We start from the raw sequence: 230,686 nt of genomic DNA, 5'->3' as shown, positions 1-230,686 counted from the left end.
GGAGGATGGGACCATGAATATCCATGAGTATCAAGGTAAGGCAGTCCTTAGAAGCTATGGGGTTAGCGTTCCGAACGGGAAAGTTGCCTTTACAGTAGAAGAAGCTGTAGAAGCAGCAAAAGAATTAGGAACAGATGTATGTGTAGTAAAAGCGCAAATTCACGCTGGTGGACGCGGCAAAGCTGGCGGTGTAAAAGTTGCGAAAAATTTAGAAGAAGTTCGTACATATGCGGAAAGTATATTAGGTACTACGCTTGTTACGCATCAAACAGGTCCTGAAGGTAAGGAAGTAAAACGCTTACTTATCGAAGAAGGTTGCGATATTAAAAAAGAATATTATGTTGGTCTAGTATTAGACCGTGCGACTTCTCAAGTTGTTCTAATGGCTTCTGAGGAAGGCGGAACAGAAATTGAAGAAGTAGCAGAAAAAACACCGGAAAAAATCTTTAAAGAATATATTGATCCAGCAGTAGGCCTGCAAGGTTTCCAAGCACGCCGCATTGCATTTAACATTAATATTCCAAAAGAGCTTGTAGGACAAGCTGTGAAGTTTATGATGGGCTTATATCGTGCTTATATCGAAAAAGATTGCTCTATTGCAGAAATCAACCCACTTGTTACAACTGGTGATGGGAAAGTTATGGCATTAGATGCAAAATTAAACTTTGATTCTAATGCATTATATCGTCATAAAGATATTTTAGAACTTCGTGATCTTGAAGAAGAGGATCCAAAAGAAATCGAAGCTTCTAAATACGACTTAAACTATATTCCTTTAGATGGAAATATTGGTTGTATGGTTAATGGCGCAGGATTAGCAATGGCAACAATGGATATTATTAAACATTATCATGGTGATCCAGCTAACTTCTTAGATGTTGGTGGCGGTGCTACAGCTGAAAAAGTTACGGAAGCTTTCAAAATTATTCTTTCTGATAAAAATGTAAAAGGCATTTTCGTTAACATTTTTGGTGGCATTATGAAATGTGATGTAATTGCAGAAGGTGTTATTGAGGCGACAAAACAAGTAGGCCTTGAATTACCACTTGTTGTCCGTCTTGAAGGTACAAATGTTGAGTTAGGTAAGAAAATTTTAAATGAATCTGGTTTAAATATTGTTGCAGCAGAATCTATGGCAGACGGTGCACAAAAAATTGTTTCACTAGTGGGCTAATAGAAAGCGGGGGAGAAAAATGAGCGTATTAGTTAATAAAGATACAAAAGTTATTGTACAAGGTATTACTGGTTCACAAGGTTTATTCCATACAAAACAAATGATTGAATACGGTACGAAAATTGTCGGTGGTGTAACACCTGGTAAGGGCGGCACTGAAATTGAAGGCGTACCAGTCTTTGATACAGTAGAAGATGCTGTAAAAGCAACAGGAGCAAACGCTTCAGTTGTGTACGTTCCACCCGCTTTTGCGGCAGATGCAATTATGGAAGCTGTTGATGCAGAGATTGACTTAGTCGTATGTATTACAGAAGGAATCCCTGTATTAGATATGGTAAAAGTTAAGAAATATATGGTAGGTAAACAGACACGTTTACTTGGACCAAACTGTCCGGGTGTAATTACACCTGATGAATGTAAGATTGGTATTATGCCAGGATATATTCATAAAAAAGGTCATGTAGGTATTGTATCTCGATCTGGTACATTAACATATGAAGCTGTACATCAATTAACACAGGAAGGCATTGGTCAATCAACTGCTGTAGGTATCGGTGGTGATCCTGTTAATGGTACAGACTTTATTGATGCGTTAAAAGCGTTTAATGAAGATGAAGAAACACATGCTGTTATTATGATTGGCGAAATCGGCGGAACAGCAGAAGAAGAAGCTGCTGAGTGGGTAAAAGCAAATATGACAAAACCTGTTGTTGGGTTTATCGGTGGTCAAACAGCGCCTGCAGGGAAACGTATGGGCCATGCTGGTGCCATTATTTCTGGCGGCAAAGGTACAGCTGCTGAAAAAATTAAAACAATGGAAGCTTGTGGTATCAAAGTTGCTGAAACACCAGCTGTTATGGGTGAAACTTTAATCTCTGTTTTAAAAGAAAAGGGATTATTTGAAACTTGTAAAAACTATTAATCTTTTTGAAAGACACCTTCATGCTAGAGGGTGTCTTTTTACACTTTTTTCTGTTTACATAATAAAAATTATGGGTAAGGAGAATGGTTATGAAAAAGGAACGACTGCTCCATCTTCATTATGTGCTAGCCGATCATTGGAAAGTATTAACTCGCTTACTGCATATAGATCCAGAGATAAAGAAACTATGCAGTTTTAGCCCGGTGGAATTTGAGAAATATGCTAGGTTAACTCCGGAAAAATCTTCTGAATTAGTTAGCTTCTTACAAACATTTACCCCCACACAATGTACACGTCATTTAGAAGAAAATCATATTTTTTATGTCACGATATGGGATGATGATTATCCGGAATTATTACGTGAAATACCAGATCCGCCTTTCGTTTTATATGGAAAAGGAAAGAGAGAATTATTAGGAAAAATAAATAAAATCGCAGTAGTTGGAACAAGAAAACCTTCTTTATACGGGAAAGAAAGCATACAATCTATTTTACAGCCGCTAATAGATAAAGGATGGTTAATTGTAAGCGGTTTTGCAAGTGGAATTGATACGATTGCTCATCAAATCGCAGTGCAGCAACGTAGTTCCACTATTGCTGTCTTAGGGCATGGCCTACATTATATGTATCCGAAAGAAAATTGTTGTTTTTACAAAACATGGAATAATAATGTATTGTTATTAACAGAATACCCGCCACATTACCATCCTAGAAAATGGTATTTCCCGAAACGAAATCGAATTATAAGTGGTCTTTGTAAAGGGGTTCTAGTAGTGGAAGCAAAATCAAAAAGTGGCTCGCTTATTACTGCAGATTTCGCTTTAGAACAAAATAGGGAGGTATTTGCTTTGCCGGGCCCTATTTTTACAGAAAGTGCAGCAGGAACAAATCATCTCATAAAGCAAGGAGCGAAACTTGTTCAAAAAGCAGAGGATATTCTGGAAGAATTTTTAAATTAGCCGTATATTTTTATGTTTTTATTAAACAATTATTGACAAATGGTAGATTGGCACTGTATGTTATACTCATTCTTGATTGACAAAAACAAGAGGAATCAATAAGATTAATGAAGACTTGAATCCACCTCTTAAGGAGGCACTAGCATGTCAGATTACCTCGTAATCGTGGAGTCGCCTTCTAAGGCGAAAACCATTGAGAAATATTTAGGGAAAAAATACAAAGTCGTCGCGTCTATGGGACATGTTCGCGATTTACCTAAAAGCCAAATGGGGATAGAAGTAAAAAATAACTTCAACCCGAAGTATATTACCATCCGTGGTAAAGGTCCTGTTTTAAAAGATTTAAAATCAGCAGCAAAAAAAGCAAAAAAAGTCTATCTCGCGGCCGATCCAGACCGCGAAGGAGAAGCGATCGCTTGGCATTTAGCGAATACGCTAAATGTGGATATTGAATCAGATTGCCGGGTTGTATTTAATGAAATTACAAAAGATGCGATTAAAGAGTCATTTAAGCATCCTCGTGCAATTAATATGGATTTAGTAGATGCACAGCAAGCAAGACGGATACTTGATCGCCTTGTTGGTTATAATATTAGTCCTTTACTATGGAAGAAAGTCAAAAAGGGATTAAGTGCAGGACGTGTACAATCTGTAGCGGTTCGCTTAATTATTGATCGTGAAAAAGAAATTCAAAGTTTTATCCCGGAAGAGTTCTGGACAATTAAAACAGAATTTGTAAAAGGAAAAGACACATTTGAAGCATCTTTTTACGGTGTGAATGGAGAAAAGGTTCAATTAACAAATGAAGCGCAAGTAAATGACATAATTGAAACAATGAAAGACAATGCGTTTTCGGTTGAAAATGTAACGAAAAAAGAACGTAAGCGTAATCCCGCATTACCATTTACAACGTCTTCTCTACAACAAGAAGCTGCACGTAAATTAAACATGCGAGCAAAGAAAACAATGATGCTTGCGCAGCAGCTGTATGAAGGGATAGACATTGGTAAACAAGGAACTGTAGGTCTTATTACGTATATGAGAACGGATTCAACTCGTATTTCAGAAACGGCACAAGCGGAAGCTCGTTCTTACATTACTGAAGCGTTTGGTTCGGAATACATAGGAACAGAGAAGAAGAAGGAAACGAAAAAAGCGAATGCACAGGATGCGCATGAAGCAATTCGTCCAACTTCGGTAATGAGAAAGCCAGAGGAACTAAAAAGTTTCTTAAGTCGTGATCAACATCGTTTGTACAAATTGATTTGGGAGCGATTTGTTGCAAGTCAAATGGCGTCTGCTATAATGGATACTGTTACAGCTAGACTCATTAATAATAACGTTCAATTCCGTGCAAGTGGCTCAGTAGTGAAATTTCCAGGGTTTATGAAAGTTTATGTAGAATCGAAAGATGATGGTGCGGAAGAAAAAGATAAAATGCTGCCTCCTTTAGAAATAGGAGAAACCGTATTTTCAAAAGATGTGGAGCCAAAGCAGCACTTTACGCAGCCGCCACCACGTTATACAGAGGCCCGTTTAGTTAGGACGCTTGAAGAGCTGGGAATCGGGAGACCGTCTACTTACGTACCGACACTTGAAACGATTCAAAAGCGAGGATATGTTGCATTAGACAATAAACGATTTGTTCCGACTGAACTTGGAGAAATTGTAATTGAACTTATTTTAGAGTTTTTCCCAGAAATTATTAACATTGAATTTACGGCCAATATGGAGCAAAACCTTGACGAAGTAGAAGAGGGGAAAGCAAATTGGGTGAAAATTGTTGATGATTTCTACGTAGGCTTTGAACCCCGCTTAGAAAAAGCGGAAAAGGAGATGCGTGAAGTCGAAATTAAAGATGAACCTGCTGGGGAAGATTGTGAATTATGCGGTCACCCAATGGTCTTTAAAATGGGTAAATATGGGAAGTTTATGGCTTGTTCTAATTTCCCTGATTGTCGCAATACAAAACCGATTGTGAAAGAAATCGGTGTAACTTGTCCGAAATGTGATAAAGGACAAATTATTGAACGCCGAAGCAATAAAAAGAAACGTCTTTTCTATGGGTGTGGCACGTATCCAGAATGCGATTTCGTATCTTGGGATAAACCGATTGGCCGGAAATGTCCAAAATGTGAAGGTATGCTTGTAGAGAAGAAGCTGAAAAAAGGCGTTCAAGTACAATGTATTTCTTGTGATTATGAAGAAGAACAACAAATGTGAGCGTAAATGCTCACATTTTTTTCGGGATAGAAAAGGAAAGGTGATAAATACATGACAACACAAGTAGTAAACGTCATTGGCGCAGGTCTTGCAGGAAGTGAAGCAGCTTATCAAATTGCAAAACGTGGTGTCCAAGTAAAATTATATGAAATGAGACCAGTAAGACAAACGCCGGCTCATCATACAGATAAATTTGCTGAGTTAGTATGTAGCAACTCACTTCGTGCAAATACATTAACAAATGCTGTTGGGGTCATTAAAGAAGAAATGCGCAAAATGGACTCTGTTATTATTCGTGCGGCAGATGAGTGTTCTGTGCCAGCAGGAGGAGCATTAGCGGTTGATCGGCATGAATTTGCAGCAAAAGTAACGGAGTATGTGAAAAATCATCCAAACGTAACTGTGATGAACGAAGAAATGACAGAAATTCCAGAAGGACCAACTGTTATCGCGACAGGTCCACTCACATCTCCAGAACTTTCTGCACAGCTAAAAGAGTTAACGGGTGAAGATTATTTTTATTTCTATGATGCAGCTGCACCAATTGTGGAAAAAGAAAGCATCGATATGGACAAAGTATATTTAAAATCTCGTTATGATAAGGGAGAAGCGGCTTATTTAAACTGCCCGATGACAGAAGAAGAGTTCGACCGTTTTTATGATGCTCTAATTGCTGCAGAGACAGTGCCGTTAAAAGAATTTGAGAAAGAAGTATTCTTTGAAGGATGTATGCCTGTAGAAGTAATGGCAAGCCGTGGTAGACAGACATTGTTATTTGGACCGATGAAACCAGTGGGGCTAGAAGATCCGAAAACAGGTAAAACACCATACGCTGTCGTTCAATTACGCCAAGATGATGCAGCGGGAACGTTATACAATATTGTTGGGTTCCAAACACATTTAAAGTGGGGACCTCAAAAAGAAGTATTACAATTAATTCCTGGACTTGAAAATGCAGAAATTGTACGCTATGGTGTCATGCATCGTAATACGTTTATTAATTCACCGAAATTGCTTCGTCCAACATACCAATATAAACATCGTGATGATTTATTCTTTGCGGGACAAATGACAGGTGTAGAAGGATATGTAGAATCGGCTGCTTCAGGACTATTAGCAGGTATTAATGTAGCTCGTTTTGTAAAGGGAGATGAGCCTGTTGTATTACCTCCTGTAACTGCAATGGGAAGTATGGCGAATTATATTACTGCAACAAACGCGAAAAACTTCCAACCAATGAATGCAAACTTTGGTTTATTTGCACCGTTAGAAAAGAAAATTAAAAAGAAACAAGAGCGAAATGAAGCGTACGCAACACGCGCTTTAGAAACAATTCAAAATTTTGTAAATATTTAGTTAAATTTCTTGCAAAGGCTACTGAGTTGTGATACGATTTAGTAGCCTTTATTGAGGTGAGTTTTGTGAATGTGAAGAAATTGTTACAATTATTCGTTGGATATTTACAAATTGAAAGAAATTATTCAAAATATACAATTGCAAGTTATCAAAATGATTTAGAACATTTTGTGCAATTTATGGAGCGAGAAGGTATATCCTCTTTTTTAGATGTTACATATGTGGATGTTCGCTTGTACTTAACGACGTTACATGATGAAAAGCTAGCCCGTAAATCTGTCGCGAGAAAAGTATCAAGTTTACGAAGTTTATATCGTTTTCTGATGCGTGAAGGATATCGAGAAGATAATCCGTTTGCACTTGCGTCACTCCCCAAAAAAGAATGGTCAATCCCGAAGTTTTTGTACGTTGAAGAATTAGAGAAATTGTTTGAAGTTTCTGACGTAGAAACGCCGCTTGGTCAAAGGAATCAAGCTTTATTAGAACTTATGTATGCAACAGGGATCCGTGTGAGTGAATGTGTAAGTTTACAACTTGCTGATATTGATTTTTCGGTAGGAACAATTCTAGTGACGGGAAAAGGCAAAAAACAAAGGTACGTTCCGTTTGGAAGTTATGCACAAGATGCTTTAATTACTTATATAGAAAACGGGAGGAAACTGTTAGCTGAAAAAACAGAGGAACACTCTCAAATGGTGTTTTTAAATGCAAAGGGTACGCCATTAACAGATCGAGGTGTGCGTTATATTTTAAATGAGCTCATTAAGAAAGCGTCTCTTACAATGAAAATAAGTCCGCATATGTTAAGGCATACATTTGCTACACATATGTTAGATGAAGGTGCAGATTTGCGAACTGTGCAGGAGTTATTAGGTCATGAAAATTTATCAACGACACAAATTTATACGCATGTTTCAAAAGAAAGATTACGTTCTGTTTACATGAAGCATCACCCACGAGCATAAATTGCTTTTAAAGCTATAAAAACATATAAAGGAGTTTTTTCTATGGGAAATTTCCACGCTACAACGATATTTGGCATTCAACATAATGGAGAGTGTGCTATGGCTGGCGACGGACAAGTGACATTTGGTAATGCTGTTGTGATGAAGCATACAGCACGCAAAGTTCGAAAGCTATTTCAAGGGAAGGTGTTAGCAGGATTTGCAGGTTCCGTTGCGGATGCGTTTACTCTTTTTGAAATGTTTGAGGGGAAATTAGAAGAGTATAATGGAAACCTACAACGTGCTGCGGTTGAAATGGCGAAACAATGGCGTGGCGATAAAATGCTGCGTCAATTGGAAGCGATGTTAATCGTTATGGATCAAACGACGTTACTTCTTGTTTCAGGAACAGGAGAAGTAATAGAACCGGATGATGGTATTTTAGCAATCGGTTCAGGTGGACATTATGCGCTTGCAGCTGGTCGAGCTTTAAAGCAACATGCAAGTGAACATTTAACAGCAAAAGCAATTGCGAAAGCCAGTTTAGAAATTGCTGGTGACATTTGTGTGTATACAAATCACAACATTATTGTAGAAGAATTGTAGAATCGTAAGGGAGGCATTTTATATGCATTTACATTTTACTCCGCGTCAAATTGTAGAAAAATTGGATCAATATATCATTGGTCAAAAAGATGCGAAAAAAGCGGTTGCAGTAGCACTTAGAAATCGGTATCGTCGCAGTAAGTTAGCGGAAGATCTGCGCGATGAAATTGCTCCAAAAAACATTTTAATGATTGGACCGACAGGTGTCGGAAAGACAGAGGTAGCACGACGAATGGCGAAGCTCGTTGGGGCGCCTTTTATTAAGGTTGAAGCGACGAAGTTTACAGAAGTTGGATATGTTGGTCGTGATGTGGAATCGATGGTACGCGACCTTGTTGAAACGTCTGTTCGTATTGTGAAAGAAGAGATGGTAGTTAAGGTCAAAGATAAAGCTGAAGAGCAAGCGAATCAACGCCTTGTTGAAATTTTAGTACCAAGTCCACAAAAGCAAACAGGATTCAAAAATCCGTTAGAAATGTTATTTGGTGGAAATCAAAATGCGAATCAGACATCTGAAACACAAGATGACGCAGACATTGAAAAGAAACGTCAAGAGGTTGAAAAGAAACTTGCTTCTGGATTACTTGAAGAAGAGGTTGTATCGATTGAAGTAACGGAACAGCAGTCTTCTATGTTTGATATGTTACAAGGAACTGGCATGGAACAAATGGGGATGAATTTCCAAGATGCATTAGGGAGTTTTATGCCGAAAAAAACGAAAAAACGAAAACTTTCTGTAAAAGAAGCAAGAAAAGTCTTGACAAATGAGGAAGCACAGCGCTTAATTGATATGGATGAAGTTACACAAGAGGCTGTTTATCGTGCTGAACAGCTCGGGATTATTTTTATTGATGAAATTGACAAAATTGCTGGTAAGCAGTCGAATAGCGTGGATGTATCACGTGAAGGTGTGCAACGTGACATTTTACCAATTGTAGAAGGGTCGAATGTTGCGACGAAATATGGATCAGTAAAAACAGATTATATTTTATTTGTTGCAGCCGGTGCGTTTCATATGTCTAAACCGTCTGATTTGATTCCGGAATTGCAAGGGAGATTTCCGATTAGAGTGGAATTGACAAAACTATCGGTAGATGATTTTGTTAAAATTCTTATCGAACCAGATAATGCGTTAGTGAAGCAGTATATAGCATTATTAGCAACTGAGGGTATAGAAATTGAATTTTCTGACGATGCTATTCGTAAGATTGCTGAGATTGCTTATCAAGTTAATCAAGATACGGATAATATTGGAGCGAGAAGGCTTCATACCATTATGGAGAAACTTCTTGAAGATTTATCGTTTGAAGCATCTGAAATTACGTTAGAAAAAATAACGATAACACCTCAATATGTAGAGGAAAAATTAGCAACGATTGCTAAAAATAAAGATGTGAGCCAGTTTATTTTGTAATAGTGTCATCAGGTGACTCGCCCTAGTTTCCAAGTGATGAAAAAATATGTGAGTAACATGTAGGAGGAACTTTAGAAATGGAATTATTAGCAAAAACGAGAAAATTAAATGCGTTATTACAGAGCGCAGCAGGAAAGCCTGTAAACTTTAGAGAAATGTCAGACACAATGTGTGAAGTGATTGAAGCGAACGTATTCGTTGTAAGTCGTCGTGGGAAATTATTAGGATATGCAATTCACCAACAAATCGAGAACGAACGTATGAAACAAATGCTTGCAGAGCGTCAATTCCCAGAAGAATATACACAAAGCCTATTCAACGTTACAGAAACATCTTCAAACTTAGATGTAAATAGTCAATTCACGGCATTCCCTGTAGAAAACAAAGAGTTATTCGGTCAAGGTTTAACTACAATCGTGCCAATCGTTGGTGGTGGTGAGCGTTTAGGTACATTAGTTTTAGCTCGTCTTGGTCAGGAGTTCTTAGATGATGATTTAATTCTTGCTGAGTATAGCTCGACTGTAGTAGGTATGGAAATCTTACGTGAAAAAGCAGAAGAAATCGAAGAAGAAGCGCGTAGTAAGGCAGTTGTTCAAATGGCAATTAGCTCGTTATCATACAGTGAGTTAGAAGCAATTGAGCACATCTTTGAAGAATTAAACGGAACAGAAGGTCTACTTGTTGCAAGTAAGATCGCTGATCGTGTAGGAATTACTCGTTCTGTAATCGTAAACGCACTTCGTAAATTAGAAAGCGCAGGCGTTATCGAATCTCGTTCTTTAGGTATGAAAGGAACGTACATTAAAGTATTAAACGACAAGTTTTTACATGAACTTGCTAAATTAAAAACAAACTAATTTTTATAAAAGCTCTCCTCACGATGAGGAGAGCTTTTTGTTTTCTAAGTATTGCATTTTAGTAGGGAAGATAAACTATCCGTAAAAGCTTGGTTGATAGGGGTAACTATCAGTGGTGCTTAAGATAGTGAAAGGATGATAATATTAGAATTGGAGTTGAGAACAGGATAGGTAAAATCATAATCAAAAAGAAAGTTTTACATTGTTCGCAATTTCGACTTGCTTGTAATATTTCATTATGGTATAGTAAGCAGTGGTGTCAGTACAAAGTACACACGTTTACTGATTTAAGTGTTGGTGCTACGTTCGTAGTTTCGCTTAGAGATGAAGTAAACGGAGGATATCAGAAACCATTTAGGAGGAACAAAATCATGGCAGTAATTTCTATGAAACAATTGCTTGAAGCAGGTGTTCATTTCGGACATCAAACACGTCGTTGGAACCCAAAAATGAAACGTTACATTTTCACAGAGCGTAACGGTATCTACATCATCGACTTACAAAAAACTGTGAAAAAAGTTGAGGAAGCTTTCAACGTAATGCGTGATATCGCTGCTGAAGGTGGAGACATCTTATTCGTAGGTACAAAAAAACAAGCACAAGAAGCTATTAAAGAAGAAGCAACTCGTGCTGGTATGTACTTCGTTAACCAACGTTGGTTAGGTGGAACGTTAACAAACTTCCAAACAATTCAAAAACGTATCAAGCGTCTTAAAGACATCGAAAGAATGCAAGAAGATGGTACTTTCGAAGTACTTCCTAAGAAAGAAGTTGTTCAACTTAAAAAAGAGTTAGAGCGTCTTGAGAAATTCTTAGGCGGCATCAAAGATATGAAAGGTCTTCCAAGTGCATTATTCGTAGTTGACCCTCGTAAAGAGCGTATCGCAGTTGCTGAAGCACGCAAATTACACATTCCAATCATCGGTATCGTTGATACAAACTGTGATCCAGACGAAATTGATCACGTAATTCCAGCAAACGATGATGCAATTCGTGCTGTAAAACTTCTTACATCTAAAATGGCAGACGCGATCCTTGAAGCAAAACAAGGTGAAGAAACTGTTACTGCGTAACAAATTTGGAAAGGTGATAAGGGGTTCGGCCTTTTATCACCTTTTTTAAGGTATAAATACATATTTTAGGAGGATGAAAAGTATGGCAATCACTGCACAAATGGTAAAAGAACTTCGCGAAAAAACTGGCGCAGGTATGATGGACTGCAAAAAAGCTTTAACAGAAACTAACGGCGACATGGAGAAAGCAATTGATTTCTTACGTGAAAAAGGTATTGCGAAAGCTGCGAAAAAAGCAGACCGCATCGCTGCTGAAGGTTTAACTTTCATTGAAACAAACGGTAACGAAGGTTTAATCTTAGAATTAAACTCTGAAACTGATTTCGTTGCAAAAAACGAAGGTTTCCAAACGTTAATTAAAGAATTAGCTGCTCACTTATTAGCTAACAAACCTGCTAACATTGAAGAAGCTATGGCTCAAACAATTGCAAACGGCAAAACAGTAGAAGAGCACATCAACGAAGCAATCGCTAAAATTGGTGAAAAACTTACACTTCGTCGTTTCGAAATCGTATCAAAAACGGACGCAGATGCATTTGGCGCTTACTTACACATGGGTGGACGCATTGGTGTATTAACAGTTCTTGAAGGTTCTACAGACGAAGCAGCTGCTAAAGATGTAGCAATGCACATTGCAGCAGTTAACCCGAAATACATCGACCGCGATGCTGTAACAGCTGAAGAAGTTGAACATGAGCGTCAAGTGTTAACACAACAAGCTTTAAACGAAGGTAAGCCTGAAAAAATCGTTGCGAAAATGGTAGAAGGCCGTCTAGGCAAATTCTTTGAAGAGATTTGCTTACTTGACCAAGCATTCGTTAAAAACCCTGATATGAAAGTTCGTCAGTTCGTTGAGTCTAAAGGCGGAACATTAAAAGGATTCGTTCGCTACGCTGTTGGTGAAGGTATCGAAAAACGCGAAGACAACTTTGCTGAAGAAGTAATGAACCAAGTAAAAGGTAACAACTAATACAGATTAGGGAACACATTGTGTTCCCTTTTTTAAAATAAAGATGTAAGCAATTGGAGGTTCATTATGAGTAAACCGAAATATAATCGTGTCGTGCTAAAGTTAAGTGGTGAAGCTTTAGCTGGTGAAAAAGGGTTTGGAATTAACCCGTCTGTTATTAAATCAGTAGCAGAACAAGTAAAAGAAATCGCAGAACTTGATGTAGAAGTTGCCGTTGTTGTAGGTGGCGGTAACATTTGGCGTGGGAAAATCGGAAGTGAGATGGGCATGGATCGTGCAGGAGCAGATTACATGGGCATGTTAGCAACAGTTATGAATTCATTAGCTCTTCAAGATAGCTTAGAGAATATTGGAATTCAAACACGCGTTCAAACTTCTATTGAAATGCGTCAAGTGGCTGAGCCTTATATTCGTCGTAAAGCAATTCGTCACTTAGAGAAAAAACGTGTTGTTATCTTTGCAGCAGGTACAGGTAACCCTTATTTCTCTACAGACACAACTGCAGCATTGCGTGCGGCCGAAATCGAAGCTGATGTTATCTTAATGGCGAAAAACAATGTGGACGGCGTATATAATGCAGATCCTTCTGTTGATCCAACAGCGACGAAATATGAAACACTTACTTACTTAGATGTATTAAAAGAAGGTTTAGGTGTAATGGATTCTACAGCTTCTTCTTTATGTATGGATAATGATATTCCACTAATTGTATTCTCGGTTATGGAAAAAGGAAACATTAAACGTGCCGTTTTAGGCGAAAATATTGGAACAATTGTAAGGGGGAAATAAATATGGGACAACAAGTATTAAAAGCTGCAAATGAAAAAATGGAAAAAGCTGTTGCTGCTTATTCTCGTGAATTAGCATCAGTTCGTGCTGGTCGCGCAAGCGCAGCTGCATTAGATAAGGTACAAGTTGATTATTATGGTGCACCAACACCTGTTGTGCAATTAGCGAACATCACAGTTCCAGAAGCACGTTTACTTGTAATTCAACCTTATGATAAAACTTCTATCGGTGATATTGAAAAAGCAATCTTAAAAGCGGATTTAGGTTTAAATCCTTCTAACGATGGATCAGTAATTCGTATTGCATTCCCAGCATTAACAGAAGAACGTCGTAAAGACCTGGTGAAAACTGTTAAGAAATATGCTGAAGAAGCAAAAGTGGCTGTTCGTAACGTACGTCGTGATGGTAATGATGATCTTAAAAAGCTTGAAAAAGCGGGCGACATTACAGAGGACGATTTAAGAGGATATACAGAAGATATCCAAAAAGAAACAGATAAATATATTGCAAAAGTTGACGAAATCGCAAAAAACAAAGAAAAAGAAATTATGGAAGTGTAATAGCGATTCCTTCGCAAATATGACCCTCTTCTTAAGGGGGTCTTTTTACACTTTTAGGCATACGTCTGCTTGTTGGAGGGTATGAATGATGTTTAAAAAGTTTCCTTTTTTTAAAGGTAAAAAGGTCGCATCGTTTGATCATCTCATTGAAAAAGTAAAAAAAGGATACATTCCAGAACATATCGCTATTATTATGGATGGTAATGGAAGGTGGGCAAAGAGAAGAGCAATGCCTCGGATTGCGGGACATCATGAAGGAATGCAAGTTGTGAAAAAAATCACGAAATTTGCAAGTAAACTTGATGTGAAAGTGTTAACTCTTTATGCTTTTTCTACGGAGAATTGGAAAAGACCGAAAAAGGAAGTCGATTATTTAATGAAACTTCCAGAAGAATTTCTAGGTACATTTTTACCAGAATTGATCGAAGAAAATGTACAAGTCCGAGTAATCGGACAAAAAGATCGTCTTCCTACGCATACACGCAGAGCGATGGAAAAGGCCATGGAAGATACGAAAGAGAATACGGGATTAATTCTCAATTTTGCGTTAAACTATGGGAGTCGCGATGAAATCGTTTCTGCTGTGCAACATATGATGAAAGATAGCGAAGAAGGGAAAGTTCGTTCAGAGGATGTAAATGAAGAAATGATTTCTTCTTACTTAATGACAAGTTCTTTACCTGACCCAGACTTGCTTATTCGTACAAGTGGGGAATTGCGTATTAGTAATTTCATGCTATGGCAAATTGCGTATTCGGAGCTTTGGTTTACAGATGTGTATTGGCCAGATTTTACCGAGGAACATTTGCTAAATGCGATTACAGACTTTCAACATAGAGGGCGCAGATTCGGAGGCGTGTAGAAAGAGAGGGTTTGGTAGTGAAACAGAGAATTATTACTGGAGTGATTGCTGCCGCGCTATTCATTCCCATCGTATTTTACGGTGGCGTGCCTTTTACAGTTTTAGTGTATGCACTTGCTTCTGTTGGATTATATGAATTAGTTCGTATGAACAAACTTACACTTATTTCGGTACCAACGTTTTTAGCTGCATTATTATTATGGATTATTTTAGTTCCAAGTAATGCACTGGGGATTTTTGATCGGGTTGGATTAGATAAATTAGAAATCACATTTTTGATTGTTTTATTACTTTTATCATATACAGTCCTTTCGAAGAATACATTTACTTTTGACAATGCTTCATTTTTACTTATGGCAACAACGTATGTTGCAATGGGGTTCCTATATTTAAATGAAACGAGAATAGCAGGAATCCATTATGTGTTTTATGCATTATTTGTCATTTGGGCAACTGATTCAGGCGCATATTTCATAGGGAAAGCAATTGGAAAAAGAAAATTATGGCCAGAGATTAGTCCGAATAAAACGATAGAAGGTTCATTAGGTGGTATTGTTTGTGGGATTGTCGTTGCTTTTGTATACAATATGTTCTTCACCGTTCATGGAAATGTTGTAATGCTAATTATTGTTACAATTGCAATCTCCATTTTTGGACAAATTGGTGATTTAGTACAGTCTGCATTTAAACGTCATTACGGTGTGAAAGATTCAGGTACAATCTTACCTGGACACGGTGGAATATTAGATCGGACAGATAGTTGGTTGTTCGTATTACCGATTTTACATTTCTTACATTTCATTTCATAATAAAACGAGGGGTTGGAGTTATGAAAAACATTAGTTTATTAGGTGCAAGTGGATCAATTGGAACGCAAACTTTAGATGTGCTGCGCTCGCACCCAGACCAATTCCGTCTCGTTGCTTTTTCTGTAGGGAAAAATATTGACTATGCAGTAAAAGTCATTCAAGAATTTTCTCCTCAGCTTGTTTCTGTACAAAGAGAAGAAGATGTTGTAAGGTTACAACCCGTTTCTGGAAATACAAAAGTAGTATACGGTGAAGAGGGACTATTAGAGGTAGCTCTTCACCCAGATGCAGAAGTTGTAATCACTGCTGTTGTAGGTAGTGTAGGGTTGTTACCTACACTTCGTGCGATTGAGGCGAAAAAGACAATTGGAATTGCAAATAAAGAAACATTAGTAACTGCGGGACATATTATTATGGAAGCTGCGCGCAAACATAATGTGTCGTTACTTCCAGTAGATAGTGAGCATTCGGCTATTTTTCAATGTTTGAATGGAGAAAATGAAAAGCGCATCTCTCGCTTAGTTATCACTGCTTCAGGCGGGAGTTTTCGTGATAAAACGAGAAATGAATTGTATCATGTGACAGTAGAGGATGCACTTCGTCATCCAAACTGGTCAATGGGTTCGAAAATTACAATTGATTCTGCTACAATGATGAATAAGGGACTGGAAGTGATTGAAGCACATTGGCTTTTCGGCATACCTTATGAGCAAATCGATGTTATTTTACATAAAGAAAGCATTATTCATTCTATGGTTGAATTTGAAGATCGTAGTGTAATGGCGCAGCTTGGCTCACCAGATATGCGTGTACCAATTCAATATGCACTTACATATCCTGACAGATTACCACTTTTAGATACAAAACAGTTAAATTTGTGGGAAATCGGAACACTGCATTTTGAAAAAATGGATCAAGAACGTTTTCGTTGTCTACGTTTTGCGTATGAAGCTGGAAAGACGGGCGGAAGCATGCCAGCTGTAATGAATGCGGCGAATGAAGTAGCTGTAGCAGCCTTCTTACAAAAGAAAATTGGTTTCTTAACAGTAGAAGACCTCATTGAAAAAGCAATGCACCATCACAATGTCATTGCACGTCCGAGCTTAGAGGAAATTCAGGAAATTGATGCAGCCACAAGACGGTTTGTGATGGAACAAATTTAGCAAAGGTGGTATGGAATTGAATACAGCGATTGCCTTTATATTAATTTTCGGTGCACTCGTATTTTTCCATGAGCTAGGGCATCTATATTTTGCAAAAAGAGCAGGTATTTTATGCCGCGAGTTTGCAATTGGTTTTGGACCAAAAATATTTTCATTTGAAAAGAATGAAACAGTTTATACAGTTCGGCTGCTGCCTCTTGGAGGCTATGTTAGAATGGCTGGTGAGGATGCAGAAACGGTCGAATTAAAACCAGGAAAAAAAGTTGGACTTGTGTTAAATGAAAACGAAGAGGTTATGAAATTAGTTTTAGACGGGCGTGAAAAGTATCCAAATGTTCGCGTGATTGAAGTAGAACAAGCTGATTTAGAACATAATCTCACAATTTCTGGTTACGAAGAGTATGAAGAGGAATTGCAAACATTCCGTGTGAATGAAAAAGCACGTATTGTTTCAGCGGGAGAAGAAATACAAATTGCCCCGTTTAATAGACAATTTGGTTCTAAAACGTTAGGACAGCGAGCATTAACGATCTTTGCAGGTCCTGCTATGAACTTCATTCTTGCATTTGTTATTTTTGTTATCATTGGATTGGTACAAGGTATTCCAGTTGATAAGCCAATGATTGGGAAAGTAATGAAGGATAGTGTGGCAGAACAAGCAGGATTGAAACAAGATGATACGATTCAAGCAATCGATGGGAAAGACACGAATACATGGAAAGATGTTGTCACGATTGTACGTGAACACCCAAATGAAGAAATTACGCTTCATGTAAAACGTGACAGCGAACAATTTAATGTAAAAGTAACGCCATCAGCTGATACAGAAGGTAAAGAAAAGGTTGGTAGAATCGGTGTATACTCTCCTGTAGAGAAATCTATTTTTGGTTCTATTAAATCAGGTTTTGAGCAGACGTACACATGGACAAAACTAATTTTTGACTCCCTAGTAAAATTAGTAACGGGTCAGTTTTCTATTAATGATTTATCAGGTCCGGTAGGGATTTATAATTTAACAGACCAAGTAGTAGATTATGGTGTCATTCGTGTTCTTAGCTTGGCAGCTGTTTTAAGTATAAATCTTGGTTTATTTAACTTATTACCTGTTCCTGCTCTTGATGGAGGACGCTTATTCTTCTTCTTAATTGAAGCACTGCGAGGGAAACCAATTGATCGTCAAAAAGAAGGAATGGTTCACTTTATTGGATTTGCGTTATTAATGTTACTTATGTTAGTTGTAACGTGGAATGACATTCGAAAGTTTTTCTTGTAAAATAAAGTAAGACTTGTAGTAAGTGTGAAATTCCCAATGTTTTTTGTAGATAGTGAATGAAATGAATAGAGCTCTGAAAGTTGTAAACCCTCACCTGATCTGAGGTGGGGGTTTACTATGTAGTAGAGTAAAATAAAGAGGTGCGAATAGATGAAACAAAGTATGGTATTTAGTCCTACATTACGTGAAGTGCCAGCAGATGCTGAGATTAAAAGTCATCAATTGCTACTTCGTGCAGGATTTATGCGTCAAAATGCTTCTGGTATTTACAGCTTTTTACCACTTGGGCTAAAAGTATTGCATAAGGTGGAGCGTATTGTTCGAGAAGAAATGGAACGAGCAGGAGCTGTAGAATTATTAATGCCAGCATTACAAGCAGCTGAATTATGGCAAGAATCAGGTCGTTGGTACTCTTACGGTTCTGAGTTAATGCGTATGAAAGATCGTAATAATCGTGAGTTTGCACTAGGAGCAACGCATGAAGAAGTTATTACAGACCTTGTACGTGATGAAATTAAATCTTATAAAAAGTTACCGTTAACATTATATCAAATCCAAACAAAATTCCGTGACGAGCAAAGACCACGTTTTGGTTTATTACGCGGAAGAGAGTTTTTAATGAAAGATGCTTATTCTTTCCATGCAACACAAGAAAGTTTAGATGAAGTTTATAGTGGACTGTACCAAGCATATTCTAATATCTTTGCTCGCTGTGGATTGAATTTTCGTGCGGTTATTGCTGATTCTGGAGCAATGGGTGGTAAAGATACACATGAGTTTATGGCGTTATCTGATGTAGGAGAAGATACAATTGCGTATTCTGATACATCTGATTATGCAGCGAATATTGAAATGGCTCCTGTTGTTGCTTCTTATACAAAGAGTGATGAAATAGAAAAAGCACTTGAAAAAGTAGCAACACCAGACCAAAAGGCAATTGAAGAAGTATCTGCATTTTTAAACATTGCAGCATCTAATTGTATTAAATCTATGGTATTTAAAGTAGATGAGAAATTTGTTGTTGTACTTGTTCGTGGTGACCACGAAGTAAATGATGTGAAAGTAAAGAACGTATATGGTGCTTCAGTTGTTGAACTTGCTTCACATGAAGAGGTAAGAAGTCTATTAAATTGTGAAGTAGGTTCTTTAGGTCCAATTGGTGTAACAGGAGCTGTAGAAGTAATCGCAGATCACGCTGTAGCGGCAGTTGTAAATGGTTGCTGCGGTGCAAACGAAGAAGGCTTCCATTATGTAAATGTAAATCCAGAGCGTGACTTTAAAGTAAGTCAATATATAGATTTACGTTTCATCCAAGAAGGAGATCAATCTCCAGATGGAAATGGTACAATTCGTTTTGCACGCGGAATCGAAGTTGGGCATGTATTTAAATTAGGTACACGTTATAGTGAAGCAATGAATGCTACATTCTTAGATGAGAATGGAAAAACGAAGCCGCTGATCATGGGATGCTATGGTATTGGAGTGTCACGTACAGTAGCAGCGATTGCTGAACAGTTTAATGACGAGAATGGTTTAGTTTGGCCAAAAGCTGTAGCGCCATTCCATGTACATGTAATTCCAGTAAATATGAAGTCTGATGCACAGCGCGAAGTGGGCGAAACAATCTACAATTCATTACAAGAACAAGGTTATGAAGTATTGTTAGATGATCGTACGGAACGTGCAGGTGTTAAATTTGCTGATGCAGACTTATTCGGGCTTCCGGTTCGAGTAACAGTTGGGAAAAAAGCTGATGAAGGTATCGTTGAAGTAAAAGTGCGTGCTACAAATGAATCTGCAGAAGTGAAAGTTGAAGAACTTCACACATATATCGCTAATATTTTAAAATAAGAAGAGGTACCTCATTGTGAGGTACCTTCTCTTTCTTTGTAGAGTAAGCTTTGTAAGGGAAGAAGGAAGAAATCTTTCTTTGCTGAACGTTTCATTTTATAATAGCAGATGGAAGGAGGGTGCGTATGTCGTTAACAAATGAACAACAAGAGCGATTTCAAATTTTGCTTCAGCAGTTACAAATGCCTGAAGGCCTTATAAATCAATATTTACAAGGTGGTGGCATTCAAAGGTTGGTTGTTGATAAAGCAAATAAGAGTTGGCATTTTGATTTGCAAGTGCCACGTATTTTACCAACAGAATTATATGAACTGTTAGAAACACAGCTCCAGCAGTCATTTTCACATATTGCAAAGACGTCATTTGCACTAGAAGCGGAAAATAAACAATTCACGGAGGAGGAGGTAAAGGCATATTGGCCACTTTGTACAGATCGAATCACTTTTTCTCCGATGTTTGCATATTTAAAAACACAACTTCCACATGTAAATGGTGTGAAGTTATTACTAAATGTAAATAATGATTTAGAATCTACTGCGTTAAAGAAAAATCTTGCAAAGCCAGTAGGAGATCAATATGAAGTCTTTGGATTTCCTCGTTTTCAGCTGGAAACACATATAAAACAAAATGATGAAGAAGTTCAAAAGTTTCGTGAGCAAACGCAGCAAGAAGATCGTCAGCGTGTTATACAAGCCATGGAAGAGATGGCGAAGAAACAAGCTGAAGAAAATGATGTTGTACATGAAGGACCAATTGTCCTCGGCTATCTTATTAAGCCTGATGAAGAAATTACACCGATGCGTGAAATTCAAGATGAAGAGAGACGAAAAACCGTGCAGGGTTATGTCTTCCATGTAGAGACGAAGGAACTCCGTAGTGGGCGTACGTTATTAACTTTAAAAATAACAGATTATACGGATTCCATTATGATTAAGATGTTTTCGCGTGATAAAGAGGATCTTCCGCTTCTGCAATCATTGAAAAAAGGAATGTGGGTAAAAGCGCGAGGTTCGGTTCAAAATGATACGTTTGTCCGTGATTTAGTTATGATTGCGAACGATATTAACGAAATAACGGGACCTTCTCGCAAAGATAAAGCACCTGAAGGGGAAAAACGGGTGGAACTGCACTTGCATACACCAATGAGTCAGATGGATGCTGTTACCGGGGTATCTAAGCTTGTTGCCCAAGCTGGAAAATGGGGACACGAAGCAATTGCCGTTACAGATCACGCGGTTGCACAGTCTTTCCCAGAAGCATATTCTGCAGGTAAAAAAGCAGGTGTAAAGGTTATTTATGGTGTAGAGGCCAATCTTGTAAATGATGGTGTTCCGATTGCGTATAATGAAGAACACAGATTACTTGCAGATGAAACATACGTTGTTTTTGACGTTGAAACGACAGGTCTATCAGCTGTATATGATACTGTTATTGAATTAGCTGCTGTGAAAGTAAAAGGCGGCGAAATTATTGATCGCTTTGAATCTTTTGCAAATCCGCATCAACCATTATCGGCAACAATCATTGAATTAACAGGTATAACAGACGATATGTTAACTGATGCACCAGAAGTAGGCGAAGTATTTAAAAAGTTTGAAGCATGGATGGGCGATCATACACTTGTTGCCCATAATGCAAGCTTTGATATGGGGTTTTTAAATGTTGGATTTAAGAAATGCGGTTTAGAAAAACCAAAAAATCCAGTTATTGATACATTGGAATTAGCTAGATTCTTATTCCCAGAGATGAAGAATCATCGCTTAAATACGATGTGTAAAAAGCTCGACATTGAATTAACGCAACATCACCGTGCGATTTATGATACAGAAGCAACGGGATATTTACTTGTGAAAATGTTAAAAGATGTCATTGAAAAAGGATTTGAATATCACGATCAATTAAACGATAGCATGGGGCAAGGGGATGCATATAAACGTGGACGTCCAAGTCATACGACACTACTTGCAACATCTGATGTTGGATTGAAAAATTTATATAAACTTGTTTCGTATTCTCACTTGAATTACTTTTATCGTGTACCACGTGTACCACGTTCACTATTAAAAAAATATCGTGAAGGCATTTTAGTAGGGACGGCTTGTGATAAAGGGGAAGTTTTTGAAGCGATGATGCAAAAATCTCCTGAAGAAGTAGAAGAGATTGCACAGTTTTATGACTATATTGAGGTTATGCCTCCAGAGGTGTTACGTCATTTAGTAGAACGTGAACTCGTTCGAGATGAAGGGCAGTTAAAAACGATTATTTCTAACTTAGTAAAACTAGGTGAAACGTTAGATAAGCCAGTTGTTGCTACAGGGAACGTACATTATTTAGATCCAGAAGATGCAATATATCGTAAAATTTTAGTGAGTTCGCAGGGCGGAGCAAACCCGTTAAATCGTCATTCACTACCGCCAGTATATTTCCGTACAACAGATGAAATGTTAGAGTGCTTCTCATTCTTAGGTGAAGAGAAAGCGAAAGAAATTGTTGTGACAAACACACAAAAGATTGCATCGTTAATTGGAGATGTTCATCCTGTAAAAGATGATCTATATACACCGAAAATTGAAGGAGCAGATGATGAAACGCGTGATATGAGTTATGAAATGGCGCGTAGCATCTATGGCGAAGAACTACCAGAGATCGTAGAAGCCCGTCTGGAAAAAGAATTAAAAAGTATTATTGGACATGGATTTGCTGTTATTTATTTAATTTCACATAAGCTTGTGAAAAAATCACTTGTAGACGGCTATCTTGTAGGTTCGCGTGGATCGGTAGGATCATCATTCGTTGCGACAATGATGGAAATTACAGAAGTAAACCCATTACCACCGCACTATGTATGTCCCCAGTGTAAGCAGTCAGAATTCTTTAATGATGGTTCTGTAGGTTCTGGTTTTGACTTACCGGATAAAGAGTGTCCAACATGTAATATTCCGTATGTAAAAGATGGACATGATATTCCGTTCGAAACGTTCCTTGGCTTTAAAGGAGATAAGGTGCCGGATATTGATTTGAACTTCTCCGGAGAATACCAACCACGCGCCCATAACTATACGAAAGTACTGTTCGGTGAGGACTATGTATATCGCGCTGGAACAATTGGTACAGTAGCAGAAAAAACGGCTTACGGTTATGTAAAAGGTTATGCCAATGATCATAATTTAACAATTCGAAACGCTGAGATTGATCGTCTGGTTTCAGGGTGTACAGGGGTAAAACGTACAACAGGACAGCATCCAGGTGGTATTATTGTTGTGCCAGATTATATGGATATTTTTGATTTTTCACCAATTCAATTTCCTGCTGATTCAGTAGGGGCGGAATGGAGAACGACACACTTTGATTTCCATTCTATTCATGATAATTTGTTGAAACTAGATATACTTGGGCACGATGATCCAACCGTGATTCGTATGCTACAAGATTTAAGCGGTGTGGATCCGAAAACAATACCGACAGATGATCCAGAAGTAATGAAAATCTTCTCTGGTCCAGAATCATTAGGTGTAACAGAAGAACAAATTAATTGTAAAACAGGTACACTCGGTATTCCGGAGTTTGGTACGAAGTTCGTAAGACAGATGTTAGAAGAAACAAAGCCAACGACATTCTCAGAGCTTGTCCAAATTTCTGGACTATCCCATGGTACAGACGTATGGCTTGGTAATGCGAATGAACTGATTTATAACGGTACATGTACGCTGAGCGAAGTTATCGGTTGTCGTGATGATATTATGGTGTACTTGATTTATCAAGGTTTGGATCCATCCTTAGCGTTCAAAATCATGGAATCGGTGCGTAAAGGTAAGGGGGTACCGGAAGAGTGGGAAGAGGAAATGCGTAATAACAATGTACCTGGTTGGTATATTGATTCTTGTAAAAAAATTAAGTACATGTTCCCTAAGGCCCATGCGGCTGCTTATGTACTTATGGCTGTGCGTATCGCTTATTTCAAAGTGCATTTTGCACTCTTATTCTACGCAGCATACTTTACAGTACGTGCAGATGACTTTGATGTAGAGGCGATGGCAAAAGGTTCGGCATCAATCAGGGCGCGGATTGAGGAGATTGTACAAAAAGGGTTAGATGCAGCACCGAAAGAAAAAAGTTTACTAACTGTATTAGAAATGACACTTGAAATGTGCGAACGTGGCTATTCATTCCAAAAGGTTGATTTATATCGTTCACACGCGACTGACTTTATTATTGATGGAGAGACGTTAATTCCTCCGTTTAATGCAATACCTGGTCTTGGTACTAACGCTGCCATAAGTATCGTTGAAGCACGTGAAAATGGTGAATTCTTATCAAAAGAAGATTTGCAACAACGTAGTAGGCTTTCTAAAACAATCATTGAGTATTTAGATAGCCAAGGGTGTTTAGGTGATCTACCGGATAAAAACCAATTATCACTGTTCTAACAGGCAGGAAAAGTCTTTGCAAATCGTTATTTGCTATGGTATACTATTAACCGAGATAACCATGTCATGTATATTGTGCAAAAAAAAGAGTGGGGAAACCCACTCTTTCGTGTTACTATCTATGTTTTACCTACGTATATAGGTGAAACATTTCTGTCGTATATACATATTTTGTTACAAGTTTTACTTCTTAAATTTGGTAATACTAAGACAGATATTCCCTGCTTAATGGCAGGGGCTTTTGTTAGCTAACGAGAAAGAATAAGATAGACCGTTTTAAATCGAGCGGTTTTTTTCTTTCAAATGGTACATGGCGGCAGAAAGGAGGCTGTTTATGGATAAGAAAGTCACAGAAGTTGTTGAAGCACTTGCGCAGCCGATTGTTGAAGAGTTAAATCTTGAACTTGTAGATGTAGAATACGTGAAAGAAGGACAAGATTGGTTCCTACGCGTATCCATCGATTCAGAGACAGGAGTAGACATTGAAGAATGCGGCGCTGTAAGTGAACGTTTAAGCGAAGCTTTAGATAAAGAGGATCCAATTCCTCATCTTTACTTTTTGGATGTATCATCTCCTGGAGCGGAACGCCCATTAAAGAAAGAAAAAGACTTCCAGCAAGCGGTAGGAAAGCAAGTGGCAATTAAAACATATGAGCCGATTGATGGTGAAAAGATGTTTGAAGGAAAGCTACTGTCCTACGATGGTACAACAATTACACTACTATTAACAATTAAAACACGTAAAAAAGAAATCCAAATTCCAATGGATAAAGTTGCAAATGCGCGACTTGCTGTTACGTTTTAGTAAGAAGGGGGATCTTCATGAGCACTGAGTTGTTAGATGCTTTGCTCGTATTAGAATCAGAAAAAGGTATTAGCAAAGATATTATTATTGATGCAATTGAGGCAGCTTTAATCTCTGCTTATAAACGCAATTTTAACCAAGCACAAAACGTACGTGTTAGCTTTAATCCAGAAGTGGGAACAATTCAAGTTTTAGCACGTAAAGACGTTGTAGATAATGTGTTTGACCCACGTCTTGAAATTTCTGTAGAAGAAGCAAGACATATCAATCCGAACTATCAAGATGGTGACGTATTAGAAATTGAAGTAACGCCAAAAGATTTCGGACGTATTGCAGCACAAACTGCAAAACAAGTTGTGACACAACGTGTACGTGAAGCAGAACGCGGTGTCATTTATTCAGAATTTAGTGATCGCGAAGAAGACATTATGGTTGGTATTGTACAACGTCAAGATGCTCGTTTTATTTATGTAAGCTTAGGAAAAGTAGAAGCTTTATTACCAGTAAGTGAGCAAATGCCGAATGAACAATATAAACCACATGATCGAATTCGCGTGTTCATTACAAAAGTAGAAAAAACGACAAAAGGACCACAAATTTACGTATCACGTACACATCCAGGTCTTTTAAAACGTTTATTTGAAATTGAAGTGCCAGAAATTTATGATGGAACTGTAGAAATTCGTTCTGTAGCACGTGAAGCAGGCGATCGTTCTAAAATTTCTGTATATGCAGAGAATATCGATGTTGATCCAGTAGGTTCTTGCGTAGGTCCCAAAGGACAACGTGTACAACGCATTGTAGATGAACTAAAAGGTGAAAAGATTGATATTGTTCGCTGGTCAAATGATCCAGTTGAATATGTAGCAAATGCGTTAAGTCCATCACAAGTTGTAAAAGTACTTGTGAATGAAGAGGAAAAAGCAACAACTGTTGTTGTTCCAGACCATCAGCTTTCATTAGCAATTGGTAAACGCGGGCAAAATGCACGTCTTGCAGCGAAATTAACTGGCTGGAAAATTGATATTAAAAGCGAATCTGATGCGAAGCAACTTGGCATTGTAACAGAAGAAGACAACATGATCGCATTCGATTCAGTTGAAGACGAAATCGAATAGAGGTGATGATTGTGAGCAATCGAAAAGTTCCGTTACGAAAATGTATTGCAACACAAGAAATGAAATCAAAACGCGAGCTCGTTCGCATTGTTCGTTCCAAAGAGGGCGAAGTGTCCATTGATTTAACTGGAAAGAAATCAGGACGCGGTGCATATTTGTCAAAAGACAAAGAATGCATACTACAAGCGCAAAAGAAAAACGTTTTGGAACATCATCTAAAAGCGAAAGTCGACAGTTCTCTTTATGAAGAGCTTCTTGAGCTTGTTGAGAAGGAGTCGAAATAAGTGTCTGATTGGAAATCGTTTTTAGGGTTAGCAAACCGAGCTCGGAAAATTATTTCGGGTGAAGAACTTGTATTAAAAGAAGTACGAGGTGGGAAAGCGAAGCTTGTACTTCTTTCCGAAGATGCGTCAGCGAATACTACAAAACGTATCACGGATAAAACAACGTACTACAACGTACCAATGAGAAAAGTCGAAAATCGACAACAATTAGGGCATGCGATTGGGAGAGAAGAGCGAGTCGTTGTAGCCGTGTTAGATGAGGGCTTTGCGAAAAAGCTGCGTAGCATGCTTGATACAACCTACCGGGGGTGAAGGTATGAGTAAAATTCGAGTATATGAATATGCAAAAAAACACAATGTCTCAAGTAAAGATATTATTACAAAACTAAAAGAAATGAATATCGAGGTTTCGAATCATATGACAATGTTAGACGATGAAGTAGTAAATAATTTAGATAATCAATATAATAATGGAACAGAAAAATCTTCTGTTGCAGATGAGTTTGAAGTAGAAGAAAAAGTTGTTCGTAGTAAAAAGAACAGCAATAATAAGAAAAAGAAAAAAGGCAAAGGAAATGAAGACAAACGTCAAGAAAACTTTGCTGGAAGACAACAAACACCAGCTGTAGAAACACCAGATAAAATCACTTTCTCTGGCTCTCTTACAGTAAGTGAGCTTGCAAAAAAACTAGGAAAAGAGCCATCTGAACTTATTAAAAAGCTCTTTATGCTAGGTATTATGGCGACAATTAACCAAGATTTAGATAAAGATACAATTGAGCTACTTGCGAGTGATTATGGTATTGAAGTAGAAGAAGAAGTAATTGTAAGTGAAACAGAGTTTGAAACATTTATCGATGAGCAAGACAATGAAGAAAACTTAAAAGAACGTCCAGCTGTTGTTACAATTATGGGACACGTTGACCATGGTAAAACAACATTATTGGATTCTATCCGTAATTCAAAAGTAACTGCTGGCGAAGCTGGTGGAATTACTCAGCATATTGGTGCATACCAAGTTGAAGTAAATGACAAGAAAATTACGTTCTTAGATACACCAGGTCACGCAGCGTTTACAACGATGCGCGCACGTGGTGCACAAGTAACAGATATTACAATCCTTGTTGTAGCAGCTGATGACGGTGTTATGCCACAAACAGTTGAAGCAATTAACCATGCAAAAGCAGCTGGAGTACCAATTATTGTAGCTGTGAATAAAATGGATAAACCAGCAGCAAATCCAGACCGTGTAATGCAAGAATTAACAGAATACGAATTAGTTCCAGAAGCTTGGGGCGGAGATACAATTTTTGTACCGATTTCTGCAATTCAAGGTGAAGGAATTGACAACTTGCTAGAAATGATTCTACTTGTAAGTGAAGTAGAAGAGTATAAAGCAAATCCAAACCGTTATGCAACTGGTACTGTAATTGAAGCACAGCTTGATAAAGGTAAAGGAACAATTGCAACTTTACTTGTACAAAATGGTACACTTCGAGTGGGAGATCCAATTGTTGTTGGAACATCATTTGGACGTGTTCGTGCGATGGTAAGTGATATCGGACGTCGTGTGAAAGTTGCTGGACCATCTACTCCTGTCGAAATTACAGGTTTAAATGAAGTACCACAAGCGGGCGATCGATTCATGGCATTTGCTGATGAGAAGAAAGCGCGTCAAATTGGTGAATCACGTGCACAACAAGCATTGCTTGCACAGCGCGGTGAGAAATCTAAATTAAGCCTTGAAGATTTATTCCAACAAATTCAAGAAGGCGAAATGAAAGAAATTAACTTAATTGTGAAAGCAGACGTACAAGGTTCTGTGGAAGCAATGGCAGCATCACTTCGAAAAATTGATGTTGAAGGCGTAAAAGTGAAAATTATCCATACAGGCGTAGGTGCGATTACAGAGTCTGATATTATTTTAGCTTCTGCATCTAATGCGATTGTAATCGGATTTAACGTACGTCCTGATGTGAACGCGAAACGTACAGCTGAGCTAGAAAATGTTGATATTCGCTTACACCGTATTATTTACAAAGTAATCGAAGAGATTGAAGCAGCAATGCAAGGTATGCTTGATCCTGAATTCGAAGAAAAAGTAATTGGTCAAGCGGAAGTGCGTCAAACATTCAAAGTAACAAAAGTTGGAACAATTGCAGGATGTTACGTAACAGACGGTAAAATCACGCGTGATAGTGGTGTTCGTATTATCCGTGATGGTGTAGTAATTTACGAAGGACAACTTGATACGCTAAAACGTTTCAAAGACGACGTAAAAGAAGTTGCACAAAACTATGAGTGTGGTATTACAGTTGAAAGATACAACGATCTTAAAGAAGGGGACATCATTGAGGCGTACATTATGGAAGAAGTGAAGCGATGATTATCGCTTCGCTCTCATTCGAGTGTATGATTTATGATGTGCATTCTTTAAAGGAGAAACGAGCAATTTTACAACGGGTGTTAACTCGTGTGAAACAGCGATATAATGTAGCTGTTTCTGAAGTCGGACATCAAGATGTATGGCAACGTACAGAAATTGCAATTGTTTCCGTATCTTCAAATCGTGTTGTCTGTGAAAAAGAAATGAATCGTGTACTTGCGTACATTGATTCATTTCCTGAGATTGAACGTACGATAACACAATTGGAATGGTATTGAATGAGGTGAAAAGTTATGAAATTACGTGCGAACCGCGTGGGTGAGCAAATGAAAAAAGAATTAGGCGACATTATTAGTCGTAAAATTAAAGACCCGCGTATTGGATTTGTTACAGTAACAGATGTGCAGGTAAGTGGGGATTTACAAATTGCCAAAGTGTATATTTCTGTTTTAGGAGACGAAGAGCAGAAAGAAAATACATTAAAAGGCTTAGCGAAGGCAAAAGGATTTATTCGTGCTGAAATTGGGCAACGTATTCGTCTTCGTAAAACACCTGAAATTACCTTTGAATTCGATGAGTCAATTGCTTATGGTCATCGAATTGATACACTTTTACATGAAATTAATAAAGACGGTAAACGTGAAGAATAATGGATAGACATTTGTCTATCCATTTTTTCAATGGAGAGTAAGTATTGCATACAAGTGAGTGTTCAAAAGGAAGGATAAAGAGAATGGAGCATTTCGAGACGAAGAGTTGCGATTGCTATTTATATTGGATTTCTTGAACATCCCCTACAAAAGTATAACGATGAGGTGAACATATGGAAGGTGTATTACTATTACATAAACCAAAAGGAATGACATCACACGATTGTGTATTTAAGTTAAGAAAGATATTACGCGAAAAAAGAATTGGTCATACAGGAACATTAGATCCAGACGTGACAGGAGTATTACCGATTTGTGTAGGTCGTGCAACAAAAATCGCACAATTTTTAACAAGTGAAACGAAAACATATGAAGGTGAAGTTACACTAGGATTTTCAACAACGACTGAAGATGCTTCTGGTGAAGTAGTAGAAAAGCAGGATGTAAATCGCATCATTACACGTGCGGAAGTGGAAGATGTATTAGCAGAATTAACGGGTACAATTGAGCAAGTTCCTCCTATGTATTCAGCTGTAAAAGTAAATGGAAAGAAACTATATGAATACGCAAGAGCAGGAAAAGAAGTGGAACGCCCAGTTCGCACAATAACAATCCACGAATTTGTGTTACTTGATGATCGTGAAGTATTTGAAGGAGAGAATATTTCACTCCGCTTCCGAGTTACATGTAGCAAAGGAACATATGTGAGGACATTGGCGGTTATGATTGGTGAGAAATTAGGATTCCCAGCACATATGTCACACCTTGTGCGCACAGCTTCAGGAGAATTTTTGCTAGAAGATTGCATATCATTTGAAGAAATTGAAGAAAACATGCAAAATGGAGCAGTAGAGTCTATTTTTATCTCAATTGATGATGCGTTAAGTAAATTTCCGAAAATGGTTGTAGATGAAAAACAAGCAGAAAAGATAAAAAATGGTATGTTTTTAAAGAACGAATTGCAAGTGACAGCGCCGTTTATCACAGTCTTTGATAAGAACGAGCGTTGCTTAGCAATTTATGAACATCATCCAAAACACCCTGGTATGTTAAAGCCAATGAAAGTACTTGTGAATAATCAGGAACTAAAGCTATAATGAATTATTAGAAGGATTATTACAGAAAAAGGTGAATTCAAGCGTGAAACTCATTCATTTAACTCATCCACATAAACAAAATAAAATAGAATTACCACCTACTGTAATGGCATTAGGATTTTTTGATGGCATTCATTTAGGACATCAACGTGTGATTCGAACAGCAAAACAAATAGCGGATGAAAGAGGATGTAGAAGTGCTGTTATGACATTTCATCCACACCCGTCTGTTGTATTAGGGAAAAAAGAAGCGCATGTGGAGTACATTACACCACCGTTTATTAAAGAAAAAGTAATTGCAAGTTTAGGAATTGATATATTATATGTGGTGAAATTCGATGAATCATTTGCTCGATTACTGCCACAACAGTTTGTAGATGAATATATTATTGGGCTAAATGTAAAGCATGTAGTAGCAGGTTTTGATTATTCATATGGACGTTTAGGAAAAGGGACGATGGAGACTTTACCATTTCATGCAAGAGGGGAGTTTACACAGACCGTGATTGAAAAAGTTGAATTCCAAGAAGAAAAAGTAAGTTCCACAGCATTACGAAAATTGATTCGAAATGGAGAAATGGAACAAATTCCATCTATTTTAGGGAGAGCTTATATAGTAGAGGGGGCGGTTGTTCACGGGGATAAACGTGGACGTCAAATCGGTTTTCCGACAGCTAATGTTGCTTTAAGTGAGGAATATCTTTTGCCGCCTATTGGTGTGTATGCAGTAAGATTAAAAGTTCATGATGAGTGGCATGATGGCGTATGTAATATCGGTTATAAGCCAACCTTTAAAGAAGATGAGCGCAAACTGTCTATTGAAGTGCATCTATTCCATTTCAATGAGGACATATATGATCAAGTTGTTGCTGTTGAGTGGCATATACGTATTCGAGAAGAGAGAAAGTTTAATGGCATCGATGAATTAGTCGCTCAAATTGCAAAAGATAAAAAAATAGCACAAGAATATTTTAGCACGGCAAAGAATATACTTGCTTTTTCAAACGAAAAGTAGTATTCTATGTTATGTACTTTATGACAACCATTGCTTGGCATTGCGACTCACCGACGCTTGCTAGGTAATTGGGGGTTTAATTATTAGGAGGTGAAATAGGATGGCTTTAACACAAGAGCGTAAAAATGAAATCATTGCACAATTTAGAACTCATGAGACTGATACTGGTTCTCCAGAGGTTCAAATTGCTGTCCTAACAGAGCAAATTAACACTCTAAATGAGCACTTACGTACTCACAAGAAAGATCATCATTCACGTCGTGGTCTATTAAAGATGGTTGGTAAACGTCGTAACTTACTTACTTACCTTCGTAATAGCGATATCACACGCTACCGTGAATTAATCACAAAGCTTGGCTTACGTCGATAGTCAAAGAAGCGGGAATATTCCCGCTTTTTTGTTAGGTAAAAATATATCTTCTACTCTTAATAGCCTACTTAAATTTCGGTAATACTAGAGGAAGAATATTGTGATATATTATCCATTTACATAGAAGAATTGAATATTTTAAATTGAGAGGGGTACTTAAATGAGTCAAGAAAAGCAAGTCTTCTCGATAGATTTAGCTGGTCGCCAGCTAACAATTGAAACAGGACAGCTTGCAAAACAAGCAAACGGCGCAGTATTAGTAAGATATGGCGATACAGCAGTTCTATCAACAGCAACTGCATCAAAAGAGCCAAAAAATGTAGATTTCTTCCCGCTTACAGTAAACTATGAAGAACGTTTATACGCAGTTGGAAAAATCCCAGGCGGCTTTATTAAACGTGAAGGTCGTCCAAGTGAAAAAGCAATTTTAGCAAGTCGCTTAATTGACCGACCAATTCGTCCGCTTTTCGCAGATGGTTTCCGTAACGAAGTGCAAGTTGTCAGCATCGTAATGAGTGTTGATCAAGATTGTTCTTCTGAAATGGCAGCTATGCTTGGTTCTTCATTAGCGTTATCGATTTCAGATGTTCCATTTGAAGGTCCAATCGCAGGCGCAACAGTTGGTCGTATTGATGGCGAATTCGTTATTAATCCAACAGTAGAACAACAAGAGAAGAGTGATATTCACCTTGTTGTAGCTGGAACAAAAGATGCAATTAACATGGTAGAAGCAGGAGCTGATCAAGTACCTGAAGAAACAATGTTAGAGGCAATTATGTTTGGGCATGAGGAAATTAAACGTCTAGTTGCTTTCCAAGAAGAGATTGTACAAGCTGTTGGTAAAGAAAAAACAGAAGTGAAATTATATGAAGTAGATACTACAATCAATCAAACCGTACGCGAAATGGCAGAGAAAGATATGCATGCTGCGATTCAAGTACATGAAAAACACGCACGTGAAGATGCAATTAATGAAGTGAAAAAGCGTGTGATTGAGCATTACGAAGCTAATGAAGCTGATGCTGAAACATTAGGACAAGTAAATGAAGTTTTATATAAAATTGTAAAAGAAGAAGTACGTCGTCTTATTACAGTTGAAAAAATTCGTCCAGATGGACGTAAAGGTGATGAAATCCGTCCTTTAGCATCAGAGGTAGGTATTTTATCTCGTACGCACGGTTCTGGTTTATTTACACGTGGGCAAACACAAGCGTTAAGTATTTGTACATTAGGAGCATTGGGTGATGTGCAAATTTTAGATGGTCTTGGTGTAGAAGAATCAAAACGCTTTATGCACCATTATAATTTCCCATCATTTAGTGTTGGGGAAACAAGACCAATGCGTGGACCAGGTCGTCGTGAAATTGGTCATGGTGCATTAGGTGAGCGTGCTCTTGAGCCGGTTATTCCATCTGAGCAAGATTTCCCATATACAGTTCGTCTTGTATCAGAAGTATTAGAATCGAACGGTTCTACTTCACAAGCAAGTATTTGTGGTAGTACATTAGCAATGATGGACGCAGGTGTTCCACTTAAAGCGCCAGTTGCTGGTATTGCGATGGGACTTGTAAAGTCTGGTGAGCACTACACAATTTTAACTGATATCCAAGGTATGGAAGATCACTTAGGTGATATGGACTTTAAAGTAGCTGGTACAGCACAAGGTGTAACGGCGCTACAAATGGATATTAAAATTGATGGTTTATCTCGTGAAATTTTAGAAGAAGCATTGCAACAAGCGAAAGTTGGTCGTATGCATATTCTAGATCATATGTTATCTGCTATCGCTGAGCCTCGTAAAGAGCTATCTGCATATGCTCCAAAAATTATTACAATGACAATTAATCCGGACAAAATCCGTGATGTTATTGGACCGAGCGGCAAGCAAATTAACAAAATCATTGAAGAAACTGGCGTGAAAATTGATATTGAGCAAGATGGTACGGTCTTTATTTCTTCTATTGATCAAGAAATGAATGAAAAGGCGAAAAAAATCATCGAAGATATCGTTCGTGAAGTACAAGTAGGCGAAATTTACTTAGGAAAAGTAAAACGCGTTGAAAAATTCGGTGCTTTCGTTGGGTTATTCAGTGGTAAAGATGGTCTTGTTCATATTTCCGAACTTGCGCTTGAGCGTGTAGGTAAAGTAGAAGATGTTGTTAAAGTCGGTGACGAGATTTCTGTAAAAGTTATCGAGATTGACAAACAAGGTCGTGTAAACCTATCTAGAAAAGTATTGCTAAAAGAAGAGCAAGAAAAAGAAGCAGCACAAGAAGAAGCTTCAAAACAAGAAAATACACAAGAACAAAAATAAGTAAAAAAGCCAGGAAAACCTGGCTTTTTTTGTTAAATAAAATATATTTGATGCATAGATTTTATTGAAGAAAAGGTATAGTTTTCATGATAACGCTCAAATTAACAAGGATAAGAAGAAAATGGTTTTTTCTTATTTGTATAGTTAATGGGAGGGTTTGTATGAGAACTCGTATAATTATATTCATATCTGTATTCTTTCTTTGGATGGGGGTAGGCTCGTATTCAGCGCTGGCAAATGATGGTCTTTATGAGGAAATTCAGAAACAAGCGAAACAATATTCAATTGCGCCACAAAATGCGATAATTGATAAGATATGGAAAGCAACGCCAGGGTATAATGGTAAAGAGGTTGATATTGAAGCATCATATAATAACATGAAGAAAACAGGAGAGTTTGATGAAAAGCAACTTGTATATCGGGAAGTTTCACCAAACACGCATTTAGAAGATTTATCACCTTCTCCCATTTATCGTGGGCATCCACATAAAAAAATGGTAGGTTTAACGATAAATGTGGCGTGGGGAAATGAGTATCTGCCGCGTATACTAGAAACATTGAAAAAGCACGATGTAAAGGCAACGTTCTTTTTAGAAGGGCGTTGGGTAAAAGAAAATTTAAGATTCGCAAAAATGATTGTAGATGCAAAGCAAGAAGTGGGAAATCATTCTTATACACATCCTGATATGAAAACGCTATCTAAAAGTCAGATGCTAGAACAATTACAAAAGACAAATCAAATTATTGAGGCAGCTACCAATCAAAAGGTACGATGGTTTGCACCACCAAGTGGAAGTTTTCGTGATGAAGTTGTAGAAGTAGCGGATGGATTAAAGATGGGGACTATTATGTGGACAGTTGATACAATCGATTGGAAACGCCCGGAGCCTGAAGTGATTCTCCAGCGTGTGATGCGGAAAGTACATCCAGGTGCAATTGTATTGATGCATCCGACATCTCCAACAGCTGAGGCACTAGATACGATGATTTCACAACTAAAAAAACAAGGGTATAAAGTAGGGAATATTACAGAATTATTAGATGAAAAGCGCATTGATTAAATACATTTGCATGACATTCATGTTCAAACTTGTTATCATTAAATAATAGCAATTATTTAGAGAAACTGGCATTAGGAGGAAAGTTTTTGATTAAAAAATATACTTGTAAAAATGGTGTAAGAATCGTTATGGAGAATATACCAACTGTTCGTTCTGTTGCAATTGGTATATGGATTCATGCAGGTTCAAGAAATGAAAATGAAAAAAATAATGGTATTTCGCACTTTTTAGAGCACATGTTTTTTAAGGGGACAGAGACGCGTAGTGCAAGAGAAATTGCAGAATCATTTGATAGCATCGGTGGTCAAGTGAATGCATTTACTTCAAAAGAATACACGTGCTATTATGCAAAGGTACTTGATGAGCATGCAAAATATGCGCTTGATGTATTAGCTGATATGTTCTTTAACTCCACATTTGATGAGGGAGAATTGAAAAAAGAGAAGAACGTTGTATTTGAAGAAATTAAAATGTATGAGGATACACCAGATGATATCGTACATGACATGTTAACGAAAGCGACCTATGAGACCCATCCACTAGGATACCCAATTTTAGGTACAGAAGAAACGCTTGAAACATTTACAGGGGATACACTGCGTCAATATATAAAAGATCATTATACGCCTGAAAATGTTGTCGTTTCGATTGCTGGAAATATTGATGAAACATTTGTCCAAACAGTGGAACAATATTTTGGAAACTACGAGGGAACAACAAATCGTGAACAAGTACATAGCCCGATTTTTCATTTTAACAAAGTGGCCCGCAAAAAGGAAACAGAGCAAGCACATTTGTGTTTAGGATTCCAAGGTTTGCAAATGGGGCATGAAGATATTTATAACTTAATTGTATTAAATAATGTATTAGGTGGTAGTATGAGTAGCCGCTTATTCCAAGAAGTACGTGAACAAAGAGGATTAGCATATTCAGTGTTCTCTTATCATTCTTCTTATGAAGATACAGGGATGTTAACACTTTACGGTGGCACAGGAAGCCAACAATTAGATACTTTGTATGATACAATGCAAGAAACTTTAGAGACGTTGAAAAATACAGGTATTACAGAGAAAGAACTTGTGAACAGTAAAGAGCAGCTTAAAGGAAACTTAATGTTAAGTTTAGAGAGTACGAATAGTCGTATGAGCCGTAATGGGAAAAATGAATTACTTCTTAGAAAGCATCGTTCTCTTGATGAAATTATTGAGAGTGTAAACAATGTGACGAAAACAGATGTAGATACATTGATTCGCAATATGTTTACAAATGAATTTTCCGCGGCGCTAATTAGTCCGAACGGAGAGCTTCCAAAAGGAATGAAATAAGGAAAAACCGTATCTCTTACGAGGAGATGCGGTTTTTTGTGTATTAAGCTTTTGTAATTATAAAAAATTTTGAATGGTAGGAAGTAGAGCATATTTTTGGTATTTTTTACAGACCTGTAGAATACGTACTTATTATAGGATGGGATTTGAGGATATTGTTATGAAAGATGTTTGGGAAGGAGAGAGTCATATGCGTTTAAGTGAATTAAGTGGAAAAGAAATCGTGGATCTAGAGCGGGCGGAAAAAATGGGAGTGTTAGGTCACGCGGATTTAGAAATTAATGAAAAAGATGGGAAGATTCAAGCTCTTATCATACCAGTTGGAAAATGGGGTGGCTTCAAAAGAGAACAGCAAGAAGTAAGAGTAGAATGGAGCAGGATTAAGAAGGTAGGGCATGATATGATTATTTTTGATTTGGAATAGTAGCAAATACAGTAGAAATTTATAATTTAAGATAACGTACATGATTAAAATTATTTTTCATGGGTATTTTCTCCTGTTTTTTTATTACTATCATTTAAAAAGTTACCTGCTAAATTAAGTAATTTATTTCCACCTTCACTATTTAAAATATTGATTAAAAATTCAGGGTCCTTAATTTTCCTCAATAGCGTTTCTGTAAGTACAGATTTAGCGATACTTAGCAGTTCTGTCGAATCTAAGTGTATATTGAAATAAGGAATATTAATTTGAAATGGGAAAGAGGTATTAGATTTAAAATCTTGCTTTTGCGTTTTATTTGCTGTACTCGTTGTTTGTTTAGAAGGTTGATTTGGAGGAAGATTGATGTATTTCTTTGTTTTTACTACCTGTTCGATAATTTCTTTTTGCGATGAAATTTTTATTTTTGATTCCTCATTCTTTGTAATAGATGATGACAACTGATATGAAGCGTTTTTTGGGAAATAGGGCTTAGATTTCACTTTTTCTCCTCCTTTCACAATGAACATATAGATTGTCTTAAACATATGATATATGAGTTAAGGATTGCTTCACATAATGTGAAGCAATCCATTATTTGACTTTAAAGAGATGCGAAAGGTGTTACTTAACCACGAGATCCGCCACCCCAACAGCTTGCTCCGATAATAATAAGCAGAATAAACAGCACGACTAGTAAAGCAAATCCGCCATAACCACCACAGCCATATCCTTTTTGTTCAGTCAAGAAATTCCCCTCCATTCTATACAAAAATAAATGTTACAAATTAATAAAAACAAGCAGCACCAACGATAATAAGCAAAATAAATAATACGACTAGTAAAGCGAATCCGCCATAACCACCACAGCCATATCCTTTTTGTTCAGTCAAGAAATTCCCCTCCATTCTATACAAAAATAAATGTTACAAATTAATAAAAACAAGCAGCACCAACGATAATAAGCAAAATAAATAATACGACTAGTAAAGCGAATCCGCCATAACCACCACAGCCATATCCTTTTTGTTCAGCCAAGAGATCCCCCTCCGTTCTATACGAAAATAAACTTCACAATACTACCAAAAGTTTTAACAATACAGCTAGTAATGAAAGTAAGCTACCAAGAGCTAATTTTGTCAGTAGAACAGCTCGTGCTTGCTTGTCAATACACTGATACTATATGTAGAGTCTAGCGAATGGTAATGTGCTTTTATATTAATTTTTTCATTTTTGGACAAGTGCCATTAATCAATTATTAAACTATAATATTAAGATTTTTAAAAAACAGGGCTTTCTGTTTGAATTCAATCACCCAAAGCTTATACAGTACATATGATGTGGAGGAAAAAGAAAAAGTAGGCACTTTTCTTATAAATGAAAGAAAAAGAAGGTGAAGTAGGGAATGTTGACTGAGATGCACATTGCTGTCATAGGAGGAGATGCAAGGCAGCTAGAAGTGATTCGTAAGTTGGTTGAACTTGATGCGAAACTTTCATTAGTAGGATTTGATCAACTGGATCATGGTTTTACAGGGGCAGCAAAAGAGAGTATGCAAAATCTAGATTTCACTTCTTTAGATGCAATTATTTTGCCGGTAGCAGGAACAAATGCAAAAGGAGAAGTGGATACTATTTTTTCAAACGAAAAAGTTGCGCTTACAAAAGAACAGATTGAAAAAACACCAGCAAACTTTACTATATATTCAGGAATTGGTACACCGTATTTAGAGAGTATTGTATCTACCACAAATCGAAAACTTGTGAGACTATTTGATCGTGACGATGTGGCGATCTACAATTCTATTCCAACGGTAGAAGGAACATTAATGATGGTTATTCAACATACAGACTATACAATTCATGGTTCGAATGTAATGGTTTTAGGATTTGGTAGAACAGGAATGAGTGTAGCTCGAGCTTTTCAATCACTAGGAGCTCATGTCAAAGTAGGGGCGCGACGCTCAGAACATATCGCTCGTATTTCGGAAATGATGTTCTCTCCTTTTTATATGCAGGATATTGAGGAAGAAGTAAGTGATGTTGATATTGTTATTAATACAATTCCACACCTTGTTGTAACGGCAAGTGTTATTTCGAGGATGCCAGCTCATACATTGATCATTGATTTGGCTTCTAAGCCTGGTGGTACGGATTTTCGTTATGCAGAGAAGCGAGGGATTAAAGCCTTGTTAGCACCCGGTCTTCCAGGAATTGTTGCCCCAAAAACAGCAGGACAAATTTTAGCAAATGTTCTTTCTCAGTTATTAACAGCAGATATGATTGCGAAGGAGGAGAATGGAAAATGAGTTTAAAAGGGAAACGAATTGGGTTTGGGTTTACAGGTTCTCATTGTACGTATGAAGAAGTTATGCCACATTTAGAAAAGTTAGTTGCAGAAGGGGCGGAAGTGAGACCGGTTGTTTCCTATACTGTACAATCGACAAATACTAGATTTGGTGAAGGTGCAGAGTGGATTAAAAAGATTGAAGAAGTAACAGGACATAAAGTAATCAATTCGATCGTTGGGGCAGAACCTCTTGGTCCAAAGATTCCGCTAGACTGTATGGTTATCGCCCCTTTAACAGGAAATTCAATGAGTAAATTTGCAAATGCAATGACAGATTCACCGGTATTAATGGCAGCAAAGGCGACGCTTCGAAATGGAAAACCAGTTGTATTAGCTGTTTCGACAAATGATGCTCTTGGTCTTAACGGTGTAAATTTAATGCGTTTAATGTCTACCAAACATATTTATTTTGTGCCATTTGGGCAAGATGCACCGGAGAAAAAACCAAATTCAATGGTAGCTCGTATGGAACTTCTTGAAGATACAATTGTAGAAGCGATAGAAGGGAAGCAGTTACAACCTGTTGTTGTAGAAAAATTCAGATATATGAATTAAAAAACGAAAAAAAACAGACAATTTTTTACGAAACCATCATTCTTGTTGCAGAATATGATAAAATTAATGTTATTAAGGTTAGAAGGGGTACTCTATACTCCTTCTAATTCTAAGTATAGAAGGATTGGTATCTAGAAAGGGGCATAGTGATGGAAAAGCAAAAAACTTTTCATGTCGCTGTAGTTGGAGCAACCGGCGCAGTTGGTGAACAAATGTTAAATACTTTAGAGAAACGTGAATTTCCAATTGGAAAATTAACGTTACTTTCATCTAAACGTTCTGCAGGTAAGAAGCTTGTATTTAAAGGAGAAGAATTCACAGTACAAGAAGCAACTCCTGAAAGTTTTGAAGGAGTCGATATTGCACTCTTTAGTGCAGGTGGATCTGTATCGAAACAGTTGGCACCAGAAGCAGCAAAGCGTGGTGCAATTGTTGTTGACAATACAAGTGCATTCCGTATGACAGAAAATGTGCCACTTGTTGTACCTGAAGTAAATGAAAATGACTTAAAAGAACATAATGGTATCATCGCAAATCCAAACTGTTCGACAATTCAAATGGTAGTTGCTCTTGAACCAATTCGTCAGCAATTTGGTTTAAAACGAGTAATCGTTTCCACATATCAAGCTGTGTCAGGTGCAGGTGCTGCTGCAATTGAAGAGCTTCATGAACAATCACAAGCAATCTTAAATGGAGAAGAAGTAAAAGCAAATGTTTTACCTGTATCAGGTGACAAAAAACATTTCCAAATTGCTTTTAATGCCATTCCGCAAATTGATAAGTTTCAAGATAATGGATTTACATTTGAAGAAATGAAAATGATTAATGAAACGAAAAAAATTATGCATATGCCCGAGTTAGAAGTAGCAGCGACATGTGTACGTTTGCCAGTTGTATCAGGGCATTCTGAGTCAGTTTACATTGAAGTGGAAAAAGAAGGTGTAACTGTAGCAGAACTGAAAAACTTGCTTGCGGATGCAGAAGGAATTGTATTGCAAGATGATCCTGCAGAACAATTATATCCAATGCCATCTACTGCAGTAGGCAAAAATGAAGTATTCGTTGGACGTATTCGTAAAGATTTAAATAATGAAAAAGGATTCCATCTTTGGGTCGTATCTGATAACTTATTAAAAGGTGCTGCATGGAACTCTGTTCAAATTGCAGAACGATTAGTAAAATTACAATTAGTGTAAACGGCTAAGAGAAGGTGCAAAATATGAAAATTATTGTTCAAAAGTTTGGTGGTACATCGGTACGTGATGAAAACGGACGTAAGCATGCACTTCACCATATTAAAAAATCATTAGATGCTGGTTATAAAGTGGTTACAGTTGTATCGGCTATGGGACGTAAAGGTGAACCATACGCAACGGATACATTATTAAGTCTTGTTAATCAAAGGGAATCTAGTATTTCAAAACGTGAACAAGATTTATTATTATCATGCGGAGAGTTAATTTCGGCAATTGTATTCTCAAATATGTTAAATGAAAATGGAGTAAAAGCAGCAGCATTAAATGGTGCACAAGCTGGTTTTGTAACAAATGATGATTTTACGAACGCGAAAATTGTCGAAATGAATTGTGATCGTATACATGATGAGTTACAAAACGTAGATGTTGTTGTTGTGACAGGATTCCAAGGGCAAACGAAAGAAGGCGATACAACAACACTTGGACGCGGTGGTAGTGATACTTCAGCTTCAGCACTAGGTGTTGCGCTTCATGCTGAATATATCGATATTTTTACTGATGTAGAAGGTGTGATGACTGCTGATCCACGTATTGTAAAGGATGCGCGTCATCTTCAAAATGTAACATATAATGAGATCTGTAACATGGCCTATCAAGGCGCGAAGGTTGTTCATCCGCGTGCAGTTGAAATCGCAATGCATGCAAAGGTACCACTTCGTGTACGTTCTACGTATTCTGATGGTGAAGGTACACTTATTGCGGCATATGATGGTGCTACAAAAGGCCGTGATGTAGAGGAACGTCCAGTTACAGGAATTGCTCATGTATCGAACGTGACGCAAATTAAAGTGCTTGCGAAAGACGGATCTTACGATTTACAACAACATGTTTTCAAAGAGATGGCAAATAAAGGGATAAGTGTTGATTTAATTAACATTTCGCCTACAGGTGTGGCTTATACAGTAAGTGATCATGTATCAAGTCATGCTGTTGAAGTACTTGGAAAACTTGGATATGATCCAATTGTGACGGAGCATTGCGCAAAAGTATCTATCGTTGGAGCTGGAATGGCAGGTATTCCAGGGGTTACTGCGAAAATCGTTACAGCTTTAGCAGAAAAAGGTGTTCAAATTTTACAATCAGCTGATAGTCATACAACAATTTGGGTACTCGTAAAAGAAGTAGATTTAGTGGAAGCTGTAAATGCATTGCATAGTGCATTTGAACTTTCGAAAGAAAAGCAACTGGAACAATAAGGAGTGAGACCATGGTAGATTTTGGGACAATTGCAACAGCGATGGTAACGCCATTTGATAAAAATGGAAACATCGATTTTGCAAAGACAACTAAATTGGTAAATTATTTAATTGATAACGGTACAACAGCAATCGTGGTAGGAGGAACAACTGGAGAATCTCCTACATTGTCATCTGAAGAAAAAGTAGCGTTATATCGCCATGTCGTATCTGTTGTCGATAAAAGGGTGCCCGTAATCGCTGGAACAGGTAGCAATAATACACATGCTTCTATTGAGTTAACGAAAAAAGCAACAGAAGTTGGTGTCGATGCAATTATGTTAGTGGCACCGTATTATAATAAACCAAGTCAAGAAGGAATGTATCAGCATTTTAAAACAATTGCTGAAAGTACAGAACTTCCGGTTATGCTATACAATGTTCCAGGACGATCTATTGTACAAATCTCCGTTGATACGGTTGTTCGTTTATCAGAAATACCAAACATTGTTGCAATTAAAGATGCTGGCGGCGATGTATTAACAATGACAGAAATTATTGAAAAAACGGCGGACGACTTTGCTGTATACAGCGGTGATGATGGCTTAACGTTACCAGCTATGGCAGTTGGAGCTAAAGGTATTATTTCTGTTGCATCTCATGTAATTGGAAATGAAATGCAAGAAATGATTGCGGCATTCCAAACAGGAGACTTCAAAAAAGCACAGAAATTGCATCAATTACTTGTTAAAGTAACGAATGCACTATTTATGGCACCTAGCCCGACACCAGTGAAAACAGCGTTACAAATGGTTGGGTTAGACGTAGGATCTGTACGTTTACCACTTCTTCCATTAACAGAAGAAGAACGACTAACATTACAAAGTGTAATGCAATCAATTCCTCGTTAATAAAAATGACCTAGTGTAAAAACTAGGTCATTTTTATTTTGAAAGAAATCTTTTTACAGGTAATTCCCCTTGAAATTTATATACTTCGCCCTTCTTTCTCACGATTTAACTTGTGTTCTATTTCTTGTATCAGTTATAATATGGCTAAGTAGCTTAGTACGGGTATGCTTAGCAAAATTGGAAAAAATTATGGTTTAACGGAATTATCATATCATATCGCATAAGATATTTGATTTATATAATGAAAGAGAGGTGAAACCTGGTTTAAAAAACGAACGAGAACATGATATCGCATAACGGTAAGGACATTCGTCTTGGACGGTGAATATATGGTGGTTGTAGAGTTTCCCTGGTGTCTCTACAATTTTAGTGAAATCAGTGTTTGTAAGATTTTTAAACCAGGCAACAACATGAAGAGAAAAGAGAATGATTCTGTAAAAGTATTTGCTCTCGGTGGAGTAGGTGAAATCGGGAAGAATATGTATTGTGTGGAAATTGATTCCGAAATTTTTATTGTAGATGCAGGATTGATGTTCCCGGGAGACGAAATGTTTGGAATTGATATTGTTATCCCTGACATTACATATTTAGTAGAAAATCAAGAGCGAGTAAAAGGTTTATTTATTACACATGGCCATGAAGATCACATTGGTGGAATTGTTTATGTACTACGTAAACTTTCAATCCCAGTATATGCAACAAAGTTAACAGTAGGTTTAATACAAGAAAAACTTGGTGAAGCAGGAATGCTTGGTCGTGTAGATTTAAAAACAATTGATTCTAATTCAGAAGTGGAATTCAATACGACAAAGGTTTCATTCTTTGGAACAACACACAGTATCCCAGATTCTATTGGTGTGTGCTTCCATACATCAAAAGGTGCTATCGTATATACAGGAGATTTTAAATTCGACCAAACACCAATTGGCAACAACGGGGCAGATCTTGGGAAGATGGCGCAAATTGGAAATGAAGGTGTCCTTTGTCTGTTATCAGATAGTACAAATGCTGAACGTCCTGGTTACACGGGTTCTGAAAAAGAAGTTGGAATAGAAATTTCAAAAGTATTTTATGGTGCAGAAGGTCGTATCATTGTTGCTTCTTTCGCATCTAATGTACATCGTATTCAACAAGTATTTGATGCAGCTGCTGAAACAGGACGTAAAGTAGCTGTTGTAGGACGTAGTATGGTGAAAGTAGTGGATATCGCAAGACGTCTTGGATATTTAGACGTTCCAGATGGCATGGTTATTTCATTGCAAGAAGTGGATAACTTCCCAGAGAAAAAGGTAGCAATTTTAACAACTGGTAGCCAAGGGGAACCAATGGCAGCTCTTTCAAGAATGGCGAAGCAAGCTCATAAACAAATCTCGATTCGTAAAGGAGATACAGTTATCATTGCAGCATCTCCAATTCCTGGTAATGAAATATCAGTATCGAAAATCATTGATTTGCTATTTAGAGCTGGTGCAGAAGTTGTTTATTATGGAGAAAGAAAAGTTCATGTTTCTGGTCATGGTAGCCAAGAAGAGTTGAAATTGATGCTGAATTTAATGAAACCGAAGTATTTTATACCCGTACATGGTGAATTTCGTATGCAAAAGGCACATGCGTATTTGGCGGAAGATGTTGGTGTCTTGAAGGACAATATTTTTATTGTGGAAAAGGGCGATGTAATTGCTTTTGAAGGCGAAGAGGCGAAACCAGCTGGTAAAGTACAAGCTGGAAATGTTCTTATTGATGGATTAGGTGTAGGTGATGTCGGAAATATTGTCTTGCGTGATCGTAAGATGTTATCGCAAGACGGAATTTTAGTCGTTGTCGTAACGCTTGGGAAAGATGAGAAGAAAATAATTTCTGGGCCAGAAATTATTTCACGTGGTTTTGTATACGTTCGTGAATCTGAAGCGTTAATCGAAAGGTCTACAGATATTGTACGTACAATTGTGGAACAATCCATCAAAGAGTATTCGATTGAATGGTCCATGTTAAAACAAAATATTCGTGAATTGTTAGGGCAGTTTCTATATGAGGAAACGAAGAGAAAACCGATGATTTTACCAATTATCATGGAAGTATAAGAAAACCACCTTTACGGTGGTTTTTTCTTTTTCATCCCTATCGCATGAAATTTACAACTTAAGAAATAATAGTTGTATAAGAGTGAAAGGGGATGCGATATGACAGAACGTGATGGTTTAACAAATGAGGAAAAAGAAGCCGAACCGAAAGAGGATGCAAAAGAGGCGTCAGTAATAGAAAAAATTCAGCAACTTGGTCAAACGAACGTTCCGCAAATGAATGAATCACGTATTCATTGTTTAACGATTGTTGGGCAAGTAGAAGGACATATGCAGCTTCCACCACAAAATAAAACAACGAAATACGAGCATGTGATTCCACAAATTGTGGCGATTGAGCAGAATCCGAAAATTGAAGGGCTACTTTTATTGCTAAATACTGTGGGTGGTGATGTTGAGGCTGGATTGGCAATCTCTGAAATGGTAGCTTCATTATCGAAACCAACTGTATCTTTGGTTTTAGGTGGAGGGCACTCAATAGGTGTGCCAATTGCTGTGTCAACAGATTATTCATTTATTGCTGAAACTGCAACAATGACGATTCATCCAGTTCGTCTGACTGGTCTTGTTATTGGTGTCCCGCAAACATTTGAGTATTTGGATAAAATGCAAGAACGCGTGATTCGATTTGTAACAAAACACTCAAAAGTGACGGAAGATCGTTTTAAAGAGCTTATGTTTGCTAAGGGGAATTTAACGCGAGATATTGGAACAAATGTAATTGGAATAGATGCAGTTAAGTATGGGCTTATCGATGATGTTGGTGGTATTGGAGATGCGATTCGAAAGTTAAATGAATTAATAGATATGAAAATAGATGGTGATCAAGACGGGAAGTTGCTGCAATGATTTTATATACGATTATGCCAGAGCAACTTGTTTATCAGACCGACTATTCGCAGTACGAACGACAAAAAATAGTGAATGTAAATGGAGTAGAGATGGTAGTATCTGAAGAGAATAGTCAATATTATTCTATTGTGCGTGTGCTAAGTACGAATCCATCCCACTATTTACAGTATGAGCCAGGACAGAAAATAACCTTTTAGCAAAAAGCAGGATTTTGTTTAGAAGCTATGGTATAATATAAAAAACAAGACGGTTGAGCAGCCATGATTAGGCTGCTTTCTTCTGTTTACGTGACATTTTACAAGATGTGTAAAATGTCACGTAAACAGATCTAAAAATGTGACGAATGATATGCAAAAAATGCTTTCAATAAATGAAAGTCTCACTTAATTTTTGGACTTGGGGTGAAGAAATGGTAAAACAAAAGCAAAGAGGGACGAAATCAAAAGCAAGACGTACGATAAAGCCAACTTTGTATTACGAAATCGTCGGATTGACTCTTTTTGCACTTTCAATCATTACAATCTTACAGCTAGGTGTTGTAGGGAAATCGTTTGTGTTATTTTTTCGCTTTTTCTTTGGCGAATGGTACATAGTTGGTGTATTAGGTGTAATAGCCTTATCCATTGCGTTTGTTATAAGACGTGGTTGGCCAAACCTTTTAAATAAACGATTAATTGGTGTTTATTTAATTGTGTTAGCAATATTGATGTTCAGTCATATTACATTATTTAACCTTCTTACAAAGGACGGAGCGGTAGAAAATACATCTGTAATTGTGAGTACAAAAGATATGTTCTTTCTTGAGATGAAGAAAGGTGCAGAGACGGTTCATTTAGGTGGAGGTATGTTTGGGGCACTTATGTTTGCAACGTTTTATTTCTTGTTTGATGAAGTAGGTGCTTATATCATTGGGATTATTTTAGTTATTCTTGGCATACTTTGCATTACAAACAAACATATTGGGGAAGTATTGGCCCCGGTGGGACGAATACTTAGAAGTCAATTTCAGGTTATGCAAGGTGATTATAAGGATTGGAGATCTAAGCGTGCAGCGGAACAAACAGAAAAGAAAAAAGTTCCGAAACGAACGCGTAGTGAGCGTCATGACGTACAAGAAGAAGTTCTTGAACCGATAGAAGAGATAGAAATTGGGCCGCCAATTATTTCGAATTTTACAGAGAATTATCCGGTCAGTGAAGAGAAAGATAAGGAAAGGGAAAATGAGGTTGCAAATGATTTGATTGCGCCGTCTCCTATGGCAGAAGAAGAGATTTCATCTGCATCAAAAGAGCGACCGCAAAAGAAACGAGGAGAAAAAATTGTTGAATCTCTGGAAGGAGAAACAAAAGCTCCCCCAATGCAATTTTCAAACGTGGAAAACAAAGATTATAAGCTTCCTGCTATCGATATATTGAAGTTTCCAAAAAACAAACAGGTTACAAATGAAAATGAGAAAATTTATGAAAATGCTCGTAAGCTTGAGCGTACTTTCCAAAGTTTTGGTGTGAAAGCAAAAGTAACGAAAGTACATAAAGGACCTGCAGTTACGAAATATGAAGTGTATCCCGATATGGGAGTTAAAGTAAGTAAAATTGTGAGTTTGAGTGATGATTTAGCACTTGCATTAGCCGCGAAAGATATTCGTATTGAAGCTCCTATTCCCGGGAAATCCGCAGTAGGGATTGAAGTTCCAAATTCAGAGGTTTCGATGGTAACGCTTCGAGAAGTACTTGATTCGAAAGCAAACAATCATCCAGAAGAGAAATTATTAATTGGTCTTGGGCGTGATATTACTGGTGAAGCGGTATTAGCGCGTTTAAATAAGATGCCCCATCTATTAGTAGCTGGAGCGACTGGTAGCGGAAAGAGTGTATGTATTAACGGTATTATCGTTAGTATTTTAATGCGTGCCAAACCGCATGAAGTAAAATTGATGATGATTGATCCGAAAATGGTAGAGTTGAATGTATACAATGGTGTTCCGCACTTATTAACACCCGTTGTAACAGATCCGAAAAAAGCATCACAAGCTTTGAAAAAAGTTGTGAGTGAGATGGAACGCCGTTATGAATTGTTTGCTCATAGTGGAACACGTAATATTGAAGGATATAATGAATACATTAGACATCATAATGACCAATCAGAAGCAAAGCAGCCTGAGCTTCCATACATTGTTGTAATTGTGGACGAGTTGGCTGATTTAATGATGGTTGCTTCCTCAGATGTAGAAGATGCAATTATGCGTTTAGCGCAGATGGCACGTGCTGCTGGTATTCATTTAATTATCGCGACGCAACGTCCGTCTGTTGATGTTATTACAGGTGTTATTAAAGCGAATATTCCATCTCGTATTGCGTTTGCTGTGTCTTCACAAACTGATTCTCGGACAATTCTTGATGGCGGAGGTGCTGAGAAATTATTAGGACGAGGGGACATGTTATTCATACCAATTGGTGCATCGAAACCAGTTCGTGTACAAGGAGCATTTCTATCAGATGATGAAGTGGAAAGAGTTGTAGAATATGTTATTGGACAACAAAAAGCGCAATATCAAGAAGATATGATACCGCAAGATGTACCGGAAACAAAGCAAGAAGTAGAAGATGAACTATATGATGAAGCGGTTCAGCTCGTTGTAGAAATGCAAACAGCTTCTGTTTCAATGCTGCAGCGTAGATTCCGAGTAGGATATACACGTGCAGCGCGTCTTATTGATGCGATGGAAATGAATGGTGTAGTTGGACCTTATGAAGGTAGTAAGCCGAGAGAAGTATTAATTAAAGATATTCAAGAAAAAAGTTCTTAATAAAAAAGCCCAATTGCTTACAATTGGGCTTTTTTATATAGTGTTTTTGTTATATACTATAGTCAATCGTAAAGAAAGGGCTTTCATTTATGGGTATTCTTTAGAATACGAATGCTTTTAATGTTATTTTCGAAAAATGTTCGATATTCTCTGTAGAAAAGTGTTGAATTGTGTTGACACGTATGGGAGCAAGTGTTACGATTACTTCGAAAAGAATCACTGCCTCATATAATCTTGGAGATAAGGTCCATAAGTTTCTACCTGGCAACCATGAATTGCTAGACTATGAGGGGAAAAGTGTGTAACAAAGGATGTAAGAAATCTTTGTATCTAACTTTTTCTCTATATGAGGAATGTTGTGGTGCAAAGTTTTTTTTATGGAATAAAGATAGAAAATTTCATTTTGAAAAATTATTAACATTTATTCGACAAATTGAATTGTAGCCGTTACTATGTTGTTGGTTGAAAAAAGAGAACAGAAGTCTTACATCAGAGGTCGAATAATTGGAATGCGGGGGAGTCTTATGTCAGTTAAATCCGATAGTCGACACTTATATTTACGAGTGATCGATCACATTAAAGAGAAAATCAAAAGCGGGGCATATAAAGAAAAACAAAAGTTGCCTTCAGAGTTTGATTTAGCGAAAGAACTTGGCGTAAGTAGAGCGACTTTACGGGAAGCATTGCGTATTTTAGAAGAGGAAAATGTTGTGATTCGCAGACATGGCGTTGGTACTTTTGTGAATGCAAAACCGCTGTTTTCTTCTGGAATTGAACAGCTTTCTAGTATTACAGATATGATTTCTAGTGTGGGGAAAACACCAGGAACAATCTTTTTATCATCATCTACTACGAGTCTAACAGAAGAAGAAAAAGAAAAGTTTAATAGTGATGAAGGCTTTGAGGCTGTAATGATTGAGCGTGTTCGTACAGCAGACGGGGAACCTGTTGTCTATTGCATTGACAAGTTAGCGAAAGAAGTATTGCCAGACTTATCGGATTATAACGAAGAATCGCTACTTACGGTTATTCATAATAACACGCATAAACGTATTACATATGCGGTTGCTCATATTGAACCAATTGGTTATCATCCGAAAATATCACCGGTTCTGCAATGCGAGCCAGAGACAGCACTGCTAGTTCTAAAGCAAATGCATTATGATCAAAATGATGAACCAATTTTATATTCTATTAATTATTTTAGAGCAGATAAATTTAGCTTCCACGTATTACGAAAACGTATGTAATTCGTTCCTTTTTAGGGAGGTGACAGCAAGAAGAAGGGGACACTAGCATATTAATAGATACATATATCATTTAGGAGGGGTTTCTAGTATGAAGAAAAAAACAGGTCTTTTATTATCATTAACGTTAGCGGCGAGTACAGTGTTAGGTGCATGTGGTAACTCGGATAAGGCAGATAGTGACAAAAAAGGTGATAAAGATTTCAAGGTTGGTATGGTTACAGACGTTGGGGGCGTTGATGATAAATCATTTAACCAATCCGCTTGGGAAGGTTTAACGAAATTCGGTAAAGATAACAACCTGAAAAAAAATGAAGGATACCGTTATATTCAATCAAGTAAGGATGCTGATTACATTCCAAATTTAACAAAATTTGCTAAAAGTAATTATAATGTAGCATTTGGTATTGGATTCTTAATGCAAGATTCAATTGAAAAGGTAGCGGATCAATATCCAAAACAACAATTTGCGATTGTAGATACTGTTGTGAAAAAGCCAAACGTAACAAGCATTACATTTAAAGATCATGAAGGATCTTTCCTTGTTGGAGCTGTTGCGGCAATGACAACGAAATCAAATAAAGTTGGTTTTATTGGTGGAGTGAAAAGTCCATTAATTGAGAAGTTTGAATCAGGATTTAAAGCTGGAGCGAAAGCTGTGAATCCAAATATTGAAATTGTAGCACAATATGCGGATGCATTTGATAAACCGGAAAAAGGGTCTGTATTAGCATCAGCAATGTATGGCCAAGGTATTGACGTAATTTATCACGCTTCAGGTGCAACTGGTAACGGTGTATTTACAGAAGCGAAAAACCGTAAGAAAAAAGGTGAAAATGTTTGGGTGATCGGTGTTGACCGTGATCAAAATCAAGAAGGTATGCCTGAAAATGTAACCTTAACTTCTATGGTAAAACGTGTTGATGTTGCAGTTGCAAAAGTAGCACAAGAAGCAAAAGATGGTAAGTTAAAAGGTGGAAAAATAGAAGAGTTTGGTTTAAAAGATGATGGTGTTGGTATTGCGAAAACAACTGATAATGTGAAGAAAGTAAACCCAGAAATTTTAACAAAAGTAGAAGAGTTTGAAAAGAAAATTACTGATGGTGAAATTAAAGTACCAGCTACTCCAGATGAGTACAAAACATATGAAGCTTCTCTAAAGAAATAATGATAGAGAAATAGCAAAGGTTAGTTCTTAGAACTAACCTTTGTATATATAAATACTGCTTGAAAGATCGACATAAAACCAGGTGGTAGAGAGGGGCCGCCGGTGGATAGAAGCGGTCAGTTCCTTTTTTCGCCCCGTATCATGTGAAAACAGAAGGAGAAAATGAGTGGAAGTCTCTTTTTGTTTTTTTAGCCACAATTTATATGTTGGAAAATCAAATTAGATTTATATATAGTCGTTTTTAATAGAGTGTAATAGGGGACTGTTCCCAGCTAAAAGGAGGAACAATATGGAATACGTAATTGAGATGAATAATATTACAAAAGTATTCCCAGGCATTGTAGCGAATGATAATATTACGCTGCAAGTAAAACAGGGAGAAATACATGCTTTACTTGGAGAAAATGGTGCAGGGAAATCGACGTTAATGAATGTGCTATTTGGTTTGTATCAACCGGAGCAGGGAGAAATTAAAATTAAAGGAAATCCTGTGAAAATTACCAATCCTAATATCGCTAATGACTATGGAATTGGGATGGTTCATCAACATTTTATGCTTGTTCATAATTTTACAGTTACAGAGAATATTATTCTTGGAAATGAACCGAAGAAAAAAGGGAAGATTGCTGTTGATGATGCTGCAAAAGAGATTAAACAGTTATCTGAACAATACGGTTTAGCTGTAGATCCGTACGCGAAGATTGAGGACATTTCGGTCGGTATGCAGCAGCGTGTTGAGATTTTGAAAACGCTCTATCGCGGAGCGGAAATTTTAATATTCGATGAACCAACGGCAGTGTTAACTCCTCAAGAAATTCATGAGCTTATTCAAATTATGAAAAAACTTGTAAAAGAAGGTAAATCTATCATTCTTATTACACATAAGTTAAAAGAAATTATGGAAGTTTGTGATCGTTGTACAATCATTAGAAAAGGAAAAGGGATTGGAACTGTTGACGTTGCACATACAAATGAACATAAACTTGCAGAATTAATGGTCGGACGTCAAGTGAATTTTAAAACAGAAAAAATAGACGCAACACCTGAGGATGAGGTACTTTCCATTGCAAACCTTACTGTGCATGATGCACGCCAATTACCTGCTGTAAAAGGCCTTGACTTAACTGTTCGTGCAGGAGAAATTGTCGGCATTGCAGGGATTGACGGGAATGGACAAAGTGAACTTATAGAAGCGATTACGGGTTTACGAAAAGTTGAGTCAGGTTCTATTGCAATTAAAGGGAAAGAAATAACAAACTGGCCAGTCAGACGTATTACAGAAGAAGGAATTGGTCATATTCCAGAAGACCGTCATAAACATGGCCTTGTTCTTGATTTTTCTGTCAGAGATAATATGGTATTGCAAACATACTATAAAAACCCATTTTCAACTAAGGGGATTTTGAATTTTAGTGAAATCACAAAAAAAGCTAAAGCGCTTATTCAACAATTTGATGTGCGTACACCAGGTGAACAAACATTAGCTCGTGCGCTTTCAGGCGGAAACCAACAAAAAGCGATTATTGCACGTGAAGTGGATCGTGATCCTGATTTATTAATTGCAGCGCAACCAACACGTGGTTTAGATGTAGGAGCAATTGAATTTATCCATAAAAAACTAATTGAGCAGAGAGATAAAGGGAAAGCGGTGCTGCTTCTATCCTTAGAACTCGATGAGATTTTAAATGTGAGTGACCGTGTTGCTGTTATTTATGAAGGGAAAATTGTTGCGATTGTGGATGCAAAAGAAACGAATGAGCAGCAACTTGGTCTGTTAATGGCTGGTGGAACAGGGGAAGAGAAGGTGAATACAAATGGCTAAAAAGTTTTTAACGGAGCGAACAATTAATATTCTAGTACCTGTGTTGTCCGTTATTTTTGGTTTGATTGTTGGAGCCATTGTAATGGTAGTTAGTGGATATGATCCAATTGTTGGCTATGCAGCGTTATGGGAAGGGATGGTTGGAAATCCGCAAGCTATAGGTGAAACGCTTCGGACGATGATTCCACTTGTTTTAGCTGGTTTGTCTGTTGCATTCGCATTCCGTACGGGATTATTTAATATCGGAGTAGAAGGGCAACTATTAGTTGGCTGGCTTGCGGCTGTTTGGTTTGGGTATGCGGTGTCTTTACCAGTATTTTTACATATCCCATTATCTATATTAGTTGCAGCTTTAGTTGGTGGATTATGGGGATTTATTCCAGGTTACTTAAAGGGTAAATTTAAAGTAAATGAAGTTATTGTTACAATTATGATGAACTATATTGCTCTTTATGTTACGTATGACTTGATTAAGCGATTTTTACATGAAGCAAATGAGAAATCATATGATATTCAGGCTAGTGCTTCATTAGCATCAGAATGGTTATCTTCTATTACAGATGGATCCCGTCTTCATTGGGGGATTGTTGTTGCAATTTTAGTTGCTATTTTGATGTGGTTCTTATTAGATCGGACAACTTTAGGATATGAATTGAAATCAGTTGGATTTAACCAACATGCTTCTCAATATGCGGGTATGAAAGTATCTCGGAATGTTGTATTATCCATGACAATTGCAGGTGCATTTGCTGGAATTGGTGGTGCGATGGAAGGACTTGGGACATTTCAAAATATGACGGCAATGTCTTCGTTTACAGGGATTGGTTTTGATGGAATCGCGGTAGCACTTCTGGGTGGAAATAATCCATTTGGTATTTTACTTGCAGCTTTATTATTTGGTGGTTTAAAAAGTGCAGCGCCACAAATGAACTTTGAAGCAGATGTTCCATCGGAGCTGATTAATGTAATTATTGCATGTATTATCTTCTTTGTTGCATGTAGTTATGTTTTAAGATGGGCACTTACACGCATGAGCAAGGAGGGGAAATAAATGAGTTTTCTAGATATTTTAGCCATTCTTGTGACAGGTACATTATACACAGCAGCACCTCTAATTTTTACAGCGTTAGGTGGAGTGTTTAGTGAACGTTCCGGTGTTGTAAATATTGCATTAGAAGGATTAATGTTATTTGGTGCATTTATTGGTATCGTTACAACGTTGTTAATGGGAGATACATGGGGAACGATGACTCCTTGGATTGCGCTTGTTTTTGCAGCAATTGGCGGTGGATTATTTGCACTTCTTCATGCAGTTGCATCGATTACGTTCCGCGCTGACCAAGTTGTTAGTGGAGTTGCCATCAACTTTTTAGCTCTTGGTTTAACAGTGTTTGCAATTAAGAAGATTTTTGGTAAAGGACAAACTGATTTTATTCAATATCGTATTGAAAAAATTGATGTTCCAGGACTTTCGGATATTCCGGTAATCGGCAAAATCCTTTTTTCAAATGTACCATTAACATCGTATATTGCCATTATTTTAGCGTTCGTGGTTTGGTACATTATTTATAAAACGCCTTTTGGTCTTCGCCTTCGTGCGGTTGGTGAACATCCGATGGCAGCAGATACAATGGGGATTAATGTATATAAAATGCGTTATATTGCCGTTTGTATTTCAGGAATGTTTGCAGGAGTTGGTGGTGCAGTTTTTGCAATGTCAATCTCGAATAACTTCTCAGGAGCAACAATTACAGGACAAGGTTTCTTAGCATTAGCAGCTATGATCTTTGGTAAATGGAATCCGCTCGGAGCACTTGGAGCAGCTTTATTCTTTGGTTTTGCTCAATCTCTTGGGGTAACGGGTGGTACAATTCCTGTATTAAAAGAAATTCCAAGTGTTTTCTTAACGATATTACCATATGTGTTCACGATTCTAGCGCTTGTTGGTTTTGTTGGACGCTCAGAAGCTCCAAAGGCACTTGGGACACCGTATGAAAAAGGAAAAAGATAAGTATTGATAAAGCTCGCACATTAGTGCGGGCTTTTTTACATAGAATATGCTTAATACAGAAATTTTCTTTCTCTCTTTAATGAGTAAACTTTTTGAGGTGAAAGTATGTAAGGAAGAAAAGTTGATTTTTCGTTTCTAAAAACTGTATATTGAAGAGGAATATTCCTACATACGTAAAGGAGGGCTATTAATGAAACTGATGGAACAGCAAGTACATGAATTAGGTGGTTTGCGTGTACATATGATCCCGACAGATAAATATAAAACAAATACATTTGTATTTCGCTTTAAAGCACCATTGAATGAAGAAACGGTGACAGAGCGCGCCTTATTACCATATGTATTGCAAAGTGCAACAGAAAAATTACCATCTGTAATTCGGCTTCGCCAATATTTAGAGGAATTGTACGGTTCTTCTCTAGCAGTGGATGTAAGTAAAAAAGGGGAAGATCATATCGTCTCTATTTATGTGGATATTGCCAATGAAACATATTTACAGGATGCGCCGCCACTCTTTGAAAAGGCGCTGTCTATGCTGTCTGACATCGTATTACATCCAGCAACGGAAGGAAACGGTTTTTTACAATCAATTGTAGAAAGTGAAAAAAGGGCGCTCGTGCAGCGAATTGAAGCTACATATGATGATAAAATGCGCTATGCAAATGAACGATTAATAGAAGAAATGTGTAAAGTAGAAGCATACCGTTTAAGTGCAAATGGTCAAAAAGAACGTGTTGCCTCCATTACGAATGAAACTTTATACCGTTATTATCAAAAGGTGTTAGCTGAAGATGAAATGGATTTATATATCATAGGTGACATAGCTGAGGATGCGATTGCCCTAGTAGGTAAATACTTTTCAATCGCGCCTCGTGCAGCAAAAGAGAAAAATGTTATTCTTCATAAGCGAAATAATGAAGAACAAGAAATTGTTGAAAAGCAAGAATTAAAGCAAAGTAAATTAAATATCGGGTATCGTACATATATTACGTACCGTGATGAAGATTATTTTGCACTGCAACTGTTTAATGGATTATTTGGCGGATTCTCACACTCAAAATTATTTGTGAATGTGCGCGAAAAAAATAGTTTAGCGTATTATGCGGCATCGCGTTTTGAAAGCCATAAAGGTCTTCTTTTTGTTATGTCGGGAATTGAAGCGAAAAATTATGAAAAAGCGGTCGCCATTATTAAAGAGCAAATGAAAGCGATGCAAAGCGGTGATTTTTCAGAAGAAGAGATCCATCAAACGAAGAGTGTCATTCAAAATCAAATTTTAGAGGCGGTTGATACACCGCGTGGTTTCGTAGAAATGCTTTATCATGGCGTTATTGCAGAGCGTACGCGTCCAGTAGAGGAATGGTTAACTGGCATTGAACGTGTTACGAAAGAGGAAATTGTAAAGGTTGCCAATAATATTGAACTAGATACGATTTACTTTTTACATGGAACGGAGGGAGAATAGATGGAGAAGATTGCTTATGAACAATTAAAAGAAACGCTTTACTATGAAAAGCTTCCAAACGGATTAGATGTATATATATTGCCGAAGCAAGGATTTAATAAAACATTTGCGACATTTACAACAAAATATGGTTCCGTTGATAATACGTTTGTTCCACTTGGAAAAGAAGACATGGTTCGAGTGCCAGATGGAATTGCTCATTTTCTTGAGCATAAATTGTTTGAAAAAGAAGATCACGACGCGTTTCAATTGTTTAGTAAACAAGGTGCTTCTGCGAATGCCTTTACATCATTTACGAGAACAGCGTACTTGTTTTCATGTACATCAAATGTAGAACGAAATTTAAATACATTATTAAATTTCGTTCAAGAGCCGTATTTCTCTGAAAAAACAGTTGAAAAAGAAAAGGGAATTATTGGTCAAGAAATTCAAATGTATCAAGATAACCCGGATTGGCGTTTGTATTTTGGTTTAATCGATAGTTTATTTGTCAAACATCCAATCAAAATTGATATTGCAGGAACAATTGAGTCCATTAGTGAAATTACAAAAGACTTATTGTATGAGTGCTACGAGACATTTTATCATCCTAGCAATATGTTGTTATTTGTTGTAGGAGCAATTGATCCAGAAAAGACAATGGATTTAGTACGTGAAAACCAGGCGAAAAAAGACTATAAAAATCAAGCAGAAATCGTACGTTCGTTTGAAGAGGAACCAGAAGCAGTAAATGAAAAGAAAAAAATTATTTCTATGCCGGTTCAAACACCGAAATGTTTAGTTGGTATTAAAGCGACTGGGCTTAAAGAAGCAGGACAAGAGCTTTTAAAACAAGAAATTGCCCTTACATTGCTTTTAGATTATTTATTTGGGAAAGGATCAGCTCATTATGAGTCATTATATAATGAAGGACTTATCGACGATTCATTCTCTTATGATTATACAGAAGAAAGCAACTTTGGTTTTGCAATGGTTGGTGGTGATACGAAACAGCCTGATGAGTTGGCGGATCGTTTGAAAGGTATTCTACTACAGACAAATTATGATAGGTTAGACAAGGAGACGCTAGAGCGTGTAAAGAAAAAGAAGATTGGTGGCTTCTTACGCTCGCTTAACTCACCAGAATATATTGCAAATCAATTCACAAGGTATGCGTTTAATAAATCTAGTTTGTTTGATGCTCTTTCTGTTTTAGAAGGCTTAACTGTTCAAGATTTACAAGAAGCAGCAAAAGTATTTTTATCTGAAGAAAGAATGAGTATTTGCCAAGTCTTGCCGAAGAAATAGCGTGAAACATGAATAAGTGGGGCTTAAGCCTTACGATTTAGAACTTTACAGGAAGTGTATCCCCTCATCTAACCTTTTGGCTATTGCCGAATTGTAAGGTGAGGGGTATTATTTGTTTGTGAATCTATAATAAGATTAGTGATTTGAAAGAGTTTCTTCGTAGAGAAAAGATAAGAGAGGATACATATGATAAAATTTGCATTAGTGACTGGGGGAAGCGGAGGAATCGGCTCTGCAATTTCAAAACAATTAGTTGAAGATGGTTATACGGTGTATGTGCATTACAACAAGAGTGAAGAGAAAATAAAAGAATTAAAGCTTGAGTTTGGTTCAATTATTCCAGTTCACGCTAATTTAGCAATAGAAGGTGGCGTGCAAAAGCTCTGGGAACAAATTCATCATCCTATTGATGTTATTGTATATGCAGCTGGAAAGAGTATATTTGGTTTGGCGACAGATGTGACAAATGAGCAATTGAATGAGATGGTGGAATTGCAAGTGAAGAGTGTCTATAATCTTCTCTCGCTTGCGCTTCCATCAATGATTCGCCTACGAAGTGGAAGTATCGTTGTTATTTCCTCTATATGGGGACAAGTAGGAGCTTCTTGTGAGGTGCTGTATTCTATGGTAAAAGGTGCACAAAATTCTTATGTGAAAGCACTCGCGAAAGAAGTTGCACTAAGTGGTATACGTGTAAATGCAGTGGCACCAGGAGCAATAGAGACGGAAATGTTAAGTGTGTTTTCAGAAGAGGACAAGAAAGGAATTGCAGAAGAGATTCCGGCTGGAAGGATTGGATTTCCAGAAGAAGTCGCAAAAACTGTCTCTTTCCTCGTATCACCCGGGGCTTCGTATATAACAGGGCAAATTATTGGGGTGAATGGTGGTTGGCATTGTTAAAATAAAAAATTGCACATAAAAAATAAGAAATTGTACAAATTAAGTATGATTCGATTACTTAATAGTGAGGTGCTTAATCATGTCAGTACTAGACAATTTTGATCAGTGGAAAAGTTTTTTAGGAGAGCGCTTAGAACAGGCGCAAGGAAAAGGACTTGATGGTGGTGCAGTTTCAAATATGGCATTTCGTGTAGGTGATTATTTGGCAAATGAAGTAGAGGCACGAAATGATCAAGAAAAATTATTAGCGGAGCTGTGGAAAGTCGCTGATGAACAAGAACAACATACAATTGCTAATTTAATGGTAAAGTTTGTACAACATAAGTAAAAAAGAGAGGAGGAAATCCTCTCTTTTTTTTAGGTATTGAAAATACCATGCGTCAATTGTACATTTATCTTCCCTATTAACGTAAAATCATATAATATAGTACGTAGGTGTAAAGTGAGCGAGGGGAGTGATCTTGAATGATTGAATGGTATTTTGAGTATGAAATACATAAAAACCGACCTGGCTTGCTTGGTGACGTTTCTTCGTTAATCGGTATGCTGGGCATTAATATTGTCACAATTAATGGTGTAGATAACGCAAGGCGTGGACTGTTGCTTATGTGTGATAATCAAGAGCAAATCTCTAGACTTGAATCAATTTTGAATACGATGGATAATATAACGGTAACGAAATATCGTCCGCCAAAGCTCAGAGATAGGTTGGCAGTTAGGCACGGTAGGTACATACAGCGGGATGCAGATGATAAAAAGACATTTCGTTTTGTGCGTGATGAACTCGGGTTACTCGTTGATTTTATGGCAGAACTAATGAAAAAAGAAGGACATAAACTCATCGGAATAAGAGGAATGCCTCGCGTTGGAAAAACGGAATCTATTGTTGCAGCAAGCGTTTGTGCAAATAAGCGTTGGCTTTTTGTTTCGTCTACCCTTATTAAACAAACTGTACGCAGTCAACTGATTGAAGATGAGTATAGTGACGACAATATTTTTATATTAGATGGCATTGTTTCAACCAAGCGTGCGAATGAAAGGCATTGGCAGCTCGTTCGTGAAATTATGAGATTACCCGCAACTAAAGTTGTCGAACATCCAGATGTATTTGTGAGTCAATCAGAATATACACTTGATGATTTTGATTATATTATTGAATTGCGTAACGATTATGATGAAGAAATTCAATATAATTTAGTAGATGAAATTGAGCAAGGAGCGCAAAATAATTTCTCTATGTTTGACTTTTAAAGAAATATTGAGGTGTTAGCAGTGACGGAATTAGGACAAAAGCTGAAGGAAGCAAGGGAAGCGAAAGGCTTGTCTATTGATCAGCTACATGAGGTTACGAAAATTCAAAAACGTTATTTAGTAACAATTGAAGAGGGCGATTATAGTATATTGCCTGGTGCATTTTATGCACGTGCATTTATTAAACAATATGCGGACGCGGTTGGTCTGAACGGAGAAGAGTTACTTGTAGAGTATCAAAGTATAATACCACAATCTGAATCTCATGATGTACCGCAAGTATCAAAAAGTCAAAAGACACAAGAAACCATGCAAAAAGCAGCATCGCTTCCAATAGCAGATCATATGCCTAAAATATTGATTGCCTTATTGGTAATTGCATTAGGGATAGCAGTGTGGTTTGTTTTCCAATGGTTAAACGGAAAAGACGAAGGACAAGAAAAACAAACGAAAAGTGAACAAATAGAAGTACAAAAGGCGAAAAATTCTCCGCTTGATGAAAAGAAAGATGAAGTAAAAGCAGAAGAACCTAAAAAAGAAGAACCGAAGAAAGAAGAGACACCAGCACAACAACCGCCTTCTGGACAAGAAGAAGTGAAGGTTGTCGGAACAAATGGTAAGGTATCCACTTTGGAAGTTCATAATAATAAAGCACTTGAGTTAGAAATTACAGCGAAGGGTGCAAGTTATGTAGATATTAAAAATGAGGATGGAAATGTCATTTTTAATGGTACGATTCAAGAAGGTCAAACAGAAAAACGTGATTTAACAACAGCAAAAGAAGTACATCTTAACATTGGAAGTGCACCAAATGTTGAGGTTAAGCTGAATGGCCAAGTTGTTGCTTTCCCATTAGATCCAGAAAAGGAATATCACCAAAGGTTAGTGTTTAAAAATCTAGGGGTAGGGCAACCTGCACAATAACAGTCATCGCTTCGATGACTTTTTTCCAATGAACAAATGTTTTTGACATGATGGAGGAATAGCTGTGAATTTACCAAATAAAATTACAATATCTCGAATCTGCTTAATTCCAATTTTTTTAGTAATTATGTTAGCTCCTTTTAACTGGGGAACATATACAGTTGGAAATGTAGATTTACCAATTCAACATTTAGTAGGAGCAATCATTTTTATCGTTGCTTCAGCTACAGATTGGATTGATGGACATTATGCGAGAAAGTACAATCTCGTAACAAATCTAGGGAAGTTTCTTGATCCGTTAGCTGATAAGTTACTTGTTTCAGCAGCGCTTATTGCATTAGTAGAAATGCAATATGTACCGGCATGGATTGTTATAGTAATCATTAGCCGTGAGTTTGCTGTGACGGGATTACGTCTTGTTCTTGCTGGGACTGGTGAGGTTGTTGCGGCGAATACGCTAGGGAAAATTAAAACATGGACACAAATTATTGCGATCTCAGCATATTTATTGCATGATGTACCGTTAAATTTAATCCATATTCCAGTTGCGGATATTTTCATATGGATCGCACTTATCTTTACGGTTATTTCTGGCTGGGACTATTTCTGGAAAAATAGAGCTGCTTTTGTAAATTCAAAATAACAGCTTATGGGGGAATCGGAATGAATGCCGAAATTATTGCGGTTGGAACAGAATTGTTACTCGGACAAATTACAAATACAAATGCAAAGTTTTTATCTGAAAAATTAGCATCCATTGGAATCGATGTGTATTATCATACTGTTGTGGGTGATAATAATCATCGTTTACAAGAGGCAATTCAAATCGCTGAAAAGCGTGCTGATATACTCATTTTTACTGGTGGATTAGGACCGACAAAAGATGATTTAACGAAAGAAACAATTGCTTCAACCTTACAAGAACAACTTATTTATGATGAAGTGGCATTAACGTCAATTGGCGAATATTTTAAACGTACAGGGCGCGAATTCACAGAAAATAATAAGAAACAAGCGCTTGTTTTAAAAGGTTCAACCGTATTTGCAAATGATCATGGGATGGCACCAGGTATGGGTTTAGCTAAGAATGAGAAGGTGTACATTTTATTACCGGGTCCACCAAAAGAAATGAAACCGATGTATACAAGTTACGTAGAGCCGTTTTTACGTAATTTTACAACTGAAGAACATATATATTCTCGTGTTCTTCGTTTTTTCGGCATTGGAGAATCCCAACTGGAAGTGAAAGTTCAAGACTTAATTGATGGGCAAACGAATCCAACAATTGCTCCGCTAGCCTCAGATGGAGAAGTAACGCTTCGTTTGACCGCTAAACATAATGATGTAAAGCAAGCAACAGTGCTCATTCAACATGTAGAAGATTTGATTTTAGAACGAGTAGGAGAATTTTTCTATGGATATAATCAAGATTTTCTCCATAATAAAGCAATTGATTTATTAAAGAAAAAAGGTTTAACTTTAGCGTGTGCGGAAAGTTTAACCGGCGGTCTGTTTGGAAATCAAGTAACAGAAAATGTCGGCGTATCTTCTGTATTTAAGGGCGGCGTAATTTGCTATGATAACGATGTGAAGCAACATATATTACATGTACCTGAAGAGACATTACAAACAGTTGGAGCAGTTAGTGAACAGTGTGCGCGTTATCTTGCTGAAAATGTTAAAACGCTTTTGAAAGCAGATATCGGAATTAGTTTCACTGGAGTAGCAGGGCCGGATGCTTCAGAAAATAAAAAATCAGGAACTGTATTTGTTGGATTAGCAATAAAGGATGAGCCGACAGTGGTATTTCCTCTTACCTTGAGTGGAAGTCGTCAGCAAATTAGAGAACGCTCTACAAAATATGGATTTTATCATTTATATAAAAAACTAGAAGAGATGTGAGTTTCTTCTAGTTTTTTTGATAGAAAATGAAATATTTTCCATGGAAAACAAAAAAACGAATAAATGTTCGATTTTTGTTGGCAAATTGATATGGAAATAGGTATAATAAGATTAGCAATTCAGTTAAGGAGGAATTTTGAATGAGTGATCGTCAAGCGGCATTAGATATGGCGTTAAAACAAATAGAGAAGCAATTCGGTAAAGGTTCAATTATGAAATTGGGGGAGCAAGCAGAGCGTAAAATCTCAACGATTCCAAGTGGTTCGTTAGCACTTGATGTAGCCCTTGGAGTTGGTGGTTACCCAAGAGGTCGTGTTATTGAAATTTACGGACCTGAAAGTTCAGGTAAAACAACGGTTTCCTTACATGCGATTGCAGAAGTGCAACGTCAAGGTGGACAAGCAGCATTTATTGACGCGGAGCATGCGATGGATCCTGTATATGCACAAAAGTTAGGTGTTAATATTGATGAGTTACTATTATCACAGCCTGATACAGGGGAGCAAGGTTTAGAAATTGCAGAAGCATTAGTACGAAGCGGTGCAATTGATATTATCGTAATTGACTCTGTAGCGGCTCTTGTACCAAAAGCAGAAATCGAAGGGGAAATGGGTGACTCTCACGTCGGTTTACAAGCGCGTTTAATGTCACAAGCACTTCGTAAGCTTTCTGGTGCGATTAACAAATCAAAAACAATTGCAATCTTCATTAACCAAATTCGTGAAAAAGTTGGGGTTATGTTCGGAAATCAACTACAAGTTGCTTAATCGTAAAAGATTAAGGAGTTTACTATGGGTTTCCCTTGCTAGTGATAGCATGTTAAAAAACCTTGTGAACCTTATTGCCTAAGGGTGTAGCTATTTAAATAGCTGCTAACGGTGAAGCCCTCCATAACATTAGGGTAATACCGTGCCAAGCTTCATGTTTATATGAAGAAGGTGTAGAGACTACCGAAAAGGACTTTTTAGTTAACTGAGTAGGGTACGGCAGAAGATAGGCTCCTGCTGGAAGTGCAAGGCTCTCTATGAGGAGATGAAGAGATAGTCCACACTATAGAAATGGAAAATCTATAGATTAAGCCAGAAACAACTCCGGGTGGTCGTGCGTTGAAATTCTATTCAACAGTTCGTCTAGAAGTGCGTCGTGCTGAGCAATTAAAACAAGGCAATGACATTGTTGGTAATAAAACAAAAATAAAAGTGGTAAAAAATAAAGTGGCACCGCCTTTCCGTGTGGCTGAAGTTGATATTATGTACGGAGAAGGGATTTCAAGACAGGGTGAAATTTTAGATATGGCTTCTGAACTGGATATTGTCCAAAAAAGTGGTGCTTGGTATTCTTATAATGAGGAGCGCTTGGGACAAGGACGTGAAAACTCAAAGCAATTCTTAAAAGAAAATCCAGAACTTACGGATGAAATTGCATTCTTCATTCGTGAACATCATGGGATTGGTGAAGATTCTGTTTCTGAAAATGGAGAAGATGAAAAAAATCTTGATTAATAAAAGACACGATTTCGTGTCTTTTATTTTTTATCTCACAATAATATGTAACAAAATTTTTCGCTAAGGTACTCCCGTTTGTAAAAACTGATTTGGTAAGGGTTGGCATCGTTGGCGAATATAAACTTTCTTCGTTAAAAGAAGATTTACATGACAAAGGTAAAGAAAGTAAAAGTAGACAACGCTTGACAATGAAAAATGCGATAGATACAATGAGAATGTATATTTTTTCTTATATACGATACACTCTTCTCTAGAAGAGAAGTAACATTCGGGGTAGGTTCTATACCTTTTCGAAATAATAATATGACATTTTAATTGTGAAATGAAGAAAGTCCCTTAAAAAAAGCGGGGCGACGGTCTTTGCTGTACGTTGCAAATCAATGTACATGCCGACAGTCTTTTTTCATTCATAGCAAGGGGAGGTGAAATCATGAGTAGTACAGTTTGGGTACTCATCTCCATTTTGCTTGCAACAGTCGGTGCAGTTGTTGGCTTTTTTGTTCGAAAGTCTATTGCAGAAGCGAAGATTAACGGTGCAGCAAACGAAGCGAGACGCATTTTAGAAGATGCAAATCGCGAAGCAGAGGCACTTAAAAAAGAAGCGCTTTTAGAAGCAAAGGATGAAATTCATACACTTCGTACAGAAGCTGAATTAGAAATTCGTGACCGTAGAAGCGAATTACAAAAACAAGAAAATCGTTTAATGCAAAAAGAAGAGAACCTTGATCGTAAAGACGAGACGCTCGATAAACGTGAGCAAATGTTAGAAAAGAAAGAGGAATCTCTTGTAGCGAGACAACAACAGATTGAAGAGTTGGAAAGCAAAGTGGGAGAGTTAGTTCAAAAGCAACAAACGGAATTAGAGCGCATTTCCAATCTGACACGCGAACAAGCGAAAGCAATCATTTTAGGGAAAGTGGAAAGTGAAATTTCTCATGAAATTGCCGTTATGGTAAAAGAAAGTGAAGTTCGTGCGAAAGAAGAGGCGGATAAGAAAGCAAAAGAGATTTTATCTCTTGCAATGCAAAGATGTGCAGCTGATCATGTTGCTGAAACAACCGTTTCGGTTGTAAATCTTCCAAATGACGAAATGAAAGGACGTATCATCGGACGAGAAGGACGTAATATTCGTACGTTAGAAACGTTAACGGGTATTGATCTTATTATTGATGATACGCCAGAAGCGGTAATCCTATCAGGATTTGATCCAATTCGTCGTGAAACAGCTCGTATCGCTCTTGATAAGCTCGTACAGGATGGACGTATTCACCCAGCGCGTATTGAGGAAATGGTTGAAAAGTCAAGACGTGAAGTGGATGAGTATATTCGTGAAGTGGGAGAACAAACGACATTTGAAGTAGGTGTACATGGATTACATCCAGATTTAATCAAGATTTTAGGTCGTTTGAAATTCCGTACAAGTTATGGTCAAAACGTGTTAAAACACTCTATGGAAGTAGCGTATTTAGCAGGACTTATGGCAGCGGAGCTTGGCGAGGACGAAAAGTTAGCGAGACGTGCAGGTCTATTGCATGATATCGGAAAAGCAATTGACCATGAAGTAGAAGGTAGTCACGTTGAAATTGGTGTTGAACTCGCAACGAAATATAAAGAGCATCCAGTTGTTATTAACAGTATCGCATCTCACCATGGTGATACAGAACCAACTTCCATCATTGCAGTTTTAGTTGCAGCAGCGGATGCGTTATCAGCTGCAAGACCGGGAGCTCGTAGTGAGACATTGGAAAACTACATTCGTCGTCTTGAAAAGTTAGAAGAGATTTCAGAATCCTATGAAGGAGTAGAAAAATCTTTTGCAATTCAAGCTGGACGCGAAGTTCGCATCTTGGTAAAACCGGATACAATCGATGATTTAGAAGCTCATCGTTTAGCACGTGATATTCGAAAACGTATTGAAAATGAACTGGATTATCCAGGACATATTAAAGTGACAGTTATTCGTGAAACACGTGCAGTGGAATACGCAAAATAAAGTGGTGAAACACCACTTTATTTTTTTGTGTTGACATTGGGTAATATAAAATAAAGCGTTTGTAAATCACCTTTATTCGATTTCGATTCTAATTGGCTAGAATAGAAGAAAAGTTTAAATGAGCAGTGTGTTTTTCTATAGGTGAACAACTTGTAAGGTAGTAATAAAATAAGTATATAAATCCATTTTGATTTTTCGACATATAAGCCACGGCTATGGATAATAAAAGGTAATCTGTACTCGTTTTTCCTTTTGTTTTCACTTGGCATGGGGCAGGAAAAGGATATGACCGCTTCTGTGCATGGCTGATGCGCTCTCCCATCTAAAAAGAAGGGTTTCATGTTGTTTTTTAATTTGTATTTATATAGTACATAGGAAGGGTAATAGATATGAGAATTTTATTTGTTGGAGATGTAGTAGGATCCCCTGGAAGAGGTATGATTCAGCAATACGTACCGGCGTTAAAGAAAAAATATACGCCTACTGTAACAATTATTAACGGAGAAAATGCTGCGGGTGGTCGCGGTATTACAGAGAAAATTTACCGAAACTTTTTAGAGTGTGGTGCCCAAGCAGTTACGCTTGGGAACCATGCTTGGGATAACCGTGAGGTGTTTGAATTTATCGATGATGCAAAATATCTTGCAAGACCAGCCAACTTCCCAGAGGGAACACCAGGAAAAGGACTTATTTTTGTAAATTGTAATGGTACAGAAGTAGCGGTAATTAACTTACAAGGACGTACGTTCCTTCCACCAATTGATTGTCCGTTCCGAAAAGTGGATGAATTAATTAACATTGCGAAAAAGCGCACGAATATTATCTTTATTGATTTTCATGCTGAGACAACAAGTGAAAAACAAGCACTTGGTTGGTACGTAGACGGACGTGCTACAGCAGTAGTAGGGACGCATACACATGTTCCAACAGCAGATAATCGTATTTTACCAAGCGGAACAGCTTACATTACAGATGTTGGAATGACTGGTCCATATGATGGTATTTTAGGTATGGATCGCGAAGCTGTACTGAAGAAGTTTTTAACGAATTTACCTGTACGTTTTGAAGTAACAAACGGAAGAACGCAGTTAAGTGCAGTATTAATTGATGTGGATCCAAATACAGGAAAAGCGAAAAGAATTGAACGTATTTTAATTAATGATGATCAGCCATTTTTCGAATAATACCGTTTAAAAATTAGAAAAAACATTATATTTTAATTTTTTAGAAAAATTACAGAAATTTAGCAGGAATACATGTCTTTCCTCGTGAATATAAGTTAAAGTGAAATAATCGCTAATACTTTTATAAGAAACGAGGAGGAAACGAGGAATGGAAATATTAAAAGTTAAAGCAACTTCGGTCCCTAACTCTGTAGCCGGTGCACTTGCTGGAGTTATTCGCGAACGCGGAACAGCAGAAATCCAAGCTATTGGCGCAGGTGCATTAAATCAAGCCGTGAAGGCAGTAGCAATTGCAAGAGGGTTTGTAGCGCCTAGTGGTTTGGATTTGATTTGTATCCCAGCTTTTACAGACATTATGATTGATGGTGAAGAACGTACAGCAATAAAATTAATTGTAGAACCTCGTTAAGTTTGAACAACCTGTTTGCTCCTATGCAAACAGGTTGTTTTTATGGGGAAGGAGGAATGAAAGTGAAAGTATTTGATGCGCACTGTGATGTACTATGGCAACTATGGAATGCAAAAGGGAAGAAGAATTTTCAAAACGATCCGTCTTTACATATTACATTTGAACAATTGGGAAAAAGAAAGGGAAGTGTACAATGCTTTGCGGTATATGTACCTGAAACAGTACCATATGAACAACGGTTTGAAGCCGCGTTAGCTATGGTAGATATATTTTATAGGCAGGTTTTATCGTTACCGAGTATGAAATTGATTCAGACAAAAAAAGATATAGAGCAGTTAGGACCAAATGAAGTTGGCGCCATTTTAACATTAGAAGGTGGCGAAGCAATTGGAAAAGATATGATGAAATTACGCACACTCTATCGTTTAGGAGTCCGATCTATGGGACTCACGTGGAATCATGCGAATTTATTAGCTGATGGAGCACTGGAAACAAGAGGTGCGGGACTGACCACGTTTGGCGAAAAAGTTGTAGAAGAACTGAATTCATTTCGTTTATGGACAGATGTGTCTCATTTAAATGAAAAAGGTTTTTGGGATGTGATGGAGATTGCGCAATATCCAATTGCATCACATTCAAATTACTATGGGCTTTGTCAGCATCCGCGTAATCTGAAAGATGAACAAGTACAAGCACTTATTCAAAAAGATGGTGTAATTGGTGTAACATTCGTTCCAGAGTTTTTAACTAATCATAGACCTGCTTATATGGATGACATATTACGGCATGTGGAACACATTTGTTCACTTGGAGGAGAGAACAATATAGGATTCGGTTCGGATTTTGATGGTATCACAGAAACGGTTGTCGGTGTGGAAGCATATCGGCGTTATGAATATGTAATCAATGAATTGAGTAAGAGATACAGTGAAACACATGTTCAAAGCTTTTTATATGATAATTTCATTAATCATATTTCTTTCTAGTTGCTTATTTTATACTGTATTTTTAAATTGAAAATAAATATTTAGAAAAGTTAAAAAAAACGAATAAAAAATCAAGCCAAATTATTGCATTTTTTTCATTGTAAGGCTAGAATTGTAGACGAATTAAGATTACGCAAAACATTCAGGGAAGTCTGAAGAGGTATAATTTGCGTCCATTGTAGTTTCTTTGCATAAAAAGTGCTACACTATTACTATAAAAAATACACTACAAATGAATGCAGCCAAAAGGGGTGTAGGAGATGATTAGTCAACTTTCATGGAAAGTTGGAGGACAACAAGGTGAAGGAATTGAAAGTACAGGAGAAATCTTCTGTATTGCATTAAACCGCTTAGGGTATTACCTATACGGTTACCGCCACTTTTCATCACGAATTAAGGGCGGTCATACAAATAATAAAATTCGCGTAAGTACAACTGAAGTACGCGCAATATCAGATGATTTAGATATTTTAATTGCTTTTGATCAAGAAACAATTGATTTTAACTTCCACGAACTACGACCAGGTGGCATTGTCGTTGCAGACGCAAAATTTAATCCAACTATACCAGAAAGCGCAGATGTAAACCTATATGCAATACCGTTTACAGATATTGCTTCTGAGCTAGGTACATCATTAATGAAAAACATGGTTGCTGTCGGAGCATCTAGTGCAGTATTAGGGTTAGATGAAACTGTATATTTAGAAGTTGTTGATGAAATTTTCGGCCGTAAAGGAGAGCAAGTTGTTGCGAAGAATATGGAAGCAATTAAGCTTGGCTCTCAATATATGAAAGAATTACTTGGTGAAAAAGTAAACATGATGCAGCTTGAAAAAGCTGATGGTCAAAAACGTATGTTTATGATTGGTAATGATGCAATTGCATTCGGAGCAGTAGCTGGTGGTGCTCGCTTTATGTCTGCATATCCAATTACACCTGCATCTGAAATTATGGAATACTTAATTAAAAAACTTCCAAAAGTAGGCGGAACAGTCATCCAAACTGAGGATGAAATTGCGGCTTGTACAATGGCGATTGGCGCAAACTATGCTGGTGTTCGTACATTAACAGCATCTGCAGGTCCGGGCCTATCTTTAATGATGGAAGCAATCGGTTTAGCTGGTATTACAGAAACGCCTCTTGTTATTATTGATACACAGCGTGGTGGTCCAAGTACAGGTTTACCAACAAAGCAAGAGCAATCTGATTTAATGGCGATGATTTACGGGACACATGGTGAAATTCCAAAAATCGTAATGGCGCCAAGTACAGTTGAAGAAGCATTCTATGATAGTGTAGAAGCATTTAACTTAGCGGAAGAATATCAGGTTCCTGTTATTTTCTTAACAGACTTACAGCTTTCTTTAGGGAAACAAACAGTAGAACCACTGAAGTTAGATAGAGTAGAAATTCGCCGCGGTAAGCTTGATTTACAAGCAGAGTTACCAGAGCGTGAAAATAAAGCTTACTTTAAACGTTACGAAGTGACAGAAGATGGTGTTTCACCACGCGTTTTACCTGGTATGAAAAATGGTGTTCACCATGTTACAGGTGTAGAACATGATGAAACTGGTAAACCATCTGAATCAGCACTGAATCGTAAAGCACAAATGGACAAACGTTTCCGTAAAATGGAGAATCTGAAGTTTAATACCCCTGTGTACAAAAATGCCAAGTATGATGACGCTGATGTATTATTAGTAGGTTTTAATTCTACTCGTGGTGCAATTGAAGAGGCGATGGAGCGTTTAGAGCAAGAAGGATTAAAAGTAAATCATGCTCACGTTCGTTTAATTCATCCGTTCCCAACAGATGAAATCCTTCCCCTTGTGAAGGGTGCAAAGCGCGTTGTTGTTGTGGAAAATAATGCAACTGGTCAGCTTGCTAACATTATGAAAATGAATCTTGGCAATGGTGAGAAAATTTCGAGTCTGTTAAAATATGACGGAAATCCATTCTTGCCAAAAGAAATTTACAACGAATGCAAAAAAGGGGTTGTATTAAATGGCAACATTTAAGGACTTTCGTAACAGTGTAAAACCAAACTGGTGTCCAGGTTGCGGAGACTTCTCGGTGCAAGCTGCGATTCAACGTGCAGCAGCTAACGTTGGTTTAAATCCAGATGAATTAGCTGTTATTTCTGGAATTGGCTGTTCAGGTCGTATTTCAGGCTATATTAATTCATATGGCGTTCATAGTATTCATGGACGTGCACTTCCAATTGCACAAGGTGTGAAAATGGCAAACCGTGACTTAACAGTTATCGCATCTGGTGGTGACGGAGATGGCTTTGCAATCGGGATGGGACATACCATTCATTCGATTCGTCGTAACATTGACATTACGTACATCGTTATGGATAACCAAATTTACGGTTTAACAAAAGGTCAAACTTCACCACGTAGTGAAGCGGGCTTTAAAACGAAAAGTACACCGCAAGGTTCAATTGAACCAGCGTTATCTGTAATGGAAATGGCATTAACAGCTGGTGCGACATTTGTTGCACAAAGCTTCTCTAGTGATTTAAAAGAATTAACACAGCTTATTGAAGCTGGTATTCAGCATAAAGGGTTCTCTTTAATTAACGTATTTAGCCCATGTGTAACTTATAATAAAGTGAATACGTATGACTGGTTTAAAGAGAATTTAACAAAACTAAGCACAGTAGAAGGATATGATCCGTCTAATCGTATGATTGCTATGCAAACATTGATGGAAAACAAAGGTTTAGTAACGGGTTTAATTTATCAAAATACCAAGCAGCCTTCTTACCAAGAGCTTGTAAAGGGATATAGCGAAAAACCTTTAGTGCAAGCTGATTTACAAATGGATCAAAAAATGTTCGATGAACTCGTTGCTGAATTTATGTAATCATAATAAAAAAGCTGCTTAACGGCAGCTTTTTTTATTTACCTAGAAAATTCAGAATGATAAAATAATAAGTGTATCGTCTTGTTAGAAAAATTGGTTTGTGCGCTGGTGTACGTGGGTATGACACTGTCTCTTTGTTGTTAAATTTGGCTAAACATCTTATACTATGATAGTGTGTATAGGAATAAAGTAATATGTTTTTAAAGGACAAGGTTAAAACAACAAAAAGGGAATGTCTATTGGTGTCGGGAAGGCTCCATTCTTATGGATGATTAGATCGATTACTTGAATTTCAAGGGGCAAGCTATCTCTCAAACTATTCTAATCTTTAAGATGGGTCTGATTGTCATTAAAATGGACTACAGAGTGTGTATAGTTAAGGTTGAAAGGAGATTACCCATGAACGAGCAACAACGATTAGCAAGTCAACAAGCGAATTCTTCTATGAAAAAAGAAGAAAAAGATTATAGCAAATACTTTGAAAGTGTATATCAGCCACCTTCTTTGAAGGATGCGAAAAAACGCGGGAAAGAAGAAGTGAAAATCGAGCGTGATTTTGGTTTACCAGAAGAATTTCGTAACTTTGGTGCTGGAAGAAAGTTTTATATCCGTACTTACGGATGTCAAATGAATGAGCATGATACAGAAGTAATGGCTGGTATTTTTACAGCGCTTGGATATGAACCAACATTTTCGACAGAAGATGCAGATGTGATTCTATTAAATACTTGTGCCATTCGTGAAAACGCTGAGAATAAAGTATTTGGTGAACTTGGTCATTTAAAACCATTAAAACAAAGAAACCCAGATCTTTTAATCGGTGTGTGCGGTTGTATGTCTCAAGAGGAATCTGTTGTAAACAAAATTATGCAAAAAAACCAGCATGTAGATATGGTGTTTGGCACACATAATATTCATCGTTTGCCATACATTTTAAAAGATGCGATGTTCTCAAAAGCGACGGTTGTTGAGGTATGGTCTAAGGAAGGAGATGTAATTGAAAATCTTCCGAAGGTGCGTCGCGGTGATATTAAAGCATGGGTAAATATTATGTATGGATGCGACAAATTCTGTACATATTGCATTGTACCGTATACACGTGGTAAAGAACGTAGTCGCCGTCCAGAAGATATTATTAATGAAATTCGTCATTTAGCGGCAAATGGGTATAAAGAAATTACGCTGCTTGGTCAAAATGTAAACGCATATGGTAAAGACTTTGAAGATTTAGAATATGGTCTTGGCGATTTAATGGATGAACTTCGTAAAATTGATATAGCACGTGTTCGCTTTACGACAAGTCACCCACGTGATTTCGATGATTACTTAATTGAGGTGCTTGGAAAAGGCGGTAATTTAGTTGAACATATCCACTTACCAGTACAATCTGGAAGTACAGATATGCTAAAAATTATGGCGCGTAAATATTCACGAGAACATTATTTAGAACTTGTACGTAAGATTAAAGAAGCGATTCCGAATGCAGTATTAACAACTGATATTATCGTTGGTTTCCCAAATGAAACAGACGAGCAGTTTGAAGAAACGATGTCGTTATATCGTGAAGTAGGTTTTGATAGTGCATTTACATTTATTTATTCTCCACGTGAAGGTACACCTGCTGCAAAAATGAAGGATAATGTACCAATGGAAGTGAAAAAAGAGCGTTTACAACGTTTAAATGCATTAGTTAATGAATATTCTATGGAAAAGAATAAACGATATGAAGGTCAAATTGTTGAAGTACTAGTTGATGGAGAAAGTAAGAATAATCCAGACGTGCTTGCAGGTTATACGCGTGCCAATAAACTGGTAAACTTCGTAGCTCCAAAATCTGCAATCGGTCAGCTTGTAAAAGTAAAAGTAACGGAAGCAAAAACTTGGTCTCTAAACGGGGAATTGGTTGAGGAGCCGATCGAGGTGAAATAATAGATGAAAGCTTATACAAAAGATGAAATTGTTGAACAAGCAAAAGAATTAGCGAAAATGATTTCTGAAACAGAAGAAGTGGATTTCTTTAAACGTGCGGAAGCGCAAATTCATAAAAATGAAAATGTAAAACATGCAATTGATGAAATTAAAGCACTGCAAAAACAAGCTGTAAACTTACAGCATTATGGAAAATGGGAAGCATTGAAAAAAGTAGAAGCGGAAATAGATGCTCTGCAAGATAAACTTGATAGCATTCCGGTTGTACAGGAATTTAAATCTTCACAAACATATGTAAATGATTTACTGCAGCTTGTAGCAAGTACTATTTCTAATAACGTAACGGATGAAATTTTAATTTCAACTGGTGGCAATGTGTTAAAAGGTGAAACTGGTGCTGAAGTAGAGAGTAAAAAAGGGAACTGTGGTTGCTAAGGGAGATGTCTTATGGACATCTCTTTTTTTATTTTTATTCTGTTCTATAGTCTTTTGTCAAAAAAAGAATGACACATTCCGCGATTGTCACGCATATGATTAAGTGAATATTGATTGAGGAGGGTTCCGAATGTCCGAATTTAGAGAGATTATTACAAAAGCAGTAGTGGGCAAAGGACGTAAGTATACAAAATCAACGCATACATGTGAATCAAATCATGAGCCGACAAGTATTCTCGGATGTTGGGTAATTAATCACACATATGAAGCGAGAAAGAATGGGAAGTCTGTAGAAATTGAAGGATACTATGATGTGAATACGTGGTACTCATTTGATGAAAACACAAAAACAGAAGTTGTAACGGAACGTGTTAGTTACACAGATGAAGTGAATGTTGGATATCGTGACAAAAACTTTTCAGGTGAAGATTTAGAAATTATTGCCCGCGTCATTCAACATCCCAATTGTTTAGAAGCGCTCGTTTCACCAAATGATAACAAAATTGTTGTAACTGTAGAGCGTGAATTTGTAACAGAAGTTGTCGGTGAAACAAAAATTTGTGTAAATGTAAATCCAGATGGATGTCCAGAGAATGAGGAAGATTTTGAAGTTGATGATGATGAATTTGAAGAGTTAGATCCAAACTTTATTGTAGATGCAGAAGAAGAGTAATAGAAAGCTAGGGAGAAATTCTTCCTAGCTTTTTTACGAAGTATTAGTGATGCTGAATGCAACTGTTTTGTACCTAAAATGTGCTATAATGGGGAGAGACTCCTATAAGTGGAGAGCAAATTGTCCGTGAAGTGCGGCATATAATATATAGCACATTTTTATGAAGTATGGAGGAAACAGATGGCTCAGTATACCCCAATGATACAACAATATTTAAAGGTCAAGGCAGATTATCAAGATGCCTTTTTATTTTTTCGTTTAGGTGATTTTTATGAAATGTTTTTTGAAGATGCGGTTAAGGCAGCTCATGAACTTGAAATTACGCTAACAAGCCGAGATGGGGGGAGTAGCAATCGAATACCGATGTGCGGTGTTCCGTACCATGCGGCGAAAAATTATATTGAACAGCTTGTTGAAAAAGGATATAAAGTTGCAATTTGTGAACAAGTAGAAGATCCGAAAACAGCAAAAGGTGTTGTACGTCGTGAAGTCGTTCAATTAATTACGCCAGGAACTATGATGGAGGGGCGTACGATTGATGAAAAGGAAAATAACTTCTTAGCTGCGTTAACTCATTTTGAAGATGGTTCTTATGCTTTAGCTTGTAATGATTTAACAACAGGGCAAAATACAGTCACATTGTTAACAGGTTCTGTAGAAGATGTCTTATTAGAAGTCTACGCAACAGGCTCAAAAGAAATTGTTGTAGATTCCACATTTTCAAAAGATGAGCTAAACAAGTTGACGGAAACATTAAAAATGACAATCTCTTATGAAGATGAAACGAAAGTTCCTGAAGGATTACAGCATCTTGTGAAAAATGTAACCCAAACGAAATTAGTTACAGCGGTAGGGCGCTTATTGAATTATGTACTAAGAACACAAAAACGTTCATTAGATCATTTGCAACCAGTAGATATTTATTATACAAATCAATTTATGAAAATTGATGTGCATTCAAAGCGTAACTTAGAGTTAACAGAAACACTTCGAACAAAAGAAAAAACAGGTTCGCTCCTATGGCTATTAGATAAAACAAAAACAGCGATGGGCGGCCGTATGCTAAAACAGTGGATGGAACGACCGCTTATACAAAAAGACAAAATTGAAGAGCGTTTAGAAATGGTTGAAACGTTTGTGAATGACTATTTCTTACGTGAAGATTTAAAAGAAAAACTAAAAGAAGTGTATGACTTAGAGCGTCTAGCGGGAAAAGTTGCATATGGTAACGTCAATGCGCGCGATTTACTGCAATTAAAACGTTCTTTATTGCAAGTTCCGACTATTTTAGAGGCGGTTAGTCTGATAGATAATTCTTATGCGGCAAGATTAATTCAAGGTGCCGATCCATGTGAAAGCTTAACAGAGTTACTAGATAGAAGTATTCAAGAGAACCCACCGCTTTCTATAAAAGATGGGGATATTATAAAAGATGGTTATAATGACAAGCTAGATCAGTATCGTTATGTTAGTAAGAACGGGAAAACATGGATTGCAGAGCTTGAAAAACGCGAGCGTGACATTACGGGAATTAAATCGTTAAAGATTGGTTACAACCGTATTTTTGGCTACTATATTGAAGTGACCAAGGCAAACCTTGCTGCGCTTCCAGAAGGGCGCTATGAGCGCAAACAGACGCTTGCAAATGCGGAGCGTTTTATTACAGATGAATTAAAAGAAAAAGAAACATTAATTTTAGAGGCAGAAGAAAAAATTGTACAGCTAGAGTATGATTTGTTTACTGTACTGCGTGAAGAAGTAAAAGTATTTATTCCTAAGTTACAACACTTGGCAAAAGTGATTAGTGAATTAGATGTACTGCAAAGTTTTGCTACAGTGAGTGAAGAAGAGCAATTTGTGAAACCAGTTTTAACAGATAAACGTGAAATCTTCATAAAAGATGGTCGTCATCCTGTTGTAGAAAAAGTATTGAACGGCAAATTGTATGTTCCAAACGATTGTGTGATGCCTGAAAACATGGATGTCTTTTTAATTACAGGTCCCAATATGTCTGGTAAAAGTACGTATATGCGTCAATTAGCACTTGTTACTGTTATGTCGCAAATCGGTTGCTTTGTACCTGCAACGGAAGCTGTATTACCAGTCTTCGATCAAATCTTTACGAGAATTGGTGCAGCAGATGATTTAATTTCAGGTCAAAGTACGTTTATGGTCGAAATGTTAGAAGCAAAAAATGCGATTGCAAATGCATCAGAAAGAAGTTTAATTTTATTTGATGAAATCGGCCGTGGTACATCTACGTATGATGGTATGGCACTTGCACAAGCAATCATCGAGCATATTCATGACCAAATTGGAGCGAAAACACTATTCTCAACACATTACCACGAATTAACTGTATTAGAAGAAAGTTTAGAGCAACTGAAAAACGTACACGTTTCAGCTATTGAAGAAAACGGAAAAGTTGTTTTCTTGCATAAGATTCAAGATGGTGCAGCAGATAAAAGTTATGGTATTCACGTTGCCCAGCTTGCTGAGCTTCCAGATAGTTTAATTGCTCGCGCAAAAGAAGTATTAGCACAGTTAGAAGGACAAGAGGAAATCATTATTCCGAAACGAGCGGAAGTGAAAGTACAAGAAGAAATTGTCCAAGAACCAGTAGTTGTAAAAGAAGAATCAGGACCACTGTCAGAGGAGAAAGAAGACTCTGCAGAATCACAGCTATCTTTCTTTGCTACAGAACAGCCTGTGAAAAAAGAAGACAAGCTAGTGCTTGATCAAAAGGAAACAGCTGTATTAACGCAAATTAAAAAAATTGATTTACTTGATATGACGCCTCTAGAAGCACTAAATGAATTGTATCGTTTACAGAAAAAGTTAAAGAAAGGATGAGTAAGTAGATGGGGAAAATTCGCAAACTCGATGATCAACTCTCTAACTTAATCGCAGCAGGGGAAGTAGTAGAACGACCCGCATCCGTTGTAAAAGAACTTGTGGAAAATTCCATCGATGCGAATAGTACATCTATTGAAATCCACTTAGAAGAAGCAGGATTATCGAAAATTCGCATCATCGATAATGGAGATGGTATTGCTGAAGAAGATTGTATTGTTGCTTTTGAGCGCCATGCAACAAGCAAAATTAAAGATGAAAATGATTTGTTTCGCATACGGACGCTCGGTTTCCGCGGTGAGGCATTACCGAGTATTGCATCTGTTAGTGAATTAGAGTTAATCACAAGTACAGGAGACGCACCAGGTACACACCTTATTATTAAAGGTGGAGACATTATAAAACAGGAAAAAACAGCGAGCCGTAAAGGAACGGATATTACGGTTCAAAACCTGTTTTTTAACACACCAGCGCGCCTTAAATATATGAAAACAATTCATACAGAGCTTGGGAATATTACAGATATTGTGTATCGCATTGCTATGTCGCATCCAGAAGTATCTTTGAAACTGTTTCATAATGAGAAAAAATTGCTTCACACATCAGGAAATGGTGATGTGAGACAAGTACTCGCAGCCATTTATAGTATTCAAGTTGCGAAAAAGCTTATTCCAATTGAAGTGGAATCATTAGACTTTACGATTCGTGGTTATGTAACGTTGCCTGAAGTAACAAGAGCCTCTCGTAACTACATGTCAACGATTGTAAATGGCCGTTACGTTCGTAACTATGTCTTAATGAAAGCTATTCAGCAAGGGTATCACACATTGCTTCCAGTTGGCCGTTATCCAATTGGGTTCTTATCAATTGAGATGGATCCAATGCTAGTGGATGTTAACGTTCATCCAGCTAAATTAGAAGTACGCTTCAGTAAAGAACAGGAATTACTGCAATTAATTGAAAAGACGTTGCAAGACGCCTTTAAAAAGATCCAGCTAATTCCAGATGCTGGCGTGACAACGAAGAAAAAAGAAAAAGATCAAAGTGTGCAAGAACAATTCCATTTTGAGCATACAAAGGCCAAAGAACCACCTATGCCTAACATTGTCTTACCAACTGGAATGGATGAAAAGAAAGAAGAAGAAGTAAATCCAGTGCCGCAGCTTTGGCAACAGTCGAAGCAAGAATGGCAGCCACCACAGTCATTAGTAAGAGAAGCAGAAAGCTGGCAGCCATCTTCTAAACCGATAATAGAAGCAAGTGTTCAAGAAGCAAAAGAATGGGATAGTAGTGAAGAGGACTTTGAATTAGAGGAACTAGAAGAAGAAATTCAAGAAATCAAAGAGATTGAAATGAATGGTAATGATTTACCACCGCTTTATCCAATTGGGCAAATGCACGGAACTTATATCTTCGCTCAAAATGATAAAGGATTATATATGATTGACCAGCATGCAGCGCAAGAACGTATCAATTATGAATATTTCCGTGATAAAGTCGGGCAAGTTACGCAAGAAGTGCAGGAATTACTTGTACCATATCGTATCGATTTATCTCTTACTGAATTTTTACGTGTCGAAGAACAATTAGAGGAATTGAAGAAGGTCGGGTTATTCTTAGAACAATTCGGCCATCAATCCTTTATTGTTCGTTCGCATCCAACGTGGTTTCCAAAAGGACAGGAAACAGAAATCATCGATGAAATCATGCAGCAAGTCGTAAAGTTAAAAAAAGTTGATATTAAAAAACTACGTGAAGAAGCAGCGATTATGATGAGTTGTAAAGCATCGATTAAAGCAAATCAATATTTAACGAACAATCAAATTTTTGCTTTACTTGAAGAATTGCGTACAACGACGAATCCTTATACATGTCCGCATGGTAGACCGATTCTGGTGCATCATTCTACTTATGAATTGGAGAAGATGTTTAAGAGGGTTATGTAGGGGAGCTGTCCAAAGGGAAAAAAGTCTGCTACTGGGTAAAGAAAATTGTTTGTACTGTTTAAAGTTAGTATAAAGAATGAAAAAATACCACTGAATGAGTTTTTACGTTAATATACTGAAAAAATAATGTGGGAAAAGAATGTTTTAATAGGCAAAAAAGCATGACAATTTTATGTCATGCTTTTTGTTAATTATCCATAATTTATAGGTTCTATGTTTTGTGGTAACGTGTAGAGTATTATTTGTCATTTCAATGAAAGGTTTGAAAGAAGAGCGTTCAAAGAATGTAGAAATATGGGGGGACTCACCTTACGAGTTAAAATTAAAATCAAGATAAGCTTTCTTTTTACTGTATGACACCCTTGTTATAAGAAATGTACGAAAGTAAAGAAATATGAAAAATAATTAATTTATTAAAAAACAAGTTAGATCCCAAAGTTCACATGTATACTGTATACAAATTTAGTTTACATAATTGCAATTATCAAAACTAAATAAATTACTTAAAGTATTTTATAAATGGGACAAGTATAAGAAACGAAATCACTTTTTTTGAATTAAATATAATAGTATAGATAAGTGAGGTAAATTTTTTGTATCCATTTATTAGAAAAATTTGCAAACTTCTTTCTGTTTTTTGTCCTACTCCTGATCCTATATCTACTCCTTGCGCTGTTTCCACAGCTACATTTAGTAATTTGTCCCCAATTGTTCTACCATCCGAAGGCCCAGCAATACCATATCCATCTAGTATTCATGTTACAGGTTTATCCGGTGAGGTTACTCAAGTTACAGTGACATTAATTGGCCTGACTCATATATTCCCTGATGATGTTGATATCTTGCTTGTAGGACCACAAGGGCAAAGCGTTATTCTTATGGCGGATGCGGGAGGTGGGTTCGAGGTTAATAGTGTTATATTAAATTTTAACGATTACGCACAAACTTTACTTCCTGACGAAAGCCAAATCGTCTCTGGTACATTTCAACCAACTAATTATCTTGGTATTGATCCTATACTTATAGATACTTTTCCTTCTCCAGCACCACCACCTCCATATGGATCGACTTTAAGTGTTTTCAATGGAATAGATCCAAATGGTGTATGGAATCTCTTTGTATTTGATGACTTTGTTGTATTTGAAGGTTCTATTATAGGATGGACACTAAATATTACTACTACTTTTTGTTCTTAAAAAATCGTGATTTTTAGTTTATTGTAATAAATCTGTTTATTACAATAAAGAAGGATATGGAATAATCCTTTTTGGTTTTGAAAAAGCCGATGCTTTTAATCTCGCTCACTAGTGGCTCTAGTAGAGAAGATCAAATTATAAATGCGGAATATTTCAGGCATTCAGGTTACACTGAAGTATTACTTCAAGAAGATACAACAGACTACAAATTTATTAATTCGATAAATCAATTATATAAAGACAGAGAAAGATATATTCAAAATATGAATGATTATAGAAGGAAAGATAATGAGGGAACTACTCAATTAGTTGATTTAATCTGTGAAATAGTTAAGTAATGAGAAGGGTTATACACGTAAGGATTAACAAATTGCATGACTGAATTAAGCTTTTGTGTTCGGAGAAAAGTTATCTTTATGGAGAAGATCAGCCATTTAATACTGATGATGCAAAAGCTGTACAAGCAGAGACTAAATAGGTGAAACTTATTAAAGATATGGGAAATCAGGTGGATTTAATTTCAATCATAAAGAAGGTGTTGCAAAACTCATAAATATCAAAGATGAATGCATAAAGAAATCCGTCTTCCTGGAAAAATGATAGTATTCCAAACTATCTCCAGAGAGGACGGATTTACTAGTATGATAACCACTTTTGAGGAAAGTCAATCGATTTTACATAGTTTTTTTGATTCATAACATTGCATGTTTATTTTAGTTTGGCAACACTCTCGATATAGTTTGTAGATACAGTATTCTTGCACTTTTTCGACTCTATCAGGTTGTAAAAAATAAGAAGAAGTGTTATTTTTTAAGGAGTATTTAAGGTTATATCTGTATAATAAAAATAGATATGAAGATTGAGAGTATAATGTTTTTACTGATGCGGGGTGAAACAAAGAAACGAAAAGAAAAGAGGAAATAAATTGCATTTGGATTTTGTAGCTCAGAAACAAAGAAGAAATGAATTGCGTTTTAATTTTTCTGTTCAGCAAGCAAGAAAGAGCCCATTACTTTCTTTCATTATTAGCGGAATGTGGACCATTTTTTTAGAAACGTTGTTTTTTATCACGCTAGGCTATTTCGAATTAGAGAAGACTAAGCTATTTTTTAATGAGGGAATCACATTAAGTATAGTTACTATAATTTTATGGAGCATACTATTTTTTAGTGTTTATTTGAATAAAGGGATGATCAATAGACTTAGACCAGCTATAAGAATTCATATTTTATTGTTTGTAATAGCTCATTTAATAGCTTGGCTTTATATATTCATACAAGAAAATATGAATTTTTTACTTGTGAATAATTGGATTTATTTGCAGTATGCACAGTACCTATTCAGCTTGGTATTCATTTATATGGTGTATGTTTTAGTTTATAATTTAATTGGTAAAATTTTACTAAGTGTGATGTTAACTAGTTGTTCTTTAATTATTCTAGCGATTGTTAATTATTTCAAAAGTATGTTCAGAGGAGAGCCGCTTTATCCGTCTGACTTTACACAAATCGGGCATATGCAGTCCGTTATACCGATGGTTATGGATTATTTTAGTTTGAAAAATATATTGATAGTAATCATTAGTATAGCTTTATTTATATTTGTAGTTTTTTATATTCGAAAACACATTAAATCTATAAAAATCCATATTAGTATGAGGATTGTTTTAATATGTGCATCCGTGTTTATGGTATATTCGTTTAGTAATTATCCTAATACATTTGTGAATAAGTTATTTGCAAAAGGGGGGATATACTTCCCTTTGTGGAATCAAAATATGAACTATGGTCAAAATGGTTTGGTTTTGGGGTTTTTAAGTAACTTAGATACAACGGTCATACAGGAACCAGAAGAATATTCAAAAGAAAATATGCTTCAAATTGCAGAGGATATAAAGAAACAATATGGCGATAATGTGGGAGAACAAAAAAAAGCAGAGAAACCGAATATTATATTTCTTATGAGCGAGGCTTTTTGGGATCCTACAAAACTAACGAACCTTTCATTTAGTGAAGATCCGGTGGCGAATTTACATCATTATATTGAGAATTTTCCAGGTGGACAAACAGTAGCTCCTACATTTGGGGGAAATACAGCGAATACAGAATTTGAAGCGTTAACGAGTTATTCAATGAGTTTGTTAATGCCTGGTTCTATACCATATCAACAAGCTGTTACAAGTCAGAAAGAAATTCCATCCATCGCAAGTGAATTGAAAAAGCAAGGGTACTATGCGAGTGCAATTCATGCTTTTAATCGAGCGTTTTATAAACGGGACGATGTATATAATACATTTGGATTTGATAACTTTAATGCAGAAGATACGATGAAAAATAAAGAATTAGCTGGAGACAATATTAGTGATTTATCTATGAGTAAAGAAATAATAGATGAATTGAATAAGAGAAAACAGCCTACATTTATTCATGCGGTGACGATGCAAAATCATTTTCCATATAATCCAGGGCGGTTTGAAGAAAATAAAATAGAAGTTAGTGGATTAACAAATGAAGAATCAAAAGCAGAATTAGAAATCTATACGGAAGGTGTAAGGCGTTCCGATGAAGCTCTACAATATTTAATAGAACAGCTTAATGGGTTAGAAAGACCTACTTTATTAGTCTTCTTTGGGGATCACTTGCCAGTGTTAGGAACGAATAAGGCTATTTATAAAGAGGCTGGATATATAGAAAATGAAGAAACTTTAAGTGAAAAATTAATTATGTTAGAAACGCCATTACTAATGTATGCAAACTTTGATTTGCCAAATGATAACTTAGGATTAGTAAGTCCGATTTATTTTTCAAATCTTGTTCTTGATTATGCTGGATTAAATAAATCACCATTCTATCAGTTTTTATCGGAACTACACAAAGAAATACCAGTGCTTAAAGATGATTTAAAGGTCGATAAAAATGGAGAAGAAATAAAAGATTTAACGCATAAACAAAAAGAAATGTTAGAGCAATATAAACTTATTCAATATGACTTACTTGCTGGAAAGCAATATAGTAAGGACATATTATTCAAATAAGTGAAAAAAAGAACTTGTATACGATACAAGTTCTTTTTTTATAGTATTTAACGGGGTAACCAGACAAGCTGGGTTAATTAGGGAGTATTACCTGTACATTTAGTATAAATTAAAATGTAATCGTTTTATTGATTGATTTGTGAGAAATATGTGGATTTTTATCTGTTTTAAAATTACTTAAATCGAGCGTTATAATAAGGCCCTCAGAATTTGAGAAATAATTCAGAGAAAAACGGGGAAGATAGGTGGGGGATCAACTGCCCGTAAAAGCCCGATTGATAAGGGCTAATAATCAGTGGGGATGAAGAAAACCTCCACTGATTAAAGTTTCACTTTATTATAAGAACTGGATGTAAATAATGAAGCAGCCAAATCAAGGGTCAGTAATAGTAAAAAAGTGTGCAAGTAAGTAACTGTTTGTACACATAAAGAGGATGCCCTATAAAGGCATCCTTTCTTTTACTTAGTAGATAACATTTTATCATTTTGTACCTCTGATTCATTATGGTAAAAATAATCATTTCTTAATATTCCCCATAAATAACCTACACAAGCTCCAAATATTGCAGGTAAAATCCAACCCATTCCCAACGTATATAATGGAATAAAATGATAAAGTGTTTCGATAGCATGTATTTCAATGCTACTTTGCTTCAAACCATCAACGATACTAATGAAAGCTGTTCCTGCTAAACTACCTATGTAAACAGATGAGTATCCCTTAAAATATTTGTGGAAGAAAGATAAAATAATTAAAACAATGGTTAAAGGATAAATAGCAGTTAATATTGGAACAGAAAATAATATAATTTGAGTTAAACCTAGGTTAGCAAGAGACATACTAATGAAACAAAGAATTCCAATCCATGTTTTATAACTAAAATACGGTATAATTCTAGAAAAATATTGACCACAAGAAGTGATAAGGCCAATGGATGTCGTTAAGCAAGCAAGAGTAAATACTAACCCTAATAGGATACTACCTGAATTCCCGAATAAATGAGTAGTCACAACCGTTAAAAGAAGCCCACCATTTTCAGTTGGAGGAAGCAAAGACTGGCTAGTAGCTCCTAAATGCCCTAGCATCAGATAAATAATTGCTAAAAAAATACCTGCGATTATCCCCGTCCTAATAGTAATTTGCGTTATCTTTTTTGAATCATGGATACCTCTTTTTTTAATTGCTGTAATAACAACACTTCCAAAAAGAAGAGCAGATAAAGCGTCCATTGTTAAGTAACCATCTATAACGCCTTTAAATATGGCGGTATGTTCATACTTTTGAGATGGTATTCCGTATTCTCCAATTGGATGTAATATACTTTGAATAAATATAATCGCAATAATTCCTAGTATAATGGGAGTTAAAACTTTACCAATTCGATCAAATAATTTAGAAGGGTTTAGACATAACCAAAAATTAAAAGAAAAATAAAGAATGGTATAAATAAAAAGCGATAAACTTTGGGTCTTTAACTCATGTGGAAGAAACGGAACAGCCCCCATTTCAAAAGCTACACTTCCTGCACGTGGAATAACTAAGAATGGCCCTAGACATAAGTATGTTATGAGTGTGAAGGTAATTGAAAATTTTGGGTGTACATGATTGGTTAATGCTTGTAAACTTCCGAACTTAGCAATAGCTGTTACACCTAATATTGGTAGACCAACTGAAGTAATAAGGAACCCCATCATTCCTTCCAAAATATTTGCTCCAGCGGCATGTCCTAAGGAAGGAGGGAAAATCAGGTTACCTGCTCCAAAAAATAGAGCGAATAACATAAGACCGATATATAAGTTATCTTTCATTGAAAAACTTTTCATTTTTTATTCCTCCTGCTTTCATCTTTTTAATTTCTATGACTTTTTTAATTTAATTCTTACGTAGAAAATAGAATAATCTCACCTCCACAATCAAATACGCATAAGATGCTTGATTGCTGAGGCGAGATTATCGCGGTACCACTCAGTTTTTCTATTTCCTCACGGTAAATAGACTCAGTAAGTCAATATGACTTTAGTTCAGTAACGAGAACTATATCGTTGCTTTTCGCTGGATAAAATTTCCTATCTTTCAAAAGCAAAGCTCCAAGACTACCTTCAAAGAGGTCTCATAGTCGTTCTCTCAGCCAGTGGAACGACTCTCTGTTTATGAGAATTCTCTTTTACTCCTTCTTTTCAACGCCGTTATGTATGCGATTTATATAAAAAGCCCCAACATTTAATTGATTCCTGAAAAATCAATCAAATGTTGGGGCAAGATTATCACGGTACCACCCAACTTTTCTATTTCCTCACGGTAAATAGACTCAGTAAGTTCTATAACTTTAGTTCGATAACGAGAACTATATCGTTGCTTTTTACTAGATACAATTTTTCAAAAGCAAAGCTCCAAGACTACCTTCAAAGGGGGCTCATAATCGTTCTCTCAGCCAGTGGAACGACTCTCTGTGTATGAGGATTCTCTTTTACTCCTTCTTTTCAACGCCGTTATGTATTCAATTCATATAAAAAAGCCCCAATATTTGATTCTGAAAATCAAATATTGGGGCGAAAGTATCACGTTACCACCCAATTTCCCTATTTCCCTCACGAAAAACAGGCTTTATAAGTTTAACGAATAAAATTAAACTTAGGTCTGCTAACGGGACCAACCGTTACTTACTAATCTAGATATGAAATAGCTATTTCACAAGTAAAGCTCCAAGGCTACCTTCAATGATTCGACCGTTACCACCCTTTCAGCCGTGGGGCAGCTCTCTGATACGCTCCTAATCATCTACTCTCCTCTTCATCGCAGATAAAATCATGACAAATTACATTTGCTTAAGTTGTTATAACGGATTATAAAAAAATATAAGCTATTCTGTCAATACATTTTTTAAAACAACTCATTATTTCATATTGTTAGGATTTGATTGGAAGGGGAGATTCCTATGTATAAAAATACTAGTCTAGTGTTTTTAAATTTAGCAGACTATTCCTATGATTTTTACGGTTAAGGAAAATTGCTTCATTCTAAGAGTTCATTCGGTATTTCCATATTTTCTTGGAGTACACAATAAGAAAGAAAAGAGATGTTGATATTTAGTCTTAGGATAAATGGCGAGTAACTATTTCTAAAAATTTTCTATATTTAAAAAATATTTATTGGTAATTTAAATAGTGAAAATATTGCTGTTTGTTACTAATACATTTAGTATTCCCTAATCGATTAATCTATATTAATTTCCAAGAAAAGTAATTGTATTTTTCAGATAAATCAATTATTATAAAATAAGTAATTTTATGAAGGAAGGAAGATAGGGGGATTTGTTCTAATTGTTAGGAATGATTTTAGAGCAGCTTTAAAAGAGAGAAAATGACGCTTGCTTTATCATTTTGTTATCTAATAGGAATTGTAGTATCATATTTCGCTGATGATTTGTGGATGAGGAGGAAGTAGAGTGGCAAATAAAGAACTAAAAAGGGGATTGGAAGCGCGTCATATTCAAATGATTGCCTTAGGGGGTACAATTGGTGTTGGTTTATTTATGGGATCAGCCAGCACGATTCGGTGGACAGGCCCATCGGTAATGCTTGCTTATGCAATTGCCGGGGTTTTTATATTTTTCATTATGCGTGCGATGGGAGAAATGTTGTATGTAGAGCCAGGTACAGGTTCATTTGCGACATTTGGTCATAAGTATATACACCCATTAGCGGGGTATATGACGGCATGGAGTAACTGGTTCCAGTGGGTTATCGTTGGGATGTCAGAAATTATAGCAGTTGGGGCATACATGCAGTACTGGTTCCCGGATCTACCTGCTTGGGTGCCAGGTATCATCACAATGGTGATTCTTGGTGCGGCGAATTTAATTTCTGTTAAATCATTTGGTGAATTTGAATTTTGGTTTGCGATGATTAAAATCGTTACCATTGTGTTGATGATTATGGCAGGATTTGGACTTATTTTCTTTGGACTTGGTAACGGAGGGAATGCGATTGGATTATCGAACCTTTGGGAAAACGGCGGCTTCTTTACGGGTGGCTGGTCAGGATTCTTCTTTGCGCTATCACTAGTTGTGGGGGCTTACCAAGGCGTTGAATTAATTGGAATTACAGCTGGTGAAGCAAAAGATCCGAAAAAAACGTTAACGAAAGCAATTCAAAGTACAATTTGGCGTATTTTAATCTTCTATATTGGTGCAATTTTTGTTATTGTAACTGTTTATCCTTGGGATCAACTAAATTCAATTGGTAGCCCGTTTGTAGCGACTTTTGCGAAAATTGGGATTACAGCAGCTGCTGGATTGATTAATTTTGTCGTAATCACAGCTGCAATGTCTGGCTGTAACAGTGGTATTTACAGTGCAGGTCGCATGCTTTATACATTAGGGGTGAATGGACAAGCACCAAAATACTTCACAAAAATTTCCCGTAATGGTGTGCCTTTATTTGGCACGGTTGGTGTGTTGATTGGTTTAGCAGTTGGTGTTGTTTTAAGTTATATTGCACCAAAAAACTTATTCGTGTATGTATACAGTGCAAGTGTACTTCCTGGTATGGTTCCGTGGTTTGTCATTCTGATTAGTCAAATTCGATTCCGAAAAGCAAAAGGAGCTGAAATGGAAAATCATCCGTTCAAAATGCCTTTTGCGCCTGTTACAAATTATGTAACGATTGCCTTTTTAGTTATGGTATTAATCGGTATGTGGTTCAATCAAGATACACGAATTTCACTTATTGTAGGTATTGTTTTCCTAGCGATCGTTGTCATTAGTTTTTATGCTTTTGGAATAGGAAAACGTGTTCCAGTAGATGTTCAAACAGAGAACGAAGTGGTTAACCGTTAATTTGCTTCGTTTGGTTAACATTTCTCTAATTAATAACATTAAAAATTTTTGATGTAGGTATAAAGAAGCTCAAATGAATTATAGAGCTAATATAAAGCAAACAACCGGTGAGAAAGACTCATTAGGTTGTTTGCTTTTTTGTATTGTTCTTTTTGTCCCGCTATTTGCGGGACCCCCACCTCAAAAATTCAGCGAAGGAAAAGGAGTTAGGTAGGAATGAAGGCCACACACTGATTAAGGTTTTACTTTAATTTTTAGTGGTAGCAATTACTTTTTACTCGTAAAGTGGATGAGCAAAAAGTTGTGGAAGTGGATGGTCCTTTTTGAATAAACATCCCTTATTATAAAAGAGAAAGATAGTATGCTTTAAGTATCTTGATTATGTTCTCATCCAAAAAATATAAAAATTTTTAAGTTGAACGATTCGATTTTCTGTCCAAATAGACTGGTTTTAGAGAGGAGAAAGTCAATGAAATTTGCAATTTCATTAGTTATTATTATTGTAATTGTATCACTTTTAGGAACGATGTTAGTTGCAAGAAACGTGGAGGATAATTACGATCAGTCTACGAAGCAGAATGTGACGAACTTGTCTGCTATTTATATCGTCCTACTTTTAAGTCTTCTCATAGGAGTTACGTGGTATGCAGTTGCTGTTTTGTAGCCTTTCTATTTTCGATAAGTAGGTGGCCTGAATGAAATGAAATGTTTATTTTTTAACACTATTCTTTTTATAGGGATAGAGGGCCATCACTCTTTAACGTAAAGAAGCTCTATTCCTCAATATGTGAATGTACAATAGGGGCCTTCAATTCGTATATATGTTTAGTTACTACAATTCATACTGTAGAATGAGTGAATATCTTCATAGCTGGGAATGAATAGGGAAAACTATGCTAAATTCACACAGGGAAATACTTAGTATATAACAAACAAAGGTTAACATTTTAATTCTATTTCAATTTCAATCAATAAAAAGACTGCTGATAAGGGGAGGGGATTAGATGGAATGGAGACCCAATCGTGCAGATAAAACACCAGTCTATAAACAAATTGCTGACTATATAGAACAGGGAATTTCTTCAGGAGAATTTTCCTCAGATAGTATGTTACCCTCGGAACGTACTTTAGCAAAAGAGTTACAAGTAAACAGAAGTACGGTAGTAGCAGCATATGAGGAACTAAAATCGCTTGGGGTAGTAGAGAGAAAAAAAGGAAGCGGAACGCGTGTAAACACAGATATATGGGGGGTATCACGTAAACGTACGCCAAACTGGGGGAGGTATGTAGAAGATGGTTCATTCCTTCCGAATCTACCACTAGTTCAACAAATTCGAATGGAAACACAAAAGGATGATTTGATTAATTTAGCAAGTGGTGAGTTGTCACGGGATTTGTTTCCTGCTGACCAGTTTCGCAGGATTCTCTCAGAACAAATATTTATGGAGAATCTAGGGTATGATCATCCGCAAGGAAATGAAAAGTTACGGGAAACGATTTCTTCACACGTGGATAAATATAAAAATATCGATGTTGAGCCACGCTCTATTTTAATTACATCAGGGGCGCAGCAAGCACTTAATCTTATCGTTCAATGCTTGCTTAAACCGGGAGATGCAATTGCGATTGAAGATCCATCTTATTGTTTTTCGCTTCCGATGTTTAAATCTGCCGGGTTAAAAATATTCCATTTACCTGTGGATCAACATGGCATGAATCCAGATGATTTGATAGATTTACACAGAAAACACCGAATTCGAATGGTATTTCTAAATCCAGATTATCAAAATCCAACCGGAACGATCCTTTCATTGTCTCGTCGCAAAAGGATTTTGGAATTGTCATCTGAATTTGGTATACCAATTGTGGAAGATGATCCTTATAGATTAACTTCTTTCAATGGAGAAGTTAATCCAACCTTAAAGGCTATGGATACGAATGGAAATGTTCTATATATTAGTTCATTATCGAAAATCGTAGCATCTGGATTGCGAATTGGATGGGTGATTGGTCCACCTCGGGTCATTGAGCGTTTAGCAGATGCAAAGCAGCAAGTAGATTTTGGACATAGTGTCTTTCCTCAATGGATAGCGAATCAATTTTTAGAATCAGAAAATTTTCATGCGCATATTTCTATGCTTCGGGAACAACTGAAACAGAGAAGGGATCAAATGATCACCACTCTCAGTGAACTGTTAGACGAGCGGGTTGAACTTTTTGTCCCAGAGGGTGGAATCCATTTGTGGTGTAAAGTGAAGGATCCATTTCAGGAATACCATTTATTAGGGAGTGCGATGCGAAACGGGGTAGCTTTTGTTCCAGGAAGTGTTCTAGGTTCGAAAAAAGAGTATGTGCGCTTTACTTTTGGAAGAGCGAACAAGGACCTCATAAATTTAGGTATTACAAGATTTGCGGAGGTTTTAAATAACAGTCGATAATATGAATTTACAATGTAACGGAGATGATAAAATATGACGACCTGGTTTATAGTTATGTTAGCTCTTTTTGGTGGTCTTAAAATATTAGTTTCAAGCATTCCAACCTCTGTTGTGGAATCTTTAGTCAGTAGGTTTGAACTACATCCACAACTTAATGAGGAATTTGCTACTGTAACTGTTGATGGAAAACGCTTAGAAGGGGAAGATAAAATTCAAATAATTAATCAGTTTAACGAAGCGATATTTTTAGAGAAATATTATTTTCCGCCACAGCGCGATGGAATTCCATTGGTGATTGAGACAAAGAGAGGAAAACAGGATGTTAGGTTTTCGATTTATAGTTTCGATGATCACGTTGATGTGATTAAACAATATAAGAAGAAAGTGATTGCGTATAGCCTACGCTCAAAAACACTTCAAAATCGTGCTATTTTAGTAGCGGGAGATGTAGTTTAACGAATGGTCAAAGGGACAGTCTAAAACGCATTATAAAGACGAATTATATAGAGAAGGATCATTCATCGCTTTCGGTAACGATGCAAATGATGTACCAATGTTTTTGCATACGAAAGAGGGAGTTTGTATTGGTGAGCATAAAATATAGCGCTCCGTTGCATCTATGAGCCTACAGAGTAATGAACAATGTATTATTGAAAAAATTATTAAGTTATCAGACATAGAATCTAGAAATACAAGGGACTTAATAAGAAACCTTTAAAGCAAATTAGAAGTTAGTTTCTAATTTGCTTTTTCTTTATAAAGTAGCAATGCTTTTGTTAATCTACAGCCATTACTTAGTATTGTAGCCAACGATAAATCTTCCACATAAAAACCATGAAAATCATATATCCGAAGAAAGAATAAGAATGATACCAGTTTTCACTATGAGTAAACCATCCTAAACTTTCAGCAAATTGTTCCGATATACTTGCGCTAATGCCAATCAGTATAATAAATAGAATTCTTGAAAATGTAGAAAAATTCTTTGCGATATGTAAAAAGAAAGTGGTAAAAATCGGCAATATGAATAATGTAAAAGCGATATTTACCGAAAAAACAGTTGGAAATGGTCTGATTGGAAAAGCATACATTTGTTTACTCACAAATAGATAGTCTAAATATGTTCCAATGAAACAAGAGAAAATGATTGTGACTATAAATGCGAGGTAATTACTCTTCTGTTTCTTCTTCTCTGAGAAGGATGTTTTTTTTCGTAAGGATTGCAAGTTCGATTTTTTCCATCGTTTTACAATAGTCATTCTCAATCTTTCCATTTGTGTTTTCTCCTTTATCAATGAAATAGTCTATAATACGCCAGTCTTCAAACCAGTCCCCTTTTTCTGCCTCTTCATGTTCCAAATTTATCCATGTATATATTAATTGAGGACTATATAACCGATTTGCATCTTTTCTAAGTTGACAGTTCTTTATTCTGCGTTTATAAAATTCACGGGAAAATGACTCGTTTACATCGGAAAACAAATGAGGCCAGTAGTCTTTTCGTGAAGCAGTATGTGGACGATCGTGAGCCCAATTTATTACTTTGGATAACGTATGTTCGTTGCGAAACAATAGAGAGTATAATCGTTTACCTAGCAGAATTCGTTCATGTAAGGAGGTAAAGTGTTTCATTGTATCACCAAATAACAATGTTTTTTGTTTAGTCCCATCTTCATAGTATGGAAAAAGGATGTGATTAAAACGTAAGAAGTCAAAGAGTTTAAATCCAATACTATTTAGTACGGTCTTTTTAAAGTGATTATTTTGAATGACTCTTTTTTCTAAATAGCTTTGTTCATTAATAATTGTTGCGATAGCTAATGTATAGTGATCACCCGTTTTCAAAAAATAGTTCCACATTGTTTCCATAAACGTTGAGACATTGAGATAGGGGAGAAGGTAGAAGAAAGGTTTCGATCTTTTCAGGCTTTGTTCATATAGTAAAAATTGTGGATACACATCTTGAAAGATTAACCAGTTTCCCCGTTCTAAAAAAGAATAGTAGATAAGCTGATCTTTTTCTGATAACAGTCTTGTGTATAAATCTCCTTTTAAATCTGTCATATTCCAACCGCCATTACGTGATACCATATGTCCAAGCAAAGCCCAGTGTATTTCAGGATGCTGAAGGTAAAACTGATAATAGGCACGTGTTCTCGTCACGTTATTTTTGTTTAGTTGTTTTGTTTGCTCTGTAATGTTATAAATAAGCATTTTCTCTTCTATGGTTACTGCTGCCTTTTTAAAGGAAGCAGTACTATTTTTACTTTTTTTCTTTAGTTCATTTTTTACCTCTAAAAGAAAAAGTGGGATCGCTTTGGAAGACCCGTTCCATTTCCTTTTTCGGTTGTTTTCATCCATTTTATTTCCCTCCGTCAACATGAATTTCTAAAAAAGTTTAATAAAACGGTTATCATCATTTTATTACATACACTCTGAATACATGTGAATTGTTTTCTTGTGGTATGAACAGTGTAATGTTCTTTACTATAAGCGCGATAAGTCTTTTGTACTACTTCCTTTTCATACGAATGGGGGATTTAATAAATGTTGGACTTTTTTATAGTAGTAGATAAGGATGCAACGAGGATTTATGGGGAGGCGAAGGTATGAAGAATTGGGTTCGGTTTAGAATTGCACGCCCAACAGATAAATTTGAAGAAGTTATTGCATTTTATGAAGAAGGATTAGGCTTAAAACGGATAGGTGAGTTTCATAAGAATGGATATGATGGAGTTATGTTTGGATTGCCTGATGCAGAATACCATCTAGAGTTTACAAGGCATGAGAGTGGCAGTCCATGCCCAGCTCCAACAAAAGATAATCTACTTGTATTTTATATGACTCATAAAGCTGAGATTGAAAAAGTAACGAACAGGTTACATGCAATGGGTTATGGTGAAGTTGAACCAGAAAATTCATACTGGAAAGAAAAAGGCGTTACAATAGAAGATCCTGATGGATGGAGAATTGTACTTATGCATATAGATAAATAAAGATAGGATAGTTATAAAAAAGCGGGTGTTTGTTCAAGTTTCTACTTGATAACAATCTAAATATTGGAGTCTATTTTGATGATATTGTCTTCAAAATAGACTCCAATATTTTTTGTGAGTGAAGATTTATATGTTTATAAATTTGCACTAATGTGGTCTGTCTTTTTCTTCACTAAAGTACTTAAAATTACATCTCTTTTTTTCAGTCATTATAGTATACTAGAATGTTAATTATTGTAATCTTTATTAAAGGGTGAATGATAAGAAAATATGATATATTAATGCTATCTAATTATTTTTTAATGGAGATAGGGGAAATGACAATGAAAAATCAAGATGAAAATAAAGAATTAACGATTTTTAACCATATAGGGGATACTATTGTGACAGAAGGCAGGGAAATACAAATTATTTCAAGAATAGAAGAGCCTCTTATTGTCGTTTTAGAAAATGTATTAAGTGATGAAGAATGTGAATCGTTAATTGAATTATCGAAATATTCAATGAAACGTTCGAAAATCGGCGCTTCTCGCGAAGTAAACAACATCCGAACAAGTAGCGGTACGTTTTTAGAAAGAAATGAAATCGTTGCCAAAATTGAAAAGCGAGTGTCTTCGATTATGAATATTCCTGTCGAACATGGTGAGGGTCTTCATATTTTAAAATATACCCCTGGACAAGAATATAAAGCACACTATGATTACTTTGCAGAACATAGCAGAGCAGCAGAAAACAATCGTATTAGTACGCTTGTAATGTATTTAAACGATGTAGAAGAAGGCGGAGAAACATATTTTCCAAAACTTGATCTTTCCATAGCTCCGAAAAAAGGTTCAGCTGTATACTTTGAATACTTTTATAATGATAAATCATTAAATGAACTGACACTTCATGGCGGTGCACCTGTTATCAAAGGTGAAAAATGGGTTGCTACGCAATGGATGAGAAGAAGAGCTTTGCTGTAAGGTACCATTCGATTACGAGTTTTTTGATACGTTTTTATCCCGCGTTAACGGACAGTAATACTCCTACCTCAAAATTCAGCGGAAGCAAAGAAGTTAGGTGGGAGGAATCAGATTTCATGTACATAAAATATACCTATAGGTTTGTTAATAAGAATTGTTGTAATAAGTAAATTTAACGACTTTCCTTCCAAACTACATTGCAGTCAAAAACTTTAAAAAATTTCGCTATGAGGATTATAATAAAGAGAGATTTATGAAAAAGGAGTGAAATAATTTGAAACAAGAGCTTATAGAAAGATTTACAAGATATGTGAAGGTAGATACACAATCGAATGAAGAAAATCATACAGTACCATCAACACCGGGGCAAATTGAATTTGGAAAATTACTAGTTGAAGAATTAAAACAAATTGGGTTGACAGAAGTAACGATGGATGAAAATGGTTATGTCATGGCAACACTTCCTGCGAATACGGATAAAGATGTTCCTGTAATTGGTTTTTTAGCTCATTTAGATACAGCAACTGATTTTACAGGGAAGAATGTAAAACCACAAATTCATGAAGATTTTGATGGTAAGGCAATTACATTGAATAAGGAATTGAATGTCGTTTTAACACCAGAACAATTTCCAGAATTACCATCATATAAAGGTCATACTTTAATCACAACTGATGGAACAACGCTTCTTGGGGCAGATGATAAAGCGGGCCTTACAGAAATCATGACTGCTATGAATTATTTATTACATAACCCACAAATTAAACACGGAAAGATAAGAGTAGCATTTACGCCGGATGAAGAAATCGGCCGTGGACCATCTCACTTTGATGTGAAGGCTTTTGGAGCATCTTTCGCTTATACAATGGACGGAGGCCCACTTGGAGGATTGGAGTATGAGAGTTTCAATGCTGCAAGTGCAAAACTTACTTTTAAAGGAAATAATACGCATCCTGGAACGGCAAAAAATAAAATGCTCAACGCAAGTAAGTTAGCGATGGAGTTTCATGCGCAGTTACCAGGAGAAGAGGCACCAGAATATACAGAGGGATATGAAGGTTTCTACCATCTCATTTCTGTAAATGGTGATGTTGAACAAAGTAAATCACATTACATTATTCGAGATTTTGAACGTGAAAACTTTGAGGCTCGTAAAGAAAAAATTACGAATATTACGAAGCAGATGCAAGAGAAGTATGGTGAGGAAAATATTATTCTTGAAATGAATGATCAGTATTATAATATGCTTGAGAAAATTGAACCGGTCAGGGAAATTGTTGATATTGCATATGAGGCGATGAAAAATTTAGATATCGAACCGAATATTCAACCAATCCGCGGGGGGACCGATGGATCTCAATTATCATATATGGGCTTGCCAACGCCAAACATTTTTACTGGTGGGGAAAACTATCACGGTAAATTTGAATACGTTTCTGTAGATAATATGGAAAAGGCTGTTCAGGTTATTATAGAAATAGCACGATTGTTTGAAGAGCAGGCATAAAGAAGAAATCCGGATAGTTATTGATTACTACCCGGATTTTAATACAGAACTCGCCATAAATAAAAGGTCGCATAGGATTCCCAATCCTTCCATGCTGAAGCGTACTCCCTTATTTCTTTTTTTGTTGGTTTATTTTCTGATCCTGTTAAACGTTTAATGACATTATGTAGACCAACATCATCAATTGGAAAAGCAGAAGGAAATCTTAGACAACGCATTAAAACATAATTTGCTGTCCATGGTCCAATACCACGTATGTCGGTTAATGTTTTCTCAGCATTTTTTAGGTCGCTGTTTATGAACAAGTCTTTACTTAGGTAACCTTGTGTCATGAGTTTTGCGACACCAATAAGATATTCACATTTTCTTACGGTCATTTTTAATTCTGCTAGATCTTCTACTGCTAGATTGGCGATAACCTCTGGTGTTGGAAATATCCAATATTTCCGTCCATTCCATTCGATATGTTCACCGAAGGATTCAATAAATCGTCTTTTTAATGTATAGGCAAATGTAAGATTAATTTGTTGACCAAGAATACCCCAGCAAAGTGCCTCAAATAAATCAGGAATTCCCATATTACGAAGTCCGTAATATTCGTCGATTGGTTTAGACAGAAGTACATCGTTTTTTGCTACATCATAAAATGGGGTTAAATCCGTATCCAAATCAAACCATTCTCTTACATACCTCGCTACTGTAGCACGAACCCACTTCTCAGGCGGCGTCTCATCACCTAAAAAGCAAACATGTATGTTTCCCTCATCATTTACACTGGTCTCGATTAACGGGTTTTCTCCCTCAAGCGGAACGACTCTATAAATTTTGTTATTTTCAATGTGAAACATACATTCATTTTTGGAGCGTGAAAGATAGTGTAAATTTTGTTTAAAGCTAAATTCTTTCGGAACAATTATTGTTATGCTTTCCTCATCGTCTTGCCATGCTCTATATGGAAGAGCTGGACAACAATTTCTACAAGGCTGATAACCAGTTTGTTCCGCTTCTTTTCTAGATTTAAATTTTCGATTGTTTCTTGGGGACTGCTTTTGTTTACACCAAGGGAAGCAGTAGTTTTTTTTGGTTTTGTTACCTATAAAATAAGGGGCATCCCATTTAAGAGGAATTGTAACATTTTTCATTTTCAACCACCTACAGTAATATTTTTTTCTAATGTTAACAATTCTTTTTTCATTGCTAGTCCACCTCTAAAACCAGATAGTTTCCCATTCTTTCCAATCACACGATGGCAAGGGGTTGTAATTAGTAAAGGGTTGGCTCCAATAGCGGTGCCTACAGCACGTACTGATTTTGGTTTTTGAATAAGCTGTGCAATATCTGAGTAGGAATAGGTTTTTCCATAAGGAATTTCACGTAATGCATTCCAAACAGCTAATTGAAAAGGAGTTCCGTGAACATCAATCGGACATGTAAAGATTTCCCGTTGTTTTTTTAGATACTCTTCTAGTTCTTGAACATATGGTTGTAACTTTAAGGGATTCTGAACTAAAGTATGCTTTGAAAAACGTTTTTTCGCCCAAGTGGTTAATTCTTCAAAAGTTTGATCTTGAGATCCTACAAAGCATAATCCTGTTGATGTTGCGGCAATATACATATGCCAGTTTTCGTGAACAAATAGAGTCCAATATATAATTTGATTTGTTTTAGATTCCATTGTACTTTCCCTCGCTTGTATGATTCATTTTTCGATATTCAGTAGGGGTATACCCTGTTTTCTTTTTAAATAATGTTGCAAAATGTGCAGTGTTGGCTATACCCACAGCAAAACCTATTTCTATAATTGTTTGATTTGTATTTGTAAGATACTGCATAGCTTTGGAAATCCTTAATTGTTGTATATACTCTAGCGGAGTGATGCCTTTCATTCGCTTAAAAGTACGCTGTAAATGATAGGGGCTGCCATGACACATATCTGCAAGTATTTCAAGAGTTAATGGTTCGTGATAATTTTTATCAATGTACTCTATAATTTGAGTTACCCAATCTTCATTAGGTAACTTTAATCCATTTGGTTTACAACGTTTGCAAGGACGGAATTTTTCGGATAGTGCTTGTTTTGCATTGAGAAAAATTCGTACATTGTCTTTGTTAGGTGTTCTAGATTTACATGATGGGCGGCAAAAAATACCTGTGGTCTTTACGGCGTAAAAAAATTTGTCATCATAAGAAGTATCGTTGTGTATAATCGCTTGCCAGTGTTCATCCGTCAAATGATTTACACTTGTTTCGAATTGTAATCTCTCATTTTGCATGGAATCACCTCCGAAATTAGTATATCCTGAAACAAGTACGCATGTACGTATTTATGAATGTAAGAGCAAGATTACAAAGGTGAAAATGATAGACGTTATATTTTGTGTTAGCATGTAAGCAGAAAATAAAAATATAGAGCGAGTATGATATCATGCTACAGCAGCAAGAGGAGGAACAAAAAGTGAAATTTATTTCGTGGAATGTAAATGGTTTACGAGCAGTTATTGCAAAAGGTGGTTTTATAAAATACTTAGAGGAAGTCGATGCGGATATTTTTTGTTTGCAAGAAATTAAATTGCAGAGTGGACAAATTGATCTAAATCCTGAAGGGTACCATGTGTACTGGAATTATGCTGTGAAAAAAGGTTATTCAGGAACTGCTATTTTATCAAAAAAAGAACCGCTTTCTGTTACATATGGCTTAGGGATTGAAGAGCATGATCAAGAAGGAAGACTCATTACATTAGAATTTGAAGATTTTTATATGCTAACGCTCTATACACCAAATGCGAAAAGAGGCTTAGAACGTTTAGATTATCGCATGAAGTGGGAGGAAGATTTTTTATCGTATATTAAACAATTAGATAAAAAGAAATCAGTTATTCTTTGTGGGGATCTAAATGTGGCACATAAAGAAATTGATTTGAAAAATCCAAAAACAAATCGGAAAAATCCAGGGTTTTCAGATCAAGAAAGAGAAAAGTTCACCCGGATTTTGGATGAAGGATTTATCGATACATACCGCTATTTATATCCTGATAGAGAAGAGGCTTATTCATGGTGGTCATATCGTATGGATGCAAGAGCAAAAAACATTGGTTGGCGCTTGGATTATTTTGTTGTCTCTGAAAGATTAAAACATAAAATTGTTGATGCGAAAATCAATAGTGAAATAATGGGTTCAGATCATTGTCCTGTAGAATTGAATATGGAACTTTAGAAAAAATCAAAAAGTCGTATCTATTCTCAAGATAGATACGACTTTTTTTATTTATTTTGTTAAAATTTCTCAAATAATTCTTGAAATAATGTGTTTATAGCTATATAATTAACAACGATAATCATTATCAATGATAATGATTATCACATGGTAAGGATAGAAGATAATTTATTATCAGGGGAAGTGAAATAAATGAATTTTAATTTTAAATAGATGTATTGTAAGGCGATACATAAATAGAAATAGAAGTTCATTAAAATAATATATTTAAAGGTTGTTAATTTAGAGAGGAGTAATTATAAACATGAACAAGAAATTATTCACACTAGGAATGGTTACAGTATTAAGCGTAGGTCTCGCAGCATGTAACAGCGCAGATAAAAGTTCAGGAGAACAAAAACAAGAATCACAAGCGACTGAAACGAAGAAAGATGAGAAACAAAAGATTACATATTTAGGGAAAGAATATACAGTACCTGCAAAAGTAAAGAACATTGTAACGGCTAGCTTGGAGTCAATGGAAGATGCAGCGGTACTTGGTATTAAGCCAGTAGGAGCCATTACAGTAGGTGGAGAATTACCTAAGTATTTAGCAGAAGATTTAAAAGGGGCAAAATCTGTTGGTGAGAAAATGCAACCGAATTTTGAAACGTTACTTCAATTAAAACCAGATGTAATTACATCTAGCACAAAATTCCCACCAGAGGCAGCTGAAAAATTTACAAAGATAGCGCCAACATTCCCAGTATCACATATTTCAACAAATTGGGAAGATAACTTAAAGCTAATGGGGGAACTATCTGGTAAAAAAGATAAAGCAGAAAAAATTATTAAAGATTATAAAGATGATGCAGCAAAAGCAAAAGAACAAATTGGTGATAAATTAAAAGATAAAAAGGTTCTTGTAATAAGACTAAGAGCTAGTAACTTGTATCTTTACCCAGAAGGCGTGTACTTCAACCCAGTTATTTATAAAGATTTAGGATTAACTGTTCCAGAAGAAATTAAAGCTGTAAAAGCGCAAGAAGCAATCTCTTTAGAAAAATTAGCTGAGAGCAATCCGGATTATATCTTCTTACAATTTGAAGAGAGCGAGAATAAGGATAAACCACAAGTATTAGAAGATTTACAAAGTAATCCAATTTGGCAAAGCATTAAAGCTGTAAAAGATAAAAAAGTATTTGTAAATTCTGTTGATCCAATGGCACAAGGCGGTACTGCTTGGAGTAAAACAGTATTCTTAAAAGAAGCTGTGAAAAATTTATCTAAATAAGTAAGGTGCGTTGAATGATATGCGGAAAATAAATGCAGTACCAATGATAATTTTATGCTTAGCACCCATACTTATTTTACTTACAATTATGCTTTCAATTTTATATGGGGCGAAGAATATTGATTTTGGAACAACTTGGAATGCACTATTTCATTTCGATTCAGGCAATGTAAATCATAACATTATTATTACTTCTCGTTTACCAAGGGTAGTTGCAGCTCTATTAGTCGGAGCATTTCTAGCCATATCAGGAGCACTTATGCAGGGGATGACAAGAAACTATCTTGCATCCCCTTCTATTATGGGTGTGACAGATGGTTCAGCTTTTGTGATTACAATTTGTATGGTATTTCTTCCGGGAATGTCTTCAATAAATATGATTCTATGTTCTATGCTAGGCTCAGCATTAGGAGCTGGAATTGTTTTTGGTTTTGGTTCATTACTTCGAAATGGATTATCACCAGTCAGGTTGGCAATTATAGGAACTGTTATAGGGACATTTTTAAGTAGTATTTCTGCTGCAATTGCTTCTTATTTTCAAGTTTCGCAAAACATTAGTTTTTGGTATAACGCAAAATTACATCAAGTGGATCCCAACATACTTAAATTGGCAATTCCTTTTGGGGTAGCCGGTATTATATTGGCGCTTCTTATCTCAAAATCTATTACGATTCTTTCGCTAGGAGAAGAGGTTTCTATTAATTTAGGACAACGTACAAAGCTTGTAAAAGCTGCTGCAATTCTATCTGTTGTATTTTTAACAGGAACTGCGGTTGCTTTAGTTGGGAAAATTGGTTTTGTAGGTCTAATTATTCCTCATATTACTCGCTTTTTAATTGGGGTAGATTATAAATGGATTATACCGTGCGCTGGTGTAATTGGTGGAGTTTTTCTAGCTTTATGTGACGTGTTAAGTAGATTTGTAAATTATCCATTTGAGACACCAATAGGGGTCGTTACGTCATTAATTGGAATTCCTTTCTTCCTTTATTTAATTAGAACAAGAGGAGGAGAGAGGCATGCTTAGAGGTTCACTGTCGCGTTATGTAATAACAATGGGTATTATCATATTTTTAATTTTGAGCGCAATTTATATTAGTTTAACGAATGGTACATTTGATATTACGATTACAGATGTATTTCGAACGTTATTTCGAATTGATCCTGTACCTGAACACGATTTAGTTATATTTGATTTTAGGCTTCCGAGAATTGTAATCGCAGGATTAGTAGGATTAGGTCTTGGAATTGCCGGTGCTGTTATTCAAGGGGTTACAAGAAATGGTTTAGCTGATCCTGGTATTTTAGGGATTAATGCAGGAGCGGGGATTGCAATTGTGATTTTTATGTTTTTCTTTCAAGGACAAATAAAAAGCACAGATTGGATTTCTATCATGATGATGCCATTGTTCGGTCTAGTCGGTGGGTTAGGTGCTGCTATATTAATTTATATGTTTTCTTGGAGAAATGGAAAATTAGATTCACAGCGTCTTTTGCTAACAGGGATTGCGATAGGATCAGGGTTCGGAGCGTTTTCTATGTATTTATCATTGAAAATGAAAGCAACTGACTTTGAAATGGCTGCTGTGTGGGTTTCAGGAAGTATATATAATGCAAACTGGAAATATATTATTGCTATGTTGCCATGGCTCATTATCTTAGTTCCAATTATCAAAAGAAAAGCGTATTTGCTTGACTTATTTCAATTGGAAGAGTCAAGTATAACGAGTTTAGGAGTTTCCGTAGAAAGAGAAAAATCTATTTTATTATTAAGCAGTATTGGATTAGTGAGTGCATGTGTTTCTGTTTCAGGAAGCATTGGGTTTATTGGTTTAATGGCACCACATATTGCGAAACGTCTGGTTGGAATCCATCATAATCATGTAATTCCTGTATGCGGCGTAATTGGAATGCTACTTGTGATTACTTCGGACTTTATAGCGAAAACAATCTTTTCACCTGCAGAGTTACCAGTTGGAATTGTAATTTCAATTGTTGGTGTACCATATTTCTTATATTTGTTATATAAAGCAAAGGCGTAAGAGGAGTGATAGAAAGTGAATGTTCTAAGCGCTGAAAATTTAGAAACGAGTTATGAAAAGTTCACGGTTTTTCGTGATTTGAATGTAGAAATAAAAAAAGGGAAAGTTACCACAATTATTGGACCAAATGGTTGCGGGAAATCCACATTATTAAAAACAATGGGCCGGATTTTAAAACAAAAAAGCGGAAAAGTGTATTTGCAAGGACAAGACTTAAATACCATCCCTACAAAACAAATCGCGAAGCAACTAGCATTACTTCCGCAAAATCCAATTGCTCCAGGAGAGCTGAAGGTAGAAGAATTGATTTCTTATGGACGCTATCCACACCGTAATAATGTGAATAAAATATCATCTCAAGATAAAGAAATCATTGAATGGGCCATGGATATTACAAAAACGACTGCTTTTCGCAAAAGACAAATTGCGAATTTATCAGGTGGACAAAGACAAAAAGTATGGTTAGCCATGGCTTTAGCACAAGAAACGGAAGTTTTATTATTAGATGAACCGACTACATACCTTGATATGTCCCATCAATTGGAAGTACTGCAAATTGTTGAACGGTTAAACAGAGACCACAAATGTACGGTTGTTATGGTTTTACATGATATTAATCATGCAGCACGATTTTCAGATGAGATTGTTGCGATGAAAGAAGGAAAAATCATTACAACTGGAAGTCCAGTAGAAATCATTACAAATGAAGTATTAAAAAGTGTATTTCATATTGACGCACGTGTCATGATAGATCCATATAATGGAGCTCCTGTATGTTTCGGTTATGATAGTGTGTTCCAAGAAGAAAATACTGAAATATACGTGACTAGTTAAAATGATAAAAGGAGGGGGAGAATGCCATGAATACGAGTATTGAAAAAAAAGATGTTACCATTTCTGGTGCAGAGCAATGGAAGATGTATTCGAAAATAGGAAATCGTGAATATCAAATTTATATTTCGAAGCCAAAGCAACCTGCTCCAGAACATGGATATCCTGTAATTTATGTATTAGATGGAAACGCATTTTTTCAAACGTTCCAAGAAGCTATTAAGATCCAATCAGTAAGAGCAGAAAAAACAGGAGTTGCACCATCTATAATTGTAGGTGTAGGCTATCCGATAGAAGGAACTTTTGCAGCTTCTGAAAGGTGTTATGATTTTACTCCTTCCGTACCTTCTAAGGATGCGCCGCAAAAACCTGATGGAAAACCCTGGCCTAAGTCAGGGGGGGCGAATGAATTTTTAACATTTATTCAAGATGAATTGAAGCCGCAAATTGAAAAGAATTTTGAGATTGACAGAGGAAGACAAACAATATTTGGACATTCACTCGGTGGATTATTTGCTTTACATGTATTATTTACAAATACAAATGCCTTTCAAAATTATTTCATCAGTAGCCCATCTATTTGGTGGAATAACCAGTCTGTTCTTGAAAACGAAGCAGGGTTTATAAATGAATTGGACCGAGCGAGTTCTGAAGTTGGAGTTTTTTTGACAGTGGGAGCATTAGAAAGAGAGCATATGGTTCGAGATGCCACTGCATTATCAGAGCGTTTACTGAATTTGCAATATAATAAGTTTCGATTTGCATTTTATGAAGCTGAGGGAGAGAACCATGCATCGGTAGTTCCAACGGCTTTAAGCAAGGCACTGAGATTTGTAAGTAATGTATCCTAATTACTGAATGAAGCATACGTTTTGGTAGGTCAGCGCGTATGTAATGTCCTTATACTTATATAAAAAAGGTAAGCAGCAGCTTACCTTTTTTATATAAGTTAATATTGAGTATGTCTGTATGTATATTTTATGCTATAAATGTTATACTCCGATTAGATGTTATTACATGTAGATTGAATTTGAATAGGATTGTTATAGATATCTATTTGTGAATACGATAGAAACTTTAAGAAGGTGATAAAATGAATCATAATGAAAATGAAGCAGCTACTACTCATAGATCGGATAAAGAAAAAGAACAAATTATGAATCGGTTAAAGAGAATTGAAGGGCAAGTACGTGGTATCCAAAATATGATTGAAAATGATCGCTATTGTGTTGATATTTTAGTTCAGATTTCAGCTATTAATGCAGCGATGAAGAAGGTTGGTATGGGAATACTTAAAAATCATACAAATCATTGTGTTTCTAGTGCTATTAAAGAGGGGAATGGTGATGCTGCAATAGATGAGTTAATGAAAGTGTTTGAACGATTCTCAAAAGCGTGATAAAACAAGCTAGTATTAGACCTAGCTTGTTTTTTTATTTGTTTATCCATAAGATTAATTTTAGGAATTAGAGAGTATAAACGAAGAATATAACAAGTTAAACATAAAAACAGCCTTCTCGCTTATGAGAAGGCTGTTTTTTATTATTTTACTGCTTCTTTTAGTTCTTTACCAGCTTTAAATGCAGGTACCTTTGAAGCTGCGATTTGCATTTCCTCACCTGTTTGTGGGTTGCGGCCTGTACGAGCAGCTCTTTCACGAACTTCGAATGTACCGAATCCGATAAGTTGTACTTTTTCACCAGCAGCTAAAGTATTTGTGATTGATTCTACTACAGATTGTACAACTACAGTAGCTTCTTTTTGAGAAATTTCAGCTGTTTGTGCTACATTTTTAATTAATTCTGTTTTATTCATATCTTCACCTCATATGTAAATAATGCTATTTAAGTTGTTATTATAACGTATAAAAGATTAGAGAACAAGTGTACTATACGTTTTCTATTAAATTCTTTTTGTTAAGCAGTTGCGGATTTTTTCTTTAATTCCGTTGTTTTACTTTTGGATTGCTCGCGTTTGTGATAAGCCAAGAAGTAAGGAAGCGCTACGAATAGTATACCACCGACTAAGTTTCCAAAGAAGACCATAATGAAATTCGGTAAGTATTCCATCCAAGTTAGGTGCCCTGCAAAAATGGCGGCTGGAATAACGAACATATTGGCAACAACGTGTTGAAAGCCAATTGCAACAAAAGTCATAACGGGGAACCAAATACCAAGTACTTTTCCAGCAAACTCTTTGCTACCCATACTGAGCCAAACTGCTAAGCAAACAAGCCAGTTACAACCAATAGCAGAGACGAACGCCTGTAATGGTGTATCATGTAGTTTTGCTTGAGCGATAGATACAGTCTTTGCTAAAAATTGTCCTTCTGTTAATCTGACGATATGGCCGAAAAAATAAGCGACAAATACAGCGCCAATAAAATTGCTAATTGTAACAAGTATTAAATTTTTTAATACTTTAGAGAAAGAGATTTTTTTTGAAAACCAAGCGATAGATACGGTCATCATATTACCGGTCACTAGTTCACCACCGGCAAGAATAACTAGGATTAGGCCGATAGGGAAAACAGCTGCTCCTAGAAAGTTAGTAAAGGATCCCCAAGATTTTGGCATTGTTCCAATGACGTGAATATCAAGTAAGTAACCTAGCGCTATGAAAGCGCCGCCAAAAAATCCTAAAATCAACATAGGAAGTAGCGGCAAAAGTGCTTTTTTTTGACCTGAACTTGCGGCCAACGTAGTAATTTCTTGCGGTGCATAGACAGACATAAACAACCCCTCCATATTTTGATACATGACTCCATTTTCAGTAATGAGTTTTCTGCCTCATTGTTGGCTAGATTGATAAATTCAGAGAACGGGTATAGTCCCTCGATTAAAAATTTTTCTACCCAGAACATTAAGATGAGGTTTTTTCGGAATATACATAAAAAAACACCAAAAATGATATTCATCTTGGTAAGTAAAAGTAAAAATTACTTAGAGTTGTTCTGTAGAATTTTTCATCAACAATCAAATATGAATAAAAAGTACATGCATTGCATATCATGTCGATAAATTTATGTTACATAATTTGAATAATTTTGTCAATTCGTGGAAAAGGTGTGTGGATAGAAGTTAGTATATTCTATGAAAAATGATGGGTATAGCATTTAAATGTTTATATGTAAATAACTATAAGAGGTCTATTACTTCTATAAAATAATAAAAATGACTATTATACAAACCTACATCATTAATAGAGAACATACATAAGTTATAGCATAACGAGTTTTTAAAACTCTAAACATGTTATAAAAAAGAGAATGTAAAATATGAGTGAAAAATGTTCGAAACATGTACCTTGTTCAGTTAAAGGACAAACTCAAATTCCACTTAATGATTCAGATGCACCAGCTATCGTTAGACAAAATGCAAGGGTGAAAATCCCAGTTGTTTTAGCAGAAAGAATCGTCCAAATTGTCGTAGAAGCAAATATTGAACTTGAAGATGGAGCAGTAGAAATTAAACGAGTGTTAAAAGATGTATTTTTAACACAATGTAAACTTGTACCAGTTGCGTTCGAAGATTTTAATGACACAGGATACCGTGAAGTAACGCGAGCAAAATTATTTGTAGAAGGCTATATTCGTAAAAATATCGAATATGCTACTAGTGATTGTAATGGAAACCTTCGCTATCGAACTGCAAATGTCCCATTCTACGGTTTTGTTGACTTAACTGAAGATGATTTTCTAACTCCTTCACTTTTTGCTGCTGGCTTAGCAAGCAGATCGCAATTCATTAATCCAAAAGACGGTGACTTACCTCGTTTGGACAAGTATTTCTTTGAAAATACTACTTTTTATAATGAACAACCGTATTGTGAATTAATACGTGCAGATTTCTTTGAACTAGATTTCGCTCCATGTCCTACACCTATAAATAAAGAATTTAAGGAAATTCGTGAAAAAATAGTATTAGATCTTACTTTGAAAGTTTTACAAGTTCAGCAAGTAAACGTATAACAAAAGAAGACATTCTCTTTTAATTCTGAAAGAGGATGTCTTTTTTATTGTTATAAGACATATATAATGTTGAAACGGTTATGTATATTTTAAAAATACATACACTTTTCAATTGATCAGTTAGGAAGTGATTGGTGATGAGCAATCCGTGGATCAGTAATAAAGTGGTGGATGAACTTTTTTCTAAACATAAAAAAACGCTAAAGAGCAAGAAAAAACATAAATTGATTGAAGAAAATGTGAAAGAGGATAGAACGTCAGAAGAGTATAAGGAAGCAGATAAATTGATTGAAGAAAATGTGAAAGAGGATAGAACGTTTGAAGAGCACAAGGAAGCAGACAAATTGATTGCAGAGGGTGTGAAAGAGGAAAAATTATCTGAAGAGCATAAGGAAGTAAATAAATCTCCAAATGAATTGAAAATAGGAAGTGCAGGACGTTCCATAACCGTGAAAAAAGCGTTTTCTACTGGTGCTGAAGTATCTAATTTTTTAAACCTACCTATTATTACTACCAATCCTTGGATTAGTAATAAAATGGTGGATAAACTTTTTACTAAACACAAAAAGATTCTAAAGAAAAAGGAAGCAGATAAATCGATTGAAGAGAGCGCAGAAGAGGATAGTTCAACGGAAGGGAGCAAGGAAGCAGATAAATCGATTGAAGAGAGCGTAAAAGAGGATAGTTCAACGGAAGGGGGCAAGGAAGCAGATAAATCGATTGAAGAGAGCGTAGAAGAGGATAGTTCAACGGAAGGGAGCAAGGAAGCAGATAACTCTGCCGCTGAATTGGAAATAGGAAGTACAGCACGTTCTATAATCGTGAAAACTCCATTTTCTACTGTTGCTGAAGTATCTGATTTTTTAAATCTACCTATTTTAAGTAGCAAAGATGAAGAAGTATTTATATTTCAAAACGAAACGGAGAAAATGCTTAATGAATTAGAAGCAAAGATGTTAGCTACAGTACATCATTATCATGAAGAGCCATATTGTTATTTCGTTTCTTCAAAGCTTTTTGAAAATAGGGTGTTTTTAGAACTTGCGAATGTGGAAGATATAAGAAATTCTGAGGATAGTTATATAAAACAATCTTTCTGGACTCCTATGCACAACGTGTTGTTAAAAGAGAAAATAGATGACATATCTAATAATTATATAACGACAAGACTGCCAATAGAAATAGGAAAGTATAAAACTGAGATTGGTTTGAAAGAAAAAGTGATATTTCAAGAAAAAGTCGCAGGAATTAAAGAAATTTCGCAGGAGGTTATTTTGACGGATAGTAAATTTTTTTCACCAGAAGCTAAAAATGTAAAGCGGAATCCAGTAACAGTTGAAAAAGGCATTTTACTTGTGGATGGTTATATTTTGCAGCGTATTGAGTATATCGTAGCCTGTTCAAATGAGAAAAATTTGTCTCAGAAAAAAGTGTATCAGCTACTGCAAAAAATAGTGCTTGAGTTAATCGTTCAAATATTGCAAGAACAAGAAGTGAAGGTAGAAATCATGTAACTACCATTGACATAGTGTATATAGAACATTTTTCTTGACTTTTTATATACAGGCGAGGAAAATGGTAAAAAAGGAAGGAGGGGTGATTATGGAAGAGTACGTATTGGATCTTTATAATGTATTATATACAACAGAGTGGCAAGATATTGTTTCATTTCTTGGAATTTTATTTTGTTTAAAAATTGTAATTGTATACATGGAAGAGCAAGGTATGTTCTATTCTTTCTCATCTCCGTCTGATTTAGAGCGGGAACCGTTGCTCCGCTATGCCAATATAAAATGGATGGAACTTCCTTTTATTACATTTTTCATGATTCGATTTATAACGGCCATTGTGAAGAAAAAAGAAGCTGAAGAAGGAGATTACGGTCCGACTTGTAATGCAGCATATTGTTTATAAGCTAAATACAAGGAGGAGAATAATATGTGGTTTCGATTTCTTATGATTGGTTTCTTTTCACTTACAGCAATTTCTTTAATAGGATATCAAGTATCAGAGATTTTTCAAGCATATAGTGACATGTTTTTTAACAAAAACTAACCGAATTGCTATTTCAATAATAAAGCGATAAAATCCTTCTTAAGAAGTATGATTAAGAAGGATTTTTTCTTGGTTAAATATAACTGTGTCAAAGTATTGTCACATTTTCACTATGAATAATATGTTAAAATAGTGTGGTTAACTGTACATATGTAGAAGAGGAAGAGGGAGTGAACAATTTGACGGATCGACTAAATAATCAGAAGAGCTATGCTCCTATTGTGATAACGCTTTCTGTGATCGTCAATGCGATTATTTTATTTTTGTTTTTTGGACCTGTTGGTTACAAAGGAGAGGTTCATTTTGATGTAACAATTTTGCCGATGTTAAATGCAATTTTTAATAGCTTTACATTCGTATTTTTATTGGCAGCATTGTTCTCTATTATTAAAAAGAATGTAAAGATGCATCGAGGTTTTATTCTTGCAGCATTTACAACAACATTGTTATTTTGTGTTTCCTATTTAACGTATCATTACTTGGCACCAGCGACGCATTTCGGTGGAGAAGGGGTAATTAAATATGTGTACTTCTTTATTTTACTTACGCATATTTTCCTTGCAGCAATTATCGTACCACTTGCATTGTTCTCACTTGTATATGGTTTTACAAATCAATTGACTCGTCACCGTAAGATTGTACGTTGGACGATGCCGATTTGGTTATATGTAAGTCTTTCTGGTGTTATTGTTTACTTAATGATTTCACCGTATTATCAGTAAAAAATCTCAGCCAAAAAGGCTGAGATTTTTTTGTTAAAGCAAATATTTTTGTGAAATGAGCGAAATATGTTATACAAAAGTATAGTAACTTTTATAGTGAAAGGATGGATAGGGAATTATGCAAAATTTTGTGTTTCGTAATCCGACAAAGCTTATTTTTGGTCAAGGGCAATTAGAGCAATTAAAGACAGAGATTCCCCAGTATGGTAAAAAGGTTCTTCTCGTATATGGCGGGGGAAGTATTAAACGAAATGGTATATATGATAATGTAATCTCTATCTTAAAAGAAATTGATGCAGAAATTTTTGAGTTAACAGGTGTTGAACCAAACCCACGTTTATCTACTGTAAACAAGGGGATTCAAATCTGTAAAGAAAATGATATTGAATTTATTTTAGCTGTCGGTGGTGGAAGTGTTATCGATTGTACGAAAGCCATTGCCGCGGGTAGTAAATATGATGGTGATGTATGGGACATTGTGACAAAGAAAGCTTTTGCAAATGAAGCTTCACCGTTTGGTACGGTACTAACTCTTGCGGCGACAGGTTCTGAGATGAACGCAGGGTCTGTTATTACAAACTGGGAAACAAATGAAAAGTATGGATGGGGCAGTCCTGTTACTTTCCCGCAGTTTTCTATTTTAGATCCAATGCATACGGCTTCTGTACCAAGAAATCAAACTATTTATGGTATGGTTGATATTATGTCACATGTGTTGGAACAATATTTTCATCAAGGTTCAAATACAGAATTGCAAGACCGTTATTGTGAATCGATTTTAAAAACGGTAATTGAAACAGCTCCAAAACTTTTAAACGATTTAGAAAGCTATGAGCATCGAGAAACGATTTTATATTGCGGGACAATGGCGCTAAATGGCATTTTAGCAATGGGTGTCCGCGGTGACTGGGCAACTCATAATATTGAGCACGCCGTTTCAGCTGTGTATGATATTCCGCACGGTGGTGGATTAGCGATTTTATTCCCGAATTGGATGAAACATGTTTTAGATGAAAATGTAGACCGCTTTAAACAATTCGCGGTGCGTGTGTTTAATGTAGAGCAAGAAGGGAAAACGGATAAGGAAATTGCTTTAGAAGGAATCGAAGCGTTGCGAAGCTTTTGGATATCTATTGAAGCACCGTCTCGTTTAGCTGATTATGAAATTGGAGAAGAGAAAATTGATGTAATGGCTGAAAAGGCGATGGTTTATGGGGAATTTGGTCATTTTAAAAAGTTAAATAAACAAGATGTGGTAGCGATTTATAGAGCTTCATTATAAAGGGTAAAGATAATTTGAAAAACCTTCTTGATATATATCAAGAAGGTTTTTTGATTGGTATTGATTGTTTTTATGATTTGTTTTGAATTAATTTGATTGTTTTTGGTTGATTTTTGAATCCGATTTCATTATACTGTAATCAAAGAAGAGGTGAGTGATATGTTAACTCCTGAACGTCATCAGCTAATTTTACAGCTTGTGAAAGAGAAAAAAGTAGTGAAATTACAACAGTTGGTGGAAGAAACAAAAAGTTCAGAATCAACAATTCGTCGTGATTTGGCGCAGTTAGAGAAAGAGCGTTTATTAAAAAGAGTTCATGGCGGGGCTGCTGTATTAACTGGAAAAGGTGAAGAGCCTACGATGGTTGAAAAATCAGCCAAAAACATTCAAATAAAAAAACAAATTGCAAAACATGCTGCGTCTTTTGTAGCAAAAGGTGATTGTATTTATTTAGATGCGGGAAGTACAACGTTTGAAATGATTCCGTATTTAATAGAGAAAGAAGTTACAGTTGTTACAAATGGACTTATGCATATTGAAGCGTTAGTTGAAAATAATATTCGTGCTTACTTACTTGGTGGAATGATGAAGAGCCGAACGAAAGCTCTAATTGGTGCAATGGCACAGGAAAGTATACAGCAGTACCGATTTGATAAGTGTTTCTTAGGGGCGAATGGTGTGCATGAACAGCTTGGATATACAACACCGGATCCTGAAGAAGCACTGCTGAAAAAAATGGCGTTAATATTAGCGAATGAAGGTTATTTTTTAATAGATGAAAGTAAATTTGCGGAAGTTGCATTTGCGAAAATTGCAAGTATTGAAGAAGCCACAATTATTACAAATGCATTAGAAGAAGAGCAAGAAGAATATAAACGAAAAACAAATGTAATTGAGGTTGATAAATGATGATTTATACAGTTACTTTAAATCCATCGATTGATTATGTTGTGCAAGCAGAGCGTTTCACGCTGGGAACTGTCAATCGAGCAGAAAAAGATATGAAATTTCCTGGTGGGAAAGGGATTAATGTATCCCGTGTGCTTCATCGACTTGGAATAGATAATACAGCGCTTGGGTTTATAGGTGGATTCACAGGCCAATTTATTGAAGGTGTTTTGAAAAATGAAGGCGTTAAGACGAATTTTGTCCATGTAGATGGAGATTCGCGTATTAATGTAAAAATAAAGGGACAGGAAGAAACAGAACTGAATGGGCAAGGGCCTGTTATTATGGATGAACAGCTCAGGCAGTTGATGAAAAAAATTGAAAAAATGCAGGCCGGTGATTATCTTGTATTAGCTGGAAGTATTCCAGCGTCGATTCCAAAAACTTTTTATGAAACAATTGCTAATTTTGGAGCAGAACATCACATTAACGTCATTGTTGATGCGAGTGGAAGTGCGCTTCAGCATGTGATTCAAAATAAGCCATTTTTAATAAAGCCCAACCATCATGAACTGGGAGAGTTATTTGGAGAAAAGCTTTCAACAATAGAAGAAATTATTCCATATGGTAAAAAGTTAATTGAACAGGGTGTGCAGAATGTAATTGTTTCTATGGCAGGAGATGGAGCTTTATTGTTTACAAATGAAGGAATATATGAGGCGACTGTACCAAAAGGAACAGTTATTAATTCTGTTGGAGCAGGGGATTCTCTTGTTGCAGGTTTTGTAGGGATATATGAAAAAACAAAAGATGTCGAAGAAGCATTTCGTTATGGTGTAGCAACGGGAAGTGCAACAGCGTTTTCAGCTGATTTATGTACGAAAGATAAAGTAGAGGGATTATTATCGCAAGTAATGATTACAAAGCGGTAGGGGGAACAGAATATGAAAATTACAGAGCTTTTAAAAAGGGATACAGTTATCATGGATTTGACAGCTTCCGCGAAAGAAGCTGTCATCGATGAATTAGTAGAGAAATTAGAAAAGGCAGGAAGGTTAAATAACCAAGCGGAATTTAAAGAGGCTATTTTACAGCGTGAAATGCAAAGTACAACTGGAATTGGCGAAGGAATTGCTATTCCGCATGCCAAAACAAAAGCGGTTAAACAACCGGCTATTTGTTTTGGACGTAGTGTAAGCGGTGTCAACTATGAGTCGCTTGATGGACAACCGGCTCATTTATTCTTTATGATTGCGGCTAGCGAAGGTGCAAACAATACGCATTTAGAAACGTTATCCCGCTTATCGACATTATTAATGGATGAAGGGTTTCGTAAACAACTGTTAGAAGCAAAAAATGAAGAGGAGCTTCTGCGTTTGTTTGATGAAAAAGAAAATGAAAACGAGCAAGAAGGTGAACTTAGTGAAGCAGCAAAGCCAGAAGGGAATGAACCGTATGTGTTAGCAGTAACAGCTTGTCCAACTGGTATCGCTCACACATATATGGCTGCGGATAGTCTAAAAGCGAAAGCGGCGGAATTAGGAGTTGCGATTAAGGTCGAAACAAACGGTTCTACTGGTGTTAAAAATGGATTAACGAAAGAAGATATTGAACGTGCAACAGCTATTATCGTTGCGGCAGATAAACAAGTAGAAATGAATCGCTTCGCGGGAAAACACGTGATTCAAGTACCAGTTGCAGATGGTATTCGGAAATCAGAGCAGTTGATTAGTCGAGCGATAAATCAAGATGTTCCAATTTTTAAAGGTGGAAAAGAAAGTAGAGAAGCAGAAGGGATAGAAAAAGAAAAAGGATTGGGCATATATAAGCATTTGATGAGCGGTGTAAGTAATATGTTACCGTTTGTAGTTGGAGGTGGAATTTTAATTGCACTTGCTTTTGCTTTCGGAGGAATTAAAGCAGAAGGTCCAATTGCAGAGACTCTCATGGCAATCGGTGGAGGGAAGATGGGAGCGTTCGCATTTCTTGTTCCAATCTTAGCTGGATTTATCGCGAGTTCTATTGCTGATCGCCCAGGATTTATGCCTGGTATTGTCGGTGGATTTTTAGCAGCGCAAGCAAATGCAGGATTTTTAGGTGGATTAATCGCTGGTTTCTTAGCTGGATATATTGTACTCGGTTTAAAGAAAGTATTAGCAGGTTTGCCAGCACAATTAGAAGGAATTAAACCAGTTTTATTATATCCAGTCCTTGGTTTGTTACTTACAGGGGTACTAATGTTGAAAGTTGTAAATCCTCCTGTTGTTGCTTTAAATGAGGCATTAACAAGTTGGTTAAGTGGTTTGGGCGGTGCAAATGCTATATTATTAGGACTTATTTTAGGTGGAATGATGGCTGTTGATATGGGAGGACCTATTAATAAAGCAGCATTTACATTTGGGATTGCTGCAATTGAGGCTGGGAACTTTGGTGTGCATTCAGCTGTTATGGCTGGTGGAATGGTACCTCCGCTTGCGATTGCTTTTGCGACGACATTTTTTAAAGCGAAATTTACAGAAGCAGAGCGTAAATCAGGTTTTACAAACTATATTATGGGAGCGTCATTTATTACAGAAGGTGCAATACCATTTGCAGCAGCTGATCCAATCCGTGTGATTGTCAGTTGTGTTGTTGGTTCAAGTCTGGCTGGTGCATTATCGATGTTATTTGGAACTACATTGCCCGCGCCACACGGTGGAATATTTGTCATATTATTAGTGAATAAACCATTGTTATATATTCTTTCTATATTAATAGGTTCTGTAGTATCAGCTCTTATATTAGGAGTATGGAAAAAGAAAATTTCATAAAAACCCAAAATGACAGCTACCACACTAGGTAGCTGTCATTTTGGGTTTTTAGTATACGTTATGTCATTTTATGTAATTTATTACATAAAATGACATAACGTAATGAAGAATTGTAATGTTTTGCTGTTTTTTTGTAACAAGATGGTAATACTATTACTTTTATTGCAAAAAAAACATATGTATTTGAAAGAAAAAATGATTTAAAACTCTTAAAAATACGTATAGAACACTATTTTCTTTTAGTCTACTTTATATTACAAAGCATTAATGATTGATTACGAAACGTTTGTAATTGTGTGTTTTCCCAAATTCCCAAAAAACTGTTGCTATAATGAGGACACGAAAACAAAGCGAATGGAGGCTATTCATGAAAAAATTAATTGGTATAGCAGCAGCAGCAGTTTTTGGTCTTGGGATTTTCACTACTTCTGCACAAGCAGAAACTGTTGTCACAACAGAGGTATTAAATGTACGCGAGAACCCAACTACTGAATCACAAGTTGTAGGCAAATTATTAAATGGTCATAAATTAGATGTTACAAATACAGAAAACGGATGGTCACAAATTAAATTAAATGGTAAAGACGTATTCGTAAGCGCAGAATTTACAAAAAGCATCTATTACGTAACAGCAAACGTATTAAACGTACGTGCTGAAGCGAACACAAATTCAGAAATTCTTGGTACGCTTAAGAAAGACGATATGATTGAAACAACGAACCAAGTACAAAACGGGTGGTTACAATTCGAATATAATGGGAAAACGGCTTATGTTCATGTTCCTTTCTTAACAGGTACAGCACCTGTTATTGAAAAACAAGAAACGCCTGCTCCTGCTCAAGCGGCAGCACCTGCAAAAGCAGAGGAAAAAGCGCCTGTAGCACAAGCAAAACCGGCTGCTAAGCCAGTTGTAAAAGCAGCAGAAACAAACGCTCCTTCTGGTGGTCGTGAATTAACGGTTGAAGCTACAGCATATACAGCTCATCCGAGTGAAAATGGCACATATGGTGGCCGTGTATTAACTGCGATGGGTCATGACCTAACAGCGAATCCAAACATGAAGATGATTGCTGTTGACCCGAAAGTGATTCCATTAGGATCAAAAGTATGGGTAGAAGGATATGGAGAAGCAATCGCTGGTGACACTGGCGGTGCAATTAAAGGTAATCGTATCGACGTTCTAGTTGGCTCTGACGCAGTTGCTAACAAATGGGGACGTAAAACTGTTAAAGTGAAAGTTTTAAAATAATGTTATTGTTGCTAAAAATAAATCCAGTTTTCAAATGTTGAGTGCTGGTCTTTCAGGCTGTTAGGGATTTCCTAACAGCCTTTTGTGAATTAAAATGGATATACAGTTCGTCCTGTAATAATCTTATAAGCACTGCAAAATTGGGTTTGTGTATATTGTTTAGTTGATTCGTCTAAAGTTTGGTAATTTAATAATGTATGAAAGGAACGTAGTAAGCAGTTTAAAGCGAAATATAATTCTTCTTGTGAGCAGTTTTTTTCTTTTAATGCTGTTGCTAAAATAAGTTCTTCCGTTAATGTTGAAAAATCAATAGTAGCTTGTCCGATTTTCATGATATCCTCTCCGATCTTTTTTATCATGTATATGTACCATTGGACAAACTATGTCAATTTTATCTCGCTGTTCGTGGATAATAAGATCCTTACCTCAAGATTTAAAGAGGCGAGGCAAATAAATCTCTATAAAATCCTGATTGGTTTAGGAGTGATAATCAGTGAAGGGAGGAGGCGACCCTACTGGCTAAGGCTTTACTGTATTATTCTTATTTTTAAAATTTCATTTACCGTATTGAAAGAACTTGCATTATGACTATTAAAGTTGGTAAGATTGGATATAATGATCAGATGGATAAGATTACATAAAGAGAGTTGAAATATATGGAAGAACTGCAACGTGAAAAAGTTGCTGTCATCATCGGACCGACTGCGGTGGGAAAGACAAAATTAAGCATTGATCTTGCAAAAGCGTTAAATGGTGAAATCATTAGCGGGGACTCGATGCAAATTTATCGTACGATGGATATCGGGACAGCTAAGGTAACAGAGGAAGAAATGGAAGGGATTCCGCATTACATGATCGATATTAAAGATCCAGAAGATTCATTTTCTGTGGCGGAATTTCAAGAGCTTGTTCGAGGCCATATTCGAGAGATTACAGAACGCGGAAAACTACCGGTTATTGTTGGTGGTACCGGCCTTTATATACAATCAGTTTTATATGACTATCAGTTTACAGATGAAGCTGGAGACCCTGTATATCGAGAAGAATTGGAAAAACTAGTGACAGAACATGGTGTAGAATATGTACATAAGAAACTGCAAGAGGTTGATCCAGAAAGTGCGAATCGAATACATGCAAATAATGTAAGGCGTGTTATTCGTGCTTTGGAAATTTTTCATACGACAGGTCAGAAAATGAGTGATCAACTTGAAAAACAGGAAAATGAGTTGCTATATGATGTTTCGTTAATCGGCTTGACTATGGATCGTGAAATGTTATATGATCGCATCAACTTGCGTGTCGATCTTATGGTCGAACAAGGATTGTTGCAAGAGGTAAATGCTTTGTATAAAAATGGAGTTCGGGACTGTCAATCTATTCAAGCAATTGGTTACAAAGAATTATATCAGTATTTTGAAGGTCAAATTTCGCTGGAAGAAGCCATAGCACAATTGAAAACAAATTCACGCCGCTATGCAAAACGTCAATTAACATGGTTCCGTAATAAAATGGATGTCACATGGTTTGATGTGACCGGCGGTGAAAAAACAACAGAAATTTTGCGGTACATAGAAGGAAAGCTACAAGTAAAGTCGAATAATAAGTAAGTAGAGAAAAAGAGGAGGATTCGACATGAAGCAATCAATCAATATTCAAGATCAGTTTTTAAATCAACTCCGTAAAGAAAACACGTTTGTGACGCTGTACTTATTAAATGGTTTCCAGCTTCGTGGATTGATTAAAGGTTTTGATAACTTTACAGTCTTATTGGAAACAGAAGGTAAGCAACAGCTTATTTATAAACATGCTATTTCTACATTTGTTCCACAAAAAAATGTTTCAATTGAACTAGAGTAGCAAGGAAATGTACATAACAAAAAAGAGCGAGGAATTCGCTCTTTTTTTATTTATATGTTTTTTGACATCTTCTAATGAATACGGAAGATAGTAAGTCGAACAGTGGTATCACCTGTATCGGGAATAGTGATTGTATTAGTAGTAGATTGAATAGCAATTGTAGTTCGTGCTTTTAAAGTTTCGATGGTTGAAAATGTAATTGAGCTCCCAATTGCGTTTGCTGAAAAGCTATCTGAAGGCATATTGCCATTAATGGCAATACCGAAGCCTAGGGGAGTTGATCCTGAAAATATTGTTGAAGCTGAAAAGTCAATGACATAAACACCATCTTCAAGGATTGTAATTGTATCTGTTGCATCGAAATGTATGTTATTTATGTTTGATACAAGGTTAAACTGTATGTTTTGATTAGGCTCTATAGTTTGTGGACGTGTATTTTTTAGTACAGCTGTGGTTACCGGAAAGCTAAACCCTTGAAGTCCACGTTCCCCCTGAGGCCCTTGTTCGCCTTGAGGTCCTTGTTCGCCTTGAGGTCCTTGTTCGCCTTGAGGTCCCTGTTTGCCTTGTATTCCTTGTTCGCCTTGAGGTCCTTGTTCGCCTTGAGGTCCCTGTTTGCCTTGTATTCCTTGTTCGCCTTGAGGTCCTTGTTCGCCTTGAGGTCCTTGTTCGCCTTGAGGTCCCTGTTTGCCTTGTATTCCTTGTTCGCCTTGAGGCCCTTGTTCGCCTTGAGGTCCTCGCTTGCCTTGTATCCCTTGCTCGCCTTGAGCTCCCTTTTCGCCTTGTATCCCTTGCTCGCCTTGAGCTCCCTTTTCGCCTTGTATCCCTTGTTCGCCCTGAGGCCCTTGTTCGCCCTGAGGCCCTTGTTCGCCCTGAGGCCCTTGCTCGCCTTGAGGTCCTTGTTCGCCTTGAGGTCCTTGTTCACCTTGAAGCCCTTGCTCGCCTTGAGGTCCTTGTTCGCCCTGAGGCCCTTGCTCGCCTTGGAACCCTTGTTCGCCCTGAGGCCCTTGCTCGCCTTGGAACCCTTGTTCACCCTGAGGCCCTTGCTCGCCTTGAGGTCCTTGTTCGCCTTGAGGTCCTCGCTCGCCTTGGAACCCTTGTTCACCCTGAGGCCCTTGCTCGCCTTGAGGTCCTTGCTCGCCTTGAAATCCTTGTTCACCTTGAAGTCCTTGCTCGCCTTGAAGTCCTTGTTCACCTTGAAGTCCTTGTTCGCCCTGAGGCCCTTGCTCGCCCTGAGGCCCTTGCTCGCCTTGAGGTCCCTGTTTGCCTTGAAATCCTTGTTCGCCTTGAAGTCCCTGTTCGCCCTGAGGCCCTTGCTCGCCTTGAGGTCCTTGTTCGCCCTGAGGCCCTTGCTCGCCTTGGAACCCTCGTTCGCCCTGAGGCCCTTGTTCGCCCTGAGGCCCTTGCTCACCTTGAGGTCCTCGCTCGCCTTGAAGCCCTTGCTCGCCTTGAGGTCCTTGTTCGCCTTGGAACCCTTGTTCGCCTTGAGGCCCTTGCTCGCCTTGAGGTCCTTGCTCGCCTTGAAGTCCTTGTTCACCTTGAAGTCCTTGTTCGCCTTGAGGTCCTCGCTCACCTTGAAGCCCCTGTTCACCCTGAGGTCCTTGTTTGCCTTGAGGTCCTCGCTCACCTTGAAGCCCCTGCTCACCCTGAGGTCCTTGTTCGCCTTGAGGTCCTTGTTCGCCCTGAGGCCCTTGTTCGCCTTGAGGTCCTTGTTGGCCTTGAGGTCCCTGTTCGCCCTGAGGTCCTTGTTCGCCTTGAAGCCCTTGTTCGCCCTGAGGCCCTTGCTCACCTTGAGGTCCTTGTTCGCCTTGAGGTCCTTGTTGACCTTGAGGTCCTTGTTGACCTTGAGGTCCCTGTTCGCCTTGAAGCCCTTGCTCACCTTGAAGTCCTTGTTCACCTTGAGGTCCCTGTTCGCCTTGAAGCCCCTGCTCACCTTGAAGTCCTTGTTCGCCTTGTATCCCTTGTTGGCCTTGAGGTCCCTGTTCGCCTTGAAGCCCTTGCTCGCCTTGAAGTCCTTGTTCGCCTTGAAGTCCTTGCTCGCCTTGAGGTCCTCGCTCACCTTGAAGCCCCTGTTCGCCTTGAAGCCCTTGCTCGCCTTGAGGTCCTCGCTCACCTTGAAGCCCTTGTTCGCCCTGAGACCCTTTCTCGCCTTGAAGTCCTTTTTCACCTTGAGACCCACGTTCGCCTTGAGGTCCAATCATTCCAATTGGCGCAATTTGTAGCAAAGTAATTTGTAAATTCTCTATTTTCACGATGATTTTTTTGAATGTAAGATGATTGATTCTAAATAATTTAGTGATATATAGTGAAAAGTTGAGTAAGTTTTGTAATTCAATATATGTTGCATTTGCTACAAAAGGTTGGTTATTCAAAATGGTAATTAAATTTTCGGCAATTGCAATGCCGGATTCTCGCTGCGATAGTGATAAATTTAAACGTTCCAAGAACCCCTTTATTATTTCTAATAAGTTTATAAGTTCTTTTGTGTTAGAGTGTATTGGATTGGAGAATACAGCTGGAATAACATTAGTTAAATCACTTAAAGTATCAGAAAAAAGATTCACATATAATTCAGGGATAGGGGTATAATGGACTGTAGGAATACGACGAGGCTGAGTCGGGAAATATGGTTTTGAAGTCTCTTTTGAATTATCGTTAAAGTAAGACATTAAAATGCTCCTTTCTAATAGGGATGGTGAAAAACCTATCATAGTAGATGCAAGTTACCTATAAAAAGGAATAGGGAAACGGGCTGTTTCTATGAAAAATAGTAAAAACGCCTATTTTACGAGGCGTTTTCTTTTTGTTTTGCATATTGATAATACCTTTTTAAGGAAATTTTTGATTTGAAACCGACTCGTTTTATGATTTCTTGCTCTGGAGTGTTTTGTTCGATTAATCGTAAAATAAAGGTGTTTCGAAAGTGTTGACCGGAAATACCTTTACGCAAATTTGCTCGCGCTACTTCAAGACGAATCATTTTTTGGACCGCTATTTCTGTTAGTGCTTTTGGAGCATCATTCTCGTATACCCAGCGATATGTATTACGGTTGAAATCGAATGCTACAAATAGTGGATCATCACTATGATATTTAGGGCGAACTGGTTCGGGAATTTTTTTGTAATAATTATATAGTTGTTTTTTGTCTTCGGCAGTCAGTTTAATGGTTCTTTCAACACCTGCTACTGCGGGAATAGAAATTGTATTCGTTTCAAAATGAACATGATGCATATTTAATGATACAAGTTCTTGTAGGGATAAGCCGTAATCGATGAGTAAATTAACAATAGAAATATTACGATCCATTAGTAATGGACGGACAGGGCGTTGTTTCTCTGATAATCCTTCTAATGAAGTTAGGGTATGTTTTAAACGTTTTTCGTCGTCTTTTGAAATGAAATCTTCATCACGTAATGCGCGATTAGGTTGGATGACGAGTTCCATGTCCTTTAATGGGTTTGGGAGATTTAAAAACTGATATAGTCTATTTAAGACAATAAATACACGGTGCATTGTTTTTTCAGAGTAATGTCGTTTCTGTTTTAAGTCGGAAAAATAATCTTCGTAGTCTTTTGTACAAAGTGTATCCCATATATTACTAGAGGAAAGTTTTTTATTTTTTTCTAACCAATGCCCGAAATCTTCAATATCATAGACGTAACGTTTAATAGTTGAAGGTTTTCTACCCTTATTTAATAAAAAGGCAGAAAAAGCTTGTACTGTATCATGAAGTTCCTTTGTTTCCATATTCCCACCACCCTGTTTTTTCTTATATTATAGCAAATTTTTCTGAAAATAGTTATTTGTAGGGGAAGTGGAAATATTAATAATACGATTAGGTGAGTTGATAAAAAGAGGTGATTGCATGGAACAATCGATGCGAAAAAAAAATAATAATCAAATTAATATCGTATTAAATCACCGGAAAAAAATTTCAGTACCCGCTTCAGAAAATAAATCGGTAATTTCAAGTGAAACGTCTACGAAGCATGAAATGCTGCAGCGAATCGAAGAGGAAATGGGAAAACTTGTTGGAATGGAAGATATAAAAAAAATAATAAAAGAAATTTATGCATGGATTTATGTGAATAAGAAAAGGCAAGAAATCGGCTTAAAGTCAGAAAAGCAAGTGCTCCATATGTTGTTTAAAGGAAATCCGGGAACAGGGAAAACGACTGTTGCTAGAATGATTGGGAAATTGTTGTTTGAGATGAATATTTTATCAAAAGGACATTTGGTCGAGGCAGAACGCGCTGATCTCGTAGGGGAATATATTGGGCATACAGCACAAAAAACAAGAGATTTAATTAAAAAAGCCATGGGTGGAATATTGTTCATTGATGAAGCATATTCGCTAGCGCGTGGCGGAGAGAAAGACTTTGGAAAAGAAGCGATTGATACGCTTGTCAAACATATGGAAGATAAGCAACATGGATTTGTTTTAATTTTAGCGGGATATTCAAGAGAGATGAATCATTTTCTTTCTTTAAATCCGGGTTTACAATCACGTTTTCCATTTATTATTGAGTTTGCGGATTATACAGTAAATCAGTTGCTCGAAATTGGAAAGAGAATGTATGACGATAGAGAATATCAGTTATCAAAAGAGGCGGAGTGGAAATTCCGTGATCATTTACATGCCGTGAAATATTCATCACAAATTACATCATTTAGTAATGGGCGCTATGTCCGGAATATTGTTGAGAAATCCATTCGTACACAGGCGATGCGTTTGCTGCAAGAGGATGCATACGATAAGTATGATTTAATTGGGATATCAAGTAGTGATTTAACGCTTGAAGAAGAGACGCACAGTTCATAAACTGTGCGTTTACTTTATATGGAAAAGAAATGTAATGCATCATGTTTTATTTTGTATTTTTTGTTTTTGCTCGTTGTTCTAATTTGCTTTTTGGACTTGTATCAGCTACATCTGATGCAAGTCCTTGTGGATTAACGCTACTACTTTGTCCACGATTGCGGTTGTTATTTCCTTTTGCCATTCTTTATCACCTCTATTCTTCTTTAGCGTTTTGTTGATATGCCCTATGATATCGCTCCATCTTCTTGCTTTTTTCATGGGCGGATTTTGGATCAAAGTTAATTTGGTTGACTGAGCTTTTTTGAGCGCCTTTGTTTACGTGGTTTGTCATTGTTTTCACCTCGCTTTAAAATTTAGTATGGACACTATGAACAGAAAAACACGTCAGAAAAGGAAAAACCCTTTACGATATGTAAAGGGATGAAGTTACTATTTATGAAGCGAACGCTCTTTACTATCTAAGCGTCTGTGTGGTAAATGCCATTTGTAGTGAATGGAAATCATACGGAAGCAAACAATCAAAATAAATAAAATGTACAAAGCCCAATCGCTAACAACAATTTTGGCGCCGATCAAAAATCCTGCTAAAATCGTCCAAAATGCATATACTTCGGCGCGAAGGACAAGAGGTTTTCGGCGTGCTAATAAATCACGAATAATACCGCCGCCAATTCCTGTTAAAACGGATGCGACGATTGTTGCGCTAATAGGTAAATTGAGTTTTTGTGCGTAAAGAGCTCCTTGTACAGCGAATGCTGATAAGCCGATAGCATCCGTGATGTTTTCCCACCGTTTCCAATGTGTAATAAGTTTATTTGGAAATAAAAAGATAATCGTCATTGACAAGAGTGCGATTTGAAATAACATGTCTTGTTGCCAAAACGCGACGATTGGATAACCGATTAATAAGTTGCGAAGGGCACCTCCCCCAAATGCAGTTGCCATTCCTAAAATATATACCCCAAAAATATCGTAATCTTCTTCCATTGCTACAATAGCTCCGCTGAGTGCGAAGGCAATTGTACCAATGATGCTAAAAATCTCCCATGCCATGAATTTTCTCCCCCGCTAACTAGATGAAATGTGCTTCCTCTGCTATTATATTAGAAGGTTTAAATTTCGAAAAGGATGAGTGAACATATTTGATGGAAGAAAAAGAAAAAGTCATATTAGTGGGCTGTCAATTGCCGCAAGATGATGATGAACGGTTTATGCATTCCATGAAAGAGCTTGCGTCGCTTGCGAAGACGGCGCGTGCAGAAGTTTTGGTATCTACAACGCAAAAACGTCCGAAATTTCACCCCGCTACATACATAGGGAAGGGGAAGTTAGAGGAACTTACAGCGCTGACAGAAGAATTGGAACCGGCTGTTATTATATTTAATAATGAGTTAACACCGAGTCAAATTCGTAATTTATCTTCCGTATTAGATGCAAGGGTGATTGATCGAACGCAACTAATATTGGACATTTTTGCTCAACGTGCGAAATCACGGGAAGGTAAGCTTCAAGTGGAATTAGCTCAGCTACAATACACGATGCCGCGTCTGATGGGTCAAGGGTTAGCGTTATCTCGTCTTGGTGGCGGAATTGGTACGAGAGGTCCTGGTGAAACGAAGTTAGAAACGGATCGACGTCATATTCGCTCGCGTATTGATGAAATTAAGAAACAGCTCGCGGTTGTTGTGGAGCACCGGAAAAGATATCGTGAGCGCCGAAAGGGTAATCAAGTATTTCAAGTTGCATTAATTGGATATACAAATGCTGGGAAATCAACGTTATTCAACAGATTAACGGAAGCGGATACGTTTGAAGAAAATTTGCTGTTTGCGACGTTAGATCCAACGACAAGGAAGATGCAATTGCCCTGTGGGTACACTGTATTGCTAACTGATACGGTAGGGTTTATTCAAGATTTACCAACGTCATTGGTTGCTGCGTTTCGCTCTACATTGGAAGAAGCGGGTGAAGCGGATGTGATTTTACATGTCGTTGATTCGGCAGATCCGAATTATGTAGGTCACGAACAGACGGTGAAAAAATTATTACAAGACCTTGAAATTAATCATATTCCAATTATTACGGTTTACAATAAGAAGGATAAATTACATCAGAATTTTATTCCGTTTCCAAAAAGTGATTTTCTTATGACAAGTGCTTTTGAAGAAGTAGATTTAATAAGCATAAAAGAATCGGTAGAAACGAAGATGATGGAAGAAATGGAACCGTATAAGGTTATGATCCCTCCAAGTGAAGGGAGATTACTAACGCTTTTAAAAACAGAAACGGTATTAACTGGGATGGAGTTCAAAGAAGATGCATTCTTATATGAGTGTACAGGTTATATATTTGCTCATTCACCATTGAATGGACAATTAAAAAGATTTTTAGTGGAAAAAGGAGAATAACAATGTTTGATCGTTTGAAAAATGGAGAAAGAATCGCTCCTATTGTAAAAGAAGTAGAGGAACAAATTGCAGATATACATAAACGTGTGGATGGAGTGATTGAGAGCAATCAGTTTCGCGTATTAGAAAGTTTTCGTAAACATAAAATTAGTGATTCACACTTTATCCCAACAACAGGATATGGTTATGATGACATCGGTCGTGATACATTAGAGAAAGTGTATGCTGATGTATTTGGAGCGGAAGCAGGTCTTGTTCGCCCGCAAATTATTTCGGGTACACATGCGATTTCAACAGCTTTATTTGGTATTTTACGCCCTGGTGACGAGCTATTATATATAACAGGAAAACCGTATGATACGTTAGAAGAGATTGTCGGTGTGCGTGGTAAAGGTGTAGGTTCTTTTAAAGAATATAACATTGGTTACAACGCTGTACCGTTAACGGCAGAAGGACGAGTGGACTTTAAAGCTGTAGAAGCGGCAATTCATGAAAATACAAAAATGATTGGGATTCAGCGTTCGAAAGGGTATGCGACTCGTCCATCATTTACAATTTCAGAAATTAAAGAGATGATCTCGTTTGTAAAAGAGATTAAGTCAGATGTTATTGTATTTGTTGATAACTGCTACGGAGAGTTTGTGGAAGAATTAGAGCCGTGTCATGTCGGAGCAGATTTAATGGCGGGGTCTCTAATTAAAAATCCAGGTGGTGGAATTGTAAAAACAGGTGGTTATATTGTTGGGAAAGAACAGTATGTAGAAGCTTGTGCATATCGTTTAACATCTCCGGGGATTGGAGCAGAAGCGGGGGCATCTTTATATAGTTTACAAGAAATGTATCAAGGTTTCTTCTTAGCTCCTCATGTTGCTGGTCAAGCGTTAAAAGGGGCAATTTTTACAGCTGCATTTTTAGAAAAGTTAGGAATGAATACATCACCAACTTGGAATGCTGCAAGAACAGACTTAATTCAGTCTGTTCAATTTGATGATAAAGAGCGTATGATTGCATTTTGCCAAGCGATTCAATATGCATCTCCAATTAATTCGCACTTTACACCGTACCCGAACTACATGCCAGGATATGAAGATGATGTCATCATGGCTGCAGGTACGTTTATTCAAGGTGCAAGTATTGAGTTATCGGCAGATGGTCCAATCCGTCCTCCATACGTTGCTTATGTACAAGGTGGATTAACGTATTCTCATGTGAAGATTGCAATTTGTTCTGCAATTGATGCATTAATTGAAAAAAATCTATTAACAATTTCGTAAGGAGAAGCTGTCGATTTCGGCAGCTTTTTTGTATAGAAGTAGCTATTTGTGCCATTTTAAAAAAGAATGAAAAAATTTATAAAAAATCATGTAAGAAAAGCTAACATCTGTTGACATTAAACATAACATGATATAAAATGAGAAGCAGTTAAGGCGAAGGAGGAACTGAAACAATGAAAGAAGATAGACGTTCTGCCCCGCTGTTTCCTATTGGTATTGTAATGGATTTAACACAATTATCTGCTCGTCAAATTCGCTACTATGAAGAGCACAATTTAATTTTCCCGACCCGTACAAAGGGAAATCGTAGATTGTTTTCATTTAACGATGTAGATAAATTGTTAGAAATTAAAGATTTGTTAGATCAAGGCCTGAATATGGCTGGTATTAAACAAGTGTTACAAATGAAAGAAAATCAAACAGAAGCAGTGCAAACAAAAGGAGAAACAAAAGAAATTTCAAAATCCGAGCTTCGTAAAATTCTTCGAGATGAACTGCAACATACAGGCAGATTTAATCGAACTTCATTACGACAAGGTGATATTTCGAGGTTTTTTCACTAGAAATGACTGATTCTGAAGGTGTTTAGAGGGACTAAGGAGGAATTTATAATGGCAAGGTACACTAGAGAAGATATTTTCCGTTTAGCGAAAGAAGAGAATGTAAAGTATATCCGTTTACAATTTACGGACCTTTTAGGGATTATTAAAAACGTAGAAATTCCAGTTAGTCAGTTAACGAAAGCTCTAGATAACAAAATGATGTTTGATGGATCTTCTATTGAAGGGTTTGTTCGTATTGAAGAATCGGATATGTATTTGTATCCTGACTTAGATACTTGGGTAATATTCCCTTGGACTGCAGAAAAAGGTAAAGTAGCCCGTTTGATTTGCGACATCTACAATGCTGATGGCACTCCATTTGAAGGTGACCCACGTAATAATTTAAAACGTATGTTGAAAGAAATGGAAGCATTAGGATTTAATGAATTCAACCTTGGACCAGAACCAGAATTCTTCTTATTCAAAGTTGATGAAAAAGGAAATCCAACATTAGAATTAAACGATAACGGTGGATACTTTGACCTTGCGCCGATGGATCTAGGGGAAAACTGTCGTCGTGATATCGTTCTTGAACTTGAAGAAATGGGCTTTGAAATTGAAGCATCTCACCATGAAGTTGCACCAGGGCAACACGAAATTGATTTCAAATATGCGAATGCACTTCGTTCATGTGATGATATTCAAACATTCAAACTTGTTGTAAAAACAATTGCTCGTAAACACGGCTTACATGCAACATTTATGCCGAAACCATTATTCGGAGTGAACGGTTCTGGTATGCACTGTAACTTATCTCTATTCAAAAATGGAGAAAACGTATTCTACGATCAAAACGGTGACTTACAATTAAGTGATGATGCACGTCACTTCATCGCAGGTATTTTAAAACATGCACCGGCATTTACAGCGGTAGCTAACCCAACTGTAAACTCTTACAAGCGCCTAGTACCTGGATATGAAGCACCTTGTTACGTAGCATGGTCTGCACAAAACCGTAGTCCATTAGTACGTATCCCAGCATCTCGCGGTATAAGTACACGTGTAGAAGTACGTAGTGTTGATCCAGCTGCAAACCCATATTTAGTAATGGCAACATTATTAGCAGCAGGTCTTGACGGAATTAAAAATAAATTAACTCCGCCAGCTGCAGTAGACCGTAACATCTATGTAATGACAAAAGAAGAGCGTGAAGAAGCAGGTATCGTTGACTTACCAGCAACATTAGCGCAAGCGTTAGTTACATTACAGTCTGATGAAGTTGTATGTGGCGCATTAGGCGAACACTTACTTGAGCATTTCATCGAAGCGAAAGAAATTGAGTGGGATATGTTCCGCACACAAGTTCACCAATGGGAACGCGATCAATATATGTCTCTTTACTAAGAGTCTCAAACCCTTGACACATAACGTGTTGAGGGTTTTTTTATTTTATGGGTAAAACACTTTTATTTGAAAGAGAAGTAATTCACCCACAATTCACCCACAAAAAAATCATACTTACCCCAATACGTTATTCATATAAGCTTCAAACCCCGAAATGGAATCTTTATTAATCTTATCGCTAATATGAGAGTAAATGTTGGAAGTGATTTCAATACTCTTGTGTCCTAATCGTTCTTGAATGTATTTCATACTTGCACCAGATTCTAATAAAAGAACCGCGTGGGTGTGACGTAATGAATGAATTTCTAATTTGGGCAGATTTGCTTTTTTAAGTATGCGTGAGAATGCATTGAACAATGTTGATTTTGGTAAGAACTTTCCATCGACTTTGGAAAATACTAAGTCTAATTCGTGTTCATACGCAGCTTGTAAAACAAGCTTATTGGCATTCTGCCACTTTTTATGTGCTAGCAGTTCATCAGCTAATGTTTTAGGAATCATAATAGTACGTTTAGATGTAAATGTTTTTGTATCTTCAAATAATTCTTCTTTTGTTTTAGCAGTGAAGTCTAATATTTTAGTAATTGTAATGGTTTGCTCTTTTAAATTTATGTCATTCCATTGTAATGCAGCAGCTTCACCTTTACCTTTACGCATACCGGTATTCAGAAGTGTTTTGAAAAAGATGTAGTAAATATAGTTATATTGATAAGAAGTTTTTAAGAAAAGGGGGATGTCTTCACTCCGCATATATTTCAGCTCTTCTCTTTCTTTGTTATTCTTATTAGAAATTACTACCTCCTTACAAGGATTGCTCTCGATTTTTTTCAAACTGACAGCTTTTTTCATAGCGTTATTCATTGTGCCGTGGATAATTTGTACAGTTCGCTTACTATATCCCTGATCAGTTAAGGAATTAATAAATTTTTGGTATATCATTGGTTTGAGTACTTTTAGGTTAATATTTTTAAAGTAGGGGATGAGATGTTTTTCGATGTTACGTTCATGTAAGATATAAGTGTTTTTCCTTACAGTATCTTGCTTAAATAATTTTAGCCAGTCTTCTAAGGTAGAACTTTAATGAAGTAGGGGCGATTTCAACCTCTAAGCCATTTAATAATTTCTTTTCTTCCTCAGCAGCCGCAATTTGAGCTTCTTTTTTAGTTTTGAATCCACGTTTGATTTTTCTTTGTACTTTTGGGTATACGGATCTTTATATCTAACTCGAAATTCCCAAGTGTCGCCAAACTTTCTGAAGCTAGCCATTTTATTCCCTCTCTCTTATTAATTTTTAAGTGGCTAGAATGAGTATCTAGCCACTGTATGGGACTTTCTTAATACTGAAATTTAAATCCGTCATTTATCTTATAGGCTCTTTAAATGGAGATATATCACCTCCATTTAATAAGGCTTATAAAATTCTAATAGCTCTACTGGAATGTCATTTTTGAATGCTATACATGCTTTTGTATCACCAGGATTAATGGTTTTTTTATCAATTAACAAAAGCGCAGCAAACGTATTTGCTTCTATCTCTAATTTATCCACAGAAAAAAATGTGTTTTTAAGTAAGAAAGGTGCAAGTGAATTACTGGAACTCATTACAAGGAGTGGGAAGGTCAATGGTTAAACAACTAAATATTTTTGATGTAGATCCAGAAATCATCCAATTTGATGTAACGAAAGCTAATGTAAAGAAGGGAATTGGGCGAGTTACATATACAGATGTACGTGTCCAGATTCCTAAGATTGCAAAATGCACGGACGAACTTCCACGAACAACAAATCCGGATGATCGCTACGAGATATTTGAGCAATATGCAATGGCAATTTGGAGGTTTCAACGTGGGTTGGGCAAGCTGTTTAATTGGGAAGCCGCTGAAGAATTATGTAAGGCAGCAAGAGATACAAAAGAAGCTATTCCAGTAAGGGTTTATTTAGGAAGTGGATTCAAACCTAATGTTGTTGAGTATATGAAGTGAGCAAAGGGAGAGGCGTTTATGAAAGCAGAAATCGATATTTCTAGTAATAAATTATATGTGGTGAAGGATGGTCGTGTAATTGCTGTGGAACCACCAGCTAGTGGATATGGTGAACAAGTAGCTGTTTGGCTTAACGGGAAAGTTGATCGTGTGGATACCAAGGTTACTGAAAAGATAAAATAATCATTTTTGAAGAGGGTAGGTTCACTTATGAGTGTAGCAAGAAATCATGAGTTTATGAAGGAATCACGTTTAAAGATATACATTGCTTTAGAAGAAGCAAAATTTATTTGGGATGAGAGAGACGTGATTCGTTTTCGGGAAATGTGGAAGCAAGGTATGAGTTTACCAAAGATGGCAAAAGCATTAAGAAGGCATCAGGCGGAAGATTAAATGGTGAATTAATGACTCGTGAAGAGTATGAAAAAGAATCTCAAGATATAGCATATGTGGCCATAAACACTATTCAAAAATTACAAAGAAGAATAAGCGAACTTGAATTAGAAAACGATCAATTAAAAGGCGTAAACAAGTTTTCTTAATAAAATCCTTATTTGAAAGGGAGCTGTTAGTTATGAATAAAGAAGAAACATACTTACCAGAAGATGCTTATACAGAAGAAGATATCGCGTTTGTTAAGGAATTAGTAGAAAGTTATGGAATACCTGAAGGAGCTGCGGTGGATTGCTTGGCAAGTCGTACAGTTGAAGAAATGAAAGTTGTATTAGCTTTTCTTAGAAGATATGGACACATGATTAAGATTTCTTAATAAAAATGCTATTTTAAATAAAAAAGAGCTTGTGTCAGGGGACAAGCTCTCTTTAAAAGAAATAACGTAATTGAGATGTCTAAATATTACCATTTGTTTTATTACGATTCCATACGTTTCATGTTGAGAAATATATTATAAGTGCTTTGATAAAAACTTCATTTTGCACAACAAAGCAGCTAGCTCAATTAGCTAACTGATTGTTGTACAAAAGAAATTAGGCCCTACAAGTAATGATTTGTAACGGACAGTTACAACTATAGTATAAACGTAATTGAAAATGTTATGCGGGAAAGAGAACTTAATAAGAATTTCATTTTGTAGAGAAATGAGGAAGTCCATTGAAGTTTCATGAAGACGATCTTGTAATGGTTATTCATCCAGATTATCCAGAATTACATGGGCTAGCAATGGTAATAAAAGCACCACCTGAAATAGTAGTAGTTTGGTCATACCTTTTTGTAGATAATAGCGAACGTTGGTTTCATGTTGAGTTCTTGAGACATGCTACAGATGGAGAAAAAGAAGAGCAGCTAACAAAAGCTAACTGCTCGGCCCAAGGGAAAGAAGAAGAGTAGGGTACTACAAAATTGGATTATGGCTATTCACCAGCCTGTTCATAGTTTAACCGTGACTTGGAATTTTATTCTGACAAACCAAAAAGAGCACGTTTGATCAGTGCTCTTTAAGGAAAAAAGTTAATGTTGAAACCGATTAAAGTAGTGTAAAAGGGTACCTTTTCATTACTAAGCTATTATTTTTTTGTCTCAAAATAACATATGAGCATTGAACCTAAAAAGTGACAATAAAAGAGCAGCTAGCAAAAGCTAACTGCTCTCTAGGGATGGGAACTCACACTGCTGGAGGTTCATTTAAATGAGTTATGGCTATCGCCTATATACATTATATACGGAATATTGAGATTTATTCAGGAGAGGATTTTTTGACAAATAAAAAAAGCTAGGATCTCTCCTAGCAAAGTAAAGGGTATTCGTGCATGGATGAATTTGTTTAGGTTATATCATAATAAATAACTTGATTGATTTTTAAGTTAGTTAAGATATTTACAATATAATTATATTTATTAACTGAGATTTAAGCTGGATTTCAACAAAATAATCCTTTTAGAAGAAAGTGAGGTTAGGAGAAATGCCTAATTTAAAGAAAAGAAAAATTAAGAAAGCTATTGCTCGTCGTGCAAAAGCCGTTGATAAATACAGAGTTGAGAATGCATAGAGAAGCATTTTTGTACAGGCTGGTATTTTAAAGTAAAAGGAAACAGAATATAGTCCGGCTAGAAAACTAGAGGACACCAATTCATTAGGGCAGCAATTATAGCTGTTTTAAGAATAGGTGTCCTTTTTTATTTTGAAAAGGGAGATGGGACGAATGAAGGCACTGAGAGATCAATTGCGTGAATGGAAAAAGCAATCAAAACAAGGGGAAAAGAAAAATAAGAAAAAGCGAAAAGAGAAACTAAGCACACGTAATATTGAGGATCTAATGGGGATTCGTGGACCACGGTACAAGCGTAGACGTGGAGCTTTAAGACAAAAGTAATTAAAAATAAGAAGGAGTGGTCTTACATGACTAAACAATTATCTTTTTTACCAAAAATTGATCGCAATGCAACGCAGGAACGATTAGAAGGTGTTCTAGAGAGTGTACGTATTTATAGACAGTTTGGAATGATTCGTAGAGAAATGAAAGTCACTCCTTCTTATGAAGTAAGGTATCATGGTCCTACACTTGAAGTTGGTAATCCATTAGAGGATGTAGCTTTGGCAAATGTACAACAAAGCCAACGTGAAGAGTGGTTAGAGAAGATGTCCTTCCGAATTGACCAGGCATTAAGTCGGTTCTGTAATAGTCCAACTGGAAAGAATCAGAGAGAGATTATTACCAAAAGATATTTAGAAGATGAAGATGTATGTGATTATATGGTTTATAACGAAATTGGAATGAGTGAACGTACATATCGTCGTGTTAAAGCTAGAGCCTTCTATAAACTTGCTTTCGCTCTTAGACTAGAAGTTTATGAAAAAGAAGAAGCTGGAGGTAATGAATAATGAATTTTGTTCAGCCAATACGTGATCCAGAGCAAATTCAAAATCTAAAGGATTACTTCAAAGAAAAGAGTGATCGTAATTATATTCTGTTCATCATGGGGATTAATACAGGGTTAAGAATCAGTGATATTTTAAAGTTAAAGGTTGGTGATGTAAAGGGAAGTCATATATCTATGCGCGAAAAGAAGACAGGTAAACAAAAGTGTATTCAAATTACAGCAGCACTAAAGAGGGAGCTCCGTTGGTTCAATGAGAATAGAGAAGCTATTGCAAAGTAGACAAGGGAAGAATCGTCCCATTGGTCGTAGCATGGCATATAAGATATTAAGTGTAGCTGCAGCAGAGTTTGGATTAGATGAGATAGGTACACATACCTTAAGAAAGACTTATGGATATCATATGTACATGCAAACGAAGAACATCGCATTACTGATGGAGATATTCAATCACTCATCTGAGAAGGTCACACTACGTTATATAGGTGTAAACCAAGATGCAATGGATAAAGCAATGACTAGGTTTAAAATCTAATCATTGTTTTTTCTTTTTAATTTATACAGTTACTCATAAATTTTGTACTGTGTAACTCAAAAGAGAAAGGCTTATCAATTCAATGATAGCAAGGGATTTCGCGATTGGGCCAGTTACACACAATATAAGATATGGGTAACTAGAAGTTATAAAACAATCTATGTGTTGTGTATATTAGTTACACATAATAAGGGGGGAGAGAGGGATGAAAAATGGTATGTGAAGAGTTATTAGGTGAGTTAGTCAAATGCCAAATGCATCAAAAGGGAAATCCAGATGTATTAAGAGTAAATCCGGATTATTATAGAATGCTGCTAGAGCAATTAGCGTATCCTGAATGGCTGATAAAAAGGAAGATGAATACGGTGAATCAAACATTACTAGGTATTAATGTAGAAATTACAGGTGAAATAAAAAGGTTTGAACTGCAAAAATATAAAAAGTTGGCAGAGTCTTGACCGTTTTTTGGCAGTAAATGTGCCGGTTGTTTTGGAATTATCGTGTTATATTTGTATTGTGAGTAGTGGCGGAAAACATTGCTCACAAAGATTCCTTTATAAAATAATTAAACGGCTCATATTAGCGGCGTATAAAATCCGTAACCAGCAGGTGGTACTGATTGAATGATACCGTTAATATAGAGAAGAGCTTTTGCTCTTCTTCCAGTTACTTAATAATGTTTGCTGTGCAGGTGAATGTGACAACATTAGGTAATTGAAAGAAGAATAAAATTTCATTTACCGTATTAAATTAGAAAATAATAAGTAATGACATAGCATCCATTGGGGTGCTTTTTATTTTGGAGGAGGAATTTATATATACAGCCGCGGTGCATTAGTGTCGTGACTTTTATGTTTCTAAATGAAATAAGAAAGTCTTCTTATTTCAAAAGGTACATAAGACTAAGACATTTAAAGAGAAAGTGTGTTGGCGATGGAAGAGTCTTTTAGCACGTTCTGCGGAAGAGAACGCTTACATGGGGAAGTGTTCTTTTTCATTGCACCTTTTTAATAGGACAAGCATATATTATAGTGTAAAACAAGTGTATGTCATATAAATCGCTTATTTCATATTCATGATGAAGTACCTTTCACTAAAGAGTACATTCAAATGTGCTCTTTTTTATTGGATAAATCGGGCACCTAAAAAGGAGGAATACCAAAAAAGTGAAAGTATACAATGGTAAAGAAAGGTCTTTTTTGACGTGTTAGTTACCTCTACGTGTTTTGTGGCACCTGGGCGAGGTGCTTTTTTTATTGCACCTTTTGAGAAGGACAAGCTATCTGCTTATTCTATTCAATATTCACTTTTCTTTTTATGGTGAGAGCATCCAATCCAATGGATGCTCTTTTTCACGTATTAAAGAGGACAAGCATATACTGCTTGTAACTCATTAACTGTAGCTGCTTTAACTTTCGTTAATGAGGATTCTCGTAATCCTTTGAAGAGCACTCGCGGAAACGGGTGCCCTTTTTTATCGGGCAAATCGGATACCTAAAAAAGGGTATGAATTTATTTGGTATTAAACAAATATGGGTAAATATACAAGAAAAAAGAATCCACCTCACATCTAATGTAATAGATATCATAAGTGAGGGAGTTTGATAGTTCATGTGCTCAAATACAAAAAGAAATTTTAATCCATCTGCGATTTCTTGTCCGATCCCTAATCCTGTGAGCTGCCCTATTATTCAAGGACCTCCAATACCAGTACCGCAATCTGCATTTAGGGCTGTTAGAGATGAAACTAATGCTGTTATAGATGTTCCTGTAGATACAACTGTGCAAGTTTTATATCCAAATGAACAATACGATCTACTAAATGAATATAATACTTTTATCTCCACATTTATTCCAACAACAAGAGGTATATATTCTATTATTGCAAGTGTTGAATTTAGGCCTACTACTTTTCCTTCTCCCGATTATAGAGTATTAATAGCCATCAGGGTAAATAATACTCAAGTAGCCATTGATAATGATTTTTTTAGTACAATCACAAATAATAATATTGCGTCTGTTTCTACTAACATTCAGTTAAATGCTGGAGATGTAGTGCAAGTATTTGTAAGAAGTACCTTAGCTGGTATAATCGTTTCAGAACCTCCAAGTACACGCTTTGAAGCTACGAGACTTTCTTCTCCACTATAAATTATTTTGAAAAAAGTTATAGGAATCACTTAATCACTTTTTATATGAAATACAAATCTCCATTTTTGATTAAACTTTATTTTAAAGCAACATATACTACTAGTAAAACTTAACATTGATTTAAGGTGATTTATCATTATAATAACCATTGGAAAAATGATTTATAGTAATAAATATGATTTTGACGAAAAGGCAACTGATGCATGGTTGCCCTTTTATTATATAAAAATTACATAGGTGGTGAGTGGATGGAGAAAGTACTTTACTCACTGGTGGCTATATGTTTCATACTAATTATTTTTGCGTTTGTTGGGTTCTTTATATCTGTGAAAGATTGTCATGACAAAGGCGGTAAGGTGGTAGGAACAGGAGAATATACAACCACAACTACAATAGTGAATAATCAAGTTATTGTAAGCACGATTGAAGATATGGTTTGTGATAAGGAGTGAGGATAGATGGATGGAGTATATGAAGAGAAAGCTGAATTTAAAAGTGTAATAGAATTATTGTCTAAATTCCCAACAGAGGAATTAATTGAAGCATTAAAGCTAAAGGAAGACGTACAGGTTAACAATACAACTAAAGAAACATGGAGAATACAATATGATTTAACTAAAGCAAAGAAGTATTGCTTATTAATTAATAACTGTGATGTAAATTACATTGAGAGTTATAAAAGATATTTAGAAGCGTTACATTTATGATGGTGATTAAATGGCGAAAGAATATGCAAGGAAGTTTTATAAGTCAACAGCATGGGAGAAGTGTAGAACATCATACATAGCTACAACATTAGATGGCATGTGTAAGCATTGCAAGGAAGAGCCTGGATACATCGTTGACCATATTGTGGAGATAACACCAGAGAACATAAGCAATCCAGATATAACATTAAACCATGAGAACCTACAATACTTATGCTTACCTTGTCATAATACAAAGACGTTTGGTAAGTCTGTGTTGATTAGAGAAGATGTAATGTTTGATGAGAATGGTGATTTGATTAGGAGCTGTATACGTAATGGATGAGAATAAGGGCTTGCTATTATCTAACCGATGTGAATTTATTATACAGCAAATTCTTTAGAATCTACCCAGTGTTCTTGCTGGAATTAAAAAAAGACACCTTTAAATTAAAGGGGTGTCTTTTTGGGGAGGATAGATGATGTAGTATTTGCAGTATTTTGTACAATACGGCTAAGAATTGGAGAAGATTGAGTAAAAGCGAAAGGCACTGGACTTGTAAAAGGAAATCTTGCTGCTGTAAAATGATTTATTTGAACTCCACTAGATTGAAAAATTGTACCACTAACAAGGCTAAAGAAACTGACAGTAACAACATCTGTTGCATGCAATCCATAAATAGTTGAAAGCTCAAAGGTTGTAGGTAATGTTAATGGAAAAGGGTCATCAGGGGTAGTTTTTATATCGACAGCGATAGTTATACCGTTGACTTCAATCCCTAACTGAGCAGTATAGGTGGCTTGAATATCTGGAAGGAACAGAACATTTGTAGCAATTGAATATATTCCATCTTGATTTGGTATAAAACTATCAACATTATTATATTCATTTCCAAGATCGAATAGTTCAGTTTCAAAAGTAATAGTTTCTGAAGTATTTGCAGAAATAGTTTGAGTGCTATCATCATTTTTATTGGCCCTAAATGCAGATTCTATCACACCTGGTCCTGGAGGCCCGGGGATTCCTTGTGGTCCTGGAGGTCCGGGTATTCCTTGAACACTTTGAAAAGGAATACTACGAGGAGCAGGGACAGGGCAAGGACATGGGGGGCAATGTCTTTTATCATTAGAATTCAGAGGAAATCAACTCCTTTAATAAAATTAAAAAAGTGTATTTTATTATATTGTAAAACAACTTCTTTTTCTTGTATGTTTATCACATAAAAAATAATAAAAATCCTATTAAATAAATAACATTATTCAGGATTTTTTTAGAAGAAAATAAAATTAATTAGCAATCCCCCCTATAAAAAATAAAATTTAAGGTGGATAGGGAGCGAGGGGGGAGCTTCATTTAACACATGGGTCGCACGATGGGGGGGAGTCATGAAAGGAGTGATTACTTATGAGTGACAACAAAGATTTAGAAAAAGAAAAAAGAATTAAACGGGAAATGACACGATTAAACAGTTTATTGAAGAATTTAGAACCAAAGAAAAAAAGAGCAGTATCTTCACTCATAAAGAATGCTGCTTTTATGGCTGTTACTTTGGAAGACTTACAAGAAGAAATTAACAAGAATGGTACCACGGAACATTATCAGAACGGAGCCAATCAATTTGGTGTTAAAAAATCATCCGCTGTAGAAGTGGATTTGAGTCAATATTTTGGACACAAAAAAGTTAAATCTAAGCTGCTTTTTTAGCCAGAGCTTCTATTGCTTGAGGAGTTTTATAACCAATGCTACTATGGATTCGCTTACGATTATAAAATCCCTCAATGTATTGAAATAGTGCTAGATTTGCTTGTTCAAACGAGACATATTTTGTACGATATACTTCTTCTTTCTTTAAAATGGCATGAAACGATTCGATACGGACACCCTTTCTTACTGAAAGAGGACTTTATTTTATAATTCACGAGTAAGGTTTGAAATTCTTGACTTGTATATTGTGCGCCTAAGTCAGTATTGTAAAAAGAGACCTTCTGATGGCCTTTGTGTATAGTGAGCGTTTTCTAACGCTCTTACTACAAGATCCGTTGTCATATTTCGTGAAAATGAATACCCAATAATTTTCTTAGAATATAAATCCATCACAGATGCTAGGTAACACCAGCCATCTTTTTGCGTGTGAATATAGGTAATATCCGCTACCCACTTTTCATTTATTGTCGTTGTAGAGAAGTCTTGTTCTAATAGATTTGTGCGTGCCTCTACAGTTGATTTTGATGAATGTGGTTTGTATTTTTTTAAGGTAATGGAACGAATATTTTCTTTTTTTATGAGCCGTTGTACACGCTTTATGCTTATTTGTAATCCTTGCTCCAACAGTGTTTGATGAATCTTTGGCGCACCATAACACTCTTTGCTATCTTGATGAATTCGTTTAATTTTTTTGGTTAATTCGTTATTTTCACGACTACGCTTTGACTCTGTTTTGTGCTGAGATTGGTAGTAAGAGCTTCTTGCTACTCCGAGAGCTTGGCACATTGTATGAATAGAGTACGTTTCTTTTTGACAATTGATAAATTGGTGTAATTCTGTATCGTTTATTTTCTCGCGAATATGGCCATAGCCTTTTTAAAAATTTCATTCTCTTCTTTTAGACGAAGCATTTCTTTTTTCATTCGTTTTAGATCTTCTAGTGTCATTTCGTCTTCATCAACTGATGTGATAGGAGAATATGTTTTAACCCATTTATAAACTGTTACTTCTGATACGCCATACTCGCTGCTTAATTCTTTTACAGATTGTCCCGAACGATATAATTCAACCACCATTTTTTAAACTCTTCATTAAATTTCTTGTTTGTCATACGGACACTTCCTCCTTGAAATCCATTGTAAGGACTTAACTAAGTTGTGTCCATATGACTATACTAACTCCAAAAATCATTCTTTTTTGAAAGAAAACAAAAAAATCTATATTATTAATTGAAATTTTAACAGATTTAATAAAAGTTTAATAGTTTTTGAGAATAGTGAATGTTTAAAGGTGAAAGGGAAGCTTAACATTTTAATAATTATGGTGAAAAATATCCACCCACAAAAATAAAAAGAGTGATGAATCATAATGAAACATCACTTTTATAAAACCTTGATAAATCAACGTTTTTACTAAAAATTAAAACAAGATGAATCCAGAGGATATATTCCGCATACAAGTTCACCAATGGGAACGCGATCAATATATGTCTCTTTACTAAGAGTCAAAACCCCTTGACACATAGGTGTTTAGAGGTTTTTGTTTATAAAAAAACATGTCCTATTAAAAATATTAACCTTGCCCCGCTTTTTTCAATATTAAATTCTTGTCCCGCATAATAAGCATCATATTTGCCTTGTTCATTCTCAATGATTTTAGGAGTAATATGAGAATAAATATTGGCTGTGATTTCAATGCTTTTATGACTTAATCGTTCTGTATATATATTATCGTTAATATGAGGCATTGCTTCTTTCAGACAAAAGGAATCACGAAGAGGACACGTAATTCTTTTTATTCGTAATTTATATAATTTAAATGAAATATTTGTTTGGGGATGAAATTAATTACATATAACTTATTTAGAGGGGATAATGTTGGAAGGGAAAAATGTTTCAAGTTAATAGACATAAGAGCAAACTTATATTCACTCTAAAAGAACAACGTGGTCTATAAAAATTGTTATTTTCTTTTCTTAAGACTGCAAATATTGTTTGATTTGGTTAATACATAAACTTCTCATCTTTGCACTGGAGTACGTATTGTGATTTTTATACCAGTCTACTGTATGGTCTAAAGTCTGTTGAAGGGACCATTTTGGTTCCCAATTGAGCTTGAATTTTGCTTTACTTATATCAAGGTTTAGGAATGTTGCCTCATGAAATTCCTCTTGATGTACATTTGATGATATCCAATTTCCACATCCCCAAGTCTTTATTATTCCGGTAACAAGCTCTTTTACTGAGACAATATTATTTAATTTTGGACCAAAATTCCATGCGCCAGAAAAAAGGATGCCATCTGTTAAAATTTTTTCTGTTAGAAGCAAATAGCCACTTAATGGTTCGAGTACATGTTGCCAAGGTCTTATTGCATTAGTATTTCTAATGATAATTTCTCGATTTGATTCTAGTGCTCGTATACAATCAGGAATAATCCTGTCTATTGACCAATCCCCTCCACCAATTACATTGCCAGCTCGAACACTTGCGATTATTTTTTTATGATGCTCATATTTTTTTTCTGGAAAGTAAGAATTGCGGTAGGAAGAAATTAAAAGTTCACAGCATCCTTTGCTAGAGCTATAAAGGTCATATCCGCCCATTGGATCATTTTCGCGATATCCCCAAACCCATTCACTGTTCTCATAACATTTGTCACTTGTAACTATAATTCCTACTTTAGTTGATTCGTGTAAACGAATTGCTTCCAATATATTCATTGTTCCCATAACATTTATATCATACGTGTCTCTAGGATAATCATAGGAATATTTAACAAGGGGCTGTGCGGCTAAATGAAATACAATCTCAGGTTTATATTCTTTGAAAATCTTATTTAATTTATTAAAGTCTCTAATATCCCCACGAATATCGATTATGTCGTTTTGAAGATTTGTTAACATAAAATTATCTTTTTTATTTTTAGGATCTAAAGAATATCCAATTACAGTCGCACCTAATTCTTTTAACCATATGGATAGCCAAGAGCCTTTAAAGCCAGTGTGTCCTGTAATTAAAATCTTTTTTCCATAAAATACATTACTAAAGCTATTATTTAGCAATTGATTCACACCTTAGAAATAGATTTTTATACATTCGGATATAGATGTGTATTATGTTTATACCAATTAACAGTTTTAATAATACCTTCTTCAATACTTATACTTGGTTCCCAGGAGAGCATACTTTTAATTTTATTAATATTCGGTTTAGAAATCCTTCGTTCATTCGTTCTATAGGATAATGCACCATAATTGGGCCTTTTATCTGTCTGCAAGTGTTTAAAGAGTAATTCCACATAATGTTTTAAAGGGTGAACTTCGCCACTTCCAATATTAAAAATCTCATTTTGTATAGAATTATTTTCAATTGTTAGCATACAAGCATCTATAATATTATCTACATAGCAGTAATCTCTTAATTGATTACATAAGGTTAAGTCTACAGTTCTATTCCGCAATACTTGTAAAATAATATAACAAAAAATTTTATGTGGTTCTTCACCTTCTCCAAATATTCCAAAAGGTCTTAAGGTGATAAGGTTAGTGTTATTTTCAGCAGCAATTTGGTGAGCGAGTATAGTGGTTGCTGCTTTGCTACTTCCATAAATATCTATGGGTGTTAGTGTCATATCTTCATGAATAGATTCTGCTTTATCTCCATACTCAGAACTGCTTCCGATATTAATAATCTTTTTGCAATCTATAGACTTTGCTGCTTGAATTATATTAATTGTGCCTAAAATATTCGTTTCAATGGCATTCATGTAATCTGTATGAGCTGAATTTACCCCATATGCAGCAAGATGAAAAATATAATCTGGACGAATTTGTTTTATAATATTTTGAACTTGCATTTTATCGCGTATATCTACTTCATACAGTTTGACACTTTTTAATACGTCTTTAAGACGCCAAGGGTTCGATGACTTTCTCGCCAAAATAACGATTTTTGCTTGTAATCTTAGTAATCTTCGCACTAAATGCGAACCAATAAAACCGTATCCGCCAGTGATAAGAAACGTTTTATTTTCAAAATGATCAATCCTATTCATAGAATTTCATTCGTCTCCTTAAAAATTTTTTAGGTAGAGAGAATAAATAATTTTACTTAGGTTGTTTTGTAGAAATTAGAAAATAATCCTATTCATACAAAAGAGAGAATGGACTTCATCTGAAATGTGAGGCAGGGTATCGGAAATAGTTTTTTACTGCGGAATTATCTAATTGTCCAGTAAATAAAGGAGTAAGAGAAAAAACATTATGAAGTACGCGACATGTATTTTTTATTTTTTCGATATAAGGGATATAGATATATTCTAAAATTGATTGATCAATTTCTACATGTCCTTGTTTCCATAAATCAAATTCATTTGTATTAAGAATTTCCATACTCCCAAAATGGAATGCGATTAATTCATCTTGATCTATAAAAATCCTGTTTTCTGTTTTTGTTATAGAAGAATGATTATTTAAAATTAGATTCCAAGGTGCAGAGTTGATTCCCTTATGAGTCATAATTTTGATATTCGAAAATAAATCAGGGATGTGATTTAAATATTTTTGATCTCCCCACCTATTCATCTCAGCATCGTATACATCCTTACAATATTCTAGGCATTTATCTTTCCACCATGTTAAAATCTCCTTACTGTTTTGATCATTTTTAAATCCTATAAGGCCCGCCTGATACATACCATGTACATTTTCCAGTTCAATAGTACCTCTCTGTGGACAAAGAAATACAGAATATCTCCACCATTCATCTAGAATTATATTAGGTTTTGTGAAGAAAAACATATCTGCGTCACAGTATATAATGTGATCAACTTCAGAATAATAATTAAGAATATGGAGGCATAGAGGTGCTTTTAATGTCCAGCAGTATTCTTGCAAACTTCTTTCATTCTTTATACTTAAGAGTTCTTGATTTTCTATGTCTTTCACATGAATCAGTATAGCATGCTTCAATTTTAGGTTTGTTAGAATTTGATAAGTTAAATTATCCATACAACAGATCCACACAGTAAAATTTGTGCCATGACTTTCAAGAGAATAATAGCAAGTCAGACCTTGAATTAAACGTTTTTGACTTATAATCATTGCATAATTCACAAAATGATTTGATTGATTCATTTTTCTTCTTAGCTGTGAATCTTTATATAAAGTTTGCGCCTCATTTATGTCTTTAACACTTAACAGGCGCTTTGTTTTTTCACCTAATTTTTCTGTTAATGTTTTGAGGATAAACTGAATTTCTTCTAGATAGGGGGTATAGATATGGGATAATATATTATTTGGTATTGAGATTTCACCTAAAGACCAAAGGTCAAAATCCTTTTCACTGAAAATGGTAATGCACGCAAAATGATATACAATTAGTTTATCTGTTTCGATGTATACCTCATTTTGATTTTTGTCAATTGTATAATTGTTATTATAAATACAATTCCAAGGTGCAGCATTTATACCTAGATTTTTGGAGATTTTTACTTTTGGGAAATAAATGGGGATAAAATCTAAATATTTTTGGTCACCAAATCTTCCATTATCAGGATTAGCACTACACCAATCTAAGCATTTATCTTTCCACCATCGTACGCTTTTTAATCCGTAGAAATCGTTTTTAAATCCAATTAACCCAGCTTGATATTTTCCGTATTTTTCTTCTACCCAGTCACGGTCTCTCTGTGGACAAAGATAAATAGAATTGTCACCCCATTCTTCAAATATCGTGTTAGGATCAGAGAAGAAATATAAATCACTATCACAATAAAGAACAGATGGCAAATCATAATTTACCAATAAATATTCAATAAGTACGGATTTTAAAGTCCAACAATATTCACTGACTGTCCTTTTTCTTTTAATGGCTTTCAAATTTGCATCCTCTATATCATCTACCTGTAAGAGGTTTACATTATTCAAGTTCATTTCTTTCAATATTGAATACGTAAATGAATCTATACAACAAATCCATAATGTGAATCTTGGTGAATTTTGTATTAGAGATTGTCGCAAAGCAATTATTTTTAAGACGTATTCTGTTCCAGCAAGGGCACAAAAATGATTTTCAGAGTGAGGCTGTTTATTATAAGATAGAGGGGAGATTTTTTTGATTGTAGATTTTTTAGAGTGATTAACAGTTGAAGCATCTGAAGATAACGGAAAATCTTTTTCTACTTTAGAGGGAATATAACGGTGCGACCAACCTTTCTTTCTATTGTTAAAACGCAATGTTTATTCATTCCTTTCAACTATTTTTGTTAGGGTTCCAGCTTTCATTTGCATCTTTAAGATCTTTAGGTGTATCTACACTAATCCAAAAATCATTGTGCTCATAAACAGCAAGTTCCTTGTTTTTAATTAAATTAAGTAGAGGTTCTTCTTCAAGCATACAATCACTATCATTCAAATAATCGAATATTGCTTTATTAAATACAAAAAATCCTCCATTTATTACAGCGTTAAGTAGGGGTTTTTCCTTAAAATCTATAGCAATCCCGTTCTCAACCTGTAATAGACCATATGGACTCTTTTTTTGAATGCCAGTTAATGTTGCAATTTTTCCTTTGTCTTTATGAAATTTTATAAGTTCATTAATATTTATCTTTGCTAATCCGTCACCATAAGTTAATAAAAATATCTCATCCTGGATATGCTTTTCAAGTTTTTTTAATCTGGTTCCGGTCATTGTTTCAATCCCTGTATCTATAAATGTTATATTCCACTGTTTTGATTCTTCAAGCAACTGGTATTGGTTAGTTTTTAAATCTAAATTAAAATTATGTTCTTTCCATGTATAGTCCATGAAATATTCTTTGATTTTTTCACCTCCATATCCCAGTGGTAGGATGAATTCATAATGTCCGAACTTGCTATACCAATTCATTATATGCCAAATAAGAGGTTTTCCTTGAACTTCAACTAATGGTTTAGGAATATTTTTGAGAATTCCCTGCATCCTTAAGCCTTTTCCACCACACAAAATTACCACTTTCATAACATTTTTGCCGCCCTTCTGTTTATATAGCTAATGTAAACTATGTAGTACATATATAACTTGTATCCACGTATGTACAGACATTTATAAAAAAAATAAAATGAAGATTTTAACATAATGATTTACGGAATAGTTATGACTTACTCTGACTACTTAAAACAATTTTACTAAAATATGATTCTTTACTAAGAGCCTCGGCCTTTTTACATATAATGTATTGAGGGTGTTATCGGTTGTGTGGAAATTAATAAGAAGGATACGGTAGTGAAATGTTTCTCGGCAAACAGCGTAGAGCTACAACTTTGTGTTGAGGATAAGGTAGGATAAGTGGATTTATAAAAATGGGGACAAGCAATTGTGTGAGCTGTCCTCAACGCACACCACTCAGAGTGGTGTGCATATTAAAAAATATTATTTATTTAATGTTCTGTTAAGTTAGATAAAGGAATTTCCTGTTCATTTTGGGGTTCATTAAGGGGATAAACTCTAGCTGTTTCGTTATTTTCATCCACATTTTGAATGTAAATTGGAACTCCATTATAGGTTACATTAGCCATAACAGGTGAAGCTGCAATCTCTTGTGCTCGTTGTGTGTTCATGATAATGACCTCCTTTTGACTTATAATAATCATAATATTTACTTTAAACTACTTAATTATTCTTATTATTCAATGGTAAGCGAATAGGGAATTAATAGGTATTAATTTTGATTTTAAACATATAAGTTTATAAAGTTTATCTGTATGGACAAGGAGTGAGTAGAATGAACAGGATAGGGAAAGCTGATTTTGTTTCAGGGTTTGTACCGAACCATAATCATGGATCTGTAGATTATACATCTGTCGATGCAGGCCATGTACATCAATGTTTAGATGTAACCTCTCCACCAATTCAAATGCAGGAGGGGCATATACACTATACAGAAGGATATGTAGTATTCGAAGATGGACATACTCATTACTATAAGGCGTACTCAGGACCTGCTATTCCAGTTGGAGATGGAATGCATGTTCATTATTACGATTTTTATACAACAGAAGATAATGGACATAAGCATCGTATAAGAGGAGTGGATCAACCTGCTCCAGGTAATAAATAGATAAAGGGAAGCTCACCTGTCAGTTAAGTGTGAGCTTTTTCATTTGATAGAAGTTTCTTTAAACAAACGATGTAGTTGAAATTTTTTAATGGTGTTTTTTTTGGGGGTATAGCGAATGTTAGCCGTTCATATACATAATGTAGTATGGATGCTTTAAGGACGTTAGGAGGGGATTTTAATGGATAATGGACAAAAACAATCTATTCCCGGTCACTTTGTCATGGATACACAGCGGGCTATGCTGCTTCCGCCGGAATTAAAAGCTGCGCCTTCGGAATCGTTAACAGAACAATTATTTATTGAAAGGTCCTTAACTGAAAATCGATTTTGGTTACGAATTATGAAGGAGCATGCGCTCTTTCTTAGTGAAGGGTTTAATCGGAAAGATAAAAACCTAATTCAGCAAGTAGAGCAGTTTTTCCATCTTTTTGATCGGCATTTACAAAAAGCCTTCTCTATTCCTCAAACTGTTCAAGCAGTCAGGCAATTAAATGAAGAAAGTATTCAGCTAGTTTATGCGTTTCGTAATTATAAAAGAAACCTTTTAATTTTAATTATTAATTGTAAGGTAAGTGGTTTCAATTTTCCGTTATTAGTAGATCATATTGCACGAGAAGCGGAATATTTTATAAGAACACTTCAGAAATTTAATGAAGGAAAAATGGATCCAATTCAGGACGCGATAATTAGTGAAAATGTGTTTTGGCTCAGAATTATGATGGAGCACTCTCGTTTTATTGCCTCTTTGCTTGATCAATCAGAGCGGAATTTAGTTCATACTGCTTTAAAATTTGGTGATGATTTTGAAGTTCTTCTTGGTCAAGCGAGGGATGTTGAATCAATGCTATATCAAAAACAACCAACATATCCAATTATCGGAAAAATGAATAAAGATAGTGAAAATGCTACAGTTGAATTGAGAAATTTCAAAAAAGCTGGATTAGAGCTTATCCAAACATGTCAAATTAAAAGTGTAATTAATCCTTTACTAGCTGATCATGTTGTAAGGGAAGCCGAGCATTTCTTATTTATGATTCATGTGTTGGAAGAAAGATTGAAGCAAAAACAGATGCAACAGTCGATGGAATAAGTGCTTTATTATCATGATAGATACATAATAGAGCCTATGGGTTTCGGAGAATTTCATTTAATCGTTTATTTTTTTATCATGAAAAGGTCGGTAATTTCTGTGCTAAGGAATTATCGGCTTTTTTGTATGCTCGCCTTTCTTCATAAATATAGATTGTACGAAAGGAGAGGGGCCATCTTTATCACGTATCAAGTTTCACATAATATACAAAAATTAACTAATTACACTGTGATAATATTAGTAATGTAATAATATGAATTTAGAACATAACGGAGATGATAAAATATGACGACGTGGTTTATAGTTATGTTAATTCTTTTCGGTGCTTTTAAAATAGTAGTGGCGAGTATACCAACTTCTGTAGTGGAGTCTATTATTAGTAGATTTGAATTGCATCCGCAACTTAATAAGGAGGCTGTCACCGTAACTGTTGATGGAAAGCGCTTAGAAGGTGAAGAGAAAATTCGAATTGTTGATTATTTTAACGAAGCGATATTTTTAGAGAAATATTATTTTCCGCCACAAAGTAACGGGACTCCATTGGTCATAGATACTAAGAGGGGGAAAAATGATGTTAGGTTTTCTGTATACAGTTACGATGATCACGTTGATGTAGTCAAGCAGTATAAGAAGAAAGTAGTCGCGTATAGTCTGCGTTCCAAAAGCCTTCAAAACCATTCTCTTGTAATAACGGGAAATTTAGCTTAAAAAGATCGTCAAAGAAACTTTTTTAACATATTATAAATGCTGATAAGTTAATTTTAAAATGATATTACATAGGAAACGTTAAAAAGTAATATTCCTGAAAGAGTATATTTTGGCGGAGAACTAGGGATATATCCCTGCTGTAGTTGTGCTGGGACATAACAATCTATAAAAGATATAGTTTATCACGGTTTTTTCCTGTAGCTAGGGGGAGTCGTGATTTTTTTTATGAGTTGGATGTAAAGTGTTTATTAAATAAACAACAGTACCTTGCAATAAACATTAGTAAATGGTATATTATGGGTAACTCAAGTACCTTGCATTGAGTAGTACTGATTGGAAAGGAGGATTGTCTTTGAACGTCCAGTTTAAAAAAGGTGTGCTAGAGCTATGTGTACTGGCACTTGTCAAACGAAAAGATTGCTACGGTTATGAACTCGTTCAGCAAATCTCCAATAAATTCTTAATCTCGGAAGGATCAGTATACCCGTTGTTACGTCGTTTAACAAAAGAGGGTTACTTTCAAACGTATTTAAAAGAATCAACAGAAGGACCACCGCGTAAATATTATCAATTAACAAATCAAGGAGAAGAGCAACTCCATTTACTTATAACGGAATGGCGTGATTTTGCTAAAGGGGTACAAGAAATTATTGAAGAGGTGTAATGAGATGAACAAAGAACAGTTTCTTCGAGAATTATCGGGACATCTTAGAAAGCTACCAGAAGAAGAAAGGCAAGATATTTTATACGATTATGAGGAGCATTTTCAGTTTGGATTAGAGGAAGGGAAGACAGAAGCAGAAATTATAAAAGGGCTTGGGGCGCCAAAAGCTATTGCAAAAGAGATGTTGGCATTATATCGTTTTGATGAGATGAAAAAAGATCCATCTGCTTCCAATGTAACAAGAGCAGTGATGGCAGCGATTGGTCTTAGTTTACTGAACTTTATTATTGTGTTAGGTCCTCTAGTTGTAATCGTGAGTTTTATATTTTCACTTTGGGTTGGAGGCGTTGCCTCGGTTGTGGCACCGCTGCTAGTAGTGATTAAGATACTAACAGGTACATTCTTATGGCTTGATATATTTGTTTCTATTACATTTGTTGGAGTTGGATTATTGTTATGTATAGTTGCTTACTGCTGTACAAAATGGTTTAAAAACTTTTGTGTAGGCTATGTCAATTGGAATCTCAAAATGATTAAAGGGGAATAGGTGAGATGAAAAAAATATTGTTAGTAGCTGTCGCTTGTATCATCATTGGAGTTATTGGTATATCGCAAACATATACAAGAGCAGTAGATGCTGCGGAAAAGGGAGATAAAGAAAAGGTTATTAAAAATGAAGCAATTAAAACTTTAGAAATTGATTTGGATGCTGGGGACGTTACGGTTCAAAAAGGAAATGATTCTTCTTTTTATATAAAACAATCAGGGAATATTGCAAAACAAAAAGTAAGTATTGATGAACAAGGAGATACGCTAAAGATTCAAGGGAAGGTAAAAAAAGGAATTTCATTAGATTTTTCATTTTTATCATTTGGGTTTAAAGCACCGGGGGTAACAATTGTTGTTCCAGAACGTGCTTATCAGGACATAAAAGTAAGTTCTTCTGCTGGTGAGATAACAGTAAATGATGTAAAGAGTGAACATGTAGAAGCAGCAACGCTTGGTGGAGATGTAGAAATAGAGCGGGTGACAGCGAAGAAAGTGGAAGGGTCTTCAAAAGCGGGCGAAATTAAAATGAAAAAAGTAAGTGGAAAAGTTATTGCGAAAACAACAGGTGGAGATGTAGATGTTATTGACCATGACTCTAAATATGATTTAGAAGCGAGCTCGACTGCAGGAGATGTCGATATTCGTCTACTTGAGAAACCTCAAGATGCGACTGTAAGTGGGAAGACATTTGCTGGTGAAGTTAAGGTTTTTAAGGAAGAAGAAAGAAATGTAGTAGTAGGGAATGGTAGTGTGAAAATTAGCGGACAAACATCTGCAGGAGACGTTATAATTGATGTGAATTAAAAATAGACCAGTTTAACTGGTCTATTTTTAATGTAAATCACGATATACACCGATTACTTTTCCGATAACAGAAACTTTATCTAAAATGATTGGTTCTAAAGAAGAGTTTTCAGGTTGTAAGCGAAAATGATCTTTTTCTTTGTAAAAACGTTTCACAGTTGCTTCATTATCTTCTGTTAAAGCAACGACAATCTCTCCGTTGTATGCAGAATGTTGCTGGCGAACAACAACTAAGTCTCCATCTAAGATACCAGCTTCAATCATACTGTCTCCAGAGATACGTAACATAAATACTTGATCTGCTCCAGCAACAACGCTTGCAGGAAGTGGGAAGTGTTCCTCGACACTTTCAACTGCTGTAATTGGTAAACCTGCTGTAACTTTACCGACGATCGGGACCTGAACAACTGATTGTGTTTCTGTTTCGATTCTCACTTCTCCTAAAATTTCAATGGCTCTTGGTTTTGTTGGATCACGTCGAATATAACCTTTTTCTTCTAGACGTGATAAATGTCCGTGCACCGTAGAACTAGAAGCAAGGCCAACCGCTTGACCAATTTCGCGTACGGAAGGTGGATAACCTTTTTCTTGTACTTTTAGCTTAATGAAGTCGAGAATGTCTTGCTGGCGTTTTGTTAACTTTTCCATGTTTTTTAACACCTCGTTTTCTTTCAATTTTCTTACTTATAAGTATAACATGCGAAAAAACATTCTACAAACATAAGTTCGAACAAAAAGGCGATTTGTGATACACTAAAGGAAAAATCGAAATGGGGAAGAAGGTTTTAAAATGAATGCAATCATTTATGCCCGTGTAAGCACAACGAAAGAAGCACAGGAAACATCATTATCACGCCAAAAAGATGAATTATTGCATTTAGCTGAGCGGTATCAAATGAATGTTATAAAGGTGATTGAGGAGAAGGCAAGCGGTTATACGATTGAACGAGACGGTATATTAGAAGTGCTGGACATGATTCGAGATGAAGAGATTGATGTGCTTCTTATTCAAGATGAAACGCGCCTCGGAAGAGGGAATGCAAAGATTGCATTAATGCACTGTTTACATAAAGAAGAGATCAAAGTATATACACATACGCATAATGGGGAATTACAGCTTTCTGATGCGGATTCTATGGTACTAGATATTATTGGTATTGTCGAAGAGTATCAGAGAAAGATTCATAATTTAAAGATTAAACGTGGAATGCAGAGGGCGGTAGAAAGAGGATTTCGTCCAGAAAAAAACTTAAAAAACCGTCATTTAAGTACAGGGCGTGAGAAAAAAGAAGTGCCGATTGAAGAAATTGTACGTCTGCGCCGTAATGAATTAACATTTGAGGAAATTGCTGCAACGCTTCGTGGTTTTGGCCACGATGTATCTAAAGCAACAGTACATCGCAGGTACGTGGAATATACAAAGCAATTGCTTGATAAACAAGACTAACTATTGTATGATAATAATCAGTTTTAAGTAGAAAGGGGATTCGAGATGCTAAGTCACGAACTCATTGAACGCATTAACTTCTTAGCGAAAAAAGCGAAAGCTGAAGGATTAACTGAAGAAGAACAACGTGAGCGCCAATCGCTCCGTGAACAATATTTAAAAGGATTTCGTAAAAATATGTTAAACGAATTAAAAGGCATTAAAGTCGTTAACGAAGAAGGTAAAGATGTTACACCGGCGAAATTAAAAGCATTGAAAAAACAAGATAATGCAAAGTTAAATTAAAAGATGGGCGAAGCCCATCTTTTTTTGTTTTAATAGAATTGTTTATTTAATAACTTTCCAATTGTTGTTGGTTGTCGCTTCAATTGTTCCTCGGTCTAGTATGTAATCTGCAATAAGTTCAGACATATCGATTGGTATATCTTTTATGATGGGCTTGTTTTGATACATAAAGTAATTTCCACCACCACTAGCGCGATAATTATTCATGACTACGTCATATTCTTGATCAAAGGGAATGGGAGATCCGTTATATTGTAAGGAAACTACTCGTTCACCAACTGGTTTTGAAATATTTAGTATGTATGAAATTCCTTCCCACATATCGTAATTGTAATGCTGTGGTTTTGGCTCGGTGTAAGTAGGATTTACAATGATATTCCCATCTGTATCTAACATGAAATATTCAGCAGATAGCTCAAGTGCTTCTTTCATATCTTTTCCTGTAATCCTGATGACCTTTAATGTATTTGGATAAATATAATTTGAAACAATATCTCTCATTGTAATATGTTTTGGAAAGCCAGAAGATTCATTATGAAATAGGCTTGTACAAGAAATGTTGACTCTAGTTACCTCCATTTGTACTTTGTTTATAAATTCAATAAAGGAATGGTCTTGTAAACGTGTTTGCAGTGCATCATAAATCAACATATCTCCTATAATGGTACCGATAGGCTAATCTAACCATTCTTGTGTTTGTTTTTCATAAGTCGATACGAGTGATAGGGCTGTTTCATCTGCTGGGATGTCTTGGGCAGATAACAGTTCCGAATGGCATTCCTTAATAATCCATCGATCTTTATTTTGTTGTAGTTTCACATGAACTTTCCCTAATGAATGACCGTTACATCCGGTTTGCAAAACTGTCACATTATTTACTTTTGTATTAGAAATATAGCGGTGTTGATGTCCAGTTAATAATATATCGATTCCTTCTATTTCTTGACACATTGCATAGCCCTGATTTTCTCCTGTTAAAATTTCAGTCGGTTCTCCAGTTTGTAAGTCCCGTTCAAAACCACCGTGATATGCTACGATTAGTAAATGTGGTTGCTCCTGTTCACGAATGTAGGAAACCCATTTTTTTGTTACCTGTAGTGCATTTTCAAATGTTAAATCTTCAATATGCTGTGGTTGTTCCCAATTTGGAATGTAATGTGTTGTTACTCCTAAAATGGCAACTTTTATATCGGGATATAAGTGTTTGATTATATATGGTGTCCCAAAATATGGTTTCTTTGTATCTTTATCTAAAATGTTAGCGGCTAGATAGGGGATATTTGCATTTGTGACAGCTTGGTTTAATACGTCCATTCCATAGTTAAATTCGTGATTTCCAATAATCGCTGCATCATAATCAATATAACTGGCGATAATGGACATTGGATTTTTTTCATGCTGCATATATTTAGCGTAGTAATAGGTGAATGGAGTTCCTTGTATGAAATCACCGTTATCAATCACAATTACATGTTCGTGCTGGTTACGCTCTTGTGTGATACGTGTTGCAAGTTTGGCTAATCCTATTTCTGCATTTTCATTATTTTGATAGTGAATCGGATAGACCGTACCATGTATATCGCTTGTTAGTAGAATGTTTATATGAACAATGTTGTTCTTATTCAAGCTTATCAACCTTCTTTTTTTGTTATCTTATGATAAATCATAACAGATAATCTAGGTTTGTTTTTTTATTGAATGTTTAGAAAATGTAAAATTTATAAAGAAGAAAATGAAAATGGTTTCGGATTATCGTATGATGACAGGGGAAAGGGGAGGATATTATGGCTTTGCAACATGAATTTGTATTTGTTTCAAATGAAAAAGGAGAGTTAAGCTCTGAAGATTTTTCTTGGCATGACAGGGAGTTTTTTTATAAAGATGGAACAGTTGTTGAAGACTGCGTGATATTAAGTGATGAAATTGTTTTGTATGTGTCAGATTTTTTGCATTGGATTCCGACTTATAATCCTTCCAGGAAAGAACAAGGATTTGGTATTCATTATTATGGTATTACAAAAATCGAGAAAGAAGGAGCGGAAATAGCGGTCGATCTATTTTGCTCGTTAGTCGGTCTGTTTTCGTTGGCACCTGAAAAAATAGAACTTACAGGCTCATTTCAATGGACGGTAGATTGTGATACGGATGGAGAGTATGAACACCTTGTTTTTAATCGAGATATTCTTTGTACAGAGTTAGAGTCTTTAATTAGACTACTTCATAAAGTGAAAGAGGGAGAAGGATACCTTTTGCATTTTGGAATTTAATCTTTTTTATCCAACGTAGTGTTCAGACATGAAAAGTATTAATTATTTTCTAAATAAGGCTGAAATAAAAGAAATAGCAGTTGCTATAAATAAAGAAATAATGGCGATAAGAAACAAGAGGATTGCAATGACACTATATAAATAACCTAATCCTTCACTTGCTATCATTACACCCCGATCAAAATACAGTATGCCAAACGTACCAATGGAGAGAATAAGCATGACAACACCTGGGATGTATTTAAGGGGTGATTTTAATTTGACGGAAAAATAAATAGAAAGAATTGAAATGAGGGCTATAACAATAATAAAGGTGTAGGAAGCTGTTTCTTCACTCATTATTTCGCCTTCCTCCGTTTTTTTATTTAATATATACGATAAAAATCAATATATATTCATTTCTATTGTACATGTTATAAGTGTAAATAAGGGGATGGCGGGTGACTAAAAAGAATATTTGTTAAAAATTATTAGTGACTACACAAAATACAGATAATTCCCTTTATTATCAATAAATAAATAAATAAAAAGTATAACATATTGAATGCCCATACATTCCGGAAATTACAGTTTTTTTTATGGAAAATCGAAAAAACATCAACATATTTGTCGATACATGTTGTATAATCTTGCGTGGGAAGATATCATATAAATGTGTAAAACGTTTACTAATATAAGCGAAGGGAAGAATAGCATGTCACATTCAATCGAACAACTTTCTATCAACACGATTCGCACATTATCCATCGATGCGATTGAAAAAGCAAACTCTGGTCACCCAGGAATGCCAATGGGTGCAGCACCAATGGCTTATACATTATGGACTCAATTTATGAAACATAATCCAAATAACCCAACGTGGTTTAACCGCGATCGTTTCGTATTATCTGCAGGTCATGGTTCAATGTTATTATACAGCCTACTTCATCTATCTGGTTACGACGTAACAATGGATGATTTAAAGAATTTCCGTCAATGGGGAAGTAAAACTCCAGGACATCCTGAGTTTGGTCATACAGCAGGCGTAGATGCAACAACTGGCCCACTTGGACAAGGTATTTCAACAGCTGTAGGTATGGCAATGGCTGAGCGACATTTAGCAGCGAAATATAACCGTGATGCATATAACGTAGTTGATCATTATACATACGCAATTTGCGGTGATGGCGATTTAATGGAAGGTGTTTCTGCTGAAGCATCTTCACTAGCTGCTCACTTAGGGTTAGGTCGACTTGTTGTCTTATACGATTCTAATGATATTTCATTAGATGGCGATTTAAATCGCTCATTCTCTGAAAGTGTAGAAGATCGTTATAAAGCATATGGTTGGCAAGTAATCCGTGTTGAGGATGGAAACGATGTTGAAGCAATTGCAAAAGCAATTGAAGAAGCAAAAGCTGACGAAAAACGCCCAACGCTAATTGAAGTAAGAACAACAATTGGTTTCGGTTCTCCAAACAAATCAGGAAAATCTGCTTCACATGGTTCTCCGCTTGGTGTAGACGAAACAAAATTAACAAAAGAAGCGTATGCTTGGGCAGCAGAACAAGACTTCCATGTACCAGAAGAAGTATATGATAACTTCCGTAAAACAGTGCAAGATGTTGGTGAAACAGCACAAGCTGAATGGAACACAATGCTTGGTGAATATGCACAAGCATATCCAGAATTAGCAAATGAATTACAAACAGCAATGAAAGGTCTTCTTCCAGAAGGTTGGGATAAAAACTTACCAACTTATGAATTAGGATCAAAAACAGCAACTCGTTCTTCTTCAGGTGCTGTAATTAATGCGATTGCTGAAGCTGTACCATCATTCTTTGGTGGATCTGCTGACCTTGCTGGTTCTAACAAAACATACATGAATAACGAAAAAGACTTTACAAGAGCTGACTACAGCGGTAAAAATATTTGGTACGGTGTACGTGAGTTTGCAATGGGTGCAGCAATGAACGGTATCGCACTTCATGGCGGTTTAAAAACTTACGGTGGTACGTTCTTCGTATTCTCTGATTACTTACGCCCAGCAATCCGTTTGGCAGCATTAATGCAATTGCCTGTAACATATGTGTTTACACATGACAGTATTGCTGTTGGTGAAGATGGCCCAACACATGAACCAGTGGAACAATTAGCGGCGCTTCGTGCAATGCCAAATGTATCTGTTATTCGTCCTGCTGACGGTAACGAGTCTGTTGCAGCTTGGAAATTAGCTTTAGAATCTACAAATAAACCAACTGCATTAATTTTAACTCGTCAAGATCTTCCAACATTAGAAGGCGCAAAAGAAGATACGTATGAAAAAGTTGCAAAAGGTGCGTATGTAATTTCTGCAAGCAAAAAAGAAACTGCTGATGTAATCTTACTTGCAACTGGTTCTGAAGTAAGCTTAGCGATTGAAGCACAAAAAGCATTAGCAGCAGATGGAGTTGACGCAGCTGTTGTCAGCATGCCATCTATGGATCGCTTTGAAGCACAATCTGCTGAATATAAAGAATCTGTATTACCAAAAGCAGTAACAAAACGTTTCGCAATCGAAATGGGTGCTACTTTCGGATGGCATCGTTACGTTGGTCTTGAAGGAGATGTATTAGGTATCGATACATTCGGTGCTTCTGCTCCTGGTGAAAAGATCATGGAAGAGTATGGATTTACTGTAGAAAATGTTGTTCGTAAAGTAAAAGAAATGCTTTAATGATTTGTGAAAAATCTCTCCGGCATGGGGAGATTTTTCTATGTAAATGAGTTTATTCGACAGAAAAAGTTTTTTCTTTCTCCGCAGTCAGACAATCATTGCATGTTTTCTTTTATATAATGTAGAGAAAAAGGTTGTCCAGAGCGGGAGGGAAAGCATGAAAACGTATGAATTGTATTTAATTCAAGAAGATATTGCGAAGGCATACTTTGGTCGGGAGTATTTGTTTTTCGATTTATTTGCTCGATTTTCAGAATCTGGTTCCCTTTCGGAAAAGAAAGTGCTATATAAGCAGATGATGTATATTACGATGCCATTACAAGTAATGAAAATTCACCATAAATTAGAACAAACCTTACGCAGCTTTGGGAAGTATGATCGAACACATCATACACACATGCTTTATACTGGAGCAGAATATGGCGAAATAACGGTGAAATCACAATATATTCAAATGAGTACATCTGGAAATGTATCGGTGGAAACGATGTTTTTTGAAGTGCTCAGAAAATGCGAATTGACATTTTTAGCAATGGATTATGAAAATAAAAAGTATGGTTGGCTTAATCCTCTGAAACAAGCACGAACATATGTGTAAAAAAATGTCGAATACAATCTTGTCTTATTGAAAAGGTTTTAGTACACTGTAAGGTAGACAACATGAAGGAGGAAAATATATGTCAATTTGGGTAGTTGTTCTAGTGGGCGTATTAGCACTAGTAGCAGGCGTGGCGTTAGGATTTTTCATCGCCCGCAAATATATGATGAATTACTTACAAAAAAATCCACCAATCAATGAACAAATGTTAAAGATGATGATGATGCAAATGGGACAAAAACCATCCCAAAAGAAAATCAATCAAATGATGAGCGCAATGAACAAACAACAAATGAAATAAGCGCTTAAGGGCACTCGATAAGAGTGTCCTTTCCTTTTGGAAAACTTTAGTATTTAAAACTTTTAAAAATTCTGCATTTTTGATAAACTGAAAACATCGCTCATTTCAAGGGAGGGGGATATAATGAAGGTATTTTTTAATTTAGCTTGGTTTTTTAAACAAGAAAAACGGGCGTATATAACGGGAATTTTTTTGTTATTTGGTGTAGCACTTCTTGAACTTGTTGCACCAAAAGTAATTGGAATTGTCGTAGACGAAATTAACAATCAAACGCTAACATCTGAAAAGCTGTTACAGTGGGTTGTTCTTTTAGTGGCTGTCGGGATTACAATGTATATACTACGTTACATATGGCGTATTATGATTTTTGGATCTTCTTTAAAGCTCGCGCGCCAATTACGAAAGAAATTATATGAACATTTCACAAATATGAGCCCATCTTTTTATCAATCACATCGTACAGGGGACTTAATGGCACATGCAACGAATGATATTCAAGCGATCCAACAGACAGCTGGAGCTGGCGTTTTGACGCTTGTTGATTCGTTAGCCGTAGGTGGATGTGTACTCGTAGCTATGGGTTTTACAATTAGTTGGAAGTTAACATTATTAAGCTTAATTCCAATGCCGATTGTAGCGATTTCGACTAATTATTATGGTACTTTATTACACAGACGTTTTCATAAAGCACAGCAAGCGTTTTCTGAGATCAATGATAAAGTACAAGAAAGTATGAGCGGGATGAAGGTGATTCGCTCACTTGGTCAAGAAAAGGAAGATTTACAAGCATTTCGAAAGAAGTCAGAGGATGTTGTGCATAAAAATATGTTAGTTGCGCGCATTGATTCATTATTTGATCCAACAATTTCTCTTATCGTCGGTTTTTCATTCTTAATTGCTGTATGTTATGGATCACTATTAGTTGTTCGCGGAGAACTGACAGTTGGTGAGTTAATTACATTTACAACATATTTAGGGACGCTCGTTTGGCCGATGCTTGCATTTGGTTGGCTGTTTAATATTATGGAGCGCGGTCGTGCTTCGTATGATCGTGTGGAAAAAATATTATCGCAAACTTCAGATGTTGTGAATAAGGAGAGTGCGGTACATAATGTAGCAAGCGGTGCTATTACGTTTGCAATTGATACATTTTCTTATAAGAAAAATGAAACACTTAATTTAGAAGATATTCATTTTACCCTGAATAAAGGTGAAACATTAGGTATTGTTGGCCGCACTGGTGCAGGGAAAACGACATTGCTAAAATGTTTAATCCGGGAATATGATCATTTTAATGGAGCGTTGCAAGTTGGAGGAAAAGATATTCGTGATATGACGCTTCATGGTATTCGATCTGCTATTTCGTATGTTCCTCAAGACCATTTCTTATTTTCAGCAAGTATAGGTGAAAATATTGCATTTGGAAAGGCGGACGCTACATATAAAGAAATTGCAAGTGCTGCTGATACTGCGTGTATTCATGACGATATTGTTCAATTTCCAGAAGGATACGATACGGTAGTAGGAGAACGAGGGGTGTCTTTATCAGGGGGGCAAAAACAAAGGATCTCTATCGCACGTGCTTTACTAACAAATGCTGAAATTTTAATTTTAGACGATTGTTTATCCGCAGTTGATGCAAAGACAGAGGAAACAATTTTAACAGCGCTGAAAAGAGAAAGAGAGCAAAAAACCACGATTATTACAGCACATCGGTTAAGCGCCATTCAACATGCAAATCTTATCCTTGTTGTTGATGAAGGGAAAATTGTAGAGCGTGGTACACATGAGCAACTAATGGAGCAAGAAGGTTGGTATAAAGAGATGTATGAAAGTCAGCAGTTAGAAGCGTTAGTTGAGAAGGGAGGCATATAATGGCTGAGAAAAAAAGAAGCGATTTATGGCGATTACTTTCTTATATGAAACCATATAAAGGCTTATTGTCACTAGCATTTCTATTTCTAGTTGGTGCAACTGTTACAGAAATGATGGGTCCGTTTTTAATTAAACAGTTTCTTGATGAGCATTTAGTTCCGCATAACTTTGAACAATCAGCACTTGTAACCCTATTTGTTGTATATATAATTGCTCATTTATTAAAGGTTTTATTTACGTATTTAAATTTACTATATTTCCAAAATATTGCGTTCAAAATTGTGCAAGACATGCGGGTTGAAGTATATGAACATGTACAAAGGTTGTCACTAAGCTTTTTTGATCGTACGCCAATTGGTACTCTCGTATCTCGCATTACCAATGATACGGAAGCAATTAAAGATTTCTATGTGAGTGTGTTATCAACATTTATAAAAAATGTTGTGTTCTTAATTGGGATTTTAGTGGCAATGTTTTTACTTGATGTGAAGCTTGCTTTATGTTCTCTTATATTAATTCCAATTATGCTTACAATTATGGCGATGTATCGCAAGAAAAGCTCCGTTTTTTATTTAGAGCTTCGGAATCAATTGAGTATTTTAAATGCTAAGCTCAATGAATCGATTCAAGGGATGAATATTGTGCAAGTATTTCGCCAAGAAAAACGGATGCGAAAAGAATTTGAAGAAGTGAATGATAAGCATTACGGTGCTGGGCGCCGTACGTTAAAACTAGATGCGTTATTTTTACGTCCAGCAACAGACCTTGTTCATATTATGGCTATTGCTTTAGTGCTCGCATTATTTGGTATTAACGCCTTAAATAGTCCAGTTGAAGTAGGTATATTATATGCTTTTGTTAACTATATTCATCGCTTTTTCCAACCTGTAAATGAAATGATGATGAAGCTCTCTTTCTTCCAGCAAGCCCTTGTTTCTTCATCACGTGTCTTTCATTTGATGGATGAAAAAGATTTAGCGCCTGTTCAACAAGGAGTTGGAGAGCCGAAAGTGCACGAAGGGGAAATTGAATTTAAAGACGTTACATTTTCATACGATGGGAAACGTGATGTTTTAAAAAATGTATCTTTCCATGTAAAACCTGGGCAAACAGTAGCTTTTGTTGGGCATACTGGAAGCGGGAAAAGTACAATTATGAACTTATTGATGCGTTTTTATGATATTAAATCGGGTAATATTTTAATAGACGGTGTAAACTTAGAAAAATTTGAAGAGCAGGAAATTCGAAAGAGAATTGGACTTGTACTTCAAGATGCATTCTTATTTGCTGGAAATGTAAAACAAAACATTCGGATGTATAATGAAAGTATTACGGATGAAGAAATAGAAGAAGCAGCGCGTTTTGTGCAAGCGAATACGTTTATTGAAAAGCTACCAGAGCAGTATGATACGGAAGTAGTAGAAAGAGGAGCTGCATTCTCAAGTGGACAAAGGCAGCTGATTGCGTTTGCGAGAACGATTGCAACAAATCCGAAGGTGTTAGTATTAGACGAAGCAACAGCAAATATTGATACAGAAACGGAAGAATCAATTCAAACAGCACTGCAGCGTATGAGAAAAGGTAGAACGACAATTGCGATTGCGCACCGCTTATCTACTATTCAAGATTCTGATCAAATCTTTGTCATGCATGATGGAGAAATTGTAGAAAGAGGAACGCATCAAGAGTTACTAGGTAAGCAAGGGTTGTATTACAATATGTATTTACTTCAAAATAAAGGTAGCCTTCAGAAAGCCTTGTAGTATTGAGGTTTTGAAGGCCTCTTTTTTTAAAATGCCTCTACCTCTGTAATTTCTGTTACACCCCATATACTGAATTCGTAGTGATACTCTGTTCGTTCAATACATACACCAAATTCTAAATTATCTCCAACTAATATAAAATCTCCATAGCCATTTAGGAAATTTGTAATGATCGATATTTCTTCTAAGTTTTGAAATAGTTCGTTTATATCCAGGTTAACAGCTTCAATTCCATGTTCTCTAAAGAAAAATAATCTACCTTGATTAGCTGGGAAATTGATGATTTTAACTACTTCTTCTAATAACTCTAACGATAACTTTTTGTTTTCTTCATAATTCGTATTGCCAAAAATTGTTCTATCTGACAAGTTGTCTAACTTACTAAATAATTCTTTACAAAAAATAGAGTTAGCTTCTGGATCCATAAATGAAGCTATAGAAATAGGAATGAATTTAGAAACTTCGTCTATAAGGTCTTTTCTTTGCGCGTCTCTCCAAACTTTTCTTCTAAGTACTTCAATTCTTTGTTTTCTTACATCACTCAATTTTGTCACCCCTTTTTAAATGATTTTATTTCTTGTTGAATCTAATAGAATTTTCAAGAAAATCTCCATCGTACTGATTATAACTTCTTTTTCAAGTAGTATTTTTTAATTCATATTAATGCCGATAAAATCTGTGAGTTTTTGTTGAGAAACATTTGTACTATGGATGAATGAAAGGAATTAAGGCATATAGGAAGAATATCGTTTATAAAGAATAAGGCGATGCGGTCAAACTATCCTACTTATTAATTGAATAAATATAACCCTTGAAATTTTAGAAGAATATGAGACTTGGAAATTATAGCAGTTATTGTATTGCAATAGTATAGAAATCTATAAACTCTGCGTCATCTTTTAAAAAAAAGGAGGGTATTTATTATGCAAGCGTCGTTTAAAAGATGTATGGTATTGATTGCTGCCTTCATTTTACTAATTACTTCTTTTCGTGGAATTGCAACTGCTGAGACAAATATTACGCCAATTTATAGTGGAATGCTTCCACCAAAAGAAGCATTTAATCCAGGAGATTGGTTTTTAGGTGAAAAGCCTTTAAATTATGATGAAAATAGGCCACCGATTGTTTTTGTACAAGGAAGAAATGGAAGTGCGGATAGTTGGTATGGAAAAACAGTGTATCACGATGTAAACGACATGTATGATTATGCTTATCGCGCGGGATATCAAACTGTGTTTGTTCAACTATACGATGCAGCTGGAAAGGGATCTGCTAGTCAGTGGGACAATGGTAAATTGTTGGCTGCAAAGTTAGAAGAGATTTATAATCATTTTGGTAAAAAAGTGAATATTGTGGCTCACAGTAAAGGTGGAATTGATACCCAAGCAGCGCTCATTCAATACGGTGCGAATCGTTTTGTAGGAAAAGTTATTACACTAGCTTCGCCGCATTATGGGTCAAATTTAGCAGACTTATCCTATAGTTGGTGGGCGGGATGGCTGGCTTCATTACTCGGACAAAGAGATGATGGCACGTATTCTTTACAAACAGGTGAAATGGCACAATTTCGTTCTGTAATAGATAACAATCCGAACGCTAAATTAAATCGTTACTATACAGTTGCAGGTACAAGTTGGGGGCCGACTTTCTCTGCTTTATCTTTAGGTGGGTTATATCTTTCCGCGTATGGCTCTAATGATGGTTTAGTGAATGAATGGAGTACAAAATTACCGTATGGAACACATTTATTTACCGATTCTAGATTTGATCATGATGATATAAGAAAAGGTTCAGCTGTCTTTTCTCGAATTGAATCGTATTTACGTACTTCTACTGCTACATTCGTTCCTTCTTATACTTTAAATCATAATAGGGAATTTGTTGATAATTTAAATACTACATCTAATCAAAACATTTTAGGTGGAGAACTGGAGCCGAATAAATGGATTGATCAAACGATTGCGATAGATGCAAAAACTGAAGGTGTTATCTCTGTGTTAACAGCATCTTCAGAAGTGAAAATACAACTTATTTCTCCGTCGGGCAAAGTATATACGAATGAAGATAGTAAGTTTACGGTAGGAGATGAAACTTCCTATTTTAAGGGCGCGTCCATTCGGACATTTAAAATTAATCAAATGGAAATCGGGGAATGGCATGTTAAAATAATGACAGCACATGAAAAAGATGCTTATATGGTTGTTAGTGATTACCAACAAGAAGCACCGTTTACTTTGAAAATACCAGGGAAAATTAAAGCTAATAAGGCTGAATTTCAATTGAAATCATCTACTAAAGAATCGATAAAACAAGAGAATCTTTCTCTCAATGTACGAGTTGTTGATCGAGAAGGGAATTTAGTATCCCAATCGAATCAGCTGCAAAAGTTAGATGAAAATACGTTCACAGGCTCTTTGTATCATATTAAAAAATCAGGTGTATATAATGTGACGATTGATATTAAAGGTATTAACTCAGAAGGGAAAGCTTACACTCGTACGATTGTACGTTCTGTGTATATTGAAAAATAAACTGTATTTGCAAAAACAGTATGTTTTAAGGCACGTTATATGCTACTATTCTTTTTAAAAAGATGTGGAGATAATGGTAAGAAGACTGTAAATGCTTTGGTCTAAGTACAGCGTAATAAAGGCTTATGAAACATCCCCTACAGGATGGGATGTTTTTACTTTACAATAGAGGAAGCTTTCGGAAAATCTTGTAATGTTGAGGTTTCGAGGGCTTCTTTTTTATGATTGATTCTCTTTAAGTTATTGACTCCTTTTTTTCTCTCATTTATTACAATGTCATTAAGTATTGTAATCCCTAGAATAATTGGATAACATTTTCCTTCTACAAATTTATATGGACAAATGGTGGGAAAGTCTGTGAATCATTACACCATTAATATTTAATGTAATTTCTTCTTCAATTAGTTCGTCAATTCTTTTTACACATGCTAAATATTTTATATACTTTTCTCCTGTCGTGAATCATCTAAAGGATAACTTGTTCATTTTTTATAGTAAATAAAGTATGCAAAATATATCCAAATTTACAGAGCGTTATTATAATACGTAGTATAATAGATTAAAAGTGATATTAAAAGTTTAGATAATATTTGATTAAGCCATAAAGGAGAAAAAGATGGAATACGTACTTATATGTGTCATTTTAGCATTATTAGCCGGAGTATTTGTATTGTTTTATAAGAACAAACAACTAGAATCAGAAAACCAGCAAGTAGAATTTGAAAAGACAAAATCAATAGAAAACTATCAAAGTGAGATGGCTGCAACTGTAGCGGATTATGAAGAAAAGCAGGAGACATTAAAGAACGTAGAGCGTAAAAAATACAATAATTTAAAAGAGAGCGCAGCTAGAGAAGTAGAAAGCATGAGAGTGATGAAGAATCAATTAGCGATGCAACATAGTAAAGAGCGTAGTGAAATACAACAGAAACATAATAATGAGATACATATGTTGCAAAATCTAATTACAGAATTAAGAGCGTATTCTAAAAATGGTGAAGAAATGAATACGCATGAAATATTACATTATATGAAACGAGGGTTTGTTCAGCAAGGAATCATAACTGAAGGTGAATTACATATTATCCCAAATGTATTTCTTCCTAAAGTACATAGTAAAAACGGAAATAAAATGAGGGATAATCGAGTTGCTCATTTGTTGTTATTGCCAACAGGAATATATGTAATTGAGACAACAGAGTGGCAAGGAAGAATGATACACGGATTGACGAAAGAAAATGCAGGGGTATATTCATTTATGATTGATGAGATTGGTAAGTATCAAAATGAATATGAGAAGGAAGAGACATTTGTTTTTATGAAAAAGGGAGATTCAATGACTCTAATGGCAGAAAACGTAGGAAACCCTGTCTATAAAGCAAAACATCTTTCAACAATTTTATATGATTACTTGAAAGAGGTTAATTCGCAAGCTCTAAAAGAAGAAGTTAAGCCCATTGTATATTTCGGAAATGAGACAAATGGAAGCGGAAATGAAATGATCGATCTTTCCAATGAAGTGCTGCCGAGGTTGAAGGACAGAGAGCAACTGGTTACGTATTTTAAAAATGAAAGATTGGAAGGGAAAGTACTATATACAGTGCAAGAGTTACAAGGGATAAAAGAAATGGTTGAACATATGGAAGAAGTGAAGTTGTAAAAAATCTGATGTGATAAAGGTGATTTTTCATTGGGCACGTATAGAGATTTTTTATTGTGGGCAACATTGTATGTTTATATTTTTTTATATTTGTTTATATATATCGCTTTCATATTCATCATTAGCATGGCTCATTCGTCTTATAATATTGTGAGTGTTTTAGCGGTATCACTTCCTTATATTTTTTTACTAATCCTTCAGCGAATTGTTTTACATTTCTCTAGTGATAATAATACGGGGAAATGTAAAGGTATTACAGTTGTAGGAACAGTATTCTTTAGTATTTGTATTGTACAACTAGGTGTAAATGAGTATAATTCAAAGTTTCATACAGATAGATGGCTAAAAGATGAAGGGAAACGTGTATATATGGTAGACGATTTTCTAGCTAAACATAAACTAGTAGGAAAACCTAAGAAAGAGATTATACAATTGTTAGGAAAACCAAGTGAAACAGGGCGTTTTAAGGAAATGAATCAAACGGTGTATTACCTTGGAGATGAAAGAGGATTTATTTCGATAGATAGTGAATGGCTCATTCTTCAATTTGATAGTGATGATAAGGTGGTAGAGTATAAGGTATATAAAGATTGAAATAACAAGCAGAAGGCCATTATGAGTTATGGTCTTCTGTTTGTTATAATCTATGTAAAAATAAGTAAAATAATAGAAGTTCCTGTCTGTACGAATTGGAAAAATTTCGTTATACTTTAAACTAGTTGAGTAATCTAGAAGTTTATTAGCTTACTAAATAACTTTTATTATGTTAGAAAAGGAGGCAAGTTAACACGAAATGATTCAATACATAACGTGTTAAACAAGTATCATGAAAAAAGGAATTTATAATGTTTTAGCAATGTCAATTGCACTTCAAGTTATAATGGTGCCAGCTTCTTCATTTGCAGCTCCAGTAGAAAAAACGGTAGGAGTATCTACTACTAATGACCAAGCTTTGAAAAGTATTGAGGAACATATGAAAGAACATATGGATCAAGACATCGAAGGTGAAGTACAAGGAGAATTTCTTGTACATATTATAAAATCGACTCCTGTATACGATTCTGTTGATTTACAGCATGCAACAGGTGCAGAGCTTTCGGAACAAGTAATTAAAGCTTCGAAACGAAAAGGAAATGCATACTATGTACAAACTTCATTTGGAGCAGGATGGATACATAATAGTGATAATAATGTAGAAATTCGGGATGTTTATGCGTTATCTAATAGGAATCTAGTAATCAATGAAGAAACATCTGTATACTCTTCGCCATTTGATGTGTTTAAAGAGGAAACTATATTACAGCCTCAAACAATTGTAGCGATTTCACAAGCAGGAGATTGGTTCCAAGTTCAAACAGCCGAAGGAACAAAATGGATTCATTCACCATCTGCAAAATTTGAAGGTACGAAAGCATCTATCCTTTCAAATGAGGCACCTGTTCGTAAAAAGAGAGAAGCTATCATGTATGCGGCACCAGGAACATTAAATACAGGTAATATATATGGTGTGACATTTAAAGAATGGATCATTCCAACAGGGAATGAGAATATTCGTCCTGGTTATGCAATGGTTCCGAAATATATTACAATTCATGAGACGGCTAATCCCGATGTTGGTGCGAATGCTCAGCAGCATGGACAATATTTATATAATCAAGCAACATCAACTGTTGAATCCGGAACATCATGGCATTTCACCGTAGATGATAAAGAAATTTATCAGCATCTCCCAGTAAATGAAGTAGGATGGCATGCAGGCACTAAGCAAGGAAATCAGGAATCTATCGGAATTGAAATCGCAGTAAATAAAGATGGGAACTATGATAAAGCGGTTGAAAATGCTCGTAAATTAGCTGCATACTTAATGGGTGAGTTAAATATCCCTCTAGACAATGTGAAAAAACATCAATATTGGTGGGGGAAAAATTGTCCGGCCATTATGATTCAGCGCGGGGCATGGGATGCTTTTTTACAAGGAACAAAAGCTTACTATGATGCAAATCATAAAGATGATATTACAGGCGGATGGTATGAGAAAGATATTCGTGAATTAGCCGCAAAGGGAATCATGCAAGGAGATGGCAAAGGTTCGTATTGGCCAAATCGGGTTGTAACACGTGGAGAGTTTGCGACTTTGATTTCTAGATCACTACAATTACCAAAAGGTAAGTCAACATTTACAGATTTAGGTACAACACATTCGTCATTAGTAGATGGTATTAATAGCGCAGCTAGTGCTGGAATTATTAATGGACGTGGAAATAATATTTTTGCTCCAAATGATACGATTAAACGTGATGAAGCAGTTATAATGATTGATCGTGCATTAAAATATAAAGGGATTACTGGGCCATTAGTATCATTACCATTTATTGATCAAAATCTAGCGTATGATAAACAAGCTGTGCAGCGAGTTTATGGATTAGGGATTGTAAAAGGGAATGAAAAGAATGAATTCTTACCAAAAGGTACAGCAACTCGTGCAGAGTCGGCAGCGTTTTTAAATAGAATGCTACATGTGATAGAGGGAAAATAGTAGGAAATAAAAAAGCACTTGCGAGTGCTTTTTTATTTTCAGAAAATTAATCCCGCTATTTGTGGGCAGTAAGACCTCCACCTTAAAATTCAGTGAAAATTAAGAAGTTAGATGGGAAATCAACCGCCCGTAAAAATCTGATTGGTGAGGGATGAAGAAAAAAACCACTGATTAAAGTTTCACTTTATTGGTCAGCGGGATGTATGTTATTAATGGAATAAGAAATAAAATTCTGGAGGGAAGAGGTGTGTCTGTTCATTTTCATAAATTGTTATGTGTAAGTTTTTGGATTGCATTACTTATATCTGGAATATATCCGAAAGATCCCTTTACATGGTTTTTAGAGGTCGCACCTGCAATTATTTTAGTACTCATTTTAATGATTACATATCGACATTTTCGATTTACAACGTTCACATATGTATGGGTTTTTATTCATATGTCAATATTGCTCATTGGAGGACATTATACATACGCAGAAGTACCACTATTCAATTGTTTTCGTGATACTTTTGATTTAGAAAGAAATTACTACGATCGTGTTGGGCATTTCATGCAAGGGCTTGTTCCAGCATTATTAACAAGGGAAGTACTTATAAAGGTAGTTGGAATTCAAAAGAAAGGATGGCTAGAGCTACTTGTAATATCAGTTTGTTTAGCATTTAGTGCGTTATATGAGTTGCTAGAGTTTACGGTTGCAAAACTAACAGGGACAGGGGCGGAAGCGTTTCTTGGAACGCAAGGAGATGTTTGGGATACGCAATGGGATATGACACTTGCATTAATTGGAGCAATGTTGGCAATGAGCTTATTTCGTAATGCTAAAAATATAAAATGATATATTAATATGTTTTACGTATGAATTATGTAAGTAATTCATATTTCCCATATAAAAGGATTTGCTATAATATAATGAGTGTAACGTTCGAGTATTCGACGTATTACTAGTATTATATCCCTATCCCTTTTCTAAAAATGCGAACAAGTTTTGCCCTATTCTATTCAATATTAATTGTATAGAAATATATTGTTCGATGCCCATTATGGAATGTACATAATGGGGAAATCCCGATCCTTAAAGAGGATGCCCCTAATCTTCATGTGAAAATATGATCGGATGAAGAAAGCTGACCAATCTATGGTCAGCTTTCTTTTTTGTGTAAAAACAATTCTTCGGTAATTTCGGTTTGTAATATCAGTGTTTTTCCAAAGCGGCGTTTGCATTCATCTCTTACTTTTTGAATGGCAAGTGCATGAGAAGTGGCAGACACGGTGACAGTTGCTTGCCGAGATTTTCGGTTTTCTTCACAAAAGACACACTCCACAACATATTTAGAAATCATACTCTCATCCTTCCGCTTGAATTTCTAGGAATGAGTTGTCTTTGAAGTTGATATAATCTTTCGTTACAAATTCAGCATTTTCCTCTATTTTCAAGGAGAAGAATAGGGTGAGAGAGAATAGAACTAGCGTCAATGATAAAAGACCGCACATTAACTAAGAGTAATATGCGGTCTTTTATATATAGGGATTATTATTTATAGTATTACAAAGTTTTGCTAATTTTAGTTTCTGTATGAGTGTTATGAGTAGCTTTTTTCTTTATCTTGATGTAATAGTAGGTATAACAAAAGATGATAAATGGTACAGTGCAATAGATTCCTAGTCTTTGCTCTGGGATAAAAATAAGACTTATTAATATAATGCCATACAATCCGAAACCAAGAATTGGTACAAGAGGATAAAGTGGAGTTCTGAATTTTAAGTCTTCTAATTTTCCACCGTCGGCTAAATAATGTTTGCGAAAAAAGAATTGAGAAACACAAATTGACATCCAAACAATGATTGTAATTACTCCGGAAATTGAAATCAGCCATAAGTAAACAGTTTCAGCAGCAACAACACTTGTCAAAAGAGAAAAAGCAGAAATAGATATCGTCATGATTAAAGCGTATAGAGGTATACCGCGTGATGATAATTTCCTTAAAAAAGCGGGAGCCATATCATTTTTTGATAACGACCAAAGCATTCGAGTTGCAGCATATAACCCTGAGTTTGCTACAGAAAGAACAGCAGTAAGAATGACAAAGTTCATAATATCAGCCGCATATGGAATACCTATATTATCAAAAACAGCAACAAATGGGCTCTTTGTTAATCCTGCCTCTTCCCAAGGAATCAAAGCCACAAGGACAAAGATTGCTAAGACGAAGAAAAACATCGTGCGCCATATAATATTTCTAATAGAACGCGGTAAAGTTTTTTCTGGATTTTCACTTTCACCGGCTGCGATTCCTACAAGTTCTGTACCTTGAAAGGAATAATTAACTGTAACCATTGTTAGCAAGATGGCTGCAATTCCATTTGGAAATAAACCACCATGATTTATGAAGTTCGATAAAAGCGGAGCTGGTTCGTTTCCTTTTAAATCAATCAAACCAAACATAGCTGCGCCGCCAAGAATAATGAAAGCGATGATGGCAGATACTTTAATACTTGAAAACCAAAATTCTGTTTCTGCATAACTACGAGCGGATAATGCGTTAATGGTAAATATTGTAACGCCGAATATTAAACACCAAACCCATACGGGAATATCAGGAAACCAGCGTTGCATTGTAATCCCGGCAGTTGTAAATTCAAGGCCAGTAGTATTCGCCCAGCTTAGCCAATATAACCATCCAATGGTAAATCCAGTTGCGGGATTTATGTACTTGGTTGCATATTCCTGGAAGGAACCTGAAACTGGCATCGCTACAGCGAGCTCACCAAGACAAAGCATAACGAAGTACATTAATAATCCACCAGCAATAAAAGCGAGTACGGAACCTCCAGGACCAGCTTGTCTTATAATAAAACCAGATCCGTTAAATAACCCCGTTCCAATTACACCACCGAGTGCAATCATGAACAAATGTCTACTTTTCATTGTGCGCTTTAATTCATTATTTGTATTGCTTAATTGCGTCATTGTTTTCCTCACTTTCATAATTTGTAGGATGAGATTGATATTTTTCCGTATTGTGGAATGTATTCCGTGATACAGAATCTTGTTATAATTTTCAGATAATTAAAAAGAAAAGTCAATATTTTTTTGTTTGCGTTTTCAAAATTTTATTAGTTTATTTTTATTTTCGGAAAATTTAATAATTTAATTGATTTCATTTTGAATTTTTGTTAAATTGATAGTTAATTAAGGTTACGAACATATTACAAGTAAAGTTGAGGCGAGTTATGGTACAGTCCATTGATCGAGCGATAGGTATTATTAAGCTATTGAATTCTACAAATGAAAAAGAGTATTGGGCTATTTCTGATATAGCTGATAGAACGCATCTCCCAGTTAGTACAGTACATAGGTTACTTAACTCTCTAATGGAGCATGGATTAGTTACACAAATTTCAGAAACAAAACAGTACACGACTGGACCGATGTGGATGGAAATAGGGTTACGCCAATTAGAGAAGGTAGATTACAGATCCGTTGCAAGAGAAGTGATGAAACGTTTAGCTTCTGAAGTTGAAGAAAGTGTTTACTTGAATATTCCAAATGGAACACATTCCATTATTATTGAGAGAATTGATAGCCCTTTAAAAATTCGAGTTATCGATAACTTAGGGGAACAGATTCCTCTTTCGATTGGCGCCGCAAATAAAACGATGCTAGCCAATATGAAAACGAATGAAATGGAACACATTGTAGAACATTTACTTCTTTCTTTACCAGAACAAAAGCAATTTCTTTTTGATCAACTAGAGCAGATAAGAAATGAAGGATATGCTGTGAGTTATGGTGAAAAAACAGAAGGGACAGCTTCAATAGCTGCACCTATTATAGGATTTAATCATAAAGTAGTAGGGGCATTAAGTATTGGGTTAATTAGTCATCGCATTAATGATGATCGACTATCTTTTCTTATTAGTAAGGTAAAACAAGCAGCTAGTGAAATATCAATAAAAATCGGCAGAACATCAGAATAATAATTTTGATAGCCTGTCGTCATTTTTTATCCGTATATCGGAAATGAATTTCATAATGTGGAAAAATAGGGGGATTTATATGTCAAAGTGGCAATCAAAGGAACAATTGGTGCAATTATTAAGCAATCTTGTTGAAATTCCTAGTATTACTGGCTCGGAAGCTGAAGTTATATTTCCAGATTTTGTTGTGGAACAATTATCTGACTTACACTATTTCAAACAAAATCCACATCATTTGCAAAAAAATCCGACAGGGGATGGAAGATATTTTGTTACGGCCCTAGTAAAGAAAAATAATAGTACAAAAAATACAGTAATTCTTGTTAGTCACTTTGATGTTGTAGATGTACAAGATTATGGAGTATGGAAAGAAGATGCATTTAACCCCAAAAAATTAACATCTATGTTTTATTCTCATAAAGATGAACTACCAGATCACGTACGTGAAGATATAGAACAGGGAGACTGGCTATTTGGTAGAGGCACAATGGATATGAAATGCGGTCTAGCTTTGCAAATGGCGATGGTTGAGCAAGCTTGCGAAGGAAGGTTTGATGGAAATGTCCTTTTATTAGCTGTTCCAGATGAAGAAGTGAACTCTGTAGGGATGAGAGCTGCTGTTCCAAGATTATTAGATTTAGCAAAAGAACATAACTTAGAATATAAAACGGTCCTAAATTCAGAGCCCATGTTTACGCGTCATCCTGGTGATCAAAATAAGTATATTTACACTGGTTCCATTGGTAAGGTGTTACCTGGTTTTCTTTGCTATGGAAAAGAGACACATGTAGGCGAACCGTTTGCAGGATTAAATGCGAATTATATGGCTGCATTATTAACAGCTGAATTAGAGTTGAATACGGAACTTTGTGATATTGTAGAAGGTGAAGCGAGCCCTCCACCAACTAACTTGTTTCAAAGGGACTTAAAGGAGGATTATTCTGTACAAATTCCTCATCGTGCAGTCACGTTATTTAATTTGTTTTTACTAGAAAAAACGATGACAGATGTAATTTCATTGTTACATGAAAAGGTAACGAAAGTAGCAGAGAAAATCGAAGATTCGTATGAGAGGCAAGCATATCGTTTTTCTAAGTATAATCCGTTCATACCACCTAATCTCAAAGTAAATGTATTAACGTATGAAGAGCTTATCGCTTATGCAATTGAACAACATGGGCAAGAAACAATAGATGATATTCAATCTATTGTTATAAAAAATAGAGAAGATAAAGATGATCGTGCGGTAACAATTGATTTAGTTGATAAATTAGCTATCTTGTGTAAAGAAAAGGCACCGATGATTGTACTTTTCTTTGCTCCGCCGTACTATCCAGCTGTGAGCTCACGTCACAACCCCTTAATTAAAGAGGTAGTTGTGGAAATGGAAAAATATGCTCACTATAATCATAGAATTACATTTGAAAATCAAAATTATTTTGGAGGAATTTCAGATTTAAGCTATGTGGGCTTGCAGTACCCAGCTGATTCAATGAGTTCACTTGTAGACAATATGCCATTATGGAATAAAGGTTATTCGATTCCACTCCAGGAATTAGAAGAGTTTGATGTTCCGGTATTAAATATGGGGCCGGTAGGAAAAGATGCACATCAATGGACGGAACGTCTGGACGTAAAATACGCATTTGAAACGCTATTAGATATGTTACCTATATGTATTGAAAAATTACTCATTTCTAATAAAATCACACAGTCATAGTTAGGTATGTATAAGAGAGAAAGAAATTTAAATCGAAATTTTACTTAAAATGAAGAAAAGGATAGAAACTGTAACGTGATTCTACAGTTCCTATCCTTTTCTTGTAATGATTTGGTTCTATCCAAAGTCCTCACCGATCGGACTTTTACAGGCAGTTCATCTCGTACCTAATTGTTTTACTTTCGCTGAATGTTGAGGTGGGAGTGTTACTGTACGTAGAGTATAGTGTTGTTTAATGTAACCAGGATAAGAAAAGTGGCACAATGACTAAACTTGCGCCAGCTGTTAAAAGCATGGCTAAACTTGCAATTGTACCTTCAACTGGTCCGATTTCAAACGCTTTTGAAGTACCAGTTCCATTTGCGCTAGTACCTAACATAATACCTTTTGCGATGGCTGTTTTAATACGGCATATGCGAATAAGAGAAGGGCCTAAGAGTGCTCCTGTTAATGCTGTTAATACAACAAATACAGCTGTTAATTGAGACATGCCACCAATCATTTCTGAGATTGCCATTGCAATTGGTGTTGTTACGATGTGTGGCGCCAAGCTATGTTCTAGCGATGAATCAATTTGAAAGGCATTTGCTAGTAAAGCTGAAGTAGTAACAGATAAAAAGGAACCTACAATTACGTTAATTAAAATGGCACTGGCATGTTTTTTTAATAAATCAAAGTATTTGTAGATCGGCCAAGCAAAAGCTACCGTTGCTGGCTTTAATAGTTCAGTTAGCCAGTGACCACCAGAATCGTATGTTTCATAAGATGTATCTAGTCCAAGTAATAAGGTGATTAAAACAATTGGACAAACGAGAAGAGGGGAAAGTACACTCCAATTCCAGCGTTGATATAGTTTCTTAGAAATCCAATATGTTAATAGTGTTAATAGTAAACAAAAAAAGCCAATCATTGCGCTGATCCTTTCCGCTTTAATAGCAGTTCTGTTAAAATCCCAGTTACTAGTGTTACGCAAAGAGTACTAATCATGATAATTAAAATGAGATCGATACCATATTGTGATAATGTATCTTTGTAGCGGATAACAGCGACGGCAGAAGGAATAAAAAATAAAATAAGTTCTTTTAATAAAAAGTCTGCTCCATCTTGAATCCATTCTTTCTTCACCAAGTTAAATTTTAATGAAATTAACAATAAAAAAATCCCGATAATACTTCCTGGAACTGGGAGGTGTGCCTGTTTTGCGATCCATTCACCTGTCCAAGCGAAACAGAATAATAGTAAGATTTGACCGCTTAATTTCCACCATTTCATACAGTAACACCTCTTTCTCTTTTTTTCATAAAAATTGTAAAAAGAATTAACAATTTCTACTATACGTCCTTTCGAAACATTTGTCTAATATATAAATTATATGTTATTAATTTATTATACATATTAATCGAAAAGGGGATCTGAAATGGAATTACGGCATTTGCAATATTTTGTTGTGGTGGCAGAAGAGCTACATTTTGGACGAGCAGCTGCTCGTTTACAAATGACACAACCACCACTTAGTCAACAAATTCAGCAATTAGAAAAAGAAATGGGAGTTATGTTATTTTCAAGAACGAAGCGGAAAGTTGAGCTGACAGAAGCAGGAGAAATGTTCTTAAAAGAAGTAAAAAAAGCATTTGATCAAATTGAGAAGGCAGTAGAAGTTGCGCAGAGCGCACAAAGGGGAGAAGTTGGTTCGCTTTCAATTGGGTTTGTAGGGGCAGCTATATACGATATTTTACCGTCTATTGTTAGGGAATATCGAAAGAAGTTTCCGAGAGTATCTGTTGCATTACATGAATTATCAACACCAGATCAAGTTCATGCGCTTCATGATAATCGAATTGATGTAGGATTCTTACGTCCGCCGATTAATACGCAATTGCTAGAATTAGAACCAATTCAAAAGCTTTCGTGTACACTATGTTTACCAAAAGCGCATCCACTAGCAGAAAAAGAAGAAATTCATATTGAAGATTTGCAAGATGAGCCATTTGTGTTTATAACTAGACCGGTTTGGCCTGCGTTATACGATACAATTTTATCATTATGTAGGAACGCGGGATTCAGTCCGCATATTGTACAGGAGGCAACAGAGTATCAAACTGTTATGGGGCTTGTAGCAGCGGGAATTGGAATAACAGTGATTCCAGTTTCTGCTAATAAATTATATAAAACAGAAGTTGTATATAAAGCTATATATGATTCTAATTTTGTAGCAGAGATGTCAGTTGCATATCGGAAAACAAATAGTAATCCTGAGCTGTTAGAGTTTTTAAAAATTGCAAGAGAGAAGAAGCGAATAGAAGTGGAAAATGATAAGTAAAATGACAAAAAAGAGGAGATGCTATTGTGATGCATCTCCTCTTTTTATTTCAATACTGACTAAGTAGACATGTTCATTTTCTCGGAGCAATCGTTGGCGTGATTCTTCATCTTCTATAGAGAGTGCGGATATATGGTTTTTATTTGTTTTTATCCAAGCAGCAAGAACTGTTCTTTTGTTATATTTTATGTTTTGAGTATTGCTAATTTCTTCAAATGCAGATCCATTAATATTAGGTAATCCATCTTCAGAAGCAGTCATTGAACCACCATCAATACCTATGAACCATTGCCAAGTTTCGTTATTCGTATGTTGAAATATTTGCTGACCAACGGCTAATTTTATTTTTTCATCTTTAAAGTCCGAAGAAGAAAGCCTAGCTATATCTTTTATTTTTTCACCATTTTGGTAATATTCAATAGTTGTAAATATTTCAGCTTGTTCATGAGGAATGGTAACTTCATAAAAGGAAACATGTTCTTGTTGTAAGGGTAATAATTGTAAAAGAGCAGTTTCCTTTTCTGATAATTGATATGGTTTTACAGTTGTGGATGAGTCTATCTTTTGTTGGACACCACAACTACTAAGAAAAGTAATCGATAAAATGATGCTGAGAAGTAATACTTTTTTCATTTGATTCCCCCCATATTAATATATTTGTTTTTTATAGGAATTTTCCTGTTTCAATATAACCGTAGACATAAAGTCATTTTCCTACGACTTAAGACCTAGTAAAGATTCCGATTGTAGTTCGATGTTAAAAAAGTCATATTTTTATACACTAGTAGTATAGAATGTCGGACGTTATAAAATAAGGTAGGGGAATCAATTATGTCTTTATTTCGGTTAGCAAGGAAAAATATACACAACTATGCTGCCCAAAGATTAAATCAATTTATATGGATTGCAATGAGTACAATGTTATGTTTCTTCATTATATCTGTTCGATCTAATGAAGCAGTAATAGAAAAGATGCAACATACACCGTTTCTGTTAGCTCCGCTATATTATGGGGGGATACTGTTGTTTTTCGTATGCACTGCTGTTACATACCAGATGACAAAAAGATTCTTGAAAAACAGGAAACAAGAATTACTATTGTATGAAACTATTGGTATGAAAAAAAGAAAAATTTTCTGTTTGTTCTGTCAGGAGCAGCTGTTGATTTGTGGGGGAGCAGTTCTTTTTGGTTTCATTCATGGGATGTTATTTTTAAAGTTATTTACAGTGATTTTTATAAAGTTAACAGGAGTTCATGGAATAAATAGCGTACCTATTACGTTATACGCATTATCGGTAACAACGATGCTAGTTAGTATAATAATTTTATTATCAATATGGCAATGTTATAAGTTTATTAAGAAATTTCAATGTGAACAATTATATAAAATCGAGAAAAAGGCATGAGGTATCATGTCTTTTTCTTCGTTTTACAGCAGAAAATAATCATGATACAGTGTAAGGAACTGAAAAAAGTGTTGGTGAGAAAGGTTGTATAGAATGGTAAATGAACAATCGATAGTGAGAGTAGAACAATTAACAAAGCGAATTGGCTCAAAGACATTAGTAGAAAATATAAGCTTTGAAGTGAAAAAAGGTGAAGTTGTTGGTTTATTAGGACCAAATGGTGCTGGGAAAACAACATTAATGCGAATGATGGTTGGTATGATTAGCATGACTGAAGGGGAAGTATGGATAGATGGTCAATCTGTAAAAAAAGAGTTTGAAAGTACAGCAGCCAAAATTGGTGCTGTAATTGAAAATCCAGAATTCTACCCTTTTTTAAGTGGTTATGAAAACTTAACATATTTTGGACGTATGAATGGTAATGTTACAGAAGAACGCATTGACGAAGTAGTCCAACTATTAGGTATGGGACAGGTTATTGATCGCAAAGTAAAGGCATATTCACTTGGTATGAGACAACGATTAGGAATTGCGCAAGCACTCGTACATAATCCAGATGTACTCATTTTAGATGAGCCAACAAATGGACTGGATCCAAATGGGATTCATGAAATGCGGATGTATATAAAGAAAATTGCTCATGAGCAAGGGAAAGCGGTTCTTGTATCTAGTCACTTACTATCTGAAGTTGAATTAATGTGTGACCGAGTTATTATTATTCAGCACGGAGAATATGTAGCAACGCAAAATATTCAGCGAGATGAAAGCCTTGAGATGGAGACGATACATATACGTGTTAATGATGTGAAACAAGCAGCTGAACTTTTAAAATATGATGTCACGATTCAAGAGAATGAATTAATTATGACTGTGAAAAATGAAGAAATTCCAAATGTGATTCATACATTAACAGAACAAGGCATTCGTATTTATCGTGTATATGAAGAAAGAAAGACATTGGAAGAGAAGTTTTTAGAATTAACAGGGGGAAAAGATATTGTTTAATTTAGTTTATAATGAGTTGTATAAAATCTTTAAGCGGAAGCGAACCATTATTCCGTTTGCCATTATTACAATTCTAGTTATCGGTTTAGGATGGGTGTCAGTTAAATATTTTCCATCTTCATCGGGAGATTGGAAAGTAGAATATAAAGAAAGAACGGCAGAAATTGAAAAAAAACTTGGGAGTACAAAACAAGATATTATCAATCAAAAATCGGGAGATGAACTTGTTAAAGAGTATCAGTTGAAAATGAAGCATTTAGATACAAATACTCCACCAGCAGGCGATTCACCTCTAACTTTTATGAGAGATACAGGTTTAATTGTGTTTCCAATTTTATTACCATTTATTCTCGTATATGCAAGTACAATTTTTGCGAACGAGTACAATTGGGGGACTTATAAATTTTTAATGATTCGTCCGGCAAATCGATTTAAAATTTTAACAGCAAAATATATTGCAATTGTTATTTTCTCTGCATTATTGTTTATATTTAATATGGTTTTCTCACTTTTATGTGGGTTTATTATTTATAAATTTCAACAGCCTGCATGGGTAGAATTTATCGTACAAAATGGTAATATCGTTCAGCAAAATATATTTGTTGATGTGAGTAAATATTATATATTAGAATGGTTGCCAACTCTTGTGTACGCAGCATTTGCTTTTATGATTTCTGTTTTAACGAGATCAAGCGGAGGAGCAATTGGTATTTCCTTATTCGTGGCGTTATCTGGGGGAATTATTTTAATACCAGCGTCTAGGTACGAATGGATGAAATTTTTATTACCAGCTAATACAGATTTATATGGAATCTTAAATAGTGGTAGTTTCATTCAAGGTGTAACATTCACATTTGCTTCTTGTATGCTTCTGGTGTATTTACTTGTATTTTTAGGTATTTCCTATACTGTATTTTTAAAACGCGATTTAACTTAATGATAAGATGAAAAAGCCGTCAAGAAGAATGATCTTAACGGCTTTTCTTTATTTTAATTTGTTAATAGCTTCCTCAGCTAACAAAGCAAAATATTGTGCGCTAATAGGCAATGCCTCTTCGTTTAAGGTAAAGGAAGGGTGGTGCCATTCTTGCGTACCATTTGTCCCCATAAAGACGAACGAACCAGGTATTTCTTGTTGATAAAACGAAAAATCTTCTCCTGCCATAGAAGGTTTTGGTGAAATAATGTGAAGGCCCATTGCTTGAGCGATATGAGTAGATAATTCTGTAAGTGTTACATCATTATAAACAGCAGGAGGACCTGGATACCAATGAAGTTTAGCTTGGACACCAAGTGCATCAGCGACTCCTTTAATAACACGCTCCATCAATTCTGGGATTTTTGTACGTGTTTCTGCCTGAAATGTACGAACAGTTCCTTCTAAAGTTGCTTTTTCAGGAATAACGTTCCATGTATTTCCTGAATGGATATTCGTTACACTTATGACAGCGTTATGAAAAGAACTAATATTTCGACTTACAATCGTTTGTAGTGCCATAACAATTTGAGAAGAAGCAACAATCGGATCAACACCAGCGTCAGGAACAGCTGCATGTGTTCCAATCCCTTTAATTTCGATTTCAAAACGGTCGACTCCGGCCATTAGTGAACCGTCTTTAATACCGATTGTCCCAACTGGTAAATCAGGCTTATTGTGCATACCAAAGATCGCTTGGACATTTTGTAGATGGCCAGCTTCTATTACTTTGCATGCTCCGTCCCCGCTTTCTTCAGCAGCTTGGAATATGAATCTAACAGTTCCGTTTAACATAGCTTCTTTTTCTTTTAATAAGTAGGCAGCACCGAGAATAGCTGCTGTGTGAAAATCATGACCACATGCATGCATTTTACCGGGATTTTTAGAAGCATAAGATAAATTCGTTTCTTCGTGTATAGGAAGAGCGTCAATATCGGCACGAAGCGCAACAGTGGGTCCATTTTTGTTACCAGAAATCTCAGCAATTACGCCAGTTTTTAAATCAGAACCAATAATTGTGATGTTAGCTTCGTTTAACCAGTTACGTATCGTTTTTGTTGTTTCGAATTCTTCGTAAGATAGTTCTGGATATTGGTGTAAGTGACGACGGATGGAGATTAGTTTTTCTATGAATTGATTTGTGATGGATGTCATCTATTTTTCCTTCTTTCTCAAGATAAACTTTAATTTCTATTTTAAGTATATGAAAATAAAAAATATATTTATTAGTAATTATATAGGAATTTAGTACTTTTTAATGAATCTGTAAGAAAAAATATCTTCTGAATAAACTTTACAAATTTTCGTATTTTATAGAAAGGATAAATTAGATCAAGCAGCTAAAGAAACAGACCGTGCTTTAGAAATTGCGAATCGAGCTAAAAAATAATAGGGAATACTAAAAAAAGAGGTTTCTCATATGAGAAGCCTCTTTTCCTTTATGCAGCAACTTTCTTGTGTGTATGATGTTTTCGATAACGTCCGTGCATTGTATATGAAATTTGTGGAATTGCAATTCCAATCAAAATAAGCGCCACGCCAAGCCATTGAGAAGAAAGTACGGCTTCTTTTAAAACAAATACAGACATAATTGTTGTAACAGGCAGTTCAGCTGCACCGAGAATAGTGGCTAAGCCGGAACCAATTTTTGGAATTCCGATTGTAAAGGCGATGGATGGAATAACGATACTAAACGTTCCTAGTCCTAAACCATATTTCCAAAGTCCTTGTGAAATCGCCCCATTAAAAATAAATGTTGGTGGGAATACAATCATTACTAAAGTTAAAGCGCCAGCCATTAAAAGAACGCCTCGTGGTAATGATGGTACTTCAACAGCAACTTTACCACTGACAAAAATGTAGGTTGCAAATGTAACAGCAGATAGTAAACCTAATATGATTCCAGTTGTATCAAAATCGCCTGCTGATTTTTCTAATAATCCGCTCGATAAGAATGTACCAGCAAGTAAAAAGATAACAGAAATGACTTTTTCTCTTGATGGTAATGTTTTTGTTGCTACCGCTTCAATGATAATACCAACCCAAACGAATTGGAATAAGAGTATAATGGCAATAGATGCCGGTACAGTTTTCAGTGAAGCATAATAAAAGATACCAGTAAAACTAGCTGATGTTCCAGCGACAAATAAAATAAGCATTTGTTTAAGTGGAACACGATGTCTAGAAAATAGGAGTGTAATTCCAAGTAAAATAAACCAACCGAACAAATATTGACTACCAATTACTTCTCCAAGTGAAAAACCTTCTGCGTATGCAAGCTTAACAAAGATAGCTAAAATTCCATAGCTACATGCTCCTAATAAAACTAAAAGAGAATAACGAAGCATGAAAATTCCTCCCATCCTATATATTAAATTGTTCCAAAACGGACATATATAACTAGATGGAAGTATACAAAATTAAAAATGAAGGGTCAAATGAAAGAAAAGTGTGACATTTTATAGAATAATAATAAAAGTATGATATTTATGCATAATCTTGAAATTTATAATAATAGAAGCATTGTCAGATAAGGAGCGAGTTGTATAAAGTTATCATTTTAAAAAAATATTTTTTTACAGGAAATGTATAGTATAGAGAGGTGTTGTATACAAATAATTTGTTGTTTGGCAGAAGCTTTGATATGTTAATGAATAACAGAATATATTTATAATAGAAGAAAAATGAAAACGCTTCAGGAGAAATATAGGAATCCATTTTGATTTTTCGACATATAAGCCGCAGCTATGGATAACAAAAGGTGGCTGCTTCTATGCATGGTGGGATGCTCTCTCTCACCTGAAAAGAAGGGTTTTATTTCGGTTTTTTAATTTGTATTTGGATAGCAGTGTGCAGCTATTTTTTCTTATTAAAATGTTGTAAATAGTGAATTCATGAATTGTACATAGTATTTTCTTTCATTTTTGCTACAATATTGTAGAAGAGAGGAGTGAAACGATGCAAGATATTAATATTTTTTTAGCATTTGGTGCGGGATTCTTATCATTTATTTCCCCTTGTTGCTTACCGCTTTATCCAGCGTTTTTATCTTACATAACGGGAATGTCGGTTTCTGAGTTAAAAGAAGAAAATGCAATGCTTCGTAAAAGAAGTATGATACATACGGCGTTTTTCTTACTTGGATTTTCAATTGTCTTCATCGCAATTGGTTTTGGTACAAGTTTTATTGGATCATTTTTCCAAGATTATAAAGACTTAATTAGACAGTTAGGCGCAATATTTATCATTGTATTCGGACTTGTAATTGTGGGGGTATTTAAGCCCAAGTTTTTAATGCAAGATCGAAAATTTACGTTTAAAAATCGTCCTAGTGGCTACATTGGATCTGTTTTAATTGGTTTGGCATTTGCTGCTGGCTGGACACCTTGTACAGGGCCGATTTTAGTAGCTGTAATTGGACTTGCTACTACGAATCCAGAATCAGCAATGCTATATATGATTGCTTACATACTTGGATTTGCAATACCGTTTTTTATACTTTCATTTTTTATTACGAAAATGTCTTGGATTAAAAGGCGTAGTGGGACGTTTGTAAAAGTAGGCGGATATATCATGATTATTATGGGTATTTTCTTATACTTTAATTGGATGACGAAAATTATTGCGTATTTCTCAAGCTTATTTGGTGGTTTCACCGGTTTTTAGTATTATTCCGTGAAAATGTTGGAAATACTAACAGAAAAGCATATAATGAAACTATATTTTCATATTGCCCAAAAAAGGATGAGAAAGTATGAACTTAGTTCTTTTATCAAGTATTATTGCTGTTTGTATGGCTGTAGGTGCGATGTTTATTCGTTTAAAAGCAGCAAAGAAACCTGCAACATTGAAAAAAATCATTCTCCCGCCGTTTTTTATGAGTACGGGAGCACTGATGTACATTTTTCCGGAATTTCGCCTAACACCAGCAGAAATGCTAGAAGCAATTGGTGTCGGTTTGTTTTTCTCAATTTTTCTGATTAAAACATCTAAATTTGAAGTGCGTGGACAAGATATTTATTTAAAACGCTCCAAAGCATTTGTGTTTATTTTAATTGGTTTACTCGTTGTACGTATTGTGTTTAAAACATATTTGAGTCAATCACTTGATTTAGGACAGCTAAGTGGTATGTTCTTCTTACTTGCTTTTGCAATGATTATATCTTGGAGAATCGCAATGTATCGCTCATTTACGAAATTGCAAAAGGAAATGGAAAAAGAAGATGGATTTTATAATGAGAAAGATATGAAGTTAACGTAAAAAACCTCAAGACTCCTTGAGGTTTTTTATTTGGCTAGCAGTGATTGATAACGAGAATAGTCAATTTGCTTTTCCTGTAATTTTTTAATAAGAAATTTATGATCTCGTTTAGGAGTTGCTACAATATATCCCTTAATAATTAAATCTTCAGTTATCTTTGGGGCTTTTTCTTTTAACGCCAGCTCTCCGATTTTACCAGCAATTTTAGATCTTGCGACATCGCGGAAAAGTTCAGGGACTGGACTTACAAGTTCCTCTAATAATTGTTTTTGCTTGTCATCCCATAAATGCCGTGTTTGATCAATATAGTGTTGTTCCCAATCTAAAATAGACATGCCGTCTTCTTTTGGTAGACGTTTCAAGAATTTTCGGAACATAAAATATCCACCAATAGACATAAGGCCTAGTAAAATAACCGTCCAAGTCACAATAAACCAACTAAACCATCCTTCGAGCAAGTATATACCCCCTTTGCGATAGCAGTTTTCCTTTTACTAGTATTATAAGCAGTGGGGTTGATAGAAAGCAAGAACGCTTGGTCATTTTGACCAAGCGTTATGAATTAAACGAAGTATAGTTGTTCGACACGTAATATATCATTATCATCTTCTAAATATTCAATGATAAGTGTACCAACTTTACGATCTTTATCTTCAGTTGTGAAAATCGAGTAAGAAGTAAAACGTTTTGTTGATAGGCCGCTAATATGTGTAGGAAGAGAAATGTAGTCGTTATTGCGGAAGAACTCCATGAGTTCAACATCTTCAAATTGTTTTCGATCTACTGCTTGATTTGTGTAGCGACGTTGTAGCTGTTTTAAAGATTCGTTCCAAGAAATTACTTTTGTATCGTATACCATTTGTTCTATCTCCTTACTATATGTAATTATTAAGAACATATGTTCTATTATAGTATACCCTGCTTTTAATGAAAGGGAAAGCAAAAAATAATGTAAGCTTGGAAATCCAAGCTTACATAAAAGGCGTCCATAATCGTCTCTATTTTTTATTATAAGCTAGATAGAAATAGGAAACAAGGTAGGAAGTATTTTGTTGATAGTTTATAAAATTCCGTTTATTGTAAAAAAGAGGTTTATTTTAGTGAAAAAGGATAGGAGAAATGACGTATATAATTTCACTTCAAGGACCAATGGCAAGTGGGAAAACAACGTTAGCAAGGAGATTAGAGCAAAGAGATTTTCAGGTGATATATGAAAATCCTTATGAAATTGTAGAAAAAAGAAAAAGATTAAATTTGGATATTTACACAAAAGAGGGATTTATTACAAATCAAAAAATGTTTATTGAAGCAAAAATAAATGAATTTCAGAATGCAAGAGGGAGAATTGTAATATTTGATCGTGGTCCAGAAGATATTGAATTTTATACGTTACATTTTCCAAAATTGATAGGAATGGATTGGGATATTGAAAACGAACTAAAAAAAGAATTGTATAGATTAAGAAAGTGTCGTTCGGATGCAATTTTTTATTTAGAAGTTTCTAAAAGGATATTGCAGGAGAGGAAGGAGAATGATAAAACGAGAAGACGCAGCACGTTTGAAGAGCAGTTAGAATTGGTAGAAGTGGAAAGACAATGGTATAAACAATTTCCATTTACATATGTGAATACTGATGAAGCGACAGTAGGGGAAACAGAGGTGTATTTCATGAAATGGTTACATGAGAAGAAAATGCTCTTAAACAAGAGTTTTAATATAAAATAAAAGGTCATATTAAACCGACGATTCTAATAGTATTCTAGTAAATCAATGCAAGGAGATGGATAATCATTATGGTTAAGGTATTAGAAAACGTACATGATGCCTCTATATTACTCCTAGTATTATGTTCATTTTTTTATTATAGACATCTGAAAAAAGTGAAACGAGAGAGAAAGCTTTCTGCTTTTGAATTTACTATGTATATCTTAACTCAACTGGCATATTTCCTTTGGGCAGGGAGTAGTCTTCTTAAGATTTTGTCAGAATCATAGCATGTATTATTATTTGAATTTATATATAGGATTTCATAAAATATTTCTTTGCTCTTTATATAGGAGAGGATGAATAGGCTTGTTGTATCAATGCAAATAAGTTCGCAGTTGTTTTTTCACGAAGTGCTCCGTGTTTTCCATGAGTATATTGATATTGTGCATCAAACCACTTTTCATTTGGATACCGCCAAATAGGATAAGGTTTTAGTTCTTCCGGTTCTCCGTATGACCATCAAGCTATTTCTTTCTAATGTCCTCAGAATGAAAAATTTATATAATTTTAATATTTTGGGTGCTTGTATGTAACCTTCATGTGATTTATAAATTCATGTTAAGAAACCACATGTATTTTTATAGTGTGGAAGAGGTATCAAGACTATTGAGTTATAATACTAAAAAAGTCGAGCTCCTATTGGAAATCGACTTTAAAGATTTTCTGCAAGAAAAAACATGTTTAGCTTAAGAACTAAGACTTTATCCTGCATTAACGGGCAGTAAGACCCCACCTCAAGATTCAGAGAGAAACGAGGAAGATAGGTGGGGATTAACTGCCCGTAAAAGCCCGATTGGTGAGGGCTAATAATCAGTGGGGGATGAAGAAAACTCCCACTGATTAAAGTTTCACTTTATTGCATCTATAATTAAGGATGGAAAAACAAGCTTATCCCCTTGATTTCGTGGATCATATTTCTTTGAACGAAAAATAACCCCATCAGCTCCGTCCCATTCATTATAATGAAAATGCCCCTCTTCATCACAATATTCAAGTAATTTCACTTCGAATCCAACAGTTTCAAACATTTTCCTTAAAGTTTCATAATTATGAACTATTTTATGACTAGCAGCAGGATGGTCTTTAGGCCCAGGCCCCCCAACTTGTACACCCTCTTGGTATTCTTCATCTGGGAAAAATGCATCAGGAACGGCACATCGAATATAACCACCATGCTTTAAAAATTCATAACATACTTTCGCCGCTTCTATGCCTTCTTCATATGATAAATGTTCCCATACATGCTCCGCTAAAATTACCGTTAAAGAATTAGGATTAAACCTTTTTATCCAATCTTCTCTTTTTAATAGATTCAATTCTTCTTCATTTGTATGTAACCAGCCAGGATTATTATTATATTCTCCTGCACCAATTACCAGCTTAATTCCGTTTTGTTTTATAGCCAACAGTTCCACCTCGTATAGTTTTGTTTATTGTTATATTTGTAATTCGTAATTTTCTTCTTAGGTATCGCCATATCAACATCAATCTAAGATAAATTTAAAGAATTTGTTATAAAATAGATTCAAATTCATTTTGTACACCTATAAACAGCAAGTGTTTTTGGATCACGCCATATTCCGCCATGAAGAGATAATTCATTTTCTATTTCAATGGTCAGCCATTCTTTCATTTCTGAATGAAGGTAAACGTCATCAGGTATGTTTAAAGATGGAAACATACTAGAGATATAGTTAACAATAGGCGTAGCATAATGAAATAGGAGTGCATTATGGATAACCGTTTCCTCCACATTTTCAAAAATAGATCGTAATAATTGTTTTCCGTTTTCTAAACAAAATGAAGAAGCTGATAGTGATTTTTCGGGTAAATCGAATGCGACTAACATTTTGTTACACATCTCATCCATACGAGGTAACGAGATTTTGGAATTTGTTGTGGCTAGGAACCTGCCTCCAGGAAAAATTACTTTATGAAATCCTTGAATTGTTTTTTCAACATCCGCCATGTGATACAGCATATGTCTTGCGATAATCCAATCATAAGAATCAGTTGGAAAAGGAAGTTTGGTAGCGTCTCCAAGTTTCCATTCAATATTTACATGTTGCTGCGCTCCATTCATAGCAGCTTCTCGCAGCATAGTTGTAGATTGATCTAGACCAGTGAGATGTCCCTTATGACCGTTTTTTTGTAGCAGTGCAAGGAATTTTCCGTTAGCGCATCCAACTTCTAATATCTTTTCTGTTCCTTGTAATTGTAGATGACCTATTACGACTTCATCTAAGTCTACTCGTTGTTCCTCATGTTTTTTATGAGTATCGATCCGTGTTTGCAGATGGTTACTAACAGCGTATTGTCTTTTTACATCATTCATCTTTTCTGATTCCACCTTTACACAAAATTGCTGAATAGCATGTGTTAAAACATCTGTTTTATTTAGACCTTCATAATGAAGTGCTGCTTCAAATCTTTCTAGTAACCTTTCGTCAATTCGAAAGTGAATATCTTTTCTCTTAACCAATTTTTGGTCCCCCTTACAGCTGTTAGTGAGACTATAGCATGTTTAAAAATTTTCTGTAAATAGATTGTGTACACAACGGCAACAGATTATTTAAAAAATTCACTTAAATAATTAGCGTAAAGCATTGACGATTTAATCATTTTCATATATTCTTAAATTAAGTAATATTCAAATAATTCACAAGAAATGAGAGAGTCACATGCTTCTTCAAGGAACACATCGAATTGGTCGTATGGCCATGTTGTTGGCGCTTGCGGACGAGAATGAAAGTCCTGTATTATCCATATCAAAAGGTTGGAAATATTGTACTGGAAAAGTTGGTTCTATGAATTCGCAAAAGGTTGTCGCAGCAATGGAAACAGCGGCTAAGAGCAACCAAGTTATTGAAACAGACGTTTACAGAGAAACGCATGCACTGTATCATGCAATCATGGAAGCGTTGTACGGAGTGACGAGAGGACAAATTCAGTTAGCAGACGTTCTTCGTACAGTAGGTCTTCGGTTTGCAATCGTGCGCGGTACACCATACGACGGAAAAAAAGAAGGCGAATGGGTTGCTGTTGCACTTTATGGAACGATAGGTGCGCCTGTAAAAGGATCTGAGCATGAGGCGATTGGTTTAGGAATTAATCACATATGATTTGCCCATAGTCTATTAGTTAGAAGGGGGCCTTGCTTTTTAGGACAGAAGTCTGTCTTGAAAAGGTAAGGTCCCCTTTTGCTCTTTTTAAGGAGGAAAAATGATGATTACGTTAACAGGACATTCATTAACAGTAGAAGAGATGAAACGATTGTTGTTTGAAGGAGAAGGGGTAACTGCTTGTCCAAATAGCATGCAAAAAGTGGCTGAGTGCCGTGAAGTTGTAGAAAAAATTGTAGAAGATGGAAAAGTTGTTTATGGTATTACAACTGGGTTTGGAAAGTTTAGTGATGTACTCATTCAGAAAGAGGATGTAAAGGCACTTCAACATAACTTAATTCAATCACATGCATGTGGAATTGGTGATCCATTCCCTGAAGAAGTATCGCGAGGAATGTTGATTTTACGCGCTAATACGATGTTAAAAGGTGTATCTGGTGTTCGTCCACTTGTTGTAAATAGGTTGTTAGAGTTTGTAAATCGTAAAATTCATCCGGTTATCCCGCAGCAAGGTTCATTAGGTGCGAGCGGTGATTTAGCCCCATTATCTCATCTTGCTCTTGTTCTATTAGGAGAAGGGGAAGTGTTCTATAAGGGGAAACGCGTTCATGCAATGGTAGCTCTGACAGAAGAAGGGTTAGAGCCAATTGAATTAGAGGCGAAAGAAGGGCTTGCATTAATCAATGGTACGCAAGCGATGACAGCGCAAGGAATCCTTTCTTATATAGAAGCTGAAGCGATTGCTTATCAATCAGAATTAATTGCTTCCATGACAATTGAAGGATTGCGCGGCATTATCGATGCATTTGATGAAAATGTGCATAAAGCACGCGGCTATAAAGAACAAGTGGAAGTTGCTAAGCGCATTCGCGATGTACTTCATGACAGTAAGCTTATCACAAAGCAAGGAGAATTGCGTGTACAAGATGCATACTCACTTCGTTGCATTCCGCAGGTGCACGGTGCTTCTTGGCAAGTTTTAAATTATGTAAAAGAAAAATTAGAAATTGAAATGAATGCAGCAACAGATAACCCACTTATTTTTGATGGGGGAGAAAAAGTAATTTCTGGTGGGAACTTCCACGGTCAACCAATTGCATTTGCAATGGACTTCTTAAAGGTTGGAATGGCGGAACTTGCGAATATTTCTGAGCGCCGTATTGAGCGTCTTGTGAACCCGCAGTTAAATGATTTACCACCATTTTTAAGTCCAGAGCCAGGACTACAATCTGGTGCAATGATTATGCAATACGCAGCAGCTTCACTTGTTTCAGAAAATAAAACGCTAGCTCATCCAGCGAGTGTTGACTCAATTCCATCATCAGCTAACCAAGAAGATCATGTAAGTATGGGAACAATCGCTTCACGTCATGCCCATCAAATTATTCAAAACGTAAGACGCGTTCTTGCAATTGAAATGATTTGTGCAATGCAAGCGGCGGAATACCGTGGTACCCAAGAGATGAGTACAGCGACGAAAGCCTTTTATCACCAAGGACGTCAGCAAGTACCGTCAATTACAAATGACCGTATTTTCTCAACGGATATTGAAAATATTGCACATTGGTTAAAAACAAGTCGCTTTACGAAGGAACGAATGGATGTAAATGCAGCATTATAAAGTGGACTTTCCATCAGTGGGGTATCTCTTATTGATGGTCAGCCTTTGCCAATTGTGTTCTTACTGCCCGCAAATAGCGGAATAAAAGGGAAAAGGGAGAGATTAAAATGGAAAACGTAAAACAAACAATTCGTGCGCCAAGAGGAACAGAATTACAAACAAAAGGCTGGGTTCAAGAAGCGGCACTTCGCATGCTAATGAATAATTTAGACCCAGAAGTAGCTGAGAAACCAGAAGAATTAGTTGTATATGGCGGCATTGGTCGTGCAGCTCGTAACTGGGATAGCTATCATGCAATTGTTGATTCGTTAAAAACATTAGAGAGTGATGAAACATTGCTTGTTCAATCTGGTAAACCAGTTGCCATTTTTAAATCACATGAAGATGCACCGCGCGTACTTCTAGCAAATTCAAACTTAGTACCAAAGTGGGCAAATTGGGATCACTTCCGTGAACTTGAGAAAAAGGGTCTTATGATGTATGGGCAAATGACAGCTGGTAGCTGGATTTATATTGGTACACAAGGGATTTTACAAGGAACATACGAAACGTTTGGAGAAGCGGCACGCCAACATTTTGATGGTTCATTAAAAGGGACACTAACACTTACAGCTGGTTTAGGTGGTATGGGTGGTGCACAACCTCTTGCTGTTACGATGAACGGTGGGGTAGTCATTGCGATTGATGTAGATAAACGCAGTATCGATCGCCGTATTGAAAAAAGGTATTGTGATATGTACACGGAATCTTTAGAAGAGGCGCTATCTGTTGCGAAAGAATATAAAGAGAAAAAAGAGCCAATTTCAATTGGATTATTAGGAAATGCTGCACAAATTTTACCAGAGCTTGTGAAGCGTGATATTACACCAGACTTAGTGACAGATCAAACGTCTGCGCATGATCCGTTAAATGGATATGTTCCAGTAGGCTATTCATTAGAAGAAGCGGCAAAACTTCGTGAAGAAGACCCAGAACGCTATGTACAATTATCAAAAGAAAGCATGAAAAAACATGTAGAAGCAATGCTTGCAATGCAGCAAAAAGGTGCAATTACATTTGATTATGGTAATAATATTCGCCAAGTTGCTTTCGATGAAGGATTAAAAAATGCATTTGATTTCCCAGGATTCGTTCCAGCGTTTATCCGTCCATTATTCTGTGAAGGCAAAGGACCATTCCGCTGGGTAGCACTTTCTGGTGACCCAGAAGATATTTATAAAACAGACGAAGTAATTTTACGCGAGTTTGCGGATAACGAGCATTTATGTAACTGGATTCGTATGGCGCGTCAGCAAGTTGAGTTCCAAGGTCTTCCATCACGTATTTGTTGGCTTGGTTACGGAGAACGTGCAAAATTCGGGCGTATTATCAATGAAATGGTTGCAAGCGGTGAATTATCAGCACCAATCGTTATCGGCCGTGACCATTTAGATTGTGGATCTGTAGCTTCACCGAACCGTGAAACAGAATCGATGAAAGATGGTAGTGATGCAGTGGCAGATTGGCCGATTTTAAATGCATTAATTAACAGTGTTAACGGCGCAAGCTGGGTATCTGTTCACCACGGTGGTGGAGTTGGCATGGGATATTCACTTCACGCTGGAATGGTTATTGTTGCAGACGGAACGGAAGCAGCAGGAAAACGTATTGAACGTGTATTAACTTCTGATCCTGGAATGGGCGTTGTTCGTCACGTTGATGCAGGGTATGACTTAGCTGTTGAAACAGCGAAAGAAAAAGGCGTTAACATTCCAATGATGAAATAAGGAGGAAGAAAACATGCTGGACATTTTACTAACGAATATCGGTCAATTGCTAACAATGGATCAAGAAGATGGCTTGTTAAGACGGGAAGCGATGAACACGCTTCCTGTTATCGAAAATGGTGCAGTCGGTATTGAAGACGGTATTATTACTTTTGCTGGAACAGCGGAAGAGGCAAAAGGATTACAAGCAAAAGAAATCATCGATTGCGAAGGGAAGATGGTTTCTCCAGGGCTTGTTGATCCTCATACACACCTTGTATTCGGCGGGTCTCGTGAGAATGAAATTGCTCTTAAATTACAGGGAGTACCGTACTTAGAAATTTTAGAAAAGGGCGGTGGTATTCTTTCGACTGTAAATGCAACGAAGCAAGCGTCGAAAGAAGAGCTTGTGCAGAAGGCGAAATTTCATTTAGATCGTATGTTATCGTTTGGAGTTACAACAGTTGAGGCGAAAAGCGGCTACGGATTAGATGATGAAACAGAGTGGAAGCAATTAGAAGCTACGGCGCAGCTTCAAAAAGAGCATCCAATTGATCTAGTTTCAACATTCCTAGGGGCACATGCGGTTCCAAAAGAGTATAAAGGAAAATCAAAAGAGTTTTTACAATGGATGCTAGATTTATTACCAGAGATGAAAGAAAAACAATTAGCTGAGTTCGTTGATATCTTCTGTGAAACAGGGGTATTCTCTGTAGAAGAATCGAAAGGGTTCTTATTAAAGGCGAAAGAACTTGGGTTTGACGTGAAAATTCATGCGGATGAAATTGATCCACTTGGTGGTGCGGAAGCAGCAGCAGAAATTGGTGCAGCATCAGCAGATCATTTAGTTGGAGCATCAGATAAAGGAATTGAAATGCTTGCAAATTCAAATACAGTTGCAACGTTACTTCCGGGAACAACTTTTTATTTAAATAAAGAAAGTTTTGCACGTGGGCGCAAAATGATTGACGAAGGTGTAGCAGTTGCGTTAGCGACAGATTTTAACCCAGGTAGCTGTCCGACTGAAAACATTCAGCTTATTATGAGCATTGCAATGTTGAAACTGAAAATGACACCAGAAGAAGTTTGGAATGCTGTAACAGTTAACTCAGCATATGCGATTAATCGCGGTGATGTTGCTGGGAAAATTCGTGTTGGGCGTAAGGCTGACCTAGTTTTATGGGATGCATATAATTATGCGTATGTACCATATCATTACGGTGTGAGTCATGTAAATACAGTATGGAAGAATGGGAATCTTGCATATACAAGAGGTGACAAAGCGTGGAGCAAGGCCACTATCTAAAGAAAAATGCAAAGTTTATAGATCGTGAAGTAACGAAATGGAGCGATATGATTAAAGTTTGGGATGGGGAAGAAATTTTTGGAGCGGCTTTAATTGGTGCACCGCTCTCTAAACCTTCTATTAGTCATTCAGGTGCATGTTTTGCACCGAAAACCATTCGTACAATGCTAGATGCATATAGCACATATGCAATTACAGAAGAGCATGATATGAAAGAAAGTGTGTTGTACGATTGTGGTGATATTACCATGCATGTGACAGACATAAAAGAAAGTCATGCTCGCATCGCAAAGACGCTTAGTCATTTGACGAAAGTGAATCCACAAATGGTATCGATTGTTCTTGGCGGAGATCATTCCATTAGTTTTCCTAGTATAAGTGGGTTTGCAAGTAGTAAAGGCAAGGTTGGTATTATCCAATTTGATGCGCATCATGATTTGCGTAACTTAGAAGATGGGGGACCATCCAATGGAACGCCATTTCGAAGTTTGCTAGAAAATGATGTAATTACAGGGAAGCAGCTTGTTCAAATTGGTATTCGTAACTTCTCAAATGCTCGTACATACCATGAATATGCAAAAGAGCATGGTGTGACGGTATATACAATGAAAAATGTTCGTGAGAGAGCGATTAGAGATGTGATTACAGAAAGTATTGAAATCTTACGTAGACAAGGAGTTACAGCTATTTATGTTTCTGTCGATATGGACGTGTTAGATCAGGCATTTGCGCCAGGATGTCCAGCAATTGGTCCAGGTGGTATGGATAGTACAACATTACTTGATGCGATTACGGTACTTGGTCAAGAACCACTTGTTCAAGGCATGGACATTGTAGAAATCGATCCAACGCTAGATTTTCGTGATATGACGAGTCGTGTAGCTGCTCAGGTTATTATGAGTTTTCTGCTAGCGAGGGAAACGATTAGTAAGCAAGTTAGTATATAAGCGAAGGGATTCTCTTATACTTAGTAGCATGAAAGATAAGTGAATGTACATGAGGGATTTTAAAAGTGATGTCTCGTCTTTCATGTTGCGCATTATATAAAAAACACATCATTTTTATAAAGTGATGTGTTTTTTGTTCTACAAGTTTTAAAATTAGCGAGGTATGAGGTGTTTTAGTTGTGTCCAAAAGAAAGTGAATTGTTTACTTCATATTTCATAATGCAAGTAGACAAAGAACATGAATCACTAGTGCTCTTTTATAATTATATAAGGATTTATGTTGAAAGAATTGTGGAGTGAACAGAATCGTGTTTGTCATGAATTGAAACTTATTTTTTCGTGATAAAAGCATATTGTTTTAGTGTTTTGTACAATTTGATTTTTTAGGGTAAATGAATTGACATGTGAAATAATTTTATGATATTATTAAAAATTTGCTAAAAAAACAAATGTGTGTTAACCTTGAGAAGGTTACCATATATGGAGGTGGATTATTTGTTTCAAATTGGCGATAACATTGTTTATCCAATGCAAGGAGCAGGTATAATTAAAGCCATAGAAGAGAAGGAAATCTCAGGTGAAAAACAACAGTATTATGTCATAAAAATGTCGGCCAGTAATATGGAAGTAATGATTCCTATAGGGAAAATATTGAATTCAAATATACGACCAGTTACAGATATATCGGCATTAACACACATAATAGATATTTTTCAGCATGGAGAATCAGATAAATTACTTACGTGGAAACAAAGGTATAAAGTGAACACGGATAAAATAAAAACGGGTAAAATACAAGAAGGTGCTGAAGTTGTACGTGATTTAATGCGTATGCAGAAAGAAAAAGCACTTAATGCAAGCGAAAAGAAAATGTTAGATAACGCACATGAATTTTTGATTAGTGAACTGGGATTAATTGAAGGTATCACAGAAAGTCAAATAAGAAGCTTTTGTTAAGATTCATTGTAGATAATGTATTACATCCCAAAAAAGATCTTGAATTTTTTGGGAATATAATTATAGAGAATCAATCATTTCAAAGACATTCAACTCTTTCAAACCACTTTTAGAGCATTAACCTCTTTTGTTATTACTGCAATCTAATCCATTTTTATTTTTTAATTTCTTTTACGAATGTTCGAAGTTGAATTAAATAACTCGATAAAATAGTTACTTGATTTTTGCAATCCTGATTCACACTGGCACGGACAAGGAGCCGTAAGGATGAAAGAGAGGTAGGGCTTTCATTGTTTTAGGTAATATAAGTTATTATTTCTAGAAGAATAATGAATCAATCTCACTTCTATAGTTAAGAATTTTTCACATTTGCTAATATAGTAAATAGTAATTGTTTATCTTTTTGCGTAAAAGAGATAAACGAAATGATAGCGCCATATGGTCAACTATTAAAAGGGTTTCCTGATTTGGAAACCCTTTTAATTTTATGTTTATTATTTAGTTAGTTAAATATAAAGATATCATATGATGGGAGCTTATAAATTGGCGTGGTTGTGCAGGAGAAATTATGATGCGTGTATAGTTAGTTTTTTGATTGAATTAAAGGGTGGGAATGACAAGTTCAAATAATAAAGCGGCAAGTATTTACGAAGGTACGAACATAAACGATTGGGGATCCTTTGAAAATATTGAGGAAATAAAGTTGTTTGATCTGATTCAAGTTGGAGCATAGTCTCTTCGAAATCGCATTGCGATGGCACCGATGACAAGATGCTTTGCAAATGATGAAACGGGAGTAGTTGGAACTGATGTAGTCGAGTATTATCAGAAACGTGCTGCAGATGGTGTGGGGCTAATTATTACAGAAGGAATTGTAATTAGTCCAAGAGCGAAGGGGAATCCAGGTGTTCCAGGTCTTTATACAAGGGAACAAATTGAGTCTTGGAAGCCAGTAACAGATGTAGTACATAAAGAAGGTGGAACCATTATTGTCCAAATATGGCATGTAGGGCGTATGAGTCATCATGAACTAACAAGTGGTTTCTTACTACAAGCACCTTCAGCTATAGCAGCACAAGGAAATGTCCCACGTTTTCGGAAGCCTTTTGATACGCCAGAAGCAATGACGATAGAAGAAATTCAAGAAACGATTGAACAATATGCACAAGCTGCTAAGAATGCGATAGAAGCGGGCTTCGATGGGGTAGAAATTCATGGGGCACATGGGTACTTAATTGATCAATTTACTTATGAGTTTGCGAATCACCGAAAGGATCAATATGACGGAGACTTAAAACAAAGGTTAACGTTTATGAAAGAAGTATTACAAGCTGTTATAAGTGCGATGGGTGCAGATAAAACGCTTTTTTGTTTTTCGGCATTTAAAGGTGATAACCCTAGCTATATGTGGGGAAATCCTGAAGTAGCAATTCAAACTTTTATAGAGATGTTCCATGAAGTAGGACTAACGATGATTCATCCTTCAACAATGAATTATACGCAAGTTATAGCTGACGGGAAAAACTTGCATCAGTTAGTTCGTAAATATTGGAATGGTATAATTGTAGGGGTGGGGAATTTAAATCCAAAAGAGGCAGAAGAAGCACTATAAGAAGGAGCAATTGATGTAGCAGCATTTGGTAGACCATTGATTGCTAATCCGGATTTTGTTCATCGTGTTAAGCGTGGGGAAAGTTTAGAGGAATACGATGCAAAGCAGCATCTTGCTACATTAATATGAATAATAATAAAAGAAGAGCACTTAAGGTGTTCTTCTTTTATTATGTAGGCAAAAGGTATAAGAGAATGGCATGATAGGAGGAAGCGAAATTGAATGGAACGCTACTCGTTATTATTAGTATATTATCATTGTTATTAATACTTTTTATCGTCTTTTTTATGGTTACATTTTTTATAAAGAAACGAACGCACCACTCTATCTTAAAACTTCATCCGTACTTAGGAAGGATGCGTTTTTTACTGGAGAAGATAGGACCTGAGTTTCGGCAATATTGGTTTGATCACGATACGGATGGAAAACCTTTTTCACGCTATGATTTTCAAAGTGTTATGTTTCTAGCAAAGTATCGATCTGAAGTTCTTGGTTTTGGTTCGAAACGGGATTTTGAGGCACCTGGATATTATATTGCAAACACTTTATTTCCAGTTCTTACAGAAGAACTCAATGTGGATCTTTCTGAAGAGCGTGCTGCAAAAAAATATGTCATTCATAAAGAAGGTGTGTTTTCTAGAAAAGAAAAATTAACTGCAGATGAAACAAATCTTTGGCTATATGAGGAAGATGATGCAATGATAGTTGGAGAGAATCGCAAATTCCCGTGGAAAGTATATGGAATGTTTGGAGCGTCTGCTACTTCTTATGGTACTATTGGTGAAAACTATATTTTATCTACAGGATATGGATCAAAAATGGCAGGGGGTTCATGGATTAATACAGGTGAGGGTGGTGTAATTCCAGAACATTTACAAACGGGTGCAAATATTATTGCTCAAATTGGTCCAGGGTTATTTGGATATCGTGATGAAGAAGGTAATTTTTCAATGGATGAATTTGTAGTTAAGGCTAAAGAATCGAATATTAAAGCATTCGAGCTGAAATTTGGGCAAGGGGCGAAAATACGTGGTGGTCATCTAGCAGGACAAAAAGTGAACCGGAAAATAGCTGCTGTTCGAAAAGTAAAAGCAGGGGAAACGATTAACTCTCCAAATCGCTTTGCTTTTTTGCATCATGCTAAAGACGCATTACGCTTTATTCATGATTTACAAGAAACAGGTGGTAAACCAGTTGGAATGAAAATAGTGATTGGACAACAAGATGCGCTAGAAGATTTACTACAAGCGATGAAAGAATTGAATATTTATCCGGACTTTATTACAATTGATGGTTCAGAAGGTGGTTCTGGTGCCACTTACAAATCGATGGCAGACAGTATGGGAATGCCCCTTATACCGGCGTTAATTACATTTGTTGACACAGCTTGTCGCTTTGGAATCCGAGATAAATTAAAGATTTTTGCGTCGGGAAAGCTAGTAACGCCTGATAAAGTAGCTATAGCTTTAGCGATTGGCGCCGATGCAGTTAACTCTGCGCGTGGATTTATGATGGCAAGCGGTTGTATTATGGCGCTTCAATGTCCTTCAGGACAATGTCCTTCAGGTGTTGCAACGACGAATCCGCGTTACCAAAAAGCATTAGATCCAGATGAAAAACAGTGGCGGGTGATGAACTATATTATTAGCATGAGGTATAGTTTGTTCGCATTAGCCGCAGCGGCAGGAGTGAACAGTCCACGTCATTTAACAAGAGATCATATTGTATTTAAAGATGAAAAAGGCGGGGTGCTTCCATTATCGAAATTATTTCCAAACATAGTTGAAAAATGAGAGAAGGATAGTGCGAAACATTCCTTACATGTTTATCGGATTATATGTTAGGTGGCCGAGGTCTTGGTCCTGCAGTCACGGCGTTATCAGCTGGTGCTTCAGATATGAGTGGTTGGATGATGATGGGATTGCCCGGTGCCATGTATGCGACAGGGTTGTCGAGTATATGGATTGCGATTGGTCTTTTACTAGGATGCAAACTACTTACTTCTTGCACCGCGTTTACGTACGTATACGGAAGTAGCGAATGATTCCATTACCATTCCGGACTTTTTAGAAAATCGATTTAAAGATCGTACGAAAATACTTCGTTTTGTCTCCGCTATTGTTATCTTAGTCTTTTTCACATTTTATGCGTCAGCCGGCTTAGTTTCAGGTGGACGATTATTTGAAAATTCTTTTCATCTTGATTATAAAATTGGTTTATTTGTAACAGTGGGTGTTGTTGTCGCGTATACACTATTCGGTGGGTTTTTAGCCGTTAGCTGGACTGACTTCGTACAAGGATGCATTATGTTTATTGCACTTGTATTAGTTCCAATTGTTGCATTTACAGATGTTGGAGGAGTAACAGCGGCTTTTAGTGAAGTAAAGTATGTTGATTCAGCTCATTTGGATATATTTAAAGGAACTACTATATTGGGAATCATTTCATTTTTAGCATGGGGGCTTGGATATTTTGGCCAACCTCATATTATTGTCCGCTTTATGGCAATTACCTCTATTAAAGATTTAAAAACTTCTCGAAGAATTGGGATTGGCTGGATGAGTGTTTCTATACTTGGTGCTATGTTAACAGGTCTTGTTGGTATTGCTTATTACTCTAAAAATGGTGAAACGTTAGCAGATCCAGAAATGGTTTTTGTGACATTTTCAAATATTTTATTCCATCCATATATCACTGGATTCTTATTATCAGCGATTTTAGCTTCTATTATGAGTAGTATTTCCTCACAATTACTCGTTATATCTAGTGCGGTGACTGAGGATTTTTATAAAACATTTTTCCGTCGTAACGCATCGGATAAAGAGCTTGTATTCATTGGAAGACTTTCCGTTTTAGTAGTAGCTGTGATTGCAGTTGTTCTAGCGCATCATCCAAGTGATACGATTCTAACTCTTGTTGGCTATGCATGGGCAGGATTTGGTTCTGCGTTTGGTCCGGCAATTTTACTTAGTATATATTGGAAGAGAACGACTAAATGGGGTGTACTCACTGGTATGATTGTTGGTGCCGTAACAGTAATTACATGGGTGCAGATTCCAGTTTTAAAAGAAACTATGTATGAAATAGTACCAGGATTTTCGTTAAGTTTATTAGCTGTTATAATAGTAAGCTTGCTAACAAAAGAGCCTGTAAAAGCTATCCATCGTGAGTTTAAGGAAATGGAAAAAGTACTTGAACAAGCAATGGAATGAGATATGAATAGATTACGAGAAAAAGAGTAAATGGTTTTTCCATTTACTCTTTTTCTCTTTCGTTATTATGCCTAGGTGGGGAAATAGGTAAGTAAATATCTACAGTTGTTCCCTTATTTAATTCACTTGAAATTTCTAGTTTACCATGATGTTCTTCGATAATTTTATAGCACATCATTAAACCTAGTCCAGTTCCTTTTTCTTTTAAACTATAGAAAGGTTCACCTAAACGAGAAATACGATCTTCGGGAATACCACAGCCCTCATCTATAATACGTATTAAAGTAAAATCATTTTTCGGTTGCTTTATTTGAATGAAAATGTTCCCTCCGCAGGGCATGGCTTCTATTGCATTTTTTAAAATGTTAATGAAGACTTGTTTTAATTGATTTCCATCACATTGAATTTCGGGCATAACAGAAGAATGGTCCATGATAATATGTACACTATGCATAATTGCTGTAGGTAGAATGAAGGTTACAACTTCTTCAATTAATTTTTTGATTTGGCAAGAATGTATCGATAAAACTTGTGGTTTAGACATTGCCATAAACTGGCTTGTAATGGATTCCATTTGTAATATTTCACTTAGCATAACGTCCACGTACCATTTATTTTGTTCGCTAATATCGGGTTGTAACAATGTTAGAAAACCTTTTAAGGCAGTTAATGGATTCCGAATTTCATGAGCGATTCCTGCTGTTAGCTGTCCGACTACTGCTAGCTTTTCGGATTTTTGTAATAACTTTTCTGTTTCTTTTAATTCGGTAACATCTCTCCCCATAACAATGAGTCCTTTTCTGGAACCATCAGAATGGAAAAGCGGAACTTTTGAAATATCTAAGATGAGATTGGATGTGTTTCTATGTATAATAAACTCTTCACCGTGAATAATTTGCTTTTGTTGCCATGCGAATTCGTCAATTTCTTCGCAATGTAAAAATGCTTCGCGGTACGCTTCATTATATTGAACGAGTTCACTATCTTTTTTACCGTGATAAGGAACATTATGAAAATCAAAGCAAGAAAGTGCATAATTGTTTGCTTCAAGCCAGCGTCCTTCATGATCTTTAAAGATAACAAATGCAGGCATTGAGTCCATTAATGTACGTAAACGTTTTTCGCTCTCTTGTAGCATTTTTTCGATTCTTTCAGATTTCTCGAGCGGTTTCATAATTGCATATACACCTGTGAGATGGTTTTGAACAAAAATAGGAACTAATTTTGTAACTACATCTATTTGATATCCCTCTTTATGCAAGATAGAAAGTATGTATTCTTCTTGATTATCAGCTGTAGTATTTTTTATATATCGCAGTACTTGATCAGAAATATGTGCTTCTATAATAGAGGTAATTGTTTTTCCTTCTAATTCCTCTGAAGTATAGCCCAATATTTTTTCTGCAGATGGATTAATATGTAATATAATTCCTTGTAAGTTCAATGAAATAATACTATCAGGATTATGTTCAAAAAGAGATGCATACATTTCTGTTAAAGTACAATTTTGAATATGATTTCGCAAACGGCGAGGTATAGCCGAATGGCGATTTCTTTGAATAGATAAGAACTTTTTCCGACTCATAACTTTTCCTCCGTGCATCTAGCATCTAAAACAGATTCAATAACCTATTATAGATATAATATATGAAAAATGTTATATATTTCTATAAAAAAACAAAGTTACAGAATAGAATGTGTTTTCGTTCTTTTTGATAAACTTTTATTAAAACACCTTCTTCATTATAAAACAAACCATATGTATATGGCTGTTAAGTAAATCTTATGGAGTTTTATAAAACTTATATAAGTTATTTTTTAAGCTGTATACTATAAAATAAAAATATAAAGGGGGAGAGGCATATGATAAGTTACATTCAAGGGATTGACCATGTACAAGTAGCAGCACCTGTAGGGTGTGAAGAAGAAGCGAGAGACTTTTACGGACATAAAATAGGTTTAGAAGAAATACCGAAACCTGAAGAATTAAGAAAACGTGGTGGTTGTTGGTTTCGTTGTGGAAATCAAGAAATTCATATCGGGGTTGAACAATCTTTTTCTCCGGCTAAAAAAGCGCATCCAGCTTTTTATGTTCACAAAATTGATGAATTTAAGAAAAAATTAGTCGAACAAGGGATTCAAGTCATAGATGATCATGCTCGCCTGGATGTAATTAGATTTTATGCTTCCGATCCATTTGGGAATCGACTAGAATTTATGGAGAATAAATAAAAACCTAGGTGGAACTCCACCTAGGTTTTAAGCTTTTCTAAATAATCCTAATACTTCAACAGTCTCTGTAATATTAACGAATGCTTGTGGATCAATTTCAGAAATGGCTAGTTTCATACCAGCAAGTTCTTCGTGTGAAACAACAGTCATAAGCACACGTTTTTTTTCACTTGAGTATGCACCTTCGCCATCAAGAAGTGTAATTCCACGTACAACCGTTGAAAGAAGTTTCTTTTTCATTTCTTCAGCTTGGCTTGTTACAATCATAAGTGTAACTTTACGATGTTTCGTATGAACAGCATCAATTACTTTACCTGTTACATAGATTGAGAGTAAACTCGTTAATGCTACATCCCAGTCAAAGAAAAATCCAGCGATGACAACAACGACTGTATTTAAAGCGATGAGGAAACCACCTAGTTTAATATCTCTTTTTCGAGATAAAAGCATACCGATAATATCAAATCCGCCCGTAGAGCCATGACAATTAAAGACGAGACCAATTCCTGCTCCTGCAATTACGCCTCCAAATACAGAAGAAAGAAGCGGATCTTTTGCGACAATTTGTACTGGAATCCAGTATAATGCTGCAGATAATACAACAACAGAAACAACTGTATTAAAAATTACTTTTTTTCCAAGACCTATGTATCCTAAAATAAGAATAGGTAAGTTTAATGCAAAGTTAATAATTCCTGTGTTTACAGGGGTTACAATTCCTAAGATAATAGCAATTCCGCCAATTCCACTACTTAAAATCTTGTGGGGGATAAGGAAAAGATTAAAGGCAACTGCAATAATGATAGAACCAATAATAACTCCAAGAAATCTGACCATCTTTTTCCCGTCCTTCACTAAAAAATCGTATTATTTCAAGATTATATATGAAATTGAAAGTTTTAGGGAAAAACAGTTTATTTCGGAAAATTAGACTAATTTAAAAAATCGAATTAATTTTTTGAACTTTATTAAAGAGGTGTGAAGATATGGAAATTAAAACGTATCAACAGAAAAGTCCTTTGAAACAGGAGTGTGAAGATTCGTTTTTTTGTAATGAAGGATTGAAAGTTTATGGTGTATGTGATGGTGCAACGCCACTTATACCGTTTCAAGATGAGAAAGGGCATAATGGAGCATATCTTGCATCTAATTTATTTGCAAGTCATTTTACATCGCTAAAAGAAGTGAAAAGTTTACAAGAGATAATTACAAATGCAAATGAAGCATTACAAGAAAAAATGATAGATTATAAGATTGATAAGACAAAGAAAGATCATTTATGGTGTACATGTATTGCTGTAGTTCGTATAAAGGATAGAAGCATTCAATATGCGCAGCTTGGTGATTGTATGATTGTTGCTGCATTTCATGATGGAACTATGAAGGTACTAACAAAGGATACGGTAAAAGGGATTAGTGCACGAGCGAAAAGAAAACGTGAAAAAGATAGAAAAAAGGGGCTTCCTGTACCGGAAGAGCATCTATTTAATGACAGTAGGCAGCAATTAAAATATAATCGCTATCTTGCCAATATGCCAAATGGGTATTCAGTAGCAAATGGAATGCCAGAAGCAATTACTTGGATCCAACAAGGAGAATTACCACTTGCTGAAGTGAAAGGGGTTTTTATTTGTTCGGATGGATTATTTCATCCGGACTGGTCACTTGAGCAAACAGTAGAATATGTAAGAAGGCATAGTATAGAAGAGTATGTTTCTATAATAGAAGAATTAGAAGAGAAAAAGCGGATTCGACCAGATGATAAAACGATAATTATGATTGAGTTGTAAAAGGAGGGTTCTGAATGGAAGTTAAACAAGCAAAACTGAAGTTTCAAGATGAATTGCAGCCTTTACAAAATGTAACAAAACTTATCATTCATCACACAGCTGAAGATGGATGGGATGTGCATAAAACACATGAATTCCATCAAAAGGTAAGAGGTTGGAGCGGCATTGGATATAATTATTTTATTGAAGAAGATGGGACTGTGTTTGAAGGCAGGGGAGTATATATAGGAGCTCATGCAAAAGGATATAATAGTGAAACGATAGGGATTTGCATGACAGGTAATTTTGATAAATATGATCCAACTTTAGCGCAAATAGATTCTTTACATTTGTTATGTAGAGACTTTATGGAGCGATTCTCGATATGTGAAGAACATATACTGGGTCATCGTGAATTAGAAGGTGTTACAAAAACTTGTCCAGGAACACGTTTTTCTATGGTAGAGTTAAGGGAAATATTATCGCAAAAATAGAGGAGAAGATGAAGCATGATGAATATAAAAATACCAAATGAAAAGAAAGATGAGCTTGTAGAACAAATTCAGCAGTTTTTTGAAGAGGAAGACCTAAATAGTATTGGGCGTTTTCAAGCAGAGCGTTTAATCGAAGAAATGATAAAATTAATTGGACCGTATGCATATAACCAAGCAATTGGGGATGCTAGAAAATTAGTTACAGATAAATTGTCGAATATAGAAGAGGATTTATATGTACTAGAAAAGCAGGATGGTAAGTAAAAAGGGCCTTTAATAGGCTCTTTTTACTTATGTTCTTTATGTTCATGTACTCTTGAATTAATAAAGTATGACAGTCTCTATCTTAAAAGAATGTAATAATGTATTTGTAATGTATGAAGGTGACTCTAATGCTACTTTTCCTTTCAAAATTTAGGAGAAGTAGGGATTTTTTTGTGGAAGGAAAATGGAAGATTACTGTCGAAGGGAGTAGAAACAGAACGAAGGTGGTGCTCTCATGCGAAAGAAAGAGGTACATACATGCTCTTATTGTGGTTCTAACAATATTGGAGAAGGAGAGTTTGTTGGATATGCGCAAATAAGAAAAAAAGAGACGATGTTTACGTCTTCTCCAGTAGATGCTTATATTTGTACGGATTGTGGAAGTATACTTTTATTGAAAGTGCGAAATTATCAAAAGTTTAAGAAGAAACCACTATGATACATGAAAAAGAGAAGTAACCAATATTGAATACAAATCGTCTTATATTAAGGGGAATTAGCGTAGGCGATATTTTAGATACATATGAAGAAACCAATAGAGGAGAGTAGCTTGATCAGGTAACTCTCCTCTATTGGTTCGTGAAAAAGATTGAATTTTCTAACAATAAAATTGACAAGGAGTCAATTTCTTTCCTATACTGTTATAAATGTATACAAAATAGATAGAAGTGAGGGAGTATATGAAAAAGAGAGAGGGAGAGTTTCAAAGCATTATAGAAAGAGAGAAAGGATTACAACGAGGGCTGTCTACCAAGCAATTATCGATGATTGCAATTGGAGGGGCAATCGGAACAGGTTTATTTTTAGGAAGTGGAATGGCAATTGGATTAGCAGGTCCAAGTGTTCTACTTAGCTATGGAATAGGTGCGGTTATCGCTTTTTTACTGATGGGGTGTTTAGCTGAAATGACAGTAGCACATCCAACATCGGGATCATTTGGGGCATATGCAGAGCATTATATTGGACAGTGGGCTGGTTTTACAGTTCGCTATGCATATTGGGCAAGCATTGTAGCTGCGGTCGGAACAGAGGTAACAGCAGTTTCTGTCTATATGAAATACTGGTTTCCAACTGCACCAGGCTGGATTTGGGTCATTCTTTTTTCAGGCATACTTATTTTTGTAAATGCTACTAGTGTCAATTTATTTGGAACAATTGAATATTGGTTTTCAATGATTAAAATTATCGCTATTTTAGGTTTTATTTTGCTAGGAGCTTATGTCGTATTTGGTACAAATGCTAATCCTGAAATGGGTGTGCAAAATTACATAAATGATGGGGGCTTTTTCCCAAATGGTTGGTGGGGCATGTGGGTTGCCGTTTGTGTTGCTATATTTAGTTACCTGAGTATCGAAATGATTGCTGTTACAGCTGGAGAGGCAAAAGATCCAGAAAAAGCAGTTCCAAAGGCTCTTCGTTCAACAATCTATCGATTGATTATATTTTATTTATGTACATTAGCTCTCATGTTGATGATTGTTCCTTGGAAAGCTGCTGGTGTGGATAAAAGTCCATTTGTTAAAGTAATGGAGTTACTTCATATTACAGGTGCGTCTGGTATTATGAATTTTGTAGTTTTAATTGCAGCATTATCAGCGATGAATAGCCAATTATATATTACAACACGCATGATGTTTTCATTATCGCGAGCGGGATATGCACCAAAGCGCTTTGGAACACTTAGTAAGAGAGGAGTTCCGGTTTCGGCTTTGTTCTTGTCTACAATTGGAATCGCGTTAGCAACCGTAGTTACGATTGTTTCTCCTAATCAAGCGTTCATGCTAATGATGGGAATCTCCATGTTTGGAGCGATGTTCACATGGATGATGATTTTTGTTACTCATTTATATTTCAGAAAAAAGTGGGATAAGAATGGTGGAAGAAAGCTGCCGGTACGTATGTGGGGATTTCCGTATTTAACCATATTAGGAGTGATATTGATGTTAGCAATTATTATCACAACATGGTTTACTGATATGTTTAAAACTACATTATTGACAGGGGTCCCATTTCTATTAATGATAAGTATAGGGTATATGATATGGAAAAAAGCCAATGAAAGGAATATTGTCGTAGACAAAGATACGATATCAAGCGGTAGGGAATAAAAAGATTACTATAAGTCAAATAGAATATTATTTCTGCGGAAATAATTCAGAAAATACAGAAAAGTAAAACTTTTGTTTATAAAAGTTTGATATAATGTTTAAAAATGAAAACGTTTTAACAGGAGGTTGGGACAAATATGATGATGAATGTACCATTAACAATCAGTTCCATGATAGAAAGGGCAGAAAAGCTGTTTCCAAAGAAAGAAATCGTTTCGCGTACACATGATACAATTACCACTTTAACGTATAAGCAATTAGGAGAGCGAACAAGAAGACTCTCTAGCGCATTGAAGAAACTAGGGATAAAAGAGGGAGAACGAGTTGGAACTTTAGCGTGGAATCATCATCGTCATGTGGAAGCATATTTCGCAATTCCGGGTATTGGATCTGTCTTGCATACGATTAATATTCGTTTATCTGCACAACATATTTCCTATATTATTGGACATGCAGAAGACCGCATTTTACTTGTTGATGAAGACCTTATACCTCTCGTTGAAAAAATTAAAGATGAACTATCGACTGTACAAGCATACATCATTATGACCGATAAAAAAGAACTTCCTGAAACTTCTCTAGAGCCTGTCTATCACTATGAGCAGCTTCTTACAGAAGGGGATCCTGATTTCCAATTTTTAAAAGATATTGATGAAAACACACCGGCAGGTATGTGTTATACGTCAGCGACAACAGGCAATCCAAAAGGTGTTGTATATACGCATCGTAGTACGGTACTTCATTGTATGGCTTTAGGACTCGCGGATACAGCGGCATTATCTGAAAGTGATGCGGCAATGGCGATTGTTCCAATGTTTCATGTCAATGCTTGGGGACTACCTTTTGCAGCAACGTGGTTTGGCTCAAAACAAGTTTTACCTGGTCCGATGTTTACACCGAAAATCTTACTTGAAATGATTCAGGATGAAAAAGTGACGTTGGCTGCTGGTGTACCAACGATTTGGCTTGGTGTTTTACAAGAGTTAGAAAATAATAGCTATGATCTATCAAGTATGAAACGAATTTTATGTGGAGGCGCTGCAGCACCGAAAAGTGTGATAGCTGCATTCGAACAAAAACATAATGTTCCTTTTGTGCATGCATACGGTATGACTGAAACAAGTCCACTTGTGACGCTTGCACGGTTAAAAAGCTATGAGACAGATTTATCTTACGAAGACCAGCTTGAAATCAGGTCAAAGCAAGGGTATCTTGTACCAGGCGTTGAGATGAAAGTAGTTGGAGCGGGTGGAGAAGTGAAGTGGGATGGAACTGAGATGGGGGAACTCTGTTTACGAGCACCGTGGATAGCAGCAAGTTACTATAATGACGAACGTACTATAGAAGGTTTCCGTGATGATTGGTTATATACAGGGGATGTTGTTACAGTTGATGACGAGGGCTGTGTTAAAATTGTTGACCGCACAAAAGATGTTATTAAAAGTGGGGGTGAGTGGATTTCATCCGTTGATTTAGAAAATGCTTTAATGGCGCATGAGGCTGTATTTGAAGCAGCTGTTGTCGCGGTTCCTCATCCCGAGTGGCAGGAGCGACCTGTTGCATGTGTTGTACAAAAGAAAAATAGTTCTGTAACGAGAGAAGAGTTATATGAATTTTTAAGACCGCAGTTTGCGAAGTGGTGGTTACCGGATGATATTGTGTTTATGGAAGAAATTCCAAAAACATCCGTCGGGAAATTTTTGAAACAAGCATTACGAAAAGAACTAGAGAATTTGCATAAAGGTAGCGAAAAATAATTTATCCCGCTATTTGTGGACAGTCACACTCCCACCTCAAAATTCAGTGAAAGAGAAGAAGTTAGGTAGGAGATGAACTGTCCGTACAAGCCCGATTGGTGAGGGCTGATTAAAGTTTCATTTTATAAGAAGAGGCGACTCCTACCGATGGGAGTCGCTTTTTTGTATTGAATCATGTTGTTAGTTTATAGTGGATTTAATTGTTAACTAAAATTATAAAGTTGTTGACAAAAATACAAGCGAAAAGGTAAGATAACACCAATGATATGTTATCTTATAATGACTTATAGTTTACAAATAGGAGAAATAAAAACATGAATACAAAGAATTTAGTTTTTGTTGCTTTATTCAGTGCAATTATGGGTGTGTTAGGACTGATACCCCCGATTGCGCTTTCTGTAACACCTGTTCCGATTACATTGCAATCTCTTGGTGTTATGCTTGCGGGAGGATTGCTTGGATCACGTCTTGGAGCATTAAGTCAAATGGTTTTCTTGTTTGTTGTTGGAGTAGGAGCGCCATTGTTAGCTGGTGGCCGCGGTGGTCCAGGCGTATTTGTTAGTCCAAGTGCAGGGTATTTAATCGGATATGTTGTTGGAGCGTTTGTAATAGGGTATCTTGTAGAGAGTTTACGTCATGTATCTGCTATAAAAGTATTTTTGATTAATATAATTGGTGGTATTCTAGTTGTTTATATATTTGGTGTGACTGTTCAAGCATTTATCATGGATATCTCTGTATGGCAAGCGATGAAAGTGAGTGTTGTATTTTTACCAGGTGATTTTGTCAAAGCTGTGATTGCAGCAATTCTTGTACCTAGATTACATCGTTCATTGAAATATGTGATTACACCTGCTTTAAAGAAAGATAAAATCTCAAACGCTAGTTAAAGAACGTAAGAGACTTTATAAAATGTAAGAAACACGTATTAGCGTGTTTCTTTTTGTTATCCCGCTATTTGCGGGCAGTAATACTCCTCTCAAAATTCGGTGGAAGCAAAGAGCTAGGCGGGAGATAAACTGCCCGTAAAAGCCCGATTGGTGAGGGCTAATAATCAGTGGGGGATGAAGAACCTCCCACTGATTAAAGTTTCACTTTATCTGAAAGGAAAGGATGAATAGCAATGGGAATTACATCGTCTTATAGAAAACATACACAGATACATCCCGATAAAATAGCAATAAGGGAAAAGGATAGAATACTAACATATAAAGAATGGCATGAGTCTGTTTGCCAAGTTGCAAATTGGCTTAATAAAGAAAAAACAACGAATAAAACGGTTGCGATTTTACTAGAGAATCGCATTGGATTTTTACAAATTTTTGCAGGTGCTGCAATGGCAGGGTGGGTTTGTGTTCCGCTTGATTTAAAGTGGAAACATAATGAGCTTAAGGAAAGGTTGAAGCTTGCTAATCCATCTATTGTAATTGCTGAACAATATAAGATGAATGAAATACCACTAATAGATGGAAAGGTATTCTCTATTCATGAATGTAAGCAAATGATAGGTGACCAGTTACATATATACCATTCTTCAGAAAGTGTAAAAGACTGCTCGTTTTATATGGGGTTTACATCGGGATCAACTGGGAAAGCGAAGGCATTTCTTCGTGCGCAGGAGTCTTGGGTCCATAGCTTTGATTGCAATTTACATGATTTCCATATGAAGAATAATGATACGGTTTTACTTGCTGGTACATTGGTTCATTCTCTTTTTTTATATGGGGCAATAAGTGCGCTATATTTAGGGCAAACCGTGTATCTTGTAGAAAAGTTCATCACGAATCATATTCTATCTATATTGGAACAAGAGAAGATTTCAGTAATGTATACCGTTCCAACGATGCTAGAGGCATTATATAAAGAAGAAAGTGTTATTGAACAAGAAATAAAAATTATTTCTTCAGGAGCAAAATGGGAAGCTGAAGCAAAAAGGAAAGTAAAAACTGTATTTCCATATGCAAAAAGGTATGAATTTTATGGTGCTTCTGAATTGAGTTTTGTCACAGCATTAACAGATATAGAAAGTGAAAGAAAAGCATCTTCAGTTGGAAAGCCATGTCATAACGTGCAAATTCGGATATGTAATGAAAAAGGTAAGGAATTAAAGCGGGGTGAAATTGGAACTGTTTATGTGAAAAGTAATCAGTTTTTTATGGGATATGTACTGAGCGGAGATCTTTCTTGTCAAGTTACAGAAGATGGTTGGATGACTGTGTATGATATAGGGTATCAAGACGAGGAAGGTTTTTTATATATAGTCGGTAGAGAAAAAAACATGATTTTATTTGGGGGCATAAATATTTTTCCTGAGGAGATAGAGAGTGTATTATCCACTCATCCACATATTGAAGAAATTGTGGTCATTGGTATAAAAGATAGATATTGGGGCGAAAAACCTGTGGCTATGGTAAAAGGAAGAGCTACGAGACAAGAATTGAAAAGCTTTTGTTTACAACGACTAGCGTCATTTAAAATTCCAAAGGAGTGGTATTTTGTTGATGAAATTCCACATACAAGTAGCGGGAAAATTGCCCGTGAAGTAGCAAAAAATATAATTGGAAATCAGGAGACAGTTTATGAATAGAGCAGTCATTGTAGAGGCGAAACGAACACCGATTGGTAAGGGAAATGGAATGTTTAAAGAGTATGAGGTTCAGCGGTTGGCAGCGCCTTTATTGGCTCACTTAAGTAAAGGGATTGAGCATAAAATAGACGATGTAATATTAGGAAACGTTGTTGGGCCAGGCGGAAATGTTGCACGGTTATCAGCACTTGAAGCGGGGCTTCCGTTTGCAGTACCGGGTGTAACAATTGATCGCCAGTGCGGTGCTGGGTTAGAAGCGATTCGGATGGCTTGTCATCTTATTCAAGGTGGGGCAGGTAGTTGCTATATTGCTGGAGGAGTGGAAAGTACAAGCACATCGCCTTTTGAGAAAAGAGCTCGCTTTTCGCCTGATTTTATTGGAGATCCAGATATGGGGATAGCAGCTGAATATGTAGCAGAGCAATATAAAATTACAAGGGATATGCAGGATGAATATGCTTGTTTCAGTTATAAAAGAACATTGGCAGCACTTGAGAAAGGATATTTACAAGAAGAAATGATTCCGATTTCTTCAAATATACTGGAAGATGAAACGATAAAGTATGGAATGAATTATGAACGAATTATAAAGAGAACAAGGCCGGCTTTTTTACAAGGAGGAACAGTGACAGCCGGTAACTCATGCGGTGTAAATGATGGGGCATGTGCTGTGCTTGTAATGGAGGAAAGAAAGGCTCGTGCATTTGATTATAAGCCGATTCTTCGGTTTGTAAGTAGTGCTGCAATTGGGGTAGATCCTCTTTTGCCAGGTAGCGGACCGATATTTGCTGTGCGAAAGTTATTACAAGATCAGAACCTATCAATAGCCGATGTTGATTACATTGAAATGAATGAGGCTTTTGCTGCTAAGATTGTAGCATGTGCACAAGAACTACAAATCCCATATGATAAACTAAATGTGAATGGTGGAGCGATTGCTCTTGGTCACCCCTATGGTGCATCTGGAGCGATGCTTGTTACTCGATTATTCTACCAAGTACAAAAAGGAGAAGCGAAGTATGTCATGGCAACGTTAGGCATTGGTGGAGGAATTGGGCTTGCGCTGTTATTTGAGAAAGTAGAGAACTAGAAACAATCTAGTTTTCTACTTTTTTGGTTTATAGACATTACTTTCATAATTTCCTCCGATTGCGAAACGTATGTTCTTTTTGTGGGAGGACTTTAGCTCATAATCTAGAATTATATAGCTTGGAAGTCCAATGGATAAAATAGAAAGAGGAGACTATATGAATCATTTATTACAAGTTCGAGCAACTGGAATTTTGATTGAAGAAGAAAAACTTTTAATTGTAAAACAAAAAGTTTCTGATCGAAATTGGTCTTTACCAGGTGGGAGAGTAGAGAACGGAGAAACATTAGAAGAAGCAATCATTCGAGAAATGAGAGAAGAGACGGGCTTAGAAACTAGAATTAAAAAATTACTCTATGTTTGTGATAAGCCAGATGCTACACCATCGTTACTACATATTACATTTTTGTTAGAAAAGGTGTCAGGAGAGATTATGCTACCATCTAATGAATTTGATTATAATCCAATTCATGATGTGAAAATGGTACCAATAACAGAATTAGGTGATTATCATTTTTCAGAGATTTTTGCGGAGCTTATTGAAAAAGGATTCCCTAATGCAGGAACTTATCAAGGATTGAAACAAAATATTGGCCTGTAAGTATATAAAAATATAAAGGATAGCATCAGGCTATCCTTTATATTTCATTTCAAACTGTTCTTGTGATAAGTGAATAAGCAGAGCTGAAAATTCTTCTCCTGTAATAACTGCTTTTCCGCCACCACGAGCACTTTTTTGATTACCGCCGCCTTTTCCTTCAATAGTAGGGAGGGCATTTTTTAAAATGGTATTCATGTTTGCTGTTACTGCTTTCCCACATGCAAGAATACATTGTAGTTTTTCTTCATTTTCGGTAACAAAGTATGTAATCGAGTTTTCATTTTGTTCGGTAATGATAGCTGATAATTTGGCGATTTCTTGCATGGAACGATTCGTAAAGACTTTCGCAATGAGTGTACCAGCTGCTACTTTTTTAGATTGCTGCAACAATTCATTTACTTCTACAAATAATAGTTTTTCATTCATAGCTTGCAATGTTTTTTCATTTTCTTTATGAGATGCGAGAAGATGGGTAACTTTATTTGGTATATCGTCCGCACCACTGTTTAATTGTCTAGAAATGTCTTTTATGATTTGTTGATGATGGCCCATTAATTTTAAGGCGCGCCATCCTGCAACAAAGCTTAAGCGAATTCCACCTTTATTTCGTTCCCACCCTATTATATGAATCGGTCCGACTTCACCTGTATATTTTGGATGTGTGCCACCACAACCGTTGTAATCGTAGTTTTCAATGATTACAACGCGAATATCTTCTGTAATTGTCGGTTCTTTTCGGAGAGGTAACTGCCTTGCTTCTTCTAAATTCATCCATCTAATATGGATAGGATGGTTTTCAAAGACGATCTGATTTGCGATTTGGAGTGCTGTATTAGCTGTTTCTAACGTAAGTTCTGGCGTGTCTAAATCAATTGTTATCGTTTCTTTTCCAAGATGAAAAGCAATTGTAGGGATGTTAAAATGATCCCAAAAGGCAGCAGATAGAATGTGTTGAGCGGTATGTTGTTGCATATGATCAAAACGACGCTGCCAATTGATTTTACCTATTACTTCTTTTGTATGTAATTCACTTGAAATGAAATGGCGGATTTCGTCGTTAACTTCCTCAACATTGATGACGGAAATATCATTTAATGTTCCTGTGTCATGTGGTTGGCCGCCTCCAGTTGGATAAAATGTTGTTTCTGTTAAAGTAACATATAAATTTCCTTCGCTATCATAGTCCTGTTTTATAATTTGTGCTGTAAATGATTGCTGATAGGCATCGCTGTAATATAATTTTTGGTTCACTTTCGTACTCCTTTCAATTTCACTAGGTTCATTGTAAAACAATTTAAATAAGTTTCCTAATATTTCAGAAGAAAAAATCTCTTTTTTAGAATTTTCTTGCTATAATAAGAAAAAGGGAATATACGGGGGTGGATGAAATGCTGTATGAAAATGGCGTAGACAAATTGATTCGTCTCAATACAAATATTTCTGAACTATATCGAGAATTACATGAGATGACTCGTACTTTAACAGAATGTAATCGAGAAAGCGTAACTTTTGATCGGTTATATGTGAAAGAGTTATTATGGAAAAAAGAAGATGTGTCCGCTATGTATGATCAGCTCCTCGTCCAGCTTTGTATCAATGAATGCTTTGATTTAAAAAGTGTCATCACTGGTGAATACAAATTTACGTATGAGGAAGTGGAAAATGCAGTTCTTGCATTTAATGAAAAGTATGATGTGAACATCCTAATTAAGGATGTTTGCAAAGAGTTGCAGTTTACATATGGTATAGATATGGAGTTATCTAGGACAGCTGGGGTATAAATATAATTTATTATTGAAAAAGGAAAAAAGAAAGCAGGTTCTTTGCTTTCTTTTTTTGTATGAAATATGGGGAGTAGGTATAGGTATGATGGGAAAGTTACAACATATTCACCCGCTTGGGATGAGTATCATTATAGGGACACTATTTGCAAGGTTTGCAACTTCAATGAGCATTCCTTTTTTGGCAATTTATTTAACAACTGTAAAAGATATATCAGCTGGGATGACAGGGGCTATTATTGGAACGAGTGCATTAGTTGGAGTATTTGCTAGTTTTATTGGTGGAAATTTATCAGATCGATTTGGCCGTAAAACAATTATGATATGGTCCCTTATTGTTTGGATTTTTGTATTTATCGGATTTTCGGTTGCAGACCACGTTATAACTTTCTTTTTATTAAACGCATTAAATGGTCTATGCCGTTCCTTCTTTGAACCGACATCAAGAGCGTTATTATCTGATTTAACGAAGCCGGAGTATCGTTTACTTGCGTATAACTTACGATACGGTGCCATAAATGTTGGGGTGGCAATTGGACCGCTTGTAGGGTTGCAAATTGGAAGCGCAAAATCAACAATGCCGTTTTTAATAGGGGCTGGAGTATACATTGTATATACGGTGATATTAGCAATGCAATTTAAAAAGTATCAATTGAATGAAAAAACAGTGGATACAATAGAGCCTGTAACGATGATAAATGCAATTCGTATTTTAAGAAAAGATATTGTTTTCTTGGTTGCGTTAGTTGGAATTATTTTAAGTAACAGTGGTTTTTCGCATTTTACAACAACAGTCTCTCAATACTTTGCGAACTCTTATGTATTTCAAGATGGCGTGACATTATTCTCATATATGCTAACATTGAATGCAATTACAGTAGTAATTATACAATACCCTGTTATTCAGATTTGTAAGAAGTATACACCACTTGTATCAATTATGATTGGCACGCTATTTGTTAGTGGAGGGCTCATTGGCTTTGGAATCGGAGAATCAATCATCAGTATTGTTCTTTACACGATTATTTTTACAATAGGAGAAGTATTGATGTTTTCAATGACAGATGTGTTTATTGATGACATTTCAGTCCCTCACTTAAAAGGAACGTATTTTGGAGCAATGGGGTTTTCAGGGATTGGTGCCGTTATTGGACCTTGGTTTGGAGGATTGCTGTTAGATTATTACGGATATCAAAATGGTTTTGCTGTATTTTCGATACTAGCTATCTTTTCAGTTCTCGCTTTTCCCATTTTTTTATGGACAAGAAGTTTATTATCTAAAAGAAATCGTACCGTAAATTGCAATATAGAAATTGGAATGAAATAGCAGTTGACGGTAAAGCTAATTGTTTCTTAATCAATCCTTCTATCATATCTTTCGAGAGGACTTCCACCTCTAAACATATGTGAAGGTGGTGAGGTGAATCGAAAAAAATATTTTATGTTCAAGTAAAACGGTAGAAACATACGTTCTTGTTTTGGTGTAATACCCTTAACAAGGAGGTGAAAAAATGACAACGGAAAATCAAACAAATTATAAAACTCTTCAAATTTGGATTAAAAAAGGACATCGTATGTATTCTTATTTTCAAGAATCTTGCCAAAATGCGAAGAATATGTACAACACGACAAACTTTTATATACGACAAGTGTATACAGGTTTGACACAAAATAAGGAGTTGCAACCTTTACAAAAAGAAGTTTTAGATACAATTGCTAAAAACATGGGGAAGATGAATGATACACAAATTCTTGCCTATCAAAAGAATTTGGAAAAAGAGAAAACAAAACCAGAAGAAAAACCAAAAGAAGTGAAATGTAATTTGTTTTCAGAACCAACTACAGAAAAACCTTATGTAGATTACAATTTTCTGGATGCATTATTTAAAGCGATAATTCAGAATGATTATCGTGCTTTGCCTACACAATCTAGTCAATCCATCATGAAAAACGTATTCCAAAATTGGAAGTCTTTTTTTGCTAGTTTAAAAGATTATAAAAAGAATCCCCACAAATACACTGGAAAACCTAGAATTCCAAAGTATATTCGTTCTTTTGAAAAGGAAATCTTGTATACAAACCAAGATTGTGTCATTAAAAATGATAAGTTTTTAAAGTTTCCAAAGACAAAATTGCAATTAAATATTGGGAAATTAGGGTTTACTGAAGGTAAACTGAAACAAGTTCGTGTCATTCCAAAATACAATGAGTATGTAGTGGAATTAGTGTTAGATGTTCCTTCAGAACAACAAATTGTTGAAGAGAATGGTCGTTATATGAGTATTGATTTAGGGATTGATAACCTTGCAACCATTGTAACAAACACAGGTATGAAGCCTGTACTTGTTAAGGGCAAACATGTCAAAAGCATAAATCAATATTACAACAAAATGAAGAGTTACCTTACAAGTGTTCTCAGGCAAGGTAAACAAACAAGGGAAGGACCTTTTACTTCAAAAAGAATAGAAAAACTTCATCAAAAGCGTTACCTGAAAATAAAAGACATCTTCCATAAATCTAGTCATCATATTGTAAAACTGGCTCAAGAGGAGAGAGTTTGCAAAATCGTTATTGGTCAAAACAAAAGTTGGAAACAAGAAACTGATATGGGAAAGAAAAATAACCAAACATTTTGCCATATCTCGCATAGTGTATGGATTCAAATGATTACATACAAAGCAAATGCAGTAGGCATTCAAGTTATTGTAACCGAGGAATCGTACACGTCAAAAGCAAGTTTTCTAGATCATGACTTCATTTCAACGTATGGAACAAATGACCAAAATGCAACTTTTTCAGGAAAACGAATAAAACGTGGTATGTATCGTTCTGCAAAAGGCATCGAAATTAACGCAGACGTAAATGCTGCGGCGAATATTTTACGAAAAGTAGTCCCGAATGCATGGAAAAACGGGATAGAGGAGTTAGGCGTGAAACAGCTCGCTAGTGTGTTAACTCCACTGACGTTAATCGTCCGTTAGGCCAAAACGTTAGAAACCCCCACTTCAAGCTTTGCTAAGTGGGGGAGTATTCATTAGAAGTTTAATTTTATATAAAGCAAAGAAAAAAACAGGGTAAGAAAAGTTAGCAATAAACTGTTCTTACTCTGTTTTGATATAACGCTTTAATTTGAAAAAAGAACTTTTTTCTCATGTTTATTTGCAACTTCAGTTTTGGAAATGTGTATGGCAAGAAAGCCATTTTCTAAACAGGCTAGCATTTTTTTATAGATGATGTTAGCAGGTAAAGAAATTGTTCGTTGTAAGGATGAATTTTTATGAAATATATGAATTGTTAGGCCTGTCTCCATCTTGTTTATAAGTACATTTTGTTCTGAAACATTAGGAATATCAGTTTCTAAAATGTACTCTTGTTCCGTTTCACAAAGGTCAATGTGGATGTGATTAGGGAAACTGAAGTTGTCATATGAATCAGAGCAAAACTGATCCATCCATTCTTCAAAACCATCAACACGAAAAAGACAATTTTTCTTTTTCTTGCCCATGTAAGACACCCTCCGTAAAGTCTTAATTCATACTATAATATGCATTAAGAAATTAGAGGTGAGAAGCAAACTAGAAAATATGTCGACGGACTTATCTCGCTATTTGAGGGGCAGTAACACTCCTACCTTAAAATTCAGCGAAAGCAAAGAAGTTAGGTGGGAGATGGAGAAAACCCCCACTAATTAAAGTTTCACTTTCTTACAAGTGGCTTAAGCGAGAAGGACAATGCGTATGCATTGCCCTTTTTTTACATATCATGATGTGCGTGATTTTTTTGTCTTGAATGATTTCGATTTTTTACTTTATGAGACCCACTTAATGGTTCAGGTTGCCCAGAAGGCTGTCCTTTTTTTGTATTTTGACGAATGGATTTGCTATTGTTTTTTTCCATGTTGTGCTGCACCTCCCTCTTGTATTTAGAATGAGAGAATTTTGTAAATTTATACGAGAATGTTTTTATGAAAAAGGGTAAAGATAAGTGAGACTAACTATAACAGAAAGGGGAAAGTGTATGCCGTATCATAAAGATAAACAGCAAGCTTTTCAAGCAGCACAACAAGGAGTTGTACAAGCAGAAAATTTATACAACAGTATTGTGAAAAATGATCCGAATTATGGTAATGATTTAAAGCATTTACGACAAGAAGTTCAAGAGGCATATGAACAAATTCAAAATGCACTAGAAGTAGCATCTGAAACACAACGTCCACAACTTGAGCAATATGAAAGTAATTTGCAAAACATTATGCGAGATGTAGATTTGTTAGGTGATTGAATAGGTTGTTGTATGATTTCAACAACCTGTTTGATTCGGGAGTTACTATATTGAAAAGAAAAATTTCTGTAATAATCATTTGTTTGATTTGTGTAGTACATATATTTCAAGTGGACAAAGTAGAAGCAAAAATGTTGATGAGAAAAGATTTAGAGCCTACTGGTAATGTAACATGGGAGGTACCAAATAACGAGAAATTAATTGCAATTACGTTTGATGATGGTCCAGATCCTACATATACTCCACAAATACTAAATTTACTACATCAGTATAAGGCAAAGGCAACATTTTTTATGATTGGTTTTCGAATTCAGCGAAATCCATATTTGGTTAATCAGGTACTTAAGGAAGGGCACGAAATTGGGAATCATACGATGAATCATTTATATGCGAGAGATGCGTCGGATGAAAAATTAAAAAGTGATATTTTAGAGGAGAAGAACTATTTACAAAAATGGATAGAGAAGCCTATGCTGTTCCGTCCACCAGGTGGATATATTAATGATGCAGTCCTTGCGACAGCAAAAGAGGCAGGGTACCAAATTGTATTGTGGTCTTGGCATCAAGATCCGAAAGATTGGGCAAATCCAGGAACTGAATCCATTGTGAGGCACGTCGTAACAAATGCAAAAAGTGGCGACATTGTGCTGTTACATGATGGTGGAAGTGATCGGAGTCAAACTGTAGCTGCGTTGACTAAAATTTTACCTGCTCTTCAAAAGCAAGGGTATCGATTTGTGAAAGTTTCGGAGCTGTTACGTTATAAACATTAAAAATCCCAAAAGGAGTACTTTTGGGATTTTTCATTACTGATTTTTTTTGCGTTTTTTATTATTTTGACGCTGAGCTGGTGTCAGTGGCTCGTTGGCGAATTCCTCATTATAACCAGTTCCTTGTCCTTGTGCTGATGCGGCATTCATTCCTGGAATCACATGATTTGCTTTGCGTTTACCCATTTGTTTTCACCTCTAGAATGTTTTTTATGAAACAAATAATGAACTGTTCATTACATGTATGGACAGAAAAGAAAAGCTTCAAAAGAAAGCTTTACTTTATGGTAATAGTATTCATAAGGAGAACGAAGGCTATTCAAATTTCCAGAGATAAAGAAAACTTATGATAAACTATAAGTTTCTTATTATTTACTTATTTAGAAAGTTGTAATAAGATATTATCGTAAGGTATTGAAAAGTTTGTCTACATTTTATATTCAGACAACTCAGTCACGTTTAACAGGGGGGAAACATAATGGTCAAACATAATCCATTTCAATCTCGTGAAACATTTGAAGTAGATGGAAAAACGTATCATTATTATCAATTGAAAGCGCTTGAAAACGCAGGGGTTGGCAACGTATCACAATTACCATATTCCATTAAAGTTTTGCTTGAATCTGTACTTCGTCAAGTTGACGGACGTGTAATTACAGAAGAGCATGTTGCAAATTTAGCGAAGTGGGGAACGAAAGATGTTGAAGATATCGATGTTCCATTTAAACCATCTCGCGTAATTTTACAAGACTTCACAGGTGTTCCTGCTGTTGTTGATTTGGCTTCACTTCGAAAAGCAATGGCAGATATGGGTGGGGATCCTGATAAAATTAATCCAGAAATTACTGTAGACCTTGTAATCGATCACTCTGTACAGGTTGATAGAGCGGGTACAGCAGACGCGCTTGAATTCAACATGGACTTAGAGTTTAAACGTAATGAAGAACGCTATAAATTTTTAAGCTGGGCACAAAAATCATTTGATAACTATCGTGCAGTTCCACCAGCAACAGGTATTGTCCACCAAGTAAACCTTGAGTATTTAGCACCAGTTGTTCATGCGGTGGAAAATGCTGAAGGTGAATTAGTTGCATATCCAGATTCATTAGTTGGAACAGACTCTCATACTACAATGATCAATGGTATTGGCGTTCTTGGATGGGGCGTTGGTGGTATTGAGGCAGAAGCTGGGATGCTTGGGCAACCTTCATACTTCCCAGTACCAGAAGTTATCGGTGTTAAGTTAACTGGTACACTTCCAAGTGGTACAACAGCAACAGATGTTGCATTAAAAGTAACGCAAGTGTTGCGTCAAAAAGGTGTAGTTGGTAAATTTGTTGAGTTCTTCGGTAACGGACTAAAGAGCATGCCTTTAGCTGACCGTGCAACAATTTCAAATATGGCACCAGAATATGGTGCAACTTGTGGATTCTTCCCAATTGACGAGATTTCATTAGATTACTTACGTTTAACAGGAAGAGACGAAGAACAAATTCGCATTGTTGAAGAATACTGCAAAGCAAATGGTTTATTCTATACAGCAGACAGCAAAGATCCAATTTATACAGATCTTGTTGAAATTGATTTAAATACAATTGAATCTAACCTTTCAGGACCAAAACGTCCACAAGATTTAATCCCTCTTTCAAATATGAAAGATGAGTTCCATAAAGCCGTTGTGGCACCAGTTGGAACACAAGGGCTTGGGTTCAATGAACAAGAGTTTGATAAAGAAGTGAAAGTTGTATTAAAAGATCAGGAAGTAACGATGAAAACAGGTGCAATTGCGATTGCTGCGATTACAAGCTGTACAAATACATCTAATCCATATGTATTAATTGGTGCAGGTTTAGTTGCGAAAAAAGCAATTGAAAAAGGTCTTAAAGTACCTGGTTATGTAAAAACGTCATTAGCTCCAGGGTCTAAAGTTGTTACAGAATACTTAGATAAATCAGGTTTAACAACATATTTAGATCAATTAGGGTTCCAAACAGTTGGTTACGGCTGTACAACTTGTATCGGTAACTCTGGTCCATTAGCATTAGAATTAGAAGAAGCAATCGCAGCAAACGATTTATTAGTAACATCTGTTTTATCTGGTAACCGTAACTTTGAAGGTCGTATTCACCCACTTGTAAAAGCAAACTACTTAGCATCACCACCACTTGTTGTGGCATATGCACTTGCAGGTACTGTTGATATTGACTTGAAAAATGATGCAATCGGTAAAGATTCAAATGGTAACCCTATTTACTTTAACGATATTTGGCCATCAGCTAAAGAAATTGAAGATGTAGTTCAAAGTGTTGTTACATCTGAATTGTTCAAAAAAGAATATGCACAAGTATTTAACAGTAACGAACGCTGGAATGAAATCCAAACTTCAAATGAAGCTTTATATACTTGGGATAATGATTCAACATACATTCAAAACCCACCGTTCTTTGAAGGGTTATCTAAAGAACCGGGTGAAGTTGAAACGTTATCAGGTTTACGCGTAGTTGGTAAATTTGGTGATTCTGTAACGACAGACCATATTTCACCAGCAGGTTCAATTGGTAAGCATACACCAGCAGGACGCTATTTATTAGAAAACGGCGTACAACCAGTTGACTTTAACTCTTATGGTTCTCGCCGTGGTAACCATGAAGTTATGATGCGTGGTACATTCGCAAACATTCGTATTAAAAACCAAATCGCACCAGGAACAGAAGGTGGATATACAACTTACTGGCCAACTGGTGAAGTAACATCTATCTATGATGCTGCGATGAAATATAAAGAAGACGGCACTGGCCTTCTTGTAGTTGCTGGTAAAGATTACGGTATGGGAAGCTCTCGTGACTGGGCTGCGAAAGGTACAAACCTTTTAGGCATTAAAGCAGTTATCGCAGAAAGCTTCGAGCGTATTCACCGTAGTAACCTTGTATTAATGGGTGTATTACCACTACAATTTAAAGATGGCGAAAGTGCAGAAACATTAGGTCTTGTTGGTAACGAGTCATTTGAAATTCAAATCGACAAAACAGTGAAACCACGTGATCTTGTAAAAGTAGTTGCAATTGACCCAGAAGGAAACGGAAAACAATTTGAAGTAGTAGCTCGTTTCGATAGTGAAGTAGAAATTGACTACTACCGTCATGGTGGTATTCTGCAAATGGTTCTTCGTGAGAAAGTTGAAGAGTCTAAGGTGTCAAACTAATTAAGTAGTTATAGTAAAGAAGAAAAGTATAATATTTTCAATCAAAACAAGGAAGCTGACTGAAGTTAGCTTCCTTGTTTTATGTAAAGAGGAAAGGGGTGAAGCCGTATAGCTTCATCCCTTTCCTTTTCTTATAGAAAAAATTGGAGGTATAACAATGAAAGAATATAAACGACTCTTAATTCCGTTGTTACAAGAAAAATTGCTACTCATCGTTTCGATATGTAGTGGGGTTATAGCAGCTGCTATGAATTTATCCAGGCCATTGTTAATGGGTCTAATTGTTGATCGGCTCATTCAGAAACATATAGAGGAAGTGTATATATACATTGCTTTATTTGTAGGAAGTAGACTGATTACATGGGGAAATTCGTTGTTGTTTGATTATGTAGGTTCAAAGGGGAGTCAACGTATATTACGAAAACAACGTATAGAATTGCTACATCATTTTTTATCATTACCATTTGAGGAAAGTGAGAAGATAAAACAAGGAGAGTTGGAAACATTGGTTGTTTCTGATATACCGAATTGGGCAAGGTTATACGGCTCGGTGTTAATAGAGTGCATTCATGCTATAGCTCAATTTATTGGAGCGTTAATAGCGTTTCAACACATTGATATACATTTTGTATGGTGGGTTGTTCCATTTTTGATTGCGAGTGCGATTATCCCAATGTTTATGGCGAAAAAAGCAAGAAAGACGGCTAGTATAGCTCAAATGAATCATTCAAGTGTTGTAGAAACAATATCACAATTTGTAAAAGGTATCCAAGATTTACGCAGTTTAAGAGAGGGGAAATGGGCAGTAAAGCAATTTAAAGAGGTAACATCATATTCTTATAAATCAGAAGTGAAAAAGATTATGATGCAAAGCTTTATAGGATTGATAGGAATAGCGATAGAAACAGGTGCATATATGATTGTTCTTATTGTAGGAGCACAAAAAGTAATAAGGGGGGAAATGGAAGTTGGATCACTGATTGCCATATTAGCTACAATTGAGACGTTATTTTTTCCTGTTCGTTATGCGAGCGATCTATTAATGATAACACAAGTTTCCGTTGCTTCTGCATCTAGAGTATGGCGTTTTTTAGATATGCCTACTGAAACAGTGGCTGAAGAAAGGGGAACGGGCATTAAGGTCATTAAAGCTTCTTTTAAAAATTTGTTAACAAATATAGAGTTGCAAATTAAGCCTGGTGAGTTGATTATGATCGTAGGGGAAAGTGGTGCAGGAAAAACGACATTATTGAAATTATTAACAGGATTATATAAACCAACAAGTGGAAGTGTTGAGTATTATGGTAAAAAAGGGTGTATGACGAGTGTATGGCAGGAACCGCGGTTATTTCGAGCAACGATAAAGGAAAACATAATCTTTCAACGAAATGTTACGGAAGAACAGTTAAAGCAAAGTGAAGTGCTTGTTAACGCAGGAATTATTATAAAAAATTTACCGAACGGAATCCATACTCTATTAGAAAAGAATGGGGAAAGCTTTTCGGGCGGGGAACGAAAACGTCTTGCATTATGGAGAGCAATTGTATCAAAACCAAATCTAGTTATTTTAGATGAGCCAACTGCAGGATTAGATCCAAATAATCAAAATCTTGTTTGGAATATGATTGAAAGTTTGGGGAGGAATGTAACAAGGATTGTAACGACACATGATATAAAAAATGCGCTGATAGCAGATCGGGTTATTGTGATGAAAAAAGGGACTATTATTGAATGTGGAACGCCTCAAGAATTATTAAGTCGGGATTCATTATTGAAAGAAATGCTGGCGAAGTAACTATAGATTTACATTAAAACAGGGGTTAAATTATACCCCTGTCTATAGATTGGTACAATTATTCGACTTTGTTTAGTTGATATTCGTATGTAGAAGGATTTTCCGTATTAAATTCTTTTACTAATATGATCTTATTTGTACCTGGATCATATTTAAAAATTTTAATAGTATGCCGATCACCACTGTCAGGGTTGCTTTCTTGTAAAACAAATGTATTTTCTGCAATTTGTGTCATAGTACTAGTTGATATATCAACTGGAGAAGAGTCGTGATTGGTAGAAACTTCAATCACTCTTTCTTTGTTGAAAAATATAAGGACTACGAGTAAGATTACAAAACATATACGCATATAGCGCAGTTCTTTACTAATTGGGTGTTCTCCCATCGTTATTCATCCTTTCTGTGATTATTATGAACTTGTTGTAATGGAATAGAAGCTAATAATGCCAAGTGTGGTGAATGCGATAAACGATACTAAAGCTGTATAAATGCAAACACGGCCGGCTTTTCTTCTTTCAGGATCTTTACTAAATAGGGATATAATCCATGTGATGATACCAACGGGAAAGAATATGAAACTAAAAGTATAGAGAATGGCTTTTTCAAATGAGTGCATCGAAATCCTCCTTTGTAAAAGGAAGGTATTTGCACAAAACAATACAAACATCTTCCTTATTGTCATCTTATATGTTTATATTTTTACGTAAACGTATTTGACGAGAAATCTTAGTTACAACTAGTCCTGTCATATAAAGAAAAGTTAGAATGAAAACAGTACTAATGATAGGGGACTTTTGAAATGCATATAATAACCTATCAATATAATAGATTTGATTAAAATCAGTAATTGATTTTGGAGAGAAGACTAAGTATTTTTTCCAGTTTTCTTCTATAGCGATCATCGTACTTGTAGAATGTATGACAAGTAATGTGTAAAGAAAAATAGGGAGAATAATCATGAGTTGTAAACCAATGAATCCTGTTTTATGTTTTTTCCAGTACAACCAGCGGGTTATTATAATTCCTACTAAATAGACAACGGATAATACAAAAACTGTAGTGGAAACGGGATTGTATTTAAATGCATATAGCAGTTTATCAATTTCATACACTTGATGGGAGCTTTCTGTTGTTTTAGGAGTGAAGACGATATGTTGTTTCCAATCCTCTGAAATACTTAAGTAACTGGCAGTCCAACTGGTGATGAATAATGAGAAAAATAAAATGGGGAGAATGATCACGTATTGTAGCCAATGGAAAACGGTTTTATGCATAAATAATTACACCCCTTCCAAATTATAGCTATTTCTATTATACGATAAAGAGAAAAGATTTTCGATTTTATTAAGAATATTCTATTTATTTGTCAGGAGAATATTTCCAAGGTTGTCCGTATAAGCTAAAATAAAATGTAAATACGATTTTTATTTTTGAATTGATATAGTAAATGACTGAAACTATAAGGGTGATGTATATGTGGCGAAAATTTACGGTTATTATCATCTTACTTTGTTTAGCTGGTTACGCAGTATATGTTCAATTTGGAAAGAATGAAAAACAAGTAAGTGAAGAGCAAGTAAAAAGCGAAGCGACGATGAAAGAAGTCATTGCAAAGAACGGAATTGAAGTAGGAAAGAACGCACCGGATTTTGAGTTATCAAAATTAGATGGTACAAAAGTAAAGTTATCAGATTTGAAAGGAAAGAAAGTGATTTTAAATTTCTGGGCAACCTGGTGTGGACCTTGTCAGAAAGAAATGCCGGACATGGAAGCTTTTTATAAAAAGCATAAAGATGATGTGGAAATCCTCGCTGTAAATTATACGGTTTCTGAAGGTGCTAATGGAGAAGAAAAAGTGAAAAAGTTTGCAGAAGAGAAAGGGGTAACATTTCCTATTTTACTTGATAAAGATATAAATGTTACAACAACGTATAAAGTAATCACCATTCCAACTTCTTATTTTGTGGATACAAAAGGTGTGATTCAAGATAAGTTTATCGGGCCGATGACACAAAAAGAGATGGCGAAACGCATTGAAAAATTGAAATAAGAGGACAGAAGGCAGAATGGGTAAACGGCCGTTTCTGTCTTTTTTTTTTCATCACACAGCTTGTTCATGATATGATAAAAGAAATTTAAATGATAATAATTATTAAGGAGAGTATGCCTGTGGAACATTTATCTTTGCCAGCTGACTATGTTGTGATTGACTTTGAAACGACAGGGTTTAATCCTTATAATGATCGAATTATTCAAGTAGCAGCGGTAAGGTACCGCAATCATGAATTAGCAGATCAATTTGTTTCTTTTGTAAATCCAGAACGGCCTATCCCTAGCCGAATTACGAGTTTAACAGGGATTACAAATTATCGTGTTTCGGATGCGCCAATGATTCAGGAAGTTTTGCCTTTGTTTCTAGCGTTTTTAGGTAACGACACAATCGTTGCGCATAATGCTTCGTTTGATATGCGCTTTTTAAAGAGTAATGCAAATATGCTCAGATTGCCAGAACCTAAAAATATAGTAATCGATACCGTGTTTTTAGCGAAAAAGTATATGAGGAATGCCCCGAACCATAAGTTAGAAACTTTAAAAAGAATGCTCGGAATTCGTTTAAGTTCTCATAATGCACTTGATGACTGTATTACATGTGCAGCTGTTTATCAAAAATGTACAATCGTACAAGAGAAAGTGCGAAAGAAAACGAAAAAAGAAACAATTGAAGAAGAGGCAGTATATACATTAATAAAAGAAATGCTTGTGAAGAATAATCGTGATGTCGAATGGATTCGTTATGTAAGTGTCGGGAATTATTTAGATATTAAGGCTTTTTATCCGATTGTAAGAGTTAAGGTAAAAGGGCGTAAAAAATATATTTTAACTGAAAAGACTGAACAAGAAATATTAGAGATATATCCTACTTTAAAATGTGAGCCGGCTTTAAAAAGTGAAATAGGTATAACGAGAATTACAGTTGAAAGTCTAGAAGATTTCGTGAAGTTAGAAAATTATATTTTAGAGGTTTATGACATAGTGATGCAAGCGCTGAATGAGTATAAAGAAAGTAAAGTTAATGCAGATGAGGAAATTGAAAAATATTTAAGTATAATGAAATAATAAAAATGCTCAAAAATCCATCAGTTGTTAAAGGTCTGCTGATGGATTTTTGAGCATTTTAACCGAGAAGACCCCTCTTCTAAACGAAGTGAAGGTGGGGGGAGTTCAATGGTGATAGATTTTTCTTTACTAAAACATAAAATTTTCTCACAAATCTGATTAAAGAGTTTTTCATTTGCTCATACTAATTAATAAGAAAGCGAAGGAGAAAGGATGAGCAGCATGAGAAGAAGTCGTCGGAAATCATTTGAAGAACTTGTGAAGGAAAATAAGAGGCAACTATTAAGCGATCGTGATGCAATGGAACAGATTGAAGAACGAATTGAAAAGCGCTATGAAATGCAACTTTTTAAGCAGGCTGAATAATTCTTACTACTAGTATGATACTAGTAGTAAGGAGGCGATTATGATGGGTAATCCAAAAAAGAATTCTAAAGATTTTGCACCAGATCACATTGGAACACAGTCAAAAAAAGCTGGTGGAAATAAAGGAAAGCAAATGCAAGACCAGACAGGGAAACAACCAATTGTTGATAACGGTTAAAGAAAAGGAGAATGTTTTCATTCTCCTTTTCTTTATGTACATACATAATCTAATTCTTTTTTGGAAAGCTAACATGGTATGTATATCTCAAGTAGGAGGGAAATAGCATGGCAGAGCAATATAAAGCGAATCCAGATGATCGAAGTGATAATGTAGAAAAATTGCAAGAAATGGTGCAAAACACGATTGATAACTTTAATGAGGCAAAAGAAACTGCAGAGGTTTCGAATGAAAAAGATCGCGCTGCAATTGAAGCGAAAAATCAACGTCGTTTAGAAAGTATTGATTCGTTGAAAAGCGAAATAAAAGATGAATCTGAGTATAATGGGTAAAAAAGGCTGACTGTTGTCAGCCTTTTTTTGTAATGATAAAATTCTCGACAAGTAAGCGCCAATTTTGAGGGAAAGGTAGACCGATTTTCCAATAGCTAATACCACGTATACCTTGTTCTTTAATTAAATTAAGTTTACTTTGAATGGATCTGGCATCTTCAAACCATACTTCATGTTGCACGCCATTTTCATCAAAATAATTAAAGTGTGGTGCTTGTGCTGTGAAATCATAGCGAATTGGAACATTATATTTACGAGCAAGTGCAACGGCTGCAACAGAGCTAACTGCTTTGGCAGGGGGATTCCCTTCTTTAAAGGGAAGCTTCCAGTCGAAACCATATAAATTTTGCCCCATCATAATTTTTTGCGGAGGCATTTGTGATTTTGCGTATTGTATCACTTGTTTTACTGGACCGATTGGTGATATGGCCATCGGAGGTCCTCCTTGCCATCCCCAGTCATATGTCATAATAACAACAAAGTCAACAATTTCCCCCTGTGCTTTGTAATCGTGTGCTTCAAAAAATTTTCCTTTTTGCTTAGAGCTGGTTTTTGGGACAAGTGTTGTACTTAGTGTATACCCTTCTGGTAATCGTGTTTTTACATTTCGTAAAAATTGATTGTATGCTTCACGATCTTCTGGAGCAACGTTTTCGAAATCAAAATGAATATCCCGCATATTATACTTCTCAGCTGTTTGTAAAATGTTAGTAATGAATTTATTTTGAATCGTAGCACTCCGTAAAAAAACGGAGGCTAATTCCGCACTAAAATTCCCGTTCTCAATATTTGTAA

Annotated in this window: 221 protein-coding genes, 13 pseudogenes, 1 riboswitch and 3 other annotated features (1 of these 238 running past the window's edge); of the genes and pseudogenes, 179 read left to right on the top strand and 55 right to left on the bottom strand. The window is 35.9% G+C overall.

The annotated features are described in order from the left end of the window. The first annotated feature begins 13 nt into the window (after positions 1–13). The 33 genes from sucC (at position 14) to AAIE21_RS01595 (ending at position 37,081) form a co-directional block, all read left to right on the top strand. Positions 14–1,174: an ADP-forming succinate--CoA ligase subunit beta gene (sucC, locus tag AAIE21_RS01755; RefSeq protein ID WP_016115965.1), complete on the top strand. Its 1,161-nt coding sequence runs from the start codon at positions 14–16 to the stop codon at positions 1,172–1,174. Positions 1,175–1,193: 19 nt separating this feature from the next. Next, entirely contained in the window at positions 1,194–2,096 is a 903-nt protein-coding gene (sucD, locus tag AAIE21_RS01750) for a succinate--CoA ligase subunit alpha (protein ID WP_343265199.1), read from the top strand. 89 nt (positions 2,097–2,185) lie between these two features. Next, positions 2,186–3,055: a DNA-processing protein DprA gene (gene dprA / locus AAIE21_RS01745; protein ID WP_343265198.1), complete on the top strand. Its 870-nt coding sequence runs from the start codon at positions 2,186–2,188 to the stop codon at positions 3,053–3,055. Between the two features lie 144 nt (positions 3,056–3,199). Beyond that, positions 3,200–5,278, top strand: a complete 2,079-nt coding sequence (topA, locus tag AAIE21_RS01740; RefSeq protein ID WP_343265197.1) for a type I DNA topoisomerase — start codon at positions 3,200–3,202, stop codon at positions 5,276–5,278. A 51-nt stretch (positions 5,279–5,329) separates the two neighbouring features. After that, a complete protein-coding gene (trmFO, locus tag AAIE21_RS01735; protein ID WP_343265196.1) occupies positions 5,330–6,634 on the top strand; it encodes an FADH(2)-oxidizing methylenetetrahydrofolate--tRNA-(uracil(54)-C(5))-methyltransferase TrmFO in 1,305 nt (434 codons plus the stop codon). A 65-nt stretch (positions 6,635–6,699) separates the two neighbouring features. Next, positions 6,700–7,599, top strand: a complete 900-nt coding sequence (xerC, locus tag AAIE21_RS01730; RefSeq protein WP_343265195.1) for a tyrosine recombinase XerC — start codon at positions 6,700–6,702, stop codon at positions 7,597–7,599. Positions 7,600–7,641: 42 nt separating this feature from the next. Then, the gene (hslV, locus tag AAIE21_RS01725; RefSeq protein WP_343265194.1) at positions 7,642–8,184 is read left to right on the top strand and encodes an ATP-dependent protease proteolytic subunit HslV; all 543 of its coding nucleotides are present in this window, start codon (positions 7,642–7,644) and stop codon (positions 8,182–8,184) included. A gap of 22 nt (positions 8,185–8,206) precedes the next feature. Beyond that, complete coding sequence (gene hslU, locus AAIE21_RS01720; protein ID WP_343265193.1) at positions 8,207–9,598, top strand: ATP-dependent protease ATPase subunit HslU; 1,392 nt, start codon at positions 8,207–8,209, stop codon at positions 9,596–9,598. 77 nt (positions 9,599–9,675) lie between these two features. Then, entirely contained in the window at positions 9,676–10,455 is a 780-nt protein-coding gene (codY, locus tag AAIE21_RS01715) for a GTP-sensing pleiotropic transcriptional regulator CodY (RefSeq protein WP_000421292.1), read from the top strand. A gap of 371 nt (positions 10,456–10,826) precedes the next feature. Beyond that, positions 10,827–11,528, top strand: coding sequence for a 30S ribosomal protein S2 (gene rpsB / locus AAIE21_RS01710; protein WP_343265192.1), 702 nt, complete (start codon positions 10,827–10,829; stop codon positions 11,526–11,528). 82 nt (positions 11,529–11,610) lie between these two features. Continuing rightward, complete coding sequence (gene tsf, locus AAIE21_RS01705) at positions 11,611–12,498, top strand: translation elongation factor Ts (RefSeq protein WP_042979404.1); 888 nt, start codon at positions 11,611–11,613, stop codon at positions 12,496–12,498. Positions 12,499–12,564: 66 nt separating this feature from the next. Beyond that, on the top strand, positions 12,565–13,287 hold the full coding sequence (pyrH, locus tag AAIE21_RS01700; RefSeq protein WP_343265191.1) for a UMP kinase: 723 nt from the start codon (positions 12,565–12,567) through the stop codon (positions 13,285–13,287). 2 nt (positions 13,288–13,289) lie between these two features. Next, positions 13,290–13,847: a ribosome recycling factor gene (frr, locus tag AAIE21_RS01695; RefSeq protein WP_343265190.1), complete on the top strand. Its 558-nt coding sequence runs from the start codon at positions 13,290–13,292 to the stop codon at positions 13,845–13,847. A gap of 85 nt (positions 13,848–13,932) precedes the next feature. Then, a complete protein-coding gene (gene uppS / locus AAIE21_RS01690) occupies positions 13,933–14,709 on the top strand; it encodes an isoprenyl transferase (protein ID WP_343265189.1) in 777 nt (258 codons plus the stop codon). 17 nt (positions 14,710–14,726) lie between these two features. Continuing rightward, on the top strand, positions 14,727–15,518 hold the full coding sequence (locus tag AAIE21_RS01685) for a phosphatidate cytidylyltransferase (RefSeq protein WP_343265188.1): 792 nt from the start codon (positions 14,727–14,729) through the stop codon (positions 15,516–15,518). Between the two features lie 20 nt (positions 15,519–15,538). Then, a complete protein-coding gene (dxr, locus tag AAIE21_RS01680; protein ID WP_343265187.1) occupies positions 15,539–16,681 on the top strand; it encodes a 1-deoxy-D-xylulose-5-phosphate reductoisomerase in 1,143 nt (380 codons plus the stop codon). A 16-nt stretch (positions 16,682–16,697) separates the two neighbouring features. Next, on the top strand, positions 16,698–17,954 hold the full coding sequence (gene rseP, locus AAIE21_RS01675) for an RIP metalloprotease RseP (RefSeq protein WP_343265186.1): 1,257 nt from the start codon (positions 16,698–16,700) through the stop codon (positions 17,952–17,954). 150 nt (positions 17,955–18,104) lie between these two features. Beyond that, a complete protein-coding gene (locus AAIE21_RS01670; RefSeq protein ID WP_343265185.1) occupies positions 18,105–19,805 on the top strand; it encodes a proline--tRNA ligase in 1,701 nt (566 codons plus the stop codon). Between the two features lie 125 nt (positions 19,806–19,930). After that, on the top strand, positions 19,931–24,232 hold the full coding sequence (locus AAIE21_RS01665) for a PolC-type DNA polymerase III (protein ID WP_343265184.1): 4,302 nt from the start codon (positions 19,931–19,933) through the stop codon (positions 24,230–24,232). 334 nt (positions 24,233–24,566) lie between these two features. Continuing rightward, entirely contained in the window at positions 24,567–25,037 is a 471-nt protein-coding gene (rimP, locus tag AAIE21_RS01660; protein WP_343265183.1) for a ribosome maturation factor RimP, read from the top strand. Positions 25,038–25,054: 17 nt separating this feature from the next. Then, positions 25,055–26,155: a transcription termination factor NusA gene (nusA, locus tag AAIE21_RS01655; protein WP_017151264.1), complete on the top strand. Its 1,101-nt coding sequence runs from the start codon at positions 25,055–25,057 to the stop codon at positions 26,153–26,155. 11 nt (positions 26,156–26,166) lie between these two features. Beyond that, positions 26,167–26,439, top strand: coding sequence for an RNase P modulator RnpM (rnpM, locus tag AAIE21_RS01650; RefSeq protein WP_033672081.1), 273 nt, complete (start codon positions 26,167–26,169; stop codon positions 26,437–26,439). Continuing rightward, positions 26,440–26,751, top strand: a complete 312-nt coding sequence (locus AAIE21_RS01645) for a YlxQ family RNA-binding protein (RefSeq protein WP_033672080.1) — start codon at positions 26,440–26,442, stop codon at positions 26,749–26,751. Positions 26,752–26,755: 4 nt separating this feature from the next. Beyond that, positions 26,756–28,825 (top strand): translation initiation factor IF-2, encoded by a 2,070-nt coding sequence (infB, locus tag AAIE21_RS01640; RefSeq protein ID WP_343265182.1) that lies wholly within the window; start codon positions 26,756–26,758, stop codon positions 28,823–28,825. Beyond that, positions 28,822–29,103, top strand: a complete 282-nt coding sequence (locus AAIE21_RS01635) for a DUF503 domain-containing protein (protein WP_343265181.1) — start codon at positions 28,822–28,824, stop codon at positions 29,101–29,103. The genes infB and AAIE21_RS01635 overlap by 4 nt, the downstream gene beginning before the upstream one ends. 15 nt (positions 29,104–29,118) lie before the next feature. Next, complete coding sequence (rbfA, locus tag AAIE21_RS01630) at positions 29,119–29,475, top strand: 30S ribosome-binding factor RbfA (RefSeq protein WP_000776436.1); 357 nt, start codon at positions 29,119–29,121, stop codon at positions 29,473–29,475. 173 nt (positions 29,476–29,648) lie between these two features. Continuing rightward, entirely contained in the window at positions 29,649–30,572 is a 924-nt protein-coding gene (truB, locus tag AAIE21_RS01625; RefSeq protein WP_343265180.1) for a tRNA pseudouridine(55) synthase TruB, read from the top strand. Between the two features lie 43 nt (positions 30,573–30,615). Continuing rightward, positions 30,616–31,587 carry a bifunctional riboflavin kinase/FAD synthetase gene (ribF, locus tag AAIE21_RS01620; protein ID WP_343265179.1) on the top strand — a complete coding sequence of 324 codons (972 nt, stop codon included), beginning with the start codon at positions 30,616–30,618 and terminating at the stop codon, positions 31,585–31,587. A 100-nt stretch (positions 31,588–31,687) separates the two neighbouring features. Further along, positions 31,688–31,957: a 30S ribosomal protein S15 gene (gene rpsO, locus AAIE21_RS01615; protein WP_001229392.1), complete on the top strand. Its 270-nt coding sequence runs from the start codon at positions 31,688–31,690 to the stop codon at positions 31,955–31,957. 160 nt (positions 31,958–32,117) lie between these two features. Beyond that, positions 32,118–34,271 (top strand): polyribonucleotide nucleotidyltransferase, encoded by a 2,154-nt coding sequence (gene pnp, locus AAIE21_RS01610; protein WP_343265178.1) that lies wholly within the window; start codon positions 32,118–32,120, stop codon positions 34,269–34,271. 161 nt (positions 34,272–34,432) lie between these two features. After that, on the top strand, positions 34,433–35,332 hold the full coding sequence (locus tag AAIE21_RS01605) for a polysaccharide deacetylase family protein (protein WP_343265177.1): 900 nt from the start codon (positions 34,433–34,435) through the stop codon (positions 35,330–35,332). Between the two features lie 86 nt (positions 35,333–35,418). Then, positions 35,419–36,657, top strand: a complete 1,239-nt coding sequence (locus tag AAIE21_RS01600; protein WP_343265176.1) for a M16 family metallopeptidase — start codon at positions 35,419–35,421, stop codon at positions 36,655–36,657. A gap of 190 nt (positions 36,658–36,847) precedes the next feature. Continuing rightward, positions 36,848–37,081, top strand: coding sequence for a YlmC/YmxH family sporulation protein (locus AAIE21_RS01595; protein WP_343265897.1), 234 nt, complete (start codon positions 36,848–36,850; stop codon positions 37,079–37,081). A 50-nt stretch (positions 37,082–37,131) separates the two neighbouring features. Here AAIE21_RS01595 and AAIE21_RS01590 read toward each other — a convergent pair whose 3' ends face one another. The 4 genes from AAIE21_RS01590 to AAIE21_RS01575 form a co-directional block, all read right to left on the bottom strand. Continuing rightward, positions 37,132–37,581, bottom strand: coding sequence for a hypothetical protein (locus AAIE21_RS01590; RefSeq protein ID WP_343265175.1), 450 nt, complete (start codon positions 37,579–37,581; stop codon positions 37,132–37,134). Between the two features lie 125 nt (positions 37,582–37,706). Next, positions 37,707–37,841, bottom strand: a complete 135-nt coding sequence (locus AAIE21_RS01585) for a YjcZ family sporulation protein (RefSeq protein ID WP_481858657.1) — start codon at positions 37,839–37,841, stop codon at positions 37,707–37,709. Between the two features lie 25 nt (positions 37,842–37,866). Next, positions 37,867–37,971, bottom strand: a complete 105-nt coding sequence (locus AAIE21_RS01580; protein ID WP_343265173.1) for a YjcZ family sporulation protein — start codon at positions 37,969–37,971, stop codon at positions 37,867–37,869. 40 nt (positions 37,972–38,011) lie between these two features. Further along, a complete protein-coding gene (locus AAIE21_RS01575) occupies positions 38,012–38,116 on the bottom strand; it encodes a YjcZ family sporulation protein (RefSeq protein WP_343265172.1) in 105 nt (34 codons plus the stop codon). Between the two features lie 367 nt (positions 38,117–38,483). Here AAIE21_RS01575 and dpaA point away from each other — a divergent pair, with 367 nt between their 5' ends. The 38 genes and pseudogenes from dpaA (at position 38,484) to AAIE21_RS01385 (ending at position 84,054) form a co-directional block, all read left to right on the top strand. Further along, positions 38,484–39,386 carry a dipicolinic acid synthetase subunit A gene (dpaA, locus tag AAIE21_RS01570; protein ID WP_343265171.1) on the top strand — a complete coding sequence of 301 codons (903 nt, stop codon included), beginning with the start codon at positions 38,484–38,486 and terminating at the stop codon, positions 39,384–39,386. Then, a complete protein-coding gene (dpaB, locus tag AAIE21_RS01565; protein WP_343265170.1) occupies positions 39,383–39,982 on the top strand; it encodes a dipicolinate synthase subunit B in 600 nt (199 codons plus the stop codon). Before dpaA ends, dpaB begins: the two co-directional genes overlap by 4 nt. A 149-nt stretch (positions 39,983–40,131) precedes the next feature. Then, positions 40,132–41,178 carry an aspartate-semialdehyde dehydrogenase gene (asd, locus tag AAIE21_RS01560; RefSeq protein WP_343265169.1) on the top strand — a complete coding sequence of 349 codons (1,047 nt, stop codon included), beginning with the start codon at positions 40,132–40,134 and terminating at the stop codon, positions 41,176–41,178. Between the two features lie 23 nt (positions 41,179–41,201). Further along, the gene (gene dapG, locus AAIE21_RS01555) at positions 41,202–42,434 is read left to right on the top strand and encodes an aspartate kinase (RefSeq protein ID WP_343265168.1); all 1,233 of its coding nucleotides are present in this window, start codon (positions 41,202–41,204) and stop codon (positions 42,432–42,434) included. Between the two features lie 11 nt (positions 42,435–42,445). Then, complete coding sequence (gene dapA, locus AAIE21_RS01550) at positions 42,446–43,324, top strand: 4-hydroxy-tetrahydrodipicolinate synthase (protein ID WP_343265167.1); 879 nt, start codon at positions 42,446–42,448, stop codon at positions 43,322–43,324. A gap of 410 nt (positions 43,325–43,734) precedes the next feature. After that, complete coding sequence (locus AAIE21_RS01545) at positions 43,735–45,405, top strand: ribonuclease J (RefSeq protein WP_343265166.1); 1,671 nt, start codon at positions 43,735–43,737, stop codon at positions 45,403–45,405. 99 nt (positions 45,406–45,504) lie between these two features. Beyond that, positions 45,505–46,254, top strand: a complete 750-nt coding sequence (locus AAIE21_RS01540) for a ClpP family protease (protein WP_343265165.1) — start codon at positions 45,505–45,507, stop codon at positions 46,252–46,254. Continuing rightward, positions 46,251–46,454, top strand: coding sequence for a YlzJ-like family protein (locus tag AAIE21_RS01535; protein WP_343265164.1), 204 nt, complete (start codon positions 46,251–46,253; stop codon positions 46,452–46,454). Before AAIE21_RS01540 ends, AAIE21_RS01535 begins: the two co-directional genes overlap by 4 nt. A gap of 212 nt (positions 46,455–46,666) precedes the next feature. Then, entirely contained in the window at positions 46,667–49,063 is a 2,397-nt protein-coding gene (locus AAIE21_RS01530; RefSeq protein WP_343265163.1) for a DNA translocase FtsK, read from the top strand. A gap of 204 nt (positions 49,064–49,267) precedes the next feature. After that, positions 49,268–49,369, top strand: a riboswitch (purine riboswitch). A 218-nt stretch (positions 49,370–49,587) separates the two neighbouring features. Further along, positions 49,588–50,313, top strand: a complete 726-nt coding sequence (locus tag AAIE21_RS01525; RefSeq protein ID WP_343265162.1) for a GntR family transcriptional regulator — start codon at positions 49,588–49,590, stop codon at positions 50,311–50,313. 88 nt (positions 50,314–50,401) lie between these two features. After that, entirely contained in the window at positions 50,402–51,478 is a 1,077-nt protein-coding gene (locus tag AAIE21_RS01520; RefSeq protein ID WP_343265161.1) for a BMP family lipoprotein, read from the top strand. A 289-nt stretch (positions 51,479–51,767) separates the two neighbouring features. Further along, complete coding sequence (locus tag AAIE21_RS01515) at positions 51,768–53,300, top strand: ABC transporter ATP-binding protein (protein WP_343265160.1); 1,533 nt, start codon at positions 51,768–51,770, stop codon at positions 53,298–53,300. Then, positions 53,293–54,351, top strand: coding sequence for an ABC transporter permease (locus AAIE21_RS01510; protein WP_343265159.1), 1,059 nt, complete (start codon positions 53,293–53,295; stop codon positions 54,349–54,351). The genes AAIE21_RS01515 and AAIE21_RS01510 overlap by 8 nt, the downstream gene beginning before the upstream one ends. After that, positions 54,352–55,311 (top strand): ABC transporter permease, encoded by a 960-nt coding sequence (locus tag AAIE21_RS01505; protein ID WP_343265158.1) that lies wholly within the window; start codon positions 54,352–54,354, stop codon positions 55,309–55,311. It abuts the gene before it with no gap. Between the two features lie 190 nt (positions 55,312–55,501). Further along, positions 55,502–56,776 carry an EF-P 5-aminopentanol modification-associated protein YfmF gene (gene yfmF, locus AAIE21_RS01500; RefSeq protein WP_343265157.1) on the top strand — a complete coding sequence of 425 codons (1,275 nt, stop codon included), beginning with the start codon at positions 55,502–55,504 and terminating at the stop codon, positions 56,774–56,776. Further along, the gene (yfmH, locus tag AAIE21_RS01495) at positions 56,777–58,063 is read left to right on the top strand and encodes an EF-P 5-aminopentanol modification-associated protein YfmH (RefSeq protein WP_343265156.1); all 1,287 of its coding nucleotides are present in this window, start codon (positions 56,777–56,779) and stop codon (positions 58,061–58,063) included. 186 nt (positions 58,064–58,249) lie between these two features. Then, positions 58,250–58,963: an elongation factor P 5-aminopentanone reductase gene (ymfI, locus tag AAIE21_RS01490; RefSeq protein WP_343265155.1), complete on the top strand. Its 714-nt coding sequence runs from the start codon at positions 58,250–58,252 to the stop codon at positions 58,961–58,963. Between the two features lie 79 nt (positions 58,964–59,042). Next, complete coding sequence (locus AAIE21_RS01485) at positions 59,043–59,291, top strand: DUF3243 domain-containing protein (protein ID WP_343265154.1); 249 nt, start codon at positions 59,043–59,045, stop codon at positions 59,289–59,291. Positions 59,292–59,428: 137 nt separating this feature from the next. Beyond that, positions 59,429–60,214 carry a DUF3388 domain-containing protein gene (locus AAIE21_RS01480; RefSeq protein ID WP_042979321.1) on the top strand — a complete coding sequence of 262 codons (786 nt, stop codon included), beginning with the start codon at positions 59,429–59,431 and terminating at the stop codon, positions 60,212–60,214. A 21-nt stretch (positions 60,215–60,235) separates the two neighbouring features. Next, positions 60,236–61,138, top strand: a complete 903-nt coding sequence (locus tag AAIE21_RS01475) for a helix-turn-helix domain-containing protein (RefSeq protein ID WP_343265153.1) — start codon at positions 60,236–60,238, stop codon at positions 61,136–61,138. Positions 61,139–61,202: 64 nt separating this feature from the next. Next, positions 61,203–61,781 carry a CDP-diacylglycerol--glycerol-3-phosphate 3-phosphatidyltransferase gene (gene pgsA / locus AAIE21_RS01470; RefSeq protein WP_343265152.1) on the top strand — a complete coding sequence of 193 codons (579 nt, stop codon included), beginning with the start codon at positions 61,203–61,205 and terminating at the stop codon, positions 61,779–61,781. A gap of 20 nt (positions 61,782–61,801) precedes the next feature. After that, on the top strand, positions 61,802–63,040 hold the full coding sequence (locus tag AAIE21_RS01465; protein ID WP_343265151.1) for a competence/damage-inducible protein A: 1,239 nt from the start codon (positions 61,802–61,804) through the stop codon (positions 63,038–63,040). Between the two features lie 140 nt (positions 63,041–63,180). Further along, positions 63,181–63,786: pseudogene (gene recA / locus AAIE21_RS01460) on the top strand (recombinase RecA); the annotation flags it as partial. A 333-nt stretch (positions 63,787–64,119) separates the two neighbouring features. After that, positions 64,120–64,542, top strand: a pseudogene (locus AAIE21_RS01455) (recombinase RecA family protein); the annotation flags it as partial. A gap of 433 nt (positions 64,543–64,975) precedes the next feature. Beyond that, positions 64,976–66,538, top strand: coding sequence for a ribonuclease Y (rny, locus tag AAIE21_RS01450; RefSeq protein ID WP_000099780.1), 1,563 nt, complete (start codon positions 64,976–64,978; stop codon positions 66,536–66,538). A gap of 389 nt (positions 66,539–66,927) precedes the next feature. Beyond that, complete coding sequence (locus tag AAIE21_RS01445) at positions 66,928–67,722, top strand: TIGR00282 family metallophosphoesterase (protein WP_097847878.1); 795 nt, start codon at positions 66,928–66,930, stop codon at positions 67,720–67,722. 148 nt (positions 67,723–67,870) lie between these two features. After that, complete coding sequence (spoVS, locus tag AAIE21_RS01440) at positions 67,871–68,131, top strand: stage V sporulation protein SpoVS (RefSeq protein ID WP_000404341.1); 261 nt, start codon at positions 67,871–67,873, stop codon at positions 68,129–68,131. 23 nt (positions 68,132–68,154) lie between these two features. Continuing rightward, positions 68,155–69,117: a dipeptidase gene (locus AAIE21_RS01435; RefSeq protein WP_343265896.1), complete on the top strand. Its 963-nt coding sequence runs from the start codon at positions 68,155–68,157 to the stop codon at positions 69,115–69,117. Positions 69,118–69,377: 260 nt separating this feature from the next. Further along, positions 69,378–71,135 (top strand): 2-oxoacid:acceptor oxidoreductase subunit alpha, encoded by a 1,758-nt coding sequence (locus tag AAIE21_RS01430; RefSeq protein WP_343265150.1) that lies wholly within the window; start codon positions 69,378–69,380, stop codon positions 71,133–71,135. After that, positions 71,122–71,988, top strand: coding sequence for a 2-oxoacid:ferredoxin oxidoreductase subunit beta (locus AAIE21_RS01425; protein WP_343265149.1), 867 nt, complete (start codon positions 71,122–71,124; stop codon positions 71,986–71,988). Before AAIE21_RS01430 ends, AAIE21_RS01425 begins: the two co-directional genes overlap by 14 nt. A 399-nt stretch (positions 71,989–72,387) precedes the next feature. Beyond that, positions 72,388–73,917 (top strand): tRNA (N6-isopentenyl adenosine(37)-C2)-methylthiotransferase MiaB, encoded by a 1,530-nt coding sequence (gene miaB / locus AAIE21_RS01420; protein WP_343265148.1) that lies wholly within the window; start codon positions 72,388–72,390, stop codon positions 73,915–73,917. 3 nt (positions 73,918–73,920) lie between these two features. Further along, positions 73,921–74,352 carry a YlbF/YmcA family competence regulator gene (locus AAIE21_RS01415; protein WP_343265147.1) on the top strand — a complete coding sequence of 144 codons (432 nt, stop codon included), beginning with the start codon at positions 73,921–73,923 and terminating at the stop codon, positions 74,350–74,352. A 130-nt stretch (positions 74,353–74,482) separates the two neighbouring features. Then, the gene (cotE, locus tag AAIE21_RS01410) at positions 74,483–75,025 is read left to right on the top strand and encodes an outer spore coat protein CotE (protein WP_343265146.1); all 543 of its coding nucleotides are present in this window, start codon (positions 74,483–74,485) and stop codon (positions 75,023–75,025) included. Positions 75,026–75,205: 180 nt separating this feature from the next. Next, complete coding sequence (gene mutS / locus AAIE21_RS01405; RefSeq protein WP_343265145.1) at positions 75,206–77,878, top strand: DNA mismatch repair protein MutS; 2,673 nt, start codon at positions 75,206–75,208, stop codon at positions 77,876–77,878. 8 nt (positions 77,879–77,886) lie between these two features. Further along, on the top strand, positions 77,887–79,824 hold the full coding sequence (mutL, locus tag AAIE21_RS01400; RefSeq protein WP_343265144.1) for a DNA mismatch repair endonuclease MutL: 1,938 nt from the start codon (positions 77,887–77,889) through the stop codon (positions 79,822–79,824). Positions 79,825–80,417: 593 nt separating this feature from the next. Continuing rightward, positions 80,418–81,020, top strand: a complete 603-nt coding sequence (locus AAIE21_RS01395) for a hypothetical protein (protein ID WP_343265143.1) — start codon at positions 80,418–80,420, stop codon at positions 81,018–81,020. A 71-nt stretch (positions 81,021–81,091) separates the two neighbouring features. Further along, positions 81,092–81,358: a glycosyltransferase gene (locus AAIE21_RS01390; protein ID WP_343265142.1), complete on the top strand. Its 267-nt coding sequence runs from the start codon at positions 81,092–81,094 to the stop codon at positions 81,356–81,358. 587 nt (positions 81,359–81,945) lie between these two features. Beyond that, the gene (locus AAIE21_RS01385) at positions 81,946–84,054 is read left to right on the top strand and encodes an LTA synthase family protein (RefSeq protein ID WP_343265141.1); all 2,109 of its coding nucleotides are present in this window, start codon (positions 81,946–81,948) and stop codon (positions 84,052–84,054) included. 459 nt (positions 84,055–84,513) lie between these two features. On the opposite strand, the gene brnQ is transcribed toward AAIE21_RS01385, so the two are convergent. Next, a complete protein-coding gene (gene brnQ / locus AAIE21_RS01380) occupies positions 84,514–85,878 on the bottom strand; it encodes a branched-chain amino acid transport system II carrier protein (RefSeq protein WP_343265140.1) in 1,365 nt (454 codons plus the stop codon). Between the two features lie 114 nt (positions 85,879–85,992). Then, positions 85,993–86,245: a binding site (T-box leader), on the bottom strand. A gap of 58 nt (positions 86,246–86,303) precedes the next feature. Next, positions 86,304–86,548, bottom strand: a binding site (T-box leader). Between the two features lie 49 nt (positions 86,549–86,597). Further along, positions 86,598–86,858: a binding site (T-box leader), on the bottom strand. Between the two features lie 642 nt (positions 86,859–87,500). Between brnQ and AAIE21_RS01375 the strand changes: the two genes are divergently transcribed. From AAIE21_RS01375 to AAIE21_RS01355, 5 genes and pseudogenes are all read left to right on the top strand, one after another. Beyond that, on the top strand, positions 87,501–88,892 hold the full coding sequence (locus AAIE21_RS01375; protein ID WP_481858647.1) for an amino acid permease: 1,392 nt from the start codon (positions 87,501–87,503) through the stop codon (positions 88,890–88,892). Positions 88,893–89,361: 469 nt separating this feature from the next. Beyond that, positions 89,362–89,556 (top strand): hypothetical protein, encoded by a 195-nt coding sequence (locus AAIE21_RS01370; RefSeq protein ID WP_343265139.1) that lies wholly within the window; start codon positions 89,362–89,364, stop codon positions 89,554–89,556. 340 nt (positions 89,557–89,896) lie between these two features. Further along, positions 89,897–91,330: a MocR-like pyridoxine biosynthesis transcription factor PdxR gene (gene pdxR, locus AAIE21_RS01365; RefSeq protein ID WP_343265138.1), complete on the top strand. Its 1,434-nt coding sequence runs from the start codon at positions 89,897–89,899 to the stop codon at positions 91,328–91,330. Positions 91,331–91,363: 33 nt separating this feature from the next. Beyond that, positions 91,364–91,786: a YfmQ family protein gene (locus AAIE21_RS01360; RefSeq protein WP_343265137.1), complete on the top strand. Its 423-nt coding sequence runs from the start codon at positions 91,364–91,366 to the stop codon at positions 91,784–91,786. A 16-nt stretch (positions 91,787–91,802) separates the two neighbouring features. Continuing rightward, positions 91,803–91,934, top strand: a pseudogene (locus AAIE21_RS01355) (HAD hydrolase family protein); the annotation flags it as partial. Positions 91,935–92,124: 190 nt separating this feature from the next. Here the strand turns inward: AAIE21_RS01355 and AAIE21_RS01350 are convergent. After that, the gene (locus tag AAIE21_RS01350; protein ID WP_481858646.1) at positions 92,125–92,604 is read right to left on the bottom strand and encodes a CBO0543 family protein; all 480 of its coding nucleotides are present in this window, start codon (positions 92,602–92,604) and stop codon (positions 92,125–92,127) included. Beyond that, positions 92,501–93,691 carry a DUF2515 domain-containing protein gene (locus AAIE21_RS01345; RefSeq protein WP_343265136.1) on the bottom strand — a complete coding sequence of 397 codons (1,191 nt, stop codon included), beginning with the start codon at positions 93,689–93,691 and terminating at the stop codon, positions 92,501–92,503. The genes AAIE21_RS01350 and AAIE21_RS01345 overlap by 104 nt, the downstream gene beginning before the upstream one ends. A gap of 248 nt (positions 93,692–93,939) precedes the next feature. Here AAIE21_RS01345 and AAIE21_RS01340 point away from each other — a divergent pair, with 248 nt between their 5' ends. From AAIE21_RS01340 to pepT, 3 genes are all read left to right on the top strand, one after another. Further along, positions 93,940–94,326 (top strand): VOC family protein, encoded by a 387-nt coding sequence (locus AAIE21_RS01340; protein WP_343265135.1) that lies wholly within the window; start codon positions 93,940–93,942, stop codon positions 94,324–94,326. Positions 94,327–94,643: 317 nt separating this feature from the next. Beyond that, a complete protein-coding gene (locus AAIE21_RS01335; RefSeq protein WP_343265134.1) occupies positions 94,644–95,291 on the top strand; it encodes a 2OG-Fe(II) oxygenase in 648 nt (215 codons plus the stop codon). Between the two features lie 274 nt (positions 95,292–95,565). Then, a complete protein-coding gene (pepT, locus tag AAIE21_RS01330) occupies positions 95,566–96,798 on the top strand; it encodes a peptidase T (protein WP_343265133.1) in 1,233 nt (410 codons plus the stop codon). Positions 96,799–96,836: 38 nt separating this feature from the next. Here the strand turns inward: pepT and AAIE21_RS01325 are convergent, their stop codons facing one another. Genes AAIE21_RS01325 through AAIE21_RS01315 form a run of 3 tightly spaced genes read right to left on the bottom strand, consistent with a single transcriptional unit; the run spans position 96,837 to position 99,071 of the window. Then, the gene (locus tag AAIE21_RS01325; RefSeq protein ID WP_343265132.1) at positions 96,837–97,940 is read right to left on the bottom strand and encodes a DNA glycosylase; all 1,104 of its coding nucleotides are present in this window, start codon (positions 97,938–97,940) and stop codon (positions 96,837–96,839) included. Positions 97,941–97,942: 2 nt separating this feature from the next. Beyond that, entirely contained in the window at positions 97,943–98,473 is a 531-nt protein-coding gene (locus AAIE21_RS01320) for a methylated-DNA--[protein]-cysteine S-methyltransferase (protein WP_343265131.1), read from the bottom strand. Next, positions 98,463–99,071: a bifunctional transcriptional activator/DNA repair enzyme AdaA gene (locus AAIE21_RS01315; protein WP_343265130.1), complete on the bottom strand. Its 609-nt coding sequence runs from the start codon at positions 99,069–99,071 to the stop codon at positions 98,463–98,465. Before AAIE21_RS01315 ends, AAIE21_RS01320 begins: the two co-directional genes overlap by 11 nt. A gap of 182 nt (positions 99,072–99,253) precedes the next feature. Between AAIE21_RS01315 and AAIE21_RS01310 the strand changes: the two genes are divergently transcribed. The 7 genes from AAIE21_RS01310 to AAIE21_RS01280 all read left to right on the top strand — a co-directional run bounded on the left by AAIE21_RS01310 (position 99,254) and on the right by AAIE21_RS01280 (position 105,557). Continuing rightward, complete coding sequence (locus tag AAIE21_RS01310; RefSeq protein ID WP_343265129.1) at positions 99,254–100,012, top strand: exodeoxyribonuclease III; 759 nt, start codon at positions 99,254–99,256, stop codon at positions 100,010–100,012. 304 nt (positions 100,013–100,316) lie between these two features. After that, positions 100,317–101,285 (top strand): iron-hydroxamate ABC transporter substrate-binding protein, encoded by a 969-nt coding sequence (locus AAIE21_RS01305; protein ID WP_343265128.1) that lies wholly within the window; start codon positions 100,317–100,319, stop codon positions 101,283–101,285. Between the two features lie 19 nt (positions 101,286–101,304). Beyond that, a complete protein-coding gene (locus tag AAIE21_RS01300) occupies positions 101,305–102,312 on the top strand; it encodes a FecCD family ABC transporter permease (protein WP_343265127.1) in 1,008 nt (335 codons plus the stop codon). Beyond that, positions 102,305–103,327, top strand: a complete 1,023-nt coding sequence (locus AAIE21_RS01295; protein WP_343265126.1) for a FecCD family ABC transporter permease — start codon at positions 102,305–102,307, stop codon at positions 103,325–103,327. Before AAIE21_RS01300 ends, AAIE21_RS01295 begins: the two co-directional genes overlap by 8 nt. A gap of 15 nt (positions 103,328–103,342) precedes the next feature. Continuing rightward, positions 103,343–104,161 (top strand): ABC transporter ATP-binding protein, encoded by an 819-nt coding sequence (locus tag AAIE21_RS01290; protein ID WP_343265125.1) that lies wholly within the window; start codon positions 103,343–103,345, stop codon positions 104,159–104,161. Between the two features lie 26 nt (positions 104,162–104,187). Beyond that, positions 104,188–105,009, top strand: a complete 822-nt coding sequence (locus tag AAIE21_RS01285) for an alpha/beta hydrolase (RefSeq protein WP_343265124.1) — start codon at positions 104,188–104,190, stop codon at positions 105,007–105,009. Between the two features lie 242 nt (positions 105,010–105,251). After that, entirely contained in the window at positions 105,252–105,557 is a 306-nt protein-coding gene (locus tag AAIE21_RS01280) for a metal-sensing transcriptional repressor (protein ID WP_343265123.1), read from the top strand. A gap of 143 nt (positions 105,558–105,700) precedes the next feature. Here the strand turns inward: AAIE21_RS01280 and AAIE21_RS01275 are convergent, their stop codons facing one another. Then, positions 105,701–105,973, bottom strand: a complete 273-nt coding sequence (locus tag AAIE21_RS01275; RefSeq protein ID WP_003199316.1) for an HU family DNA-binding protein — start codon at positions 105,971–105,973, stop codon at positions 105,701–105,703. Positions 105,974–106,074: 101 nt separating this feature from the next. Then, a complete protein-coding gene (locus tag AAIE21_RS01270) occupies positions 106,075–106,890 on the bottom strand; it encodes a formate/nitrite transporter family protein (protein WP_343265122.1) in 816 nt (271 codons plus the stop codon). A gap of 545 nt (positions 106,891–107,435) precedes the next feature. Here AAIE21_RS01270 and AAIE21_RS01265 point away from each other — a divergent pair. From AAIE21_RS01265 to AAIE21_RS01225, 9 genes are all read left to right on the top strand, one after another. After that, on the top strand, positions 107,436–108,128 hold the full coding sequence (locus AAIE21_RS01265) for a CsxC family protein (RefSeq protein WP_343265121.1): 693 nt from the start codon (positions 107,436–107,438) through the stop codon (positions 108,126–108,128). 137 nt (positions 108,129–108,265) lie between these two features. Further along, positions 108,266–109,642 (top strand): BC_2427 family protein, encoded by a 1,377-nt coding sequence (locus AAIE21_RS01260; RefSeq protein WP_343265120.1) that lies wholly within the window; start codon positions 108,266–108,268, stop codon positions 109,640–109,642. Between the two features lie 88 nt (positions 109,643–109,730). Next, positions 109,731–110,042: a hypothetical protein gene (locus AAIE21_RS01255; protein WP_343265119.1), complete on the top strand. Its 312-nt coding sequence runs from the start codon at positions 109,731–109,733 to the stop codon at positions 110,040–110,042. 311 nt (positions 110,043–110,353) lie between these two features. Next, positions 110,354–110,905 (top strand): DUF420 domain-containing protein, encoded by a 552-nt coding sequence (locus AAIE21_RS01250; protein ID WP_420792365.1) that lies wholly within the window; start codon positions 110,354–110,356, stop codon positions 110,903–110,905. 118 nt (positions 110,906–111,023) lie between these two features. Next, the gene (locus tag AAIE21_RS01245) at positions 111,024–112,187 is read left to right on the top strand and encodes an iron-containing alcohol dehydrogenase (protein ID WP_343265118.1); all 1,164 of its coding nucleotides are present in this window, start codon (positions 111,024–111,026) and stop codon (positions 112,185–112,187) included. Positions 112,188–112,346: 159 nt separating this feature from the next. Further along, complete coding sequence (locus AAIE21_RS01240; protein ID WP_343265117.1) at positions 112,347–113,096, top strand: DeoR/GlpR family DNA-binding transcription regulator; 750 nt, start codon at positions 112,347–112,349, stop codon at positions 113,094–113,096. Continuing rightward, positions 113,096–114,007, top strand: a complete 912-nt coding sequence (pfkB, locus tag AAIE21_RS01235) for a 1-phosphofructokinase (protein WP_343265893.1) — start codon at positions 113,096–113,098, stop codon at positions 114,005–114,007. Before AAIE21_RS01240 ends, pfkB begins: the two co-directional genes overlap by 1 nt. A gap of 12 nt (positions 114,008–114,019) precedes the next feature. Then, entirely contained in the window at positions 114,020–115,885 is a 1,866-nt protein-coding gene (locus AAIE21_RS01230) for a PTS fructose transporter subunit IIABC (RefSeq protein WP_343265116.1), read from the top strand. Between the two features lie 367 nt (positions 115,886–116,252). Further along, positions 116,253–117,134, top strand: coding sequence for a cell wall-binding protein EntA (locus tag AAIE21_RS01225; protein WP_343265115.1), 882 nt, complete (start codon positions 116,253–116,255; stop codon positions 117,132–117,134). Positions 117,135–117,223: 89 nt separating this feature from the next. Here AAIE21_RS01225 and AAIE21_RS01220 read toward each other — a convergent pair whose 3' ends face one another. Further along, complete coding sequence (locus AAIE21_RS01220) at positions 117,224–117,466, bottom strand: hypothetical protein (protein WP_343265114.1); 243 nt, start codon at positions 117,464–117,466, stop codon at positions 117,224–117,226. Between the two features lie 324 nt (positions 117,467–117,790). Here AAIE21_RS01220 and miaA point away from each other — a divergent pair, with 324 nt between their 5' ends. After that, entirely contained in the window at positions 117,791–118,741 is a 951-nt protein-coding gene (gene miaA, locus AAIE21_RS01215; RefSeq protein ID WP_343265113.1) for a tRNA (adenosine(37)-N6)-dimethylallyltransferase MiaA, read from the top strand. A gap of 25 nt (positions 118,742–118,766) precedes the next feature. Continuing rightward, the gene (hfq, locus tag AAIE21_RS01210; RefSeq protein ID WP_000813896.1) at positions 118,767–118,991 is read left to right on the top strand and encodes an RNA chaperone Hfq; all 225 of its coding nucleotides are present in this window, start codon (positions 118,767–118,769) and stop codon (positions 118,989–118,991) included. Between the two features lie 71 nt (positions 118,992–119,062). Here hfq and AAIE21_RS01205 read toward each other — a convergent pair whose 3' ends face one another. From AAIE21_RS01205 to AAIE21_RS01190, 4 genes and pseudogenes are all read right to left on the bottom strand, one after another. Next, the gene (locus AAIE21_RS01205) at positions 119,063–119,410 is read right to left on the bottom strand and encodes a Gly-Xaa-Xaa repeat protein (protein WP_343265892.1); all 348 of its coding nucleotides are present in this window, start codon (positions 119,408–119,410) and stop codon (positions 119,063–119,065) included. Positions 119,411–119,445: 35 nt separating this feature from the next. Further along, positions 119,446–121,155, bottom strand: a complete 1,710-nt coding sequence (locus AAIE21_RS01200) for a hypothetical protein (protein WP_343265112.1) — start codon at positions 121,153–121,155, stop codon at positions 119,446–119,448. Between the two features lie 61 nt (positions 121,156–121,216). Next, positions 121,217–121,657: pseudogene (locus tag AAIE21_RS01195) on the bottom strand (collagen-like repeat preface domain-containing protein); the annotation flags it as partial. A gap of 116 nt (positions 121,658–121,773) precedes the next feature. Further along, positions 121,774–122,736 carry a tyrosine-type recombinase/integrase gene (locus AAIE21_RS01190; RefSeq protein WP_481858645.1) on the bottom strand — a complete coding sequence of 321 codons (963 nt, stop codon included), beginning with the start codon at positions 122,734–122,736 and terminating at the stop codon, positions 121,774–121,776. 118 nt (positions 122,737–122,854) lie between these two features. Here AAIE21_RS01190 and spoVK point away from each other — a divergent pair, with 118 nt between their 5' ends. Next, positions 122,855–123,811 (top strand): stage V sporulation protein K, encoded by a 957-nt coding sequence (spoVK, locus tag AAIE21_RS01185; protein WP_343265111.1) that lies wholly within the window; start codon positions 122,855–122,857, stop codon positions 123,809–123,811. Positions 123,812–123,857: 46 nt separating this feature from the next. Here spoVK and AAIE21_RS01180 read toward each other — a convergent pair whose 3' ends face one another. From AAIE21_RS01180 to AAIE21_RS01170, 3 genes are all read right to left on the bottom strand, one after another. Continuing rightward, positions 123,858–123,992 carry a hypothetical protein gene (locus AAIE21_RS01180; RefSeq protein ID WP_001051869.1) on the bottom strand — a complete coding sequence of 45 codons (135 nt, stop codon included), beginning with the start codon at positions 123,990–123,992 and terminating at the stop codon, positions 123,858–123,860. A gap of 12 nt (positions 123,993–124,004) precedes the next feature. Further along, complete coding sequence (locus AAIE21_RS01175) at positions 124,005–124,142, bottom strand: hypothetical protein (protein WP_343265110.1); 138 nt, start codon at positions 124,140–124,142, stop codon at positions 124,005–124,007. A gap of 98 nt (positions 124,143–124,240) precedes the next feature. Continuing rightward, entirely contained in the window at positions 124,241–124,864 is a 624-nt protein-coding gene (locus AAIE21_RS01170) for a trimeric intracellular cation channel family protein (protein ID WP_343265109.1), read from the bottom strand. A gap of 92 nt (positions 124,865–124,956) precedes the next feature. Here AAIE21_RS01170 and hflX point away from each other — a divergent pair, with 92 nt between their 5' ends. The 4 genes from hflX (at position 124,957) to glnA (ending at position 129,439) form a co-directional block, all read left to right on the top strand. Next, on the top strand, positions 124,957–126,219 hold the full coding sequence (gene hflX / locus AAIE21_RS01165; RefSeq protein WP_343265108.1) for a GTPase HflX: 1,263 nt from the start codon (positions 124,957–124,959) through the stop codon (positions 126,217–126,219). Positions 126,220–126,221: 2 nt separating this feature from the next. Next, complete coding sequence (locus AAIE21_RS01160; protein WP_343265107.1) at positions 126,222–127,493, top strand: methionine gamma-lyase family protein; 1,272 nt, start codon at positions 126,222–126,224, stop codon at positions 127,491–127,493. A 173-nt stretch (positions 127,494–127,666) separates the two neighbouring features. Further along, the gene (glnR, locus tag AAIE21_RS01155; RefSeq protein ID WP_000656778.1) at positions 127,667–128,056 is read left to right on the top strand and encodes a transcriptional repressor GlnR; all 390 of its coding nucleotides are present in this window, start codon (positions 127,667–127,669) and stop codon (positions 128,054–128,056) included. Positions 128,057–128,104: 48 nt separating this feature from the next. After that, positions 128,105–129,439 (top strand): type I glutamate--ammonia ligase, encoded by a 1,335-nt coding sequence (gene glnA / locus AAIE21_RS01150; protein ID WP_343265106.1) that lies wholly within the window; start codon positions 128,105–128,107, stop codon positions 129,437–129,439. Between the two features lie 114 nt (positions 129,440–129,553). On the opposite strand, the pseudogene AAIE21_RS01145 reads toward glnA, so the two are convergent. Both AAIE21_RS01145 and AAIE21_RS01140 read right to left on the bottom strand, forming a co-directional pair. Next, positions 129,554–130,705: pseudogene (locus tag AAIE21_RS01145) on the bottom strand (tyrosine-type recombinase/integrase). A 135-nt stretch (positions 130,706–130,840) separates the two neighbouring features. Further along, positions 130,841–131,017 (bottom strand): annotated as a pseudogene (locus tag AAIE21_RS01140) (BTB/POZ domain-containing protein); the annotation flags it as partial. Between the two features lie 44 nt (positions 131,018–131,061). Between AAIE21_RS01140 and AAIE21_RS01135 the strand changes: the two are divergent. From AAIE21_RS01135 to AAIE21_RS01065, 15 genes and pseudogenes are all read left to right on the top strand, one after another. Next, complete coding sequence (locus AAIE21_RS01135; RefSeq protein WP_343265105.1) at positions 131,062–131,421, top strand: cell division protein SepF; 360 nt, start codon at positions 131,062–131,064, stop codon at positions 131,419–131,421. 18 nt (positions 131,422–131,439) lie between these two features. Next, a complete protein-coding gene (locus tag AAIE21_RS01130; RefSeq protein WP_343265104.1) occupies positions 131,440–131,604 on the top strand; it encodes a DUF3954 domain-containing protein in 165 nt (54 codons plus the stop codon). A gap of 27 nt (positions 131,605–131,631) precedes the next feature. Further along, positions 131,632–131,808 (top strand): annotated as a pseudogene (locus AAIE21_RS01125) (helix-turn-helix domain containing protein); the annotation flags it as partial. A gap of 17 nt (positions 131,809–131,825) precedes the next feature. Continuing rightward, complete coding sequence (locus AAIE21_RS01120) at positions 131,826–131,963, top strand: hypothetical protein (RefSeq protein WP_343265103.1); 138 nt, start codon at positions 131,826–131,828, stop codon at positions 131,961–131,963. Between the two features lie 32 nt (positions 131,964–131,995). Continuing rightward, complete coding sequence (locus AAIE21_RS01115) at positions 131,996–132,190, top strand: hypothetical protein (protein WP_343265102.1); 195 nt, start codon at positions 131,996–131,998, stop codon at positions 132,188–132,190. A 341-nt stretch (positions 132,191–132,531) separates the two neighbouring features. Continuing rightward, positions 132,532–132,768, top strand: coding sequence for a hypothetical protein (locus tag AAIE21_RS01110; protein WP_343265101.1), 237 nt, complete (start codon positions 132,532–132,534; stop codon positions 132,766–132,768). Between the two features lie 571 nt (positions 132,769–133,339). Next, positions 133,340–133,423: pseudogene (locus tag AAIE21_RS01105) on the top strand (DUF3983 domain-containing protein); the annotation flags it as partial. A gap of 156 nt (positions 133,424–133,579) precedes the next feature. Further along, positions 133,580–133,750, top strand: coding sequence for a hypothetical protein (locus AAIE21_RS01100; RefSeq protein WP_343265100.1), 171 nt, complete (start codon positions 133,580–133,582; stop codon positions 133,748–133,750). Between the two features lie 26 nt (positions 133,751–133,776). Continuing rightward, complete coding sequence (locus AAIE21_RS01095; protein WP_343265099.1) at positions 133,777–134,259, top strand: ArpU family phage packaging/lysis transcriptional regulator; 483 nt, start codon at positions 133,777–133,779, stop codon at positions 134,257–134,259. After that, positions 134,259–134,790: pseudogene (locus AAIE21_RS01090) on the top strand (site-specific integrase). The gene AAIE21_RS01095 and the pseudogene AAIE21_RS01090 overlap by 1 nt, the downstream one beginning before the upstream one ends. Before the next feature lie 212 nt (positions 134,791–135,002). Next, positions 135,003–135,248, top strand: coding sequence for a hypothetical protein (locus AAIE21_RS01085; protein ID WP_343265098.1), 246 nt, complete (start codon positions 135,003–135,005; stop codon positions 135,246–135,248). A gap of 1,153 nt (positions 135,249–136,401) precedes the next feature. Then, positions 136,402–136,941, top strand: coding sequence for a hypothetical protein (locus AAIE21_RS01080; protein ID WP_343265097.1), 540 nt, complete (start codon positions 136,402–136,404; stop codon positions 136,939–136,941). Between the two features lie 248 nt (positions 136,942–137,189). Then, entirely contained in the window at positions 137,190–137,393 is a 204-nt protein-coding gene (locus AAIE21_RS01075) for a hypothetical protein (RefSeq protein WP_343265096.1), read from the top strand. Between the two features lie 6 nt (positions 137,394–137,399). Then, positions 137,400–137,648, top strand: coding sequence for a hypothetical protein (locus AAIE21_RS01070; protein WP_343265095.1), 249 nt, complete (start codon positions 137,400–137,402; stop codon positions 137,646–137,648). A gap of 10 nt (positions 137,649–137,658) precedes the next feature. Further along, a complete protein-coding gene (locus AAIE21_RS01065) occupies positions 137,659–137,973 on the top strand; it encodes an HNH endonuclease (protein WP_343265093.1) in 315 nt (104 codons plus the stop codon). Between the two features lie 104 nt (positions 137,974–138,077). Here AAIE21_RS01065 and AAIE21_RS01060 read toward each other — a convergent pair whose 3' ends face one another. Next, complete coding sequence (locus AAIE21_RS01060; RefSeq protein WP_343265092.1) at positions 138,078–138,626, bottom strand: hypothetical protein; 549 nt, start codon at positions 138,624–138,626, stop codon at positions 138,078–138,080. Between the two features lie 406 nt (positions 138,627–139,032). On the opposite strand from AAIE21_RS01060, the gene AAIE21_RS01055 reads away from it, so the two are divergent. Further along, a complete protein-coding gene (locus AAIE21_RS01055) occupies positions 139,033–139,332 on the top strand; it encodes a hypothetical protein (protein ID WP_343265090.1) in 300 nt (99 codons plus the stop codon). Here AAIE21_RS01055 and AAIE21_RS01050 read toward each other — a convergent pair. The 7 genes and pseudogenes from AAIE21_RS01050 to AAIE21_RS01020 all read right to left on the bottom strand — a co-directional run bounded on the left by AAIE21_RS01050 (position 139,316) and on the right by AAIE21_RS01020 (position 146,935). After that, a pseudogene (locus AAIE21_RS01050) lies at positions 139,316–140,443 on the bottom strand (IS3 family transposase). The gene AAIE21_RS01055 and the pseudogene AAIE21_RS01050 overlap by 17 nt on opposite strands. Positions 140,444–140,875: 432 nt before the next feature. After that, positions 140,876–141,079 carry a hypothetical protein gene (locus AAIE21_RS01045; protein WP_343265088.1) on the bottom strand — a complete coding sequence of 68 codons (204 nt, stop codon included), beginning with the start codon at positions 141,077–141,079 and terminating at the stop codon, positions 140,876–140,878. 228 nt (positions 141,080–141,307) lie between these two features. Next, a complete protein-coding gene (rfbG, locus tag AAIE21_RS01040; RefSeq protein ID WP_343265087.1) occupies positions 141,308–142,396 on the bottom strand; it encodes a CDP-glucose 4,6-dehydratase in 1,089 nt (362 codons plus the stop codon). Between the two features lie 26 nt (positions 142,397–142,422). Further along, a complete protein-coding gene (locus tag AAIE21_RS01035; RefSeq protein WP_343265086.1) occupies positions 142,423–143,388 on the bottom strand; it encodes an NAD-dependent epimerase/dehydratase family protein in 966 nt (321 codons plus the stop codon). Positions 143,389–143,503: 115 nt separating this feature from the next. Continuing rightward, entirely contained in the window at positions 143,504–145,570 is a 2,067-nt protein-coding gene (locus AAIE21_RS01030; RefSeq protein ID WP_343265085.1) for a glycosyl transferase, read from the bottom strand. 16 nt (positions 145,571–145,586) lie between these two features. Then, positions 145,587–146,336 (bottom strand): sugar phosphate nucleotidyltransferase, encoded by a 750-nt coding sequence (locus AAIE21_RS01025; protein WP_343265084.1) that lies wholly within the window; start codon positions 146,334–146,336, stop codon positions 145,587–145,589. A gap of 419 nt (positions 146,337–146,755) precedes the next feature. After that, positions 146,756–146,935, bottom strand: coding sequence for a small acid-soluble spore protein H (locus AAIE21_RS01020; protein WP_343265083.1), 180 nt, complete (start codon positions 146,933–146,935; stop codon positions 146,756–146,758). A gap of 164 nt (positions 146,936–147,099) precedes the next feature. Here AAIE21_RS01020 and AAIE21_RS01015 point away from each other — a divergent pair, with 164 nt between their 5' ends. The 6 genes from AAIE21_RS01015 to AAIE21_RS00990 all read left to right on the top strand — a co-directional run bounded on the left by AAIE21_RS01015 (position 147,100) and on the right by AAIE21_RS00990 (position 151,250). Then, positions 147,100–147,435, top strand: a complete 336-nt coding sequence (locus AAIE21_RS01015; RefSeq protein ID WP_343265082.1) for a YmaF family protein — start codon at positions 147,100–147,102, stop codon at positions 147,433–147,435. Positions 147,436–147,613: 178 nt separating this feature from the next. Continuing rightward, the gene (locus tag AAIE21_RS01010; protein ID WP_343265081.1) at positions 147,614–148,525 is read left to right on the top strand and encodes a DUF2935 domain-containing protein; all 912 of its coding nucleotides are present in this window, start codon (positions 147,614–147,616) and stop codon (positions 148,523–148,525) included. A 285-nt stretch (positions 148,526–148,810) separates the two neighbouring features. Continuing rightward, entirely contained in the window at positions 148,811–149,233 is a 423-nt protein-coding gene (locus AAIE21_RS01005; RefSeq protein WP_343265080.1) for a YfmQ family protein, read from the top strand. A 352-nt stretch (positions 149,234–149,585) separates the two neighbouring features. Beyond that, complete coding sequence (locus tag AAIE21_RS01000) at positions 149,586–149,897, top strand: PadR family transcriptional regulator (protein ID WP_343265079.1); 312 nt, start codon at positions 149,586–149,588, stop codon at positions 149,895–149,897. 4 nt (positions 149,898–149,901) lie between these two features. Beyond that, positions 149,902–150,444, top strand: a complete 543-nt coding sequence (locus AAIE21_RS00995) for a DUF1700 domain-containing protein (protein ID WP_343265078.1) — start codon at positions 149,902–149,904, stop codon at positions 150,442–150,444. Positions 150,445–150,449: 5 nt separating this feature from the next. Beyond that, the gene (locus tag AAIE21_RS00990; protein WP_343265077.1) at positions 150,450–151,250 is read left to right on the top strand and encodes a DUF4097 family beta strand repeat-containing protein; all 801 of its coding nucleotides are present in this window, start codon (positions 150,450–150,452) and stop codon (positions 151,248–151,250) included. A gap of 27 nt (positions 151,251–151,277) precedes the next feature. Here AAIE21_RS00990 and lexA read toward each other — a convergent pair whose 3' ends face one another. Then, the gene (gene lexA, locus AAIE21_RS00985) at positions 151,278–151,898 is read right to left on the bottom strand and encodes a transcriptional repressor LexA (RefSeq protein ID WP_343265076.1); all 621 of its coding nucleotides are present in this window, start codon (positions 151,896–151,898) and stop codon (positions 151,278–151,280) included. 142 nt (positions 151,899–152,040) lie between these two features. On the opposite strand from lexA, the gene AAIE21_RS00980 reads away from it, so the two are divergent. Both AAIE21_RS00980 and AAIE21_RS00975 read left to right on the top strand, forming a co-directional pair. Beyond that, entirely contained in the window at positions 152,041–152,697 is a 657-nt protein-coding gene (locus tag AAIE21_RS00980; RefSeq protein ID WP_343265075.1) for a YneB family resolvase-like protein, read from the top strand. 45 nt (positions 152,698–152,742) lie between these two features. After that, on the top strand, positions 152,743–152,982 hold the full coding sequence (locus tag AAIE21_RS00975; RefSeq protein ID WP_343265074.1) for a DUF896 domain-containing protein: 240 nt from the start codon (positions 152,743–152,745) through the stop codon (positions 152,980–152,982). Between the two features lie 42 nt (positions 152,983–153,024). Here AAIE21_RS00975 and AAIE21_RS00970 read toward each other — a convergent pair. After that, positions 153,025–154,608, bottom strand: a pseudogene (locus AAIE21_RS00970) (bifunctional metallophosphatase/5'-nucleotidase). Positions 154,609–154,766: 158 nt separating this feature from the next. Here AAIE21_RS00970 and AAIE21_RS00965 point away from each other — a divergent pair. Next, positions 154,767–155,249, top strand: coding sequence for a coproporphyrinogen III oxidase (locus AAIE21_RS00965; RefSeq protein ID WP_343265073.1), 483 nt, complete (start codon positions 154,767–154,769; stop codon positions 155,247–155,249). Between the two features lie 42 nt (positions 155,250–155,291). On the opposite strand, the gene AAIE21_RS00960 is transcribed toward AAIE21_RS00965, so the two are convergent. Beyond that, complete coding sequence (locus AAIE21_RS00960; protein WP_343265071.1) at positions 155,292–155,588, bottom strand: hypothetical protein; 297 nt, start codon at positions 155,586–155,588, stop codon at positions 155,292–155,294. Positions 155,589–155,943: 355 nt separating this feature from the next. Here AAIE21_RS00960 and tkt point away from each other — a divergent pair, with 355 nt between their 5' ends. The 5 genes from tkt to AAIE21_RS00935 all read left to right on the top strand — a co-directional run bounded on the left by tkt (position 155,944) and on the right by AAIE21_RS00935 (position 162,481). Continuing rightward, positions 155,944–157,944 carry a transketolase gene (tkt, locus tag AAIE21_RS00955; protein ID WP_343265070.1) on the top strand — a complete coding sequence of 667 codons (2,001 nt, stop codon included), beginning with the start codon at positions 155,944–155,946 and terminating at the stop codon, positions 157,942–157,944. 157 nt (positions 157,945–158,101) lie between these two features. Next, positions 158,102–158,542 carry a sporulation inhibitor of replication protein SirA gene (sirA, locus tag AAIE21_RS00950; protein ID WP_343265069.1) on the top strand — a complete coding sequence of 147 codons (441 nt, stop codon included), beginning with the start codon at positions 158,102–158,104 and terminating at the stop codon, positions 158,540–158,542. 79 nt (positions 158,543–158,621) lie between these two features. Beyond that, positions 158,622–158,843, top strand: a complete 222-nt coding sequence (locus AAIE21_RS00945) for a YneF family protein (protein WP_003199214.1) — start codon at positions 158,622–158,624, stop codon at positions 158,841–158,843. A gap of 123 nt (positions 158,844–158,966) precedes the next feature. Beyond that, positions 158,967–160,718: an ABC transporter transmembrane domain-containing protein gene (locus tag AAIE21_RS00940; RefSeq protein ID WP_343265068.1), complete on the top strand. Its 1,752-nt coding sequence runs from the start codon at positions 158,967–158,969 to the stop codon at positions 160,716–160,718. Next, positions 160,718–162,481 (top strand): ABC transporter ATP-binding protein, encoded by a 1,764-nt coding sequence (locus AAIE21_RS00935; RefSeq protein ID WP_343265067.1) that lies wholly within the window; start codon positions 160,718–160,720, stop codon positions 162,479–162,481. Before AAIE21_RS00940 ends, AAIE21_RS00935 begins: the two co-directional genes overlap by 1 nt. A gap of 26 nt (positions 162,482–162,507) precedes the next feature. Here the strand turns inward: AAIE21_RS00935 and AAIE21_RS00930 are convergent, their stop codons facing one another. Next, positions 162,508–163,026: a YxiF family protein gene (locus AAIE21_RS00930; protein ID WP_343265066.1), complete on the bottom strand. Its 519-nt coding sequence runs from the start codon at positions 163,024–163,026 to the stop codon at positions 162,508–162,510. Between the two features lie 378 nt (positions 163,027–163,404). Between AAIE21_RS00930 and AAIE21_RS00925 the strand changes: the two genes are divergently transcribed. The 5 genes from AAIE21_RS00925 (at position 163,405) to AAIE21_RS00905 (ending at position 170,046) form a co-directional block, all read left to right on the top strand. Further along, positions 163,405–165,012 carry an esterase/lipase family protein gene (locus tag AAIE21_RS00925; protein ID WP_343265064.1) on the top strand — a complete coding sequence of 536 codons (1,608 nt, stop codon included), beginning with the start codon at positions 163,405–163,407 and terminating at the stop codon, positions 165,010–165,012. Positions 165,013–165,628: 616 nt separating this feature from the next. Continuing rightward, positions 165,629–166,672, top strand: coding sequence for an NERD domain-containing protein (locus tag AAIE21_RS00920; RefSeq protein WP_343265063.1), 1,044 nt, complete (start codon positions 165,629–165,631; stop codon positions 166,670–166,672). Positions 166,673–166,702: 30 nt separating this feature from the next. Beyond that, positions 166,703–167,266: a hypothetical protein gene (locus AAIE21_RS00915; RefSeq protein WP_343265062.1), complete on the top strand. Its 564-nt coding sequence runs from the start codon at positions 166,703–166,705 to the stop codon at positions 167,264–167,266. Between the two features lie 232 nt (positions 167,267–167,498). After that, positions 167,499–169,208 carry an S-layer homology domain-containing protein gene (locus tag AAIE21_RS00910; RefSeq protein WP_343265061.1) on the top strand — a complete coding sequence of 570 codons (1,710 nt, stop codon included), beginning with the start codon at positions 167,499–167,501 and terminating at the stop codon, positions 169,206–169,208. A 247-nt stretch (positions 169,209–169,455) separates the two neighbouring features. Then, positions 169,456–170,046: a DUF2238 domain-containing protein gene (locus AAIE21_RS00905; RefSeq protein ID WP_343265060.1), complete on the top strand. Its 591-nt coding sequence runs from the start codon at positions 169,456–169,458 to the stop codon at positions 170,044–170,046. A gap of 304 nt (positions 170,047–170,350) precedes the next feature. On the opposite strand, the gene AAIE21_RS00900 is transcribed toward AAIE21_RS00905, so the two are convergent. Together AAIE21_RS00900 and AAIE21_RS00895 are read right to left on the bottom strand one after the other, a co-directional pair. Then, positions 170,351–170,551 carry a DUF3903 domain-containing protein gene (locus tag AAIE21_RS00900; protein WP_343265059.1) on the bottom strand — a complete coding sequence of 67 codons (201 nt, stop codon included), beginning with the start codon at positions 170,549–170,551 and terminating at the stop codon, positions 170,351–170,353. A 203-nt stretch (positions 170,552–170,754) separates the two neighbouring features. Beyond that, on the bottom strand, positions 170,755–172,179 hold the full coding sequence (locus AAIE21_RS00895) for an amino acid permease (RefSeq protein ID WP_343265058.1): 1,425 nt from the start codon (positions 172,177–172,179) through the stop codon (positions 170,755–170,757). A 263-nt stretch (positions 172,180–172,442) separates the two neighbouring features. Here AAIE21_RS00895 and AAIE21_RS00890 point away from each other — a divergent pair, with 263 nt between their 5' ends. Together AAIE21_RS00890 and AAIE21_RS00885 are read left to right on the top strand one after the other, a co-directional pair. Continuing rightward, the gene (locus AAIE21_RS00890; RefSeq protein ID WP_343265057.1) at positions 172,443–173,189 is read left to right on the top strand and encodes an IclR family transcriptional regulator; all 747 of its coding nucleotides are present in this window, start codon (positions 172,443–172,445) and stop codon (positions 173,187–173,189) included. A gap of 79 nt (positions 173,190–173,268) precedes the next feature. Beyond that, positions 173,269–174,909 (top strand): M20/M25/M40 family metallo-hydrolase, encoded by a 1,641-nt coding sequence (locus AAIE21_RS00885; RefSeq protein WP_343265056.1) that lies wholly within the window; start codon positions 173,269–173,271, stop codon positions 174,907–174,909. A gap of 232 nt (positions 174,910–175,141) precedes the next feature. Here the strand turns inward: AAIE21_RS00885 and AAIE21_RS00880 are convergent, their stop codons facing one another. Together AAIE21_RS00880 and AAIE21_RS00875 are read right to left on the bottom strand one after the other, a co-directional pair. Then, positions 175,142–175,819 carry an LrgB family protein gene (locus tag AAIE21_RS00880; protein WP_343265055.1) on the bottom strand — a complete coding sequence of 226 codons (678 nt, stop codon included), beginning with the start codon at positions 175,817–175,819 and terminating at the stop codon, positions 175,142–175,144. After that, a complete protein-coding gene (locus AAIE21_RS00875) occupies positions 175,816–176,181 on the bottom strand; it encodes a CidA/LrgA family holin-like protein (protein ID WP_343265054.1) in 366 nt (121 codons plus the stop codon). Before AAIE21_RS00875 ends, AAIE21_RS00880 begins: the two co-directional genes overlap by 4 nt. A 145-nt stretch (positions 176,182–176,326) precedes the next feature. Here AAIE21_RS00875 and alsR point away from each other — a divergent pair, with 145 nt between their 5' ends. Beyond that, positions 176,327–177,229 (top strand): acetoin biosynthesis transcriptional regulator AlsR, encoded by a 903-nt coding sequence (gene alsR, locus AAIE21_RS00870; RefSeq protein WP_343265053.1) that lies wholly within the window; start codon positions 176,327–176,329, stop codon positions 177,227–177,229. Positions 177,230–177,250: 21 nt separating this feature from the next. Here the strand turns inward: alsR and AAIE21_RS00865 are convergent, their stop codons facing one another. After that, positions 177,251–177,862: a hypothetical protein gene (locus tag AAIE21_RS00865; RefSeq protein ID WP_343265052.1), complete on the bottom strand. Its 612-nt coding sequence runs from the start codon at positions 177,860–177,862 to the stop codon at positions 177,251–177,253. A 198-nt stretch (positions 177,863–178,060) separates the two neighbouring features. Here AAIE21_RS00865 and AAIE21_RS00860 point away from each other — a divergent pair, with 198 nt between their 5' ends. The 3 genes from AAIE21_RS00860 to AAIE21_RS00850 all read left to right on the top strand — a co-directional run bounded on the left by AAIE21_RS00860 (position 178,061) and on the right by AAIE21_RS00850 (position 180,578). After that, complete coding sequence (locus AAIE21_RS00860; protein WP_343265051.1) at positions 178,061–178,636, top strand: ABC transporter permease; 576 nt, start codon at positions 178,061–178,063, stop codon at positions 178,634–178,636. A gap of 93 nt (positions 178,637–178,729) precedes the next feature. Beyond that, positions 178,730–179,641 (top strand): ABC transporter ATP-binding protein, encoded by a 912-nt coding sequence (locus tag AAIE21_RS00855; protein WP_343265050.1) that lies wholly within the window; start codon positions 178,730–178,732, stop codon positions 179,639–179,641. After that, positions 179,634–180,578 carry an ABC transporter permease gene (locus tag AAIE21_RS00850; RefSeq protein WP_343265049.1) on the top strand — a complete coding sequence of 315 codons (945 nt, stop codon included), beginning with the start codon at positions 179,634–179,636 and terminating at the stop codon, positions 180,576–180,578. Before AAIE21_RS00855 ends, AAIE21_RS00850 begins: the two co-directional genes overlap by 8 nt. A gap of 48 nt (positions 180,579–180,626) precedes the next feature. On the opposite strand, the gene AAIE21_RS00845 is transcribed toward AAIE21_RS00850, so the two are convergent. Together AAIE21_RS00845 and AAIE21_RS00840 are read right to left on the bottom strand one after the other, a co-directional pair. Then, the gene (locus AAIE21_RS00845; protein WP_343265048.1) at positions 180,627–181,772 is read right to left on the bottom strand and encodes a M20 peptidase aminoacylase family protein; all 1,146 of its coding nucleotides are present in this window, start codon (positions 181,770–181,772) and stop codon (positions 180,627–180,629) included. Positions 181,773–182,056: 284 nt separating this feature from the next. Continuing rightward, the gene (locus AAIE21_RS00840; RefSeq protein WP_343265047.1) at positions 182,057–182,965 is read right to left on the bottom strand and encodes an EamA family transporter; all 909 of its coding nucleotides are present in this window, start codon (positions 182,963–182,965) and stop codon (positions 182,057–182,059) included. 610 nt (positions 182,966–183,575) lie between these two features. Between AAIE21_RS00840 and AAIE21_RS00835 the strand changes: the two genes are divergently transcribed. Beyond that, positions 183,576–184,283: a cytochrome c biogenesis CcdA family protein gene (locus AAIE21_RS00835; protein WP_343265046.1), complete on the top strand. Its 708-nt coding sequence runs from the start codon at positions 183,576–183,578 to the stop codon at positions 184,281–184,283. An 88-nt stretch (positions 184,284–184,371) separates the two neighbouring features. After that, the gene (locus AAIE21_RS00830) at positions 184,372–184,878 is read left to right on the top strand and encodes a CcdC family protein (RefSeq protein ID WP_174103178.1); all 507 of its coding nucleotides are present in this window, start codon (positions 184,372–184,374) and stop codon (positions 184,876–184,878) included. A 26-nt stretch (positions 184,879–184,904) separates the two neighbouring features. Here the strand turns inward: AAIE21_RS00830 and AAIE21_RS00825 are convergent, their stop codons facing one another. Both AAIE21_RS00825 and AAIE21_RS00820 read right to left on the bottom strand, forming a co-directional pair. Further along, on the bottom strand, positions 184,905–185,336 hold the full coding sequence (locus AAIE21_RS00825; RefSeq protein WP_343265045.1) for a DUF2621 domain-containing protein: 432 nt from the start codon (positions 185,334–185,336) through the stop codon (positions 184,905–184,907). Between the two features lie 104 nt (positions 185,337–185,440). Beyond that, positions 185,441–185,737, bottom strand: a complete 297-nt coding sequence (locus tag AAIE21_RS00820) for a hypothetical protein (protein WP_343265044.1) — start codon at positions 185,735–185,737, stop codon at positions 185,441–185,443. 260 nt (positions 185,738–185,997) lie between these two features. Between AAIE21_RS00820 and AAIE21_RS00815 the strand changes: the two genes are divergently transcribed. Then, positions 185,998–186,603: an AAA family ATPase gene (locus AAIE21_RS00815; protein ID WP_343265043.1), complete on the top strand. Its 606-nt coding sequence runs from the start codon at positions 185,998–186,000 to the stop codon at positions 186,601–186,603. Between the two features lie 68 nt (positions 186,604–186,671). Beyond that, the gene (locus AAIE21_RS00810) at positions 186,672–186,872 is read left to right on the top strand and encodes a hypothetical protein (protein ID WP_481858644.1); all 201 of its coding nucleotides are present in this window, start codon (positions 186,672–186,674) and stop codon (positions 186,870–186,872) included. A 621-nt stretch (positions 186,873–187,493) separates the two neighbouring features. Here the strand turns inward: AAIE21_RS00810 and AAIE21_RS00805 are convergent. Together AAIE21_RS00805 and AAIE21_RS00800 are read right to left on the bottom strand one after the other, a co-directional pair. After that, a complete protein-coding gene (locus AAIE21_RS00805; protein ID WP_343265042.1) occupies positions 187,494–188,051 on the bottom strand; it encodes a class I SAM-dependent methyltransferase in 558 nt (185 codons plus the stop codon). A 125-nt stretch (positions 188,052–188,176) separates the two neighbouring features. Further along, positions 188,177–189,127 (bottom strand): class I SAM-dependent methyltransferase, encoded by a 951-nt coding sequence (locus AAIE21_RS00800; protein ID WP_343265041.1) that lies wholly within the window; start codon positions 189,125–189,127, stop codon positions 188,177–188,179. 199 nt (positions 189,128–189,326) lie between these two features. Between AAIE21_RS00800 and hutP the strand changes: the two genes are divergently transcribed. The 9 genes and pseudogenes from hutP to putP all read left to right on the top strand — a co-directional run bounded on the left by hutP (position 189,327) and on the right by putP (position 201,167). Beyond that, positions 189,327–189,767 (top strand): hut operon transcriptional regulator HutP, encoded by a 441-nt coding sequence (hutP, locus tag AAIE21_RS00795; RefSeq protein ID WP_343265040.1) that lies wholly within the window; start codon positions 189,327–189,329, stop codon positions 189,765–189,767. Between the two features lie 103 nt (positions 189,768–189,870). Next, complete coding sequence (gene hutH, locus AAIE21_RS00790; protein WP_343265039.1) at positions 189,871–191,388, top strand: histidine ammonia-lyase; 1,518 nt, start codon at positions 189,871–189,873, stop codon at positions 191,386–191,388. 107 nt (positions 191,389–191,495) lie between these two features. Next, entirely contained in the window at positions 191,496–193,154 is a 1,659-nt protein-coding gene (gene hutU, locus AAIE21_RS00785) for a urocanate hydratase (protein ID WP_343265038.1), read from the top strand. A gap of 13 nt (positions 193,155–193,167) precedes the next feature. After that, positions 193,168–194,439 (top strand): imidazolonepropionase, encoded by a 1,272-nt coding sequence (gene hutI / locus AAIE21_RS00780; protein ID WP_343265037.1) that lies wholly within the window; start codon positions 193,168–193,170, stop codon positions 194,437–194,439. Then, positions 194,418–195,386: a formimidoylglutamase gene (hutG, locus tag AAIE21_RS00775; protein ID WP_343265036.1), complete on the top strand. Its 969-nt coding sequence runs from the start codon at positions 194,418–194,420 to the stop codon at positions 195,384–195,386. The genes hutI and hutG overlap by 22 nt, the downstream gene beginning before the upstream one ends. A gap of 480 nt (positions 195,387–195,866) precedes the next feature. Then, positions 195,867–196,343: a CarD family transcriptional regulator gene (locus AAIE21_RS00770; RefSeq protein ID WP_343265035.1), complete on the top strand. Its 477-nt coding sequence runs from the start codon at positions 195,867–195,869 to the stop codon at positions 196,341–196,343. 613 nt (positions 196,344–196,956) lie between these two features. Next, positions 196,957–198,084 (top strand): annotated as a pseudogene (locus AAIE21_RS00765) (oxidoreductase). An 89-nt stretch (positions 198,085–198,173) separates the two neighbouring features. Next, positions 198,174–199,748, top strand: a complete 1,575-nt coding sequence (locus AAIE21_RS00760) for a glutamate synthase-related protein (protein ID WP_343265034.1) — start codon at positions 198,174–198,176, stop codon at positions 199,746–199,748. A 44-nt stretch (positions 199,749–199,792) separates the two neighbouring features. Further along, a pseudogene (gene putP, locus AAIE21_RS00755) lies at positions 199,793–201,167 on the top strand (sodium/proline symporter PutP). Between the two features lie 43 nt (positions 201,168–201,210). Here putP and AAIE21_RS00750 read toward each other — a convergent pair. After that, positions 201,211–202,752, bottom strand: a complete 1,542-nt coding sequence (locus tag AAIE21_RS00750) for a BA3702 family sensor histidine kinase (RefSeq protein ID WP_343265032.1) — start codon at positions 202,750–202,752, stop codon at positions 201,211–201,213. A gap of 278 nt (positions 202,753–203,030) precedes the next feature. Between AAIE21_RS00750 and AAIE21_RS00745 the strand changes: the two genes are divergently transcribed. Further along, positions 203,031–203,399 carry a VOC family protein gene (locus AAIE21_RS00745; protein WP_343265031.1) on the top strand — a complete coding sequence of 123 codons (369 nt, stop codon included), beginning with the start codon at positions 203,031–203,033 and terminating at the stop codon, positions 203,397–203,399. A gap of 27 nt (positions 203,400–203,426) precedes the next feature. Here AAIE21_RS00745 and AAIE21_RS00740 read toward each other — a convergent pair whose 3' ends face one another. Further along, a complete protein-coding gene (locus AAIE21_RS00740) occupies positions 203,427–204,236 on the bottom strand; it encodes a YitT family protein (RefSeq protein ID WP_343265030.1) in 810 nt (269 codons plus the stop codon). A gap of 149 nt (positions 204,237–204,385) precedes the next feature. Between AAIE21_RS00740 and AAIE21_RS00735 the strand changes: the two genes are divergently transcribed. The 10 genes from AAIE21_RS00735 to AAIE21_RS00690 all read left to right on the top strand — a co-directional run bounded on the left by AAIE21_RS00735 (position 204,386) and on the right by AAIE21_RS00690 (position 214,069). Then, positions 204,386–205,189 (top strand): protein phosphatase 2C domain-containing protein, encoded by an 804-nt coding sequence (locus AAIE21_RS00735; protein ID WP_343265028.1) that lies wholly within the window; start codon positions 204,386–204,388, stop codon positions 205,187–205,189. A 14-nt stretch (positions 205,190–205,203) separates the two neighbouring features. Continuing rightward, positions 205,204–205,662 carry a peptidoglycan recognition protein family protein gene (locus AAIE21_RS00730; protein WP_343265027.1) on the top strand — a complete coding sequence of 153 codons (459 nt, stop codon included), beginning with the start codon at positions 205,204–205,206 and terminating at the stop codon, positions 205,660–205,662. Positions 205,663–205,677: 15 nt separating this feature from the next. Continuing rightward, a complete protein-coding gene (locus AAIE21_RS00725; RefSeq protein WP_343265025.1) occupies positions 205,678–205,926 on the top strand; it encodes a DUF2164 domain-containing protein in 249 nt (82 codons plus the stop codon). A gap of 235 nt (positions 205,927–206,161) precedes the next feature. Continuing rightward, complete coding sequence (locus tag AAIE21_RS00720) at positions 206,162–206,365, top strand: hypothetical protein (protein ID WP_343265024.1); 204 nt, start codon at positions 206,162–206,164, stop codon at positions 206,363–206,365. A gap of 241 nt (positions 206,366–206,606) precedes the next feature. Then, positions 206,607–208,034, top strand: a complete 1,428-nt coding sequence (locus AAIE21_RS00715; protein ID WP_343265023.1) for an amino acid permease — start codon at positions 206,607–206,609, stop codon at positions 208,032–208,034. 137 nt (positions 208,035–208,171) lie between these two features. Beyond that, positions 208,172–209,791: a long-chain fatty acid--CoA ligase gene (locus AAIE21_RS00710; RefSeq protein ID WP_343265022.1), complete on the top strand. Its 1,620-nt coding sequence runs from the start codon at positions 208,172–208,174 to the stop codon at positions 209,789–209,791. A gap of 314 nt (positions 209,792–210,105) precedes the next feature. Continuing rightward, positions 210,106–210,681, top strand: a complete 576-nt coding sequence (locus tag AAIE21_RS00705; protein ID WP_343265021.1) for a biotin transporter BioY — start codon at positions 210,106–210,108, stop codon at positions 210,679–210,681. Positions 210,682–210,914: 233 nt separating this feature from the next. Continuing rightward, positions 210,915–212,378, top strand: coding sequence for an acyl-CoA synthetase (locus AAIE21_RS00700; RefSeq protein WP_343265020.1), 1,464 nt, complete (start codon positions 210,915–210,917; stop codon positions 212,376–212,378). Continuing rightward, on the top strand, positions 212,371–213,468 hold the full coding sequence (locus tag AAIE21_RS00695) for an acetyl-CoA C-acyltransferase (protein ID WP_343265019.1): 1,098 nt from the start codon (positions 212,371–212,373) through the stop codon (positions 213,466–213,468). Before AAIE21_RS00700 ends, AAIE21_RS00695 begins: the two co-directional genes overlap by 8 nt. 157 nt (positions 213,469–213,625) lie before the next feature. Continuing rightward, complete coding sequence (locus tag AAIE21_RS00690; protein ID WP_343265018.1) at positions 213,626–214,069, top strand: NUDIX hydrolase; 444 nt, start codon at positions 213,626–213,628, stop codon at positions 214,067–214,069. 30 nt (positions 214,070–214,099) lie between these two features. Here the strand turns inward: AAIE21_RS00690 and AAIE21_RS00685 are convergent, their stop codons facing one another. After that, on the bottom strand, positions 214,100–215,320 hold the full coding sequence (locus tag AAIE21_RS00685; RefSeq protein WP_343265017.1) for an alanyl-tRNA editing protein: 1,221 nt from the start codon (positions 215,318–215,320) through the stop codon (positions 214,100–214,102). A gap of 137 nt (positions 215,321–215,457) precedes the next feature. Between AAIE21_RS00685 and AAIE21_RS00680 the strand changes: the two genes are divergently transcribed. The 3 genes from AAIE21_RS00680 to AAIE21_RS00670 all read left to right on the top strand — a co-directional run bounded on the left by AAIE21_RS00680 (position 215,458) and on the right by AAIE21_RS00670 (position 218,831). Continuing rightward, the gene (locus AAIE21_RS00680) at positions 215,458–215,850 is read left to right on the top strand and encodes a hypothetical protein (RefSeq protein ID WP_343265016.1); all 393 of its coding nucleotides are present in this window, start codon (positions 215,458–215,460) and stop codon (positions 215,848–215,850) included. A gap of 85 nt (positions 215,851–215,935) precedes the next feature. Next, entirely contained in the window at positions 215,936–217,177 is a 1,242-nt protein-coding gene (locus AAIE21_RS00675) for an MDR family MFS transporter (protein WP_343265015.1), read from the top strand. A gap of 184 nt (positions 217,178–217,361) precedes the next feature. Beyond that, positions 217,362–218,831 carry an RNA-guided endonuclease InsQ/TnpB family protein gene (locus AAIE21_RS00670; protein WP_343265014.1) on the top strand — a complete coding sequence of 490 codons (1,470 nt, stop codon included), beginning with the start codon at positions 217,362–217,364 and terminating at the stop codon, positions 218,829–218,831. A 143-nt stretch (positions 218,832–218,974) separates the two neighbouring features. Here the strand turns inward: AAIE21_RS00670 and AAIE21_RS00665 are convergent, their stop codons facing one another. Both AAIE21_RS00665 and AAIE21_RS00660 read right to left on the bottom strand, forming a co-directional pair. Next, on the bottom strand, positions 218,975–219,355 hold the full coding sequence (locus AAIE21_RS00665; RefSeq protein ID WP_343265013.1) for an Hsp20 family protein: 381 nt from the start codon (positions 219,353–219,355) through the stop codon (positions 218,975–218,977). A 248-nt stretch (positions 219,356–219,603) separates the two neighbouring features. Further along, positions 219,604–219,747 (bottom strand): small acid-soluble spore protein P, encoded by a 144-nt coding sequence (locus tag AAIE21_RS00660; protein WP_000414451.1) that lies wholly within the window; start codon positions 219,745–219,747, stop codon positions 219,604–219,606. A 120-nt stretch (positions 219,748–219,867) separates the two neighbouring features. On the opposite strand from AAIE21_RS00660, the gene AAIE21_RS00655 reads away from it, so the two are divergent. Both AAIE21_RS00655 and AAIE21_RS00650 read left to right on the top strand, forming a co-directional pair. Next, complete coding sequence (locus AAIE21_RS00655; RefSeq protein ID WP_343265012.1) at positions 219,868–220,131, top strand: hypothetical protein; 264 nt, start codon at positions 219,868–219,870, stop codon at positions 220,129–220,131. Between the two features lie 47 nt (positions 220,132–220,178). Further along, a complete protein-coding gene (locus tag AAIE21_RS00650; protein WP_343265890.1) occupies positions 220,179–220,904 on the top strand; it encodes a polysaccharide deacetylase family protein in 726 nt (241 codons plus the stop codon). A 33-nt stretch (positions 220,905–220,937) separates the two neighbouring features. On the opposite strand, the gene sspO is transcribed toward AAIE21_RS00650, so the two are convergent. Beyond that, on the bottom strand, positions 220,938–221,087 hold the full coding sequence (sspO, locus tag AAIE21_RS00645) for a small acid-soluble spore protein O (RefSeq protein WP_006095643.1): 150 nt from the start codon (positions 221,085–221,087) through the stop codon (positions 220,938–220,940). A gap of 292 nt (positions 221,088–221,379) precedes the next feature. On the opposite strand from sspO, the gene acnA reads away from it, so the two are divergent. Both acnA and AAIE21_RS00635 read left to right on the top strand, forming a co-directional pair. Beyond that, entirely contained in the window at positions 221,380–224,103 is a 2,724-nt protein-coding gene (gene acnA, locus AAIE21_RS00640; protein ID WP_343265010.1) for an aconitate hydratase AcnA, read from the top strand. Positions 224,104–224,260: 157 nt separating this feature from the next. Beyond that, on the top strand, positions 224,261–225,898 hold the full coding sequence (locus tag AAIE21_RS00635) for an ABC transporter ATP-binding protein (protein WP_343265009.1): 1,638 nt from the start codon (positions 224,261–224,263) through the stop codon (positions 225,896–225,898). A 58-nt stretch (positions 225,899–225,956) separates the two neighbouring features. Here AAIE21_RS00635 and AAIE21_RS00630 read toward each other — a convergent pair whose 3' ends face one another. The 3 genes from AAIE21_RS00630 to AAIE21_RS00620 form a co-directional block, all read right to left on the bottom strand. Further along, on the bottom strand, positions 225,957–226,283 hold the full coding sequence (locus AAIE21_RS00630) for a YmzC family protein (protein WP_343265008.1): 327 nt from the start codon (positions 226,281–226,283) through the stop codon (positions 225,957–225,959). 24 nt (positions 226,284–226,307) lie between these two features. Continuing rightward, positions 226,308–226,514, bottom strand: a complete 207-nt coding sequence (locus AAIE21_RS00625) for a hypothetical protein (RefSeq protein ID WP_343265007.1) — start codon at positions 226,512–226,514, stop codon at positions 226,308–226,310. Between the two features lie 67 nt (positions 226,515–226,581). Then, positions 226,582–227,172: a YjdJ family protein gene (locus AAIE21_RS00620; RefSeq protein WP_343265006.1), complete on the bottom strand. Its 591-nt coding sequence runs from the start codon at positions 227,170–227,172 to the stop codon at positions 226,582–226,584. 200 nt (positions 227,173–227,372) lie between these two features. On the opposite strand from AAIE21_RS00620, the gene AAIE21_RS00615 reads away from it, so the two are divergent. The 5 genes from AAIE21_RS00615 (at position 227,373) to tlp (ending at position 229,891) form a co-directional block, all read left to right on the top strand. After that, entirely contained in the window at positions 227,373–227,948 is a 576-nt protein-coding gene (locus AAIE21_RS00615) for a redoxin domain-containing protein (protein ID WP_343265005.1), read from the top strand. Positions 227,949–228,067: 119 nt separating this feature from the next. Further along, positions 228,068–229,015, top strand: coding sequence for a 3'-5' exonuclease (locus AAIE21_RS00610; RefSeq protein ID WP_343265004.1), 948 nt, complete (start codon positions 228,068–228,070; stop codon positions 229,013–229,015). A gap of 222 nt (positions 229,016–229,237) precedes the next feature. Beyond that, entirely contained in the window at positions 229,238–229,381 is a 144-nt protein-coding gene (locus AAIE21_RS00605; protein ID WP_343265003.1) for an FbpB family small basic protein, read from the top strand. A gap of 43 nt (positions 229,382–229,424) precedes the next feature. Then, entirely contained in the window at positions 229,425–229,559 is a 135-nt protein-coding gene (gene sspN, locus AAIE21_RS00600) for an acid-soluble spore protein SspN (protein WP_000527986.1), read from the top strand. Between the two features lie 107 nt (positions 229,560–229,666). Next, positions 229,667–229,891, top strand: coding sequence for a small acid-soluble spore protein Tlp (tlp, locus tag AAIE21_RS00595; RefSeq protein WP_343265002.1), 225 nt, complete (start codon positions 229,667–229,669; stop codon positions 229,889–229,891). A 16-nt stretch (positions 229,892–229,907) separates the two neighbouring features. Here tlp and AAIE21_RS00590 read toward each other — a convergent pair whose 3' ends face one another. Further along, on the bottom strand, positions 229,908–230,686 hold the 3' portion of the coding sequence (locus tag AAIE21_RS00590; protein WP_343265001.1) for a glycoside hydrolase family 18 protein. It continues 514 nt past the right edge of the window; the window shows 779 of its 1,293 coding nt (coding positions 515–1,293); its start codon lies off the right edge, out of view — the gene reads right to left on this strand; its stop codon occupies positions 229,908–229,910.

Origin of the sequence: Paenibacillus sp. 102 (assembly GCF_039549175.1) — a bacterium.
In the GTDB taxonomy this organism is placed as follows: Bacteria; Bacillota; Bacilli; order Bacillales; family Bacillaceae_G; genus Bacillus_A.
Note: the sequence above shows the minus strand (reverse complement) of the source record. Positions and strands in the feature narration are given on the sequence as shown.

Coding starts and splice junctions, on each gene's coding strand:
- sucC (WP_016115965.1), top strand. CDS start 14: ATGAATATCCATGAGTATCAAGGTAAGGCAGTCCTTAGAAGCTATGGG.
- sucD (WP_343265199.1), top strand. CDS start 1,194: ATGAGCGTATTAGTTAATAAAGATACAAAAGTTATTGTACAAGGTATT.
- dprA (WP_343265198.1), top strand. CDS start 2,186: ATGAAAAAGGAACGACTGCTCCATCTTCATTATGTGCTAGCCGATCAT.
- topA (WP_343265197.1), top strand. CDS start 3,200: ATGTCAGATTACCTCGTAATCGTGGAGTCGCCTTCTAAGGCGAAAACC.
- trmFO (WP_343265196.1), top strand. CDS start 5,330: ATGACAACACAAGTAGTAAACGTCATTGGCGCAGGTCTTGCAGGAAGT.
- hslV (WP_343265194.1), top strand. CDS start 7,642: ATGGGAAATTTCCACGCTACAACGATATTTGGCATTCAACATAATGGA.
- hslU (WP_343265193.1), top strand. CDS start 8,207: ATGCATTTACATTTTACTCCGCGTCAAATTGTAGAAAAATTGGATCAA.
- codY (WP_000421292.1), top strand. CDS start 9,676: ATGGAATTATTAGCAAAAACGAGAAAATTAAATGCGTTATTACAGAGC.
- rpsB (WP_343265192.1), top strand. CDS start 10,827: ATGGCAGTAATTTCTATGAAACAATTGCTTGAAGCAGGTGTTCATTTC.
- tsf (WP_042979404.1), top strand. CDS start 11,611: ATGGCAATCACTGCACAAATGGTAAAAGAACTTCGCGAAAAAACTGGC.
- pyrH (WP_343265191.1), top strand. CDS start 12,565: ATGAGTAAACCGAAATATAATCGTGTCGTGCTAAAGTTAAGTGGTGAA.
- frr (WP_343265190.1), top strand. CDS start 13,290: ATGGGACAACAAGTATTAAAAGCTGCAAATGAAAAAATGGAAAAAGCT.
- uppS (WP_343265189.1), top strand. CDS start 13,933: ATGATGTTTAAAAAGTTTCCTTTTTTTAAAGGTAAAAAGGTCGCATCG.
- dxr (WP_343265187.1), top strand. CDS start 15,539: ATGAAAAACATTAGTTTATTAGGTGCAAGTGGATCAATTGGAACGCAA.
- AAIE21_RS01670 (WP_343265185.1), top strand. CDS start 18,105: ATGAAACAAAGTATGGTATTTAGTCCTACATTACGTGAAGTGCCAGCA.
- AAIE21_RS01665 (WP_343265184.1), top strand. CDS start 19,931: ATGTCGTTAACAAATGAACAACAAGAGCGATTTCAAATTTTGCTTCAG.
- rimP (WP_343265183.1), top strand. CDS start 24,567: ATGGATAAGAAAGTCACAGAAGTTGTTGAAGCACTTGCGCAGCCGATT.
- nusA (WP_017151264.1), top strand. CDS start 25,055: ATGAGCACTGAGTTGTTAGATGCTTTGCTCGTATTAGAATCAGAAAAA.
- infB (WP_343265182.1), top strand. CDS start 26,756: ATGAGTAAAATTCGAGTATATGAATATGCAAAAAAACACAATGTCTCA.
- AAIE21_RS01635 (WP_343265181.1), top strand. CDS start 28,822: ATGATTATCGCTTCGCTCTCATTCGAGTGTATGATTTATGATGTGCAT.
- rbfA (WP_000776436.1), top strand. CDS start 29,119: ATGAAATTACGTGCGAACCGCGTGGGTGAGCAAATGAAAAAAGAATTA.
- truB (WP_343265180.1), top strand. CDS start 29,649: ATGGAAGGTGTATTACTATTACATAAACCAAAAGGAATGACATCACAC.
- rpsO (WP_001229392.1), top strand. CDS start 31,688: ATGGCTTTAACACAAGAGCGTAAAAATGAAATCATTGCACAATTTAGA.
- pnp (WP_343265178.1), top strand. CDS start 32,118: ATGAGTCAAGAAAAGCAAGTCTTCTCGATAGATTTAGCTGGTCGCCAG.
- AAIE21_RS01605 (WP_343265177.1), top strand. CDS start 34,433: ATGAGAACTCGTATAATTATATTCATATCTGTATTCTTTCTTTGGATG.
- AAIE21_RS01595 (WP_343265897.1), top strand. CDS start 36,848: ATGCGTTTAAGTGAATTAAGTGGAAAAGAAATCGTGGATCTAGAGCGG.
- AAIE21_RS01585 (WP_481858657.1), bottom strand. CDS start 37,841: ATGGAGGGGAATTTCTTGACTGAACAAAAAGGATATGGCTGTGGTGGT.
- dpaA (WP_343265171.1), top strand. CDS start 38,484: ATGTTGACTGAGATGCACATTGCTGTCATAGGAGGAGATGCAAGGCAG.
- dpaB (WP_343265170.1), top strand. CDS start 39,383: ATGAGTTTAAAAGGGAAACGAATTGGGTTTGGGTTTACAGGTTCTCAT.
- asd (WP_343265169.1), top strand. CDS start 40,132: ATGGAAAAGCAAAAAACTTTTCATGTCGCTGTAGTTGGAGCAACCGGC.
- dapG (WP_343265168.1), top strand. CDS start 41,202: ATGAAAATTATTGTTCAAAAGTTTGGTGGTACATCGGTACGTGATGAA.
- dapA (WP_343265167.1), top strand. CDS start 42,446: ATGGTAGATTTTGGGACAATTGCAACAGCGATGGTAACGCCATTTGAT.
- AAIE21_RS01545 (WP_343265166.1), top strand. CDS start 43,735: ATGAAGAGAAAAGAGAATGATTCTGTAAAAGTATTTGCTCTCGGTGGA.
- AAIE21_RS01540 (WP_343265165.1), top strand. CDS start 45,505: ATGACAGAACGTGATGGTTTAACAAATGAGGAAAAAGAAGCCGAACCG.
- AAIE21_RS01535 (WP_343265164.1), top strand. CDS start 46,251: ATGATTTTATATACGATTATGCCAGAGCAACTTGTTTATCAGACCGAC.
- AAIE21_RS01530 (WP_343265163.1), top strand. CDS start 46,667: ATGGTAAAACAAAAGCAAAGAGGGACGAAATCAAAAGCAAGACGTACG.
- AAIE21_RS01525 (WP_343265162.1), top strand. CDS start 49,588: ATGTCAGTTAAATCCGATAGTCGACACTTATATTTACGAGTGATCGAT.
- AAIE21_RS01520 (WP_343265161.1), top strand. CDS start 50,402: ATGAAGAAAAAAACAGGTCTTTTATTATCATTAACGTTAGCGGCGAGT.
- AAIE21_RS01515 (WP_343265160.1), top strand. CDS start 51,768: ATGGAATACGTAATTGAGATGAATAATATTACAAAAGTATTCCCAGGC.
- AAIE21_RS01510 (WP_343265159.1), top strand. CDS start 53,293: ATGGCTAAAAAGTTTTTAACGGAGCGAACAATTAATATTCTAGTACCT.
- AAIE21_RS01505 (WP_343265158.1), top strand. CDS start 54,352: ATGAGTTTTCTAGATATTTTAGCCATTCTTGTGACAGGTACATTATAC.
- yfmF (WP_343265157.1), top strand. CDS start 55,502: ATGAAACTGATGGAACAGCAAGTACATGAATTAGGTGGTTTGCGTGTA.
- yfmH (WP_343265156.1), top strand. CDS start 56,777: ATGGAGAAGATTGCTTATGAACAATTAAAAGAAACGCTTTACTATGAA.
- ymfI (WP_343265155.1), top strand. CDS start 58,250: ATGATAAAATTTGCATTAGTGACTGGGGGAAGCGGAGGAATCGGCTCT.
- AAIE21_RS01485 (WP_343265154.1), top strand. CDS start 59,043: ATGTCAGTACTAGACAATTTTGATCAGTGGAAAAGTTTTTTAGGAGAG.
- AAIE21_RS01480 (WP_042979321.1), top strand. CDS start 59,429: ATGATTGAATGGTATTTTGAGTATGAAATACATAAAAACCGACCTGGC.
- AAIE21_RS01465 (WP_343265151.1), top strand. CDS start 61,802: ATGAATGCCGAAATTATTGCGGTTGGAACAGAATTGTTACTCGGACAA.
- rny (WP_000099780.1), top strand. CDS start 64,976: ATGAGTAGTACAGTTTGGGTACTCATCTCCATTTTGCTTGCAACAGTC.
- AAIE21_RS01445 (WP_097847878.1), top strand. CDS start 66,928: ATGAGAATTTTATTTGTTGGAGATGTAGTAGGATCCCCTGGAAGAGGT.
- spoVS (WP_000404341.1), top strand. CDS start 67,871: ATGGAAATATTAAAAGTTAAAGCAACTTCGGTCCCTAACTCTGTAGCC.
- AAIE21_RS01435 (WP_343265896.1), top strand. CDS start 68,155: ATGCAAACAGGTTGTTTTTATGGGGAAGGAGGAATGAAAGTGAAAGTA.
- AAIE21_RS01430 (WP_343265150.1), top strand. CDS start 69,378: ATGATTAGTCAACTTTCATGGAAAGTTGGAGGACAACAAGGTGAAGGA.
- AAIE21_RS01425 (WP_343265149.1), top strand. CDS start 71,122: ATGGCAACATTTAAGGACTTTCGTAACAGTGTAAAACCAAACTGGTGT.
- miaB (WP_343265148.1), top strand. CDS start 72,388: ATGAACGAGCAACAACGATTAGCAAGTCAACAAGCGAATTCTTCTATG.
- AAIE21_RS01415 (WP_343265147.1), top strand. CDS start 73,921: ATGAAAGCTTATACAAAAGATGAAATTGTTGAACAAGCAAAAGAATTA.
- cotE (WP_343265146.1), top strand. CDS start 74,483: ATGTCCGAATTTAGAGAGATTATTACAAAAGCAGTAGTGGGCAAAGGA.
- mutS (WP_343265145.1), top strand. CDS start 75,206: ATGGCTCAGTATACCCCAATGATACAACAATATTTAAAGGTCAAGGCA.
- mutL (WP_343265144.1), top strand. CDS start 77,887: ATGGGGAAAATTCGCAAACTCGATGATCAACTCTCTAACTTAATCGCA.
- brnQ (WP_343265140.1), bottom strand. CDS start 85,878: ATGAAAAGTTTTTCAATGAAAGATAACTTATATATCGGTCTTATGTTA.
- AAIE21_RS01370 (WP_343265139.1), top strand. CDS start 89,362: ATGAAATTTGCAATTTCATTAGTTATTATTATTGTAATTGTATCACTT.
- pdxR (WP_343265138.1), top strand. CDS start 89,897: ATGGAATGGAGACCCAATCGTGCAGATAAAACACCAGTCTATAAACAA.
- AAIE21_RS01360 (WP_343265137.1), top strand. CDS start 91,364: ATGACGACCTGGTTTATAGTTATGTTAGCTCTTTTTGGTGGTCTTAAA.
- AAIE21_RS01350 (WP_481858646.1), bottom strand. CDS start 92,604: ATGGAAAGATTGAGAATGACTATTGTAAAACGATGGAAAAAATCGAAC.
- AAIE21_RS01345 (WP_343265136.1), bottom strand. CDS start 93,691: ATGGATGAAAACAACCGAAAAAGGAAATGGAACGGGTCTTCCAAAGCG.
- AAIE21_RS01340 (WP_343265135.1), top strand. CDS start 93,940: ATGAAGAATTGGGTTCGGTTTAGAATTGCACGCCCAACAGATAAATTT.
- AAIE21_RS01335 (WP_343265134.1), top strand. CDS start 94,644: ATGACAATGAAAAATCAAGATGAAAATAAAGAATTAACGATTTTTAAC.
- AAIE21_RS01325 (WP_343265132.1), bottom strand. CDS start 97,940: ATGAAAAATGTTACAATTCCTCTTAAATGGGATGCCCCTTATTTTATA.
- AAIE21_RS01320 (WP_343265131.1), bottom strand. CDS start 98,473: ATGGAATCTAAAACAAATCAAATTATATATTGGACTCTATTTGTTCAC.
- AAIE21_RS01315 (WP_343265130.1), bottom strand. CDS start 99,071: ATGCAAAATGAGAGATTACAATTCGAAACAAGTGTAAATCATTTGACG.
- AAIE21_RS01305 (WP_343265128.1), top strand. CDS start 100,317: ATGAACAAGAAATTATTCACACTAGGAATGGTTACAGTATTAAGCGTA.
- AAIE21_RS01300 (WP_343265127.1), top strand. CDS start 101,305: ATGCGGAAAATAAATGCAGTACCAATGATAATTTTATGCTTAGCACCC.
- AAIE21_RS01295 (WP_343265126.1), top strand. CDS start 102,305: ATGCTTAGAGGTTCACTGTCGCGTTATGTAATAACAATGGGTATTATC.
- AAIE21_RS01285 (WP_343265124.1), top strand. CDS start 104,188: ATGAATACGAGTATTGAAAAAAAAGATGTTACCATTTCTGGTGCAGAG.
- AAIE21_RS01280 (WP_343265123.1), top strand. CDS start 105,252: ATGAATCATAATGAAAATGAAGCAGCTACTACTCATAGATCGGATAAA.
- AAIE21_RS01275 (WP_003199316.1), bottom strand. CDS start 105,973: ATGAATAAAACAGAATTAATTAAAAATGTAGCACAAACAGCTGAAATT.
- AAIE21_RS01270 (WP_343265122.1), bottom strand. CDS start 106,890: ATGTCTGTCTATGCACCGCAAGAAATTACTACGTTGGCCGCAAGTTCA.
- AAIE21_RS01265 (WP_343265121.1), top strand. CDS start 107,436: ATGAGTGAAAAATGTTCGAAACATGTACCTTGTTCAGTTAAAGGACAA.
- AAIE21_RS01260 (WP_343265120.1), top strand. CDS start 108,266: ATGAGCAATCCGTGGATCAGTAATAAAGTGGTGGATGAACTTTTTTCT.
- AAIE21_RS01255 (WP_343265119.1), top strand. CDS start 109,731: ATGGAAGAGTACGTATTGGATCTTTATAATGTATTATATACAACAGAG.
- AAIE21_RS01245 (WP_343265118.1), top strand. CDS start 111,024: ATGCAAAATTTTGTGTTTCGTAATCCGACAAAGCTTATTTTTGGTCAA.
- AAIE21_RS01240 (WP_343265117.1), top strand. CDS start 112,347: ATGTTAACTCCTGAACGTCATCAGCTAATTTTACAGCTTGTGAAAGAG.
- pfkB (WP_343265893.1), top strand. CDS start 113,096: ATGATTTATACAGTTACTTTAAATCCATCGATTGATTATGTTGTGCAA.
- AAIE21_RS01230 (WP_343265116.1), top strand. CDS start 114,020: ATGAAAATTACAGAGCTTTTAAAAAGGGATACAGTTATCATGGATTTG.
- AAIE21_RS01225 (WP_343265115.1), top strand. CDS start 116,253: ATGAAAAAATTAATTGGTATAGCAGCAGCAGCAGTTTTTGGTCTTGGG.
- AAIE21_RS01220 (WP_343265114.1), bottom strand. CDS start 117,466: ATGAAAATCGGACAAGCTACTATTGATTTTTCAACATTAACGGAAGAA.
- miaA (WP_343265113.1), top strand. CDS start 117,791: ATGGAAGAACTGCAACGTGAAAAAGTTGCTGTCATCATCGGACCGACT.
- hfq (WP_000813896.1), top strand. CDS start 118,767: ATGAAGCAATCAATCAATATTCAAGATCAGTTTTTAAATCAACTCCGT.
- AAIE21_RS01190 (WP_481858645.1), bottom strand. CDS start 122,736: ATGGAAACAAAGGAACTTCATGATACAGTACAAGCTTTTTCTGCCTTT.
- spoVK (WP_343265111.1), top strand. CDS start 122,855: ATGGAACAATCGATGCGAAAAAAAAATAATAATCAAATTAATATCGTA.
- AAIE21_RS01180 (WP_001051869.1), bottom strand. CDS start 123,992: ATGGCAAAAGGAAATAACAACCGCAATCGTGGACAAAGTAGTAGCGTT.
- AAIE21_RS01175 (WP_343265110.1), bottom strand. CDS start 124,142: ATGACAAACCACGTAAACAAAGGCGCTCAAAAAAGCTCAGTCAACCAA.
- AAIE21_RS01170 (WP_343265109.1), bottom strand. CDS start 124,864: ATGGCATGGGAGATTTTTAGCATCATTGGTACAATTGCCTTCGCACTC.
- hflX (WP_343265108.1), top strand. CDS start 124,957: ATGGAAGAAAAAGAAAAAGTCATATTAGTGGGCTGTCAATTGCCGCAA.
- AAIE21_RS01160 (WP_343265107.1), top strand. CDS start 126,222: ATGTTTGATCGTTTGAAAAATGGAGAAAGAATCGCTCCTATTGTAAAA.
- glnR (WP_000656778.1), top strand. CDS start 127,667: ATGAAAGAAGATAGACGTTCTGCCCCGCTGTTTCCTATTGGTATTGTA.
- glnA (WP_343265106.1), top strand. CDS start 128,105: ATGGCAAGGTACACTAGAGAAGATATTTTCCGTTTAGCGAAAGAAGAG.
- AAIE21_RS01135 (WP_343265105.1), top strand. CDS start 131,062: ATGGTTAAACAACTAAATATTTTTGATGTAGATCCAGAAATCATCCAA.
- AAIE21_RS01130 (WP_343265104.1), top strand. CDS start 131,440: ATGAAAGCAGAAATCGATATTTCTAGTAATAAATTATATGTGGTGAAG.
- AAIE21_RS01120 (WP_343265103.1), top strand. CDS start 131,826: ATGACTCGTGAAGAGTATGAAAAAGAATCTCAAGATATAGCATATGTG.
- AAIE21_RS01115 (WP_343265102.1), top strand. CDS start 131,996: ATGAATAAAGAAGAAACATACTTACCAGAAGATGCTTATACAGAAGAA.
- AAIE21_RS01100 (WP_343265100.1), top strand. CDS start 133,580: ATGAAGGCACTGAGAGATCAATTGCGTGAATGGAAAAAGCAATCAAAA.
- AAIE21_RS01095 (WP_343265099.1), top strand. CDS start 133,777: ATGACTAAACAATTATCTTTTTTACCAAAAATTGATCGCAATGCAACG.
- AAIE21_RS01085 (WP_343265098.1), top strand. CDS start 135,003: ATGGTATGTGAAGAGTTATTAGGTGAGTTAGTCAAATGCCAAATGCAT.
- AAIE21_RS01080 (WP_343265097.1), top strand. CDS start 136,402: ATGTGCTCAAATACAAAAAGAAATTTTAATCCATCTGCGATTTCTTGT.
- AAIE21_RS01075 (WP_343265096.1), top strand. CDS start 137,190: ATGGAGAAAGTACTTTACTCACTGGTGGCTATATGTTTCATACTAATT.
- AAIE21_RS01070 (WP_343265095.1), top strand. CDS start 137,400: ATGGATGGAGTATATGAAGAGAAAGCTGAATTTAAAAGTGTAATAGAA.
- AAIE21_RS01065 (WP_343265093.1), top strand. CDS start 137,659: ATGGCGAAAGAATATGCAAGGAAGTTTTATAAGTCAACAGCATGGGAG.
- AAIE21_RS01055 (WP_343265090.1), top strand. CDS start 139,033: ATGAGTGACAACAAAGATTTAGAAAAAGAAAAAAGAATTAAACGGGAA.
- AAIE21_RS01045 (WP_343265088.1), bottom strand. CDS start 141,079: ATGCCTCATATTAACGATAATATATATACAGAACGATTAAGTCATAAA.
- AAIE21_RS01035 (WP_343265086.1), bottom strand. CDS start 143,388: ATGAATAGGATTGATCATTTTGAAAATAAAACGTTTCTTATCACTGGC.
- AAIE21_RS01025 (WP_343265084.1), bottom strand. CDS start 146,336: ATGAAAGTGGTAATTTTGTGTGGTGGAAAAGGCTTAAGGATGCAGGGA.
- AAIE21_RS01020 (WP_343265083.1), bottom strand. CDS start 146,935: ATGAACACACAACGAGCACAAGAGATTGCAGCTTCACCTGTTATGGCT.
- AAIE21_RS01015 (WP_343265082.1), top strand. CDS start 147,100: ATGAACAGGATAGGGAAAGCTGATTTTGTTTCAGGGTTTGTACCGAAC.
- AAIE21_RS01010 (WP_343265081.1), top strand. CDS start 147,614: ATGGATAATGGACAAAAACAATCTATTCCCGGTCACTTTGTCATGGAT.
- AAIE21_RS01005 (WP_343265080.1), top strand. CDS start 148,811: ATGACGACGTGGTTTATAGTTATGTTAATTCTTTTCGGTGCTTTTAAA.
- AAIE21_RS00995 (WP_343265078.1), top strand. CDS start 149,902: ATGAACAAAGAACAGTTTCTTCGAGAATTATCGGGACATCTTAGAAAG.
- AAIE21_RS00990 (WP_343265077.1), top strand. CDS start 150,450: ATGAAAAAAATATTGTTAGTAGCTGTCGCTTGTATCATCATTGGAGTT.
- lexA (WP_343265076.1), bottom strand. CDS start 151,898: ATGGAAAAGTTAACAAAACGCCAGCAAGACATTCTCGACTTCATTAAG.
- AAIE21_RS00980 (WP_343265075.1), top strand. CDS start 152,041: ATGAATGCAATCATTTATGCCCGTGTAAGCACAACGAAAGAAGCACAG.
- AAIE21_RS00975 (WP_343265074.1), top strand. CDS start 152,743: ATGCTAAGTCACGAACTCATTGAACGCATTAACTTCTTAGCGAAAAAA.
- AAIE21_RS00965 (WP_343265073.1), top strand. CDS start 154,767: ATGGCTTTGCAACATGAATTTGTATTTGTTTCAAATGAAAAAGGAGAG.
- AAIE21_RS00960 (WP_343265071.1), bottom strand. CDS start 155,588: ATGAGTGAAGAAACAGCTTCCTACACCTTTATTATTGTTATAGCCCTC.
- tkt (WP_343265070.1), top strand. CDS start 155,944: ATGTCACATTCAATCGAACAACTTTCTATCAACACGATTCGCACATTA.
- sirA (WP_343265069.1), top strand. CDS start 158,102: ATGAAAACGTATGAATTGTATTTAATTCAAGAAGATATTGCGAAGGCA.
- AAIE21_RS00945 (WP_003199214.1), top strand. CDS start 158,622: ATGTCAATTTGGGTAGTTGTTCTAGTGGGCGTATTAGCACTAGTAGCA.
- AAIE21_RS00940 (WP_343265068.1), top strand. CDS start 158,967: ATGAAGGTATTTTTTAATTTAGCTTGGTTTTTTAAACAAGAAAAACGG.
- AAIE21_RS00935 (WP_343265067.1), top strand. CDS start 160,718: ATGGCTGAGAAAAAAAGAAGCGATTTATGGCGATTACTTTCTTATATG.
- AAIE21_RS00925 (WP_343265064.1), top strand. CDS start 163,405: ATGCAAGCGTCGTTTAAAAGATGTATGGTATTGATTGCTGCCTTCATT.
- AAIE21_RS00920 (WP_343265063.1), top strand. CDS start 165,629: ATGGAATACGTACTTATATGTGTCATTTTAGCATTATTAGCCGGAGTA.
- AAIE21_RS00910 (WP_343265061.1), top strand. CDS start 167,499: ATGAAAAAAGGAATTTATAATGTTTTAGCAATGTCAATTGCACTTCAA.
- AAIE21_RS00900 (WP_343265059.1), bottom strand. CDS start 170,551: ATGATTTCTAAATATGTTGTGGAGTGTGTCTTTTGTGAAGAAAACCGA.
- AAIE21_RS00895 (WP_343265058.1), bottom strand. CDS start 172,179: ATGACGCAATTAAGCAATACAAATAATGAATTAAAGCGCACAATGAAA.
- AAIE21_RS00890 (WP_343265057.1), top strand. CDS start 172,443: ATGGTACAGTCCATTGATCGAGCGATAGGTATTATTAAGCTATTGAAT.
- AAIE21_RS00885 (WP_343265056.1), top strand. CDS start 173,269: ATGTCAAAGTGGCAATCAAAGGAACAATTGGTGCAATTATTAAGCAAT.
- AAIE21_RS00880 (WP_343265055.1), bottom strand. CDS start 175,819: ATGATTGGCTTTTTTTGTTTACTATTAACACTATTAACATATTGGATT.
- AAIE21_RS00875 (WP_343265054.1), bottom strand. CDS start 176,181: ATGAAATGGTGGAAATTAAGCGGTCAAATCTTACTATTATTCTGTTTC.
- alsR (WP_343265053.1), top strand. CDS start 176,327: ATGGAATTACGGCATTTGCAATATTTTGTTGTGGTGGCAGAAGAGCTA.
- AAIE21_RS00865 (WP_343265052.1), bottom strand. CDS start 177,862: ATGAAAAAAGTATTACTTCTCAGCATCATTTTATCGATTACTTTTCTT.
- AAIE21_RS00860 (WP_343265051.1), top strand. CDS start 178,061: ATGTCTTTATTTCGGTTAGCAAGGAAAAATATACACAACTATGCTGCC.
- AAIE21_RS00855 (WP_343265050.1), top strand. CDS start 178,730: ATGGTAAATGAACAATCGATAGTGAGAGTAGAACAATTAACAAAGCGA.
- AAIE21_RS00845 (WP_343265048.1), bottom strand. CDS start 181,772: ATGACATCCATCACAAATCAATTCATAGAAAAACTAATCTCCATCCGT.
- AAIE21_RS00840 (WP_343265047.1), bottom strand. CDS start 182,965: ATGCTTCGTTATTCTCTTTTAGTTTTATTAGGAGCATGTAGCTATGGA.
- AAIE21_RS00835 (WP_343265046.1), top strand. CDS start 183,576: ATGCAAGATATTAATATTTTTTTAGCATTTGGTGCGGGATTCTTATCA.
- AAIE21_RS00830 (WP_174103178.1), top strand. CDS start 184,372: ATGAACTTAGTTCTTTTATCAAGTATTATTGCTGTTTGTATGGCTGTA.
- AAIE21_RS00820 (WP_343265044.1), bottom strand. CDS start 185,737: ATGGTATACGATACAAAAGTAATTTCTTGGAACGAATCTTTAAAACAG.
- AAIE21_RS00815 (WP_343265043.1), top strand. CDS start 185,998: ATGACGTATATAATTTCACTTCAAGGACCAATGGCAAGTGGGAAAACA.
- AAIE21_RS00810 (WP_481858644.1), top strand. CDS start 186,672: ATGGTTAAGGTATTAGAAAACGTACATGATGCCTCTATATTACTCCTA.
- hutP (WP_343265040.1), top strand. CDS start 189,327: ATGCTTCTTCAAGGAACACATCGAATTGGTCGTATGGCCATGTTGTTG.
- hutH (WP_343265039.1), top strand. CDS start 189,871: ATGATTACGTTAACAGGACATTCATTAACAGTAGAAGAGATGAAACGA.
- hutU (WP_343265038.1), top strand. CDS start 191,496: ATGGAAAACGTAAAACAAACAATTCGTGCGCCAAGAGGAACAGAATTA.
- hutI (WP_343265037.1), top strand. CDS start 193,168: ATGCTGGACATTTTACTAACGAATATCGGTCAATTGCTAACAATGGAT.
- AAIE21_RS00770 (WP_343265035.1), top strand. CDS start 195,867: ATGGAGGTGGATTATTTGTTTCAAATTGGCGATAACATTGTTTATCCA.
- AAIE21_RS00750 (WP_343265032.1), bottom strand. CDS start 202,752: ATGAGTCGGAAAAAGTTCTTATCTATTCAAAGAAATCGCCATTCGGCT.
- AAIE21_RS00745 (WP_343265031.1), top strand. CDS start 203,031: ATGATAAGTTACATTCAAGGGATTGACCATGTACAAGTAGCAGCACCT.
- AAIE21_RS00740 (WP_343265030.1), bottom strand. CDS start 204,236: ATGGTCAGATTTCTTGGAGTTATTATTGGTTCTATCATTATTGCAGTT.
- AAIE21_RS00735 (WP_343265028.1), top strand. CDS start 204,386: ATGGAAATTAAAACGTATCAACAGAAAAGTCCTTTGAAACAGGAGTGT.
- AAIE21_RS00730 (WP_343265027.1), top strand. CDS start 205,204: ATGGAAGTTAAACAAGCAAAACTGAAGTTTCAAGATGAATTGCAGCCT.
- AAIE21_RS00725 (WP_343265025.1), top strand. CDS start 205,678: ATGATGAATATAAAAATACCAAATGAAAAGAAAGATGAGCTTGTAGAA.
- AAIE21_RS00720 (WP_343265024.1), top strand. CDS start 206,162: ATGCGAAAGAAAGAGGTACATACATGCTCTTATTGTGGTTCTAACAAT.
- AAIE21_RS00715 (WP_343265023.1), top strand. CDS start 206,607: ATGAAAAAGAGAGAGGGAGAGTTTCAAAGCATTATAGAAAGAGAGAAA.
- AAIE21_RS00710 (WP_343265022.1), top strand. CDS start 208,172: ATGATGATGAATGTACCATTAACAATCAGTTCCATGATAGAAAGGGCA.
- AAIE21_RS00705 (WP_343265021.1), top strand. CDS start 210,106: ATGAATACAAAGAATTTAGTTTTTGTTGCTTTATTCAGTGCAATTATG.
- AAIE21_RS00700 (WP_343265020.1), top strand. CDS start 210,915: ATGGGAATTACATCGTCTTATAGAAAACATACACAGATACATCCCGAT.
- AAIE21_RS00695 (WP_343265019.1), top strand. CDS start 212,371: ATGAATAGAGCAGTCATTGTAGAGGCGAAACGAACACCGATTGGTAAG.
- AAIE21_RS00690 (WP_343265018.1), top strand. CDS start 213,626: ATGAATCATTTATTACAAGTTCGAGCAACTGGAATTTTGATTGAAGAA.
- AAIE21_RS00680 (WP_343265016.1), top strand. CDS start 215,458: ATGCTGTATGAAAATGGCGTAGACAAATTGATTCGTCTCAATACAAAT.
- AAIE21_RS00675 (WP_343265015.1), top strand. CDS start 215,936: ATGATGGGAAAGTTACAACATATTCACCCGCTTGGGATGAGTATCATT.
- AAIE21_RS00670 (WP_343265014.1), top strand. CDS start 217,362: ATGACAACGGAAAATCAAACAAATTATAAAACTCTTCAAATTTGGATT.
- AAIE21_RS00665 (WP_343265013.1), bottom strand. CDS start 219,355: ATGGGCAAGAAAAAGAAAAATTGTCTTTTTCGTGTTGATGGTTTTGAA.
- AAIE21_RS00660 (WP_000414451.1), bottom strand. CDS start 219,747: ATGGAAAAAAACAATAGCAAATCCATTCGTCAAAATACAAAAAAAGGA.
- AAIE21_RS00655 (WP_343265012.1), top strand. CDS start 219,868: ATGCCGTATCATAAAGATAAACAGCAAGCTTTTCAAGCAGCACAACAA.
- sspO (WP_006095643.1), bottom strand. CDS start 221,087: ATGGGTAAACGCAAAGCAAATCATGTGATTCCAGGAATGAATGCCGCA.
- acnA (WP_343265010.1), top strand. CDS start 221,380: ATGGTCAAACATAATCCATTTCAATCTCGTGAAACATTTGAAGTAGAT.
- AAIE21_RS00635 (WP_343265009.1), top strand. CDS start 224,261: ATGAAAGAATATAAACGACTCTTAATTCCGTTGTTACAAGAAAAATTG.
- AAIE21_RS00630 (WP_343265008.1), bottom strand. CDS start 226,283: ATGGGAGAACACCCAATTAGTAAAGAACTGCGCTATATGCGTATATGT.
- AAIE21_RS00625 (WP_343265007.1), bottom strand. CDS start 226,514: ATGCACTCATTTGAAAAAGCCATTCTCTATACTTTTAGTTTCATATTC.
- AAIE21_RS00620 (WP_343265006.1), bottom strand. CDS start 227,172: ATGCATAAAACCGTTTTCCATTGGCTACAATACGTGATCATTCTCCCC.
- AAIE21_RS00615 (WP_343265005.1), top strand. CDS start 227,373: ATGTGGCGAAAATTTACGGTTATTATCATCTTACTTTGTTTAGCTGGT.
- AAIE21_RS00605 (WP_343265003.1), top strand. CDS start 229,238: ATGAGAAGAAGTCGTCGGAAATCATTTGAAGAACTTGTGAAGGAAAAT.
- sspN (WP_000527986.1), top strand. CDS start 229,425: ATGGGTAATCCAAAAAAGAATTCTAAAGATTTTGCACCAGATCACATT.
- tlp (WP_343265002.1), top strand. CDS start 229,667: ATGGCAGAGCAATATAAAGCGAATCCAGATGATCGAAGTGATAATGTA.